Genomic DNA, 227746 nt, shown 5'->3' on the forward strand with positions numbered 1-227746 from the left:
GCCGTCCTCCCCCTCCGTCAGCTTCGCTGCCACCTCCCCCTGGCGGGGGAGGACTTTCATGGAGCAGCACTATCCTCTTGTGCGGCGCAGCGATTCCTCGCAGCATGGAACCGAAGCTGGCAAGGGGGCTTTATCGTTCCGATGGGGAAACGACCGGCGTTCGACGAGATCATGGGGCAGCACGGCGATACGCCGCCGCGGCCCGAACTGGCAGCCTTGGGCACGTGGCTCGCCGATACCCCGGATGACGATCTGCGCCGTCGGCAACAGGCCGCCGAAAATACCTTTCGCCAATTGGGCATCACCTTCGCCGTCTATGGCGACACCGACACGCGCGAGCGGATCATCCCGTTCGACATCGTACCGCGCGTGTTCCTCCACGACGAATGGGCGCGCCTGTCCGAGGGGCTGGTGCAGCGGGTCGAGGCGATCAACGCCTTCCTCGACGATATCTATGGCGAGCGCCGCATCCTGAAAGAGGGCGTGCTGCCCGTCGACCTGATCCTCGGCAACCCGCAATTCCGGCCTGAGATCGCCGGCATGCGCCCGCCGCACGGCATCTGGGCGCATATCTGCGGCATCGACCTGGTGCGCACCGGGCCCGACCAGTTCTTCGTGCTCGAAGACAATGCACGCACGCCGTCGGGGGTGAGCTACATGCTCGAGAACCGCGAGGCGATGGTGCGCCTGTGCCCCGAACTGTTCCGCGAATATCGCGTCGAGCCGGTCGACAGCTATCCCGACCGCCTGCTGCAGACGATGAAGTCGGTGGCGCCGCCTGGGCGTGGCAGCCAGCCGGTGTGCGTCGTGCTGACGCCGGGTCATTACAATTCGGCCTATTACGAACACAGCTTCCTCGCCGATTCGATGGGCATCGAACTCGTCGAGGCGGCCGATCTGGTCGTCGACGACGATCGCGTGTGGATGCGCACGATCGCAGGCCGCGTGCAGGTGGACGTGATCTATCGCCGGATCGACGACGACTTCCTCGATCCCTTGGTCTTCCGCCCCGATTCGATGCTCGGCGTGCCGGGGCTGATCGCGGCTTATGCCGCAGGAAACGTCGCGATTATCAACGCGCCGGGTAACGGCATCGCCGACGACAAAGCGATCTACAGCTACATGCCCGAGATCGTCCGCTTCTATTCGGGCGGCGAGGCGAAGCTGCCCAATGTCGAGACGTGGCGCTGCCGCGAGCCCGAGGCCTTATCCTATGTGCTCGATCATCTGGACGAAGTGGTGGTGAAGCTGGTCGACGGGTCGGGCGGCTATGGCATGCTGGTCGGCCCGACGGCGAGCAAGGCCGAGATCGAGGCGTTCCGTGCCGCGCTGGTCGCCGAGCCGCACCGCTATATCGCGCAGCCGACGCTGGCGCTGTCGACCGTGCCGACGCTGACCGATGCGGGCGTCGCACCGCGGCATGTCGACTTCCGTCCCTTCGTATTGACCGGGTCGTGCGGCGTGCAGGTGGTGCCGGGCGGCCTGACGCGTGTGGCGCTGAAGGAAGGGTCGCTGGTCGTCAATTCGAGCCAGGGCGGGGGAACGAAGGACAGCTTCGTACTGATGGCGGAAGAGACGCCGCGGCAGGGACAGACGCAGACGCAAACGCAGACGGGGGGTGGGATGACGCAGAGCCAGGGGGGCGTGGCGTGAGGGGGATCGTGTCGCGGCCGCAAGCGCTCCGTCACCCCGGACTTGGTCCGGGGTCCACTCCGCGGCGAGGGGGATGGCTGGAGGTTCGGGCGCTGCCCCCGCGGCCCGGTGGACCCCGGAACGAGTCCGGGGTGACGGAGTGGGTGGGGCGTCGGTGGCGTGCCACATTGGCCGGGGAGCGTGTCGCATGATGCTCTCCCGCACCGGCGCATCGCTCTACTGGCTTGGTCGCTATCTCGAGCGGGCCGATTTCATCGCGCGGCTGATCGAGGCGACCGTGCGGCTCGACGTGATGTCGTCGCGGCCGGCGGGGGAGATCGCTTGGTCGTCGGCGCTTGCCGTCACCGAAACCGAAGAGGCGTTCGCCGCCAGCGGCGCGGCGCTCCGCCAGACCGAGGTCGTGCGTTTCCTGACGCTCGATACCAGCCACCCGGGATCGGTGATCCGCTGCCTCGACCGCGCGCGCGACAATGCCAAGGCGGTGCGCACCGCGCTGAGCCGCGAGGCGTGGACCGCGATCAACCGCGCCTGGCTGGTGTTCGAAAACCGCAACCAGGTGGGCGACACCGCGCAGACGCTGAGCCTGGTCGAGGCGGTGAAGAACGAGACGCGCGGCTTCGAAGGCGAGGTGCATCAGATGCTGCGCAACCAGTCGCACTGGTTCATCCGGCTGGGGCAGGCGGTGGAACGGGCCGACAACACTGCGCGGCTGCTCGACGTCAAATATCATATCCTGCTGCCCGAGGGCGAGGCGGTGGGCGGCGTGGTCGATCGCGATCAGTGGACGACGATCCTGCAGACGGTGTCGGCGGTGACCGCCTATCGCTGGCTCTATTCGGACGGGCTGACGCCGGCGAACGTCATCGACCTGCTGATCGCCAACCGCGACCTGCCGCGCAGCCTGCTCGCCTCCGCCGAGACGACGGTCGACCTGCTCGGCCTGCTCGCCGAGCGCACCGGCGCGCATGGCGAGGCGGACCGGATGGCGCGGATGCGCGCCGCACGGCTGGGGCGGACGCGGTCGGGCGAGGTGATCGCCAGTGGGCTGCACCAATATCTGCAAGCCTTCATCCGCGAAAACGGCCAGTTGCACGAGGCGATCGGCCGCCAGTTCCGGTTCGGCTGTTCCGCCTTTCGATCGACCACCGCACCGTCTATCGCTTCAGCGAGCCGCAGAGCCGGCTCGTCCAGATGCTGCGCATGACGCCCGAAAACAGCCACGACCAGACGGTGGCGCGCTGGCGGATCGACGTGGATCACGATGCGACGATGCGGCGCGGACGCGATGGCTTCGGCAATGCCGTCACCATGCTGTACGTCGAAGGGCCGCTGCTCGACATCGAGATCGCGGTGCGCGGCGAGGTGCTGACCAGCCATTCGGATGGCGTGGTGCGCGGCGTCAACGAGGTGTTGCCGCCCGCGGTGTTCCTGCGCGCGACCGACGCAACGCCACGCGACCCCGCGATTGCCGCTTATGCGCGCGAGGCGGTGGCGGGCGCGGACGGCGTGATCGCGCAGCTGCATCGGCTGAACCACGCCTTCCATGGCCGCTTCGCGCTCGACCGGCGGCGGCCGGAGGCGGGGTTGAGCGCGGCGGTGGCGTTCACGCGCGAGGCGGCGACGTCGCGCGATCTGGCGCAGATGTTCGCGGTGGCGGCGCGCAGTCTCGACATTCCGGCGCGCTATGTGTCGGGATATAGCATCGTCGAAGGATCGCTGCGCCCGACGCCGCATGGCTGGGCGGAGGCGCATGTGCCCGGGCTCGGCTGGGTGGGGTTCGATCCCTGCACGGGGCGCTCGCCACAGGAGGAAAGCGTCCGCGTCGCGGCGGCACTGGATGCGGCAGGCGCGGCGCCGGTGGCGGGATCGCGACTGGGCGAGGGCGAGGAAGAACTGGACGTCGCGGTGAAGGTGTCGGCGGCGCAATAACTGCGTGCCGTTTTCGCTGTGCCACCGGGGTGTATCTCCGCTGACGGTGCGACTTGAGCCGAGACGGTAGCGCGTCTGGATTCCCGCCTGCGCGGGAATGACGATGGGGGGCGTTTCGCGCATTCCTTTCGTCATCCCGGCGGACGCCGGAATCCATGGTGTCGGAACGTCGGTTGGCGCTTGATGCGGCAAGGATCCCGCATCCATGGATCCCGGCCTGCGCCGGGATGACGAATGGGGCTGTTCGTGCGTGTCGCTCCCCCGCAAACGCAGTTAACCGGATCACAACTCCTCAGGGCTTAGGCGGGCAGCGTGGGGTATGTCCGCATCTCGAGGCTGCGATACGCATGGGTTGGCGTGATGTTGGTCAGCGCTGCGTCGTGCGTGCCGCCGCGGCAGGGCGTCAGCCGCGTGTCGCAAGCGGTGCCGCCGCCGACACCCCGGCAGTTGCTGCGCGATCTGGCGCTCGACGTGCCGGGCGATCTGCCGGGGCTTGCCGGGCTGCCCGCGAGCCTGCGCGATGCGGTGGACGGCGACGATGCCGCGGCCGTTGCGCCGCAGGCCGCGCCGCCCTTCCTCGCGCAGATGCAGAGCCAGGAGGATGCGGCGCGCGCCACCGACTGCCTGACCGCCGCGGTTTATTACGAGGCGCGCTCCGAACCCGTCGATGGCCAGCGCGCCGTCGCGCAGGTGGTGCTGAACCGCGTGCGCGACCGCGCCTTTCCGCACAGCGTGTGCGGCGTGGTGTTCCAGGGATCGACGCGGCGCACAGGGTGCCAGTTCAGTTTCACCTGCGACGGATCGATGGCGCATCGCCGCGAACCCTATGCCTGGGCGCGGGCGCGCAGCGTGGCCGAGGCGGCGCTGGCGGGCAACGTCTATGCCCCGGTCGGCGGCGCGACCTTCTACCACACCGATGCGATCCTGCCGTGGTGGGCGTCCAGCCTGACGCGGATCGGATCGGTCGGCGCGCATATCTTCTATCGCTGGCGCGGCGCGATGGAGAGCGCGCTCAGCTTCCGTGCGGCCTATGCGGGCGTCGAGCCGGGGGTGGTTGCGGGCGGCGGCGATGGCGGAGCGCAGCCGCAGGTCGCGACTTTGTATCGCGACAGCCAGGACGATCGCGGCGTCACGGTGCATCGCGGCCGGATGACGCCGGTGGCGAGCGTCGCCGAGGCGCCCGCGACCGATGCCCCCAAGGCGGACGCGCCTGCGCCACGGATGATGATCGCGGCGGGCGTTCGCGTGCATCGCGGCAGCGAGGCGCCGCGGCGCCTGATGACCGAGGGTGCGGTGATCGGCGCCGAATCTGACCCGACCTGAGCCGCGTCAGGCGACCGCCATTGCGTCGGGCAGCGGCGGCGGGGCCAGTTCCTCGTCGGTCAGTGCGCGCCAGCCGTTGGGGCCCAGCATCTCGATCGGGCGATAGCGCGTCTTATACGCCATGCGCGCCGACCCCTTCACCCAATAGCCGAGGTAGACATAGGGCAGGCCGCTGTCCCGTGCGCGCAGGATATGGTCCATGATGATGTAATTGCCGAGGCCCGGCCGCGCGGTCGCGGGATCGTCGCCATCCGCATCGAAGAAGCTGTAGATCATCGACAGCCCGTCCGCCTGCCGGTCGGTGAGGCTGGCGCCGACCAGCTGGCCGCGCACGCCCCCAACCGAGGGCGTGCGATATTCGATGACGTGCGAGTTGACCGGGGAATGCTCGACCATGTCGGCATAATCCTCCTCGTCCATTCCCGCCATGCCGCCGCCCGGATGGCGCGCGCCCAGATAGCGGCGTAGCAGCTGGAACTGTTCGTCGGTCGCCCAGGGGCGGCAGGCGCTGACCTCCAGATCCTCGTTGCGGCGGAGCAGCTTGCGCTGCGTCGCATTGGGCACGAATTCGTCGGTGATGACGCGCACCGACACGCAGGCGGCACAGCCCGCGCACGAGGGCCGATAGGCGACGCCCTGCGACCGGCGAAAGCCGATACGGCCGAGCGCGTCGTTCAGCTCGGCGGCATGCGGGCCGGACAATTCGGTGAACACCTTCCGCTCCTGCCGGCCCGGCAGATAGGGGCAGGGCGCGGGCGTGGTGACGAAGAAGCGCGGAAAGCGAAAAGGCGCAGTCACCGCCGACAAACCCCCGAAGCAGACAGGCGCACGATACGCCGCGGCGACATATGAATCACCCCGTCGGTCCTGAAAAGCGGCTTTACCATCAAAGAAGGTTAATCGGCGGCAGAGAGTCTTTCCAGCATGGCCTGTTGGTCCGATCCGGGACAAACGGCGCCCATATTGCGCCGCACCCTGATTGCTGCGGTGCGGGAACTTCGGTCCAAATGGTGCGTTGGCGGTGTCCCTAGGTGTAACTTCGGAGTTGACTGATGACTAAGATTGCAGGCTCGCTCGCCGCGCTCGCGCTGACCACCGCCTCGATCGCCACGCCGGCGTTCGCGGCGCCCGTGAACCCCGCCGCCTCGCTGTCGGTGGCCAAGTCGGTTCGCGCCAGCGCCCCGTCGTCGCAGAAGAACAAGCTCGCCGGTGGCGGCCTGCTTGCCGCGCTGATCGCTGCGGGCGTGGTGGCGATCGGTGTCGTCGCGATCGTCGACGACGGCAATTCCGACAGCAACTGAGCTTTCGCTCAGCTGCAAAGCGGGGGTCGCGCCACGGCGCGGCCCCTTTTTTTGTGTCGCGTTCCCCGAAGACGTCCGGCGACACGCATCGTTGTACCGGGGTGCGGGGTGTTTATGATCCGTTTGATCATCGGGGGGAATCATGCCGGCATTTTGGGTTATCGCACTGGCGCTGTCGACGCCGACACCTGCGCAAGCGGTTACGCCCCCCGAGACGTGTACGTTGCTGCAAAAGGCCTATCGAATATCGACAGGCGAGGGGCACGGCACCGATCTGTCGACGGTCGGACCTGCAAAGACGGACCCGTCGCCTCTGGCGAAGTATAGGCCGGAATTCCGAAGTTATACCGGCTTGACCCCCGGCGAGTTTGCGGACCTGCAGGCCAACGAGTCGGCGGCCGTATCCCCTAGTTACGTCCCGCAGTGCGCATGGGACAAGGACGACACCGTGGGGGAGAAGAGCGGCTATGCGGTTGCGTTCAGCGCTCCCATCCTGTCGACCGATCGCCGCATCGCTCTGGTGGAAGTGTCTTACAGCAAAGGTATTTCCGCCCACGGGGGCCTGTGCATCATGCGGCTTTCGCCCGCAGGATGGAACGGACGCTGCATAAACGCGTGGAGTATCCGCTAGCCCCTACGCCTGCTCCACCATGCTCGTTTCGAAGCCACCTTCGCGCAGGGCGGCGATCAGGCGGTTGAGGTGGTCACGGTCGCGAGCTTCGCATTCGATGTCGGTGATCAGGCCTTTTGCCGGCAACGAGGTGAAGATGCGCTGGTGGTACACCTCGATGATGTTGACGCGCTGCGCGTCGAAGATGCGTGCGACGTTGTAGAGCGCACCGGGCTGGTCCTGCAGCCGCACGCGCAGGCGGGCGAGTCGGCCCGACCGGGCGAGGTCGCGTAGCAGCACGTTGGCGAGCAGGCGCGTGTCGATATTGCCGCCGCACAGGACGATGCCGACGGTGCGGCCCTTGAACCGCTCCGGATAGGCCATCAGCGCGGCAAGGCCGGCGGCGCCGGCGCCCTCGACCACGGTCTTTTCGATCTGGAGCAGCAGGCTGACCGCCTCTTCCAGATTGCGTTCGCCGACCAGCACGATGTCGTCGACCAGCTCGGCGACCATGCGCGAGGTGATGCCGCCCGGCTCCTTCACCGCGATACCCTCGGCCAGCGTGTCACCGGCGCAGGGCAAAGCGGTGCCGCGGATGCGATTGTACATCGAAGGGAAAAGTTCGGCCTGTACGCCGATCACCTCGATCGGATGGTCCGCGGCGCGTGCGACGACGCTGTTGCCCGAGATGAGGCCGCCGCCGCCGATCGGGATCAGCAGCGTGTCGAGGCTCGGCACGTCCTCCAGCATCTCGACCGCGACAGTGCCTTGGCCGGCGATGACGCGCGGATCGTCGAACGGGTGGACGAAGGTGAAGCCGCACTCCGCCTCCAGCACGCGGGCATGGGCATAGGCGGCGTCGAACGTGTCGCCTTCGAGCACCACCTTGGCCTTGTGGCCTTCGGTCTGCGTCACCTTCACCGTCGGCGTGGTGCGCGGCATCACGATCGTCGCGGGGATGCCGAGCCGGTTGGCGTGATAGGCGAGGCCCTGCGCGTGATTGCCGGCCGAGGCGGCGATGACGCCCTTGGCGCGCGCCTCCGGCGACAATTGCAGTAACGTATTGAGCGCGCCGCGTTCCTTGTACGCCGCGGTGAACTGCAGATTTTCGAACTTCATGAACACGGTGGCGCCGGTCATCTCGCTCAGCGTCTTGCTGATCAGCGTCGGCGTGCGGACGATCGCGTCGCGAATGCGGGCGTGGGCGGCGTACACATCGTCGATGGAGACGGGGAGCGAGGCGGTGTCGGCAGGGTTCGTGGCCATGGCGCCGAGCTAGACCATCTGGTGCGGCGGGGGAACACCGCTTATGCGCTGAGGCTATGGCACGATCGGCTTTGACAATAGTGGCGGCGCTGGCCGCGGTTCTGGCGACTTCGCAGGCGGCCGGTGCCGACGGGCTGGTCGATAACGTCAACGGCATGACGCTGGACAAGGACGGCAAGGTCGTCCGGTTCCAGGCGATGCTGGTCAATGCGCAGGGCGCCGTCGTCAGGTTGTTGTCCGCCAAGGACAAACGGCCGGAGAAGCTCGACTGGCGGGCCGACATGAAGGGCAAATATCTGCTGCCCGGCATGATCGACGCGCATGGCCATGTGATGGAACTGGGCTTCCGCGCGCTCGAACTCGACCTGTCGGATACGAAGAGCCTCGCCGAGGCGCAGATGAAGATCGCGGCCTATGCGCGCGACAATCCCGACAAGGCGTGGATCATCGGCGGCGGCTGGAACCAGGAGACGTGGGGGCTGGGCCGCTTCCCGACGACCGCCGATCTCGATGCTGCGGTCGGCGATCGTCCGGTGTGGCTGGCACGCGCCGACGGCCATGCCGGCTGGGGCAACACCGCCGCGCTGAAGGCCGCCGGCGTCACCGCGAAGAGCGTGTCGCCCGCGGGCGGCCGGATCGAGAAGGGCGCGGGGGGGCAACCCGCGGGCGTGTTCGTCGATGCGGCACAGGATCTGGTGGTGAAGATCCTGCCCCAGCCGCTGGGCAAGGACCGCAACGCCGCCTTCCTGAAGGCGCAGGAAATCCTGCTCGGCTATGGCGTCACGGCGACCGCCGACATGGGCACGAGCATCGACGACTGGCTGACCTATCGCCGGATCGCGGACCTCGGCGGCCTGCGCGTTCGCATCATGAGCTATGGCATGGGGGTCGACACGACGGTGCAGATCGGCGGCACCGGCCCGACGCCGTGGCTGTATGACGATCGGCTGAAGCTGGTCGGCGTCAAGCTGTACGCCGATGGTGCGCTGGGGTCGCGCGGGGCGTGGCTGAAGGCGCCCTATGCCGATGCGCCGGGCCAGACGGGTGCGGGCTTCATGAACGACACCGTGCTGCGCAACCGGATGAGCCGCGCGGCGATGGACGGTTACCAGGTCGCGGTGCATGCGATCGGCGACCGCGCCAATGCCGAGGTGCTGGATGCGATCGACGAGATGGCGCAGACCTATAAGGGCGACCGGCGCTGGCGCGTCGAACATGCGCAAATCGTCGACCCCGTCGACCTGCCGCGCTTCGGCAAATATGGCACGATCGCGTCGATGCAGCCGGTCCATGAGACGAGCGACCGGCTGATGGCCGAGGCGCGGCTGGGACCGCAGCGGCTGGCGGGTGCCTATGCCTGGGCGTCGATGCTGCGCAACGGCGCAAAGCTGGCGTTCGGATCGGACTATCCGGTGGAAAAGCCCGATCCCTGGGCGGGCTGGGCGGCGGCGTTCACGCGCCAGGGTCCCGACGGCCAGCCGTTCGGCGGCTGGCAGCCGCAGGAGGCGATCACGCGCGAACAGGCGTGGTGGGCCTATACCGGCGGCGCGGCCTATGCGGGCTTTGCCGAGGATCGCTTCGGGCGCCTCGCTCCCGGCCAGAAGGCGGACTTCGTCATCGTCGACCGCGATCCGCTGCTCGCCTCGCCCGCCGACCTGCGCGCGACAAAGGTCGAACAGACGTGGATCGGCGGCCAGAAGGTGTGGCAGCGGAAGTAAGCCGCACGCCAAAAGGGCCGCAGCACCCCCCGATGCTGCGGCCCTTCACTCCCGGATACTGGGGAGGGGAAACCTGGGCGGTCAGGCGACCGCGACGACCTCTTCGGGTTCGCGCAGCACATAGCCGCGGCCCCAGACGGTCTCGATGTAATTCTCGCCGTCGCAGGCCAGGCTGAGCTTCTTGCGCAGCTTGCAGATGAAGACGTCGATGATCTTGAGTTCGGGTTCGTCCATGCCGCCGTACAGGTGGTTCAGGAACATTTCCTTGGTCAGCGTGGTGCCCTTGCGCAGGCTGAGCAGCTCGAGCATCGCATATTCCTTGCCGGTCAGATGCACGCGCGCGCCATCGACCTCGACCGTCTTGGCGTCGAGATTGACGGCGAGCTTGCCGGTGCGGATGACCGATTGCGAATGGCCCTTCGAACGACGGACGACCGCGTGGATGCGGGCGATCAGTTCTTCGCGATGGAAGGGCTTGGTGACGTAATCGTCGGCGCCGAAGCCGAAGCTGCGCACCTTGCTGTCCATCTCGTTGATGCCGCTCAGGATCAGAACCGGCGTGGTCACGCGGGCGACGCGCAGCTTCTTTAGCACGTCATAGCCGTGCATGTCCGGCAGGTTGAGGTCGAGCAGGATGATGTCGTAGTCGTACAGCTTGCCGAGGTCCAAGCCCTCCTCGCCAAGGTCGGTCGTATAGACGTTGAACCCCTCGGTGCCGAGCATCAGCTCGATCGCCTTGGCCGTGGTCGGCTCGTCCTCGATCAACAACACCCGCATCGCGTCGTCCCCTGTTGGCGAGGCCGCCAGCACCCCTGGCTCGCGGCTCGCCCCGATTCATTAACCAAACGACATCTGAAGGCAAAAGGTTAATTCGGGATTAAGTGCGGGCGTCAATCTTTACGATTTGCGCTCGTCCGCCTCGGGATCGGCATCCGGATCGTGCGGCGTCAGGTCGGGGCCGAGCAGCGTCTGGTGGCGGCTGCGCGGGATATCCTCGCCCAGCACCTCGCGCAGGTACAGGCTGCGCACCAATGTGAAGATCACGACCAGCAGCGCCGCCGAGAAGAACAGGCCGAAGATACCGAAGATCACGCCGATGCCGATGATCGCGAAGACGGTGATCGCCGGCGGGATCGAGACGACACGCGCCTGGACGTAGGGGGTGATGAAGTTGGTCTGGATCAGCCGGACGATCGCATAGGTGGCGAGCGCGCCGATCAGCGCGCCATTGCCCTGCGTCGCGGCGAGGCCCAGCGCCGGGATCATCGCCGCGGTCGGGCCGACATAGGGAATGAATTCCGACAGGCCGGCGAGCAGCCCGAGCGCGGCGGCGGAGGGCACGCCCGAAATCCACAGGCCGATGCCGATCAGCAGCCCCATCGTCGTCATCAGGATCAGCGACGAACGCAGCCACAGCCGCAACGTCGATCCGACGTCGAACAGAGCATCCTCGATCGCCGGGCGCTTCGAGGGCGGGATCAGGAACAGGAAGCCGCGCTGATAGATGCCGGGATCGGCGGCGAAAAAGGCCGCGCCGACGAGCAGCAGGATGCTGTTGAGAATGAGTTCGCCCGCGCCCTGCACCAGCCCGCCGACGTCCTGCGCCGCCTTCGACCCGGCATAGGCCTGTTGCACCGCATCGACGATCTTGGCGCCGACCGGGCTTTGCGAGGCCCAGGCGGCGAGCTGGTCGAGCAGGTTGGGCAATTGCGTGACGAGCACGTTGACCTGCTCGCGGAACTGCACCCCGAACAGCCAGACGAGGAAGGCGACGACGCCATAGGCGGTCGCCATGCCGAGACAGAAGGCGGTCCGGTCCGACACGCGCAGGTGATCGCGGTAAAGGTCGGCGAGCGCATGGATGGCGATCGCGCCCAGCATCGACCCGAAGGCGAGGATCAGCAGATTGCCCGCGCGCAGCAGCGCCGCGGCGACCGCCGCGATGATGAGGACGTAAAATATGCGCCGGATGAAGCGCGCATCGTCGGGATCGGGGGCGAGACGGTTCACGCGGGGCAGGGGGCGCTGGACATGGGCTATCCTGACAGGATCGGGGCGCAATGGACAAGAGGTGGGGGCAGTACTGCCGTGGGGCCGGATCGGTTCCGGTTGCAGGGTGGCGGAGGTGGGCGATGCGGGGGCGTCGCGACCGCCGCTCGCGCGCACCTTACACCTTTGTCATTTGATCTTTATCCGCCGACACGGCAGCCCCTTGGACGTAACAGCGTCGAGCGGACCCGAGCCCCATGAAGATCCTCCTGGTTGATGACGACCCCGTCCTGGCCGATTCGCTGGCGGATGAACTGACCGGCTTCGGCCACGCGCTGTCGACGGCGAGCGACGGGCGGGCGGCGCTGGCGGCGATCGATCAGGATGCGTTCGATGCGGTGGTGCTCGATCGGATGATGCCGCGGGTGGACGGCATCGCGCTGCTCGAGCGGCTGCGCGGCGACGCGCGATCGGTGCCCGTCATCATGCTGAGCGCGCGCGGCCAGTCCGACGACAAGATCAGTGGCCTGGCCGCCGGCGCCGACGATTATGTCGTCAAGCCGGTCGAGGCGGCCGAACTGCACGCGCGGCTGCAGGCGGTGGTGCGCGGCCGGCAGTGGACGCGCGAGGCGAGCGACACGCTGCGCGCGGGCGATATCGTGGTCAGCCCGTCGCGCTTCCGGGCGTGGCGCGACGAAAAGCCGCTCGACCTCGCCAAGCTGGAGCTGAAGCTGCTCGCCGAACTGGTGCGCAACGCCGATACCGTGCTGACGCGCGCGATGCTGATCGAGCGGGTGTGGGGGTACGACTTCGAGCCAGACACCAACCTGGTCGACGTCTACATCCGCCGCCTGCGCCAGAAGCTGACCGCGCATGGCGGCGACGATCCGATCCAGACGATGCGCGGCGTCGGCTATCTGTTGCGCAGCTGACGCATGCCGCGGGGCCGGCGGCTGCGTGCGCCGCGATCGCTGCGGGCGCTGACCTGGATCTTCGTCGCGGCAATGATCGCGGCGACGCTGGGCACGGGCGTCGCCATCTATACCGCGCAGCGCCGGGCGATCGTCCAACTGGTCGACCAGCGTATCGCCACGGCAGTTGATGCCATCGCGCACGAGGGCGAGCGGCCGATGCCGACGCCGGTGCTGGTCGAGCGGCTGCGCATGCTGGCGAGCGACCGAGACACGGGCGATATCGGCGCGATGCTGGTCGATGCGCAGGGGCGGCAGATCGGCGGCAACATCCGGTTGCGCCAGGTGCCGCCGCGCGGCTTCAGCTCGCTGCACAGCGACGACGGGATCAAGGGGTTGACCGCGGGGCGCGCTTATACCGGTGACGTCGGCGATGGGCGGCGGCTGACGATGATCGCCGAGACCGAGCCGTTCGACGATTCGGGCACGGCGCGGCTGCGCAGCTACCTCGCCGGTTTCGGATCGATCCTGTTGGTCGTCGGGCTGGGGCTCGTGATGTTTTCGCGGCTCGTCGAGCGGCGGATCGGTGCGATGCGCGCGACCGCGGCGGCGATCGTCGATGGCGACATGCAGCGCCGCGTGCCGACCGAGGGCGATGGCGGCGCGTTCGACGCGCAGGCCCACGCGTTCAACGCGATGCTCGACCGGATTGCCGAGCTGATGCGCGGGATCGCCGAAGTGTCGAGCGACATCGCGCACGACTTGCGCAGCCCGCTCGCGCGCCTGCGTGGCCAGCTCGTGCAACTGGAACGGCGTGCCGAGACGCCGGCGATGCGCGACGGCCTGTCCGCGGCGATCGCGCAGAGCGACACGATCCTCGGCATGTTCGCTGCGATCCTGCGCATCGCCGAAGTGGAGGGTGGCGCGCGGCGGGCGGGCTTCGCGCGCTTCGACCTGGGCGAACTGGTCGCGGAGGTCGGCGAGATGATGGCGCCGGTGGTCGAGGACGATGCGCACATCCTCGTCTGCGATTCCGTCGCCGCGCTGCCCGTTCACGCCGATCGCCAGTTGCTGACGCAGGTGCTGGTCAATCTGATCGTCAATGCCGTGCGCCATACGCCGCCGGGCACGCGCATCACGCTGTCGGCTGTGGCGGTGCGGGGGCAGGCGATCGTCCGCGTGGCCGATAACGGCCCCGGCATCGCCGCGGCAGATCGCGCCACCGCGCTGCGGCGCTTCGGCCGGCTGGATGCGAGCCGGTCGACCGGCGGGTTCGGCCTGGGCCTGCCACTCGCCGCGGCGATCGCGCGGCTGCATCATGGCGAGCTGTCGCTGGAGGATGCGGCGCCGGGCCTGCGCGTGGTGTTGACCGTGCCGCTGATTGGGTGATCGATTCCGACAGTACCGTCGTCCCGGCGGAGGCTGGGGCCTCTCGCGGTTTCTGCTGGGCCCGTCCCATGAAGATCCCAGCGTCCGCTGGGATGACGTTTGTGTGAGGAGCAAACGAAAGGGGCGGCGGCGTTGCCGGCACCGCCCCTACGCAGTTGGACCTGTAGGCCGCTTAGAAGTTCACCGATCCTTCCAGACCGATGGTGCGCGGCGGGTTGAAGTTCGCATACGAGCCCAGCACCGCGATGTTCGCGTCCGAACGGCGATAGATATGCTGTTCGTTGAGCAGGTTGCGCGACCACAGCGACAGCGTCGCCTTCTGGCCCTGTGCGCTGAGCGGGATGTCCGCCAGCGCGATGCGGCCGTTCACGATGAAGCTCGAGTCGGTCTTCACGCTTTCCGACTGGAAGCTGTACTGCGGCGCCGCATAATTGGCGTCGAGGTGGAAGCGCGCATGCGTGCTGCCCGTGCCGACCGGCAGATCGTAATCGATCGCCGCCGATGCCGCGTGCGGCGGCGTGTAGACGGTGTAGACCTGCGTCAGCACGCCGAAGGTCGGGCCCGGGTTCGGGTTCGCCGTCGCCGGCACCTTGGTGTAGGTATAGGCGTAGGAGGCGGTCAGCGTCAGGCTGTCGATCGGGCGCGCGCTGACGTCCAGTTCGATACCGCGGATCTTCGACGTGCCCGGCGCATTCGCCGTATTTTCGGTGTGCAGGTTGAAGTTCGGGTTGGCGATGGTGGTGCCCGGCAGGAACTGGTTGGTGTCGACGTTGTCGAAGTCGATCTGCGTGTTCTTGCGGTCCATGATATAGCCCGCGACGTTCACGCGCACCTTGTGGTTCAGGAAGTCGGTCTTCGCGCCGATTTCATAGGCCTTCACCGATTCCGGTCCGAACGCGCCGAAGTTCGACGAGCGATCGTTGGCGCCACCGGCGCGGAAGCCGCTCGAATATTTGGCGTACAGGTTGATGCCGGGCGCCGCGTCGGCGGCCAGCGTCACCATCGGGTCGAACCGCCCGCGATCGTAGTTCAGGACGTAATTGGTGGGCACGCCCGACACGAGGTACAGCGTGCCGTCACGCTTGTCCTTCGAATAGCGGCCGCCGACCGTCAGGTGCAGCATCTCCGCCGCGGCGGGGGTCCAGGTCGCCTGGCCGTACGCGGCATAGCTGCGGGTGCGGGCGACGCTGGCGCGCTGCAGGAAGCGGGAGTTATAGTCCCAGCCCTGGTTGGACGAGCTGATCGTGCCGAACACCTGCGAGGGCAGGATGGTGTAGGCGGTGCCGTCGGCGTTCCACTGGTTCGACGAAGGCGTCGCGGCGGATTCGCGGGCCTGTTCGTTGAAATAATAGAGGCCGGCGACCCAGTCGAGCTGGTCGACGCTGCCGATCGCCTGGAATTCCTGGCTGAACTGGCTCTGGTACAGATCCGACAGGCTGTAGCGGCTGAACTTGCCGTTGGGGGCGTAGGCGACGCGCTCAGGACCGCCCGAATTGTCCCACTGGTTGGTCGCCACGCGGCGCCATGCGGTGATCGATTTCAGCGTGGTAGCCGGATCGACCTTGTACGACAGCGTCGCGCTGACGCCCTGCGTCTTGTCGACGCTATACTGCTGCGGCACGCCGACGTCGGCGACGCTCTGGCGGTTCGGGTGGACGCCGACCAGCGCGGGCAGCGGCGCGATGCAGGTGGTGGCCGAGATCGTGCTCGACAGGCAGGTCGGCGCGCCGGCCGCGCTGCCCGGCAGGACGATGCGGTTGGTGGTGCGGTCCAGCACGCCGACGGTGCGGCCCAGCGGGTTGTAGTTGATCAGCTGGCTGAAGAACGGCGTGTTCTCGTCCCGCGCCTTGTCGAAGGCGACGTCGGCGGTGAAGCTGTCGGTCGGCTTCCAGCGCGCGGCGATGCGGCCGCCGACGCGGTCATAGGCGTTCCAGCCGAGCTGGCCGGCGAGCGGGTTGCGCGTCGTCGCATCCTGATGCTGGTACACGCCGTCCAGCTTGATCGAGATGTTCTGATATTCGGGCAGGTCGATATGCGCTTCGCCGTTGCGCGCGCCGTAGTTGCCGAAGCCGGCGGTGACGCGGCCACCGAATTCCCCGGTGGGCGCCTTGGTGACGATGCTGAGCGCGCCGCCTTCGGTGTTGCGGCCGAACAGCGTGCCCTGTGGGCCACGCAGCACTTCGATGCGCTGCACGTCGAACAGCGCGGCGTTCAGGCCCTGCGAGCGGCCGAGGTAGACGCCGTCGATATAGACGCCGACGCCCGAATCACGCGCGGTCTGGTTCTGGTCGAACGGCACGATGCCGCGGATGCCGATCGTCAGCGCCGACTGGCGCGCTTCGAAGGTCGCGACGCGAAGCGACGGCACCGCGCCGTCACCCAGGTCGAGCAGGCTCTGGACGTGGCGGTCCTTGATCGCTTCGGGATCGAGCACGCTGATCGCGATCGGCGTCTTCTGCAGGTTGGTTTCGCGCTTCGTCGCGGTGACGACGATGTCCTGCAGCTGGTCCGGCTCGGCCGCGGGGGTCGGGTCCGTGGCGGGCGTGGGATCGGCGGCCGGCGCGGTGGTGGCGGTCGCCTTGGCGGCATCGGCGGCGAACGCCGGTGCGGCGGCGAGGGCGGATGCGGCGACGCCGATCATCAGCAGCGCGCGGCTGCCGGACATCTTCATCATGACGAAATATTCCCCTTCGAGGCAATGTGCCTTCCTGGGGCGCGCCTACCGCCGGGCTGTGGCGGGCGTGTTGCGATTCGATGACGCCGCCGGCGAGCGGGATTTCATCCTGGTGTCATTTTTGGAACGGGGCCACGCCGTGGTGACGATTTGGATCCGGGTCGGCATAATCCATGCGAAGCCTTGGGGTTCCCCGAACGGGGCGGTTGACGATCGCGGCGGACCGACGCGCAGTTTTGGGGGCGACCGCATGTCGAGGGCAGCGAAGACCCGCTGCTCCTCGCTGCTGGCGATCGCAAAGGTCAGCGGAACGATGCTGCCGATATCGGTAAATGCTGGGGCAGGGCGCCGGGTGTCAGGACGGACGTCGGTCGACGGCGTCCTGCGCCTCTCCCTCGGCGATCAGCTTGGCGTAGCGTCGGGCCATGTCGAGGTGGACGCGGCGGCCGTCGCTGTTTGGCGTGCGATCGGCGAGCGCGCGTTCCTGGCGCTCGCGTTGGATGTAAAATTGGGTTTCGGCATGAGTCGGCATGAAGGCCTCCCTCATTGAGGTGATGCTTGTCGCCAACGGGCAACGCGTCACAAGCCATGACCTTTTAGCACGATAGGGCGCGTTTGGCCTTCATCTGCATCAATTCGCCCCGGGCCGGCGCGGCGGCTCTCGAACGGCAAAAAGCCGATCGGTCTCCAAACGAAAAAGGGGCCCGGCATCGCTGCCGAACCCCCCATTTCATCAGCCGTTGGCCGATGATCAGTCGCGATCACCGGTCAGGAAGGCCGGCGCGAATTCGGGCGCGGGGCCGTCATCGTTGCCGCCGCCGTTACGCGGGCCACGGTCGCCGCCTTCGCCGCGGGGGCCACGGTCACGGCGCGGGCCGCGGTCACCGCGGTCGCCGCCACGATCGCCGCCGTCGCGACGGGGACCACGGTCGCCGCGATCGCCACGGTCGCCGCGCGGGCCACGGCTGCCACGGTCGCCGCCTTCACGCGGTTCGCGCGCCGGACGCGTGTCTTCCAGCTCGGCGCCGGTTTCCTGGTCGACGACGCGCATCGACAGCCGAACCTTGCCGCGCGGATCGATCTCGAGGACCTTCACCTTGACCTGCTGGCCTTCCGACAGGACGTCCGAGACCTTCTCGACGCGCTCGTTCTTGATCTCGCTGACGTGGACGAGACCGTCCTTGCCGCCCATGAAGTTCACGAACGCGCCGAAATCGACCAGGTTGACGACCTTGCCGTCGTAGATCTTGCCGACCTCGGCCTCTTCGACCAGGCCCTTGATCCACTTGATCGCGGCTTCGATCTGCGACGAATCCGACGACGACACCTTGATGACGCCCTCGTCGTCGATGTCGACCTTGGCGCCGGTGGTGGCGACGATCTCGCGGATCACCTTGCCGCCCGTGCCGATGACTTCGCGGATCTTCGACTTGTCGATCGTGAAGGTTTCGATGCGCGGCGCGTGCGCCGACAGTTCCGAGCGGGTCTCGCCCAGCGCCTTCGCCATCTCGTTGAGGATGTGCGCGCGGCCTTCATGCGCCTGCTTCAGGGCGACCTTCATGATCTCTTCGGTGATGCCCGAGATCTTGATGTCCATCTGCAGCGCGGTGATGCCCTCGCTGGTGCCGGCGACCTTGAAGTCCATGTCGCCGAGGTGATCCTCGTCGCCCAGGATGTCCGACAGGACCGCGAAATCCTTGCCTTCCAGGATCAGGCCCATCGCGATGCCCGACACGGGGCGCTTCAGCGGCACGCCCGCGTCCATCATCGACAGCGAACCGCCGCAGACGGTGGCCATCGACGACGAGCCGTTCGACTCGGTGATGTCCGACGTGACGCGGATCGTGTAGGGGAATTCCTCCTTCGACGGCAGCACCGGATGCAGCGCGCGCCAGGCGAGCTTGCCGTGGCCGACTTCGCGACGACCCGGCGCACCGAAGCGGCCGACTTCACCGACCGAATAGGGCGGGAAGTTATAGTGGAGCATGAAGTTCTGATACGACAGGCCGTTGAGGCCGTCGATCATCTGCTCCGCGTCGCGGGTGCCAAGCGTGGTGGTCGCGATCGTCTGCGTCTCGCCACGCGTAAACAGCGCCGAACCGTGCGCACGCGGCAGGAAGTGGACTTCCGATTCGATCGGGCGGATCTGCGTCGTGGTACGGCCGTCGATGCGGCGGCCATCCTTCAGGATCGCGGTGCGGACGATCTCGGCTTCCAGCTTCTTGACGAGCTTGGCGGCGGCGAGCTGTTCCTGCGGCGTACGGTCGGCCATCGCCGCCTTCGCCTTGGCACGCGCCTCACTCAGCGCGGTCTGGCGCTGCTGCTTGTCGGTCAGCTTGTAGGCGGCCGTGATATCCTTGCCGATCAGCTTCTTCAGCTCGGCCTTGACCGTCTTCTGGTCGTCGCCGACCTTCAGCTCCCACGGATCCTTGGCGGCCTGTTCGGCGAGGTCGATGATCGCGTCGATCACCTGCTGCGACGCCTTGTGTGCGAACATCACGGCGCCGAGCATGACGTCTTCCGACAGCTCCTTGGCTTCGGATTCGACCATCATGACGGCGTCATGCGTGGCGGCGACCATCAGGTCGAGCTCGCCGGTCAGCACGTCGGCGTCCGACGGGTTGAGGACGTATTCGCCGTCCTTGTAGCCGACGCGCGCCGCGCCGATCGGGCCCATGAAGGGCACGCCCGACAGCGTCATCGCGGCCGAGGCGGCGATCATCGCCAGCAGATCGGGCTCGTTCTCGCCGTCATACGACAGAACCTGCGCGATGCAGTTGATCTCGTTGTAGAAGCCTTCGGGGAACAGCGGGCGGATCGGACGGTCGATCAGGCGGCTGACGAGCGTCTCACGCTCGGTCGCGCCACGCTCGCGCTTGAAGAAGCCGCCGGGGATGCGGCCCGACGCCGAGAACTTTTCCTGGTAGTGGACGGTGAGCGGGAAGAAATCCTGCCCTTCCTTCACCGACTTGGCGGCGGTCACGGCGCAGAGCACCACCGTCTCGCCGAGCGTCGCGATCACCGCGCCGTCGGCCTGGCGGGCGACCTTGCCCGTTTCGAGGGTGAGCGTCTGGCCGCCCCACTCGATCGATACCTTCTTGGCATTGAACATGTATTTTCCTTCACTCCCCACGCCAAATGCGTCGGGGGGCCTATCTGCGAGCTAAGCCGGCTCGCGCGGTGTGGAGCGTCTTGTCGCTCCGATGGATCGGGGCCGAATTGCCCGTCTTCCGCTTACCCGGCTCGTGCCGGTATTCGTGAAACGCGTGGCGCGCCCATAGCACGGATATACGAAAAGGGCGACCCGAAGGCCGCCCTCTCGTTTCACCCGCTGGGGGTTACTTGCGAAGACCCAGCTTCGCGATCAGGTCCAGATACCGCTGGCCATCGGTCTTGCGCAGATAGTCGAGCAGCGAGCGCCGCTTGTTGACCATCATCAGCAGCCCGCGGCGCGAATGGTTGTCCTTCTTGTGACCCTTGAAGTGCTCGGTCAGGTTCTTGATGCGCTCCGACAGGATCGCGACCTGGACTTCCGGCGAACCCGTGTCGCCTTCCTGGCGGGCGTGAGCCTTGACGAGTTCGTTCTTGCGCTCGGCGGTAATGGTCATGTGTTCATCCTCGACATCACAGATTAAAACCGCGGACGACGCGGACCTCATGGTCCTCGACCGATACCAGCGCGACCGGCGTATCGCCGTCGCATGCGAAGTATGGGCCATCGTCCGTGGCGATCCCGGTCAGAACACGCCCCTGGCGGAGCGCCCCTGCCTGATCGGGGGTGAGGGGTAGAGCCGGGATGTCGTCCAGCCCCGCCCTCAACGGCAGGAGTATCTGTTCAAGGGTACGCCCCATACCGGCTTCCGCCAGATTGTCCAGCGTTATCGCGGGTGCGAGGGTGAACGGGCCGGCCTTGGTACGGCGAAGCATGGTGACATGCCCGACCGTGCCGAGCGCAAGCGCGATGTCGCGGGCAAGGGAGCGGATATAGGTGCCCTTGGAGACGTGCGCGGTGAGGGTGATCTCGTCCAATTCCTCCCTCGCGTCAGCGGGGGAGGGGGACCGCTCGCCGCCGGCGAGTGGTGGAGGGGGCGTGTCCGCAGACGGGACGGTCGTCGTATCCTCCCCCTCCGTCAGCGCTTCGCGCTGCCACCCCCCCCTGGCGGGGGAGGAATGGAGGTCATGCACCGTCACGTCCCGGCTCGCCAGCACCACATCCTCGCCCGCGCGCGCCAGATCATAGGCCCGCTCGCCGTCGACCTTCAGCGCGCTGTACGCCGGCGGCACCTGGGTAATCGCACCGGTGAAGCGCGGCAGCACCGCCTCCACGTCGGCCAGCGTCGGCCGCACGTCCGACGTCGCTACACCCACGCCTTCCGCATCCAGCGTATCGGTCTGTTCGCCGAAGCGGATGGTGAAATCATACACCTTGTCGCTGTCGAGCATCCGCCCGGCGAGCTTCGTCGCCTCGCCGACCGCGACCGGCAGCACGCCCGTCGCGAGTGGATCGAGCGTGCCGCCATGGCCGACCTTGAACTTGCCGTATCCGCCCTGCCGCAGCGCGCGCTTTACCGCAGAGACGACCTCCGTGCTGCCAAGGCCCAAAGGTTTGTCGACGATGATCCAGCCGTGCATCAGCCGATCGCCTGCGCCAGTTTCAGGAAGAGGCCGATGACCGCATCCGCCGGTGGGCCGACCAGCCGCCCGACCACATCCGCCTTGGGCGCGATCATCGGCAGCACGACGAGGACGAAGAGCAGCAGCAGGAAGCCGAACCGCCCGATCTTCGCCCACTGCGCTGCGAGCGGGCGGGGCAGGATCCCCTCGACGACATGCCCACCATCGAACGGCGGCATCGGCAGCAGGTTGAAGATCGCGAGGAAGACGTTGACCAGCAGGAAGTTGACGAGGTTTGCGAAGACGAACGCCGCGACACCGGTCGGCTGTGCGCCATGCAGTAGCGCGACAGCGGTGCCGATCAGGATCGCGGCGATCGTGGCGAGGATCAGGTTCATGCCCGGTCCGGCGAGCGCCACCGCGACCATGCCCCAGCGCGGGTTGCGCAGGCGCTGGGCGACGACCGGCACCGGCTTCGCCCAGCCGAACACCGGCGCGCCTGCGATGGCGAGGCCGAGCGGCAGGATGAGCGTGCCGACCGGATCGACGTGGCGGAGCGGGTTAAAGCTCAGCCGCTTCCGCTCCGCGGCGGTCGGATCGCCGAGCCACTTCGCCATCCAGCCGTGCGCGACCTCATGAAAGACGATCGCGATGACGAGCGGGATGATCCACACGGCTGTGCGGTAGACGATGTTATCGGGGTTCATGGCGCGCGATATGGCGCGGGGGAGGGGAGAGCGCCACTCCCCTGTTCGTCATCCCGGCGTACGCCGGGATCTATGGACGCGTGACGCCGATGGCAGCTCGCCCTCGTTTGCGGCACCGGAACCATGGATCCCGGCGTGCGCCGGGATGACGAAAGGGGATTATGTGCCCAATGCCTCCGAAAAATGCCGCCGGCACAGTGCGATGTATCGATCGTTACCGCCGATCTCGGTCTGCGCGCCCTCGGCGATGGCGCGACCCTCGGCATCGACGCGCAGGTTCATCGTCGCCTTGCGCCCGCATACGCACACCGATTTGATCTCGATGAGCGCGTCCGCGATCGCCAGAAGCCGCGCCGATCCTTCGAACAACCGTCCCTGGAAATCGGTCCGCAGGCCATAAGCGAGCACCGGCACGTTCAACACATCGCAGATATGCGCCAGTTGCGCGACCTGCGCGACGGAGAGGAATTGCGCCTCGTCGACCAGCACGCAGGCGAGCGGGCCGCGTGTGAGGCGATCCGCGACGCAGGCGGCGAGGTCGGTCGTGCCCTCGAACGGCGTGGCCGGTGCCTCCAGCCCGATGCGGCTAGTGATCGTGCCGTGCGCAAAACGATCGTCCACCGCGGCGGTGAACAGCATCGTCTCCATCCCCCGCTCGCGATAGTTGAAGTCCGCCTGCAACAGCGTCGTCGACTTCCCCGCATTCATCGAGGCGTAGTAGAAATAGAGCTTGGCCATTAGACGTTGGAGGCTGGCGGTAGCGTTACTTCTACGTTGCCGTCGTCCCGAAGCTTGAAGGACAGGCGCTCACCTCCGGTCAACCCTAATGACCGCCTCAATTCAACGGGCAACGTAACCCGCCCGCGCGTCGACATGCGGATATAATGACGGCTTGCGCTCACGGCAGATTCCTATTGCGATACCGTCAGCATGTTCGCGATTTCATCGTTGGTTTTCAATCGCGCGATGCGGGCGCCAAGGTAGCGTAAGCTGATGAGGTGGTGTTGCTGATCGTAGGAGCGCGTCACATCCGTTGCGATAACAACATCGTAATCGCGCTGATAGGCGTCGATGACAGAGGTGCGGACACATGCGTGGGTGTTCAGCCCACAAATAATGAGGGTCGTGTCGATCGGCCGGCGCAGGATGGCATCCAGTTCGGTGCCGAAAAACGCGCTGTACCGCTTCTTGACGATAATCGTGTCCTGTTCGGCAGGCTGCAAGCCGTCATCCAGTTGCGCGCCGACCGTTCCAACGATCGTCACGCGATCGTTGTGGAGACGCATTCCCAAGAAGGCATCATTCAGATCAGGGGCGAACTCCTGTCGGACCCAGATCACGCGACCATTCGCTGATCGCACGGTATGCGCCAGATCGTTAATCCCGCCGATAAGCGAAGCGCGGTCGGCATCCGAGTGCTGTTTGGTAAAGTCGTTGAGAACGTCGATGACCAGCAGCACCGGTGTGGTCACGGCGTCAATCCTCACCCAGATCGCGTGCCACCTCGGGCCGGCGGAGCAGCTGGTCGATGTGGCTGCCCTCGTCGAAGCTTTCGTCCGCGAGGAATTTCAGCTTGGCGGCGTACTTGTTCTGGATGCGGTGCGCGACTTCGCGTTGCAGATAGGCGGTGTTGGTGCGCAGCGCCTTCAGCACCGCTTCCTCGTCACGCCCAAGCAGCGGCTTCACGAAGACGGTCGCGTGGCGCAGGTCAGGCGACATGCGCACCTCGGTGATGCTGACCATGTGCTTGGCCAGCGTTTCGTCGTGTACGTCGCCGCGCTGGAGGATCTCCGACAGCACGTGGCGCACCTGTTCGCCGACGCGCAGCGTGCGAACCGATTTTTCCTGGGGGTCTTTGTTCATCATGCCTCCAACCCCTCTCCCGCCGGGAGAGGGAGGGGCCCGCCGCCGTTAGGCGGTGGGAGGGTGAGGGTGACGGCCGGTGCCATTGCCACCCTCACCCTTCCGCTGCCTGCGGCAGCTCCCTCCCTCTCCCAAAAGGAGAGGGACGTCAGGGTTAGAGGGTGCGTTCGCGCATCTCGACTTCGAACGTTTCGAGGAAGTCGCCGGCCTTGATGTCGGTGAAGTTCTGCGTGAACGTCACACCGCATTCCAGACCCGCACGCACCTCGGCGACATCGTCCTTGAAGCGGCGCAAGCTGGCGATCTCACCCTGGTAGATGATGACGTCGTTGCGCGTGATGCGGGCCTTGAGCGCCTTGCGGATGACGCCTTCGACGACCAGCAGACCCGCGGCCTTGCCGTGCTTGCCCGCCGAGAAGACCTCGCGGATTTCCGCACGGCCGACGACGGTTTCGAACGCTTCCGGCCCGAGCTCGCCCGCCATGCCCGCCCGGATCTCGTCGATCAGGTCGTAGATGACGTCGTAATATTTGAGCGCCACCTTCTGCCGATCGGCGATCTCGCGCGCCTTGGCATTGGCACGGACGTTGAAGCCGATGATCGGCGCGCCGCTGGCACCCGCCAGCGTCACGTCGCTTTCGGTGATGCCGCCGACACCCGAATGCAGCACGCGTGCCTTGATGAGGTCGGTCGAGATCTTGTTAATCGACGCGACGATCGCCTCGACGGTGCCCTGCGTGTCGGCCTTGACGACGAGCGGATATTCCTTCGCCGCATTGGCCTTCAGCGCCGAGAACATGCTCTCGAGGCTTGCCGGCGCGGTGGTGGTGCGCTTCTGCGTCAGCACGCCCTGGCGATATTCGGCGACCTCGCGGGCGCGTGCCTCGTTCTCGACGACCTGCAACGGATCACCCGCCGACGGCACGCCCGAGATGCCGAGCACCTCGACCGGCATCGCCGGATCCGCCTGCTTCACCTGACGGCCCTTGTCGTCGACGAGGGCGCGAACCTTGCCGCTTTCCGCGCCGATGACGAAGACGTCGCCGACCTTCAGCGTGCCGCGGTTGACCAGGATCGTCGCGACCGGACCGCGGCCCTTGTCGAGCTTCGCCTCGATCACCGTGCCTTCGGCCGGGCGATCGGGGTTGGCGCGCAGCTCGAGCAGTTCGGCCTGCAGCTGAATCTTCTCGATCAGCTCGTCGAGGCCGGTCTTCTTGAGCGCGGAGACTTCGACGTCCTGGACGTCGCCGCCCATTTCCTCAACCACCACCTCATGCTCCAGCAGGCGCTCGCGCACGCGCTGGGCATTGGCTTCATATTTGTCGATCTTGTTGATCGCCACGATCATCGGCACGCCGGCCGCCTTGGTGTGGTTGATCGCCTCGATCGTCTGCGGCATCAGCCCGTCGTCGGCCGCGACCACCAGCACCACGATATCCGTGACGTCCGCGCCGCGCGCACGCATCTGCGTGAACGCCTCGTGGCCCGGCGTGTCGAGGAAGGTGATCTTCGACTTGTCCTTCAGCGTGACCTGATAGGCGCCGATATGCTGCGTGATGCCGCCGGCTTCGCCGCGCACCACGTCGGTGCCGCGCAGCGCGTCGAGCAGGCTGGTCTTGCCGTGATCGACGTGACCCATGATCGTGACGACCGGGGGACGCGGCTTCATCGCCTCCTCGGCATCCTCGACCGTGTCGATCGCCAGATCGATGTCGCTGTCGGAGACGCGGACGATGTTGTGGCCGAATTCGGTCACGAGCAGCTCGGCCGTATCCTGGTCGATCGTCTGCGTCATCGTGACGGGCATGCCCATCTTGAACAGCGTCTTGACGAGGTCGGCGCCCTTTTCCGCCATACGGTTGGCGAGTTCCTGGACGGTGATCGCCTCGGGCACCTGCACGTCGCGGACCTGCTTGGGCTGCGCTTCACGCGGGCCGCCGAAGTGACGCTTTTCCTTTTCGCGCGCGCGCTTCAGCGCGGCGAGGCTGCGGCTGCGCGCACCATCGTCGCCCAGCGCGCGGTTGACGGTCAGCTTGCCGCCGCGACGCTCGTCGCCCTTGCGGTCGCGCTGCGTCGGGCGGCTCGGCGGCGCGTTGCGCGGCGTGGCCTGACCCGAGGGCAGGTTGCGGTTGACGCCACCGGCGGGCGCGCCACCCGAAGCGTTCGCGGCCGGAGCCGCCGCAGGGGCGGGCGCAGGCGCCGGCTTGGGCTGCGGCTTGGGGATTTCGGGACGCGCAACCGGCGAGAAGCGACGCGGCGCGGGCAGCGACGGGTCGCGACCCAATTCCACCGTCGGCGCAGGCGCCGGAGCGGGTGCCGCCGGACGCGGCGCAGGCTGCGCGACCACCGGAGCCGGGGCCGGAGCGGGCGCAGGTGCAGGCGTAGGAGCCGGCGTCGGTTCGGGCGCTGCGACGGGTTCCTCGACCGGCGTCGGCGGCACGGGCCGCTCGACCGGACGGAAACCACGGCCGGCCGGGGTCGGCACGGTCACGGTCGGCGCGGCAGGCGCTGCCGGAGCGGCTGCGGCAGGTGCAACCGGCTCCGGCGCGGGCGTGGGCTCGGGCGCAGCCGGGGGCGCGGCTGCGGCGGCCGCAGCAGCGGCGGCCTTTTCGGCGGCACGCTGGCGTTCGTCCTCAAGCGCCTGCGCACGCGCGGCCTCTTCGCGGCGACGCGCGTCTTCCAGCGCGTGCATGCGCTGGTCTTCGGCCTCGCGCAGCATGCGGGCCTGGCGCTCCTGCGGCGTCTCGTTCGACGGCGCCGGGCGCGGGGCGGGGGCCGCCGGAGCCGGCGTCGGCGCGGCGACGGGCGCCTGCACCGGCTGCTCGGGCGCAGCCTGTGCCTCGCCCGGGCGGCCCAGCACGCGCCGCTTCTTCGTTTCCACGATCACCGTATTGGACCGGCCATGGCTGAAGCTCTGCTTCACCTGGCCGGTCTCGACCGTGCGCTTCAGCCCCAAGGGCGCGCGCATGCCAAGTTTCGGCTTATCGTTGTCGGTGTCGCTCACTCAAATTCCTCGTTCACGTCTACGGCCGGTCGCGTCCCGCCGGGTCCGGCGCCGGATAACCGGTGCGCCGATGCGCCTTGCGGGGCCGTTTCGCAAGGCACGGGAGTGGGTTCAGGTCCGATAAAATGCAGCCAGCGGTCGAGCGCGTCGCTCACCCGCGCGGCGGCAGCGCGGTCGGTCAGGGCGATGTGTACCACATTTTCGCGGCCCAGCGCCAACGACAATATGGTGCGCGAGACCGGCAATACCAAGCCCCTGACGGCAGAGCCTTCGCGATCCGATCCGATCCGCCACGCCTGGTCGAGCTTGCGGTTGCCATCGGTGCCGGCGTCGGCAGCATGATAGAGCGCGTGGAGCTGGCCCGATCGTGCCGCCGTCTCGATCTTTTCGGAGCCGGTCAGCAGCAGGCCGGATCGTGATTCGAGGCCGAGCCGGTCGAGCGCGTTGCGTTCGAGTGCGTTGGCGATGCGCGCGGGCAGGTCGTCCGGGATGACCAGTTCCGCGCCCTTGAACGCGCGGGCCAGCGCGCCGCGCAGGCGCTTCTTGGCGATCGCTTCGTCCAATTCGGCGCGGGTGACGCCGATCCACGCGCCGCGGCCGGGGGCCTTGGCACGCACGTCGGGCAGCACCTGCCCGTCCGGCGCGATCGCGAGTCGCACGAGGTTGTCGCGGACGTCGCGGTCCTGCGTCAGAATGCATTTGCGGATGGGGTCGGTCATGCGGTGCACCTACCCGACAACGCTCCGTCACCCCGGGCTTGACCCGGGGTCCCGCTTTTCCGCTGCGACAAGAAGCGGGACCCCGGCGCAAGGCCGGGGTGACGACATGAGTGGTAAAGCCTTAGCGTCTCATTGCGAGGGAACCGCATCAGCGTCCTCCCGCACTTGGGGCGCATCGCGGTCGGCGATCAGCTGACCGCCGGCGCCGTAATTCTCCGTCGACACTTCCTCGATCACGATCTGGACCGCGGCGGGGTTCTTGCCGAGGCGCGTGACGAGGCTGGCCGTCACGTCCGCGACGACCCCTGCCTTCTGCTCCTTGGTCGCGGAGCCGGCCAGTCGGATCGAGACGAAAGGCATCAGGCTTCCTCACCCTCCGACGCGTCGGCATCGGCGGCCGCAGGCGCTTCGTCCTCGAACCAATGCTGGCGCGCGGCCATGATGATCTCGTTGCCCTGCTCGTCGCTGAGACCGTATTCGGCGAGGATGCCGCCCTTCGGCTCGGGGCGCTTGGGCGCGTCCTCGTTGCGGCGACGCGGCTCGGCGCGCTTCTTCTCGACCAGTTCGTCGGTGGCGAGGTCGGCGAGGTCGTCGAGCGTCTTGATGCCCGCCTTGCCGAGCGTGACCAGCATCGCTTCGGTCAGATACGGCATGTCGGCGAGCGCGTCCTCGACGCCCAGCGCACGACGTTCGTCACGCGCCGCGGCCTCGCGGCGATCGAGCGCTTCCTGCGCACGGCTCTGCAGCTCCTGCGCGAGGTCCTCGTCGAAGCCTTCGATGCCGGCCAGTTCGTCCAGCTCGACATAGGCGACCTCTTCCAGCGCGCCGAAGCCTTCGGCGACCAGCAGCTGGGCCAGCGTCTCGTCGACGTCCAGTTCGTTCTGGAACATCTCGGAATTCTGGACGAACTCCTTCTGGCGCTTTTCGCTCGCGTCGGCTTCGGTCAGGATGTCGATCGCCTTGCCGGTCAGCTGGCTGGCGAGGCGGACGTTCTGGCCGCGGCGACCGATGGCGAGGCTGAGCTGGTCGTCGGGCACGACCACCTCGATCCGGTCCTCTTCCTCGTCGATCACGACGCGGCTGACCGAAGCGGGCTGCAACGCGTTGACGACGAAGGTCGCGGTGTCGGGCGACCAGGGGATGATGTCGATCTTTTCGCCCTGCATTTCCTGCACGACGGCCTGGACGCGGCTGCCCTTCATGCCCACGCAGGCGCCGACCGGGTCGATCGACGAATCGCGGCTGATGACGCCGATCTTCGCGCGCGAACCGGGGTCGCGCGCCGCCGCCTGGATGGTGATGATGCCGTCGTAGATTTCGGGCACTTCCTGCGCGAACAGCTTCTTCATGAAGTCGGGGTGCGCGCGGCTGAGGAAGATCTGCGGCCCGCGGTTTTCGCGGCGGACGTTGAGGATCAGCGACCGGATGCGGTCGTTGACGCGGACGACTTCGCGCGGGATCTGCTGGTCGCGGCGGATGACGCCTTCCGCGCGGCCCAGGTCGACGACGATGTGGCCGAACTCGACGCGCTTGACGACGCCGGTGATGATCTCGCCCTGGCGGTCCTTGAACTCTTCATACTGGCGCTCGCGCTCGGCGTCGCGGACCTTCTGGAAGATGATCTGCTTGCTCGCCTGCGCCTGGATGCGGCCGAATTCGATCGGGGGCAGCGGATCGACGATATAGTCGCCGACGGTCGCGCCCTTCTGCAGCTTCTGCGCCTGATTGACGTCGACCTGCTTGAAATAATCGTCGACCGCCTCGACCACCTCGACGACGCGCCACAGGCGCAGGTCGCCGGTCTGCGGGTCGAGCTTCGCGCGGATGTCGTTCTCGATGCCGTAGCGGGTCTTGGCCGCACGCTGGATCGCTTCCTCAAGAGCCTCGATCACGATGCTCTTGTCGATCATCTTTTCCGATGCGACCGAATTGGCGATCGCGATCAGTTCCGCGCGGTTGGCGGTGGCGACGGTGGCCATCTTACTGCTGTCCTTCGTTGGATGCGTCGGTGTCGTCTGTTTCTTCGAATTCGTCCGCGCCTTCGCTCGAGAGGGGCGCGGTGGCGGCGAGCAGGCGATCGGTGATCGTCAGCTTCGCGTCGTGGATCTGGTCTAGGCCGACGGTCATTGGCTGATAGCCGCGCACGTCGATCGTGACCTTGTCGCCGTCGATCCCGACCAGATCGCCGGTCAGGATCTTGCGGTTGTCGATCTTCTCGACCAGCGTCACCTTCGCCTCATGCCCCGCCCAATTGACGTAATCCTGCGGGCGGGTGAGCGGGCGGTCGATGCCGGGCGACGACACTTCGAGGCGATAGGCGTCCTCGATCGGATCCTTGCCCTCGGCCTCCAGCGCGTCGAGCACGTCCGAGATGCGGCGCGACAGATCGGCGCAATCGTCGATCGTCAACTGCCCGGTGTCGGGCCGTTCGGCCATGATCTGGAGCGTGGGGTCGGATTTGCCGCCGAACATCTTCACGCGCACGAGGTCGAAACCCAGCGCTTTGGCTTCGGGTTCGATCAATGCGGTCAGAAGGGCGATGTCCGCCATGCGGGCTCCAAAACAGATATGCGTGTTCGCCGCCGCGGAAGGGGTCCCCCGCAGCCTCTTTCACCTGACGATGTTAGAGAAGGCAGCGGCTATATACGCCGGCGCCGGCATAGAAACAAGCATCCATCGTGCGGGCCCGTGCGTTCGCTGCACCGATAAAAAGGGAGACATTCATGCGCCTGCACCTGCTCGCCGCCTTGCCGGTGGCCCTGATCGCCTGTTCGGGCAACGCCCCCGCGACCGGGGAGGGCGCGCAGGCCGGTGAGACGCCACCCTCGGCCAAGCCGTTCCGCGAGACGGTGGTCGCCGATTTCGTCTCGCCCTGGGCGCTGGCGTTCCTGCCCGACAATCGCATCCTCGTCACCGAAAAGGCCGGGCAGATGATCCTGCTGTCCGCCGACGGCAAGCGCCGCCAGACGATCGCGACGTTGCCCGTTGATTCGGCGGGGCAGGGCGGGTTGATGGACGTGGTGCCCGCGCCCGATTTCGCGACCAGCAAGCGCATCTATTTCAGCTATTCGACCGCCGGTCAGGGCGGCAAGGGCGTGGTGCTCGCCCGCGGCCGGTTGCGCGGCGAGGGGGCGAGCGAACGGCTGGGTGAGATCGAGGCGCTGTTCCAGGCGCGGCCCTTCGTCGAGGGTAACGGCCATTATTCGGGCCGCATCGCCTTTGCGCCCGACGGCCAGAGCCTGTTCTTCACCAATGGCGAGCGACAGAAGTTCACGCCGGCGCAGGACCCGCAGGCGACGCTGGGCAAGGTGCTGCGCCTGACGCTCGACGGCAAGCCCGCGCCGGGCAATCCGCTGGTCGCCAAGGGCTTCGCGCCGGAGGTGTGGAGCTATGGCCACCGCAACCTGCTCGGGATCGCGTTCGACGCGCAGGGGCGGTTGTGGGAGCAGGAGATGGGGCCGAAGGGCGGCGACGAGCTGAACCTCATCATGCCCGGGCGCAACTATGGCTGGCCCAATGCATCGAACGGCAGCCATTACGACGGCCGCGACATTCCCGATCACCGCCCCGGCGACGGCTACGAACCGCCCAAGGTCTGGTGGAACCCGGTAATCTCTCCGGGTGGCCTGATGATCTATTCGGGCAACCTCTTCCCGGCGTGGAAGGGCGATGCCTTCATCGGCGGCCTGTCGTCCAAGTCGCTGGTTCGCGTCGACCTCGACGGGCAGACTGCGAAGAAGGCCGACCAATGGCCGATGGGCGCGCGGATCCGTGACGTCGAACAGGGGCCGGACGGCGCGATCTGGGTGATCGAGGACGGCGGCGAGTCGCAGGGGCGACTGATCCGGCTGACGCCGCGGTAAGGGGCGTAGATAATTCCTCCCCCGCCAGGGGGAGGTGGCGCCGCGAAGCGGTGACGGAGGGGGAGGATACGGTGAGCGTGGCGTTTGCGGAAACGCCCCCTCCACCACGGCCTGACGGCCGCGGTCCCCCTCCCCCGGCTGCGCCGAGGGAGGAATTGGCTCAGTCCCGCACCACCAGATAGTTCATCCGCGCGTGCGCGATCGGCTTGTCGCGGTCGTCCTGCCAGGCGATCGCCTCGACATTCGCGACGCGCGTGCCCAGCCGCGTCACGATTCCTTCGGCGTGTGTCGGTTTGTCGCGGCCGCCGCGCATGAAGTCGACGGTGACGTTGACGGGCTTGATCCGCCCGCCACCCTCTTCGGCCAGCGCATGCTGCAACGACACGATCGCCGCGACCTCCAGCAGGCCCGAGATCGCCCCGCCGTGCAGGAAGCCGGGGCGGCCGAGCACTTCGTTGCGGAAGGGCATAACCAGCAGCGGTGCGGCCCCGTCGCGCGGCTCCAGCGTCACGCCGAGCATTTCGGCATAGGGCGGCAAAGCGTGCTGCGTGTTCATGCCATCTGGTCCATCAGCATGAAGGTGCCGGCGACATGCGCCAGCGGATCGTCGGGCGTTTCATCATACGCGATGCCGCGGACGAAGGCGATCGAGCGGGTCAGCTTCAGGCATTCGCCGCGCCCGATCACGGTCCGCCCCGGCACCGCGGGCCGCAGGTAATCGACGCGCAGGTCCAGCGTCGCCTGGGCTGCGAACTTGTCGCGCTTGATCCAGACCGCGACGCTGGTCGCCATGTCCATCAGCGCGATGATCGGGCCGGACGCGAGGACGCCGCCGTCGACATCGCCGATCAGCCGCGCATCGTAGGGCAAGGCCAGCTCGACCCAATCGTCGTCCCTGCCGTGATAGGTGATACCCACTGCGCCGCCATGGCCGCCGAAGCGATGCGCCATGAACGCCTCTAAGTTGAAACCGCTCATACACCCGTCTCTACACGCCGCGCCCGGTGGCGCAACGCGGGGCGAGCAGGTAGCGTGCGGTAAAGCATGAACGCATCTGCGCGCCGTTCGTGCTGAGCCTGTCGAAGCACGGTGGCCGCCACCTGCCCTTCGACAGGCTCAGGGCGAACGGGAAGGATTTGGGAGAGAGCCATGAACGACCGCGTCACCACGACCATTACCGACGGCATCGCCGACGTCCGCCTGACGCGGGCCGACAAGATGAATGCGATCGATCCTGCGATGTTCGAAGCCATCGGCGCGGCGATCGACGCGCTGCACGATCGCACCGACGTGCGATGCGTCGTGCTGTCGGGTGAGGGGCGGGGGTTCTGCGCTGGCCTCGACATGGCGAGCATGGCGCGCGGCGGGTCCGGCACGGGAATCGCGCGCAACGACCAGGGCAGCATTCTGCCGCAGCACGTCACCTGGGGCTGGCGGCAGCTGCCGATGCCGGTGATCGCCGCGGTGCATGGCGTCGCGTTCGGCGGCGGCTTCCAGATCATGTCGGGTGCCTGCATCCGCATCGCCGCGCCCGACACGCGCTTCGCGATCCGCGAGACGCATTGGGGGCTGGTGCCCGACATGGCGGGCTTCCCGGTCTGGCGCGGGCTGGTGCGCGACGACGTGCTGCGCGAGCTGGTCTATACCGCGCGCGAATTCGATGCGGCAGAGGCGCTGCACCACGGCTTCGTCACGCGGCTGGCGGACGACCCTTACGAAGCCGCCATGGCGCTGGCGCGCGAGATCGCCGGGCGCAGCCCGCATGCGATCCGCGGGGCGAAGCGCCTGCTCAACATGGCGCACGACGCCGACCCGCGCGCGATGCTGGAGGCCGAGACGGCCGAACAGCTGAAGGTGATCGGCAAGCCCAATATGATGGAGGCGGTCGCCGCGAACATGGGCAAGCGGGCGCCGGTGTTCGTGGATTGAGGGGGGGGGCTTCTCCTTCCTCGTCACCCCGGACTTGGTCCGGGGTCCACCGGGCGGCAAGGGGGACGGCTCGAGCCTCTTGTCATCCCCTTGCGGCCCGGTGGACCCCGGAACAAGTCCGGGGTGACGGAGGGGTTGACGATTACCGCGGCGCCATACGGATACCGCCGTCGAGCCGGATATCCTCGCCGTTGAAATAGCCGTTCTCGATCAACGTCATGGCGAGGTGCGCATATTCCGCCGGATCGCCCAGCCGCTTCGGGAACGGCACGCTGGCCGCCAGCGCGTCCTTCACCGGCTGCGGCGCGCCTTGCAGCAGCGGCGTGTCGAAGATGCCGGGCAGGATCGTGTTCACGCGAATGCCTTCGCCCATCAGGTCACGCGCAATGGGGAGCGTCATGCCGACGACGCCGCCCTTCGACGCGGAATAGGCCGCCTGGCCGATCTGGCCGTCCTCCGCCGCGACGCTGGCGGTCATCACGATCGCACCGCGTTCGTTATGCTCGCCCGGTTCCAGCGTCAGCATGCCCGCCGCGGACTTGGCCACGCAGCGGAACGTGCCGACCAAATTGATCTGGATGAGCCAGTCGAACGCCTGCAACGGGAAATGCTTGATGCTGCCGTCTTCCTTTGATCGGCTGGCGGTCTTCACCGCATTGCCCGTGCCGGCGCAGCAGACCAGCACCGATTCCTGCCCATGTGCCTCGCGTGCCCTGGCGAACCCCGCATCGACGCTGTCGTCGCTGGTGACGTTCACTTCGCAGAAGATCCCGCCGATCTCCGCGGCGAGCGCCTCGCCCTTCTCGCGTTGCAGGTCGAAGATCGCGACTTTCGCGCCCTTTGCCGCTAACGCGCGTGCGGTGGCCGCGCCGAGGCCGGATGCGCCGCCGGTGACGACCGCGGCGGTGGTGTTCGTGATATGCATGATGGTCCCCTTCCTATTGAGTCCTCCCCCGCCAGGGCGTGTGAGGATGAACGGCCCCCGGCCGTTCAAGATCATGCCGGGGGCATGATCGACCTCGCACGGTGGCAGCGCAGCTGACGGAGGGGGAGGGCGGGGGCGCCTTTCGTTACGGAACGTACCGCCGTCCGCCCCCTCCACCATTCGGCTGACGCCGAACGGTCCCCCTCCCCCTGGCGGGGGAGGACTGGGTTACAGTCGCTCGATGATCGTGACGTTGGCGATGCCGCCGCCTTCGCACATTGTCTGCAAGCCGTACCGCCCGCCGCGTGCGTGCAGCGCATGGACCAGCGTCGCCATCAGCTTCGTGCCCGACGCGCCGAGCGGATGGCCGAGCGCGATCGCCCCGCCGTTGACGTTGAGCTTCGCCGGATCGCCGCCGGTATGCTGCAACCAGGCGAGTGGCACCGGCGCGAACGCCTCGTTCACCTCGTACAGGTCGATGTCGTCGATCCGCATCCCGGCGCGCTGCAAGGCGCGGTCGGTGGCGAACAACGGCTCCTCCAGCATCACGACGGGATCGCCGCCGGTGACGGTCAGATTGTGGATGCGGGCCAGCGGCGTCAGGCCATGCGCCTTCAGCGCTGCCTCGCTCACCACCATCACCGCGCTCGCGCCGTCACAGATCTGGCTGGCGTTGGCGGCGGTGATCGAGCCGCCCTCCTGCAACAGCTTCACCGCGCCGATGCTTTCCGGCGTCGCGTCGTAGCGGATGCCCTCGTCGCGGTCGTGGATCACCGTTCCCTCGGGCGTCTCCACCTCCAGCCCGACGATCTCGTCGGCGAAGGCGCCGGCCTCGGTCGCCGCAGCAGCGCGGCGGTGGCTTTCGAGCGCATAGGCGTCGAGCTGCGCGCGGTCGAAGCCGTATTTGCGCGCGATCATCTCGGCACCCATGAACTGGCTGAACTGCACGCCGGGGAAGCGCGCCTCCTGCCGCGGGCTTTTCGCCTTGCCGAGGCCGGCTTGCGCGAACAGCGCGCCGGTCGAGCCCATCGGCACGCGCGTCATGCTTTCGACGCCGGCGGCGATCACGACGTCCTGCGTCCCGCTCATCACCGCCTGCGCGGCGAACTGGATCGCCTGTTGCGACGATCCGCACTGGCGGTCGATCGTGACGGCGGGCACGCTGGTCGGCAGCGACGAGGCGAGCACCGCGCCACGCCCGACCTGGAAGCTCTGCTCGCCGCCCTGGCTGACGCAGCCCATGATGACGTCCTCGATCGCGGCGGGATCGATGCCGCTCCGCCCGACGATCGCGTCGAGCGTCGCCCCCGCCATGTCCGCCGGGTGCCAGCCTGCCAGCCGCCCGCCGCGCCGTCCGCCCGCGGTCCGCACCGCTTGGACGATATAGGCCTCCGCCATCGCTTCGCTCTCCATAACTCTTGTTATTGTGGCGATGTGTCGCGTAATCCATGGCAAAGCGCAAGAGGGTGACCATGGACGTTCGACAGGCGGTGGCGGCACGACGATCGGCGCGCGGATTCCTCGATACGCCGGTGCCGCTGGCGCAGTTGCGTGACCTTGCCGAGGCGGCGGCGCGGGCGCCCTCGGGCGGCAACCTTCAACCGTGGCACGTGCAGATCGTCCAGGGCGACGCGATGGCGCGGCTGAAAGCCATCATGGCCGATCGACTGGCGAGCGGGGCGAGCGAGACGCCGCAATACGCCATCTATCCGCCGGAGCTCGATGATCCGTGGCGCGGCCGGCGCTTCGCGGTGGGTGAGGCGCTGTACGATCGGATCGGCATTCCGCGGGAGGATAAGGCAGGACGCCGGCGCTGGTTCGCCGCCAATTATCGCTTCTTCGGGGCACCGGCGGCGTATTTCTGCTCGGTGGACCGGCGCATGGGGCCGCCGCAATGGTCGGACCTCGGCATGTATCTTCAAACGCTGATGCTGCTCGCGGTTGAGGCGGGGCTGGCGACCTGCCCGCAGGAATGCTGGGCGATGTATCCCGAGACGGTGGGGCGGTTTCTGGAATTGCCCGAGGGCCGGATGCTGTTTTGCGGCGTGGCGATCGGGTTCGAGGATACGGACGCGCCGGTCAACGCGCTACGCAGCGAGCGGGCACCGGTGGGGGAGTGGCTGAGCGTGGTGGCGTAAGGGGATCTACGTCACCCCGGACTTGATCCGGGGTCCCGCTTTTCACCGGCCGCCTGAGAAGCGGGACCCCGGATCAAGTCCGGGGTGACGGGGGGCTACAGAACCACCCGCTCAGGCTTCGACTCCTCGATCGCTGCCAGTACCATCCGTTCCCACACCGTCGGGTCGCCCGCCGCGGCCATGCGCTGGTCCGGCTCGCGTAATGTGCGCAGCACCGCCAGGGCATCGGGCAGGTAATCGCGCCACGCGCTGTCCACCTGATCGCTCGCGCTTTCGGTATCGCCGCCGGCATTCACGCTGATCCGCTGCCCGGCGAGCACGCGGGCGATCCGTTCGGCGACGGGAGTGGTCGACACGTCCATGGCTGCTCTCCTTTGCCAGCGACAATGCGCGAACGGCCGCGGCGGTTGCCGGATACGACAACGGCCTGGCGAGGGATGCTCGCCGGGCCGCCATCAAAGTCGCGAAGGGAAGGGGATCAGCGCGCCGCGCCGGCACCCTGTCCACGGCCACCGCCGCCCGAGCGGCCGCGGCCGCCACCGCCGCCACGGCGGCTGGCGTTAGCGTAATTGCGCGTCGCGGTCGGCGCATGCGTCGCGCGCGGACGGGCCGGCTGGCGCTGGCCACGCGGCAGGTCGGCGCGCGGCGCGGGGTCCGCACCGATCGCCTTGACGCGCGTCGCCTTGATCTCATTGGCGAGGCCGGTGAAATTGTCCGGCAGCGGACGCACGGTCACCTTCTGGCGCGTGATCTTCTCGATGTCCTTCAGATACGGACGCTCGTCATCCGCGCAGAAGGCGATGGCGATGCCGCTGTTGCCCGCACGTGCGGTGCGGCCGATGCGGTGGACATACTGTTCCGCGACGTTCGGCAGTTCGAAGTTGACGACATGGCTGACGCCCGACACGTCGATGCCGCGCGCGGCGATGTCGGTGGCGACCAGCACCTTGGTCTTGCCGTCCTTGAACTCGCCAAGCGCGCGCTCGCGCTGGCCCTGGCTCTTGTTGCCGTGGATTGCATTCGCCGCGATTCCGTTGCCGGCGAGCAGCTTCACGACGCGGTCGGCACCATGCTTGGTGCGCGTGAAGACGAGCGCGCGATCGATCGCCGGGTCCTGCAGCACCAGCGTCAGCAGCGCCTGCTTCTCCGTCTGGTTGACGAAGGTGACATACTGGTCGACGCGCTCGGCAGTAGTCGATTCCGGCACCACCGACACGGTCTTCGGGTTGGTGAGGAACTGGCCGGCGAGATCGCGGATCGCGGTCGGCATCGTGGCCGAGAAGAACAACGTCTGGCGCTTGCGCGGGATCATGCGCACGATCTTCTTGAGCGCATGGATAAAGCCCAGATCCATCATCTGGTCGGCTTCGTCGAGGACCAGGATCTCGATCATCGACAGGTTGCACATGCCCTGCTCGACCAGGTCGATCAGGCGGCCCGGGGTCGCGACGAGGATGTCGACGCCGCGGCTCAGGTCCTGGCGGTTCTTGTTGATGCTGGTGCCGCCGAACACGGTCGCGACGCTGAGCTTGGAAAACTGGCCATAGCCGCGCGCATTGTCGGCGATCTGGCTGGCGAGTTCGCGCGTCGGGGCGAGGACGAGCATGCGGACATGCGTCGGCAGCACGCGCTTCTGCGCGGCGACCAGGCGCTGGATCGACGGCAGCACGAACGCCGCGGTCTTGCCGGTGCCGGTCTGCGCGATACCGAGCAGATCATTGCCTTCCAGCAGGATCGGGATCGACTGCGCCTGGATCGGCGTGGGGGTGGCATAGCCCTTGGCCTCGAGCGCACGGACGAGCGGCTCGGCAAGGCCGAGATGAGCGAATGACATGGAATAACAACCTTCAAAAACGGCCTCGCCAGCGCGCCGTCCGAAGGAGAGGGCACGCCGGTGCGGCGGGGGAAACCGACACCCCGCGTGAAAAGGGAAGCCTTCAGCTAACGACCGAGGCGGAGCCGGGGGTGGCAGGGCCAACCCGTTCACGCTGCATGACGCCTCGATGGCCCGGCATGTGCGCTGCACTGCCGCAAAAGTCAAGGTGGGGTGGGGTGGAGCGTGCGCGCTTCCCCCGAAATTCGTCATCCCGGTGAACGCCGGGATGACGAAGGGCGAGGCTTACAACGCCCGCCCGATCACCTCCTTCATGATCTCGTTCGTGCCGCCGTAGATCCGCGTCACGCGCGCCGAGCGCCACGCCCGCGCGATCGGATATTCGTTCATATAGCCCGCACCGCCATGCAGCTGGAGGCAGGCGTCGAGCACTTCCCATTGCAATTCGGTGTGCCACAGCTTGGCGGCAGCGCCCTCTTCGTTGGTCAGCTCGCCCGCCAGATGCCGGCGGATCGCCCAGTCGAGATGTGCCCAGCCGACCTGCAGCTTCGTCTTGATGCCCGCCAGCACGAAGCGCGTGTTCTGGAAATCGAACACCACGCCGGCGAACGCCTTGCGATCCTTGGTGAAGGCGACGGTATCGTCGAACGCCTTCTGTGCCGATGCCTGCGCGCCGACCGCGATCGACAGCCGTTCCTGCGGCAGCTGGCTCATCAGATAGACGAAGCCCTTACCCTCTTCGCCTAAGCAATTGGTGATCGGCACGCGCACGTCGTCGAAGAACAATTCGGACGTGTCGGCCGCTTCCTGCCCGATCTTGTCGAGCTTGCGCCCGCGCCGAAAGCCCTCGCGTTCCGCCTCGACCAGGATGATCGACATGCCGCGCCACGCGGGCTTGGCCTCGGGATCGGTCTTGGCGACCACCAGCACCAGATCGGCGTTCTGGCCGTTGGTGATATAGGTCTTGCTGCCGTTGAGGACGTAGTGGTTGCCGTCGCGCTTCGCGGTCGTGCGGATCGACTGGAGGTCGCTGCCCGTGCCCGGTTCGGTCATCGCGATCGCGGTGATCGTCTCGCCCGACACCATGCGCGGCAGCCAGTGGCGCTTCTGCTCCTCCGATCCGTAATGCTCCAGATAGCCGACGACGATGTCCGATTGCAGCGTGAAGCCCGCGGGGACGCCGTTATACGTCAGCTCTTCGTTGACGATCGCGTTATAGCCGAAATCGAGGCCCAGCCCGCCATATTCCTCCGGCACCGTCGGGCACAGCATCCCGACCGCCCCCGCCGCGCGCCAGAACGCGGGGGGCACCAGCCGGTTCGCCTCCCAGTCCGCCACGTTGGGCACGCCTTCCTTGCGCAGGAACTGGCGGACGCTCTGCCGGAACGCCTCGTGATCCCCGTCATAGGCGCTGCGGCCCGCGACATCGTCCAGCGTCATGATCCTCTCCTTGAGTCTTTGGTTGGGAGGCTGCGGATGCGCGCCGCTGGCGTCAAGACAAAATAACAAATGTTACGGACAGCCTCGGAAACCCCTGCCGTTCGCCCTGAGCCTGTCGAAGGGCGGGTTTCCCCTAGCGCCGCGCCTGGGGCCACCCGTGCTTCGACAGGCTCAGCACGGACGGATGGAGGAGATCGTAACGCCTGAGACTTTTTCGGTGCATCCCGTCACCGCCGACGATAGCATGGGCGCCCAACCAAAAGAGGATGCCCGATGAAACTCGCCAGTCTGAAGCACAAGCGTGACGGCAGGCTCGTCGTCGTCTCGAACGACCTCGCCTGGTGCGCGGACGCGGGCCATATCGTGCCGACGTTGCAGGCGGCGCTCGACGATTGGGACCGGTATCTGCCCGATTTGCAGAATCTCGCGACCGATCTGGAGCATGCGGTGATCCCGCGCGAACGCTTCCACGAACATGACGCCGCCTCGCCGCTGCCGCGCGCCTATCAGTGGGCGGACGGCTCGGCCTATGTGAACCACGTCGCATTGGTGCGGCAGGCGCGCGGGGCCGAGATGCCGGACAGCTTCTGGCACGATCCGCTGATGTATCAGGGCGGATCGGACGGCTTCCTCGCCCCCCGCGATCCTATCCCGCTCGGCGACGAGAGTTGGGGCTGCGACATGGAGGCGGAGGTCGTCGTCGTGACTGGCGACGTACCGCTGGGCGCAAGCCGTGAAGAGGCACTCGCTGCAATCCGCCTCGTCGGCCTGACCAACGACGTGTCGCTGCGCGGCCTGATCCCCGGTGAGCTCGCCAAGGGCTTCGGCTTCTTCCAGTCCAAGCCGGCCAGCGCCTTCTCGCCCGTGTTCGTGACGCCCGATGCGCTGGGCGACTGGTGGCGGGACGGCAAGCTCCACCGCAAGCTCAACGTCGACCTCAACGGGCAGCCCTTTGGCCGGGTCGAGGCGGGCGAGGACATGACCTTCGATTTCGGCACGCTGGTCGCACATGCCGCCAAGACGCGCGCGCTGGGGGCGGGGACGATCGTCGGATCGGGCACCGTCAGCAACCGCGGTGCCGACGGAGGCCCCGGCAAGACGATCGCCGAGGGCGGCGTCGGCTATTGCTGCCTCGCCGAGCTGCGCACCGTCGAAACGATCGCGACCGGCAAGGCGACGACGCCGTTCCTCAAGCCGGGCGACACGGTGCGCATCTGGGCGGAGGACGACAAGCACCACCCGATCTTCGGCGTCATCGAACAGACGGTGGGGTGATAACTCCTCCCCGGCACGGGGAGGTGGCGCCGCGAAGCGGTGACGGAGGGGCGGCCAAGCAGTGCCATCGCGCGTGGCTGCCCCTCCACCACCCGGCTGCGCCGGGCGGTCCCCCTCCCCGTGCCGGGGAGGATTGGAAAGCCGTAAATCTCGCTTGAAATCTAATTACAACGGCGCGAAAGTATCGATCAACGGTGCCGGCGACTCCCGCGGGGCACGGACAGGAGAGAAACGTGGCCGGCGAGCATCCTCGCGCCAATTTGCAGCCCCTGCGGCTGCACGTGCCGGAACCCAAGTTCCGCCCCGGCGATCCCGTCGATTTCGTCGGCGTGGACATCCCCCCGGCCGGTGCCGCACGACGGCCCGACACCGCCGAATCGGCGCACGATTTCACCGACCTCGCCTATACGATGGTCCGCGTCCTCGACGAGGACGGGCGCGCGGTCGGCCCGTGGGACCCCAAGCTGTCGCCCGATATGCTGCGTCGCATGCTGCGCAACATGGCGCTGTTGCGCGCGTTCGACGAGCGCATGTTCCGTGCGCAGCGCCAGGGCAAGACCAGCTTCTACATGAAGGCGACCGGCGAAGAGGCGGTGGCGATCGCCGCGGCGCAGGCGCTCGACGCGGACGACATGTGCTTCCCGTCCTATCGCCAGCAGGGGCTGCTCATCGCGCGCGGCTATCCGCTGGTCGAGATGATGAACCAGATCTACTCGAACACCGGCGACAAGCTGCAGGGCAAGCAGCTGCCGATCATGTATTCGGCGAAGGATTTCGGCTTCTTCTCGATCTCCGGTAACCTGACGACGCAATATCCGCAGGCCGTCGGCTGGGCGATGGCGTCGGCGGCGAAGGGCGACACGCGTATCGCGGCGACCTGGTGCGGCGAGGGGTCTACCGCGGAGGGCGACTTCCATTCGGCCTGCACCTTTGCGTCCGTCTATCGCGCGCCGGTGATCTTCAACGTCGTCAACAACCAATGGGCGATTTCGAGCTTTTCCGGCTTTGCGGGCGCCGAATCGACGACCTTCGCGGCGCGGGCGATCGGCTATGGCATCGCCGGCCTGCGCGTCGACGGCAATGACGCGCTCGCGGTCTATGCCGCGACGCTGTGGGCGGCGGAGCGCGCGCGCACCAACGCCGGTCCGACGTTGATCGAGCATTTCACCTATCGCGCGGAAGGCCACTCGACCTCCGATGATCCGACGCAATATCGCAGCGCGGGCGAACCGACCGCCTGGCCGCTCGGCGATCCGATCGCGCGGCTGAAACAGCACCTCATCGTCATCGGCGAATGGGACGAGGAGCGCCACGCCGCGCAGGACCGCGAGCTGGCCGAATACGTCCGTGCGCAGCAGAAGGACGCGGAGAAGAACGGCATCCTAGGCCATGGTCTGCACCAGCCGTTGGACAGCCTGTTCGACGGCGTGTTCGAAGAGATGCCGTGGCATCTGCGCGAACAACAGGCGCAGATGATCGCCGAGGAAGAAGCGAGCGGGCGGCCATGGGCGCGCAAGTGATGTATCTCCCTCTCCCAGCGGGAGAGGGAAGGGGCCCGCTGCCGGAGGCAGTGGGAAGGGTGAGGGCAGCCTGCCTTTCGACCCTCACCCTTCCGCCGCTTCGCGGCTCCCTCCCTCTCCCGCTGGGAGAGGGATTATGAGTGACGCCATGACCGACACCACGATCGACACGCCTGCCACCACCCGCATGAACATGATCCAGGCGATCAATTCCGCGCTCGACGTCTGCATGGGACGCGACGCGGACGTGATGGTGATGGGCGAGGACGTCGGCTATTTCGGCGGCGTGTTCCGCGCGACCGCGGGGCTCCAGGCGAAATACGGCAAGACCCGCGTGTTCGACACGCCGATCACCGAGATCGGCATCATGGGCGTCGCGATCGGCATGGGCGCCTATGGCCTGCGCCCCGTCCCCGAAATCCAGTTCGCGGATTACATCTATCCCGCGCTCGACCAATTGGTCAGCGAGGCGGCGCGGTTGCGCTATCGCTCGGCGGGCGAGTTCACCTCTCCGATCACGATCCGCTCACCCTATGGTGGCGGTATCTTCGGCGGCCAGACGCACTCGCAGAGCCCGGAGGGTATTTTTACTCACGTGTCGGGCATGAAGACCGTGATCCCGTCGACGCCCTATGACGCCAAGGGCCTGCTGATTGCGGCGATCGAGGATAACGATCCCGTCCTGTTCCTCGAACCCAAGCGCATCTACAACGGCCCGTTCAACGGCCATTGGGATCGGCCGGCGGAAAACTGGTCGAAGCACCCCGGCGGCGAGGTGCCGACCGGCTATTACCGCGTCGACCTGGGCAAGGCAAAGGTCGTGCGTGCTGGCGAGGCGCTGACGATCCTCGCCTATGGCACGATGGTCCATGTCTGTGCGCAGGTGATCGCCGACGAAGGCGTCGATGCCGAGATCATCGACCTGCGCACGCTCGTGCCGCTCGACATCGAGACGATCGAGGCGTCGGTGAAGAAGACCGGTCGCTGCATGATCGTCCACGAGGCGACGCGCACGTCGGGCTTCGGCGCCGAACTGTCCGCGCTGGTGCAGGAACGCTGCTTCTACCACCTCGAAGCGCCGATCGAGCGCGTGACCGGTTTCGACACGCCATACCCGCACAGCCTCGAATGGGCGTATTTCCCGGGCCCGGTCCGCATCGGCCAGGCGCTCAAGAAGATCATGAAGGACGCATAAGATGGGCCGCTTCACCTTCCGCCTGCCCGACATCGGCGAAGGCATCGCCGAGGCCGAGATCGTCGCCTGGCACGTCGCCGTCGGCGACCGCGTCGAGGAAGACCAGAACATCGCAGACATGATGACCGACAAGGCGACCGTCGAGATGGAATCGCCGGTGTCGGGCGTCGTCGTCGAACTGGCGGGCGAAGTCGGCGACCAGGTCGCGATCGGCGCGGCGCTGGTCGTGATCGAGACCGAGGAAGCGGGGGAGGGCGAGGTCGTCGCCGCGCCCGCGACGGCGGAACAGGCCGAGGTTGCGCAGCAATATGAGGCCGAGAACCCCGGCGTCGAGGCGGTCGAAGCGGTGGCCGTGACCGCGCCGGCGGGATCGGGCGATACGCCATCCCCCATTCGTGCTGAGCCTGTCGAAGCACAGGCCCCGAGCGCACCGCCCGCGTCGACCGGCCCTGCGACAGACTCAGTGCGAACGGCGGAGAAGGCGCCCACCGCCCACGTCCTCGCCTCGCCAGCCGTGCGCGCCCGTGCGCGCGATCTCGGCATTGATCTGGCCCAGGTGAAGACCGACGCCGATCGCGTCCGCCACGCCGACCTCGACGCCTTCCTGCGCTACAATGCCGGCCAAGGCTATCATGCCCCCGGCGCATCGCGTGCGCGTGAGGACGAACAGGTCCGCGTCATCGGCATGCGTCGTCGCATCGCCGAGAATATGGCCGCCGCCAAGCGCCACATCCCGCACTTCACCTATGTCGACGAGGTGGACGTGACCGCGCTGGAGGCGATGCGCGCCGATCTCAACGCGCACCGCGGTCCGCGGCCCAAGCTCACCATGCTGCCGCTGCTGATCGTCGCGATCTGCCGCACGCTGCCGCAATTCCCGATGCTCAACGCACGTTACGACGACGAAGCGGGCGTGGTGACGCGGTCCGGCCGCGTGCACCTCGGCATGGCGGCGCAGACCGACGCCGGGCTGACCGTGCCGGTCATCCGCGACGCGCAGGACAAGAACGTCTGGCAGCTCGCCGCCGAGATATCGCGCCTCGCCGAAGCCGCCCGCGCCAACAAGCTGAAGCCGGACGAGCTCGGCAACGGCACGATCACTGTCACCTCGCTCGGGCCGCTCGGCGGCATCGCGACGACGCCGGTCATCAACCGGCCGGAGGTCGCGATCATCGGGCCGAACAAGATTGTCGAGCGCCCCGTCTTCACCGGCCGGGGTGACGAAATCCGTCGGGCGAAGCTGATGAACGTGTCGATCAGTTGCGACCATCGCGTCGTCGATGGCTGGGACGCGGCGAGCTATATTCAGGCGCTCAAGACGCAGCTCGAGACGCCGGTCCTGCTGTTCGCCGACTGATGCGCGGGGCCGCCGCCGCCGCCGCCGTCGCGCTGCTGCTCGCCAGCTGCGGCGATGGCGGTGCGGACCGCGCGGCCCGGCTGCGCGCGGCAGGGCCCAACCCGGACGTCACGGCGCTGTTGCGCGTCGCGGATGCCGGGACGGGCGTGCGGTTGTTCAACGCCTGCGCGGCCTGCCATGCGATCCGCAAGGGCGCGCCCGATCGCAACGGACCCAATCTGTTCGGCGCGATGGGCGCGCCGGTCGCCGGCGTCAGTCCGCGCTTCGGCTACACCGCCGCGCTGCAGCGCATCGGCGGCCGCTGGACGCCAGAGCGGATGGATGCGTGGCTTACCAACCCGCGCCGCTTCGCACCCGGCACGTCGATGGGCTATCCCGGCCTCGCCGACCCGCTCGCCCGCGCCGACCTGATCGCCTATCTCAGCGCGCAACATTGAGCGCGTGAACTGCGTCACCCCAGCGCAGGCTGGGGTCTTCCTGTAATCGGCTGTGTCGTCCGGCAAGCGAAAGCTCCCAGCCTGCGTTGGGATGGCGGATATAGCTGTAAAGGCTACCCGGTAAGCCACCCACTGGCGCGCAAACCCGATCCGCGCCACTGTCGCGCCATGACCCAGCCCCTCGTCCACACCGCCCGCGACGGCCATGTCGCGATCCTCACCTTCGCCCGCCCGCCGCACAATTTCGCCGATCTCGCGCTGATCGAGGCGATCGGCGCCGCCTTTGCTGCGGCGGATGCCGACCCGCAGGTACGCGCGATCGTGCTGCAATCGGATGGCCGCATCTTCTGCGCCGGTGCCGACCTCGCCCGCGACAATCCGGTCGAAAAGGACCAGCCCGCGGGCACGCGCAACCCGTTCTACGTCGCCGCCGCGCGACTCTACGCGGTGAAAACGCCGGTCGTTGCCGCGATCCAGGGCGCGGCGGTGGGAGCAGGCCTCGGCCTCGCGCTCGTCGCCGATTTCCGCGTCGCGGCGCCGGAGGCGCGCTTCGTCGCCAATTTTGTCGCGCTGGGATTTCACCCGGGCTTCGGCATCTCGGCGGTGCTGGAGCGGGTGATCGGCCGCCAGCGCGCACTGCTGATGAATCTCACCGCGCGTCGCATCAAGGCGGAGCAGGCGGCGGACTGGGGTCTCGTCGATCTGCTGGTGCCCGCCGACCGCCTGCGCGCCGAGGCGCTGGCATTGGCGCAGGAGATTGCAGCGGGAGCGCCGCTCGCGGTGCAGTCGACTCGGGCAACGATGCGCGGCGACCTGTTTGCGCTGCTCGAGGCGCAGACCGACCACGAACTCGCCGAACAGGCCTGGTTGCAGAAGACCGCCGACTTTGCCGAGGGCGTGCGCGCTGTGAACGAACGTCGTCCGGGGCGGTTCGTGGGGGCCTGACGCCGTCCCATACACGCCGTCGCCCCGGACCGAGTCCGGGGTGACGGGGGCGCTTATTTCATCAGCACCAGCTCTTCCGCCATCGTCGGATGCAGCGCGACCGTGTCGTCGAACTGCGCCTTGGTCAGCCCCGCCTTTACCGCGATCGCCGCGGCCTGGAGGATCTCCGGCACGTCCGGCCCGATCATGTGCAGCCCGACGATCTTCCCCGACACGCCGTCGCACACCATCTTGTACAGCGCGCGCTCGTTGCGCCCGGCCAGCACGTTCTTCATCGGCCGGAAATCGGACGAATAGACTGCGACCGACCCCAGCTTCTGCTTCGCCTCGCTCTCGGTCATTCCGACGCCCGCCATCGGCGGATGGCTGAAGACGGCCGACGGGATGTTGGCGTAATCGACCGTGGTGGGCTTGTTGCCGAAGAAGGTGTCGGCAAACGCCTGGCCCTCGCGGATCGCGACGGGGGTCAGCTGGATGCGGTTGGTGACGTCGCCGATCGCGAAGATGCTCTCGACGCTCGACCGGTTCTGCTCGTCAACGACGACCGCGCCCTTTTCCAGCGCGACGCCAGCCTCTTCGAGCCCGAGACCTTCGGTGTTGGGCACGCGACCGGTCGCGAACATCACCATGTCGACCGTCACCGGCTCGTGGTTCGACATATGGACGGTCAGGCAGCCATCCTCGCCCTTTTTGAGGCGTTCGAAATTGGCGTCGAACTTGAACTCCAGCCCCTTCATCATGCTGATCTGGAGCAGGCGATCGCGGATCGACAGGTCGTAACCGCGCAGGATGTCCTGCGTGCGGTTCATGATGATCACGTGCGCGCCGAACTGGTGGAAGATGCCGGCGAATTCATTGGCGATATAGCCCGCGCCGGCGATCAGGATGCGCTTGGGGATCGCATCGAGGTGGAACGCCTCGTTGCTGGTGATGCCGTGTTCGGCGCCGGGGCAGGCGGGGACGGCCGGATGCGCGCCGACCGCGATCAGGATGCGTTCCGCGGTCTTCTCGGTGCCATCGGCCAGCCGCACGCTGTGCGGGCCGCTGACGGTGGCGCGCTGGTGAATGATCTCGACGCCATGCGTTTCCAGCGTTTGCGTATAGGCGCCGTTGATCCGGTCGACCTCCTCCAGCACATTGTCGCGCAGCGTCTTCCAGTCGAAGTCGCACTGGTCGGGCACCTGCCAGCCGAAGCGCTTGGCGTCCTTCAGATCCTCTGCGAAGTGCGCGCCATAGACGAGCAGCTTCTTGGGCACGCAGCCGCGGATCACGCAGGTGCCCCCGACGCGATACTCTTCGGCCACCGCCACGCGCGCGCCATGCGCCGCTGCGACGCGGCTCGCGCGCGTGCCACCGGACCCTGCGCCGATGACGAAGAGGTCGTAGTCGTATTGGGGCATGGTGTTACTCCGGGGTGGCGAGCGCCGGGCGAAGGCCCAGATGCTGCACGAAAGGGTCGAAATCGCGATCGCTGTATAACAAGGGAAGCCGGTCGAGGATGCACCGCGTCGCAATCAGCGTGTCGATCGTCTTGCGGATGGTGATGCCGAGGCTGCGTAAGTGACGGTAATTGCGGGCGGCCTGTACGGCGACGCGGTGGTCGCTGATGACGAGGAGGTCGGTAAGCGAAAAGCGTGCCTCCGCCAATTGGAAAGACCGATCATCGCTGAACCCTTGCAGAACTTCGGCAACGATTAGGTCACCAGCCACCACAGGCGTGCGTCCAAATGCAGCATCCAGATATGCCGTCTGGACAGACTGGACGCCCCGGAAATAGTCGATCCAGACGCTGGAATCGACGACGATCATTCAGCAGGGATGTATTTGCTGGTCCGCATATCGTCGAGATCGCCGTCCCAGCCGATCCCGCGCAAATCGCGCATCGCTTCCTGCTGTTTCAAACGCAGGGCCGTGCGTAGCGCTTCGTTCACAGCCTGGCTCTTACTGCTGATATTCAGCGCAGCCATGAACTTGGCCATCAGCGTTTCATCGATGTCGATATTCGTCCGCATGTGTATGGCTCCGCCGAGCCATACACATAGCGTCTAGCCCGAGCTCAATCCAGACCGGCGCGGCGGATCAGGTCTTCCGTCGAGGGATCGAACTCCTGCCCGCCCTGGTCGGCCGCCTTGGCCATTTCCTTGCCCAGCTCGACCCCGAACTGGTCGAAGCTGTTGATGCCGAGCAGCACGCCGTTCACGAACACGCGGTGTTCGTAGAAGGCGATCAGCGCGCCCAGCGTGCGCGGGTCGAGCACGTCGAGCAGGATCGTCGAGGACGGGCGGTCGCCGCTGTACGAGCGCGCAGGATCGTCCACCTGCTTGCCCTTCATCAGCGCGGCGCCCTGCGCGAAGGCATTGAGCAGCAGCTGGCGATGGTGATCCTCCGCCAGCGTATCGCCCGGCTCGATCACCGCGATGAACTCGACGGGGACGAGGTGCGTGCCCTGGTGGAGCAGCTGGAACACCGCATGCTGCGCATCGGTGCCGACGCCGCCCCAGGTGATCGCCGCGGTCGGCCGCCCGACCGGCTGGCCGTCCACCGTCACGCCCTTGCCGTTCGACTCCATCTCGAGCTGCTGGAGGTAGCTCGGCAGCAGCCGCAGCCGCTCGTCGTACGCGAAGGGCGCGCGCGTTTCGGCGTGGCGGACCTGCGTGTAATAGAGGTCGGCGAAGGCGGCGAGCGCGGGTGCGTTCTCGTGCAGCGCGGTCAGGCGGAAATGGCGGTCCATCTCGGCCGCGCCTTCCAGCAGCTCCTCGAACGCGCCCCAGCCCAGCGCCACCGCCGCCGGGAAGCCGATCGACGACCAGAGCGAATAGCGGCCGCCGACGCCTTCGCTGAACGGCAGGATGCGCGTTTCGTCGACGCCCCATTCCATCGCTTTGTCGGGCGCCGCGGTCAGCGCGATCACCTTGCCGTACGGGTCTTCGACGCCGTGTTCGCGGAACCACTGCATCGCCGATTCGGCGTTGAGCATGGTTTCCTTGGTGGTGAAGGTCTTGCTGGCGATGACGAGCAGCGTCGCCGACGGGTCGAAATCCTTGATCGCCTCTTCCAGCGCGACGCCGTCGACGTTGGAGACGATGGCGACATCGTAGCGCTTGTCTTCGCGCCCCAGCGCATCGACCAGCAAATCCGGCCCCAGCGCCGATCCGCCGATGCCGATGTGGAGGACGTGGCGGATGTCGCCCAGCGCGCCCGCCTCGATCGCGTCGATCAGCGCGCGCATCCGCTCGTGGAAGCGGCGGGCGCGGGCGACGCTGTCGGGGTTGCCCTCGCCGCGTTCGGCCGTGTGCTCGACCGGGCGATCTTCGGTGACGTTGACGTGTTGGCCGCCGAACATCGCGTCGCGCTTGCCGGCTAAATCCTTCGCCTTGGCCAGCGCTTCGAACGCCGCGACCGCGTCGCGCGTCAGATGCGTCTTCGACCAGTCGAAATGGATGCCGGAGACGTCCAGGCTGAACGTCTTCAGCCGATCGCCGTCCTCGGCGAACAGGTCCATCAGCTTGGGGGAGGGCAGGGCTTCGATCGCAGACCAGTCGCTCATATGTCCGTCCTTCATGGGGAGGGGTAAGTCGTGACCGTCCCGTATCGATCCTGCGCCGGGCGACAAGCCCGTTTCCGCCGACACCGGAACGACTGGTGAGGACGCACGGGGGCGGCTAAAGCTCCGCTCCTATGGCCGATACTCCTGCCCCCGCGACGCCCAAGCCGGTACAGCCCCGCTCGGAAACTAGCGAGACGATCCGCTTCCTCGTGAAGCTGGCGGTCGCCGTGTTCATCCTGCGCAGCTTCATCTTCGCGCCCTTCTCGATTCCCAGCGAATCGATGCTGCCGCGGTTGCTGATCGGCGACTATCTGTTCGTCACCAAATGGAATTACGGCTATTCGCGCTGGTCGCTGCCCTACGGCTTCCCACCGATCCCGGGCCGCCTGCTCGGCCGCAACCCTGCGCGCGGCGACGTCGTCGTGTTCCGCTCGCCCGATCCCGCCCCCGGCGATACCGATCCCGAACACGCCGATCATGACGTCATCAAGCGCGTCATCGGCCTGCCCGGCGACACGATCCAAATGCGCCGCGGCCAGGTGATCCTGAACGGCGTGCCCGTTCCCAAGCAGCGCGTCGCCGACTTCGTCCTGCCGCTGACCGCCAATTTCAACGAGCAGAAGTGCGGCGCGACCTTCGTCGATGTCGACGCAAAGGGGCAGCCGATCTGCCGCTACCCCCAGTTCCGCGAGACCCTGCCCAACGGCAAGAGCTATATGGTGCTCGACCAGGCGGATATCCCGCAGGCGGACGACACCGGCCTCTACACCGTGCCCGCCGGCAGCGTGTTCCTGATGGGCGACAATCGCGACGACAGCGCCGACAGCCGTTTCCCCGCGCCGATCGGCATGGGTTACATCCCGATGGAGCGGATCGAGGGCAAGGCGGCCGTCACCTTCTTCTCGACCAACGGCAACTATCGTTGGTTCAATCCGATCAGCTGGTTCACCGCCGCACGCTGGAACCGCATCGGAGAAGGCTTCTGACCCCCGATCTCGCCAGCTGGATTGCGCAGACCTTCGGCCGGGCACCCGCCGACCTCGCTCCCTTCGCGCGTGCGCTGACGCATGGCAGCCAGGCGGCGGAGAATTACGAGCGGCTCGAATTTCTCGGCGACCGCGTGCTCGGCCTCATCATGGCGGAATGGCTGTGGGAGCTGTTTCCCCGGGAGACCGAAGGCAGCCTGTCGAAGCGCCTGAACGCGCTGGTGACGGGCGCGGTCTGCGCCGATGTCGCCCGGTCGATCGGTGTGCGCGCGCATCTGAAGCTCGGCAAACAAGCGCGCGATGACGGGGCGTATGAGAGCGACAATATCCTGGGCGACGTGATGGAGGCGCTGATCGGCGCCTGGTATCGCGAGGCCGGCCTGGATGCGGCACGCACTTTCGTCCGCACCGCCTGGGGCGACCGCGTTCGCCGCAGCGACAAGGCGCCGCAGCACCCCAAGTCGGCGCTGCAGGAATGGGCCGCCGCGCATGGTCGCCGCACGCCCGAATATGTCGTCGTCGATCGCTCCGGCCCGCATCATGCGCCACGGTTCACGGTGCAGGCGAAGATCGGGACCTTCGCGGAAGCCACCGCGACGGGGGCCAACAAGCAGATCGCCGAAACCGCGGCGGCCAAGGCCCTGCTGGCGAAGGTGGCGGGGTGAACGCCTTATCCTCTTGCCCACCGTTCGCCCTGAGCCTGTCGAAGGGCGGGCATCCGCTAGCGCTCCGCTGATGGTGTTCTGGGCGTATCTTCTCCGCTGCAAGGATGGCAGCTATTATACCGGCCATACCGATCAACTTGATGCCCGCATCGGTGCGCATCAGAGCGGAGCGTATGAAGGCTATACGAAGACGCGCCGTCCCGTGACGTTGGTGTGGGCGCAAGACTTTCCCACTCGCCTGGAAGCCTTGGAGGCGGAGCGCCGCATCAAGGGCTGGAGCCGCGCGAAGAAGGAAGCGCTGATCGCGTCCGACTGGCAATCGTTGCGTGACCTCGCCCGCAATCGCCAGGCCGCACCCCGCCCTTCGACAGGCTCAGGGCGAACGGAGAGGGGGGAGGCTCCCCTTCCAACCCGTCCCGTTCGCGCTGAGCTTGTCGAAGCGCAGGTAACCGCGAGCGCCGCGCCGGTGCCCAATCGGCCCAGCTCCGTTCGCACTGAGCCTGTCGAAGCCCGCTTCGCCATTATGGCCGCCCCTATCGATATTTCGGACCTTATGTCATGACCCAGACCCAACATTGCGGCCTCGTCGCCGTCGTCGGCGCGCCCAACGCGGGCAAGTCCACGCTCGTCAACGCGCTCGTCGGCCAGAAGGTCGCCATCGTCAGCCCCAAGGCGCAGACGACGCGCACCAAGCTGCTCGGCGTCGCGATTCAAGATGCGGCGCAGATCCTGCTGGTCGACACGCCCGGCATCTTCGAACCGCAGCGCCGTCTCGACCGCGCGATGGTGTCCGCGGCGTGGAGCGGCACCGAGGGCGCGGACATGATCGCGCTCGTGGTGGACGGCAAGGGCGGCATCGGCCCCAAGGTCGAACGCATCGCCGAGGCGCTGAAGGACCGGCCTGAACCCAAGATCCTGATCCTCAACAAGGTCGACGTCGCGGACAAGCCCAAGCTGCTGCTCCACGCCGAAAAGCTCAACGCGTTGATGCACTTCGCCGACACGTGGTTCGTCTCGGCGCAGACCGGCGACGGCCTTGCCGAGCTCAAGTCCGCGCTCGCCGCGGCAATGCCGGAGGGGCCGTGGCATTATCCGGAGGATCAGGTCTCCGACGCCACCGAACGCGCGCTCGCCAGCGAGGTGACGCGCGAACAGCTCTACCTCCAGCTCCACGCCGAACTGCCCTACGCGAGCACGGTCGAGACGGAAAAGTATAGCGAGCGCGAGGACGGATCGGTCGAAATCCACCAGCAGATCCTGGTCGAACGCCCGACGCAGCGCGCGATCGTGCTGGGCAAGGGCGGCGTGCGCATCCGCGACATCGGCGCGCGCGCACGCACCGAACTCGCCGGCATCCTGGGCGTGCCGGTCCACCTCTACCTGCATGTGAAGGTCAAGCCCGGCTGGGACGAAGACCGCGAGATCTACCGCGACATCGGTCTCGACTGGGTCGAGTAAAGGCCTCTCTTCCCGTTGCCGGCGACTACGCCCGCATGGTGCGGCATGCGGCGTTCTATCCCCCTCCGTCACCGCTGCGCGATGCCACCTCCCCCTGGCGGGGGAGGCATGAGGAGGGCGCGGAGCTATCCCTCAGCCGGGCTGCCAGCCTCCGCCAGCAGCGCATCCACCCATGCCGGCACCAGCTCCCCCGCCGGCCCCAGCCGCGTCTCGGCAAAGAAGCCGCTGCCCGCCGATCGCTCCAGGTTCAGCTCCAGCGTGTCGGCGCCATAGGCGTCCGCCATCTGCACGAAGCCGGCGGCGGGATAGACCGCGCCCGACGTCCCGATCGATACGAACAGGTCGCACGCCGCCAGCGCCGCCTCGATCCGGTCCATGTGATAGGGCATCTCGCCGAAGAACACGATGTCGGGGCGCAGCGCCGGCTCGCCGCAATTGGGGCATTCGGTGTCGGGCGGCAGCGCGCCGTCCCAATCCTCGCGGATGCCACAGACCGCGCACAGCGCCGATTTCAGCTCGCCATGCATGTGCAGCAGCCGCGTCGCACCGGCACGCTCGTGCAGATCGTCGACATTCTGCGTCACGATCAGCAATTCGCCCGTCCACGCGCGATCCAGCCGCGCCAGTGCCATATGCGCGGCATTGGGCGCGACCTCGGCCAGCGCCGCCCGCCGCAGGTCGTAGAAGCGATGCACCAGCGCCGGGTCCGCCGCCAACGCTTCCGGCGTACAGACGTCCTCCACGCGGTGCCCCTCCCACAGCCCACCCGGCCCGCGGAAGGTGGCGATGCCGGATTCGGCGGAGATGCCGGCTCCAGTCAGGACGACGATGTTGCGGATGGCGGTCATGATCCGCGACGATAGGGCCGGAACCGGGTGGCGGGAAGGTGGTGGCCGGCGACCGGTGCACCACCATCCCCGCGGTCAGAATTCCGACCAGTCGTCGTTGCTCACCGCCAGCGCGGTATTGCCGACCGCGCGTGGCGGCGCGGGGCGGGCGATACGCTGTGCGGCCGGGGCGGGGCGGTGACGCAGGACGGCGACGGGTACGGCGGCGCCCACCGGGGCCTCGCCCACCCGGAACCGAGCGATCTGGCGGCTCATCTCCTCGACTTCGGATGCCAGGCTGCGCGCGGCGGCCGTCGCCTCCTCCACCATCGCGGCATTCTGCTGGGTCACCCCGTCCATCTCGGACACGGCGGTGTTGATCTGCTGCAAGCCGGTCGCTTGCTGCTCGGCCGACGCCGCGATCGCGGAGACCAGGCCATTGATCTCGCCGATCTTGCCGATGATGCGGCTGAGCGCGTCGCCCGTCTCGCCGACCAGCTGGACGCCCGCCGTCACCTGAACCGAGGACGCGGTGATCCGCGCCTTCACATCCTTCGCCGCTTCGGCAGAGCGCTGCGCCAGCGCACGCACTTCGGATGCGACCACGGCGAAGCCCTTGCCGGCATCGCCGGCGCGCGCGGCCTCGACGCCGGCATTCAGCGCCAGCAGGTTCGTCTGGAAGGCGATGCCGTCGATCACGCTGATGATTTCGGAAATTTCGTGCGAGGTGCGTTCGATCCCGCCCATCGCATCGACCGCGCGCTGCACAACCTCGCCCGAACGCTCGGCTTCGACGCGAGCGTCGCGCATCGCGGCGTCGGCGCGACCGGCACGCTCCGCTGTCGACCGGACGGTCGCGGTGATCTCGTCCATCGCGGCCGCGGTTTCCTCCAGCGATGCCGCCTGTTGCTCGGTCCGCTGCGACAGATCGTCCGAAGCCTGGCGAATGTCGTTGGCGCCGCTGTTGATGCCGCTCGCCGACTCCGTGACCTGCGACAGGGCGCTGCGCAGCGATGCGGCCGCGTCGTTGAAGTCCGACTGCAGCTTGGCATAGGCGGGCGGGAAGCTGCCGTTCAGCTGGCAGGTAAGGTCGCCGTCGGCCAGGGCGGCCAGCCCGGTCGCCAGCGCCTCGGTCGCCTGCGCGGCGACAGCGGCCTTGTCCTGTTCGGCCCTGACGACGGAGTCGCGGAAGATGTCGACCGCCCGCGCGATGTCGCCGATCTCGTCCTGCTGATCCAGATGCGGCACGGTGGCCGTGCCATTCTGTGCGGCCAGCCCGCGGATCGTTCCGGACAGGCGTTTGACCGGCGTGACGACCTTCGACGCGATGATGAACAGCGACACGGCAAGCACCGCGATTCCGGCAAGCACCAGTGCGATCATGATCGTGCGGTTCGTCTGCGCGGTGACGGTGGCGTTGGTGCCGGTTTGCTCCGCGATCTTCAGTTGCAGGTCGACGAGCTTGCCGATCGATTCCGACACCGGATCGATGGCTCGATACAGAGAGGCGACGACGAAATGGTCGAGCGCGGCGCGATCGCCGCTATCCAAAATCGTCTGGAGTTCGGCGACGCGCTCGTCCGCAATGCGCATGCGCGCCTCCGCCTCGTCGGCCAGCGCGGCTTCGTCGCCGGTGATGCGGGTGGCGCGATAGGCCTTCCAATGCTCGTGCAAGGTGCGCAATCCGGCGCGCACTTTTGCCGACGATTGGGCGAAGCTGAGATTGCCGTTGCGCGCCTTGTGCGACGCATCGACGATATCGACGGCATATTTGTCTGCGACCATCTTCAGATCGCGCATCGGCACCACTCGATCCTGCAGGATCGAATCGAGCGACGTCTTACTGTTGTGCATGCTCCACAGCGACACGCCTGCGAGCAGCACGATCGCCACGGCGAGGGATGCGAGGCAAGAAAAGAGCTTGTTGCGGATAGTCATGCGATCCTCCTGAGAGGACCCGATAAACAACATGCGTTAATAAAACGGTTCACTATGGCCATAAACCAGATGTCGGAAAGTGGCCTGGAAAATCTCCTCAGAGCAGTGGCTTATTGAAGTAGGGGGGGGGCGCGTGGACGTATCTGTCCACCTGAAAAGACTGGAAAATATCGGCCGTTGCAAACCGGTGTGATCACTGTCCGGAGACCGGCAAGTCTAACTTGATGACGTTAGTCGGAATCGGGATAAGGAAAAGCAGTATCGCGCTGAACACTCCGATCAGGCCCCAGCCATAACGGCGGGCGCGCAGGTCGATGATCCCTCTCGCAAGACAGTAGAGCGCGGGGATGGTGATCGCGATGATCGTCAGGACGGTGGTCCACATCAGGGCAGACTGGCTTGCGCGACCTTGGCAGGCAACGGCTGCGGGGGGTGTCACGTCCGTGCGTCACGGACGGGCCGATAGTGCCGATCCGGATCAACCGCATGTTAAGAAACGGTCGATATCGGTTTAACCATGCTGTTCAAACGCTCTTCCGACACGCTCGAAGCGCGCACTGCGCTCGCCGTCTTCCGTCATTCGCCCGACGCGATGATGCTGTTGCGCGATAACCGGTTCGTCGCCTGCAACGCGGCGGCCGAGCAGGTGTATGGCGCGCCGACCGCCGCGATCCTCGGGCAGAATCCCGTGGTCTTCTCGGCACCGGCACAGGGCGACGGGCGTCCGACGATCGAACATGTCAACGAGCGCGTCTCGCAGGCCATCCGTGACGGCCATGCCCGGTTCGAATGGCTCAACATGCGTAACGACCAGATCGTGCGCATGCTGGTCACGCTGATCCCGGTGGCGATCGACGGCGGGGCAGAGGTCCTCGTGCTGGTGCAGGACATGACCGCGACGTCGCAGGTCGTCGATGCGATCGGCGAGGGGCTGGAACGCCTGGCGGGGGGCGACCTCACCGTGCGGATCGACGCCGCATTCAATCCGGAATTCGAACCGCTGCGCGCCAGCTTCAACAGCGCCGCCGCGACGATGCAGGATTCGCTCCAGACGGTGGTCGCGGTCGGCAACGGCCTCGCGTCGGGTTGCGGCGACATCCGCACCGCGGCGGACGATCTGTCGCTGCGCACCGAGCGTCAGGCGGCGAGCCTCGAAGAAACCGCCGCGGCGATGGACGAGATCACCAGCAACGTCCGCGTCACCGCCGACACCGCCGGCCGGGCTGAGACGATCGTCGCCGGCGCGCACCGCGCGGCGGAGGAATCGAGCGTCGTCGTCGAACGTGCCATGCAGGCGATGGCGGGAATCGAACGCGCGTCGAACGAGATTTCCGAAATCATCAGCGTCATCGACGGCATCGCCTTCCAGACGAACCTGCTCGCGCTCAATGCCGGGGTCGAGGCGGCGCGCGCGGGCGATGCGGGCAAGGGCTTTGCGGTCGTCGCCTCCGAAGTGCGTGCGCTGGCGCAGCGCTCGGCCGATGCGGCGCGCGACGTGAAGGCGCGGATCACCGCCTCGACGCTACAGGTCGACAATGGCGTCGGCCTCGTCTCCGAAACCGGCGCTGCGCTCCAGCGGATCATCACGCAGATGGCCGACATCAGCAGCTCGGTCGCCAGCATCGCGTCCGCCGCGCGCCAGCAGGCCAGCGGGCTCAGCCAGATCAACACGGCGGTCGGCGAGATGGATGCGATGACGCAGCAGAATGCCGCGATGGTCGAGGAAACCACCGCCGCCGCCCGCAATCTGGCGGCGGATGCGGAACGCCTCGCCGATGCCGTCTGCCGCTTCCGCGTCGGCGAGGCGCGGCACGAGCCGGCGATGACCGGCCGGGTCGTAGCCCTCGCCGGCCGCGCCCGCCGCTGACGCTCGGCGCTGACCCCGGTCGCGCGCGGGTGGCGTCGGGCGCCGATCAACAATTCCGGCCAAAGCTCCCACCTGTCCTGCGCGCTCGACTTGTGCCAGACGGGCGGCATGACCTGTGACCTGCGCTGCCGTCGCTCTGCGAACCTTGCGTGTTCGTGCGCCCCTCGTGACCTGTCGGGGGCGCTATGACCGCGATCGGCATCTATGGCAGCAGCGGCCGGATGGGCCGCGCGATCGCCGAACAGATCGAGGCGGCGGGCGCGCGACTGGCGGGCGGCGTCGATGCCGGCGGCGATCCGCACGCGCTTGCGCAAATATCCGACGTTCTGGTCGATTTCTCCACCCCCGCCGCGCTGGAGGCGCATGTCGCCGCCGCCCGCGCGACGCGCACGCCGATCGTCATCGGCACCACCGGCCTCAGCCTCGACCAGCATGCCATGATCGACGCCGCGGCGACTGACATTGCGGTGCTCCAGACCGGCAACACGTCATTGGGCGTCACGTTGCTCGCGCAATTGGTCCGCGAGGCGGCAATTCGGCTCGGCACCGACTGGGATATCGAAATCGTAGAGGCGCATCACCGCCACAAGGTCGACGCGCCGTCCGGCACCGCGATCCTGCTTGGCGAGGCCGCCGCGAGCGGGCGGGGGACGACGCTGTCCGAATTGCGCGTCGACGGCCGCGCGGGGCTGACGGGCGCGCGGACCGAGGGCACGATCGGGCTGGCCAGCATCCGCGGCGGTTCGATCGTCGGCGATCACAATGTCGTCTTCGCCAGCGAGGGCGAACGGATCGAACTTGCCCATCTGGCACAGGATCGCGGCATCTTCGCCAAGGGCGCGGTGCGGGCCGCGCTGTGGCTGGCGGGCCAGCCCGCCGGCCGCTATCGCATGGGCGACGTGCTCGGCCTGTGATCACGAGGGGCCGGTGAAAAAGGCAGACGTCTTCGAATTCTACCGCCGTCTGGCGGAAGCGAACCCGCATCCCGAAACCGAGCTGGAATCGGGCAACGTCTTCCAGCTGCTGGTCGCGGTGGTGCTGTCCGCCCAGGCGACCGATGCCGGCGTCAACAAGGCGACGCGCGCGCTCTTCGCCGAGGTGAAGACGCCCGAACAGATGGTGGCGCTGGGTGAGGACGGCCTGAAACAGCACATCAAGACGATCGGCCTGTTCAATACCAAGGCGAAGAACGTCATCGCGCTGTCGGAAGCCCTGATCGCGCAGCACGACAGCGAGGTGCCGAACGACCGTGCGGCGTTGGAGGCGCTGCCCGGCGTGGGCCGCAAGACCGCCAACGTCGTTCTTAACGTCGCCTTCGGCGCCGAAACCTTTGCGGTGGACACGCATATCTTCCGCGTCGGCAACCGCACCGGCCTTGCCCGCGGCAAGACGCCGCTCGCGGTGGAGCTGAAGCTCGACAAGGCGACGCCGCAGCCCTTTCGCCTGCACGCGCATCACTGGCTGATCCTGCACGGCCGCTACATTTGCAAGGCGCGCACGCCCGAATGCTGGCGCTGCCCCGTCGCCGACCTGTGCGCCTACAAGCCCAAGACCCCGCCACCCAAGCGTACCAAGGCCCCATAAAGCACTGGCGCAACCCCGAGGCCTTTGCTAGGCGAGCCACCCAGGCACCCGTAGCTCAGCTGGATAGAGCGCTGCCCTCCGAAGGCAGAGGTCACAGGTTCGAATCCTGTCGGGTGCGCCATTTTTGAATGACTTAATGGCAGTATCAGCGGCCATCCGGTAATGATCCGGTAAAATCGGGTGTAGCGTGCGGTCCTTGCGCGACTCAGCTATCAGTCATCGATCATGCTGCTACTCATGCTGGGACGTGCAGCAGGCTTGCAGGGATCGCCGTTGCTGTATGCCTGCTCCCGCGCTTGCACGACCGCTGCTCGGACAGCGGATCGCTCCTCCAAAGTCATGCGCGCCCAATCAGGCGATTGCTGAACACGACCCGCTGTCTGTTCAATGTCACGAAGTGATGTGCAGACCTGTTCGTTTCTGACGAGCAATATCGCATAGAGCGTGTCCGCCTTGTCCTGCCGCAGGCGCTGCTCTTCCGCCTGAAGTTCTGACACGAATTGTTGCGTGTTGAAGGTGTCCGACACTGTGAGTCGCGGAAATCGAGTCCGAAGCGATTGAGCCTCTTCGCGTCTGAGTTCTAACGAACGATCAATCTCGATGCGTTGCGCATGCAGGCTGATTGTCTCGCGACTAATCTCTCTCAAGGAGGCATCCTGTTGCGACAACTGCGCCTCAAGCTGGTTGAGCGTCTCGGACTGCGCCGAGGTTTGAAGGCTGGCCGCCGCGATCAAACCTAAGATTGAAGCTGCTGTTGCAAGCATATCCATTCGCCCGTGCTCGCCGCACCGCCCGACAGTCGGGTCGGTTGAACGACGCAGACACAGGTACACGCCTCCCGCGTATTCGCCGAAGCTCTTGTATTCCGCAGGCCGCCCGACCGTTTGGTCGAGAGCCTGTGTCAGCCGCCGATTGCGGGCCGCTCCTTCCGTTCAAAGTCGGAGCAACAGACGGACAATAGCTGCGGCGGCGGCGCTGGCAAGAAGGGTGACACGCTTCTTGCGCACTAAATCCGCGATTTATCGTGATGGTCGGCGGCAGCATGCCGCGATATTTTCGACAGAAAGGGCAACGACTGCCCCTTGCTCTGTCAAAATTTGCCTAGGATTCTTCAGGAGGGGCGTTGCGCCCTGCTAGGCTAGTCGGGTGCCCGCGGCGGCGCGATGCGCTGTACGGGCTTCCTAGGCGGCCTCACGGGTTCTTGGCCGTTCAGGCCGCCGCCGAGCCGATGGCCAGGAGGTTGTCCAGGTCAGCCGCACGGATGACGCGGCGCTTGCCAATCTTCACCGATGGCAACGTGCCGTCGCCGATGAGCTTGAACAGCGTCGTCCGGCCTAAGCCGGTGGCGCGGGCCGCTTCGTCCACGCTGTACGCCAGCCGCAGCGGTGCAGGTCGGGTGAGTTCTTCATACATTCGAGCGCCTCCGCCGCTCGATGTAGCCGACACGCCGCCGGTGAGAAGTCATTTACTGAGACATTACCCGGCAACTTGCTCGATAATCCAATGCAGTTCCTTATTCTCTACTGCTCGGTTTTTATCTCTTTACCGGGTAAAGAGATGTATTTTTCTTCCTTCTAAGGATCAGATAATCTAATAACTTATATATCTCTTTACCGGGTAAAGAGAACAAAAACGTGCTATAGACGAGCCATACACCCTCCGTGTCTCGCTATCGCATCCAACGCTCGGCAAGTCACAACGCCAGCGCGCCCAGTGCCTTGAGCGCCGCGTCGCTTGCAAGGTGACCGTAGTGACGCTCGATCATCTCCGCACTGGTGCCGGAAATCTGCGCGATCGTCAGTAGCGGCAGCCCTGCCGCTACCAAGTCAGTGATCGTGCTATGCCGCAAGGTGTAGGCGGTGGCGTCGGACGGCAGCTCTGCCGCTGCCACCGCCTTCGCGATCGGCTGCTTCCAGTTGTCCTTGTTCCACCGGCTGCCGTTCGCCCGCATGAACAGTGGAGCCGTGGGCAGCTTTCCGACGATCTGCGACGCCAGCAGCGCAGCGGCCTCTACCGGAACCTTAATCCGTCGTGCCTTGCCCGCCTTGTCCTTGCCAATCGTCAGTTCGGACGTGCGCTTGTCGAACGCTCCCGCGTCCAGCGCCGCCATCGCGCCCGGACGCATCGGCAGCAGGCATAGCGCCTTCACGAACGGCGCAGCCTCCGCGTCGAGGTGCACCAGCAAGCTGCGCCGCTGCGACCGATCGAGATACAGGGTGCGCCGTCCATCTGCGTTGCCGTGCGCCTTCAATGCCTCCTGCCACGCACCCGCGCTCCCCGGCTGCCCGTGACGCATCACCCGATTGAGCGCAGCCCGCAGCACGGCCACGTCGCGGTTGATCGTGGACAAGGCTCGATCGCGGGTGCGCTGCTCCCCGCCTTTGCTCCGACTTACCAGCGACGGTTGATCGGCCAGCCGTCGTCGCCAGTCATCCAAGTCCTTGCGACGCAGCTTGTCGAGGCGACGCTTGGCCAGAGGATCGTCGTACACGTAGCGGCGGAACCGCGCCGCCGCCTCTGGTCGCTCCGCAGCGTAGGCACGGCAGGCATCGCCTACCGTCTCGATCTTCTCTTCGGTGTGTCCGCCTGCCTCGGTCAGTTCTGCGAACCGCTCCGCCTCCAGCTTCGCCGCTGCAAACTTGGCGTTGCCGGGCACGCTGGGGAACGCGCCCAACCGCTTCTTCTGGTAGCGGCTGGCGTCGGCATCGTAGGCGCGGGCGAACCACGTTCCCTCACCGCCCTTCGCCGATGGCGCGTAACCGACGAAGCATCCGGGACGCAGTCGTTGCCAGTAAGGCTCCGCATTAGCGGCAGAGCGCAGCGCCTCCCGATCCCTGACCCGGCTTAAGTCCCGCCCTGCCATTGCCCTGCCTCCAATCGTCGATCCGGTAATGTCCGGTAGCCGTCCGGTAAAACCTGCCCGAACAACTTTGAATCATCACGGACGGATTACAAGGGGCTACGGACTATGACGAACCATCGCGAACGCACTTTCTCTGCACTCCGAAGGCAGAGGCCACAGGTTCGAATCCTGTCGGGTGCGCCAGCTTTTCCGCCACTTCTGTCGATTCGGACCAGCCTCACGCTCGCAGAACCGCGCAGGAACATGCGCGTTCAAAACAGGAGCGCGCGTACAATGCGCGTACAGAGGCCGAGCCCGACCCCCGCGACCGAATCATCATGTGCAATGACCGCGGTCGGACGACATGGATGTCGTTGCGGTTTTCAGGCGAAAGCGCATTGGCAACGCCGATTGAGGCACCTAGGCGCCCATGAGCTCACCTCGTTGCATTTGGCAGAAACCCACGACCCGCCCGCGGAGCACCGCCAACCGAAAACTGACCATGGTTCTGTGCGTTGGAGCTGGATCCGACCCAGATGTCGAACGTGCCCGGATCGACCACCCAGCCGCGCTCGGCGGCGTTCCAATATTGTACGCTGCTCTCGTCGAGCGTGAACGACACCGTGCGCGTCTCGCCCGGCTTTAGTGTCACGCGCTGAAAGCCCTTGAGCTCGCGGACGGGGCGCGAGGCGCGGCCGGCCTGCTGGTGGATGTAGAGCTGTACGACCTCGTCTCCCGCGCGGTCGCCGCTGTTCGTGACGGTGGTCGACACCGTCACCCGACCGCCCGGTTGCAGCACCGGTGTATCGAGCTTGGGCGCGCCGATGGTGAACCGGGTATAGCTGAGGCCGTACCCGAATTCGAATTGCGGGGTCGAGGGGATGTCCCAATAGCGCTTGCCCTGGTCCTGGGGCATGTGCGTGGTGTTGTGGGCATAATAGATCGGGACTTGGCCGACGCTGCGCGGCCAGGTGACCGGCAGCTTGCCGCCGGGGTTCACGTCGCCGAACAGGGTACGCGCGATCGCGGTGCCACCGCGCGTGCCGCCGAACCAGGTGTGGAGGACCGCAGGCGCGCGCTCCAGCACGGATCCCAGCGCCAGCGGCCGCCCGCTCATCGTCACGACGACCACCGGTTTGCCGAGCGCCATCACCGCATCGAACAGCTTCATCTGGTCGCCGGGCAACGTCAGGTCGGATCGCGATGCGCCTTCGCCGCTCATGTCTTCGGCCTCACCCAGCGTCAGGATGATGAGGTCGGAGCGTTTGGCGAGCGCCACCGCAGCGTCGAATTCGCGCGTGGTGCGGGCCGCGTCCCACCGTGGCTCGGGCTTGGCTTGGCCCGGGATCGTGATGCTTTCGAACATCGAAGGCACGTTGCGTTTCAGCTGGACACCCGGTGCCGTCTCCACGGTCGCCGCGCGGCCCAGCCGGTCGCGGACGCCTTCGAACACCGTCACCGTTTCGGGCAGGTCGTATTGGAACGCCCATGGTCCCAGCATGTCGCGCTTCGAATTGGCACTGGCGCCGATCACCGCGACATGCGCGTTCGCGCCCGCTCGCAATGGCAAGGCGCCATCGTTCTTGAGCAGCACGAACGAGCGCTCGGCCGCCTGTTGTGCTGCATCCCGATGACCAGGGTCTGCGAGCGTGCGTCGGGCCTGTGCTTCATCGACGAAGGGGCGTTCGAACAGGCCCATCGTGAACTTGGCGATCAGGATGCGGCGTACCGCCTGGTCCAGCGTCGCTTCCGCCAGCTTGCCCGCACGCACACTGGCAGCGAGCGTCGCAGCCGAGGCGGCGGTGCCGAACGACATCTCCATATCGTTGCCTGCGGCTATGCTTCGGACCGCGGCATCCGCCTCGTCGCGTGCGAAATGCTGGACGACCTGGTTCTTGGTGCCGTTTGCGTCGGAGACGACCCAGCCCTTGAAACCCATCTGACCGCGCAGCACGTCGGTGAGCAGCCATGTGTTGCCGACCGCGGGTATGTCGTTGAGGTCCATGTACGCGCTCATGACGTTGCCCGCGCCTGCCTGCACCGCAGCGGCGAAGGGTGGCAGGATCACGTTGTAGAGCTGCGCATCAGACAGGTAGACGCCGTCATAGTCGCGCCCGCCGTCGGCGGCGGCATAGCCGGCGAAATGCTTGGGGCCTGCGATAATATGGCCGGGCGTACCGATTGCAGGGCCCTGAAATCCTTTCACCTGCGCGCGCGCCAAGACGGAGGCCAGGAACGGGTCTTCACCCGGTCCTTCGACGATCCGGCCCCAGCGCGGATCACGCGCCACGTCGAGCATCGGCGCAAACGCCCAGTGAATGCCCGCCGATCGCGCTTCCGCTGCGGCGACCGCCTGCGCGCGCTCGACGCCGGCGGGGTCCCAGGAGGCCGCATTGCCCAGCGGCACCGGGAAGATCGTACGGAAGCCGTGGATGACGTCATAGCCGAAGATCAGCGGGATCTTCAGCCGCGTTTCCTCCACCGCCACCTTCTGCAGCCGGTTGATGATCGCAGGATCGGTGACGAACAGCAGCGATCCGACCTTGCCGTCGCGGACGCTCGGCGCGAACTCCTCGAACGTGCCGAACATGAACTGCTGCGAAACCTGACCGGCCTTCTCCTCCAGCGTCATCGCGCGCAGCAGCGCCTCGGCGCGCTGCTCCGGCGATAGGCTGGTGCTCAACCACGTCGGCGCGGTTGGCGCATTACGCCCCGCCGCGATCGATGATGCGGCAAGCCCTGCCGCCACGATCCCGGTCAACGCCAGCGTCGCGAGCCTGGACTTGCGCATCATCAATCTCCTTTACCGTGTTCGTCGACGCCGCGCTTGATCAGAAGGACATGCGCGCACGAATGCCGCCATAGCGGCGGGCGTTGCGCGAGAAGGTCTGCGCGATCAGGCCCGGCGTACCGCCCGACGGTCCACCTAGGGCGCTGGCGAAGTGCGTGTTGAAAATGTTGTTGACGAACAGCGCGACGCGCAGACCGCCACGATCCTTCTGATCGATGCCGATGCTGCCGTTGACCAGAGCATAGCCCCGCTCGACCGAATAGGGATCGTTGAGCAGCGAGAAGTTGACCGAGCTCTGGTAGCTCAGATCGGCCTGCACGAAGGCGTCGAACGGCATCCGTTCAAGCGCGACGTCATAGGTGGTGCCGACGTTGAACTTCCACCGGGGAGCATTGCTGAGTTGCTTGCCCGACAGGTCCTGGAAGCCGGTCGTGGAGCCTGCCACCGGCAAACATCCCTGCGCCGCCGTCTGCCCGACATAGCATTGCGCGTTGCGGAACTCGCGGATCTTCGCATCGGTATAGCTGATGCCGCCATCGATCAGCAGTGCCTCCACCGGGCGCGCCTGGAATTCGGCCTCGATGCCGCGCGTGCGAACCTTGCCGACGTTGTTCAACTGCAGCTGGATCGTCTGGTCGGGCAGTTGCACGCCCGACTGGGCTTGGAAATCGCTGAAGTCGGTCCAGAAGGCGGCGACGTTCAGCTGCACGCGATTGTCGAGGAAGCGGCTCTTCAAGCCGAGCTCGTAGGCCTTCGACGTTTCGGGGCGGACGGGCACGGCGGCACGCTGCGGGGTAAAGCCCGTCGCGATGTCATACCCCTGGCCCTTGTAGCCGGTCGAGAACGAGGCATAGGCCATGACGCGTTCCGCCAGATCCTGGCGCAGCGCGATCTTGCCGGTCACCACGCTGTCGGATGCTTTGCCGCTGCACAGCGACAGACAGGTCGCATTGTTGGCCGGGGCCACAGCGGGCACGTTGGTGTTGAGGTAGTTGACCGAAATGTCTTCGTGATTGGCGCGAAGGCCGGCGTCGATATGGGTGGTCGCCGCCAGGTCGTAGGTCAGCTGCGCGAAGCTCGCATACGTCTTGGTGCCATTGCTGGAATTCCAGCGTGCGACCACGGGGCCGGACGGCCCGCGATCAAAGGTACGATCGGTCTTGCCGTCGGAATAATAGAGGCCGACGACATAGCTGAACGGGCCGCTGCCCTTCGATGCGACGCGCAATTCCTGCGCGAACTGGCGCGAATGGAAGCCGCTCTGCGCGACGATGCCGCCGGGCAGGCCCAGGATCGTGCCGGGCAGATAATCGAAGTCTTCCGCGAATCGGAAACGCCAATCCTGGTAGCTGGTGATTGACACCAGGTTTGCCACGCCAAGGTCCACCGTCACGCGGCCACTGCCGTTCGTCTGGCGGCTCTTGTTGAACAAGGGGCCGTCGAACGCCGTTTCGAAATTGTCGCGTCCCGGCACGATCGATCCCAGTCGCTGCTGGACGGGCGCGCCATAGACGGTCGCGCCCGCGGGCACGCTGCGATAGGTGCGGGCCGTGCCGCGCGCTTGTGCAATCGAGTGGCCGGCGATCAGGTCGATCGTCACGTTGGGTGCTGGATCGATCGAAAGCCGCCCGCGCACGCCGTAGCTCTTGTCGTTGTTGAGGCGGCGGCCGTCATACGTATTGCGAATGAAGCCGTCGCGATCGCCGTAGAAGCCGTTCAGGCGAAAGCCGACGCCCTCGGCGACCGGACCGGAGATGACGCCATCGATGCGATATTCGTCGTCCGTGGTCGCGGTGCCGGTCACCGCCCCGGTGAAGTTGGCGGTCGGGCCTTGCGACACGATGTTGAGCGCGCCAGCAGAGGCGTTCTTGCCGAACAGCGTGCCTTGCGGCCCGCGCAGTACCTCGATGCGGGCAATGTCGCTGAGGCCGGAAAAGGCCTGCGCCTGCTGGAGCAGCGCGACGTCGTCGACGATGACCGCCACTGACGGTTCGATCGCGGTTGAGAAAGCGACGGTGCCGATGCCGCGCAGATTGATCGAGTTGTTGGTCGGCAGCGCGCCGGTCGTGACCGTCAGGCTGGGGGCGAGGCGCGGCAGATCGGAAATGGTCGACACGTTGCGGTTGACCAGCGTGTCTGCCGTAATAGCGGTGACGGCAACCGGCACGTCCTGCAGGTTCTGTTCGCGCTTCTGCGCGGTGACGACGATGTCCTCCAGGGCGCCGGAGTCGGTGGTCGAGGTATTGGAGCCCTGCTGATCTCCCGGCTGCGACAGCGGGCTGGCGGTGCCGTTGCCCGGCGGTGTCGGCGATGCCGAAATGGCACCCTCCTGCGCGAGTACGGGGCTGGCGAACGCGATCATCGCGGCGCCGGTGAGCAGAGCATAACTCTTTCGCATGGGACATCCCCCCTGATGAAGTCGCAATTGGCTGCGATCTGGTCAGGCCAGTTATGACAATCTATCCAGTGCGTCAACGGGTAAGCCGGTCAGTAGCAAGGATCATCCTTGACAGTCGGACGGGCTATCGGCGTATTGGCCTGACCAAAGGAGGGGCGAATGCGTATCGGTACGCGATGGTGGATCATCAGTCTGGTGACCATCGGCACGGTCTTGAACTACCTCGCGCGATCCTCGCTGTCAGTGGCCGCGCCGACGCTGAAAGGCGAGTTTGCGATGACGACGCAGCAGTATAGCTGGGTCGTCGCCTCCTTTCAGGCTGCCTATACGGTGATGCAGCCGGTTGCAGGCTATCTGCTCGACTTGATGGCATTGCGGCTGGGCTTTGCCGTGTTTGCGGTCGGCTGGTCTGTCGCCAATTGCTGCCATGCGTTTGCGGCGGGCTGGCCCAGCCTCGCGGTGTTCCGCGGCATGCTGGGGCTGACCGAGGCAGCGGCGATTCCCGCCGGGCTGAAGACGGTCGCCGAATGGTTTCCGCCGCATGAGCGCACGGTCGCGACCGGCTGGTTCAACATCGGATCGTCCTTGGGCGCCATGATCGCACCGCCGATCGTCGTCACCTGTATCGCCATCTGGGGCTGGCAGTCCGCCTTCGTGGTCACCGGCGCGGTTGGAATTGTGTGGGCGGCGATCTGGTACGTCTTCTATCGCTCGCCTGCCGACCATTCGCGGCTGTCGGCGACCGAGCGCGCGCACATCGAAGCCGGCCGCGACGTGGCGGCGCAGGGCCATCAGGACGGGCCGACCAACTGGCGCGCCCTGCTGCGCACGCGGGACTTCTGGAGCATCGCCATCCCGCGCTTCCTTGCCGATCCGGCGTGGCAGACGTTCAGTTTCTTCATCCCGCTCTATTTGGTCGAAGCCAAGGGGCTTGATCTCAAGAGCGTCGCAGCCTTTGCCTGGCTGCCGTTTCTGGCGGCGGATGCGGGATCGCTGCTCGGCGGTTATTACGCGCCCTTCGTCATGCGTCGGTTCAACGTGTCCCTGCTCACTTCGCGCAAGATCGTGGTGACGACGGGGGCTCTGCTGATGGTCGGGCCCGCGTGCATCGGTTTGACCGTGTCGCCCGCCGCGGCGATCGCGCTGTTCTGTATCGGCGGTTTCGCGCACCAGATGCTGTCGGGCGCGTTGATGACGCTGGCGGCGGATCTGTTCGCCCCGCGGATCGTCGCAACGGCCGGAGGCATGGCGGGATCGGCAGCCTGGATCGGTGGATTGAGCTTTTCGCTGCTGATTGGCGCGCTGGCCGATACAATCGGCTACAATCCGCTGTTCGCCGCGCTCGCCGTTTTCGACTTCATCGGCGCAGCGGTACTGTGGACACTGCTGCGCCGGCCGCGTCTTGTGCCGCTTGCCTCCTAGCCGAGCAGGCGCGCGTAGACGTCATCCGTGCCGCGCGCCGGCACGGCACCTGCGCGCATCACGACCCATCCGGCCAGCCGGTGCCCGGCCAAGGCGGCGGCACGCGGGTCGGCACCGCGCAAGGTGGCGTGCAGATAACCCGCGTTGAAGGCATCGCCTGCGCCGCTGGTATCGATCGGCATCAGGCGCTGGGGCGGCGGCAGGATCTGACCGTCGGGCAACAGGCACCCGTCCGCACCCAGTTTGACGATGACCGTCGCCGCGCCGGTGGCTCGCCACCGGGCGGCCGTGTCGGTGGCGCTCGCGCTTGCGCTCTCCATCGCGCATTCGTCCTCGAGCGTCGGCAGGCCGATCGAGCAACAGGCGATGGCATGATCGCGCCACTGGCGGGCTTCCGCCGCATCGGCCCACAGCCGCGCCCGGTAGTTCCCATCGAAGGCGACCTGCTTGCCCTGCGCGCGCATCCGCCCGGCAAGCGATAGCAGCGCGGATCGGCCGGCATCTGGCAGGATGGCCAGCGAGATGAGGGAAAAGACGAGCAGGTCCGCCGCTTCCGCAGTCGCGATGGCAGCCTCTGCGGCGGGCAGGGCGAACATCTGCCGCGCGGCGCTGTCGCCACGCCAATAGCTGAAGGTGCGTTCGCCCTCGGCATCGGTCTGGATTGCGTAAAGCCCTGGCAGGCGGGCCGGATCGGTCAGGATGAGCGAGGTGTCCAATCCCTCGGACGTCCAATCGTCGCGCAGGCCCTCACTGAACGGATCGACACCCAGCGCGGTCAGATAAGCGACGCGATCGCCGCCGCGCGCCAGGTGGATGGCGGTGTTGAGCGTATCGCCGCCATAGCCGAGCCGCCACGTCGGCGCGTCCGGTGCGACCGCCGTGGCTGTCCGGCCGCGTGACAGTTCCAGCATTCCCTCGCCTGCTACCACGATCCGCACTGGCCACTCCCCATCTCGCTTCCCGCGCGGAATGTGATATTGGTCAGTCCGCTGTCAACGAAATGAGTCTGCGCATGCCCCTGCCTCTGTCCGCCGCCGCGGATCCGTTTCCCGCGTCGGGCGATCGGCTGTACCAGCGGCTGGCGCGTGTCCTGTTCGAACAATTGTCGTCAGGGCGCTATGGCATCGGCGACCGCTTGCCGGCGGAACGCGAACTCTCGGTCGAATATAACGTCAGCCGACCGGCGGTGCGTGAAGCGCTCATCGCGCTGGAGGTGCAGGGCTTCATCGAAGTGCGGATCGGGTCCGGGGCGTTCGTCCGGCGCTTGCCGGGGGACAGCGAGGATCGACCGGACTTCGCCATTACCGCCTTCGAACTGACCGAGGCACGGATGGTGTTCGAAGGTGAAGCGGCCGCGCTCGCGGCGATCCACATCACCCCAGAGGAACTTCAGGGGTTGAGGGCACTGGTCGACCGGATCGGCGAGGAAAACCTGCTACCTGACGTGACCGAGGACGCCGACCGGGATTTCCATCGCGCCATCGCGAAGGCGACGCGCAACGCCGCGATCCAGATGACGATCGACGAGTTTTGGCGCGTGCGGACTACGTCGCCCGAATGCGCCTTGCTTCATGACAAGGCGCGGCGTGCCAACGTCCGCCCCGTCGTCGCCGAACACCAGGCGATCTTCGATGCCCTATGCGCCCACGATCCTGCTGCCGCACGCGCGGCGATGCGCGCGCATCTGTCCGCGGTCATGGACCACCTGCTGTTTGCGACCGAGGAGCGGGCGATCGAAGAGGCGCGCCGGACGATCGCCTCGACCCGCGCACGCTATCGCGCGGCTGTGGACGTCTAAATTAACTGGTAAGACCAGTTTGACCCCGCTATGCAGGTCTCCATAGCTGGAGAGGCACTATGACGAACAAGGCGCTGTGCCTTTTCACGACCGCAAGCGCATTCGCGTCGATCGTTGCGCAACCTGTATATGCGCAGCATCCAAGCGTGGGGGAGGTGGTGGCGCAGGCTGCGCCGGTGCGTGGTGAAACCGTGCTCGGTCAAGGCTGGCGCTTTCACCTGGGTGCGCCCGCGAGCGATCCCGTGGCTGGGCCGCTGCAAGACGAGACCTGGCAACCGGTGACGGTGCCGCATACGTGGAACCGGGTCGGCTATTACCGGCCAAACGCGGCGTCGCACGTCAACACCGAACAATCGGTCAACAAAACGCAAGGCGTTGGCTGGTACAGCCTGCGTTTCACGCCGGCGGCGGCAGGGACGGCGGCTTCGGGAAAGCGACAGTGGCTCGAATTTGACGCCGCCAGCCGCATCGCCGACGTATGGCTCAACGGGCGTAAGCTCGGCCATCACGCCGGCGGATTCTCGCGCTTCCGTCTCGATGCGACGCAGGCACTGCGCCCCGGTCAGGAAAACGTGCTGCTCGTCCGCGTCGACAATAGTGCGCCCGCCGACAAGGATGCCGCAACGGCGGACGCCCTGCCGCTGACCGGCGATTTTTTCGTCCACGGCGGCCTTTACCGACCGGTACGCCTGGTGACGACCGATGCCATCCACATCGACATGGAGGATCATGGCGGGTCAGGTGTCGCGGCGTTTACGCTCGAGGCGAATGCGACCGCGGCGCGTGTCACGGTGCGGACGCGCGTCGCCACCGACAACAAGGGCCGCACGCCTGTCCGCATCGTCGCGCGTCTGATCGACACGACGGGCAAGGTCGCCGCAACGGCGCAGGGCGCGGCTATCCTCATGGCCGCGGCGTCGAAAGCGGGCGGGCCGCGGTCCGCCGTATCCGAAGTACCGAGTACGCTCGCTGTCGCGAACCCGCATCTGTGGCAGGGGACGAAGAACCCGTATCTGTACACGCTTGTCGTCGATGTCATCGACGCACGCGGGCGGGTACGCGACCGGGTGTCGCAACCGTTTGGCATTCGCACCATCCGCATCGATCCCGCGAGCGGATTGTACCTCAACGGCGAACATGTCGCGCTGCACGGGGTGGGCTATCATCAGGATCGTGAAGGGAAGGGCTGGGCCATCACGCCGCAAGACGTGGAGGACGACGTGGCGATCATGCGCGAGATGGGGGTGAACGCCATCCGGCTAACTCACTATCAGCACGGTCAGGCGATCCACGATTTCGCCGACAAATACGGCCTGTTGGTCTGGGACGAAATTCCGCTCGTGTCGGCGTGGACGCGCCGCGGTGAACTGGAACCGCGGACGGCGCTGGTTGAGAATGCGCGCCAGCAGCTGCGCGAGTTGATTCACCAGAACGGCAATCATGCTTCCGTCGTGACATGGGGGATCGCCAACGAGGTCGATTTCGGCAATTCGTTCCCGGCTTTTCTGACCGGTTATCCCGACGGCAAGTCGCCCGATCCGATGCCGCTCCTGCACAATCTTCAGACGCTTGCGCAGGCCGAGGACCCCAGCCGCCCGACCGCGCTTGCGACCTGTTGCGAAGGGCGCTTGTTCGACGAGGGCACCGCCATCCCGACAACCGCGGCGGCGGCTGACCTGGGCGGAGCGAACCGGTATTTCGGCTGGTATTTCGGCAAGCCCGGCGATCTCGGGCCGCATCTCGACATGCTGCGGGCGAAGCGGCCCGACCAGCCGCTGTCCGTGACCGAATATGGGGCCGGCGGCGCGACGACGATCCACACCGACGACGTGCTGGGCGGGCCGATCGATTCGCGCGGTCGCCTGCAGCCGGAAGAATATGAAAGCTATATCCACGAAGAGGCGTGGAAGGCGCTGAAGGCGCGGCCGTACCTGTGGGGCACGTGGCTGTGGAACTCATTCGACTTCGCAACCACCATTCGCGCCGAGGGCGATGCGCAGGACATCAATACCAAGGGACTGGTGACCTACGACCGGGCGATCCGAAAGGATGCCTATTACTTCTACAAGGCTAACTGGACCACCACGCCCACCGTTCACATCAACGGACACCGCTATACCGACCGCGCCTATCGAGTCGCCGACGTGCGAGTGTACAGCAATGCGCCAGCTACGGAGCTGACGCTCAACGGGCGCTCGCTCGGCACCCGCAGCGATTGTCCCGACCGCATCTGCGTCTGGCAACAGGTCGCGCTGGACGGCGGCTCGAACGATCTGGTGGCACGCGGCCGCTTCCCGGGCGCACCGGTCGAGGATCGCGTGTCGTGGCAGCTTGGTGCCGACGCGCAAGCCAATGTGCGGATCGACGCCGGCGCGATCGTCGCCGCACCGGCTACGCATCGTTTCGGGTCGGACGCCTTCTTCGCCGGCGGCGAAGCGGGGACGCTCAACAAGCCGGCGGACTATGGCAAGCCGGCCGTCGCCGCCCAGATCGCGGGAACGCCCGATGCTGCGGTCGCCGCGACCTATCGCCATGGGCGCTTCGGCTACAAGGTGCCCCTGCCGGACGGCCGTTATCGGGTGACGCTGACGTTCGTCGAACCGTCATTGGCGCCGGGCGAACGTGTCTTCGGCGTGACCGCGAACGGTAAGACGATCGTCTCCGCTCTGGATATCGCGCGCGAGGCGGGCGGCAGCGGCAAGGCGCTGCAACGTCGTACGCTGGTCTCGGTGCGGGGCGGAACGCTCGACCTCGGTTTCGTGCCGGGCAGGGGAGATGCGATCGTGTCGGCGATCGAGATCGCGGAGGTTGCCCGTGGCGCGCGCTGATCAGAAGCGAGCGGAGCATCGCATGACGCCGACGATGCGGTGGTTCGGACCGAACGATCCGGTGCCGCTCGCGCATATCAGGCAGGCGGGCGCATCCGAGGTTGTCACCGCGCTCCACGAATTGCCGAACGGCGCGATCTGGGAGGTCGATCGCATCGCCGCGCGCAAGGCGATGATCGCGGACGCCGGGCTCGGCTGGACCGTCGTCGAGAGTCTTCCCGTGCATGAGGAGATCAAGACGCGCGGTCCCGGCTGGGAGCGCTGGATCGATGCGTATCGGCGCAGCCTCGCCAATCTGGGCGCGAATGGCATCACGACCGTCACCTATAATTTTATGCCGCTGCTCGACTGGACGCGTACGGACCTTGCCTGGCGGCTGCCCGATGGCGCCCGTGCGCTGCGTTTCGAATGGGAAGCGGTCGCGGTCTACGACATCCACATCCTGCAACGCGCCGGCGCCGCGGATGATTATACCCCCGCGATGCAGCAGCGGGCCGCGCAGCGGTTCGCGACGATGGACGATGCCGCGCGCTACAGGCTCGAACGCACGATCATCGCCGGGCTGCCGGGCAGCGAGGAAAGTTTCAGCTCGCCCGAATTCCTGCAGGCGCTCGCGACCTATCGCGATGTGGACGCGGACCGGCTGCGTGCCAATCAGATCGAGTTCCTCGAAGCGGTCTGCCCGGCGGCGGAAGCGGCTGGCATCCGACTGGTGGTGCATCCCGACGATCCGCCCTTCCCGATCTTCGGCCTGCCGCGCGTGGTCAGTACTGAGGCGGATGTCGCCACCTTGTTCACGCGCGTGCCGAGCCGGGCCAACGGACTTTGCTTCTGCACGGGGTCATTCGGTGCGCGCGCCGATAACGACTTGCCGGGGATGGTGCGCCGCCTGGGCGGTCGTATCGGCTTCCTCCACCTGCGGGCCGTCGCGCATGAGGGTGAGCGCACCTTCCACGAGGCCGCACATCTGGGCGGCGATGCGCAGATGGCTGCGGTGGTCGCCGAAGTCGTCGCTCTCAGCACGCGCGAGCAGCGTGCTATCCCGATGCGTCCCGACCACGGCCACCAGATGGCCGACGATCTCGAGAAGGTGACTAACCCCGGTTATTCGCTGATCGGCCGGTTGCGCGGGCTCGCCGAATTGCGAGGACTGGAACACGGGCTGATCCATGCCCGGCAGATGACGGAGGCACAGGCGTGAGCCGGCTTCTGGCGCTCCATCCCGACCGGTTGTTCGCAAGCGATCCCGTCCAGCGCGACATCGCACGCGCGCTGTATGCGACCATCGCCGATGCGCCGATCGTCAGCCCGCATGGCCACACCGATCCGCGCTGGTTCGCCGACAACCAGCCCTGGAGCGATGCGACCACGCTACTGCTCCAACCTGACCATTACATCTTCCGCATGCTCTACAGCCAGGGCGTGCCGCTTGACGCGCTGGCGATCCCGCGGCGTGACGGCGAACCCGCGACCGATCGTCGCGAGGCGTGGCGCACCTTTGCCGAACGGTATCACCTGTTTCGGGGCACGCCGTCGCGCCTGTGGCTCGACCACGTCTTTGCCGAGGTGTTTGGGTTTGAAGAGGTGCTGGATGGCAGCACCGCCGACCGCTACTTCGATCGTATCGGCGATGCGCTGGCGAGCGATACCTGCCGTCCGCGCGCGCTGTTCGACCGCTTCGGCATCGACTTCCTGGCGACGACCGAGGGCGCACACGACGATCTGGATGCGCATCACCGTATTCATGCCTCCGGGTGGAAGGGGCGGGTCGTCACTACCTATCGCCCTGACAGCGTGATTGATGTCGAGCATGAACAGTTCGCGCGCGCGATGCAGCGCTTCGGCGAACTCACCGGTGAGGATGTCTTTCAGTGGCAGGGGTATCTGGCCGCGCACCGCCGCCGTCGCGCGGACTTCCGTGCCGCCGGTGCGACGGCAACCGATCATGGGCACCCGACGGTCGCCACCGCCGATCTCACGCCGGCGGAGGCGGAAGCGTTGTTCGCGCGGATCGTCGGCGGCACCTGGACGACGGCAGACGCCGAACTGTTCCGCGCGCAGATGCTGACCGAAATGGCACGCATGTCGCTGGACGATGGCATGGTGATGCAGATCCACCCTGGCAGCTATCGCAACCACAATGTCGGCCTGTTCGCCAGCCATGGCCGCGACAAGGGCGCCGATATTCCGACGCGGACTGAATTCGTGCAGGCGCTAAAGCCGATGCTGGACGTCGTGGGCAACGCCTCCGACCTGACGATCATCCTCTTCACGCTCGACGAAAGCGTCTATGCGCGCGAACTCGCGCCGCTTGCCGGTCATTATCCCTGCCTGCGGCTCGGCCCCGCCTGGTGGTTCCATGACAGCCCCGAAGGCATGCGCCGTTTTCGCGAAATGACGACGGAAACGGCCGGCTTCTACAATACGGTCGGCTTCAACGATGATACCCGTGCCTTCCTCTCCATTCCGGCCCGCCACGACGTCGCGCGGCGCGTGGATTGCGCCTTTCTCGCCCGCCTGGTCGCCGAACATCGCCTGCAGGATTGGGAGGCGGCCGATCTCGCACAGGAATTGACCAGCGGGCTGGTCCGCCGGGCGTATCGGCTGTGAGGCTGTCCGCCGAGACCGCCGATCGGCTGCCTGCCGCCGTGGCGCGCGGTGACTATGATCGCCAGGAGCAGCGTGCGGGCATCGTTCATTTGGGCATCGGTGCATTCCACCGCGCGCATCAGGCGACCTACACCGATCTGGCGATGGCGGCGGGCGATCGCAACTGGGCAATTACAGGCGTGTCGCTGCGTTCGCAGCAGGTGCGCGACCAGCTCGCACCTCAGAGCTGTCTGTACACCGTCACGGAGCGGCAGGCCCGCGGCCTGGCGATACGGCTGATCCAAGCCGTGACCAACGTGATCGTCGCGCCCGAATCGCCGGGGCGCGTAAGTGCGGCACTCGCCTTGCCCGAGACGCGGATCGTAACGCTGACCGTGACTGAAAAGGGGTATGCGCAGGGGGCGAAGGCAGGCGCTCCCGTGGCCGGCGCGAACCCACGCTCCATCTACGACTATCTTGCCCAGGCGGTCATCGCGCGGCACGATGCCGGACTGGCACCACTGACGCTGATCAGCTGCGATAACCTGTCGAACAATGGTGGCGTGCTGCGGCAGCGGCTGGGCGAACATCTGGATACACTCTCACCGTCGCACCGTCGCTGGTTCGAGCGGACATGGGCTTGCCCCGCCACGATGGTCGATCGGATCGTTCCCGCGACGACGGCGACAGACCTTGATTCCGCGGAAAGCATGCTCCGTCTGCGCGACGAGGGCGCTGTGATTACCGAACCGTACAGCCAGTGGGTGATCGAGGATCGCTTTGCCGGCGACCGGCCGCGCTGGGATCTCGCCGGCGCCGCCTTCGTCGACGATGTGGTGCCCTTTGAAACCGCCAAGCTGCGCATGTTGAACGGCGCACATTCGGCGCTAGCCTACCTGGGGCTGGCGCGTGGGCATGCCTTTGTTCACGAGGCCATCGCCGATCCTGCCATCGGGCCGCTCATTGGCCGCCTGATGCGAGATGAGGCCGCACCTACTATCCGAACGAGTCCGGGGCAGGATCTCAATCGCTACGCCGACCTGCTGCTTGCCCGCTTCCGCAATCCTGCGCTGCCGCATCGACTGATACAAATTGCCGCGGATGGTTCGCAGAAGATCGGCGCACGCTGGCTCGCCACGCTGGCCGACAATCGTGCCGCGGGGCGATCCTCCCCAACTATCCTTCGGGCGATTGCAGCATGGGTCCTGTTCGTACGCGGCGATCGGCAAGCAGTTGACGATCCGAACGCAAAAATGATGGCTCAAACTTGGACGCGCGCGAATCCTGATGGCGTGGTCAACGAGTTCCTTGGACCCTCGGGCATGTTCGGCGAAGACCTTGCTCTGTCCCGAGACGAACGCGCCGAAGTTCGTAACCTGTTGCCGTAAGTGTCGCTAGAGGAGCGCTTCCAGGACCACGTCGCGATCGATAGCTGGCAGCGGCAGGCGGACGATTGAGAACGTTGGTAGCTCGTCACCAAGGTTTAACGAGTTATGTTGTATCAGAAGTTTTTGGTAAGAGCTGCCTGTCCGTTTTCGGGCAGCGTCTGCGACGGATCAGACGTTTGTTAAACTGACAGAGCGGCGGGTCTTAACGCCCGCCGGATTTCGGAACTGGTCTACTTGCTGTCATGTGTCCGGCGCCGGACGGAGACGTTCGATAGGTGGCGGATGCCCTCGGTGATCGGGGTTCAGCGGGATATTCGTTCTAACGCGATACTTTCCAATCTTCTATCGTGCGGACGACAACGGGCGCTGAGGCGGGGCGGAAGATAGTCGCAAATCCTGCCAGACTCGAAAGATGTAATACAACATTGACGCCGCTAGATCGATGTGGTCCACAGCAGTTGGCGACGTCGGTCCAACGACGCGCCGAAACCGCGCTCCGGCGGAGACCCGGGGGCGAGGAGAGGATGGATCGGGCTTCGCTCGACCCGAACTGGAGGTATCAGATGCGCAATCTTACCATGTGTCTCGCAACCGCGATGGCGGTACTGGGTGCCCAGCAGGCACAAGCCGCCTGCACGATCGCGGCCCCGTCGTCGCCGAGCACGGCGGCCTTCGGAACGTTGCAACTCCCCATCGACGCGGATGGCAATGGCAGCCCGGATACGGTCAGCGGCAGCCGGCTGCAGACGTATAGCAGCCAGTATTTCGAACGGCAGGGCAGCGACCGCATCGTCATGCGCGTCCCCACGGGATCGTCGGCGACGACGCCCAATTCCAAATATCCGCGATCGGAGCTGAAGGAAGGGCGGACGTGGAACGTCAACGAGGGCTGTGCGGGCCTTGCGGCGCGGGTGAACATCTATGACCTGCCGGATAGCGGCGACATCGTCATCGGGCAGATCCATCAGGAGGCGACAACCCCGCGACCGCCGGTAGAACTGCATTATACGAACGGCACGATCCATGCCGACGTCATGAAGCAGCAAACGACCGAGGCGGGCTCGCCGCGCACACGCCTGACCATCGCGACCGGTATTCCGACGCATCAGGCGTTCAGCTATTCGATGACGCTGGCGCCAGGAGGGCTGCTCACCGTCACGGTGAACGGCAAATCCCAGTCGACCTACCTCGACGGCAGCTTTGACTCCGCGAAGCTGTATTTCAAGGCGGGCAATTACACACAGGATACCAACGGTGGGTCGTCCGTGGGCTTCGAAGCGCTGGGCGTAAAGCACGGGTGAGCCGGCGGCGCGGGGCGCGATCATGGGGCGCGCCCCGCGCCGCGGATAAAGGCTGCCTCACGTCGCCTGACGAAGGGCACCCTGCGTACATCGCGCCATGATCAAAAGTTGTACGATAACTCTTGACTCGCTGTGCGGGTTGATGTGCAATCCGTGACACCGGTGACAGGGCAACGGCGAGGCCACAAGCGCTCGCATGACAAACGGACAGGGGTAGGGGATGACGAAGGGTTTCCTTTGCGCAGGGGCTGCGCTGTACGTTTTGGCGTCTGCGAACCTGGCCGTTGGTCAGACGGCGGGCCAACCGACGCTGACGGGGGCGTCGCCCTCCGCCGGGGTGAGTCCCGCCGGTCCGGGCACGCCGTCCCAGGCGCAAACCGGCGAAAACACGACGCCGCCGCTCGATGCGCAGGCCTCAGGCGGCGTCGATCAGGTCAGCGGCGACGCGACATCCGAGCGGGCGGGCGATATCGTGGTCACCGGCTTTCGACAGGCGTATGCGGACGCTCTCGCGACGAAGCGGAATTCGGCGCAGATTACCGACTCTATCTCGTCCGACGGCCTCGGCCGGTTTCCCGACCTGAACGTCGGCGAGGCGATCCAGCGGCTACCCGGCGTCCAGATCAATCGCGAAGCCGATGCGCGCAACGCCACGATCTCGCTACGTGGTCTGCCCGGCACGTTCGCGCGCACCACGCTGAACGGCGTGGGCTTCGCCGACCCCGTGCTGAACGGCTCGACCCCGCTTGGCGCCTTCAATTCCGACATCTTCACGTCGATCACGATCATCAAATCGCCCGACGCGTCCGACATCGCAGGCGGCCTGTCGGGCAATATCGATCTGCGGATCGCGCCGGCGCTGGGCCGCAAGCGCGGCGGGTTTCTGAAGGCCGGGCTGGAGTATGACGATCTCGGCAAGCTGAAGACGCCGACCTTTTCGGGCGGATACAATTACGTGGGCAGTCGCTTCGCCGCCTTTGGCGTGCTGACCTATCGTGAGGAGACGTTCCGCCGCGACTCCATCTCCGTCAACACGTGGAGCAACAAGCTCGGCGCGATCCAGCTTGGCAACCAAAAGGCGGCGGGCGCCAACCCGGTGTTCGATGCGCTCGCCGCGCAATATCCCGGCGGCGTCTATTATCCCAGCCAGATGCGCCAGTTCGTCCGCTACAATAAGGGCAATCTGCTGACCGGAGCGGGTGGCTTCGAGTGGGAGGCGGCGGAGAGTACGAAGATCGGGCTGACCGGCTTCTACACCAGGCGCAACCTCGATGCATCGCTGAACCATCTGCTCTACGTCGACACCTCGCAGGGCAACGGCAACAACACGGCACTTACTGCGACGTCGGCGGTCGCCCATATCACGTCGATCGGCACGCCCTTTGTCGTGAACACACCCAACGGGCCGCGCGCCTATATCAACAAACTTTCCGCCGAGAATTTACAAACATACGATTCCATCCGGTCGGAACCAGGCGTGCAGCAGACGTGGGCCATCAATCCGTCGGTCGAATTCAAGAGCGAAGACTGGCGCATGAGCGTCGTCGGCACCGTATCGAGGGCCATGGTGCGGGCGAATCAAATTGAGTTTGATATTATTCAGAACCCGTATCGCAATTTGGGGCCTGCGGGCCTGAACGGCATCACCGCCGACATCAACACCGGCGGCACGGACCTGTCGAATTTCAACATCGGGCTGAACACCCCCAATGCGTCGCACATCGCGGCCGGCGGCTACACCATCCCGTCCGCGGCCAATCAGGCGACGCAGGCGGGCGCGCCGATGCCGGGCCAGCTCTCGACGGTCGCCGGCGACCGGTTCGGCGTGACGGGCACGAACGGCATGTCGCGCAACCAGCTGACCGCCGCGCAGATCGACCTGGAGCGCAGCGTCCACGACAGCTTCCTGTCGAGCGTGCAGGTGGGCGCGCGGTACGAGAAGAACCGGTTCATCTCGTCGGGCACGCGCAACACGTCGCTGGGCGCGCAGACGCAGAACATCACGCAGGGCCTGTCGTCGCCCAACCCGTATATCGGCGACTTCTTCGGCAATACCGCACCCGGTTACACGTCGAGCTGGCGCAACATCGATATCAACGGCGTGCTGAATGCGATCACCCCGGTGAACACTGCGCCGCGTTCGACCGCCAATCCCACCGGACTGCCGGGGCAATTCATCGTCGCACCCAATTCCGGAGTGTTCCTGACGCCCTATGGCCTGACCAACAATTATTGGGATCCGAACTACTACAACAACAACTTCACCAACCAGGCGACGGTGGCGTCCGCGTACGGCATGGTGAAGTGGGATGGCGACATCGAGGGCGTGCACATCCGCGGCAATGCCGGCCTGCGCTACGAACATACCGACCAGATCATCGATGCGACCGATTGCCAGAATTGTTCGGCGACCTCGTCGTTGGTCAACGGGCCGCTGAACCACCGCAACGTCCCGCGGCAGTACAAGAACAACTACGGCTATCTGCTGCCCTCGGCGATGCTGGCGGCGGACCTGTCGTCGAAGCTGCTGGTGCGCATGGCCTATTACAAGACCTACGTCCGCCCGCAGCCCCGCGACAACGTGCCGGTAACGACGGTCCAGACCCCGGAAATCCCGGTGGCGCCCGCGCTGGTGCCGTCGACCAACCCGGTCTATTCGGTGGTGGTCGGCGCCAACGGCCTGAAGCCCTATACCGCCAATTCCTACGACGTGTCGCTCGAATGGTATAACCGGCCCGGCGGCATCTTCGCGCTCGCGGTGTTCCGCAAGGACATCAAGGGCTATATCGGGCAGATCACCGACACGAGCATACTTTGCCCGGCAGACGGGCGGTTCAACGGCGTCGATTACGGGCTGGGCACGCTCAGCATCGTCGGGCCGAATTGCGTCAGCTCCAACCAGTTCGTGAACACCAGCGGTGCGATCGAGAATGCGCGCGTGCTGGCGAGCGGCATCACCAACCAGCAGCCGATCCGCGTCCGCGGCATCGAGGTTGCGGCGAACCAGAATTTCGACTTCCTGCCGGGCGTCCTGCGCTATTTCGGCGGGGCGGCGAACTATACGTTCACCGCGATCTCCGGCCGCGACCCGACCGGCAAGGCGATCACGCTGCCCAGCGTGTCGAAGCACAACGTCAACGTCATCGGCTATTTCGAGACGAAGCGCTTCGGCGTGCGTGCCACCTACAATTGGCGCGGCGACTATGATCTGGCCGCAGGCAACAGCTTCGTCGGCGATGCGCGCCGGGTGAAGGCGCGCAGCCAGCTCGACGCGTCCGCCTCCATCAACATCACCGATCGCATCTCCTTCTCGGTCGATGCCTTCAACATCACCGATGCGACGCGCGCGGAATATGAAAACGATCCGCAACTGCCGCGCCGGATCGATTATGACGGGCGCACCTATCAAGCGACGCTGCGGGCCCGTTTCTGATGCAAGCGATGATCCTTGCCCTGTTGCTCGCCGGGACGACGCCGGCGAGCCAGTCCTTCACGCTGTTCCCGCCCGATGCCCCGGCGGACCTCTCCGCGTCCGCACGGGCACGGATCGTCGCGCGGGCCGACGCCGCCGTGGCGCGGCCTCCGCGGTCGCGGGTCGATCTGCACACCGAGGGGACGCTGCCGGGCAAAGGCATTCGCGAGGCGAGCCTGTATGCCAAGGAAGACCAGCCTGCCATTCTGGCGCTGGCGCTCGCATGGCGGTCGACGAAGGATCGGCGCTATCTGGTCGCGGCGGATCGCTATCTGCTGGCGTGGGCGCGGACCTATCGCTCCGCCTTCAATCCCATCGACGACACGGGGTTCGACCAGCTGATCCTCGCGACCGATCTGACGGCGCGAGACCTGACGCCGGCGACACGCGAGGGGGTGACGGCGTTCTGGCGCGGCATGGCCGCCGGATATCTGGAGGCGATGGACAAGGGCCCACGCAATGCCGACACCAATTGGCAAAGCCACCGCGTCAAGCTGGCCACGATGGCGGCATTCGCCAGCGGCGATGCGACATTGATCGCCCGCGCGCGCGCAGCCTATCGCAAACAGGTCGCCGCCAATATCCGCCCCGATGGGTCGGTGTCCGACTTCTACGAGCGTGACGCCCTGCATTACGTCACCTATGACCTCGATCCGTTGCTGATGGCCGCGTTGAGCGCGCGGGCGCATGGCGAGGATTGGTATCACTGGCGTGCGCCGAGCGGGGGCAGCCTTGCCGGAGCGGTCGCCTGGCTCGAACCCTATGCACTCGGCCGCAAGACGCACATCGAATTTGCGCACTCGAAGATCCAGTTCGACCGTGATCGAGCGGCGGCGGGCCAAGGCGAATATGCGCCGCATCCGTGGGATCGGGGCAATGCGGTGCAGACGCTGTCGCTGGCCGCGGTGATCGATCCCGCCCTCGCGCCGATGGCGATGCAGGTCGCACAGGATACACGACGGCTGCCCCCCGACTGGCTGCAACTCTTGGGGCGGCGCTGATCGAAAAGGGGTGTGCGATGCCGATGGCGCGCGGCCGATTGGCGCATCCCGCGCGCTTCAGCCGTTACGCCTGCGGCGCGCCGCCTCGCAGCGGCCATGGTCCTGCTTTCGGAATAGGAATGACATGTCTTCGTACATATCGGGCCGGTGCCGATCCAAGACCGAACGGAGCCGTGGTACGGCGACAGGGTGGGGCGCGGAACGCGGACGCGTCGGACCCCGGCGTCGATGGCCGGCGGATGCCGGTCCACGGCCCGGCGTTGGAGCACGCGCGACGATGCTGGCCGCGGCGCTGTTCGTCCTGCCCACCGGCGGCGCGGCGCAACAGCCTACCCAGGCAATAGCGGGCGAGGGGTGGCCGGTGCTGGCCGCTGCGGATCTGCGCGCCGGTGTGGATCTGGATGGGGCGTGGCATTATTCGGTCGACCCCTATCGCGCCGGGCTTTCGGGCTTCCACGGCGGCGCGCCGGGACTGAGCGATCGCCGCTGGGCCGATGTGGATGTCGGCGAGACGATGCGCCGCGATACCCGCGCCGCGTTCGAATTCGACATGGATCGCGCGCCGGTGGCGACCTTGCCCGGCAGCTGGCTGACGCATGCGGCCGAGCTTCGTCACTACCAGGGCCTGATGTGGTATCAGCGCCACGTCGTGGTTCATCCGACACCCGGCAAGCGGGTGTTCCTGCGCTTCGGTGCCGTCAATTACACGGCGCGCGTGTTCCTGAACGGCCGGCCGGTCGGCCAGCATGAGGGCGGCTTCACCCCCTTTGCCTTCGATGTCACCGCTGCACTGCGCGACGGCGACAATCAGATCACGGTCGGCGTCGATTCCACCGCCACGCCGGCCAGCGTGCCGCCGCCCGTCACCGATTGGGAAACCTATGGCGGGATCACCCGCAGCGTCCGGCTGATCGAGACGCCGGAAACCTATGTCGACGATGCCTGGGTACGGCTGACGCGGACGGGACGCATCGCGGCTGACATCCACCTCGATGGGCAGCGCGCGGGCGGGCAGGCGGTGACGCTGGGGATCGCCGCGCTGGGCGTTCGCATCCGTGGCCGCACCGATGCCGCGGGCAATTGGCATGCCGAACTGCCCGTGCCGCGCAGCCTGGTACGCTGGTCGCCGGATCGGCCGCAGCTGTATGACGTCACGGTCACGGCGGGCGACGATCGGTGGCGCGACCGTGTCGGCTTTCGCACGTTGGCGGTGCGCGGCGCGACCCTGTTGCTCAACGATCGGCCCATCTTCCTGCGCGGGATCAGCCTGCACGAGGAGGAATTCGGGCCGAACCCGGCGCGCATCATGACGCGCGCCGCGTCGCGCGCTCTGCTGATGGAGGCCAAGACGGGGCTGCACGCCAATTACGTGCGGCTGGCGCATTACCCGCACGCCGAGGTGACGACGCGGCTGGCGGACGAACTGGGCCTGCTGGTGTGGAGCGAGGTGCCCGTCTATTGGCTGATCGACTGGGCCAATCCGGCAACGCTGGCAACCGCGCGGCGGATGGTGGCGGACAATGTCCGGCGCGACCGCAACCGCGCGTCGATCGCGATCTGGAGCGTCGCCAACGAAACGCCGGTGACGGATGCGCGTAACAGCTTCCTCGGCACGCTGGTCGGCGATATCCGCGCGCTGGATGACACACGGTTGCTCAGTGCCGCCCTGCTGGTCAAGCGCACGACCGAGGCGGGCCGCCCGGTGATGACGCTGGACGATCCACTCGCCGCGACATTGGATGTGATGGCGGTCAACACCTATACGGGATGGTATGGCAATGACGCGCTGTCCGTCGTGCCGAAGACGCTGTGGCGCGTGCCGGCGGACCGGCCGCTCGTGCTGTCGGAATTCGGCGCCGGTGCCAAGGCGGGCTTTCACGACACACGCGCCGCGCCGCAGAAGTTTTCCGAGGAGTTTCAAGCTGCTTACTATCGTGCGACGCTTGCCATGACCGAACACATGCCGACGCTGGCCGGCCTGTCCCCCTGGATCCTGAAGGATTTCCGATCGCCGCGCCGGCAGAACGGATTCCAGCAGGGCTGGAACCGCAAGGGGCTGGTGTCCGAAAAGGGGCAAAGGAAGCAGGCCTTTGCCGTACTGGCGGAGTATTATGCGGCACGGGACGTGGCGTCCTGCACGGGCCGCGTCGGCGCGGAGCACGCGCCATGCTGATGACGCAGACGATGCGCTGGTTCGGCCCCGCAGACCCGGTGACGCTGTCCGATATCCGCCAATGCGGTGCGACGGGCGTGGTGACCGCGCTGCACGAGGTGCCGAACGGTGCCGTCTGGACGCGCGACGCGATCCGCGCGCGGCAGGCGGCAATTGCGGCCGCGGGCCTCAGCTGGGACGTGGTGGAAAGCCTGCCGGTCGATGAGGGGATCAAGACCGGGCGGGGCGACTGGAACGCACTGATCGACGCCTATTGCGCCAGTCTTGCCAATCTGGGCGCGTGCGGCATCCGCGTCGTCACCTACAATTTCATGCCCTTGCTCGATTGGACGCGGACCGATCTGGCCTATCGCCTGCCCGACGGCGCGCTGGCGCTGCGTTACGAGCATGTCGCCGTTGCCGCATACGACGTGCATATGCTGCGGCGGCCCGGCGCGGCGCTGGACTATGACGTGGGCACGCTGGCGGCGGCGGCGGCGCGGTTCGACGCCATGTCGCCCGACGAGCGCCACCGGCTGGACCGGACGATCATCGCCGGGCTGCCGGGCAGCGAGCAGCATTTCGACACCGATGCGTTCCGGGCGGCGCTGGCCACCTATGACGGGGTGGACGCCGAGCAGCTGCGCGCAAACCATGTCGCCTTCCTGCAGGCGGTGTGCCCGGCGGCGGAAGCGGCTGGCGTGACGTTGGTGGTGCATCCCGACGATCCGCCGTTCCCGCTGTTCGGCCTGCCGCGCGTGGTCAGCTGCGAGGCGGATCTGGCGGCGCTGTTCGCCGCGGTGCCGAGCCCGGCGAACGGTCTGTGCTTCTGCACCGGATCGCTGGGCGTGCGGCCCGACAACGATCTGCCCGGCATGGTTGAGCGTCTGGGCGAGCGGATCGGCTTCCTGCACCTGCGCTCGGTCGAGCGCGAGGCGGATGGCGCCTTCCACGAGGCGGCGCATCTGGAGGGGAATGCCGACATGGTGGCCGTGATCGCAGCGGTGCATCGCCTGTCGCGCACGGCGGGGCGCAGCATCCCGATGCGGCCGGATCACGGGCATCAGATCCTGGACGACCAGGGCCGGCAGACCAATCCGGGCTATTCGTTGCTGGGCCGGATGCGGGGGCTTGCCGAATTGCGGGGGCTGGAGCGCGGCATCGCGGCCTTGGCGGACGCGATGCCGCGGTGATCAGTCGTCGCCGAGCCGCGCGGTGAGGCCGCTGTAGCGTTCGTAGCTCTTCTGCATGTGCGCGCGCGCGGCCTTGCGGGCGCGGGCGGTGTCGCGTGCCTCGATCCCGGCATAGATCGCGAGATGATCGCGGTTGATCGACGCTGCATAGACCGAATGGACGGCGGGGTCGTCGGTCAGCAGATACAGGCGGCGGGAGGGGACGAGCCGGACGCCGAGGAAATCGGTGAAGCGCGTATAATAGACGTTGCCCGTCGCCCGCGCGATCGCGGCATGGAAAGCGGTATCCGCCGCGACCGAGCCGTCGACATCGTGGCTCGCTTCCATCGCATCCAGCGCGACACGCATGGCGGCGAGGTCGTCGTCGGTGCGCCGTTCCGCTGCGAGATGCGCCATCTCGGTTTCGAAGCCCATGCGCATTTCCAGCAGCTTCAGCACGTCCTCGATCGCGGCGACCTCGTCGGGCGTGACCTGGAAGGCGCGGTAGAGGGCATTGTCGGCGACATAGGCGCCCGACCCGCGCCGCGACACGAGCAGACCGCGCGCCGCCAGACGCGCAAAGGCTTCGCGCACCACCGTCCGGCTGACGCCGAATTCCTCGGTGATGACCTTTTCGGTGGGATAGCGCGCGCCGGGTTTCAATTGACCCGCTTCGATCAGCTGCTCGAATTTCTGCACCAGATTGTCGGCGAGCGAGGCGGCTTTGGTAATCGGCATGGCGGCGGCGTGGTCTCTCGAGGGGCCGGACACGCCATCCGCGCGCGGGCGGACGGCAACGGCCGGGCAGGATGTCGCCACCGATCGTAGCACGTCAGCGCGCCGAGGGAAGGAAGCTCGGCGTCTGCGCATCGACATACGCCTGCCACTGCGCGCGGTCGTGGATATCGGGGCCGCGATCCCAGGCGGCCCCCATGTAATAGACGAAGGGCTTGCCCGGCATCACGGTCACCAGCACGAGGTAATTGTCGTAATCCTCGGTCACGCCGGCGATCGCGGCGGGATCGACCATCAGCGCGACCCCCATCGTCCCCTTTTTGGGGTTGGTCGCGCCCCACCAGGTGAAGCGTCCGGTCTTCGCATTCGCCGCGAAGCTGCCGGGCTTGCCGTCGGTGGCGCGTTTGGCGATGCCGATCCCGACCGTCAGCGGCGCCGGCGTGTCGGACTGCAACGTCGACGTCATGCGCGTGAAATTCGTGCGGGTCGGCAAGGTGAAGCGCCGCGTTTCCCACACCTTGCGCACGACATCGACGGGCCAGGGCGCATAATCGACGGCGAAGTCCGCCACCTTGGGGCCGGCGCTGAGGATGCGGTGGCGGATGAAGTTGCGCGAGGTCCACAGCTTGTTGTCGTACCAGATGCCGAGGCCGCCGGCCCCGCGCGACCCATGGACATCGTAGAAGTCCAGCCCCTCGCCATGATCGGCATGCTGATCGCCGGTGCGCAGCTGGCGATCCATGAACGGCGCGCGGATCGCCTTGCCCCAGGCGTCGATCCCCGAACTCGACGGGGGCTCTGCCGCCTCCAGCGCATGGCCGTAGATGCGATGCGCGGTACGGTCGTTCTCCCACAACAGATCGTCGTGGCGATAGGGCGCGAAGACGACGGCCGCCTGCGGCGCGTCGGTCGCTGGCGCGGAAGGCTGCGGGCTGGCGGCGACGAGCAGGGGGAGGACGGCGAGCATCGATCGACGGGGCAGGGGCAAATGCGGGCGAGCCATGACGCGGTCCTTCGCAAGATGACACCTGCGGGAGCAGGTTGTGTGACAACATGATTGACAGCTGTCCTTTCAAAAGGAAAGAGGGATCCCAAGCCGGCAACGACACGGCGCGTGGGAGAGAGTGACGATGTGGCGCAACATCCTGGGATTGGCCGCATTGGCATCGCCCCTCGCGATTGCCGCCTCGGCGCAGGGCCCCCACGCTATCGATCCGGCGCACTGGCCGACGGTCGCCCCGCCGCACGCCGATGCGGCGCTGGAGCAGCGCGTCGAGGCACTGCTTGCCGCCATGTCGATCGAGCAGAAGGTCGGGCAGACGATCCAGGGCGACATCGCCAGCACCACGCCGCAGGACGTCGCGACCTATCATCTCGGCAGCGTCCTGAACGGCGGCAGTTCGTCGCCGGGCGGGGACGAATATGCGCCGGCGTCCGCGTGGCTGGCGGCGGCCGACGCCTATTACGATGCCTCGATGCGGCCGCAGGGTTCGCTGCCGCGCATCCCCGTGATGTGGGGGAGCGACGCGGTACACGGTCATAACAATATCGTCGGTGCGACGCTGTTCCCGCACAATATCGGGCTGGGGGCGATGCGCGACCCGGCGCTGGTCCGGCGGATCGGCGCCGTCGCCGCGCGGGAGATGCGCGTGACCGGCCTCGACTGGACATTCGCGCCGACCCTGGCGGTCGCGCGCGACGATCGTTGGGGCCGCACCTACGAAAGCTTCTCCGAAGACCCGGCGCTCGTCACCTCCTACGCCGGCCCCTACGTCGAGGGGTTGCAGGGGCGGAGGGGCGCGAAGGACTGGCTGCGCGGCGACCATGTCATCGCGACCGCCAAGCATTTCATCGCCGATGGCGCGACGCAGGACGGCCGCGACCGTGGCGACGCGCGGGTGGACGAGGCGACGCTGATCCGGCTGTACGCGCCGCCGTACCGGGCCGCGCTGAACGCGGGCGTGCAGGCGGTGATGGCGAGCTTTTCGAGCTGGAACGGCATCAAGATGCACGGCAATGGCGACCTGCTGACGGGCGTGCTGAAGCGGCGCTGGGGGTTCGATGGCCTGGTCGTGGGCGACTGGGACGGCCATGCCAAGGTGCCGGGCTGCACCCCGACCGACTGCCCCGCATCGATGGCGGCGGGGCTCGACATGTACATGGCGCCGGCAAGCTGGAAGGCGCTGTACGCCTCGACATTGGCGGCGGCGCGATCGGGCCGGCTGCCGATGGCACGGCTGGACGATGCGGTGCGGCGCATCCTGCGCGTCAAGCTGCGGGCCGGACTGTTCGAGGCGGGGCGTCCATCCTCGCGCACTCTTGCTGGCCGGTTCGATCTGCTCGGTTCGCCGGACCATCGCGCGGTCGCGCGCGCGGCGGTGCGTGAATCCTTGGTGATGCTGAAGAACCAGGGGGTGCTGCCGCTGGCGCCGTCCGCCCGCGTGCTGGTTGCCGGTGACGGCGCGAACGATATCGGCAAACAGTCGGGCGGCTGGACGCTGACGTGGCAGGGCGTGGGCACGACGCGCGAACGCTTCCCCCACGCCGAAACGATCGGAGAGGGGATCGTCGCGGCGGTGCGCGCGGGCGGCGGTCAGGCGACCATCGACGCCGAGGGTCGCTATGCCACGCGACCCGATGCCGCGATCGTGGTGTTCGGGGAAGACCCCTATGCCGAATTCCAGGGTGACCGAGCGGACCTCCTGTTCGACGATCCGCATGGTTCGCTGGCGATCATCCGGCGGCTGAAAGCGGCGGGGATCCCGGTGGTGGCGGTCTTCCTGTCCGGGCGGCCGTTGTGGGTCAATCGGCATCTGAATGCGGCCGATGCCTTCGTCGCGGCATGGCTGCCGGGTACGGAGGGCGGCGGCGTCGCCGATGTGCTGTTCGGCAAGTCCGATTTCCGCGGGCGTCTGTCCTTCTCCTGGCCCGGCGATGCGAAAGGTGAGCCGCTCAACGTCGGCGATGCGGACTATCGGCCGCTGTTCCCGTTCGGATATGGCCTGACCTATCGCAGCCGGGTCGCCTGGCGGCCGGTGTCGGAGCAGTCGGGGGTCGACGAAGGGGGCGGATCGCCGGTCGGCGTCCTGTTCCAGGGCGGCCGCGGCGTGCGCGGCAGACTGGTGCGGATCGATGGCGCGAACGACAGCCCGCAGACGGTGACGGGGATGGCGGATAACGGCTCCATCGCCGTGCGGCCGATCGATCGCGATCGCCAGGAAGACGCCATCGCGGCAACGTGGAGCGGGCGGGGGCGCGGCACCGTGCTGCTCGCCGAACCCCGCGCCGCCGACTGGTCGCACGACGGCCCGCTTGCCCTGACGATCGCGATGCGCGTCGATGCGGCACCAAGCGCACCCGTGACGATCGAGATGCGCTGCGGCGCCGGCTGTACCGGCCGGATCGATGCGACACGGGCGATCGCCGGTCTCGCCGGGCGGGGCTGGCAAACGTTGCGCGTGCCGCTCGGCTGCGTGGCGGGCGCCGACCTGCGGCGCATCACCGCCCCCTTCGCGCTGACGACAACGGGCGCGATGCGCGTCGCGCTGTCGTCGATCGAATTGAACCCCATTCAGGGAAAGGTCCAATGCCCATGATGCCGCTCGCCCCCGTCGTGCTGATGGCCACCGCTGCGGCGCAGCCCGTAATGCCGCAACCGGACGCCATCCTGGCATCGACCCGCCGCGTCGCCGACTGGCAGCTGGCGCACAAGGACAGCCTGGATCACATGCCCGCGGCCCGTGCCAGCGCGCGCAATCCGCGCGACTGGCAGCAGGCGACCTTCTGGCTGGCACTGACGGAGCTGGCCGACCGCGATCCGCGCTATACGGCGCCGGTCCTTGCGCTCGGCCGCCGCGAAGGCTGGCAGCTGGGCGCGAACCCCTTCCATGCCGATGACCAGCTGATCGCACAGGTGTGGGAATGGGCGTCGCGCCACGGTGCCGGTGCGGCGACGCTCGATCCCGCCAAGGCCTATTTCGACAACGTCTTCGCGCATCGTCCGCGTGGCGACCTCGCCTTCGTGCCGCGCCAGCCCGGCAGCGGCGATTCCGCCTGTACCGCGCGATGGTGCTGGTGCGACGCACTGTTCATGGCGCCGCCGACGCTGCTGCACCTGGGCCGATCGCTGCGCGACCCGCGCTATGCCGCCTTCGTTCACGAGGAGTTTCGCGCCACCGCCGACTATCTCTACGATCCCGGCGAACGCCTGTTCTTTCGCGACAGCCGCTTCTTCGACCGCCGCGATGCGCATGGCCGCAAGCTGTTCTGGAGCCGTGGCAACGGCTGGGTGATGGCGGGTCTGGCACGGATCATCGGCGTATTGCCGGCCGACGATCCGCACCGTGCCTATTATGTCCGCCTGTTCCGCGACATGGCGTCGCGGCTCGTCACATTACAGAAGCCCGATGGCTATTGGGCGCCCTCGCTCCTCGACAACGGCCCGGATACGCCGCCCGAGTCGAGCGGGACCGGTTTCTTCACCTATGCCTTTGCCTGGGGCGTGCGGCACGGCATTCTCGATACCGCCATCTATCGCCCCGCCGCGATCCGGGGCTGGGCGGCGATGCAGCGCGCGGTGCAGCCCGACGGGATGCTCGGCTGGGTGCAGCAGGTGGGCGACCGACCCGATGCGGTCAATCGCGACGACACGCAATTCTACGGCTCCGGCGCCTATCTGCTCGCGGGCACGGCGATGTACGATCTCGCGCGCGCGGCGCCCCGCCGCTGATCCTTTGCGAGCCGGTATGGGAGCGCATGGCCGTGCCGGCGACGTGTCGGCCCGAAAGGCAGGCGGGCCTATCGTGTTTATGTTGCGGCGTTTCTTCGCAGAGGCCCTCCGCTGACGTTGACACCCATCATTAAAGTTGTATGACATCCTAGTCATTGACACCGGTAGCAATGGGGAGGGCCAACCACCCGAAGCCGGTGCAGGGAGGATAGGATGCTTTCGACCAACACGCCGACACGGCCCATGCTGCGCCGTTTCCTGCTCTGCTCTGCGGCGGGTATCGTCCTCGCGCCCGCGCCGCTCGTCGCGCAATCGACGTCGTCGACCGGTCAGGCGAACAGCGCCAGCATCGCGTCGCCAGCGGTCCAGCCCAACCCGGTGCAGCAGGCAGCGCCGCCTGCCCAGGCTGCCGGGGCAGGGGAACCGGCCGATCCCATTGCCGCAGCGGCGCAGGATGTCGGCGAGGCGGGGGCCGATATCGTCGTCACCGGCGCACGGGCGACGCAGCGCACGTCGATCGAATTGAAGCGTAACGCGACGGTCGTCGTCGACGGACTGGTCAGCGACGAAATCGGCGCGACGCCGGACAATAGCGTCGGCGATACGCTGGAACGGATCGCGGGTGTTTCGGCGGATCGGTTCAAGGGCAATGCCAACGAACTGTCGGTGCGCGGCCTGGGCCCGACGCTCAGCTTCGCGACGTTCAATGGTCGCGAAGTGTCGACGGCGGGCGGCGACCGCTCGGTCGCCTTTCAGCAATTCCCCTCCGAGCTCGTCAACGGCGTGCTCGTCTACAAGACGCAACAGGCCGATTTCCTGGAAGGCGGCGTCGGCGGCATCATCGAATTGCGATCGATCAAGCCGCTCGATTACGGCAAGCGTCGACTGCAGGCGGAAATTCGCGGCGATTTCCAGCCCAAGGCGGACGACGTCTATCAGGACGACGGCCTCGGCTATCGCGCCAACGTTTCCTATACCGACGTTTTCAAGACCGGGATCGGCGACATCGGCGTGTCGATCGGCTTTCAGCGGCAGGACACGACCGCGCCGGAAGATTATTACAACGCCAACGCCACGTTCCAGCCCTGCAATACCAGCGCGCTCAATCCGTCGTTGCTGACGGGCACGGCGGCACAGCTGACCGCGGCGGGCGCCAGTGCCAATTGCGCGCTGACCACCGGCCCGCGCGCCGTGACGGGCACCACCGTGGGCGAGAGCCGTGGCGACACCTATTATGCCAACAGCTCGCGCAGTTTCCGCACGCAGCAGACGTCCGAGGTGCGCAACGCGCTGATCGGTGCCGTGCAGTGGCGGCCGGCGCCCGACTTCGACATCACGTTCGACGGCCAATATTCGACGCGTGACAGCCTCGAAAAGCGCAACGTGCTGGGCATTACGGAAGGGCTGCGTGGCGTGCAGCCGCTGATCGTCGGCACGGGGAGCAACGGCTATTCGAAGGGCGCGCTGATCAGCTACCGCGGCAACAGCTTCGTCGAGGACCAGCTGGAGCGTCGGCAGCGGAACGAGGATTATATCGGGGGCGGCCTGAGCCTCAACTGGACGCCGGGGCCGTGGCAGTTCACCGCCGACGCCTCATTCTCCAAATCGCACCGGACCGAGACGCAGAAGCAGACGCGGATGCGCTCGACCAATCGCGTCGCCTATACGCTGAGCTACCTCGACGACGATGTCGTGCCCAACGTCACCTTCGACAATTTCGACGTGACCGATCCGGCCAACTTCCTCAACACCGCCGCCAATGCGGTCTATGCGCGCAACCGCTTCGTCACCGACCGCAAGGACGAGATCTGGGCGGGCCGCTTCGACGTCAATCGCGAGCTGGAAGGCTTTTTCACCGCATTCAAGTTCGGCGCGCGCTACAGCAGCCATCATCGCACCAACGACAATGCGCGCAACAGCGACCTCAACACGCTGACGACGTTGAACGGCCAAACGCCGGCGCAGCTGATCACCGCGGCGAACCTCAACTGCCGCGCGCCGTTCACCACGCAATCGTACATGCGCGGCGTCGGCACCAACGTCACGCGCTGGGCGACGTTCGACAACGACTGCCTGTTCCGCACCTTCACGGGCAGCGACAGCGCGCTGCCGTACCCCGCGGACGGCCGCGACCCGAGCGACATCGATGTGCGGGAAAGCATCTACGCCGCGTATGCCATGGCAAGCTTCCGCGGCGATGCGGGCACCATCCCGTACAGCGGCAATATCGGTGGCCGTTTCGTCGACACGCGCATCACGTCCAAAGGGTATCGCCAGGCCTATCTGATCACGATCGATCCCGGTGCCGACACCTATACCGTCGCGGTGGATCCGACGGGGCAGCTGACGCAGAACACGGCGAAGGGGCATTATCGCTATTTCCTGCCGAGTTCGAATCTGTCGTTCGACCTCAGCCAGCAGCTCAAGCTGCGCCTTGCCGCCTATCGCGCCATCGCCCGTTCCGGGATCGAAAGCTTCGGCGCGGGCGTGAACCTCAATCCGTCGACCGGCACGGGTACGAACAACATCATCTTCAACGCGACCACCGGCAATCCGAACCTGAAGCCGCTGCGCGCGTGGAATACCGATGCGAGCCTGGAGCTCTATGCGTCGAAGGATACGCTGGTCGCGATCGCCGGTTACTATAAGTGGATCACCGGCGCGGTGATCGGTCGGTCGGAGCCGATCCCGACCAACATCACCGTCACCACCACGAGCACGACACCGGGCGCGCCGCGCCAGACGCAGAATTTCACGATCAATCCGGTCGCGCCGGCCAACGACCTCAACACGCGGCACCTCTACGGGTTCGAGGCGACGGTGAGCCACGCCTTCACCTGGCTGCCCTCTCCGCTGGACGGGTTCGGCGTCAACGGATCGGTGGGACGCGCCTGGGCTGATTTCGAATTCCCCGAAACGTCGCCGATCCAGACGACGACCCCGATCGTCAATTTCGTCGAGCCGGCGAACCTGATCGGCCTGTCGAACTGGACGGGCAGCGGTTCGGTCTACTTCGAGAAATGGGGCCTCTCGCTGCGTGCCAATGCGCGCTACCGGTCGAGCTATTACAAGCCCAACGGCGGCACCAACCGGTCGGTGCGCGAGGGCACGTATCTGAACCTGTCCGCGCAGTACAACATCAGCAAGACGGTGCAGCTGAAGGCGCAGGCGCTGAACGTCACGGGCACGAAGGACGTCTTCTACAAGGGCGGCTACGACAGCATCGCCGAGGTGTCGAACAGCGGACCGCAATATTTCTTCGGCTTCCGGGTGCGCCTGTGATCCCGCTTGGCAAGGCATTTCTCCCCCTAGGCCTTGTCGTCACTGCCGCCGCGCCAAACGGTGCGGCGGCAGCCTTTTTGGAACGGGCGCCCGCTGCGCAACCGGCGTCATGCCGCGGCGCGGAGGGCTTTTCCCAGGCATTCGGCGGGCGACGCACCTTCCTGCTGCAACCCGATCAGCTCAACGCCCTGAAGGCCGAGCGGAGCCGCTCGCCCGAGGTTGCCGAGGCCTATCGCCAACTGATCGCGCGTGCGGAGGCCGCGCTGGCGCGCCGACTGGTGTCGGTGACGGACAAGGTGACGATCCCGCCGTCGGGCGATCGACACGACTATCTGAGCATCGCGCCTTATTGGTGGCCCGATCCGTCCAATCCCAAGGGACCGTATGTGCGCCGCGACGGTGAGGTGAATCCCGATCGCGACGGCAACCGCTACGACCGGACCGCGATGGGGCGGATGAGCGGTGACGTGCAGGCCCTGGGTCTGGCGTATTTCTACACCGACGATCCGCGCTATGCCGCGGGTGCGGCGCGGGCGATCCGCACCTGGTTCCTCGATCCGGCGACGGCGATGAACCCCAATGCAAATTTCGCGCAGGCCGTGCGCGGGCGCGAAGATGGCCGGGCGGAAGGGGTGCTCGACACCAATGCCTTTCAACCGGTGGTCGAGACGATCGGCCTGATCGCGCCGGCCAAGGTGCTGACCCCTGCGGACACCGCCGCGCTGGAAACCTGGTTCGGCCGCTACGTCGATTGGATGCAGTCGAGCCGCAACGGGCGGGCGGAGCAGGCCGGGAAGAACAATCATGGCATCTGGTTCGACAATCAACTGGCGCATTATGCGCTGTTCGCGCGTCGCCCCGCAGTCGCGCGGCGCGTCATCGAAGCCTTTCCCAAGCGGCGGATCGCGGCGCAGTTCATGCCCGATGGTCGTTTGCCGGCGGAACTCGCCCGTACGCGCAGCTTCCATTATTCGATCTATGCCCTGACGCCGGCCTATGACGTCGCCGATCTGGGCGAGTGCCTGGGGATCGACATCTGGCATTGGCAGGACCCGAAGGGCAGGGGATTGCGCAGCGCCACCGCGTTTCTGGCCGCCTATCGCGACCGGATGGCGCAATGGCCCTATCGCGAGATCAAACCCGAGCCCGGCATTCTGGAGCCACTGCTGGTGCGCGCCGGCCAGGCCTGGCCCGGCACCTATGCGGCCACGGCGCGCGGATATCCCTTTGCCCTGACCTATCGGTCCAGCGGACCGGTTAGCGCCACATCCGCTGCAGCCGGCATGTGACCCGCGAGGGCATCGGGCAACCGCCGTCACCTGTCGGGAAGCGCTTGCGCATGACACCGGTTCCCCATAGGTTGTCGTACAACAAGTAGAATGGGGAGGGCCGTTAGAGCCATGACGTCGCCGTCGGATACGATGTCCATCGATGCGATCGCCCGCGCGTTCGTTGACGCGCGCCGCACAGCGCGGATGCTGCCAGCGTTTCCCGGCGCCATGCCGCCAGATCTCGCCACCGCCTATCGGGTGCAGGATCGGGCGATCGGGATCGCGACCGGCACCGTCGCGGGATGGAAGGTCGGGCGGATCAATCCCCCGGTCGAGGGTGTCGACCGTCTCGCAGGACCGATTTTTGCGGATACGATCGTCACCGAGACAGACCCACCGACGGCGATGGCGATCTACGCCGATGGCTTCGGCGCGGCGGAGGCGGAGTTCCTGCTGCGTATCGGGGGAACCCCCGACCCGACCAGGACGCACTACGCCATGGAGGATGCGATCGCGCTGATCGACGCCGTGCATGTCGGCATTGAGATTGCGAGTTCGCCCTTTCCCGGGATCAACGCGCACGGGCCGATGGTCACCATTTCCGACCATGGCAACAACAACGGCCTGGTCGTCGGTGCTGCCATCCCCGACTGGCGGGATGCAGACCTCAACGCCTGGCCGGTGACGCTGGCGGTCAACGGCGCCATCGTCGGCGCCGCCACCGCCGCCACCATGCTGGATGGCCCGATCGGTGCGGCGCGCTTTCTGTTCGAGCATGCGGCGGCGCGCGGTATCGCGTTGCAACGCGGCCAGTGGATATCGACGGGTGCGGTGACCGGGGTCCACCCCGTCGCGCCCGGCGATCGGGTCGAGGCGAGGTTCGACCATCGCTACGGCGTCACCTGCACGATCAAAGCCCATTAAGAGGCCGCTACCGGAGAGAGACTATGGCGATCATCGGCCGGACTGGTCCTGATACGATATCCAGCGACGCCCAGATCGCGGCCGCCGCCTCGACGGTCGGGCGCTATCGATGGGTGATCTGCGGGCTGTTGTTTGCCGCGACGGCGATCAATTACGTCGACCGGCAGATGATCGGCGTGCTGAAGCCGACGATCTCGAAGGATCTGGGCTGGTCGGAGACGACCTATGCCGATGTCATCTTCTGGTTTCAGGCGGCGTATGCGCTGGGGTATCTCAGCTTCGGGCGGATCGTCGACGTGGTGGGTGCCCGGATCGGCTATTCGATCGCGTTCGTGATCTGGACGGTGGGCCACATCCTGTGCGGCTTCGTCCATTCCGCCTTCCAGTTTTCGCTGGCGCGGGCCGTGCTGGGGATCGGCGAAAGCGGCAACTTTCCCGCGGGGATCAAGGCGGTGACCGAGTGGTTCCCGGCCAAGGAGCGCGCCCTGGCGACCGGCGTCTTCAACGCGGGGGCGAACATCGGCGCGATCGTGACGCCGCTGGTGGTGCCGTGGATCGTCGTCGACCTGGGCCTGGGATGGCGCATGGCCTTCGTCATCACCGGCCTGTTCAGCCTGATCTGGCTGGTCGCGTGGATCGCCATCTATCGCCGTCCGCGCGAACAGGCGCGCCTGTCGCCGTCCGAACTGGCCTATATCGAAAGCGATCCCGCCGACCCGGCGCAGCCCATCGCGTGGCGGAAGATCGTCCGTTACCGCGAGACTTGGGCGTTCGCGATCGGCAAGTTCCTGATCGATCCCATCTGGTGGCTGTTCCTGTTCTGGACGCCCGACTTCCTCGGCAAGACCTACAACCTCGATCTCAAGAGCTTCGGGCCGCCGCTGATCGTCATCTACCTGATTTCGGACATCGGGTCGGTCGCGGGGGGCTGGTCGTCGTCGCGGCTGATGAAGCGCGGCCTGTCGGCCAATGTCGCGCGCAAGACGACGATGCTCGCCTGCGCGATCCTCGTGATGCCGATCTTCTTCGCGCAATATGCCAGCAGCGTGTGGCTTGCGGTGGCGATCGTGGGTCTGGCGACCGCGGCACACCAGGCGTTTTCCGCCAACCTCTACACGCTACCGTCCGACATGTTTCCGCGCGCGGCAGTGGGGTCGGTGATCGGCATCGGCGGGACGATGGGTGCGATCGGGGGCATGTTGATGGCGAAGTTTACGGGGTACGTTCTGGAAACGACGGGGAGCTATACGCCGATCTTCGCGGTGGCGGGATCGACGTATCTGATCGCGGTGATCGTGGTGCATCTGCTCAGCCCGCGCCTCGCACGGGTGGAGGCGGCATGATGGCGATCGTTCGCGCGGCCGCGCGTCCCGCCGCCTGTGTTCTGCTCCTCGGCCTGGTATCGGCAGCGCCGGCGCCGGCGCTCACCGCGTTTCGCGGTGGTACGGTGGCGATGAACCGGGTGGTCGTCGAGCAGATCCAGCCGCAGGCGGAGAAACTGCTCGTCGGGCTGGCCAAGGACGGGCGCGCCTATCGGATCGACGGTGTTCCGGTGTTCAACGGCAGCGACAAGTTTCTGCCCGGCAAGATCGCGATCGGATTGGTCGATTTCATCGCTGACATGCCGGACGACGATCCGCGGCTGCCCGGATACCTGGCCGATTTCCGGACCATCGCGAAGCTGACGGTGGACGATGCGAACGACAGTTGGGGCATCTTCTATTATCTGACCGCGATCGATAGGCTGCGTGCCCGCGGGCTGCTGGACCGGGCGTTCGACCGGTTGACGCTCGCGAAGCTGAAGGTGCGGCTCGATTGGCGGACCTTCGTCGATACGCAGACGTACGACCTGATCGATCACCCGAACAATTATTATTGCGTCGCCTTCGCCATCGCGCGGCTGCGCACGCAATTGGGGTGGGAGCCGCGCGAGGGGAGCGACCGGCTGTATACCGCGATGGTCAAACATTATCGCGAATATTCGGGCGATTATGGCTTTGCGGACGAGACGGACGGCGAGGGGCGCTTCGACCGCTACAGCGTGCTGCTGGCCGGCGAGATCGCGCAGCGGTTCCTGCAGACCGGCGAGACACCACCGGCGGAGGTGCTCGGCTGGCTGCGCCGCTCGGCCGACGTCATGCTCCAGCGGGTCAATCTGTCTGGCCACGGCTTCGAATATGGCCGCAGCCTGGGGCCCTATGGCGAAACCTCGATCGTCGAAGTGCTGACCGCCGCGGCGGCGACGGGCATCCTTACCCCCGCGGAGCGCGACCTGGCCTATGCCTATGCCTCCAGCGCCGCGCAGCATTACGTCGCCTTCTGGACCGACCCCCGAACGGGATCGGTCAATTTGTGGGACGACGGGCGGCGCACCGATGCCTATCGGGGCAAGTTCCGCATTCTGGGCGAGAATCTGTCGCTCGCGCATCAGTTCGTCTACACCAACGACTGGTGGAACCGCCTGGGCTATCGCGACAAGACGCCGACGCCGCGCTTCGACACGCTGGCCGCCGCGCTGCCGAAGCGCACGGTCACCTGGTTCGCCAAGGGGCGTTATGACCGGGCGCTGGTGACGTGGCGCTTCGGCGCGCGCGTAGTCAGCCTGCCGATCATCAACGGCGGGGAATCGCAGCACGATCACAATCCCTATTTCCCGATCCCGTTTTCGCCGGGGATGCTGGAGGGCGTGGCGGACGGCAGCGTGCCGCTGCTGACGCCGCGGATCACGCTGGGCGACGGGGCGACGCTGATGCCGCTCGCCTATGCGCGCAACGTTCGGGTCGAGACGCGCGGGCGCCACACCATCGTCACCTATGAGCAGGACGAACTCGATCGCATGGGCGGCAAGGGCCCCAAGGCCGACCCGCGGCTGCGCGTCTCCGTCCGCTACGACGTGTCGCCCGGCGTGATCCGCCGCAGCGATACCTATACCCCCAAGGCGCCCATCGACGTGCGAGGGGTGACGATGGCGTTCGGCACCTTCTCCACGCTGCCCAGCAACGGTCCGACCGCGTTCCGCTTCGGGGAGGGGGCGGTGCGCAGCTTTGCCACGCAGGGCTTCGATCGCTGCACCGCTGCGGAGGCGGGCGGCGACGCGGACTATCACACGCCGATCGGTGCGATGCGGACGAAGGTCGCGTGCGCCATGGATGCACGACGGATCGCTGCGCCGTTCACGCTGGGATGGGAAATCCGTTACCGGTGATCGATCGGCGCGCCATGATCGCGGGCGCCGGGTCGCTCGCCTGGGGCTTGCCGGCGCTCGCGGCGGGGGCGTTCCGCGGCGGCGGCGCGGCAGTCCTGTCCCCGGCGGATCGGCGCCGTGTGCTGGCCGATGCGACGCAATGGCTTGGCCGACGCCCCCGCACGATCACGGCCGTACGGGCGCCGCGCAGTCCGGGCGGCCCCCACGATTATTATTCGGAAGCGGATTATTGGTGGCCGGACCCACAGCATCCGGGCGGCGCCTATGTGCGACGCGACGGATTGTCGAACCCGGACAAGTTCGACGCGCATCGCGACGCCATGATCGCGCTGAGCCTGGCCGTACCGGCATTGACCGCGGCGTGGCACGTGACCGGCGATCCCCGCTATGCTCGCCATGCCGAACGATTCCTGGACGCCTGGTTCGTCGATCCGGCGACCGCGATGACCCCCGATCTGCGCTATGCGCAGGCGATCATCGGCGTGAACACCGGACGCGGCATCGGCGTGATCGACACGGTGCATCTGGTCGAAGTGTCCCGCGCGGTGCAGGTACTGGAAGACGGGGGGTACAGGCTGCGGCACGGACCCGCGATCCGGCAGTGGTTCGCTGCCTATCTGCGATGGATGACGACGTCGCCGAACGGCATCGACGAGCGCGACCAGCGCAACAATCACGGCACCTGCTGGGCGTTGCAGGCGGCGGCCTTCGCCCGGCTGACGGGTGACGATGCGACCGTCGCTGCATGCGCCGCGCGGTTTCGCAAGCGGCTGATTCCGCAGCAGATCGCGCCCGACGGATCGCAGCCGCTTGAACTCGCGCGCACCAAGCCCTTCGGCTATGCGCTGTTCAATCTCGACGCCCTGACGGCGCTGGCACACATCGCGTCCACGCCGGGCGACGACCTGTGGCAGTTTACGACGCCCGACGGCCGCTCGCTGGCGAAGGCCTTGGCGTTCCTCTACCACTATATGCGGGACCGGTCGCGCTGGCCGTTCCGGCACGATGTCGAATATTTTGAACAATGGCCGGTGCGCAGCGTCGGCCTGCTGTTCGGCGGGCAGGCGCTGCACAAGGCCGCCTATCTCGACCTGTGGCGCCGGCTGCCGCCGATCCCGTCGGTCCGCGAAGTGATCCGCAACGTGCCGCTGCGACAGCCGGTGTTATGGGCCTGACGGTCGAGCGCGCTCGCTTGCCCGTGGCAGGAACGTGGTGTCGTCCATCGTCCATCCTGCGACTGACGCGCGGGGGCCGATCGCCCTCACAAGGGGGCTGATGCCATGACCGGCACACGCGATCGTGTCGGTTCCATTCAGATGGACGTTTTGCAACTGGCGTTATCCCGTGACGGGGTACTCGGGCTGTTGGCGAAGCGGGACGATCTGTCGCCATCCCCCCCGCCGCGCCGCAGGGATCGCTACCGCGAGCTATTCGACTTTCTCGAACGCACAGGCTGAAACTATCGGGATATTCCGCCAAGCCGGTCCTGCCTACTCTCCCCTCAACACCCGCCAAGTCGCTTGAAAACAGGAAGGAAAGCAGGATGCCGAAAGCCACCTCGCCCCCCGGCGCCTCGCTGCTCTCGGCGACGGACCACAGACTGCTCCTGATCGATCTCCAGTCGCACATGGCTTTCGCCATCAAGGCGATCGCACCGGAGCTGCTGCGCAACAACGCCGCGCTGCTCAAGCGCGCCGTTAAGGCGTTTGGCGCGCCGAGCACTCTGACCACGGTCTCCGAAAACAGCGTTTCCGGCCCGATGTTCGACGCCTTCGAAGGCGGCCACGCCTGATCCCCTCTTTCAACGTCAAGACGCGAAAGGAACGACCCATGACCTATGTGACCACGCAGGACGGCGCCGAGATCTTCTACAAGGATTGGGGCCCCAAGGACGCGCAGCCGATCGTCTTCCATCATGGCTGGCCGTTGTCGTCGGACGACTGGGACACCCAGATGCTGTTCTTCCTCAACGAGGGCTACCAGGTCGTCGCCCACGACCGGCGTGGGCATGGCCGCTCCAGCCAGATCGGCACAGGTCATGACATGGACCATTATGCCAGCGATGCCGATGCGGTCGCCCGCCATCTCGACCTGACCAACGCGGTCCATATCGGCCATTCGACCGGCGGCGGCGAAGTCGCCCGCTACGTCGCGCAATATGGCATCCCGCAGGGCCGCGTCGCCAAGGCGGTGTTGGTCAGCGCGGTGCCGCCGATCATGGCCAAGACCGAGGCCTATCCCAACGGCCTGCCGATCAGCGTCTTCGACGGCTTCCGCGACGGCACCGCGGCCAACCGCGCGCAATTCTTCCAGGATGTCGCCGCCGGGCCGTTCTACGGCTTCAACCGCGAAGGCGCGACCGTGCAGCCGGGCGTGATCGCCAATTGGTGGCGGCAGGGTATGATGGGCAGCGCGCAGGCACATTATGCGGGCATCAAGGCCTTTTCGGAGACCGATCAGACCGACGATCTGAAGGCGATGACCGTGCCGACGCTCGTCCTGGCGGGCGATGACGATCAGGTCGTGCCCTATCATCAGGGCGCGGAGTTGCAGGCCAAGCTGCTGCCGAACGCGACGCTGAAGATCTACCCCGGTTTCAGCCACGGAATGCTGACCGTCAACGCCGACGTCATCAACCCCAACTGCTCGCCTTCGTACGCGGCTGATCGAACTGCGGGGAGGCTGTTTGACGAAACCCAATCGTCTCTTGCTAGAAGCAGGTCTGCTTCGTCTACAGCCTCCTCGACGTCAAATCGCTCGCGCCGCCGGTCATCGCGCTGGTCGGATTGTTCGGCATCCTGCTGGGCAAGCAGGCGGTGCCGGTGGCGCGGCACTCGACCGGGGCCGCGCCCAGCACGGTCACGGCTGCGGACCACATGGCCTAATGCCACCCGCCGCCAGACGCTTGTCGGGTTGGCGGCCACCGCCGCGTCCCCCTTGTTTGCCACCGATAAGAATACGGCCATGCCCGACCTGATCCTCGTCAACGCCAAGGTCACAACCGTCGATCACGAAAACCTCGAGGCCCAGGTGATCAATGCGGGCAGCCGCACATGTGCTTCCTACGACCAGGCCGACAGATCGCCGCCCGCCGGCACCGTCAGTTCCAGCACCATGATCGCGATCACACCGTCGGTGAAGGCCTCCAGCCGCCCGGTGTTCATATCTCGCCCAGTCCCGGCATATCGCGATCCGCCGCGCCCGCCTCGACGAATTGCTGGAGTAGCCAGGATGCGGCGGGGCCGGGCGGCAGGTCGCGGCGCCAGACGCCGGCGAAGCGATACATGCCGCCCGGATGGTCGGGCATATGCAGCCGGACCAGCGCCCCCGTCGCCAGATCGGCCTCGATCAGCGACAAGGGCATATTCCCCCAGCCGATCCCCTCGCGCAGCAGCGAATGCTTGGCGCCCAGGTCGGCGAGCCGCCAGGTCCTGGGGCTCATCACCGAAAAGTCGCGCCCCTCGGTGAAGCGCGACCGATCGGTCAGGACCAGCTGAATATGATCGCGCCCCGCGCCCGGCGGGATGCGCTCCATCCGGGCGAGCGGATGATCGGGGGACGCGACGGGCACCATCGGCAGCGCACCTGCGCCGATACATTCCACCCCCTCGATCCCCGCCGCGACCGGGCCGGAAATGCCGATCGCCGCCGTCTGGTCCAGCACCATCGCAGTCACGCTGCCGAGCGCCTCGACATGCAGGCGCAGCGACACGGTGGGAAATTCGGTGCGAAACGCGCGCAGGATCGATCCCAGCCGGGGCGCAGGCAGCATCACGTCGACCGCCAGATTGACCTCGGCCTCCAGCCCCTCCAGCAGCCCCTTCACCTTGGCGCGCAGCCCGTCCACGCCCTCGCCGATCGCGCGCGCTTCGGCCAGCACGGCGCGGCCCTCGACCGTCAGCACCGGCTTCTTGGTCCCCTCGCGGTCGAACAGCCGCACGCCCAGCTGCGCCTCCAGATTGGCGATTCCATAGCTGATGACGGACACCGCCCGGTTCAGCCGCCGGCCCGCCCCCGCAAAGCTGCCCGTATCGACCACCGCCAGGAAGATCTTGATCTGGTCGAAGGTCGGAAAGCCGGGGTTCGCCATTTCAAGTCCATCGAACGTTTATGCCTGATTTATCTCACTGAGCAGGCATGTCGGCAAGGCCTATATCCGGGACAACAGACGGGCTGATCCGCCCGATTTCAAGGAGATAGATGATGATCGAGGTTCGTCCCTTTGCTGGTCTGGGTGGTGCCGATCATGGCTGGCTGAACGCCAAGCACCATTTCAGCTTCGCCGATTATTACGATCCCGCCCGAATGAACTGGGGGAATCTGCGCGTGTGGAACGACGACACGATCGCCCCCAAGACCGGCTTTCCGCCGCATCCGCACCGCGACATGGAGATCATCACCTATGTCCGCGAAGGCGCGATCACGCATCAGGACAATCTGGGCAACAAGGGCCGCACCGAGGCGGGGGATGTCCAGGTGATGAGCGCCGGCACCGGCATCACCCATTCGGAATATAATCTGGAGGATGTGACGACGAAGATCTTCCAGATCTGGATCGTGCCCACCGCCAAGGGCGACAAGCCCAGCTGGGGCGCGCGGCCCTTTCCCAAGGGCGAGCGGGCGGGGCAATTCGTGACGCTGGCCTCGGGCTTTGCCGAGGATGCGGACGCGCTGACGATCCGCACCGATGCCCGGATCGTGGCGGCGACACTGAAGGCGGGCGAGACGGCGGAATACTCGCTGGGCGCAGACCGGCGCGGCTATCTCGTCCCCGCAACCGGTGCGGTCGAGATCGAAGGCCAGCGGGTCGGCGCACGCGACGGCGCCGCGATCGACCGGACAGAGACGCTTCGGGTCACGGCGATCGATGACAGCGAGGTGATCCTGGTCGACGTTGCCTAAATCAGGTTGGCGAGGATGCGGTTAGAACGACCGCGATCCTCGCCAATGCGCGATGGTGAACGTGGAGCCTTGATCGCTGCGCGGGCATTTCCAACAATGCGGCTCCATCGATCGAGACGCGCAGGCCAAACGCCAATATGTCATCCGATCGCTTGGTGGCCCGTGGCTTTGCGGAATTGTCTGGACTGACAACGTCCTAAACACGGCCGTGCAAGATGCTGTCGACTCGCAATAGCATTGCGCTTATGGGCGGTGCTATGACGGGGCAGGGGATCGATCAGGCTGCGGCGATTATGGTCGAGCGCACGATGAAGCACGATCGGGTCGTCTCATGCCGGACTTGGCCCGCCCTCCGGAGGTGCGCATCGCTACGCGCTGGATTCGATGGGTTTTCGGCCTCGACGGTTGAGGGGGCAGATCGCGACAGTGGCGCGGTTCGTCCGCATCGATGATCCCCATGCGGCGCCGATGACCGACCGACCCGGGCGCATTCTGGCGCTGTTCGCCGGTCAGCGCCGCCGACTGATCGGTGAGGCGGTGCGGTTGACCGGCGATACGGCATCGGCGGAGGATATCGTTCAGGAGGCCTGGATTCGCCTGTCGAAGGGAGCCGCAGGAACGCGCATCGACGCCCCGGTCGGCTATGTCAGCCGGGTCGTGCGTAACTTGGCATTGGACGAATATCGCCAACGGCGGCGACGCGAGCAAGTGACACTTCCGGCTCCCGAAGGCGACCGCGATATGCCGGACGGCGAGGCGGTGAGTGTCGAGCGGGCGTTGATGGCACGGGAGGAACTGGCGCTGGTAACGGCCGAATTGGCGCGGATGCCAGCCCGGATGCGTCGCGCGGTAGAGCTTCATCGGGTATCCGGGGCCCCGCTGCGCGAGATCGCCGCCGAGTTGGGCGTGTCGGTCACCACCGCCCATGGGCTGGTGACGCAAGGTGTCGAGCGGTGCCGCAAATGCCTGGAGCGGACGCGGCAATGACCGACGAACCAAACACGGGAGCGCGCGGCTCGTCCTATCATCCTCAGCGCGGAGACGGGGACAGGGTGATCGCAGACGCGGAGTGTCGGCGCCAGGCGCTCGACTGGATGATCCTGTTGCAGGAGCGTCCCGACGACGGCGAGGTGCGAGCGCGCTTTTGGCAGTGGCGGCAGGCGCCTGCGTGCGACGCGGCGTGGCGGGATTTGGATCATGTCGGGGATGTGCTCCGTCAGGCATGGCACGATCGCCCCGCCTCGTTCTCCGATGCGCCACGCCGGTGGAAGAGGACGCTGCCGGTTGCGATGGCGGCCTGTCTTGCGGCGATCTTCGCCGGGCAAGTCGTGCTGCCGACCGCCCGTGCCGATCTCGCGACCGAGACCGGCGATGTGCGGCGCGTCCGTCTGGCCGATGGCAGTCGCGTGACGCTGGCGCCCGACAGCGCCATCGCGTTCGACGGCGCACGGCAGGTCAGGCTGCTGCGCGGCACCGGCTTTTTCGAGGTCCGGCACGACGCCGCCCATCCGTTCCGCGTCCAGGTGGGCGAGGCGGTGGTGACCGACCTAGGCACCGCGTTCGAGGTTCGACGCGATCACGATGGCGCGCGCATTGCGGTACGGGAGGGACGCGTGCAGGCGTCGTGCGAGCATCGTTCGATCGACCCGAGCGACATGCGACCGGGCGACGTCGTGGCCTTGGACTGCACGACCGGCCGTGCCGTGACATCGTCCGTCCCGCTATCGGCGATAGCGACGTGGACGCACGGCCAGCTCGTGATCGTCGATCGTCCTTTGGGTGAGGTCGTGGCCGCGCTGCGTCCGTGGCATCATGGGCTGCTCCTGGCGCGGGGGAGCGGTATGGCGCGCCACGTCACGGGCGTTTACGATCTGCGTCACCCCGACCGGGCTCTGGCGGCCATCCGCCAAGTGCATCGCGCGACGGTGTGGCAGGTCACGCCCTGGGTCACCATCGTCACCGCCAGCTGAGCGACCGTTTTCCACCATCGGATAAAAAGTGCCGAAAATCCCCCGGCGACGTTCGTCTACTCAATGAATGAGAATGATGCGCAATAGCATTCATGCTCTTCTGGACATGGGGGGACGACGTGAAGAACGGATATTCGGGGTTCCGGGGGGGTATGCCGCGGTACAAGAACATGGGTCTGGCGATGCTGCTGACGGCCTCGTCCCTGGCGGGACTGATGGCGCCGATGAGCGCACACGCCCAGCAGGCCGATGTCAGCGTCAGCATTCCGGCCCAGCCGCTGGGCGATGCGCTGACGCAGTTTGCGCAACAGGCCCAGCTGCAGCTCAGCCTCGACACGACGCTGGTGGCGGGCAAGCGCTCGGCGGGGGTGTCGGGGCGGATGGACCGGGCGCGGGCGCTCGACCGGTTGCTGGCGGGCAGCGGCCTCGACTGGCGTGTCACCGACGGTGTGCTGACGGTACGGCAGGCCCCCGCGCGCGCTGCGGCCGAGGCGCAGACAGCGCCGCTTGTTACCGACGCCTTGCAGGTGGAGGGCGATGGCGCGCCGCGCGATGTCGCGGAGGCACGCGCCCAGCGTGGCCACGACACCGTGTTCGACGCTGATTATTCCAGCGGGTACAAGGACCGTGCGGAGATCGAGCGCTACAAGGGCGTCACGACGTCGGACCTGCTGACCGGCATGGTCAACGTCCTGAGCGGCGATGCGCGCAACAGCGGCGCGCTCGATCCCAGCATTCGCGGCATCCAGGGGCCGGGGCGCGTGCCCGTGGTGATCGACGGCACCGAACAGGCGCTAACCGTCTGGCGCGGCTATAATGGCGCGAGCAACCGGGCCTATGTCGACCCCAACCTGATCTCGGGCCTCCAGGTGCTGCGCGGGCCGACCGACAAGGGCAATATTCGTAGTTCGACCGGCGGTGCGGTCGTCATCAACACGCTGGACGCCGACGACGTGCTGCGGCCCGGGCGCACCTTCGGCCTCGACCTGCGACTGGAGGGGGGCGACAACTCGACCGATCCGCGCCTGCCGACGCTGCTGACGGGGCGCGACTATCGCACCGTGCCCGGCTTTCCTCAGACGTCGCCCAGCTTCGCGCTGAAGGATCCCTATCTGCGGATCGTGCCGCGGACCGGATCGGATAACCATTTCCTGTCGTTCGGCGACCGTGCCGTGCGTGTCGCCGGCGCGGTGCGGATCGAGGGGCTGGACCTCTTCGCTGCCTATGCCTTTCGCGAGCGGGGCAATTATTTCTCCGGAACGACCGGGGCGGACTATTACGAGCAGTCGAGCCTGCCATCCCGGAACCTGAACCGTATCCGCCGGATGGCGCTGGGTTTCGCGCCCGGCAACGAAGTGCCCAACACCTCCAGCGATCTGGAGTCGGTGCTGCTGAAGGCCACCTGGCACATCGCCGACGACCAGTATCTACTGGTCAGCCTGCGCGACAGCGTCACCCGCTATGGCGAGATCATGCCGTCGCGCATCCCGATCGACACGGGTAATGTCCAATGGCCGCTCAGCAAGGTCCATGCCCGCGCCTATAATGCGGAATATAAGTGGCAGCCGGACAGTCGCTGGATCGACCTGAAGGCCAATCTCTGGGCCACCGACACAAGGAGCGACACCTATAATTCCGGCGGGATGCCTAATTTCGCGACCTTTGACGATCCGATCATCATCGACAATGCCCGCGCCAATGCGATGAACGATCGCTACGGTTTCAACGCCAGCAACACCCTGCGCCTCGGCACGAAGCTCGACCTGACGCTCAGCGGCAACTGGCAGCATGAGACGCTGGCGTCGCACGACATCTACAATGCGGCGAATTTCCAGGGCTGGCGGCAATTCCCCCGCGCGGGACGGCGCGAGGAGTTCCTGGTCCGGCTGGACGGGGAGTGGCGGCCCGCGAGCTTCCTGAAGCTGAACGCCGGGCTGAGCTATGCCGGATATTGGGCGGTGGACGATTTCGCGCGCGACCAGATCGCCAAGGGGAATCCGAACCTGAAATCTGTCCTCTTCAAAGGCTACAAGTCATCGTTCAAAGTCCGGGGCATTGGGGAGGCGTTCTTCCGGCGATACTACACGCAGAGCTTGTTTGCAGACTTCCCTGCTGCGGAGGTTGAAGAATTTATCGCGAGGGCTCTGCCGAAATATCTGGCAAACCCTTATTCGATCACGTTCAATCAAGCTGGCCCGGTCTGGGCACCCGACGCGCAGGGGCGTTACAATCGGACAGACAATCCCTGCCTGAACGGGACAATGAACAGCATACCGGGCGCTACGACCTGCAATCTCAGCATTATTTCAACGACCGTCCCGATCGCTGCACCGCGTCGTTCGGCCCACAACTGGGCGCCGAGCCTTTCGGCCACCGTCTATGCCGACGATCATACCCGCGCCTATGCCCGCTATATCGAGACGTGGCGCTTTCCGAGCATGTTCGAAAGCACGCTGGGCTTTTCGGCGTCGTTCAACCCAGCGGCACCACTGCGGCCTGAACACGCCAAGCTTTACGAGGTCGGTCTGGTCCGCGATCTGCGCAGTCTGTTGCGGCTGAACCGGGAGGATCAGCGCGCCGACGTCAAGCTGACCTTCTATCGCAACCACATCACCGATGTGGTCGAGCGATCGACCAATCTTCAGTTTAGCAATATCCAGGGACAGACGATTGCCGGGATAGAGGCGGAGGCGCGGATCGACACCGGCGGATTCTACACGCAGTTCGGCGCGGCCTTCATGACGACAAATCGGGTCTGTGACGCAAGCGTCGCTGCTCTCGCCGACCGAAAGAACGGTAGCATTCCCGATTGCGTAAAATATGGCTTCCCGGATGGCTTCCTGCTGACCCAGGCGACGCCCGAAGAGACGGTCAACTGGACGATCGGCGGGCGCTTCTTCGAGAAGCGGCTCGAGATCGGCGGACGGCTGACCTATTACAGCCGCTACGACAATCCGCTGTTCCAGAGGATCGCCGACCTTCCGCGCGAGCAGCAGCTCGACGTCTATTCGCTCAACGTGCCGTTCAGCTGGGGCGAGATCGTCACCGCCGATGCCTATGTCCGATACCGGCTGAACGACCGTTTCTCGGCCGAGCTGGTCGGGACCAACCTCAACGATCGTTATTATGCGGACCCGCTGACCCGTTCGATGATGCCCGCCCCCGGGCGCACCGTCCGGCTGAGCCTGACGGGCCGCTTCTGACGATCCCGCCATTCGACCCCGCCGTCGATGTCCTTCCTGAAAGCCGGACAGTCACGGCGGGGCCGGATCGATGCGCCCGAAGCGATCGGGCGCACACAACCGCAGGAGTAATAGCATGACCTCCATCACAATGAAGACCATCGTTCTTGCTGGGCTCGCCACGGTCTTGGCCGCTGGTTCGGCGCAGGCCCAATTCGCCGGTGGTTCCAGCGACACCGACAAGGTGACGGTCGGCGAGAGCAATGTGGATGGCGGCCCCCATGTTTCGGGGCGCGCCGGTATCGCCGTACCGGGAACCGAGGGCAAGCGCGTAGACTTCCAAGGTCTCAGCCTTTACGCCGCGCCCGACCTGAATGGGGTGCGCCATCTGAACATGGCGACCAGCGATACAGCCGATCACAGCAGCTATGGCGACTTCCGTTTCGCCCGCGTCGGCTCGGCCGATCTGTGGTTCGGCGAATGGTCGCAGACGGGCAACGCCACGGCGGGCGATCACACCGTCTATTATGTCGGCAACACCAGCGGCACGACCGTCCCGACCAGCGGCACCGCGACCTATTCGGTCAAGGGCATCAGCGACTATGCCAACAAGGGCGTGCTGACCGGCACACTGACCGCCAATTTCGCGTCGGGTTCGTCGGGCACGCTGCGTGGCAGCCTGTCCAACGCCTCGACCGGGGCGGGCGTCAATATCGGTACGGCGCAGATCAACGGGGCCAACTTCTCTGGCGATGCCGCCGTCGCCACCCAGTCGGGTGCCACCCTCGCGTCTGGCGGCGCGGTAAGAGGTCGCTTCTTCGGCGCCAATGCCGCGGCGCTGGCCGGGACCGTCAAGTTCGACGGTGCGCGTCAGCACGACACCGCCTTCGGCGGCACGAAGAACTGACGCGAAGGGCTGGGGCTCCTGTCTCTCCCTTGCGGGAGCCCCGGCTTTGTGCCGATCCGATGCGCCACGCCGTCTCCCCCTATCTCCTGACGCTCGCCACGCTGTGGCTGGCCGCGCCCGCTTCCGGCCAGAGTGCCCGGAGCGAGGATAACCGCCTGCGTCTCGACCCCGGCATCGATCGCCGGACCACGCCCCAGGAACGCGAGGCGATCGAGGGGGCCGATCCACAGGATCGCATCACCATCGACGGACAGGTGTATTCGGTCGGCCATAACCCGGACGATCTGGGCCGGGCGCTGTACCTGTCGGTAGCACGCAAGAACTGGGCGGATGCCCGCCGCTTCCTGCCACCGTATCTGGCGCTGGCCCGCCATGATCCGATGCTGGTCGCCTGGGCGCGCGGTGGCCTCGCGCGCAGTGACGGGCGGCTGGGCGAGGCCGAGCGCCAGTACCGCGCCCTGCTGGCGATCCAGCCCGACTTCCTGCCGGGGCGGCTGGAGCTTGGCCGCGTGCTGTTCGAGAACCGGAAGGACCGAGAGGCCCGCCGCCTGTTCCGCGCGATCCGTGATGAACTGGCGGCGCAGGGCGAGCAGGCCGCCGGGGTTCGCCGGACGGTCGACACCTTCCTCGCCGCGCTCGACCGGCGGGGCGGCTGGCAGGGCATGATCGCGGCGGGGCCGGGCTATAGCAGCAATCTCAACCAGACCTCCGCCAGCCAGACCTGCCTGCTGGTCGGGGTGGACGGCACCTGCCTGATCGACCGCACGCTGCCACCGGCGATCGCCTCCGTCGGCCTCAACGTCGAGGGGAGCGTCAGTCGCCGGTTCGCGCTGAAGGGGCAGGGTGGGCTGTTGGCCCGGGCCTTCGTCTATGGCGATCTCTGGCCTGGGCATGGCGCATTCGATCAGGCGACGTTGACCGCGCAGATCGGCTATGATCATCAGACCGCGAGGCGCAGCCTGACCCTGTCGCCGACCATCGACCTGGCGAGCCTGGGTGATCGGCTGCTCTATACCGCGCCCGGCCTTCGCGCCGAGGCGATGGTCACCCCGTCGCCCGACACCGCCCTGCGGCTGGAGGTCGCGCGCCGGGTCTTCGATTATCGCCGGAGTTTCGACGATCTCGACGGTGCGCTGACCGAAGCGTCTCTGACCGGCTGGTGGTCGCGCCCGCGCGGCTGGACGCTGTTTGCCGGTATCGAGGCGGGCGACAAGCAGGCGGGTGAACGCGCCAATGCCTATCGCCATGTCGGGGCGCGACTGGGGGTGGTGCACGGCTTTGCCGACTGGGCCGAACTGACGCTGATCGGGTCGGTGCGGCATCGCGATTACGGGGCCTATAGCGAATTGCTGGAGGCCGTCCGCCACGACCGAGAGGCGAACCTGACCGCCGTCCTCCGCCTGCCCAAGCTGCGTCTCGCCGGGCTGACGCCCAACATCCTTCTCCAGCACAATCGGGTGAAGAGCAATGTCGACTGGCTCTATTCCTTTCATCGCACCGCCGCGAGCATCAGGTTGGAACATGCCTTCTGAGGCCGGGCCCAGCGGCTATCGCCAGCCGGTGCAGGCGCGCGCGTTCGGAACCGGGGCGATGGTGGCCACCGGGCTGCTGGGGATCGTGTTGCTCAGCATCCGGGTGACCGCGCCGCCGACCCCGGTGGCCGACGCCGGGTCGATGGCGGTGTTCGTCGCGGAGGCGATCCCGCTTGATCGGCCTGTGCTCGATCCAGCGGAGCCGCCGCCCGCGCCGCCGCCGCCCGATGCCACGCCACCCCGTCCGACGGCGGCGCTCCCGTCCACCATGGCTCCGGCGGTATCCGTGATCGCCGCCCCGTCATCGGTCGGACCGCCCTCCGCCGCGCCGCTGGCTCAGCCTGTGGATGCGGTTGCGCTGCCTTCCTCGCCCTCATCCGGGACGAAGCCGGTCGAAAGCCCTGCGACGACCGCCCCGGCCGCTTCGGCGGCGGCGGCAGCAGCAGCAGCAGCGGACTGGCGGGCACGGCTGCTCGGTCATCTCAAACGCTATCGTCGCTATCCGCGCCAGGCGGAGGCCGCGCGGCAACAGGGCGTCGCCCGCATCGCCATCACCCTGCACCGTTCGGGCGAGGTGATCGCCGTCGAACTCGTCCATGGCAGCGGCTACCCGCTGCTCGACATGGAGGCGCGGAGCACGGTGCGCCGTGCCGCGCCCTTGCCCGCAGTCGATGACGCCGTTCCCGGCGATCCGGTCACCGTCGAGGTGCCGATCGAATTCGCCCTGCACCGCTGATCCTTTCCCGTTCTTTCAGGAGTATCGCCATGACCCCGATCGCGTCCCCATCCCAGCCGAGCACCCCGATGGCCGCGTCCGCCCGGCCGATATCCCGTTCGCAGCGGCTGATGCAGGCCACGCGCAGTGCGCATGACGGACTGGACAACCGGATCATCTCGGCCGAGCCCTTTCAGGACCGCGATCATTATGTCCGGCTTTTGGAGATGCAGTATCGCTTTCATCGCGCCATCGAGGGGCTCTACTCGCGGTCACTGCCGCTCCCGGCGACGCTGGACCTGCCCGCCCGGCGGCGGCTGGACCGCGTAAGACAGGATCTGGAGGATCTGGGTCGGTCGCCGCCGGAGAATGAAGGGGTTCGGCCATTCCACACCGCCCGGGTCGACGCCGCCACGGCGATCGGCTGGCTGTGGGTCGCCGAGGGATCGACGCTAGGCGCGGCGTCACTGTTGAAGCGCGCGGCGGCCCTGGGGCTCGACGAGACGTTCGGCGCGCGTCACCTGGCTGGGCACCCGGACGGGCGCGCAAAGGCCTGGAAGCATTTCACGGCGGCGGTCGATGCGCTGGACCTGGATCAGGTGGGTGACGCGCTGATGCTCAACGGCGCGCGCGACGCTTTCCTCTATGTGCGGAAACTGGCCGATGACAGCTTTGCGTGAAGTGAGCCGGGTGAGGCGGGCGATCCGGTTCGGCTGGCTGGCGCTGGGGGTATTCTGCGTCGGGTTGGGCATCGTCGGCGCGTTGCTACCGCTGATGCCGACCACGATCTTCCTGATCCTGGCGGCGGGATGCTTTGCCCGTTCCTCGCCCCGGCTGGAGGCGTGGCTGCTCGATCATCCGCGATTCGGCCCGACCTTGCGCGCGTGGCGGCGGGATGGCGCCATGAGCCGCCGGGCCAAGGGGATGGCCTGTGGCGGCATGGCGATCGGCTATGCGATCTTCGTCGCGGTCGCGCATCCACCCGTCAGCGTGCTGTCCGTCGTAACGCTCATCATGTCGGGCTGCGCCGTTTACATTTGTACCCGGCCGGCCATGTTGTCGTGATACAACAGCCCATAGACTATGTGTGAAGCATTCCTATGTCGTCAGGCTGTTGTGCTTGAGCGACCAGCATGCCCGTGCATTCGGATGCTGTTCGAGCTCGTCCTTTACCCACTCGCCAGCGAGCTCTTCCGCGACGGCCGCAGCGGGCCCGCCGTTATAGAGACCAGCTGGTGACCCCTTCGGGAGGCGTTGATCCAGCGTAAAAAGCGCGTATTTCTACGGTTTTCGTGGGTTGCTTCCCCATCGGTTTGTACATACGGCCCGTACCCGCGTGCAGCAGCTATTTGATCATGGCATCGACCACCGTCAAGTGGTGCAAACAGGTCCCCGAACTGCTTTCTATTAAGCGCCTGTACCAACTGACAGGCCGTGCTGCTCGGTTCAGACGATATCCTCTGCAACAGGCCAGGCGTAAGGCACGGGCGACGTGACCCCACCTGGCTGGAATGTTCGGTGGAGCAGGAGATCGCGGCGGGCGACCACGACATCATCCTCTTCCGGCTCCACCGCGCCGCGACCGCAGGAGGGATCATGTGGCTGGTGTTTCATTCCAGCGTTTTTCACACGCTGACACCGATCGTGTAGCGCCGGAGCGGGGATCGCAACCGGTTTCTCACTGGCCGCGATCTTCGATCGATCACGCTTGCGGCATGGCTTCGGGAACGATCGTCTTCACGATCGAGGCATCGAGAGCCTCGTAATCGTGCAGTCCGATCACATCGTAGAGTTCGGCCCGTGTCTGCATCCGCTCGACCACGTTGTGCGTGCCGCCATCGCGCTGGATCGCGGCGTATAGCTCTTCTTGCGCCTTGTTGGCGACGCGTAAGGACGACACCGGCCAGATCACCATCTTGTACCCCATCGCCTCGAACTCTTGTGCCGTAAAGAACGGGGTCTTGCCGAACTCGGTCATGTTGGCGAGCAGCGGCACGCCCGGCATCGCGGCCGCGAACGCCTCGAACATCTCGCGACTGGTCAACCCTTCCGGGAAGATCGCGTCCGCACCTGCCTCGACATAGGCCCGTGCGCGCTCGACCGCGGCATCGAAGCCATCGACCCCGACCGCATCGGTGCGGGCGACGATCACCAGATCCCGCGCCGCCTTCCTCGCGGCTGCAACTTTGGCCGCCATGTCGACGGTCGGGACCAGGCTCTTGCCGTTCAGGTGCCCGCATTTCTTGGGCAGGATCTGGTCCTCGAGATGAACCGCACCGGCCCCAGCATCCTCGAACGTCCGCACCATGTGCATGACGTTCAGCGCCTCGCCATAGCCGGTGTCGCCATCGACCAGCAGCGGCAGCGCGGCCGAGCGGGCGATCTGGCGGATGAAAAAGGCGACTTCATCGATGGTGATAATGCCGAGATCGGGGAGGCCCATCGACGCGGTCATCGCCGCCCCCGACAGGTAGAGCCCATCAAACCCGGCGTTGCGGGCCTGGATCGCGGAATGGCCGTTATGGGCGCCTGGCAGACGGTAGATCCCCGGTCGCGACAACGCGGCGCGGAAGCGCTTGCCCGCGGATTCGGTCGGCAGTTCGGCAGCAACGAGATACGGCAAAGCAAGATACTCCTTCAGGCAGCGAGATGGTCACCGCGGGCGGCGAGCGGCACCCAGGCGAGGTCTTCGGGGCCGGTGTAGTTGGCGGACGGGCGAATGATCTTGTTGTCCTGGCGCTGCTCGATGACATGCGCCGCCCAACCGCTGGTGCGCGCGATGACGAACAGCGGCGTGAACATCGCGGTCGGCACGCCCATCAGGTTGTAGGAAACGGCCGAGAACCAGTCGAGGTTCGGGAACATCCGCTTGGCGTCCCACATCACCTCCTCGATGCGCGCAGCGACAGCGAACTGGCGCTGGGCACCTGCCTCGTCGGCGAGCGCCCTGGCGACGCGCTTGATGACGACGTTGCGGGGGTCAGCCACTGTATAGACCGGGTGGCCGAAGCCAATCACGACTTCCCTGGCCTCGACGCGGCGACGGATGTCGGCTTCAGCCTCGTCAGGCGTCGCGTACCGCTTCTGGATTTCATAGGCGACCTCGTTCGCGCCGCCATGCTTTGGACCGCGCAGGGCGCCGATCGCGCCGGCGACGGCCGAATACATGTCCGAGCCGGTGCCGGCGATCACGCGGGCGGTGAAGGTCGAGGCGTTGAATTCATGCTCGGCGTAGAGGATGAGCGAGGTGTGCATGGCGCTGACGAAGCTGTCGGATGGTGCCTCGCCGTGCAGCAGATGGAGGAAGTGACCACCGATGCTGTCGTCGTCGGTTTCCACCTCGATCCGGCGACCATGGTGCGCGAAATGATACCAGTAGAGCAGGATCGATCCGAGCGAGGCCATCAGCCGGTCGGCGATGTCGCGCGCGTCGGCGACATTGTGATCGTGCGTTTCGGGCAGGACGCAGCCCAGCGCCGACACGCCCGAGCGCATGACGTCCATCGGGTGCGCCGCGGCGGGAATCGCCTCCAACGCCTCCTTCACCGAGCGCGGGAGACCACGTAAAGTCCGCAGCTTCTTCTTGTAGGACGCGAGCTGCGCCGCGGTCGGCAGCGCACCGTGCACCAGCAAATGGGCGATTTCCTCGAACTCGCTCGTCTCGGCGAAGTCGAGAATGTCATAGCCGCGATAATGCAGGTCGTTGCCGGTTCGGCCGACGGTGCACAGCGCGGTGTTTCCGGCCGTCACGCCCGAGAGCGCGACCGATTTCTTCGGCTTGAAGGTGGTTACGTCGTTCATCGGTCTGACTTTCCTCTCAGAAACTGTCGGCGGGGACGCGGATATGACCGTCCATCAGCACCCGCGCGCTGCGGCTCATGACCGCCTTGGTGATGATCCATTGTCCGTTCGCCTGGTGGGCCTCGGCACCGACACCCAAGCTGCCGGAAGGGTGGCCGAAACGGATCGATGTCCGCTCGCCGCCCCCGGCGGCCTTGTTGACCAGCGTGCCTGGTACAGCCGCTGCGGCGGCAATCGCGACGGAGGCGGTGCCCATCATCGCGTGGTGGAGCTTGCCCATCGACAGCGCGCGGACCAGCAGGTCGACCTCGTCGGCCACCACCTCCCGGCCGCTCGACGTGCGATGGTCGATGGGCGGTGCGACGAAGGCGATGGCCGGTGCCCGCGCCGTCTTGGCGATGCCCATCACCTCAGCGCCGGCCGTGCGCAGCGCCTCGAAGCGGGCGAGCGCGTCCGCGTCACCATTGATGGCGTCGCGCAGCTCGGCGCCGGTATATCCCAGATCCTCCGCCGCGACGAAGACGGTCGGCACTCCGGCATTGATGAGGGTCGCCAGGATCACACCGCCCGGCACGACGACGTCGTCGACCTTCAGCGTGTCGACCAGATGGCCGGTCGGGAACAGCGCGTCCGACGCATCGGCGGGGTCGACGAACTCCAGAACGATCTCGGCGGCCGGGAAGGCGACCCCGTCGAGCTCGAAATCACCCGTCTCGATGACTTGCCCATCGGCGACCGGCACATGGGCGACGATCGTCTTGCCGATATTCGCCTGCCAGATGCGAACCGTGCAGAGGCCGTCACCTGCGCGGGCGGCATCGACATAGCCGGCCGCAATCGCGAACGCCCCGACCGCCGTCGACAGATTTCCGCAATTGCTCGACCAGTCGAGCGCACCGCTCTCGATCGCGATCTGCCCATAGAGGTAATCGACGTCATGGTCCGCACGCGTCGCCGGGGAGACGATCACGCATTTCGACGTGCTGGACGTCGCGCCACCCATGCCGTCGATATGCGCGGCATAAGGGTCGGGGCTGCCGATGACGCGGGCGAACAGCCGGTCGCGCGCGGCGCCCGGCGTCTGCGCGCGTTCGGGCAGGTCTTCGAGCCGGAAGAACACGCCCTTGCTGGTGCCGCCACGCATATAGGTGGCCGGGATGCGGAGCTGCGGCGTCATGCTGCCGCACTCGACGCGAGAAAGTCCTGCGCGAAGCGTTGCAGCACGCCGCCCGCCTCGTAGATCGACACCTCTTCGGCGGTGTCGAGACGGCACTGCACCGGCACCTCCGTCCGCAACCCATTGGCCCGGTGGATGACGAGCGTCAGCTCGGCGCGCGCATTGGGCGTCCCCACCACGTCGAAGGTCTCGGTGCCGTCCAGCTTCAGGTTGAGGCGGGTGGTGCCGGGCTGGAACTCCAGCGGCAGCACGCCCATGCCGATGAGGTTGGTGCGGTGAATGCGCTCGAACCCTTCGGCGACGATCGCCTCGACGCCTGCGAGCCGGACGCCCTTCGCGGCCCAGTCGCGCGACGATCCCTGCCCGTAATCGGCACCGGCGATGATGATGAGCGGTTGCCGGCGACCGAGATAGGTTTCGATCGCCTCCCACATGCGAACGATCGTGCCATCGGGCTCGATCCGGGCGAGGCTGCCCTTCTTCACTACGCCGTCGACCACTGCCATTTCGTTGACGAGCTGAGGATTGGCGAAGGTCGCGCGCATCGCCGTCAGGTGATCGCCGCGATGGGTGGCGTAGGAGTTATAATCCTCCTCCGGCACCCCCATCGCGGTAAGATACTCGCCCGCCGCGCTGGTCGGCAGGATCGCGTTCGATGGCGACAGGTGGTCGGTGGTGATGTTGTCGGGCAGGATCGCGAGCGGGCGCATCTCCGTGAGCGTGCGCGGACTGGCGGCAAGCGCACCCAGACCATCGGTGTCCCAATAGGGCGGCCGGCGGATGTAGGTCGATTGCGGACGCCAGTCGTAGAGTGGGCTGACCGGCGCGCTGCCGTCGCCTGAGCGGGCGAACATCGGCTCGTACACGTCGCGGAACTGCTCTGCCTTCACATGGTCGCGCACGATCGCGTCGATCTCGGCATCGCTCGGCCACAGGTCGGCAAGCCTGACGTCGCGGCCATCCGGTGCGATGCCGAGCACGTCCTTCTCGATATCGAGCCGGATCGTGCCGGCGATGGCATAGGCGACGACCAGCGGCGGTGACGCGAGGAACGCCTGTTTAGCGTAAGGGTGGATGCGGCCGTCGAAGTTGCGGTTCCCCGACAGGACGGCGGTCGTGTAAAGGTCGCGCTCGACGATCTCGCGCTGAATCACCGGATCGAGCGCCCCCGACATGCCGTTGCAGGTCGTGCAGGCGAAGCCGACGATGCCGAAACCGAGCTGTTCCAGCTCGCGCAGCAGGTCGGCTTCTTCGAGATAGAGCGCGGGCACCCGCGATCCGGGCGCGAAGCTGGTCTTGACCCACGGCTTGCGCGTCAGGCCGAGCGCATTGGCCCTCTGCGCCACCAGCCCCGCCGCGACGACGTTGCGGGGGTTCGAGGTATTGGTGCAGCTCGTGATCGCTGCGATGATGACGGCACCGTCCGGGATTAGTCCTTCGCGCTCCTGCGCGACGGCACCTTCGAGATCCTTCGCTACGCCGCGGTCGTGGAGCGCGGCGGTCGGCAGGCGCCGGTGCGGATTCGATGGGCCGGCAAGGTTGCGCTCGACGCCGCCCAGATCGAAGGTCAGCACCCGCTCATACTGTGCGGTCGCCAGCGCATCGCCCCAAAGGCCGGTTGCCTTGGCATAGGTCTCGACCAGCGCGACCTGTTCGGGCGCGCGATTGGTCAGCAGCAGATAGTCGAGCGTCTGTTGGTCGATGTAGAACATCGCTGCGGTCGCGCCATATTCCGGGCACATGTTGGAAATGGTCGCGCGATCGCCGATCGACAGGCTGTCGGCACCGGGGCCGAAGAACTCCAGCCAGGCTCCGACGACGCGCTCCTTGCGCAGGAACTCGGTCAGCGCGAGGACGATGTCGGTCGCCGTGATCCCCTCCGGCCGCCGCCCCGTCAGCTTCACCCCGACGATATCGGGGAGGCGCATCATCGACGGGCGGCCGAGCATGACCGTCTCCGCCTCAAGGCCACCGACACCCACCGCGATCACGCCCAGCGCGTCGACATGCGGCGTGTGGCTGTCCGTGCCCACGCAGGTATCCGGGAAGGCGACGCCGTCACGCACCTGGATCACCGGTGACATCTTCTCCAGATTGATCTGGTGCATGATGCCGTTGCCCGCCGGCACCACGTCGACATTGTCGAACGCGCGCTTGGTCCACTCGATGAAGTCGAAGCGGTCTTCGTTGCGCCGATCCTCGATCGCGCGGTTCTTGGCGAAGGCGTCGGGATCGAAGCCGCCATGCTCGACCGCCAAGCTGTGGTCGACGATGAGCTGGGTCGGCACGACGGGATTGACCTTGGCGGGGTCGCCGCCCTGATCCGCGATGGCGTCGCGCAGACCCGCGAGATCGACCAGCGCGGTCTGGCCAAGGATGTCGTGGCAGACGACGCGGGCCGGATACCAAGGGAAATCAAGATCACGCCGGCGATCGGCGATCTGGATCAGCGCGTCGTTCAACAGTGCGGGGTCGCACCGGCGGACCAGTTGCTCGGCCAGCACGCGCGCGACGTACGCAAGCGTGTCATAGGCGCCGGGGCGGATCGCCTCGATCGCGGCACGCGCATCGAAGTAGGTGAGAGCTGTGCCGTCGAGCGGCTTCTGGTAAACAGTGTTCATGGGGCTCCCGGGGTCCATTGGGCGAGCCGCGTGGCGATCGACGCGCTCGGTCGGGTAAAGGTCGAGAAGGTGAAGCGGCCAGCGGCGACCATGCAGTCGCATCCCGCTGCGTCGCGCCCGCAGGCGAAGACGGCGACGACGAGGCCATCGTCGGTCTGGCTGACGCATGATGCCTCGAATACGACCTTATCCAGCACAGCGCGCAGTTCGATGTCGTGGCAGCGATGGAGCGAAACGCTTCCACCCAGGACATCCCGCGCGCGGGCCGTGGCTGCTCCGAGGACGCGGTCGAGAAGGTCGGCACCTTGCGGTTGGGCGGCAGCAAGCATATTCGCATAATCCGCAAACAGTCGCGCTTTCACAGGGCTGAAAGCGTGAAGTCCTGCGAAGGTCGATTAGCAAATCTGCGAAGGTTGCGAATTTATGGTGGCGCGCAAGGCATTCATCGGGGTTCGGCTTCGGCGCTTGCGCGAGGAGCGCAAGCTGAAGCAGGTCGAGCTTGCCCAGGCGCTCGGCATCTCGCCCAGCTATCTCAACCAGCTCGAACAGAACCAGCGTCCGCTGACCGTCCCGATCCTGCTGAAGCTGAACGCCGCCTTCGGTGTCGACGTTCAAATTTTCTCAGAGGACGATGAGGCACGCCTGATGACCGACATTCGCGATGCGATCGCCGACGTCGAGGAGGCGGTGTCCGTTGCCGAACTGCGCGAGCTGGCGACGAACATGCCCGCAGTCGGCCGCACGCTGGTCGCGCTGCATCGGCGGTATCGCGATGCGGTCGAGCGCGGCGACGCGATGGCGGCTGAGCTGGGCGACGAATGGAGCATCGGGGACCGCGCCCGCCAGCCCTTCGAGCAGGTCCGCGACTTCTTCTACGCGCGCCACAACCATGTCGAGTTGCTGGATGAAGCGGCCGAACGCCTCTATCGCGACGCGGGTCTGAGCCCGCGCACGCTTCACGACGGCCTGACGGCATGGTTGAAAGCGCGCCACGGGATCGCGGTGCTGACCGATATTACCACCGCGCCACGTCGCTTCGATCCCGCCGCACAAGCGCTAACGCTGTCCGCCTCGCTGACACCGGGCCAGCGCGTGTTCCAGATGGCGACCCAGCTCGCCTTTCTCGAATTGGGCGAAGTGATCGACGACCTTGCCGACGATCCCGTCCTCGCCGATGCGGAGGCGCGCCGCCTGGGACGGATCGGCCTCGCCAACTATTTTGCAGGCGCGTTGGTCCTCCCCTACGCCGACTTCCTGACTGCCGCCGAAGCCGAGCGGTATGACATTGAGCGCCTTGGGCGGCGCTTCGGTGTGGGGTTCGAGACGATCTGCCACCGCCTGTCGACGCTCCAGCGGGCGGGTGCGCGCGGCGTGCCCTTCTTCTTCGTTCGCGTCGACCGTGCGGGCAATATCTCGAAGCGGCAATCGGCGACCGACTTCCACTTTTCGCGTGTCGGGGGGACCTGCCCGCTCTGGAACGTCTATGAGGCATTCACTCAGCCGGGCCGTGTGCTGCGTCAGGTTGCACAGATGCCCGATGGGCGCAGCTATCTATGGGTCGCGCGGACAGTGGCGAGCGGGTCTGCCGGATTCGGGGACCCGGAGAAGGTGTTCGCAATTGGGCTCGGCTGCGACCTGCGCCATGCGGGGCAGCTCGTCTATTCGCGTGGGCTCGATCTGGCCGATCCTTCGTTCGCGACGCCCATCGGCGCCGGGTGCAAGGTGTGTGAGCGCCCAGCGTGCCCGCAGCGGGCGTTTCCGCCGATCGGGCGTGCGCTCACCATTGACGAGAACACTGCCGCCCCGGTGCCCTATCCCGTCGCCTGACGCTCGGCGCTGGCATCAGCTCGCCGCCATGCGGCGATGATCGACGGATCGGCCACCAGCTTGCCTCCGGAAGACGTCGAGGCGATGCTCGCTGCCGGGAATTATAGGGGTATCGTTCACGCCATTGAAGAGCGGCTGGTACAGCCAGTTCAAGCAGGTACTGCGCAACGCCTTCACCCGCAACGGCACCATCCCGCCCGCCGACTATCTGGTTGCCGAGCTGTTTTCCGACACGCTCATCACCCCCAATAGGCGACACACAGTCAGCCCAGCATTTAGGTCACTGCCTCGGTCTCGCGTGATGAACGAATGGCAGAAAGCGGGAAGCGGTCTGGCAGCTTAGATTGACGGCTATTGGGTCCGGGCGGTCGGCCGTGCAACCGATCCTGCCTAGCCTACACCCCCGACGGCGCGAGGTGAAACATAACAGGGGCGGGCGACTGACACACCCGTGCTCCTCGTCCGGTCAAGCCACTGGGGTTAAGAACTGTCGCATGGATGTCCCGCATCCGCTCATTGTTTGCTAACTGCCTTCGTGACAAGCTGGTGAAGTCAGAGGGGGTGACGATGAACCGAGTTCGGGTGTTCGGGGCAGCATACTGCATCGGTTTCATGCTCGTGGTGGCGATCGGCTATGTGCCGCAATTTCATGACGCCGATGGCAATCTGTTCGGGCTGTTCAAGCTCGACCTTTATGACGACAGCCTGCACTTTTTTTCCGGTCTGTGGGCGGGGATCGCCGCGTGGAGGTCCTATGGCGCGACACGCCGTTATTTCCGCCTGTTTGGGCCACTCTATTTCGCAGACGGTGTGATGGGGCTGTTCCTGGGCAGCAGCTATTTGGATGGCGGTATCTTCCTGTACGGACCAGTCCGGGAGTCACTGTATGCTCACGTCTTCGCCAACCTGCCGCACCTCGTGATCGGTGGTGTCGCGATCTGGGTAGGTTATCGGTTGGCGCGGGTGCCTGAGGGGGCAGCGCGGCCAACGTTGGCATGAGGCGCCGCTGGCGCTTGGCGGCGCTGGCCGGCGGGCTGATGGCGGCCATTGTGCTGGTGCCGATGGCGTATATCGAGGTGGGCTGCCGGGCGCCGCTGCCGGGCCTCGTCGCCGCGCCTGACCATACTCCGCTTCTCCCCGCAGCCGATCGGCGGCCGGAGGCGCGCACATTTCTCACATATCCCGAATGGCACATCGTCTACGAAGCGGAAGCCTTTGCGCGGCACTTGGCCGCCGGCCAACCGCCGAGCAGCTCTGCCTATGGCGAGCAGATTGGACAGTGCTGGACAAGCTATTGCACCGTCAACCGGATCACCCGCACAAGCCCGGAATCAGGCGCGGCAAAGGTGACGATCTACACGATCGGCATCAGCTACACGGTCGAGCTGGCGGTCAAGGCCGTCTATGAGCGGACGATCGGGCGACTGTTCGAAGCGACGAGCGGGTGGGACAGCGCCGATGACCGCCATGGCGCGCACGTCCAGCAACGCTATGGCGCCTTCCTGCATGAAACGCCCTGGTACCGATTTCCTTTCCGCGAAGCGCTGAAAGGCGAATGGCAGACTCGGGAGCCGACGCTGCATGCCCGGCATTGGGAACGCCGGTTCGCTTTGTCGGCGGAATACGGGGTCAAGGCGCTCTACGCCAAGGCGATCGATGCTGCGACCGGCGCTACCGTTGGGCGTGACGAGCCGACGCTACGGTTGGTGGTGCGCGGCGACCCTGCCGTCCTCCGCGCCGTTGACCCGCGCTTGAAGGTGGTCGGATCGCTGCCTAGTGGGCTGACGGTGGTGGAGGCGCCGCGTTATCAGCAGTTCAACGATCTGCTGGCGAAGTTGTCGGCTACGCAGGTTCAACTGGTCGAGATCGCAGGCAACCGCACGATCTTCGCCACCTTGATCCTGCCTGACCGCGTGCCTCCACCGGGACCCGCCGTGCTGGCGATGCCTATCGACCGGACGGGTTGGCGACGCGTCGGGGTCGTTGTTCCGGTCGCCCGCTTGCTCCCCCTGATGACGCGCGTCCGCGCGCTCGGCGGCACGGTTGAGCATGTCTACGACTATTAAGGCGGTTGGCCGTGCCGTCGCCCAACTCGCCGTGGTGCTCGGCGCATGGGTCCTGATCCTGTTGGCAATGCCCTTCGTCGGGCCGGCCGGCCGGCAAGTGGCGGTAATCGGCGATGGACCGGCGGCCGTGCGGGTCATCGCCGCGGCGGGTGGGCGCGTCGTGGAGGTCCGCCGTGGCGCGACGCTGGCCCGCGGCGACGATGCCGGCTTCGTTCGCCGGCTTTACGCCAATGGCGCGCGCGCGGTGATCGAGGGTCGGATCGGCGCCGGCTGCTTCGCGACCAAGGGCGCGTAGCGGGCGTACCAGGTGTTGCTGAAAAGCCCATGCGGATCCCAGTCGCGCTTGGCGGCGAAGAAGGTGCCGATCTCGGGATAGGCGCGCTCGAGCTGTGCGGGCGTATAGTGCAGCTGATAGGGAAGGAAGAAGCGGCCGCCGTGGCTGGCGGTGAGGTCAATGAGTTCGCTGGTCAGCCGCCGCATCGCCGCCGTGCCTTGAGGCGTGGTCGGCTGGTTGAGGTAGAGCACTACCGAAAACGCTGGCGCGGGCGCGTAGCTCAGCGCGTTATCCTCCGCGCCCACCGCCCGGATCGACGCGTTGACGAGGTTGGCGTGCTCGCGTTCGAAAATCGCGCGCATGCCGTCAATGAACGGCACAATCTGCGCGCGCGGGACGAAATACTCGTGGAGGATGTCGGTCTCGCCCGGCAGGTCGTTGAACAGATAGGCGACCGAATCGTGCATGGGGTCGTTGCGCGCGACCAGGCACGCCTCGCCCGACCCCTGCGCCTGCGCTCGCGTTATCGTGCAGCTTTCGAACCGGTGCTCAAGATGCTTCTCGCTCCACCATTTCCAACGCTTGAACGTGTCGTTGCGCTTGGCGAGGTTGACGGTCACGCGGCGGATTTTGGTGGAGGTCACTTCCGATAGGACCGCGCGGTTCAGCGCCTGATCTTCGGGATGCTTGGTGTAGGTGTACACCAACGCCTCGCGCAGCAGGCTGCCGGGCGAGGTCGACAGGTGGACATAGCTGAGCCCGACGCGGGGGTCGGCGGCAATCCGCTCGAAAGTGGCCGGGAAGGCGCGATAGTCGATGATCTCGCGGCCGGAGCGATAGACGTCGTTGGGCACCACATCGAGCGTCGCCGACAGGATCACGCCGAACAGCCCGTAGCCGCCGACCACATGCCGGAACAGCTCCGCATTCTCGTCGCGCGACGCGGTGACCACCCGGCCGTCTGCAAGCATCAGCCGGACGCTGCGCAACGAGCCCATCACCGCGCCCGCCTGATGATCCATGCCGTGCGCGTTGACGCTGATCGCCCCCCCGACGGAGAAGATGTCGGTGGACTGCATCGCCTTCACCGCGAACCGCGGATGCACGGCAAGCTGGATCGCGTGCCAGGTCGCGCCGCTGCCCACCGTGACAGTGCGTGCCGCAGGGTCGAGCCGGATCGCGTCCATGCCGCGCATGTCGAGCACCACGCCCCCGGAGCGGAACGCCTGACCGCCCATCGAGTGCTTCACGCCCGCTGCAGAAACGGTAAGCCCGTGGGCGCTGGCATAACGCAGCGCCGTGGCGACATCGGCCTCGCTTCGCACGCGGACGACGCCGGCGACGGGCGTGCGGCTGAGGCAGCTCGCGTCATTGACATGGCCGCCGCGCTGCGCCCAATTAGGTTCGCGCACGGCGGCAGCGCGGGGCCGCTCCTGCGGCAGCGGCGGCAGCACGGTGGCGCAGTCCTTGGGGCCGGCGGGATCGGCAGCCAGCGGCGCGACATAGGCGGCCACCCCGGCGGCGGCGAGCGCCAGGATGGAGGTTCCAACCAACAGGCGCTGATGCTTCATCGGACCGGCTCCGCGATGGCGGCGTCGAGCGCCGGCAGGAAATGAACGGGACTTCGATATGAGGCACATGGCCGACGCCGGGCAGGCGGGTGATCGGCGTACCCAACAGTCGAGAAAGGCGCAGGCCCTGGATAATGTTGTGCGCCATGGCGCAACAAATCAAACAAATGCAAGTCGGCTATAAGTTCCAATAAATCTCAAAACAGTACCGCTTTTCGGCGCTCTGAAGGCATATGCCCCAGGTTCGAGTCCTGTCGGGTGTGACAAAATCGCCAAGTGCCTTCTTGAATAGCTTTGATCGTCGTCCGACCATCACGGGTCGGACTCGTCTGGTATGCTGAACGCCGCGCCTGTCCTGACGCGCTATCGCTACATTCCATCGTTGCTACGAATAGGGTCGATCACGAGGATTAGGCGCTGTCCGCCCGTGGCCGCGATGGGGGGCGATCGGTGGAGGACGGTCGGGGGATCGAGCAGCATCCGGCCTTTGAAGACGCCGACTGCGCCGGTCGGTACCTCGTAGATTGCATCTGCCGCCGCGGCGCGGCACCATTGGGTTCCCGGCCCGACATAGGTGCATAGCAGCCGCAGCGTGACATAGTCGGCATGGAAACGCCGGCAGGCATCGGTCTCGATCACTTCGAGCCGCAGGCGCAGGCGATCGTCGCCGGTCAGCGCTGCCTGCCGCCGGAGCAGGAGGTCGATGTCCGCAGCAAGCGAGGTGGCGATATCGTCGGGGTAGCCGGCGTCGCGCAGCGCGTCATCGAGCGGCGCGTCCGCGTCGAGGTCTAGCGTCACGTCATCGACCGTGTCGAGGTCCAGCGCAGCCAATCCGGCCTTCACCGCGTCGGGAAGCGGGCGCCACCAGATCGCCAGCGCTGTTTTCGGGCGGGCGATCGCGTCGAGCGACGTGCGATCATAACCAAAGGCGACGACGTCCTCCAGCATGGCGGGCGTCATACGGAGGTCTCCAGCTGGCGCTCACCCCAGGCCGGGAATGGGTCTGGCAGCGACGTCCACAGCGTCGGGGTAAAGGCAGAGGCGGCCACCAAGCATGCGTCGAGCCGGCGCCGAATGAAGGGTTGGTTCATGTTTATGCCTATGAATACGATTTCCTGTCGGCGGTCGCCCCAGATGTCGTCCCAATGCTGGGCAACGAAGTCTTCGAAGCGGCCGTCGTCGGGCCAGTGATGCTTGGGGACCGCGGCCCACCAGCGGCCCATCCGCGAGGTGGTCGTCTGGCTGCCCGCCACCGCCAGTTCGCCGACCCAGTCGGGGCGCGTCGCGAGCCAGAAATGCCCCTTGGCCCGCACGACATTTTCGAGCCCGCCCTCGGTCAGGAACGCATAAAATCGCGCAGGATCGAACGGCGCGCGGGCGCGATAGACGAAGCTTTCGATCCCATATTCCTCGGTTTCGGGCTGATGGTGGGCATAGCCGTACAGCTCCTTGGCCCACAGCGGGTGGCGCGCCGCTTTCTCTTCGTCGAACATCCCGGTGGCGAGCACGAGGTCGAGGTCGACGCGCCCGTGATCGGCAGTCACGATCACCGCATCGGCATTCAGGCTGGCGACGAGCTTCTTGACCGTGGCCAATTGCTCCGCGGACACCGACGAGGCCTTGTTGACGATCACGACGTCGGCGAACTCGATCTGCTCGACCAACAGGCCGACGAGGCTGCGCGTATCGTCTTCCCCCATGCTCTCGCCGCGATCGGCGAGGAAATCCTGGCTGGAATAATCGGCCAGCAGGTTGAGCGCGTCGACCACCGTCACCATCGTGTCGAGGCGCGCGACGTCGCCCAGCGACACCCCATCTTCGTCACGGAAGGAGAAGGTGGTGGCGACCGGCAGGGGTTCGGAAATGCCGGTCGATTCGATCACCAGATAGTCGAACCGCCCGGCCTCCGCGAGCGTGCGCACCTCGGCGAGCAGATCGTCGCGCAAGGTGCAGCAGATGCAGCCGTTGGTCATTTCGACCAGGGCTTCCTCCGACCGCGACAGTGCCGCTTCGCCGCCGCGCACCAGATCGGCGTCGATGTTCACTTCCGACATGTCGTTGACGATCACCGCCACGCGCCGCCCTTCGCGATTGGCGAGGATATGGTTCAGCAGCGTCGTCTTGCCCGCGCCGAGGAAGCCGGACAGGACGGTCACGGGCAGGCGGGTGTCGGATGGGGAGAGGGTTGCCATGATGACGGTCCAATGTGATATGTTACAACATGACCTATCCAGAGATGCGCAACGATGTCCAGTGACATCCTGATCATGAAACCGCGTGGACCGATGCAGGTGACGGCAAGCCGTGGTGGCACCGCGGCGAGGCGTGCGGCATGAGCAGCGTTCCAGAGGGGCCGGGCACGCGTATTCCCGTGTCGGTGCTGACCGGCTTTCTCGGCAGCGGCAAGACGACCGTCCTCAACCATCTGGTCCGGTCCCCCGGCATGGCGCGGGCATTGGTCGTCATCAACGAATTCGGCGCGGTGGGGCTGGATCACGAATTGATCGCCCGCTCGAACGAGGATCTGGTCGTCGAGATGATGGGCGGCTGCCTGTGCTGCACCATCCGCGGCGACCTGTCGCGCACGCTGCGCGACGCGCCGTGGCGCTTCGCCCGCGACGGCGCGTGCTGGTTCGACCGGGTGGTGATCGAAACCACCGGGCTGGCCGATCCCGCACCGATCCTGCACACGCTGATGACCGATCCGCAGCTGGCGCCGCTCTATCGGCTGGACGCGGTCATCGCGACGGTCGATGCGGCGGCGGGCATGGCGACGCTGGACGCCCAGCCGGAAGCGGTGAAGCAGGCGGCCGTCGCCGACCGGCTGCTGCTGACCAAGACCGACCTTGCCGATGCGACGTCACAGCAGGCGATCCGCGACCGGCTGGCCGCGCTGAACCCCGGTGCGCCGATCATCGCGGTGACCAATGGCGCTGTCGATCCGGCATCGCTGTTCGACGTGGGGCTATGGGACCCGGCCAGCAAGAGCGAGGACGTCAATCGCTGGCTGGCGCACGAGGCCGCGCATGCCGGCCATCACCACCATCACCATCATGACGTGAACCGGCACGATGCCGGTATCCGCGCGACCTGCCTGACGTTCGATACGCCGCTGGAGCCGCTCGCCTTCGATCGCTGGCTGGGGCTGCTGACCATGTTCAAGGGCGCCGACCTGCTGCGCGTGAAGGGCATCGTGAACCTCGTCGGGCATGACGCGCCGGTGGTGATTCACGGGGTGCAGCACGTCTTCCACCCGCCCATCGAACTCGATCGCTGGCCGTCGGCGGACCGGCGCACGCGGATGGTATTCGTCACGCGCAACATCGATCCCGAAGAATTGCGGGGCACGTTGGCGCTGATGACCGTGGGCCTGAACGGTGTCGACCTACAGGGGGCTGATCGAGAGCGTGACGCCGTAATGGTCGGCGTGATCCGGGGCGACGACGCTGCCGCCTCCGCGCGCGCGTAGCGATCGCGCGCCACCGGCGGCCGGCGGCGATCCGGCCGCCCATTATTTTCAACGGGAGTGAATACGATGTTTACCGAAGAGATGGTCCATACGGCCTTGCAGACGTGGTGCGACAATGTCGTGGCGGTCGGCAAGGCGCATGCCGAAGGTGGCGATCCGCGCGCGGTGGCGGAACGGGTGCTGAGCGACAATTACGACTATGACCATGGCAAGGTGCTGTTCAAGCCGACGCTGACCTTCGGCACCCAGACCTACCGCCCGACAAAGGAGGGCGCGCTGGCCTATTTCACGGGCGGGAGCGAGGCCTTTCCCGACGACAAGGGGTTCAAGCTGAAGCCCTGGGTCAAGGTGTGGTACAGCAAGGAAGATTTCATCCTGCACGGCGATCTGGCGATCGTGCAGTGCAACGTGCATTTCATCGGCCAGGACGACAGCCACATCTTCGTGAATAAGAGCTTCGTGTTCAAGGCGTGCGAGGATGGCAAGGTGCGCATCGTCCTGCACCAATCGTCGCTGCCCTATCAGCCCTGATCGTTCGGAACGGCAGCGTTGCCCGCAGCGCTGCCGTGCCTTCGATGACGCACGTCAGGCGATGCGATGCGTCGCGGGCCGTCGAAGCAGCAGCGCGGCGCCGAGCAGCAGGGCGGCCTCCACTCCCAGACCCGACAGGTCGACGGGACGCATGAGCAGGTAGAAGAGGGCGACCCCGAGGAGAGTGCCGCCCACGGCCTGACGCGCACGGATCGACCCGGCCGCCGCCCCGAATTGTCGGGACAGCCCCGCGGCGAGCAGCAGGGTGAGCGTCAGGGCAAGCCATAGCCAGATGAGGGTGTCGCCGAAGGTCGGCAGCGCGAGGGACGCGGCGGCGGTGAGCGCCAGCGCGACGGGCTGGCCCCAAGCGACCGCCGTCCACAGCCGCTCCCACAGCGGCACGGCGCGACCGCGGTCGCGGCGGCGCGCGAGCCAGATCGTCACGCCGCTCGACGTGACGAGGCAGAGGGCCAGACCCAACAGACCGTAGAGCAGCCGCACCGGCAAGCCGCCGAACCAGCCGAAGTGGAGCTGGCCGATCCCGCCCAGCAGCGTCACGCCGGCGGGCAGATCGGCGGGATGGCGGTCCGTCACCATCCGGCCGCGCGCGTCGAACATCGTCGTGTCCTGTGGCACGAGCAGGCGGTCGCGGCGCGAGGTGATGGCGATGCGCGCATCGGCGCGGCCCGCGCGTTCGATCATCAGTTGCTGCGGGGCGGCGCCGTCGCTGCGGCGGCGGGCGTCCAGCAACAAGGGCGCGAGGGCGGGCAGCGGCTGGGCGGCGGCGTTTGCGGCGGGCGGTGGCTCGACGAAGAAGCCGTACACGCGCGCGGTGTCGCCGCCGTAGAGCAGCATCGCAAGCACGCCGACGATCAGCGTGGTCAGCCCCAGGATCGCCCCCGTCAGCGCGATGGTGACGTGGAACGGCAGCGCCCAGGTGCCGAGGCGGTTGTGCAGATCCGCCTCCTGTAAGCGCCGTGCGCCGCCGCGCCGCAGGCTGAAGGCGTCCTTGAAGACGCGCGGATGCGCGAGGATGCCCGAGATCAGGACGGACAGCAGCGCGACGCCGGTCAGCCCGACGAGCATCGCGCCCCATGTCCGCGGCAGGTGGAGCGCGATGTGGAGATCGATCAGAAATTCGCTGAACGGCGTGTGCTGTTCGGTCAGCGTGCCGTCGCGGGCGATCGCCCAGTCGTGGTGCTCGGCTGGCGTATAGGCGAGGATGCGGGCGCCGTCCTGGGCGGGGGAGGGCAGCGTCAGATAGAGCGTCGCCTGTGCCGGGCCGCCGGCCTGCGCGGCCCTGACCGCGCGATCGAGCGCGCCGGGGGCGAACTGGTTCGCCACGGGTGCGCCGGGCGCTTCCCACCGTGCGATGTCCCCGGCGAAGACGGCGAGCGTGCCGGTGAGGCAGACGAGATAGATGAGGGCGGCGAAGGCGAGGCCGAGGATGCCATGCCCGTTGAGCACGGCGCGCACCGTGCCCGGCGCCAGCGGCCAGCCGCGCGGCGCGTCCGTCTTGGCGGCCTTGGTCATACCGGTCCCTGCAAGGCAGCGAGCGCGAAGCCGGTCAGCGTCGTGGTGACGATCATGGCGAGCGACCGCATCAGACGGGGGTCGGCGAGCGTCCAGATCATCGCCAGCGCCCAGACGATGGGGATGGTGAGCCCGCCGATGAGGACACGGGTGGGCGGCGCGCCGGGCACCCAGGCGGCGGCGCAATAGGCGATGGCCACGGCGGCGGCCAGCCCGAGCGGCCCGGCCAGGATCGTCTTCAGCACGCCGCGCCACGCCCTGGACGGTTCGTCGGGCTCGGTCGGCGGGGTGGTGGCGCGGGCAGCGCGTGTGGCCTTTACGGTCCGGCCCCGGATGAGGACGATCAGCGCACCGATGCCGACCGCGACGACGGCGAGCGCGCCGCCCCGGATCCAGCCGATCCAGGCGGCGTCGGCCAGGATCGTGCCGCCGATCACCGCCCAGCCCGCCGCGATGAGGTCGGGGCGCTCGCGCTGGCGCTCGGCCCAGGCGCGGCGCAGCAGCGTCGCACCGGCGATGCCGCCTGCGATGGCGAGGAGTGCGGGCAGCGCGATCATGCCGGCTGTCCCATCGGGGCTCGGCCGGACGGCCCGTCAGCCGGACGCGGCGTCAGGCCGTGCGGGACGGTGCGGGCAGGCGCATATACGGTCGGTGTCATCGGTCCCCCTTCCGGACGACGACCTAGTGCGAGCCGTAATGCGAATCAATATCAAATAGGCGGTTGTTGTGGAGGCTGGTCGAAACGCGCTCGGGGCCGGTCAGGTGCGTGCGGCGCCGCGTGCCAGAAAGTCGCGCACCGCGTGCCATGCCGTCTCGCGCACCGCCTCCGGCGTGTCGTCGGCGTCGATGATCGCATGCCGATCGGGCGCCGTGGCGGCCTGTGCCAGGAACGAGGCGCGGATGCGCTGGTGGAAGGGGAGGGCGAGGCTTTCGAAGCGGCCTTCGTCGATCGCCTCGTCCGACAGGCGCTTGCGGCTGCGGGTGAGGCCGATCGCCGGGTCGAGGTCGAGGACCACAGTCAGGTCGGGCCACAGGTCGTCGAGCATCGTCGCGTGGAGGCCGCGGATCAGCGCTTCGTCCATGCCGCGGCCCGCGCCCTGATAGGCGAGCGTCGAGCCGGCGTAGCGGTCCGAGACGACGATCCGGCCGGCGGCAACGCCGGGGCGGATGACGTGCGCGGCGTGCTGGACGCGCGCGGCGGTCATCAGCAGCAGTTCGGCGCGGGGTTCCCATGCCGCGTCGTCACCGGCGAGCAGCAGGCCGCGCAAGGCTTCGCCCTGCGGGGTGCCGCCGGGTTCGCGGGTGGCGACGACGTCATGCCCCGCGGCCTGCAACGCGGCGACGAGCGCGCGGACGACGCCGCTCTTGCCCGACCCATCGACGCCCTCGACCGCGATGAACGCGCCGCGCGGGGTCATGATTCCCGGCGCCAGATCTGCGATTTGCAGATGAAGCCGCCGATCAGGCAGCCCTTCACGTTCAGCGTATCGGCGTCGATCATCGTGACGGTCGACCCGAAGGCGCGGCCCATGTCGGGGACGTAGATCTGCCCCGCCCAGCGGCCCTTGCCGTTGTTGCGATAGCCCCGCAGCAGCGCGGTGCCGATCAGCGGCGGATAGCCCTTGTTCGCGACGTCGGCCTTCGCCTTGTCCGACGCGCGGATGACCCAGCCGCACAGGTTCGGGCCGCACCGCCCGGTGCGCACCGCGACGGTGTTCTTGGGATTGTGCCAATTGCCGATGATCGGCGCATGCGGGTCCGCCGGCAGCGTGGCGGACTGGAGCGCGAGCGGCAGAGCGGCGAGGAACGAGAGGAGGGACACGTCGATCAGATGGTTGGCGAGGGTCAGCCGCGCAACTGTTCGTGGTGGCGTATCACCTCGTCGATGATGAAGCGCAGGAATTTCTCGCTGAATTCGGGATCGAGTTCGGCGTCTTCGGCGAGGCGGCGCAAGCGGGCGATCTGGCGTTCCTCGCGGCCCGGATCGGCGGCGGGCAGGCCGCTGGTCGCCTTGTGCCGGCCGACCGCCTGCGTCACCTTGAACCGCTCGGCGAGCAGATGGACGAGCGCGGCATCGATATTGTCGATGCTCTTGCGATAGCCTTGCAGCACGTCGTCGCTCACCGGTCGCCCCCTTCGATGGTCAAGTCCGACCCCCATGAGCGTTGTTGCGGGCGCGAGCAAGACTTGCGTTCGGGGGCGCCAGCGGCCACAGCGCGTGGCGAGATGACCGCCACCATCCACCGCCTCGATCGTCCCGAACCGTCGCTGGAGCCGATGCTCCAACTGGTCGCGGCCGACATGAACGCCGTCAACGCGGTGATCCTGGATCGCATGCAGTCGCAGATCCCGCTGATCCCCGAGCTCGCCGGGCATCTGATCGCGGGCGGCGGCAAAAGGATGCGGCCGATGCTGACGCTCGCGAGCGCGCGGCTGATCGGCTATACCGGCACACGCCACCACCGGCTGGCGGCATCGGTGGAGTTCATCCACACCGCGACGCTGCTGCACGACGATGTGGTCGACGGGTCGGACATGCGGCGCGGCAAGCGCGCGGCGAATTTGATCTGGGGCAACCCGGCGAGCGTGCTGGTCGGCGACTTTCTGTTCAGCCGCAGCTTCGAACTGATGGTCGAGGACGGCAGCCTGAAGGTGCTGAAGATCCTGTCCAACGCCAGCGCCGTCATCGCGGAGGGCGAGGTCAACCAGCTGACCGCGGCGCGGCGGATCGACCTGGGCGAGGACCGTTACCTCGACATCATCAACGCCAAGACCGCGGCGCTGTTCGCCGCCGCCTGCCGGATCGCGGCGGTGGTGGCGGAGCGGAGCGAGGCGGACGAGCTGGCGCTGGATGCGTACGGCCGATACCTGGGCATCGCGTTCCAGCTGGTCGACGATGCGATCGACTACGTGTCGGACGCGGGCACGATGGGCAAGGACGCGGGCGACGACTTCCGCGAGGGCAAGATGACGCTGCCCGTCATCCTGGCCTATGCGCGCGGCGACGAGACCGACCGCAAGTTCTGGAAGGACGCGGTCGAGGGACGGCGCGCGTCGGACGAGGATTTCGCGCATGCGATCGACTTGGTGCGCAAGACGCGCGCGGTCGACGACACGCTGGCGCGGGCGCGGCATTACGGCCAGCGCGCGATCGATGCGATCGGGCATTTCCCGAACGGGAAGGCGAAGGACGCGATGATCGAGGCGGTCGAATTCGCGGTGGCCCGCGCGTACTGACGGGCGCAGGCGCGGCCACGCCCGCGCCGATGCGAAGCAGAGCGAGCAGCGCCCGGCACGGCCGGCGGGGCGGCGCCAGCCGAACCCGTCCGACGTCAGGCCGGCGGCTTTGCCGTCGGCAGATCGGATGCGCAACATGGACAAGATGAACACCTTGGCCGAAACGATGTTGGGCTATCGTTTCGGAATGGGCGGTGATTCAGGCTGAGACAGAATGCTGTCAGGGCGGGATTGCCTTGTTTTGTCAGTGGCTTGCGAGGGGTGTCGTCCAACACCGTGCCTCTCACGTCCTTCCCGCGCAGGCGGGAATCCGTAACCGCTACCGCTCCGATGGAGTCGACAGGCTAGCCAGTCTGGATCCCCGCCTTCGCGGGGATGACGGACGTGGGTGGGGCTGAGCGGGGCTCAACAGCTCGCGCAATCACCGCCCGTTTCGATCTGCAGCGTCGTATGGCCGATGCCGAAGCGGTCGTGGAGCATCGCGCGCGCGTCCACGAGGAAGGCGTCGCCCGGATAGCGCCCGGACATGACGAGGTGCGCGGTGAGCACGGGTTCTGTGGTCGACATCGGCCAGATGTGGAGGTCGTGGACGCGCGAGACGCCGGGCAGCGCGGCGAGCGCGGCGGTGACCGCATCATAGTCGATGTGGCGGGGCACGGCGGAAAGGCTCATTTCGACCGTCTCGCGCAGCAGGCCCCAGGTCTGCCAGAAGATCAGCGCGGCGATAACGAGGCTGACGATCGGATCGATCCAGCCGAGGCCGGTCGCCCAGATCGCGAGGCCGGCGAGGACGACGCCCGCCGAGACGACCGCGTCGCTGAGCATGTGGAGATAGGCGCCGCGGACATTGATGTCGTGCTTGCGCCCGCGCGCGAACAGCCAGGCGGTGAAGGCGTTGACGGCGATGCCGATGCCCGCGACGGTCGATACGGTGAGGCCGGCGAGCACCGGCGGGTCGCCGATCCGCTGCACCGCCTCCAGCACGATCGCGCCCAGTGCGACGAGCAGCAGCAACGCATTGGCGAGCGCGGCGAGGATCGTCGAGCCTTTGAGGCCATAAGTGAAGCGCTTGGAGGGCGCACTGCGGGCGAGCGCGGCGCCGCCCCAGGCGACGGCGAGGCCGAGCACGTCGGACAGGTTGTGGCCCGCGTCGGCGAGCAACGCGACCGATCCCGTCCACAGGCCGGCGCCGCCTTCGGCCAGGACGTAGGCGATGTTGAGCGCGATGCCGATCGCGAAGGCGCGGTCGAACGACGCGGGGGCGTGGGAATGGCCGTGGCCGCCGTGGCTGTGTTTGCTGTGGTCGTGCGCGTGGCCGTGGTGGTGATGGGCGCCCAATGATCTCGTCCGGGTGATTGTGGGGTGGTCGTATCACTGCGGCGGTGCGTGATACTAGCGCATCGATGGTGACGTGCTCGTCGCGTGGGGTGGAGCGCGGGGTTTCGGTATTCGGGTCGCCTCGCAGAAGAAGCGGGACGCCCGGTTGAGCCCAGGGTGACGGGGTGTGTGGCAGTCGGGGTAGCTCCTCCGCTCCGTCACCCCGGACTTGGTCCGGGGTCTACCGGGCCGCGGGGGGAAGCTGGAGCCTCTGGCCGTCCCCCTCGCCGCGGAGTGGACCCCGGAACGAGTCCGGGGTGACGGGGGTGTTTGGGGCGTGGCTCGCGCTCCCAATCGTTTGGGGGATTTGGGTGGTGGGCCTTTCCCTCGTCACCCCGGCCGAAGAGCCGGGGTCCCGCTTTTTTTTCCAGCGACCGCGGAAGAAGCGGGACCCCGGGTCGAGCCCGGGGTGACGGGGTGTGGCTTCGGCAGGGTGCCTCCTCCACTCCGTCATCCCGGACTTGGTCCGGGTCCACCGGGCCGCGAGGGGAAGCTGGAGCCTCTAGCCGTCCCCCTCGCCGCGGAGTGGACCCCGGGTCGAGCCCGGGGTGACGAGGGGGGGGGGGTGGCGCCCCCCTCAGGATTTGCCGAAGAGGCCGCCGAGCATGCCGCCCAGATTGCCGAGCGCGCCGTTGCCTTCGCCGCCGAGCAGGCCGCCGATGTTGGCGAGGGCGCCTTCGCCGCCGAGGTGGGCGAGGATCTGGTGCAGGACATCGGGGGACAGGCCGGTCGAATCGGCGGCGCCGGCCACCGTATCGCCGGGTTCGGCGTGCGCGGCACTTAACGCGGCGATCGCCTGGGCGACCTGTTCGGGGGAGAGGCCGATCTTTTCGGCGAGGTTGGTGAGAATCGGAGTGTCGCCCATCTGGCCAAGGATGCCGTCCAACAGACCCATCATATGTCTCCTGCGCGCGTCGGTTCGCGCGGGCTGGGAGCATAGCAGGCGGTGACGGTCGCGTCGCGGGGCGATCCGTGGCAAGAAGCCGCGCATCGTGACCGACCTGCCGATTTTCGCCGTCCTGCCCGACCTGCTCGCCGCGTTGCGGACCGGGAGCAACGCCGTGCTCGTCGCGCCGCCGGGGGCGGGCAAGACGACCGCGGTAGCCCCGGCGCTGCTGGGCGAGGCCTGGTGTACGGGCGAGGTGCTGCTGCTGTCGCCGCGGCGACTGGCGGCGCGCGCGGCGGCGGAGCGGATGGCGGCGCTGGCGGGGGAAAGCCCGGGCGGCACCTATGGCTATGCGACGCGGATGGACAGCAAGCGCTCCGCAGCGACGCGGGTGACGGTGGTGACGGAGGGGATTCTCGTCGCGCGTATCCAGGCCGATCCGGAGCTGACCGGTGTGTCGGCGGTGCTGTTCGACGAGGTGCATGAGCGCAGCCTGGATGGCGATTTCGGTCTGGCGCTGGCGCTGGAGGCGCAGGGCGCGCTGAGGCCCGATCTGCGGCTGGTCGCGATGTCGGCGACGCTGGACGGGGCGCGCTTTTCGCGCCTGCTGGGCGCCACGGAGCAGGGGGCGCCCGTGATCGAGAGCGAGGGGCGCAGCTATCCGCTCGCTCTGCGCTATCTGGGGCGCAGCGGCGACGGCCGGATCGAGGATGCGATGGCGAGCGCGATCCGGCAGGCGCTTCGCGAGGCGGAGGGTGGCGTGCTCGCGTTTCTGCCTGGCGTCGCCGAGATCGAGCGGACGGCGGAGCGGCTGGAGGGGCTGCCGGAGACGATCCGCGTGCATCACCTGCATGGCAGCATGGAGCCGGCGGCGCAGCGCGCGGCGATCCGCCCCGAGCCCGATGGCGCGCGCAAGCTGGTGCTGGCGACGGGGATCGCCGAGACCAGCCTGACGCTGGACGGCATCCGCATCGTCGTCGATTCGGGGCTGGCGCGGCGGCCGCGCTACGACCGGGCGGCGGGGATGACGCGGCTGGTGACCGAACGCGCGAGCCAGGCGGCGGTGACGCAGCGCGCCGGGCGTGCGGCGCGGCAGGGGCCGGGCGTCGCCTATCGCCTGTGGGAAGAGGCGGCGACGGGTGGCCTGCCGCGATTCGACCCGCCGGAGATCGTGGAAGCGGATCTGTCGGGTCTGGTGCTGGCGAGTGCGATCTGGGGCGTCGGCGATCCGCGCGACCTCGCGTGGCTCGATCCGCCGCCCGCCGCGGCGGTGGCGGAGGCGCGCGAGCGGCTGGCGGCGATCGACGCGGTCGATGGCGACGGGCGGCCGACCGCGCACGGGCGGCGCGTCGCGGCGATGCCTATGCCGCCGCGCCTCGCGCATATGCTGCTGCGCGCGGGGGCGATGGGGCAGGGCGCGCTGGCCGCCGAGGTGGCGGTGCTATTGTCCGAGCGCGGGCTGGGCGGCAACGATCCCGACCTCGACGTGCGGCTGCGGCGCTGGCGCAGCGATCGGGGGACGAAGGCGACCGCGGCGCGGCGGCTGGCGGAGCGGTGGACGGCGCTGGCGGGCAAGCCGGTGGGCGAGCCGCTGCGCATCGATGGCGCGGGCGTGGAGGTGGCGATCGCGCTCGCCTTCCCCGACCGGATCGCGAAGGCGCGGGATGCCAGCGGCGAATTATGGGCGTCGGCGGGCGGGCGCGGCTTCCGGCTCGACCCGACGCTGCCGCTGGCGCGGCATGCGTGGCTGGCGGTCGCGGAGACGCAGGGGGCGGCATCGGGCGCGCGCATCCTGGCGGCGGCGCCGATCGCGCTGGCGACGATCGAGCGCCTGTTCGCCGACCGGATCGAGACGCGGCGGACGGTGACGTTCGATGCGGCGAGCGGTGGCGTGGTGACGCTGCGCGAGCGGCGGCTGGGCGCACTACGGCTGTCGTCGGGGCCGGATGCGGGGGCGGAGCCGGACGCGATCGCCGCGGCCTTGCTGGAGGGCGTGCGGACGCATGGGCTGGCGCTGCTGCCGTGGAGCGCGGGGGCGGCGGCGCTGCGGGCGCGGGCGGACTATGCGGGCGTGCCGCTGGAAGACATGCTGGTCGAGCGGCTCGACGAATGGCTGCCGGCGTTGCTCGTGGGGCGGCGGCGGCTCGACGCGATTCCGGCGGGGGCGCTGACCGACGCGGTGCGGACGCTGATCGGTTGGGATGCGATGCGGCAGATCGATCGGCTGGCGCCTGCCGACTTCACCAGCCCCGCAGGGAGCACGCACGCGATCGACTATGCGGCGGAGGGCGGGCCGAAGGTGGAGCTGCGCGTGCAGGCGCTGTTCGGGCTGGGCGAGCATCCCTGTATCGGGTCGGGGCGCGTGCCGCTGGTGCTCAGCCTGACCTCGCCCGCCGGGCGGCCGATCCAGACGACGCGCGATCTGCCGGGCTTCTGGGCGGGCAGCTGGAGCGCGGTCGCGAAGGAGATGCGCGGGCGCTATCCCAAACATCCCTGGCCCGACGATCCCGCCGCGGCGACCGCGACGTTGCGGACGAAAATGGCGGATGCACGGGGCGGCGGGACGCGCTAAAGGGGCGTCTATGCCTACCGCCCGCATCTTCCAGCGCCCCAAGAACGCCATGCAATCGGGCAAGGCCCGCACGCACACCTGGGCCCTCGAGTTCGAACCGGCCGAGCCGAAGCAGCCCGATCCGCTGACCGGCTGGGCGGGCAGCGGCGATACGCGCGAACAGGTGCGGCTGAGCTTCCCGTCGGCCGAGGCGGCGATCGCCTATTGCGAGGCGCAGGGCTTCGATTACGAGCTGATCCCGGCGCCGGAGCGCAAGCTGAAGCTGCAGGCGTACGCGGATAATTTCCGGTAAGGGCGGGGCTCTTACCGACGCCGTCATTCCCGCGGAGGCGGGAATCCATAACCTCTGACGTTGCGACTTGAGCCGGGGCGGTAGCGTTTCTGGATTCCCGCCTTCGCGGGAATGACGATTGGGGGTGTGGGCGTGTGCCGGTCCCCCATCATGCGTCGCCCCAGTGGAGGCTGGGAGGATCGATGCGCGCGCTCGCGAGCGTTTCATACCCGTTCGCCCTGAGCCTGTCGAAGGGCTCTCAGCGCCCCATCATTTCCGCGACGATGCCGCTGCCGAGCAGCAGCAGCATCTTGGCGTCGATCGCGACGCCGGCGCGACGTTTCTCTGCGACGAAGCCTTCGACGCCCGATAGCGGCACGCGGTGGACGGTGATGTTCTCGTCGGCGTCGCCACCGCCGTCGCCGGTGCGGGTGAGGCCGGTCGCCAGCACGAGCGTGAAGCTTTCCGATGTCATGCCGGGCGAGGAGAAATACTCGCCGCGCTCCTCGACGAATTGGGCGTGATAGCCGGTTTCTTCCTCCAGCTCGCGGCGGGCGGCCGAGGCGATGCTTTCGCCCGCGCTTTCGTCGCCGACCAGGCCGGCGGGGAGTTCCAGGCAGGGGCGGCCCAAAGGCACGCGATATTGCTCGACGAGCAGCAACTGACCGTCGGCATCGATCGCGACGATCACCGCGGCGCCGATGCCGCCGTTGCGCTCGGCATATTCCCAGGTGCCCGCCTTGCGGACCGACAGGTATTTGCCCTGCCACATCGTATCGGTCGTCATAGCTGAATCAGGCGGTCCGGCAGTTCGTTGGTGTCGTCGGCGCGCGGCGGGAAGTGTTCGGTGAGGACGATGCCGATCTGGCGGATCGCCTCTGCCATGCCGTCGCCGGGGCGTCCGTCACGCGTCGCGGTGATGAGCGCGGCCATCGCGGCGCCCCAGACTTCGGGCGCGACGCGGGAGTGGATCGCGGCATCGGCGATCAGCTCGGCGCGATGTTCGTCGAGCGAGAGGTACAGCAGCACGCCGGTCGCATCGCGGGTGCGGGCCTCGGCGCTGGCGCGGAACAGCATCAGCGCACGCGTCCGGACGCGGCGGGCGGCGGTGCCCTTGGGCGTCAGCGCGAGGCGGAGCGGCATCCAGGCGAGCGCGACGCGGACGATCAGGAAGGTCGCGGCGAGCAATACCAGCGCGACGGTGAACAATCCGCCGGGCGCGGGCGCGCCGTCCCACGGATCGGCGACGAGGCCGTGGAGCGTCACCGCGATCCCCGGCCAGAGCGCGAGCAGCGCGGGGACGAGCAGCATCGCCAGCACCGCCCAATGCAGCGCGACGTCGTGATATTTGTCGGATCGGTGCGCGACGATCGTGACGATCTCGCCCGAGGTGGTGCGCTCGGCTTCTGCCACGGCTTCGGCGACGCGCGCGGCATCGGTGGGGGTCAGGCGCATGTCACCAATCCCCCGAGGCGCCGCCGCCCCCGAAATCGCCGCCGCCGCCGCCGGTGAAGCCACCACCACCCCAGCTGCCGTCGCTGCCGCCCGACGCTCCGCCGCCGCCCCAGCCGCCGCCACGATCGCCGGAGGAGCGGCCGATCTCGTTCGCGATTCCCCACAGCACGATGGGCAGCGCGCTACCGCCGCCATCGTCATAGCGTCGGCCCCACGGCCCGGCGCTGCGCCGGCGACCGATGATCAGCGGCACGAGGACGAACAACAGGATGACCGCCCAGATGATCAGGCCGAACGGTACGCCGCCACCACCGCTGCGGCGTTCGGCGGAGCGCTGGTGGATCTGGTCGAACTGCTTCGCCGCCGCATCGAGCCGCGCCTGCTGTTCTTCGGGTGAGGCACGCAGCTGTTTGTCGAGCGCATCGACGCCGGCGGTGATGCCGCCCGACATGTCACCCGCCTTGAAACGGGGAATGACGTCCTGATTGATGATGACGCTGGACAAAGCGTCGGTGATGAACGGCTCCAGCCCGCGGCCGACTTCGATGCGGACCTTGCGCTGGTTGGGCGCGACGATGAGGATCGCGCCGTTGTTGACGTCACGCAGGCCCACGCCCCAGCTGCGGCCGAGCTTGTAGCCGTAATCCTCGATCGTATCGCCCCGCAGATCGGGGATCGTCGCGACGACCAGCTGGCGCTTGGTGTCCTTCTGCAACGCCTCCAGCTTCTGCGTCAGTGCGGCCTTCGTGTCCGGCGGCAGCACGTTGGCGGCGTCGACGACGAGGCCGGTGAACTTGGGGAAGGTCTGCGCGGTCGCGGGCGCGAGCATCAGGCTCGCGGCGAGCAGCAGCAACGCCGCCCGCCACACGATCGCCGCCCGCTCAAAGAGGCGCATCGCCGTCAGCTCGCATTCCCGAAGTTGACGGTCGGGGCCTGATCCGCCCCCGGCGTCGTCGCGGCGAAGGGGGTCAGCGGCTTGGCGCCGTAGAAGATCTTCGCGCCGACCGCGTCGGGGAAGGTGCGGATCTTGGTGTTATACGCCTGCACCGCATTGTTGTAATCGCTGCGCGCGATGGTGATGCGGTTTTCGGTGCCTTCCAGCTGGCTCATCAGCGTGGTGTAGTTGCTCTGGCTCTTCAGCTCGGGGTACGCCTCCTGCAAGCGCTGGAGCGACAAAGTAACGGCGCCCTGCGCGCGTTCGAACGCCTGCATCTTGGCGGGATCGGTCAGCTGGTCACCCGACAGCTTCACCTGGTTGGCGCCGGCGCGGGCCTGCGTCACCTGCACCAGAATGTCCTTTTCCTGCGCGCCCGCGGCCTTCACCGTCGCGACGAGGTTGGGGATCAGGTCGGCGCGGCGCTGATACTGGTTCTGGACGTCGGCCCAGCGCGCCTTGGCATTTTCCTCGGCCGTCGGCACGGAATTGATCCCGCATCCGGCGAGCGACAGGCTCGCGGTGGCAGCCAGCGCGAAGGCGGCAACGGGACGAAGCGACGACATGAACATTCTCCTGAGAGCGTATCTGTCCTATCCATATAGGACAGCGTGCGGGCTTGGCGAAGGGGTAATCGCAGCCTAGGCTTTCACCCGACGCCTGAACAACGGGGAGGACGCGAACATGTTCAAGGAATTCAGGACCTTCATTGCGCGGGGCAATGTGCTGGACCTTGCCGTGGCGGTCATCATCGGCGCGGCATTCGGCAAGATCGTGACGTCGCTGACCGAAGACATCATCATGCCGGTGGTGGGCAAGATCTTCGGCGGCTTGGATTTTTCGAGCTATTTCATTCGGTTGGGCGCAATCCCCGCGACCTATACCGGATCGCCGACGGATTATGCCGCGCTGAAGAAGGCGGGCGTGCCGCTGCTGGGCTATGGCGAGTTCGTGACGCAGGCGGCAAACTTCCTGATCCTCGCCTTCATCATTTTCCTGCTGGTGCGCAGCGTCAACCGCGTGATCGCCAAGCCCGAGGCGCCCGCCGCCCCGGCGCCCGAGCCGGCCGATGTCGCGCTGCTGCGTGAGATTCGCGACGAGCTGAAGGCGCGGCCGCGGGTGTGATGGATCCTCCCTCGCTTTAGCGGGGGAGGGGGACCGTTCGCGTAGCGAATGGTGGAGGGGGCGTTGCCGCGAGCGCGACGGGAGCCGTTGACCTCCCCCTCCGTCAGCTTCGCTGCCACCTCCCCCTGGCGGGGGAGGAATGGGGGCATGCCGTGACGCGCTGGTCGGCGACCCAGCCGTACTGGGCCTTGCCACCATCGTCACCCCGGACTTGATCCGGGGTCCCGCTATCGGCGCGAAGAAGAAGAAGCGGGATCCCGGCTCGAGGCCGGGATGACGGGAATGGGGTGTCCTTACGCCGCGACGAGTTGGTCGGCGGTGGCGTCGGCGAGGCTGGTGCCGTCGAGGATGCGGGCGGTTTCGTCGCGGACGCGCATCATCGCGTGGCGGATCGCGCAATCGGCCTCGCTCTTGCAGTCCTTGCACGGACGGTAGGCGGTGCGGCTGACGCAGGGGACGAGCGCGAGCGGCCCTTCGATCACGCGGATCACGTCGCCCAGCGAAATGAGGTGCGCGGGCCGCGCGAGGACGTAGCCGCCCATCTTGCCGCGCGTGCTCTGGATGAAGCCGGCATCGCGCAGATCGGCCAGGATTAGTTCCAGGAACTTGCGCGGCACATTGGCGGCGACGGCGATCTTGCCCATCGGGATCGGCGGGCTGGCGGCGGGTGCTTCGGCGAGAAACAGCATCGCGCGCAACGCGTAACGGGAACGCTGGGTCAACATGATGGCGCCGCTATGGCCGGATATTGTGGCTAACGAAAGGCGTGGATTGCAGGGACGTGACGCTGCCCCTATATCGACCGGGCCGGCTTCCAGCCGGCTATGGCGATAAACGGTGGCGTTAAATAGGCGCAGCGGACCCGGGGGCAGTACCCGGCGGCTCCACCACCGACGCTGAGCCGCTCGGCGGCACGCTTCATGCGTGCTGGCGATTGGCACAGCGTCGATGACGGGGCCGAACTAGGATCGACGTGTGTTGAAAAGCGCTGTCTTTCGCTCGGAATGGGACCACCGCAACGGCCCATTACACAAGTGCCAACGATAACGAAGCACTCGCGATTGCGGCGTAACTGAGGGCCTCACGGCCTAAGGTTACTCCAAAATAGCGCGGTTGGACCCCACCGGGCAACAGAAGGGGATTCCAGCGGTACGGGGAGCACCGGGCAACAGAAGCTCCCCACTGTCCATATCGATGGTCGTACGAAACGCAGCGTTCCCGCTGCGGGCGTTGTCGCTGCGCGGCGTTGCCGCCATCTTGCGCGGGAAGGAGCCTTTCGCATGACCGCCCGCACGCTTGCCGCCATCCACCCTGCCCATCGCGACGATATCGGTGATCTGGTTACGCGGCGGCCGGTGCCGGGGCCGGGGCTGGAGCAGGTCGATCCGTTCCTGTTCCTCAACCATCACGGCCCGCAGACGTATCGCCCGGGCAACAACGGCCTGCCGTTCGGGCCGCATCCGCATCGCGGATTCGAGACGGTGACGTTCATCCTCGACGGCAGCCTGGCGCATCACGACACCGGCGGCCATGCCAGCATCATCGAAGCGGGCGGCGTGCAGTGGATGACGGCGGGATCGGGGCTGATCCATGCCGAAATCTCGCCGCCCGCGTTCAAGCGTGACGGCGGACCGATGGAGATCCTGCAATTGTGGGTGAACCTGCCTGGCCGGCTGAAGATGACAGCGCCGGCCTATACCGGCTTGCAGGCCGATGCGATCCCCGTGGTGCCGCTGCCGGACGATGCGGGCAGCGTCGCATTGGTGTCGGGGCGGTTCGTCGACGTGGAGGGGCCGATCCGGTCGCTGACCGGCGTGATGCTGTCGATCGTGCGGCTGCGTGGCGGTGCGGCGGTGACGCTGCCGGCGCCAAAGGGACGGTCAGTGTTTCTGTATATCGTTGCCGGCACCGTGGCGATCGGCGGGCGGAGCGTGCCGCACTGGCATCTGGCGACGGTGCGCGACGACGGCGATTCGGTGGAACTGACCGCGAGCGACGATGCCGTGCTGCTGTACGGCCATGCCGATCCGATCGGCGAGCCGGTGGTGGCGCATGGGCCGTTCGTGATGAACACGCGCGACGAAATCGGCCAGGCGATCCGCGATTATCAGGCGGGGCTGTTCAACGGCACGGGGCCGCTGCCGGCGGTGTGATCATCGATGTGGGAAGTGGTGCCCGGGGACGGATTCGAACCGCCGACACTGCGATTTTCAGTCGCATGCTCTACCAACTGAGCTACCCGGGCAGGGCCGTCACGCGAAGGCTTCGCGTTCGGAAGTGGCGCCTCTAATGGTCCCCGCCGGTGCTGTCCAGCCCCTCATGCGCATCATTTTGCACCGGGATGCGATATCCTTCGCCCAGCCATTGCAGCAGGTCGCGATCGCGGCAGCCGCGCGAGCAGAAGGGCGTGTGAAGCGGATCGACGGCTTTGTCGCAGATCGGGCAGGTCGTGGCGGTCATAGGCTGTCGAACAGATGGGTGACGCCGGTGCGGCGTGCAAGCTCGGCCAGCCAGTCGGGGCGGCTGACGAGGCGGGCGTGGACGGGGGCGGGCAGGCGGTGATGCAGCGGGCTGCCGGGGGGCTCGCGCTCCAGCCGGCGCAGCAGCGCCCGGGTCGCGGCGCCGACCGGATCGGTGCGGAGCAATTCGGGCAGCGAGGCGCGGGGGCGGGGGCGGACGATCTGCAAGAAACCGAAGCCGTTGACCGCGGTGCGCTCGAACGGCGGCACCAGCGCGGCGTCGAGCGCTTCGGCGACCGCCTGTCGCGCGGCCTTGCCCTCCAGCGTCGGAAAGTCGATGCCGATCGAGCCGCCGATGCCGTGGCGGCGTATCGCTGCGGCGACCGCCGTCGCTGCGGCGACGGCGAGCGGTTCGAGCGGGGGCGGACCGTCGACGTCGAACAGCGTCATCGCCGGGGTGGGCGACAGGCGCAGCGCGCCGAGCGGGAAGGCGATCGCGCCGTCCATCGCTTCTTCGAGCAGTTCGGACCAGCCGGCCGATTCCAGCGCGTCGGGTTCGTGGGGGCGGAGCGTGCGGATGGGATGGCCGGTGGCGTGGAGGCGGGCGAGCAGGTCCGGGCCGTCGGCGGGCGTAGCGTCGGTCGCCACGGCGCGGGGCGGCTTGGGTCGGCCGGGTTCGGGAATGGCTTCGCGGACGATCTCCACGGTCAGGGTCGCGCCCTTGGTCAGCCCTTTGGGGATGCGGGGCAGGACCGCGTCCTCGCCGGCGATCGACAGGCGGCCCATGCCGCCGGCGGTCAGCTCGACCAGCTGGGCCCTGGCGATGGCGCCGAGGCGGAGCGTGTTCGGCAGTTCGATCGCGGCTTCGACGATGCGGTCGTCCTCGATCAGCGCGGCGCGGGCTTCGCCGATGCCGGCTTCATAGACCCATTCAGGCAAGGGGGAGCCCGGCGGCGCGGAGGAGGGCGCGGGTTTCGGTGAGCGGCAGGCCGATGACGCCCGAATGGCTGCCGTGGAGGAAGCGGACGAAGGCTTCGGCGCGGCCCTGGATGGCGTAACCACCAGCTTTTCCAAGGCCTTCGCCGCACGCGACATAGGCGTCGATTTCGGCGGGGGAGAGCGGGCGGAAGGCGACGATCGTGTCGGACAGGCGCGTGCGCTGCGTGCCGTCGGGGCCGATCACGCAGATCGCCGACAGCGCATGGTGGCGGCGGCCCGACAGGCGGAGCAGCAGGTCGCGCTGGATCGCCTCGGTCTCGGCGGGCGGTAGGATCATGCGGCCGAGCGCGATGGTGGTGTCCCCGGCGATGACCGTCTCATCCGGCGCGCGCTGCACCGCCAGCGCCTTTTCGACGGCGAGGCGCTGCGCATAGACGCGGGGCAGTTCGCGGGGGCGCGGGGTTTCGTCGATCGCGGGCGCGGCGATGCGATCGGGCACGACGCCGAGACGCGCCAGCAGATCGCGCCGGCGCGGCGAGGAAGAGGCGAGAACCAGTGGCATAAGGTCGGGCGGCACGCGGGTGCCGCCGCCGCTTATTGCGGGCCGGGGCCGCCGCGGCCGGGCATGAAGCGGTAGGTGATCCGCCCCTTGGTCAGGTCGTAGGGGGTCAGTTCGACCAGCACCTCGTCACCGACCAGCACGCGGATGCGGTTCTTGCGCATCTTGCCGGCGGTATGGCCGAGAATTTCGTGGTCGTTTTCGAGCTGTACACGGAACATCGCGTTGGGGAGCAATTCCACCACGCGGCCGCGCATCTCGAGCAGTTCTTCCTTGGCCAAAAATCAACCTCTGTTCGCGTGTTCGGGCGCGCCCTTAGCGCAAGTCGCCGAAAAAGGGAAGCAAGGCGGACGGGCGGCGCCGGTCCAACAGGGGGCGGCGCGTCGCAAGGCCTTGCAGGATGCGAGATGGGGGCGGCGGGGGCGATTCGCAAGCCGGCCGGCCCCCTCGGAAGCGGACGAAGTGGACGATACGTCATGTGCCGGAGACCCCCTCATGCGCAGGGAGCGTGGGGGGTAGGGTCGGACGGGTCAAAGAGCGTTCCGGGGATGATGCATATTCGGCGCGTGTAGGACAGGGGAAAGATCGGATCAGAGCAGCCGGTCCTGCCGGCCCGTGTCTTCGCGGGCTGCCTTGCGGAAGGCGAGGTTGGGATCGGGATAGGGCAGATCGGGCTTTCGTCCGGCGAACAGATCGGCGACCGTCAGGATCTGAAGCCGCGGATAGGTGCGCTTGAATCCGTCCTCGAACCGGCCGACCGCCGCCGCTGCCTTCAGCATCGGTCCGGTCGGCGTGGCGAGCGTGACGAAGACGCCGATCGGCGCGTTTTCGCGCACCATCGCCGAATGCAGGTCGCGGATCATGCCGACACCGACATGGTCGCCGCCCTTGACCGAGACGATCGCCTTTTCGGTGCGTTTGCCGTCCGGCTTGAAATAGAGCAAGCCGTCGACGCCGCCGTCCGCGCCCTTCTTCTTGCCGCCATAGGGCACGGCATCGACCATCGACACCGCCCACCATTGAAACTGATATTTGTCGCGCCTGGCGAGATCGGTGGCGGAGGCGAGGTCCTTGGGCGTGCCCTCTACCGTGAAGCTGGCATCCGGGAAGGCTGCCTGCATGCGCCGTTCGATCAGCGAAATGGCGAGATGGGTGACGTCGATCCCGATCCAGTGCCGCCCGAGCTTCTGCGCGGCATGCACCGCGGTGCCGCAGCCGCAGAAGGGGTCGAGCACGACGTCGCCTTCGTTGGACGAGGCGGCGACGATGCGTTCGAGCAATTTGATCGGCTTTTGCGTGGGGTAGCCGAGATATTCCTTGCCCCGCGGTGCGATGGCGAAGTTCCAGTAATCCTCTGGCACCTTGCCCTTGGCGTGGATCAGGTGATCGGCGCCGACGAAGCCCGATCCGACAAGGCCGGGTTTATAGTTTTCGCGAGTCTTGGCGCTGTGTTCGACGCGGACGGCGTCGGCGTTGAACGTCCAGGTGTCGCCCTTGTTGAACCAGAAGATCGTGTCGTGCTTGCGCATGAACTGCCGCATGCCGGGCGACCCCGGCCCGGTGTAGCACCAAACGATTTCGTTGCGGTAGCGCTGGGCGCCGAACACCGCGTCGAGCAGCAGCTTGAGGTAATGGCTGGCGGTCGGATCGCAGTGGAGGAACAGGCTGCCGGTCGGCTTGAGCTTACGATGCAATTCGACCAGGCGGATCGCCATCATGGCGAGATAGGCCATCATGTCGTTTTCGCCGAGAAACGCGCGCATCGCGCGGAGCAGTTCGAACGCGCGCGTGTTGCCGCTCTTGCAGACCTGGTCGAAGGCGTCCTCCGCCGTGTCGTTCCAGTGCCATGTGTCTTCGAACGCCTCGATCTGGGCATCCGCGCCGGCGCCGGTCGGCGACTTGAAGAGGATGTTGTAGTTGGCGTTCGAATTGTAGGGCGGGTCGAGATAGATCAGATCGACGCTGGCATCGGCGATATGATCGCGCAGCACGTCCAGATTATCGCCATAATAGAGGTGATTGAGGGGTCTGTTCCGCATTGCCGGACTGTGCCGGGGGCAGCGGCGATCGGGGCATGACGATTGATCCGGATCGGCTGCGACGCATCCGATGTTGCGGGCCTGTTCCCGATCGTTTCATCCAAAGCGGATGGTTGGCTGCGGCAGGCCCGCCCCGATCACCCCGCCGAGCGGAAGCCGTTACGCCCGCCGGCCTTCGCGCGGTACAGTGCATCGTCCGCGCGGGCGATGACGTCGCGCAGGCGATCGGGGGGCGTGATGCCGGCGATGCCGCAGCTGATGCTGAGCAGCACGTGCGTCGCGGCGTCGGCGGCGATCGGCTGTTGGCGCAATGCGGCCTGGATGCGCGTGCAGATCGCCTCGCCCGTGTCGTGATCGCCGACCTGCAGGATCATCACGAACTCGTCGCCGCCCAGCCGGCCGATCAGATCGTCGGGGCGGGTATTGGCGCGCAGCGTCGCGGCGAGATGGCGCAGCACGTGATCGCCGAAGGGATGGCCCCAGGAATCGTTGATGCCCTTGAAGTGATCGATGTCCATCGCGACGCAGCACAAGGGCGAAGCGGCGCGATCGAGCAGCGCGCCGGCGCGGCGTTCGAAGCCGCGGCGGTTGAGCAGTCCGGTGAGCGTGTCGGTGATCGCCTCGGCATGCGCTTCGGCGGCCTGTTCCTCCAGCTTGCGCGACAGGCGGGTGCGCGCGGCGATCTCCGCCGCGACGGGCAGGCAGGTGATCAGCATGATGGCGAGGAAGGACTGGAACAGATGCGCCTGGAGCACCGGGTCACCGGTCGTCATCACGACCGGACCATGGCCCGACGCGGTGGCGCACGCGCCGATCACGGCAATGGCCATGACCGCCATCTTGGTGCCGAGCGGCCCGACGCGGAAGGTGACGAGCATGACCGGCGCGTAGAGCAGGAACAGCGCGGGCAGCACCGCCACGTAGAAGACGAGATAGGCGGTGGCGACGACCAGCCCGAGATAGGCGAGCGATTCCAGTCGCTGCATCGGCGACTTGCTGCGGATACAGTCGGTCAGCTGGCCGCCGAGGATGGCCATGAACACCGGCGTGAAGACGAGCAGGCCGAGGCCGTCGCTGAGGAACCAGGTCTTGAACGAGGAGACGAACGCCTGGTCGTAGACGAGGGTCGCGGTGGCGGCGCCCGCCGCGCCGCTGAGCGCGGGCGCGATCAGGCCGGCGGCGAGGATGAAGCGCAGCAGCGCGCCGGTGGAGCGGAGCAGGTCGATCGACCCCGAACCGCGGCGGATGAGGATGGTGGCGACCACCACCTCCAGCCCGTTCGCGATCGCATACAGCAGCGGGCCGACGATGCTGCCCCGCGTCAGCCAGTTGGCGGCGACATTGCCGACGAGGCCGGCGCTGAGCACCGTCCACCAGCGCGGGCGCCGATCGAGCAGCAGCAGCGCGACGAGGACGGCATTGGCCGGCCATACCGTCGCGATCGTGCGGCCGTCGCTGGTGAGGTGGATGGTCGAGGCGGCGAACAGGAAATAGAGCGATGCCGCGACCAGCCAGATGGTGCGGGATGGCGTCCCCGATGGGCGCGCGGTGCGGACTGTCTCTCCCATCCACCCAAATTGATCGAGATCAGTCAAAACGGGGTTAATATTTGCCGCGTCGCGCGAGCGAAGCCGTGGGAAGACGACGACAAATCACCCGCCGCGGGTTAATCGACCCTCGTCATACGCGGGGCGATGGCCGGGTGCGGCAATCCCCCTCACGCCGGATTATACTTCGCCAGGAACGCGCCCATTGCGGTGAGGAATTCCAGCCGGTCCTGGCTGCGGGTGAAATGGTGATCGCCCAGCGGCTGCTCGATATATCGATAGGGCTTGCCGGCGGATTTCAGCGCATCGGCCATCTGGCGGGATTGTTTGACCGGCACGCGCTTGTCGGCCTTGCCGTGCAGCAGCAGGACGGGGATCGTTACCTGATCGGCGCCGAAGCGGGGGGAGACGGCGTGCAGGTCGGTCGCGCGCTTGGTCCAGTAGCGGCCCAGCGTCTTGCCGTTGAGGAATTGCGCATCGTATTTCTTGATGCCGGCAAGGTCCGACACGCCGGCATAGGAGATGGCGCAGCGATACAGCGCGCCGTCGCGCTGGGCGGCGCGGAGCGCGGCATAGCCGCCATACGAGGCGCCGGCGATGCAGACGCGCTTGGGATCGGCGATGCCCTCTTTAGCCAGAAAGGTGATCGCATCGTTGAGGTCGTCCTGCATCTTGAGGCCCCATTCGCCTTCGCCCGCCTTGACGAAGGCGGTGCCATAGCCGGACGAGCCGCGGTAATTGGGCTGGATGACGGCATAGCCCTGTTCAGCGAGATACTGGACCCACCAGTCCCAGCCTTCGCTGTCGCGCGCGATCGGGCCGCCGTGGGGCAGGACGACCAGCGGCAGGTTCTTCGCGTTCGGGCGATGGCGGGGGAGCGTCAGGATCGCCTCGATCGCCGTGCCGTCGCGCGCGGTGTAATGGACGGTCCTGACCGGCGACAGGCTGCGCCCGGCGAGCGTGTCGTTCTGGAAGGCGTAGCGCTGCATGCGGTCGCTGCCGAGATCCCAGTAATAGAGCGCGCCGGCCTGCGATGGGCTGCCGACCTCGACCAGCATCTGCGAACCGCTGGCGCTGCGCGAGACGATGCGCGCGCGGCGATTGCCGACCGCGGCGTCGGCGGCGGCCTGGATTCGCTTCAGGGCGGGATCGAGCCAGACGATATGGTCGAACGTGTCGGTGACGCTGATCCCTAGCACGTCGTTGCCGTCGCGGTTTTCGACGACGCCGTCGATGTCGTAGCCGGGATGGTCGAACACCTTCTTGCCCAGCGTCAGATCGGGCAGCGAGACTTCGTACAGCGCATCGCGGCCGCCGCTGTCGCTGGTCGCGAGCGCGGTGCCGTCGGCGCGGAAGGTGGTGGGGACGATGAAGCTCTGCTCCTTGCGCGAATCGCTGCGCGCGATGGTGCGGAAGGATTCGGCGTTGGAGCCGCGATACAGCAGCGCGCCGCGGCCGGTGTCGTCGATGTAGCGGATGCCCATGCGCAACGTGCCGGCGCCGTCGGCATACCAGTCCCATACGTCGGGCTGGCTGGCGGCGACGCGACGGACCTTGCCGGTCGAGACGTCGGCGTCCCACACGGACGGATAGATGTCCGCCATCGTGTCGATCCCGGTCGAGCGTGCGAACAGGATGCGCGGGCTGCCGTCTTTGGCCGACCAGAGCAGGTCGTCGGCGCGGATGCCGGAATTGGTCCAGTCGATGCGGTTGAGCGTCTTCAGATCGGCGCTGAGGCCGACCATGCGCGTAATGTAGATGTCCTCCCCGCCGAGGTGCGACTGGCTACCGATGCCGGCGACGAGCCACTTATCGCCGACCCAGCGCCACCAGTTGATGTCCATATTCTCGCCGACCTTCAACGCGGCGGGCTTGCCGTCGAACAGCGGCATGACGACGAGGCTCTGGACGCCGTCGATCGCCATCTTCGCGGCGATGCGCGTGCCGTCGGGCGACAGGCGGGGGGATTCGAACCTGGGCAGCTGGGCGAAAACCGCGGCGGGGATGGGGGCGTCTGCGGCGGGGGGTGCGGCGGGCGTCGTGGCGGGCGGCGTCTGCGCGGTGGCGGTGGTGGCGAACAGAGCGGTGGCGAGCGACAGCGCGCAGGTACGAAGCATGGAATTCCCCCCGGCGGCCTTCCCCAAGGCCAGTGATGGGAAACTAACGCAGGTTAGTGCGGCGTCAATTGGTGGCGAGTCAGGGCGGACGTCACGGGGGAGTGGAGGGTCGATCATGCCCCCGGCATGATCTGAACGATGCGGGGCATCGTTCACCGTCCACTCCCCGTGACGTCGGACGGATCGGGCGGGAGGTGCTCCCGCCCGTCCGCCGGCCGGTCGCGCTTGCCGAGGCTCTGCCTCAGCCTCCGCTGCCGGCCAAGGCCGCCAGCAGGAGCAGCGCGACGATATTCGTGATCTTGATCATCGGGTTGACCGCGGGGCCGGCGGTGTCCTTGTACGGATCGCCGACGGTGTCGCCCGTGACGGCGGCCTTGTGGGCTTTGGAGCCTTTGCCGCCGTAATTGCCGTCTTCGATATACTTTTTGGCATTGTCCCAGGCGCCGCCGCCGCTGGTCATCGACAGCGCGACGAACAGGCCGGAGACGATGACGCCGAGCAGCATCGCGCCCAGCGACGCAAAGCCCTGCGCCTGGCCCGCGACGGTACGGATGATGAAGTAGAGCGCGACCGGTGAGAGGACGGGGAGCAGGCTGGGGACGATCATCTCCTTGATCGCGGCGCGGGTGACGAGGTCGACGGTGCGGCCGTAGTTCGGGCGGCTGGTGCCTTCCATGATGCCGGGATTGTCGCGGAACTGGCCGCGGACTTCCTCCACCACGGCGCCCGCCGCCCGACCCACGGCGGTCATGCCGAAGGCGCCGAAGAGGTAGGGGAGCAGTGCGCCCAGCAGCAGCCCGACGATGACGTACGGGTTGGAGAGGCTGAAATCGACGCTGACGTCGGGGAAGTAGGTGGCGAGGTCGGTGGTGTAGGCGCCGAACAGCACGAGGGCGGCGAGGCCGGCGGAGCCGATCGCATAGCCCTTGGTCACGGCCTTGGTGGTGTTGCCGACCGCGTCGAGCGCGTCGGTACGGGTGCGGACGTCGTCGGGCAGGCCCGCCATCTCGGCGATGCCGCCGGCATTGTCGGTGACGGGGCCGTAGGCGTCGAGCGCCACGACCATGCCGGCGAGCGCGAGCATTGCGGTGGCGGCGAAGGCGATGCCGATGATGCCGGCGAGCTGGTAGGTGGCGATGACCGCGATGACGATGACGATCGTCGGGAGGGCGGTCGCCTCCAGGCTGATCGCGAGGCCCTGGATCACGTTGGTGCCGTGGCCGGTCTGGCTGGCGGCGGCGATCGATTTCACCGGGCGATAGTTGGTGCCGGTGTAATATTCGGTGATCCAGACGATCAGACCGGTGACGGCGAGGCCGATGACCATGCACCAGAACAGGTCCATCCCCGTGAACGCCTGCGCGGTCGCGGCGGCGGCGCGGGGGGCGTCGAAGCCGGTGGTGAGGTCGTCGGACACCGCATCGAGGAAGCCGGCGCTGCCGATCGTGCGGTTGAGGTCGCCGAGCACGTAGCGCGCGGCGAGGTAGATCGCCGGGATCGACAGCAGGGCGCTGGTCCAGAAGCCCTTGTAGAGCGCGCCCATGATCGTGCCGCCCTTGCCGTTTCTCACTGGGCCGAGGCGGACCATGTAGGTGCCGATAATCGAGGTGACGATGCACACGCCGCCGACGATGAGCGGGAGGCTCATCAGGCGCATCAGTTCGGCCGCGTCGGCGCGGATGAGCAGGGCGATCGAGATCATCGTGACGCCCAGCGTGACGACATAGGTTTCGAACAGATCGGCGGCCATGCCCGCGCAGTCGCCGACATTGTCGCCGACGTTGTCGGCGATGACCGCGGGGTTGCGGGGATCGTCCTCCGGAATGCCGGCTTCGACCTTGCCGACGAGGTCGGCGCCGACGTCCGCCGCCTTGGTGAAGATGCCGCCGCCGAGGCGCGCGAAGATCGAGATGAGCGATGCGCCGAACGCGAGCGCCGTCAGCGCCTCGACGATGACGCGGTCGTTGGGGGCGTGGCCGGCGGGGCCGGTGAGATACCAGAAGAAGGTGCTGATCGCGAGCAGGCCGAGGCCCGCGACGAGCATGCCGGTGACCGCGCCCGAGCGGAACGCCATGGTGAGCCCGCCCTGCAGCGAGGTGCGCGCGGCCTCTGCGGTGCGGACGTTGGCGCGCACCGAGATGTTCATGCCGACATAGCCCGCGACGCCCGACAGCACCGCACCGACGACGAAGCCGATGGTGGATACCGCGTTGAGCGTCAGGAACAGGATCGCGGCGACGATGACGCCGACGATCGCGATGGTGGTGTACTGGCGGCCGAGATAGGCCTTGGCGCCTTCCTGGCGGCGGCGATGTCCTGCATCCGGGCGTCGCCCGGAGAGGCGCGGAGCACCTGTTGGCTGGTGACGAAGCCATAGACCACGGCGATGACGCCGCAGAGGATGGCGAGGGCGACCGTGGTCATTCGCGCAAATCCTTCTCCTAGTGACGTCGCCGGCCGATGTCCCCCGGTCTGGCGCGCTGCGGGTGAGGCTATGGCGGGGACGGGGGGAGTGCAAGCGGTTGTGGGTTGCGGTGGGTTGGGGGGTGTGGGGTGGGTGTCGCTTCCGCCTGCGCGTCGTCACCCCGGACTTGGTCCGGGGCCCACTCCGCGGCGAGGGGGAGGCTGGAGGCTATTGCCGTTCCCTTGCGGCCCGGTGGACCCCGGAACGAGTCCGGGGTGACGGGGGGGTGGGATTGGCGTTTCGAGCCTCACGGCGGGAATGACCGGGTGTTCGGGTTAGTGTTGGAAGCCCAAGCGGTCGGGGAGGGGGACGGCCTCTCCGCCGTCGAACAGGTGCAGGCCTTCGCCTCTGGCGAAGCGGCCGATGTGGGTGGCGTCCACGGGGGGCACGACGTTGGCGGGCATGGCGAAGAGGAGTTCGTAATCGTCGCCGGCGCTGGCGGCCGTGAGGCGGGCGGGGCGGTCGTCGCCGGCGTGGGTGCGATAGGCTTGCGACAGGGGAATGGCAGCGAGGTCGAGGATCACGGCGAGATTGCTCGCCGCGCCCATGCGCGTGGCGTCGATGAGCAGGCCGTCGCTGACGTCCATCATCGCATGCGCGAGACGCGCGAGGATGCGGCCTTCCGCGAGGCGCGGCGTCGGGCGGCGGTAGCGGGCGGCGAGGGCGGCGGGGCCGGGCTGGCCCTGCGCGATGGCGAGGCCGGCGCCGGCGTCGCCGATCGTGCCCGTCACCCAGAGCGCGTCATTCTCGCCGGCGCCGCCGCGCGGGGGGGCGGGGGTGTCGCAGCCGAAGGCGGTGACGGTGAGAACACGCGGCGCGCCGGGCGGCAGGCGGACGGTGTCGCCGCCGAGGATCTGCGCGTTACACGCGGTCAACACGTCGGCGAGGCCTTCGAGGAAGGCGCGGTCCCAGGCGTCGTCGGTGAGCGGGTAGTTCAAGAGGATGCCGTCGGGCTTGCCGCCCTTGCCGGCGATGTCGGACAGGTTGGTCACGACGAGCTTCCACGCGACGTCCTGGGGGGTGTCGGTGGCGAGGAAGTGGACGCCCTCGACCAAGGTGTCCGTGGTGACGACGAGGGGCGCGCGCGTCAGGCGGGCGCTGTCGTCGCGCAGCCCGCGCGCGGCGGGGTGAAGCGGGAGGGTGCGCAGGGCGGCGAGGAAGTCGGCTTCGGTCATACGCGGAAGAAAGAGCCTGCATCGGTCCTCCCCCGCAAGGGGGAGGGGGACCGTTCGGCGTCAGCCGAATGGTGGAGGGGGAGGGCGGCGCCGCGCGATGATCGGGCTTGCCGTGTCCTCCCCCTCCGTCACCGCTGCGCGGTGCCACCTCCCCCTGGCGGGGGAGGACTTTGGGTTAGCGGTCCCCTCCCCCGCTGACGCGAGGGAGGATTTTTGGGTTAGCGGACGTCTTTGGCGATGGCGTCGAGCAGGCCGTTGACGAAGCCCGATTCGCGGCGTTCGTAAAAGGCGTGGGCGACGTCGACATATTCGCTGATCGTCGCGCCGACCGGCACGTCCTTGCGCGCCATCAGTTCGTAGGTGCCGGCGCGCAGCAGCGCCTTCATCGGCTTGTCGAGGCGGGCGAGCGTCCAGCCGCTGGCGAGCTTCTTTTCGATCGCGAGGTCGATCTCGCCCGCGCGCGCGGTGGTGCCCTTGACCAGATCGTCGAAGAAATCGACGTCGGCCTCGGCATATTCCGCGTCCTCGATCGTCGCGCCGAGGCGGTGGTTGTGGAATTCGTGGAGCAATGCGGGCACCGGCGTGCCCTCCATCTCATGCTGGTAGAGCGCCTGAACGGCGGCGAGACGGGCGGCGGCGCGCGCCTGGGTACGGTTGGTGGTACGGGACATCGTGCGGGCATGTAGTGGCGTGCGGGGCGTCCGTCACCCCTTTGCGGAACGCGCGGTAGAGCACGTTCCGAAGGCGGTGCCGGCCAGCACCAGGTGAACAGCGCCCCGCGCTGTTCAGGCCATGCCGGGGGCATGGCCGACCCGATGCTCCCCCTCCCGGCCACCCATCAGGATACGATGTGGGTGGCCGGGAGGGGGAGCGGGCCGGCACCGAAGCCCACTCAGGGCATCAACACGGTGTCGATGACGTGGACGACGCCGTTCGACTGCATCACGTCCTTGGTGCTGACGTGGCTCATGCCGCCCTTGGCGTCGGTGAGCATGAGGCGGCCGCCCATCATGGTCGCGGTCAGCGGTTCGCCCTGCACGGTGGTGAGCGTAGCCTTGCCGCCGCCGGCCTTGATCGCGGCGGCGATCTGCTTCGACGTCATCGTACCGGCGACGACGTGATAGGTCAGGATGTTGGTCAGCTGCGCCTTGTTCTCGGGCTTCACCAGCGTGTCGACGGTGCCGGCGGGCAGCTTCTTGAACGCGGCGTCGGTCGGCGCGAAGACGGTGAAGGGGCCGGGGCCCGACAGCGTGTCGACGAGGCCGGCGGCCTTCACCGCGGCGACCAGCGTGGTCAGGTTGTTGGCGGTCGAGGCGTTTTCGACGATCGTCTTGGTCGGGTACATCGCGGCGCCGCCGACCATCGGGTTCTTGGCGGCGGACATCGCCGGACCGGCGGCGAGCAGGGCGACGGCGGCGATCGCGCCGCGGAACTGGAAGCGGGTCATCTGAGGCATCCTTTGTCTGGTCACCCTGGGGCGGGTGCGGCGGAGATACGTCCGTCGCGGCACAAAGATGCGTTGTTTCAGCAACTCAAATGTAAGTAGCTGAAATTGATGTATATTAAGTTTTGTTGCTGGGGGTGGTTGATGCCGTCGTAGGGCTTAGTCGTTTGAGCTCGCGATCAAATTCGCAGACGATGCCGGATGCCCCCTGGCGGGGAGGGATTGATTTAATGCGAATGTCGATTGGGCTTAGCCGAACAGGAGGTAGCCGACGGTCAGGGTGCCGACCGTCAACATCAGCACTCCGATGACCGCGGCGCACCAAGCTGCTCTCCGCCCGAAGCGATCGTCGATCCACTCAATGGCGTCGTTGACCACATCGGTGAGCAGGGCGTCCCCCCGCTCTACCGATTGAGCCGCAGCCGCAGCGCTACCGAGCGCGCGTGGGCGGGCAGGCCCTCGGCATGGGCGAGGGCGACCGTCGCGGGGCCGAGCGTGGCGAGTGCGGCTTCGTCCAGCCCCAGGAAGCTGGTGCGCTTCATGAAGTCGAGAACCGACAGGCCGCTGGCGAAGCGGGCGCGGCGGCCGGTGGGAAGGACGTGGTTGGGGCCGGCGACGTAATCGCCGATCGCTTCGGGCGTGTGGCGGCCGAGGAAGACGCTGCCGGCGTGGCGCACCTTATCGAACAGCGCCTGCGGGTTATCGACGGCGAGCTGGAGGTGTTCGGGGGCGAGGCGGTCGACCAGCGGGCAGGCGGCCTCGAGGCTGTCGACGACGATGATCGCGCCGTTGGCGTCCCACGCGGTGCGCGCGACTGCGGCGGTGGGGAGGATGGCCAGTTCCTCGTCCACTGCCCGCGCGACCGCCTGCGCATAGTCGGCGTCGTCGGTGAACAGGATCGATTGCGTCGTGGTGTCGTGCTCGGCCTGGCTCAACAGGTCGGCGGCGGTCCATTGCGGATCGTTCTTGGCGTCGGCGACGACGACGATCTCGCTGGGGCCGGCGACCATGTCGATGCCGACGACGCCATAGACCTGGCGCTTGGCCTCGGCGACCCAGGCGTTGCCGGGGCCGGTGACGACGTCGACCGGCGCGATGCGGCCGGCGCCATAAGCGAGCGCGGCGATCGCCTGCGCGCCGCCGATGCGCCACACTTCATCGACGCCGGCCAGGTGCGCGGCGGCGAGGACGAGCGGGTTGATCTCGCCATCGGGGGTGGGGGTGACCATCACCAGCCGCTCGACGCCGGCGACCTTCGCGGGGATGGCGTTCATCAGCAGCGACGAGGGGTAAGCCGCGCGGCCGCCGGGGACGTAGATGCCCGCGGCATCGACGCCGCGCCAGCGCGCGCCGAGGCGGACGCCGGCCTCATCGACATAATCGGTGTCGGTCGGCTTCTGGCGTTCGTGATAGGCGCGGATGCGGGTGGCGGCGAGGTCGAGCGCGTCGCGCAGCTGCGGGTCGAGCGCCTCGTAGGCGGCGGCGCAGGTGGCGGGTTCGATGCGCCAGCCGGTCTCCGCCAAGTCATGGCGATCGAGCTTTTGCGTGAAGGCGCGGATCGCCGCTTCGCCATCGTCGCGGACGGCGCGGATGATCGTCGCGACGTCGCGTGCGACGTCGGCGGCGGCTTCGCGGCGACCGTCGACCAAAAAGGTGAAGGCGTCGGCGAAACCGGCGTCGCGGGTGTCGAGGTGGATCACTTCATGCCCTCCGCCACGGCGCGGCGGAATGCCTCGACCAGCGGCACGACTTCGGCGCGGGTCTTCATCGCGGCGCGGTTGACGATCAGGCGGCTGGTGACCTCGGCGATCACCTCCACTTCGACGAGGCCGTTTTCCTTGAGCGTGCGGCCTGAGGAGACGAGGTCGACGATGCGCGGCGCGAGACCCAGGGTCGGCGCCAGCTCCATCGCGCCGTTCAGCTTGACGCATTCAGCCTGCACACCGCGATTGGCGAAATGGGCGGCGGTGATGTGCGGATATTTGGTCGCGACGCGCACGTGGCTCCAGCCGCGCGGATCGTCGGTCGCGGCCATGGCGGCGGGTTCGGCGACCGAGATGCGGCAATGGCCGATGCCGAGATCGACGGGGGCGTACAGCTCCGAATAGTCGAATTCGGCCAGCACGTCCGACCCGACGATGCCGAGCTGCGCGGCGCCGTGTGCGACGAAGGTCGCGACGTCGAAGGCGCGCACGCGGATCAGCTCGATATGCGGCACATCGGTGGCGAAGCGCAGCGCGCGGCTGTTCTCGTCGCCGAACGCGGCTTCGGGATGGATACCGGCGCGGGCGAGCAGGGGAAGGGCCTCGGAGAGGATGCGCCCCTTGGGCACGGCGATGACTAAAGGTGTCGGCACGCGCGGGGCTTTACTGGCGGTGGGGAGCAGGCGCAACACGGCGCCGGCAGGAGGCGAGTCGATGGCGAGTGAGGCAGAAAATCTCAAGTCGTTCGAGGTGCAGGCGGGATACTGCCGAGCGATGGATGCGCCGGTGACGACGCGGCTCGTCGAGGCGCTGCCCGTGGCGCTGGATCGATCGACGGAGACGGGACGGACGGTGCTCGACTGGCCGGGCGAGCCGGTAGCGGATGCGCTGGTGCTGCGCCTGGTCGGCGGGCTGCATGCGCTGCACCGCGCGGGTGCGGACGCCGATCTGTCGCGGGTGTTCGCGGGCGAGACGACCGATCCGGCGGCGATTGCCGACGTGCTGCGGGCGACGCTGGCGCGGCACGATGCGGCGATCCGGCCGTGGCTGGACGGGCCGCCGCAGACCAACGAGGTGGGGCGATCGGCGGGGCTGATGACTGGGCTGCTCCATATCGCCGCACGCTATGGCCCGCGCGTCGAGCTGCTCGAGATCGGGTCGAGCGCGGGGCTGAACCTGATGATCGGGCATTACGACTTCGACCTCGGCGGCACGCGGGTGGGGCCGGCGACGGCGGCGCTGAGGCTGACGCCCGACTGGCGCGGGCCGCCCCCGCCAGCGGTGCCGATCGCGGTGGAGCGGGTGAGGGGCGTCGATATCGCGCCGGTCGATCTGTCCGATGAACGCCAAGCGCGGCGGTTGCAGGCCTATGTGTGGGTCGAGGCGACCGATCGGCAGGAACGGCTGGCACGGGCGATCGATCTGGTGCGCGCGCACGGCGTCGATCTGGTGCAGGGCGATGCGGCGGACTGGGTGGAGGCGCGGCTCGCCGAACCGCAGGAGGCGGGCGTCACGCGCGTGCTGATGCATTCGGTGGTGTGGCAATATCTGCCGCCGGCGACGCGCGCGCGGATCGGCGACGCAATGGCGGCAGCAGGCGCGCGTGCTACCGCGGAGCGGCCGCTCGGCTGGGTGATGATGGAGCCCAATCGCGATCTGCACCGGCATGAGGTGCGCGTGCGCGGCTGGCCGGGGAGCACGCCGATGGAGCTGGTGGCGCTGACCCATGCGCATGGCGCCTGGGTGGAAGGGCTATCGCCGCCTTATGAGACGCGCGACTATGTGATGCGGCGCGGGGCGTATGAGGCGGATACCGGGACGGCGTGAGCCGCCCCGGTGCGCCTGTACCGTCACCCCGGACCTGATCCGGGGTCCCGCTTTCAGCCGCAGAAGAAGAAGCGGGATCCCGGCTCGAGGCCGGGATGACGGAGAGAGGGTTACGTCCGCTTAGTAGAAGAAGCGGTTATAGACCTGGACGACGCGGCCCGAGCGGGTGTCGACCAGCACGACGTCGTTGCCGTAGCGGACCCAGCGCTGATAGCCGTAGCCCGGGCGCGGCAGGCGATAGGTCGCGTAGTCGTTGATCCAATATTGGCGGCCGTAATAGCTCGGCGCGAAGCGATAGCCGGTGGTCACCGGGCGATAGCGATAGCCGCGCGGGCCGGCATAGGTGCCGCGGCGATAGACGTCGCCGTGCGTGCGGCGATAGTCGCGCCAATCCTCGCGCAGCTCCTGACGATTCTCGCGCACTTCGCGGCGCGCATCGCGGATGTCGCGGCGGTCGCCGTAGCGGCGCGCTTCGGCGAGATCGCGCTGGCTCTGGCGCAACTCGCGTTCGCTCTGGCGGACTTCGCGGGCGCTCTGCGCATTGGCGACGCCGGCGGGCAGGATGGTGGCAGCGGCGAGGGCCGCGATCATGATCTTACGCATGTGTTTCACTCCTCGGTTCGCGTACCGCCCGCTTGTGGGTTGGGGCGTAACGCAGAACGGTCTTGTGACCGTGCGTCGCTGAACGCGTGAGGAATGCTTTGGTCATCTTGGGGAAAGGTAACTGTCCTTTATTCCGGTTTCGCATCAACGCATTGCCGCCCCATCCACGCCGTTCGTGCTGAGCCTGTCGAAGCACGGGTGCCACGGGCGATGGCGGTGTGTGTGGCGACCCGCCCTTCGACAGGCTCAGCACGAACGGGCGTGGGTGTGGGGGCGTCAGATGTCCCAGCGCCGCATCGCCGCGACGACCGCCTCGGGCTTTTCCCAGGGCACGAAATGGCCGGCGTCGATCTTCTCGATCGTGAGCTGCGGGACATAGGGCGGCAGGCCATCGACCAGCACCGGCAGCAGTGCCGAATCGCGCATGCCCCAGATGACCAAAGTGTCCTGCGTCACCGGCGGGAAGGGCGCGTCGAGGAAGGCAGGGCGGGGCGGGGTTTCGTCCATCGCGGGGACGATTACCTTCGACGCGCGATACCAGTTGAGCATCGCGGTCATCGCGCCCGGCTGCGACCATTCGTCCAGATAGGCGGCCTTGTCCGCGCCGGCGATGGCGTGCGTCACGTGATGCGCGAAGGTGGAGCCGAGGAATTTTTCGAGGCCGGCGCCGACGAGGCCCTGGTCGATGCCCGTGTCGCGGAAGCGGGTGATGTACTGGCTGGCCTTGCGCTGCTCCGGCTCGTCGAACAGCGCGCGCTGGAAGAGCAGGGGGTGCGGCGCGTTGACGATGACGAGGCGCGCGACGCGATCGGGCCGGGTCAGCGCCGCCATCCACGCGATCGCGCCGCCCCAGTCGTGGCCGACGAGCGTGAAGCGATCGATGCCGAGATGGTCGGCGAGCGCGATCAGATCGGCGAGGATATGCTCGGCGGCATAGGCCTCCACCCCCTGCGGCTTGGAGGAGCGGGCGAAGCCGCGTTGGTCGGGCGCGACGACATAATGGTCGCGGGCGAGATCGGGGATCACGCCGCGCCATGTGCGGTGCGATTCGGGAAAGCCGTGCAGCAGGATGACCGGCGGATGTGTGGGATCGCCGGCGATCGCGACGTCGAGCTCCACACCGGTGGGCAGCGCGATACGGGTCAGCGGCATGTCGGTCATCACTCTCTCCTGTCGCAAGCCCTGTGCGGGTCGTCGTGCGGCAAGCCTAGCGGCCTTTGGTCATGCCGTCATGCCCGTGCGCATTGGCATACCGATCTACCATGTCATGGGTGCATCCTGGCCGATAGGCACGGTGAAACAGCACGTTAGCGTGCCGCCCCATGACCGATACGCCTTCAGAGACACCCGTTTTCCGGTCCGGCCCCGAGGAGCTGGCCTATCTGCGGCGCCGGGCGGAGGAGCATCGGCAAAGCGCTGAAAAAGCAGCGGATATGGGATCGCGCGCGATCCATTTGCGGCTGGAGCAGCTGTATCGCGAGCAACTTGGGCTGCTGGAAATAGTGCTTCCTGACTAGGTATTTGCGCAAAGATACCAGGAACGGACCAGCCTAACATGGGTTGATGCGCCCGAACCGGACCTGCTGTGGGGCCGGCAGAGGCAAGGATCGGCCATGGGGCATACCCGGACGATAGCGGCGGTGTTCTGCGGTACGGTGGCGCTGGCCGCCTGTGCTGCACCCGCGACGCGGATTTCGACCGGGCTGCAGCGTTATGGCCTGGACGAAGGCCGCGCCGATTGCGTCGGCGGGCGCCTGCAAAGCGACCTGACGCTCGGCCAGCTGCAACAGCTGGGCCGTGCCGCCGCCGCTTACAAGCAGAACGATCCCAATCCGGGCGTGCTGACGGTGGGCGACCTGATCCGGGTCGCGGGCGAGCTGAAGGACCCGAAGATCGCTCTGTCGGTCGGCAAGGCCGCGGCGGGCTGCGGCGTCCTGCCCTGATCCTGCACTTTCCCATCCGCAAAGGAGATATTCCATGAACAAGGACGAATTCCACGGCGGCGTGCGCTATGCGACCGGCAAGGTCGAAAAGGCGGTCGGCGATACGGTGAACAGCCGCGACTGGCAGGTCGACGGCGTCGTCGATCAGGTCGCCGGCGGTGCGCAGCACACCTATGGTCGCGCCAAGTCGATCATCGGCGAGGCGGTGGACAGCGCACCCGAGTTGCTCGACGAAGCGCGCGACCGGCTGAAGGATGCGGGCGAGCGCATCGCCGACGTGGCGGGCGACACCGCCGCACGCGCCAAGGACGCGGCGGGCAAGCACGGCAAGGTCGCCGCGGATGCCGCGCGCGAGCATGGCAAGGCGGCGGCGAAGACCGTGCAGGACACGCCGGCTTTGTGGGCGGTGGCCGCGCTGGTCGGTGGCTATGCGCTCGGCTGGCTGATCCACGGGCGTCGCGCCTGAGGGGCACGCGATGACGGCCGCCCTGCTCAAATCCCTGCGTGACACCGTCGATCTGCGCCATTTGCGCCAGATCATCGTCGGTCTCGACGAAGGGGTGATCCTGATCGATCCCGACCAGAGCCTGCTCTGGGCGAACGACGCCGCGCTGGCGATGCACGGCGTCGGGTCGGTCGAGGAGCTGGGCGCGACCGTCGACGAATATCGATCCCGCTTCCAGCTGCGCTATCGCAACAACCACCGGCTGGAAGCGGACGATTACCCGATCGAACGCGTCGTCGCGGGCGACAGCTTTTCCGAAGTCGTCGTCGAGGTGACGGTGGCGGGCGAGGATGCCCCCCGCTGGGTGCATCAGGTGCGCAGCCTGGTGCTCAACGACGCGGACGATGGCGAGCCGGCGTGCCTGGTGCTGATCATCCAGGACGTGTCGGCGCGCTACGAGGCGGAGGATCGCTTCGAACAGTCGTTCAACGCCAATCCGGCGCCGGCGGTGATCTGCCGGTTGAGCGACCTGCGCTTCGTCAAGGTCAACCAGGGGTTCCTGGAGATGACCGGGCATCAGCGCGACCAGGTGCTGTGCAAGACGGTGTACGACATCGACGTGCTGCGCGAGGCGGAACGCCGCGATCTGGCCAAGGAACGGCTCGCCGAAGGGCGGACGATCCCGCAGATGGAGGCGGAGCTGGAGCTGCCGGGTGGCGGCACCAAGCTGGTGATCGTCGCCGGGCAACCGATCGACATGGGCGACCAGCCGTGCATGCTGTTCACCTTCGCCGACCTGGAGCCGCGCCGGAAGGCGGAGGGCGCGCTGCGCCACAGCGAGGAGCGGTTCACCCGCACCTTCCAGATGGCGCCGGTGCCTATGGCGATCGGCGCGCGCGACGGACATCTGCTGTGCGAGGTGAATGCCAGCTTCACGCAGATGACCGGCTATGCCTCGACCGAGATCATCGGCCGCCCGCTGGGCGAGGTGGAATTGTGGGAACATTCCACGATGCGCGAGGAGATCGAGGCGCTGATCGAGGACGGGCATGCGCTGCGCGGTCATGAGGCGCGCATCCATGCCAAGGACGGCGCAGGGATCGACTGTCTGGTATCGACCGAGGCGATCCGGCTGGGCGACGACGCCTGCGTGCTATGGGCGTTCCAAGACATCACGCAGCGCAAGGCGACCGAGCTGGAGCTGGTCGAGGCGATCGAGGCGGTGATGAAGGACACCAGCTGGTTCAGCCGGTCGATCATGGACAAGCTCGCCCGGCTGCGCGCGCCCGAGCGGCAGGCGGACGGGCCGGGCCTGGACGATCTGACGCGGCGCGAACGCGACGTGCTGGCGCTGATCTGCCGCGGCTATGACGACAAGCGGATCGCGCGGGCGCTCGACGTGTCGGGCAACACGGTGCGCAACCATGTCGCGCGCATCTACGCCAAGATCGGCGTCAACCGGCGCATCGCCGCGGTCGCCTGGGCCCGCGCGCGCGGCTTTGACGGCGAGGGCGTCGTCATCGAAACGGAGGCGGCGGCATGAGCAAGACCCCGAAAGCCGATGCCGCCAAGCGCGCGACCAAGGGATCCGTGCAGGAAGCGATCGGCAAGTTGATCGGCGACGATGCGGCGCGCGAGCGCGGTCGTGCCGAAAAGGACGCGGGCACCGCTGCGGCGACCCGCCGGACCAAGGAATCCCGGGACTGATCCCGGACACGCATTTTTCCAACAGGAGTGATTATGGCTACCCATGCTTATACCGGCCCGGTGCCGGGCGATGACCTGCGCACGGCGAAGACGCCGACCGGATTGTCGTGGGGCGCGGTGTTCGCCGGCGTCGTCATCGCCGTGGCGGTGCAGCTGGTGCTGGGCATCCTGGGCGCGGGCATCGGCCTGACCATGGTCGATCCGGTCGAGGGCACGACGCCGGGCGCGGCGGGCTTCGGCATCGGCGCGGGCATCTTCTGGCTGATCACTACCGTCATCGCGCTGGGCGCGGGCGGCTATGCCGCGGCGCGCGTCGCGGGCGTGCATGACCGGTTCGACGCGCTGGTCCACGGCCTGGTCGTGTGGGGCGTCACGCTGATCCTGACGCTGTACCTGCTGACATCGGTCGTCGGCGGCATCATCGGCGGCGCGTTCCGCACGGTGGGTGCGGTCGCCGGCGCGGCGGGCAGCACGGTGGGCGCGGCGGCACCGGCCGCAGCCTCGGTCGCGGGCATCGACAAGCAGGACGTGCGCAGCGAGGCCGCGGCCTATCTGTCGGATGCGCCGAACGATCCCGCGCAGATGACGCCCGAACAGGCGCAGACCGCGATCGCCAAGGAACTGCCGGCGATGGCCCGTGGCGGCGCCGACGGTCAGCAGGCGGAAGCCCGCGTCGTCGACATCGTCGCCGCGCAGCGCAAGATCAGTCGCGAACAGGCGCAGGCCCAGGTGACGCGCGCCAAGCAGCAGTTCGTCCAGGCTAAGGACAAGACGGTCGAAACCGCGAAGGTCGCGACCGACAAGGCGGCGGGTGCTGCCGCCGGCACCTCGTTCATGCTCGTGCTCGCGCTGCTGATCGGCGCTGGCGCGGCCGGTTTCGGTGCAACTGCGGCGACCCGCCGCAAGCTGCGCTGAGTGTGCGCGGCGGGCCGGCGTATTCGGGCCCGCCGCATCCTTTTACCGACTGTCTGGAAAGGACACGATGATGACCACCAAGACCATCGGCGCCGCGCTGGCGCTCGCCACCGTGCTGTCGCTGTCGGCGTGCAACACGGTCAATGGCGCGGGCAAGGACCTGAAGTCGGCCGGCTCCGCCATCTCCGACGCCTCGGGCGAAAAGAAGAAGTGACGCCGGGCGGGGCGGGCCGAAGGGTCCGCCCCGTTTCGCATCGCGGGCCCGTCATGGCGCGGGAACCGTCGAGCGGATCGCGCGTTGTAGGTCAAACGGGCGGGTCTTATCCGATTGCGCCCGCATCGTTTGATCTGCCGGACCTGCCCTGACCAACAGTCTCCCCATCGCGAGGCCCCTTGCACGGCCTGAGCAGCGCCATCCGGACCGGATGCGCGGATGCGGGTCCTTCGTTTTCCTAAGCCATCGCGATGGTCCGCGCCGCTGGGCGCGCCGGCGCTTTCGCGTGGCGTATCGACCATCTCGATCGACCATGCAGAAAGGGGCCTGACGCCATGGAAAGCTATTATCGGGAGCAGGCGGCGTCCTGCGCGCGCGAGGCCGCAGCGACCCAGCTGTCGCAGGTGCGCGATCGCTATCGCCGGTCGGAGGAGGCATGGCTGGCGATGGCGGATCGCATCGCCCGGACCGCCGCGTTCAAGGCGACCAACGGCGCGTAACAAACCCGCCATTTAATCGCGGCGGATCAACGACATGATGGTTCACTGCCGATGCCTTTTGAGGCCAATCCGATTGCATCCGTAACGGTAGCGTCTCTTGTCCGGGCATCCGCTTTAGCCTAGGACCGTTCCTGCTTTGGACCGACAGCCGCTGCCCCCCGTTCCGCACACGCCATTCGTCGCGCCGCCCGCCGTGCGCGCGGCGATCGACGCGTTCCTGCGCGGGCTCGACCCCAGCGACCCGTTCCTGGCGGTGGTGCAGCATTCGATCACCGCGATCGTGGTCAGCGATCCCACGCTGCCCGATAATCCGCTCATCTATGTGAACGACGCGTTTACCGCGCTGACGGGGTTCGATGCGGCGGAAGTGCTGGGCCGCAATTGCCGTTTCATGCAGGGGCCGCTGACCGATTCCGCGGATGTCGAGCGGCTGCGCGCCGCGATCCGACGGCGCGAGCGGATCGAAGTCGACCTGCTCAACCACCGGCGCGACGGTACGCCCTTCTGGAACCGGCTGATGGTGGCACCGGTGTTCGATGCCGCGGGCGAGCTGCGCTATTTCGTCGCATCGCAGCTGGACGTGACGATCGAGCGGCACCGGCTGCAGCAATTGCAGCAGGATCGCGACTCGCTGAATGCGGAACTGGAAAAGCGCGAGGCGTTGCTCGCCGAGCGCGAGGCGCGGCTGGCGATGGCGCTCAATGCGGGTGGCCTCGGCACCTGGACGCTGGCGCTGCCGAGCAACGTGCTGACCGCATCGGAATCGTGCCTGGCGAATTTCGGCTTTCCGGCGGGCGCGCATTTCGGCGAGCAGGACCTGGCCGAAAGCCTCCACCCCGATGATGCCGCGCGCGTGCTCGCCGCGATCAGGGACACGGTCGTCAACGACGCGCCCTATGACATCGAATATCGCATCCTGACGCCGGCGGGCGAGCAGCGCTGGATCCATGCGCGCGGCGCGGTCCAGCGGCGCGCCGATGGAACGCCGCTGGAAATGTCGGGCTTCACCAGCAACATCACGGCGCGCAAATTCGCCGAGGAGCATCGCGCGGTGCTGGCGCGCGAACTGACGCACCGGGTGAAGAACACGCTGGCGACCGTCGGCGCGGTGGTCAGCCAGACGTTGCGCGACGCGCCGTCGCTCGGCGAGGCACGGGCGGCGGTGGCGGGACGGATCGCGAGCCTGGGCGCGGCGCATGAGCTGCTGGTGCGCGACGAGGTGGAGGGCGCGGCGATCGGCGAGATCGTCGAGCGCGTGCTGGCGCCGTTCCTCGACAGCAACGGCCGGCGCTTCACGATCGAAGGGCCGGACATCCGCCTGAGCCCCGAAATCACGCTGGCGCTGTCGATGGCGCTGCACGAACTGGCGACCAACGCGATCAAATATGGCGCGCTGTCGGTGCCCGAGGGGCAGGTCGCGATCCGCTGGGCGCTGGTCGGCGCGGTCGGCGCGCGGCGCTTCGCGTTCAGCTGGGCCGAACAGGGCGGCCCGCCGGTGACCGCGCCGATGCACACCGGCTTCGGCACGCGCATGATCCAGCGCGTCTTCGCCCAGCATGTCGAGGGGGAGGCCGGCATCACCTATGCGCCCGAGGGCGTGCGCTTCGCGATCGAGGCCCCGGTCTGAGCGGGACGACTCCGCCGGTGACGCCGGACCTGCGCTATATCGTGGTGCGCGGACGGCTGTGGCGACGCGCCAACCCTGCGCTGGCGGAGGACGAGCGGCAACGGCTGGTATCGCAGCTGATGGCGGCGCGGCGGGCGGTGGCGGCGGCGAAACGGGCGGGTGACGCGGACGCGGAGACGCAGGCGCATGCCGCGGTGGATGCGGCGAAGGTGGCGCTCGGCGAACGCGGACCGGTGTGGTGGGATGACGGAGCGCCGGACCTCAACCGGCATATGGCGCGCAATACGCCGTATGCGGCGTGGTTTGCGGGGTTGGGGGCGTAGGGCTTTTTGGCTCGCGGGTGTTGGTAGGGTGGCGGGTGTTGGTTGGCGCGTCCTTTAGGCCTGACCGTCATCCCCGCGGAGGCGGGGATCCATAACCGCTACCGGCCGTGATGGAGCCGCGACGGTAGCGCGTCTGGATTCCCGCCTTCGCGGGAATGACGGAGGGGGGCGGGGGTTTGCGTGTTGGCCGACGGGGCTGCCGGGTGCGGCGTGACGGGCGCCTTGGTGGTTCGCCCCTCCCTCCGTCATCCCGGCGTGCGCCGGGATGACGGAGGGGGCGTTACTCCAGCATCAGCGTGTCGTCGTCGGGGTCGACCTTGCCGGCGAGGCCGGGGACTTCGTCCAGTTGGCGTAGCGCGGTGAAGCCGCCGCGGTCTTCGCGGTAGCGAACGATTTCGAAGCCGTGGCCGGCGAGTGCGGGAACGGCGTCGAGCTCGTCCGCGGTGGCGGTGTTGACGTTGACGCTCACAGGTTCGCCTGCTCCTCTTTCGGCAGATCGGCATCGGGGCCGTAATAGAGTTCGGCGCATTCGTCGGCCAGGCAGCCGCCCTCGATCTCGATATCGTCGCGATAGGCGTCGGCGATGAAGGCGAGCGTGTCGACGTGTTTCGCCTCGAAATACATCGGATGGACGTCGTCACGGCCGGCGCCGAAGACGACGCGGCCGACCTTCGACCAGATCGAGGCCATCGTACACATGCCGCAGGGTTGCAGCGTCGAATAGAGCGTCGCGCCGCGCAGCTCGAGTTCGCCGATCCCTTCGCAGGCGCGGCGGATCGCCATCATTTCGGCATGCGCGGTGGCGTCGGGCAGCTCGTGCGTCTGGTTGCGTTCGGCGGCGAGCACCTTGCCGTCGCGCACGATCACGCAGCCGAGCGGCGAGGTCGACGGATCGGACCCCTTCGATCGCGCGACGTCGATCGCCGTCCGCATCCAATATTCGTCGTCACCTGCGCACATATTCGCCCCGCTTTCGAAGGACCTAACGCACCAGCGCGGGGAAAGACGCCTCAGGGATAACTGACCGTGTTGGGTACCTGCGGGATGGGAATCCATTCCTTGTCGTCGCCGGGGACGAGCGGGAATTCGCCGGCGGTCCAGGCGCGGCGCGCCTCCTCGATCCGCTCGCGGCGCGACGAGACGAAGTTCCACCAGACGTGGCGCGGGGTCTTGAAGGCGTCGCCGCCCGCCAGCATCGCCCGGCCGCCGGTCTCCGAACGCAGCGTCGCGGCGATGCCGGGGCGCAGGACGTAGAGCTTCATCGGTTCGAGCGGCACGCCCTCCAGCGTCGCCTCACCGAAGGCGAGATAGATGGCGCGTTCGTCCGCCGCGGCGTCGATGGGGACGGCGGCACCGGGATCGAGCAGGATGTCGGCATAGATCGTGCCGGCATAGGTGGTGGTCGGCGCACGCTGGCCCCACAATTCGCCCATGATGATGCGCGCGCGGGCGCCGTTCGCCTCCAGCGTCGGCAACGCATCGCGCGCGACATGTTCGAAATCGGGCGCCATTTCCTCCTGGGCGTCGGGCAAGGCGAGCCAAGTCTGGATGCCCGACAGAACCGGCCCATGCGCGCGCTCGTCGCCAGGCGAGCGTTCCGAATGGACGATGCCGTGGCCGGCGGTCATCAGGTTCACGGCGCCGGGTTCGATCCGCAGCTGCGTGCCGAGCGAGTCGCGATGTTCGATCGCGCCGTCGAACAGATAGGTGACGGTCGCGAGGTTGATGTGCGGATGCGGGCGCACGTCGATGCCGCCGCCCGCGGCGAGCTGTGCCGGGCCCATCTGGTCGAAGAACAGGAACGGCCCCACCATCGTACGGGCGCGGCCGGGCAGCGTGCGGTGGACCTTGAACCCGCCCAGGTCGTGGGTGACGGGGGTGATGGTCTGGAGGACGAAATCGTCAAGCACGGGCAGGCTCCGTTTCGCGAAGAAGCTGTTCGAGATCAGCAGGGTAGATGACTTCCGGCCAATCGGCGAGTTCGGACAATGCGAACCAGCGCGATCCCGCCAGCAAGCGCTGTTCGAGCGCGGTCAGCGCGCCGGCCTGCACGTCGTGGCGATCGATATCGACGCGGAAATAGCGTTCGTCGGCGATCACCTCGACGCCTTCGAAGGTCAGGAATTCGCAGGTGCGCTGCGCGACCTCCGGCCCGCAATCGATGTCCAGTCCCACCTCTTCCCACAGTTCGCGGCGGGCCGCCTGCGGATAGGTTTCGCCGGGATCGACCGCGCCGCCGGGCGTACACCATAAGGGCGGGCGGTCGCCGGGGGTGAAGCGCATCAGCAGCACGCGGCCGGCGCCATCGACCAGCAGGATGCGGGCGGCGGGGCGGGGGACGCGGGGCACGGTCGACGACATCGGGCTTCCTTCCACTCCCGTTCGGTGTCAGCCGGTCGGCGGCTGTAGGCCGTGGGCGCCAGCCTTGCGAAGCACGGCTGGAGGCCAAGGGGCTGGGGCGCGTCTTACCGGTCCGACGCGATCGCGACAGCCCGCAATCCGGAAACGCTGCGGTTCAGTGCAGGCGCGATCCGCAGTCGAGTTCGGGATAGTGGCGGAAGATGCCTTCGGTCGTGAACGGCAGGCGCCGGTCGCTCTTCAGATAGGCGCGGATACCGGGCAGATCCGCCACCGCGTCACGCAGGCGGAGCAATGCGGGATAGCGCGATTCCAGCGCCGCCATCCGCTGCGGGAACATATAGCGCAGCCCCTCGACCAGCTGGAACAGCGATGTGTCGGCATAGGTCCAGCGATGGTCGACCAGCCATTCGGTCGGGCCATGCCGGGCCGCCGCCTCGAAATGGTCGAGATATTTGGGCAGGCGTTCCCTGCGGAACTGGTCGGCGGCGCGTGCGGCCTCGTCCTTCTGATCGTCGTAATAGGCCATCATCGCGACGGGATGGTGGACGCTGTGAACCTCGGCGATGCAGTCGGCGATGGTCAGTTGCAGCTGGTTGATCCACTGCCGGTCGGCAAGGTTCGACGGCGCCAGATCGTGCTGCTGGCCGAGGAATTGCAGGATGTTGGCGACCTGCGCCACCGCGTGATTGTCGAGCGCGAGATAGGGCGGGGCGAACGGGCCGCGGCCGGCCTTCGCCCGCGTTTCCATATCGGCCATCATCGCCTCGACACCCTCCAGCCGGGCGCAGTCGAGATAGTCGATGCCGGCCGCCTCCAGCGCCAGGCGGACGAATTCGCCGCGCCCCTGGATCGTCGGCCAATACCACAAGCGATAGGGCATCAGGCTCTCCCGTTCACTCGCCCGGCGCGCGTGCCTTGATCGCGAGGGCATGGATGCGCGTCGACAACAGATCGGCGAGCGCTTTGTTCACGCGGCGCTGGCGTGCGACGCGCGTTTCGCCGGCGAAGAGCGGGCTTTCGACGGACACACTGAAATGCGACTCCCCGGTGCCGTCGTCGCCCATATGGCCGGCATGATGATGGCTGTCGTTGACGACCTCAAGATGGGTCGGTTGCAGCGCGTCGCGCAGGCGCTCCGCGATGATGTCGGCGAGGGGACGGGCGGCGGTGGCGGTGTCGGTCATCGCGCCTATATAGCCACACTTGCGCAGATTAGGGAGCGTTCGTGGCGCGCGGAAGTGACAGGAAAGACCGGCCGCACACGCGGTTTCATGGCCGGGTGGAAGCGAATGGCCGGATGTGCGCCGAGCCGGGCTGCGAGGAGCCGGGCGAATTCCGCGCGCCGCCGCTGGAAGGCGCGAGCGATGGCGGCGGCGGGCCGGGCGCGTTCCGCTGGATGTGCCTGGAGCATGTCCGCGCGTTCAACAGCCGGTACAATTACTTCGACGGGATGACCGCGGACGAGATCCATCGCGCGCAGCGGCCGCTGGCGGGCTGGGAAAGCGAAACGCGGGCGTTCGCGCGCGCGGGCACAGGCGATCAGGGGCCGCGCTGGGCCGATTTCCGCGATCCGCTCGATGCGATCGGCGCACGCTATCGCCGCGAGGTCGCGCCCGAGCGCCGCGACGGCAAGCCGCTGTCGGGTCAGGACCGGGCGAGCCTGAAGGTGCTGGGGCTGGCCCCGGACGCGGATCGGACCGCGCTGCGCAAGCGCTATTCGGAACTCGTCCGCACCTATCACCCCGATCGCAACGGCGGCGATCGCAGCCACGAGGCGATGCTGCAAAAGGTGATCGCGGCCTATCAGCAGCTGCGGCAGGCCCCCGCCTTCCTGTGACCCCCGACGCGGCTGGCCTATAAATCCATTTCGCTGGAAAGCCCGAAGCGGACCAGTTTGGATTTTTGTTTACTTTTGTCCGGTAGGATGGCCGCATGAGGCCTCCGACCATCCCACGCGCCCGTGCCCGGCGCCCGGCGCATCGCGCGCCCGCGGCGCATCGCGGCGCCGCGCGCCTGTTGCGCGATGCGCGGGGTGCGACGATCGTCGAATTCGCGATCGTCGCGGTGCCGTTCGTCGCGCTGATGCTGGCGGTGGCCGTGACGAGCCTGGCCTATTTCGTCCAGGAAACGCTGGAAACCGCGGTCGAGCGCGCCGCACGCGGGATCGTGACCGGCCGGACGCAGGCCGCCGACGATAAAGGCACCATGTCCGGCATGACGCGGGCGCAACTGGCCGAACGGTTCCGCCAGGCAGGCTGCGCATCGCTGCCGGCCTTCCTGCCGTGTTCGCGCCTGTACGTGGAGGTGAAGAGCGCGGTCGACTGGACGCTGCTCGACAATTCGCCGCCGGCGATCACCATGGGCCCCGACGGCCGCATCGCCAACGTCTTCGCCTACGACCTGGGGAACCAGGGATCGATCGTCGCCGTCCGTTTCATGTACGTGTGGCCGATCCAGACGTCGCCGCTGTTCGATTTCAGCAATATCGGCAAGGGTCGGCGGCTGCTGATGGCGACGTCGGTCGCCAAGTCGGAGACCTATCAATGACCGGGCGCCGCATCCGATGGCCGCGCCCCTTCGGCGCATTGCGGCGCGATCGACGCGGGCTGGCGCTGATCGAATTCGCGATGATCCTGCCGATCCTGCTGATCCTGTACCTGGGCAGCGTCCAGTTGCAGGACGGCATTTCGTGCAATCGCAAGGTGACGATCGCGACACGGGGCGTCGCCGACCTGATCGCCCAGAACGCGACCGGCTCGACCACGCAGCGCGAGATCGACAACAGCTTGGCCGCCGCGACGCAGGTGATGGCGCCTTATCCCGCCGCCCGCGCGACGATCCGGCTGACGCATGTCACGATCGACAACAATTACCAGGCGCGCGTCGACTGGAGCCGGGCCCTGAACGGCATTCCCGACGTGAAGGGCACCGTGGCGACGATCCCCACCCAGATGCGGGTGCGCGGCGTGTCGTTCCTGATCGCCCGCGTGACCTATGCCTATCAGCCGCCGACCAATTTCGGCTTCATCGGGCCGATCAAGCTGGGCGATTCGCTGATCATGCTGCCGCGCAATTCCTCTGCCGTCACCTGTGTGGATTGTTGATCCCATGACCTTTTCCCTGCTCTCCCGCCTGCGTGACGTCCGCCGCGACCGCCGCGGCAACGTGCTGAGAATGTTCGGCTTTGCCGTGATGCCGATGACCTTCGCGGTCGGCATGGGCATCGATTACGCGCGCGCGATGAAGTCGCAGACCAAGCTGAACGGCGTCGCGGATGCGGCGGCGCTGGTGGCGGTCAGCAAGATAGCCATGCCGCTGGACGACAAGACCGCCGCCGATCAGGCGCGGCAGATGTTCCTGATCCAGGCGCAGTCGGTGCTCGGGCCCGGCGCGGTGCAGCTGACCAACGTGACCGCGACCGCGGTGAAGGACAGCACCGGTCGGCGCACCGCGTCGGTCACCTATACCGCGACGTCGGGGAACGTCTTTGCGCGCGTGCTGGGCCTCCGGGTGCTCAACATCAGTGGCGCGTCGTCGACGACAAACGCCATCGCGCCGAACATGAATTTCTACATGCTGCTCGACGTGTCGGGATCGATGGCGCTGCCGACGACGAGCGCAGGCCTGTTGAAGATCGCCCAGAGCAACAGCAAGGGCTGCAAGTTCGCCTGCCATTCGGTCAACGACCTGACCGGCACCGACGCCAACGGCAATCAGACGAGCCTGTACAACGTCGCCCGATCCTACAATCTGACGTTGCGGGTCGATGAAGAGGCGACCGCCGTGCGCAGCCTGATCAGCACGGCGACGACGACCGCCAGTCGCAACGGCGCGGCCTATCAGTTCGCGATGGCGGGGTTCCGGGGGAAGGGCGGCTTTTCGACGCTCCAGAGCCTGACCGGCACCGTCCAGAAGATCATCGATGCGACCGGCCTGATCGGGCCATCGAAATTCTACAGCAACGGCTGTCCGACCTCCGCGTGCAAAAGCACCGAAGTCGGCTTCAACGACCAGGACAGCGGCACCAGCGATGCCATGGACAACATCAATGCGATGATGACCGATCCGGGATCGGGGCTGAACGGCGAGGCGCCCAAGGCGGTGATGTTCATGATCACCGACGGCATGCGCGACGAAGCGCGTCCCGGCGGCAAGCCCGAAATCGCGATCGACACCGCCAAATGCGACGCGATCAAGGCGCGCGGCATCCGCATCGCGGTGCTCTACACCGAATATCTGCGCGAATCGCTCGACAACGACAATTGGTCGCAGGTCAACGTCGCACCCAATCTGTATAAGGTCGAACCCGCGCTGCAGGCCTGCGCCTCGACCGGCCTGTACACCAAGGTGACGACCGATGGGGACATCGCGGCCGCCTTGTCGGCCTTGTTCCAGAATGCGGTGGCGACGGCGCGGATCACGCAATGAGGGCGCGCGACCGCGGCGTATAACGTGTAAATATATGCGAGTAGCTCGCATTAGCGTTGACGGTGATAATAACTCGCATTAACGGACGCCCCATAAAGGGGACCGTTTTTGATGACCAAACCACCGTTTCTGGCGCTGTCGTGCATCGGCTTCCTCGCGTCCGCGCCGGCCTTTGCCGCTGATCCGGTTGCGGCGACCGCAAAGGCCGGCGTTGCCGCCGACCCGCAGGCGCAGGATGCCCGGCGCGAGGGCGAGCGCGACGACATCATCGTCAACGGCAAGGGACAGGTGGCGCCTGCGGTGGTCGAAAGCCCCAAGGCGACGTCTGCGCTGATCGACACGCCGCAGACGATCACCGTCATCTCCGATCAGGTGCTGCGCAAGCAGAACCTCCAGACGCTGCGCGATGCGTTGCAGACGATCCCCGGCATCACCTTCGGCGCGGGCGAGGGCGGCGGCGGTTATGGCGACAGCATCAACCTGCGCGGCTATTCGGCCAACACCGACATCACGATCGACGGCATCCGCGACAGCGCGCAATACAGCCGCACCGATCCGTTCAATCTGCAGCAGATCGAAGTCTATAATGGCGCCAATTCGGTCTTCAACGGATCGGGCAGCGTCGGCGGCACGATCAACCTCGTCACCAAGGAACCGCGAGCCGAAGATCTGACGATCGTGCAGGGATCGGTCGGCACCGACAATTACTGGCGGGGCACGGTGGATGCGAACCATCGCGTCGGCGACGATGTCGCGGTGCGCCTGAACGCCGTCTACCACCACAACGACGTGCCTGGCCGCGACGTCGAGAAGTACGAACGCTGGGGCGTCGCACCCGCCGTCACGATCGGGATCGGCGGGCCGACCAGCCTGACGCTCGCCTATGTCCACCAGCGCGACGACAACACGCCTTTGTACGGTGTGCCCTATTTCAACAACGCGCTGGTCGGCGGCCTGATCACCGGCGCGGATCGCAGTGACTATTACGGCTACAGCAACCTCGATCGCCAGCAGATTACGGTGGATCGCTTCACCGCGACCTTCCGACATCAGGCGGACGCGCATGTCTCGATCCGCAACCTGACCCGCTGGCAGCGCGTCGGCCAATATAGCGTGACGAGCGCGCCGCAGGGCACCTTCTGCCTCGCCGGTACGGGCCGCCAGCCGGTGGCGACCAGCGCGACCAATCCGGTCGGCGCGGCGTGCCCGACGGGGTTGCAGCGGGGCCAATGGATCCCGTCCGGCCCGCGCGGGCTGGTACGCGACCAGGAGAACCAGCTGCTCGCCAACCAGACCGACCTGCGGCTGGAACATGGTGAGAAAGGCGGGCTCCGTAACGTCGCCAACATCGGCATGTCCGCGATCGTCGAGGATTATCGCATCACCAGCGGATCGCTGCTGCGCAATGCGGACGGATCGGCGGTGTCGCCGCTGCCGACGCTGTCGATCAGCAATCCCGACAGCGTCTATCGCGGGCCGATCAATTATGTGACGACCGCCCAGTCGCGGTCGACCCAGACCAATGTCGCGGTCTATGCCTTCGACACGCTGGAGCTGAACCGCTTCTTCGAACTGAACGGCGGCGTGCGCTGGGAAATGCAGCGCAGCGACTTCCGCGCGCTGCCGCTCCGGACGCTGGCGCTGGGCGTCAGCCAGCCCGCCGCCGCGTTGCAGACGCCGCAGATCAACAACGAACGGCTGTTCTCGTATCGCGTCGGCGCGGTGTTCCACCCGGTGCGCGACGTCAGCGTCTATGCCGGCTACGGCAACGCCAAGACGCCCTCGTCGCCGAGCGTGCGCGCCGGCTGCGTCAGCGTGTCGAACAATATCGTCACCAACACCTGCGGCGTCGCGCCCGAAACCGCGCGCAATTACGAGGCGGGCGTGAAGGCGGGGCTGTTCAATCGCCGGCTGGAGCTGACCGCGGCGGTGTTCCGTAACGAGCGCACCAATTATCGCGTGCCCTCGAACGACCCCGCGCTGCCGACGGTGCAGGTGCTGGGCGGCAAGAGCCGCGTCGACGGCATCGCGTTGGGCGCATCGGGCAATATCACCAAGGCGTGGACGATCTTCGCCAATTATACCTATCTCGACAGCACGGTGTTGCAGTCGGTGTCCGATTACTGCCTCGCCAATCCCGGCAGCACGGGTACGCCCAATTGCGGCAATTCGGTCGCCAATCCCGACCCGCAGCGCGGCAGCCCATTGGTGCAGACGCCGACGCATTCGGGCAGCCTGTTCACCACGTACAAGCTGCCGTTCGGGCTCGAGCTGGGCTATGGCCTGACCTATCAGGGGTCGTTCACCACCTATGTCCCGGTGCTGACCAACGGCGTGCAGCTGCGCGCGCCCGACTATCTGATCCACCGTGCCTATCTCGCCTACAGCTTCGGCAACGGCTGGACCGCGCAGCTCAACATCCAAAACCTGACGGACGAAAAGTATCTGACCAACGTCCGCAACAATATCAACGCGACCAGCGGCGTCGTGACCGGCGGCTGGGCGATGCCCGGCGATCGGCGCCAGACGGTGCTCAGCCTGTTCCGCAGCTTCTGATCTTTGCTACTCTTCCCCGCCACATCAGCCCCCGGCGGGGAAGAGACCTGAGGAACCACCAGTCATGCTGATTGCCATCCCCGATATTCTGGATGCGGCGGGCGTGGCGCGGCTGCGGGAGATTATCGACGCGGGCGAATGGGTGGACGGCAACGTCACCTCGGGCCCGCAGGCGGCGCTCGCCAAGCGCAACCGGCAGCTCGCCGAAGGATCGGAGGCGGCGCGCGCCGGCGCGGCGTTCGTGCTCGACGCGCTGGGGCGGTCGCCGCTGTTCTTCGCCGCGGCACTGCCGCTCAAGGTGTTTCCGCCGCTGTTCAACCGCTATGAGGGCGGCGAGGATTTCGGGCTGCACGTCGACAATGCGATCCGCCTGCAACGCGGCAGCGACTTCCGCATCCGGTCCGACCTGTCGGCGACATTGTTCCTCGACGATCCCGACAGTTACGACGGCGGCGAGCTGGTGATCGAGGATCGCTTCGGCCCGCAGACGGTCAAGCTGCCCGCCGGACATCTGGTCCTCTACCCCGCCTCCAGCCTGCATCGCGTGACGCCGGTGACGCGGGGCGTGCGCACCGCGAGCTTCCTGTGGCTGCAATCTATGGTCCGCGACGATGGCGAGCGGCGGACCCTATTCGAGCTGGACGAGGCGATCCAGTCGGTCGCGGCCAGCAACGGTCAGGGCGATCCCGCGGTCGTCAAACTGACCGGCATCTATCACAATCTGCTGCGGCGCTGGGCCGATGCCTGACATTGCGGCCCCCGCCTGCGGCTTCGTCGGGCCGGTGAAGCGGTCGATCACGATCGCCGGTCACCAGACGTCGATCAGCCTGGAGCCCGTGTTCTGGCGTGCGCTGGAAGAGGCGGCGCAGGGCTGCAGCCTGCCATTGTCCGCGCTGGTCGCCGAAATCGACGTGCTGCGCATCGCCGCGGACGATCCGCCCAACCTTGCCAGTGCGTTGAGAAGCTGGCTGTTCGCGCGGACGTTGACCTGACGCCCGCCGCCATGCGACCGCCGGGGCACAGTCGGGGATATGCAACGATGAACGCGGTCAAATGGCGAAAGACCTGGTTTCAGGTCCATAAATGGATCGGGCTGACGCTCGCCATCCTCATCATCCCTGTGTCGCTGTCGGGCGCGGCGCTCGTCTGGCGCGAGCCGCTGGACCGACTGATCCATGCCGAACGCTATTCCACCAGCGGCACCGCGTTGCTGGCCCCCGAAACCTATGTGGCGGCGGCGCAGCGTGTGCTGGCGCCGGACGAGCGGATCAGCGACCTCGGTCTGCCGGACGGGGACGGCCCCGTTACGGTCAGCGCCGTGGGTGCGCAGGCGCCGCGACGCGGACCGCCAGCGCGCACGACGGTCTATCTCGACCCGCCCACCGCGCGCGTGCTGGCCGTGGCGCCGCGCAGTGGTGGCGTGATGCGCTTCCTGCATGTGCTGCACGGTAGTTTGCAGGTGCCGGGGATCGGGCGGACGATCGTGGGCTGGATCGGCGTCGCGATGCTGCTGTCGAGCATGACCGGGCTGTGGCTGTGGTGGCCGAGCGTCGGCCGCTGGACGAAGGGGTTTCGCTGGCGCCGGCATCGCAACACGGACAGCAACCTGCATTACCAGATGGGCTTCTGGATCGCGCTGCCGCTGTTCGTCCTGTCGCTGACGGGCGTGTGGATCAGCTTTCCTGGCGTGTTCGGGGGGCGGGAGGGCGGCGGGCGCCCCGCCTTCGCGCCGCCGGTGGCCGAGCCGGCGCAGTCCGTGGACACGGTCGTCGCGCGTGCCGCGGGGGTGGCGAAGGGGCCGCTGCGCAGCGTCGGCTGGCCGACCGAGCGGTCGGCGGACTGGACGGTCAGCCTGGCCGATGGGCGCCGGATCAAGGTGGCGGACGACGGCGGCGTCGCGGTGGCTGCGGCGGCGCGCAAGCCGGGCGGCGCGGCGCGCTGGATGCGGCGGATTCACGATGGCGACGATATGGGGATCGTCTGGCAGGTGGTGATCTTCCTCGGCGGGCTGTTGCCGGCCGGGCTGGCAGTGACCGGCGTGATCATGTGGTGGCGCGCCCGTGGCTGGCGCGCGAAGGTGGCGGCGCGGGGGTAGGGGGTTTCTTCCGTCGTCACCCCGGACTTGGTCCGGGGTCCACTTTGCGGCTGGGGGGATGGCTGGAGGCTCTTGCCGTTCCCTCGCGGTCCGGTGGACCCCGGACCAAGTCCGGGGTGACGGAGTGGGTGGGGCGGGTCTCATAGACCACACTGCGTGTCGGATGCGCCCGTCGTCGGACTGAGCGAGCCTCAAGTCCTCCCCCGCCAGGGGGAGGGGGACCGCCCGGCTTTAGCCGGGTGGTGGAGGGGGTGGGCGGCGGTGTCCGTCCGAACAGCGCTCCACCCTTACCGCCCCCTCCGTCACCGCTTCGCGGCGCCACCTCCCCCTGGCGGGGGAGGAATTATGGGCTTACCGCCCCAGCAGCACGCGGGCCTGGCCGGCGATCTGCGCGAGCATGGCCGCATTGGGCTGCGCGGCGTGGCGGGCGCGGTCGACCAGCGCCTTGAACTGCGCGACGCGCGCGCCGTTCGCGGTCAGCCATGCCTGCACCGCGCTGCGCGGATCGCCGTCACCGGTGCGGCCGAGGAACTCCAGCCGCTGCTGCTGGAAATCGCGCGCCAGGCCGGCGAGCAGCAGGCGCTCCCATGGATCGCCCGACACGATGCGTGCCGCCGCCGCCTGCGCCCAGTCGAGGCCCAGGTCCTGGCCGAGGTGGGTATAGGCCCGCGTCAGCTCGATCTCGTCGAGCCCGAGGCGCTGGCCCAGCGCGGCGAGGCCGACGACGCCGTCCATGTCGAACAGGCGGACCACGCGACGTGCCAGCTCTGCGGGCGCACCCGCGGCTTCCAGCTCGGCGGCGATGCGGGCGCTCTGCGCGCTCGCTTCCTCGAGCAGTAGCGACTGCGTCTGGCGTTCCAGCGCGGCGATGCCCTGGCCCAGCCGCTCGATCACCGCGCCGGGCAGCGTACCCGGCGCATTGGCGCGCAGCAGGTCGGCGATGTGCGACCGCGTCGCCACCGCCACCTCGTTGAACAGCGCGATGCGTGCGCCCTCGGCGATATCGGCGTGCTCGATCTCCGCCCATAGGCTGTCGAGGCCGAAGACGCGTTCCGCCACCACGAACATCGCGGCGATATCGGCGACCGCGGCGCCTTCCTCTTCAGCCAGCTCGAACGGGCGCAGCACGCCCAGCCGATTGACGATGCGGTTGGCGAGCTTGGTCGCGGCGATCTCGCCCCGCAGGCGATGCTCGTCGATCGCCTTGGCGAAGTCGCGCTGCATCGCCGGCGGGAAGGCGGCGTGCAGGTCGGGTGCGAGTTCGGGGGCGAGCGCTAGCGGTGCCTGCTCGATACCGTCCTGCAACGACAGCTTCGCGGTGGCGAGCAGCACGGCGAGCTCGGGGCGGGTGAGGCCATGGCCTTCCTGTCCACGGCGCAGCAGATCGTCGTTGCCGGCAAGGCCCTCGACCGCGCGATCCAATCGCCCGGCGCCTTCGAAGATTTCGATGACGCGGACGTAGCTCGGAATGGCGCTCGCACCATCGGCCTCGGCGATCGACAGCGCCAGCGTCTGGAGGCGGTTGTCCTCCAGCACCAGATGCGCGACGTCGTCGGTCATGCTGGCGAGCAGCGCGTTGCGCTCCTCGTAGCCGAGGCGGCCTTCGTTCATCTCGCGGTTGAGCGCGATCTTGATGTTGACCTCATTGTCCGAACAATCGACGCCGGCCGAATTGTCGATGAAGTCGGTGTTGATCCGGCCGCCGCGTTCCGAGAAGGCGATGCGCGCCGCCTGCGTGACGCCCAGGTTCGCACCTTCGCCGATCGCGGTGACGCGCAATTGCTCGGCATCGACGCGCAGACGGTCGTTGGCGGGATCGCCGACCGCGGCGTTATTCTCGCGCGCCGCCTTCACATAGGTGCCGATGCCGCCGAACCACAGCAGGTCCGCGGGCGCCTTCAGGATCGCGGAGATGAGCGATGCGGGGTCGAGCTGCGTCGCGGTGATGCCGAGCGCGGCCTGTGCCTGCGGCGACAGCGGAATGACCTTCTCGCTGCGCGCCCACACGCCGCCGCCTTCGCTGATGAGGCCCGCGTCGTAATCCGCCCAGCTGGAGCGGGGCAGGGTGAACATGCGCGCACGCTCGTCCCAGCTCGCGGCGGGATCGGGATTGGGGTCGATGAAGATGTGGCGGTGATCGAACGCCGCGACGATCTTCAGCGCCTTGCTGAGCAGCATGCCGTTGCCGAAGACGTCGCCCGACATGTCGCCGCAGCCGACGACGGTGATCGGCTGGGTCTGCACGTCGACGCCGCGCTCGGCGAAGTGGCGCTGCACCGACACCCAGGCGCCCTTGGCGGTGATGCCCATCGCCTTGTGGTCGTACCCGACGCTGCCGCCCGACGCGAAGGCGTCGCCCAGCCAGAAGTCGCGCTCCAACGCCAGCGCATTGGCGACGTCGCTGAACGTCGCCGTACCCTTGTCGGCGGCGACGACGAAATAGGGGTCCTCGCCATCGAGCACCGCGACGTCGGCCGGATGCACGACGCGGCCGTCGACGATATTGTCTGTGATCGACAGCAGCGAGCGGATGAAGATTCGGTAGCTCTCGGTGCCTTCCGCCAGCCACGCGTCGCGATCGACCGCGGGGGAGGGGAGCTGCTTGGGGTAGAAGCCGCCCTTGGCGCCGGTCGGCACGATGACGGCATTCTTGACGCGCTGCGCCTTCATCAGCCCGAGGATTTCGGTACGGAAGTCGTCGCGCCGATCCGACCAGCGTAAGCCCCCGCGTGCGACCGGGCCGGCACGCAGGTGAATGCCCTCGACCCGCGGCGAATAGACCCAGATTTCGCGCCACGGCACGGGGGCGGGCAGGCCGGGGATCAGGTGGCTGTCGAGCTTGAACGCCAGCGCCTCGTTCGCCGCGGGGGCGAAGGCGTTGGTGCGCAGGCAGGCGCCGATCAGGTCGCGATAGGCGCGCAGGATACGGTCGTCGTCGATCGCCGATACCGCGTCGAGCCCGCGCGCGATCGCTTCGTCGCTGGCGGTCAGGTCGCCGCTGCCCTTGGGGTCGTGCGCGGCGGCGAAGCGCGCGATCAGCGCCTTGGTCAGCTTGGGCGCACGGCGCAGTGCGTCGACGACGGTGGTCAGGCCATAGGGCAGGCCCGCCTGACGCAGATAGCGGAACCAGGCGCGCAGCAGCACCACCGACTGCGGCGAGAGGCCGACGTCGATGATCAGGCGGTTGAAGGCATCGTTTTCCGCCGCGCCTTCCAGCACGGCGGCGATCGCGCCTTCCAGCACCGCAGCATCGTTCGCGTCGTCATTGGCATCGGTTTCGACGACGAAGTCGTGGACGAAGGTGTCCGCTTCGTCCTGCAACCGCGTCGGCAGTTCGCCGATCACGCGGAAGCCGAAATTCTCCAGCACCGGCACCGCGTCCGACAGCGCGAGCGCGCCGTGCAGCTTGTAGATCTTGAGCTGGCGATCCTCTCCCGCGACGACCGGGAAGATGCGCACGGAGCGGTCGTCGGCGCTTTCAAGCCCCGCAACCCGCAGGATGTCCTGCGCCGCTTCGGCGGGGCTGCTGACGTTGCGGTAATTGGCGGGGAAGGCGTTGGCCCAGCGCAGCGCCAGCCGTGCCGCGCGCTGCGCCGGCACCTGTTCGACCAGTGCCGCCTCGACGTCCGACATCCAGCCGCGCACCATCTTGCGCAAGCGCTCGGCGAGCGGTTCGGTCTCGGGCATGCGGCCCGACCCGCGCAGATCGATCGTGTAGCGCAGCAGCGCGACGACGCCGTCGTCGAGGCTGATCGACCAGTTGAGGACATTGCCGTTCGAGGCGTCAGCCAGCATCTGGCCGATCGCGACGCGGCGCGCGGTGGTGAGGTCGTCGCGCGGCAGCCACGCGAAGGCGAACAGATGCCGCCCCAGCGCCGACTTCACCAGCACCAGCGCGGGGCGGGGCCGGTCGGCGAGGCTCATCGCGGTCAGCACCACCTCTTCCAGCGCATCGGGGGCGAAGGCGACGACGAGATCGTGGGGAAGGGCGGTCAGCGCATGCGTCAGCGCCTTGCCGGTATGGCCCTTGGGATCGAAGCCGAACTTCGCCTCCAGCGCCGACAGGCGCGCCCGCAGCACGGGGATGTCGCGCGGCTTGGCGCTGAGCGCGGCGCTGGTCCACAGGCCGGCGTGGATCGACAGGCCGACCACCTCGCCCGCCTCCATCACCGGCACCAGCACCAGGTCGAGCGGCACGGCGCGGTGGACGGTCGAGATCAGGCTGGATTTCAGAAGCAGCGGCGCGTCATTGCCCTCTTCGAACCAGCGAATCGCGAGCGCGCGGTTCGCCTCGGCGAGCACCGGCGTTTCGTGCGGATGACGGACGATGCCGAGCGCTTCGCCCGCGCTGCCGTCGCGCCGCCAGATCTGGTGGCCGAGCAACGTAAACTGGCCGTCGAGGAACCATTGCAGCAGCGCCGCGCCCTCGCCCTGCGGCAGTGCAGCTTCGTCGCGCGCCATCGCGCGTTGCAGCGCGGGCCAGTCGGTGACGGCGGCGCGCACGTCGGCGAGTACGGCGGTCAGATCCTCGACCAGGCCGCGCCGGTCGCGCGCATCGGCGCGTTCCAGCTCGATGTAGATCATCGATTCGGGTGTGCCGGCGCCGCCGATATCGGTCAGCGCCCCCGATGCGTCGCGCGTCACGCGGACGACGGGGTGGATCAGGCGGTCGATGTCGAGATCCTGCGCGCCGATCGCGGCGGCGATCGAATCGACCAGGAAGGGCATGTCGTCGTTGACGATGGCGAGGCGCATACGGCGCCGCACGTCGTCCGACGCGATCGGCTCCAGCCGGATCGCGGGCTTGCCGGGCTCACGGCGCGCGGCGGTCTCCGCGACGAACGCCGCGGCTGCGGCCCGCTCGGCATCGCCGAAGCCGGTCAGCTCCCCCGGTAGCGCGCCCTTGGTCAGCCGGGCGGCAAGCGCCTCGGCCATGCTCTGGTTCTGGTCGGCCATGGCAGCCGCCTACGCCCGTCTCTTCCGGGCTTCAAGCTTTGCTGCAGTGCGAAAATTACGTGTTAGCGCAATAAAGTGTTGTGCTGGTCGGGCGCCTTCCGGTCGTCGACGGGAGGCGCCCTGCGTTCAGGCCGCGGCCTTGCGCAGCACGCTTTCCAGCAGCGCCTTGTCATCGACGCATTTGATGACGTCGACCAGGCCATCCTCGCCGGCGCGCGCCAGCAGCACGACGAATTCGTCCGCCACCGCGGGCAAGGCGACGCGGCCCAGTACGGGCAGCGCGCGCAGTTCGGCGGCGGCGCGATCGAACAGGTCGACGCGCTCGTCGGGGCGACGCGTGGCGCGCTCGGCAGCCACCACCGCCTTGATGCCGCCCTGCGCGGTTTCCAGCACATTGGTGAGGCCGCCTGCGGGCACCTCGGTGCGGCGGGCGTAGGCCAGCACCGCGGCATATTCGGCAAGGCGTGTCTTGTCGTAATCCGATCCGAACACGAGCTTGACGATCGCGGTCAGCGGCGCGCGTGGCTGCACCGTCAGTCCGGCCTGCGCCAGCAGCGCGGCATAGCCCTCGGCATCCCGCTCGCACGCCAGCGCGAAATCATGGGCGCGGCCCAGCGCGCGATATAGCGCGGCGCGCCCGCGCGCATCGGCGGCGCGCACTGCCGCCGCGCTTTCGCGCGCCATCGCCAGCCGGTCGCGCAGCGATGCGTCGGTCGCGGACTCGGCGATCGGGTCCTCCGCCGTCTCGAACCCGCCGCTCGGCCCGTCCGCCCACACCGGCGTCGCGGCGAGCGCGCGCGGGGCGCTGCGCACCGCGGCGTCCAGCTCGGCGGCGAGCGTCGCCTGCGTGTCGGCGTCGGCCAGCTCCTTCCAGTTGATGACGCCGTAGATGAAGTCGATCGTGCTATCGTCGGAGGTGAAGGGCATCAGGATGCCGCGATACAAGGTCGTGCGCCCGCGGATGCCGACGAACTCCGCCTCGAACCCGATCGGCGCCCGATTCGCGATGATCTGTAGATAATGGTCGGTCAGGCGCGACAGCAGCGACCGCCCCGGCACATCCGCGACACGCACGACATGCGCGTCCAGCCCGCATTCCTCGCGCAGCGTGCGCCCCAGATAGGCGATGGTCGGATCGTCGATACCGCGGGTGAAATCGATCAATACGCTGTGCGGGCCGAAGTCGGCGATATTGGCGGGATCGAGGTCGTCGATGCCGGGGCAGGGGCGGCCCTTCAGCAGCGACACCCAGTGGTTGTAGGCGCGCACGTGCATGCGCCGCTCGTCACCGCCGAGCGAGAAGGCGGCATCGTCCACGCCGCCCCCGTCGATGTCGCCACCATCATCCGGCGGGCTCGCCAGCGCCGCGTCGAGCACGTCATGGCCGCCGCCATCGGCGCGCAGGCCTTCGCTATCCCCGACTCGCCCGTCATCGAAGCCGCGCGCCGTATCCATGCCCAAACCCTTCTCGCATCAGGACATGACGGTCCTGGTCCTAGGCTGCTTCTGCACCGTCCGTGGTAAACGGAGCGTAAAGCCGCGAGGCGAACAATTGGCATGTTCCGACACAAAGGCCGCTTGTCAGCCGCGATCCGACCTGTTAGTCGGACCCCCGAACGGCCCCTCAGCGGGCCGGTCCACCCCGGGCCGCTTTAGCTCAGCTGGTAGAGCATCGCATTCGTAATGCGGGGGTCACAGGTTCGAGTCCTGTAAGCGGCACCACCCTTCCGGAAATCGTTGTGAAACAACCGTCCAAGCGACGGTTTCGTGCTGTTTGTCGTACATGAGTGCCGCAAAACGCCCCTTTCGACGAAGGGCTAAGTCTTTCAATCGTTCCCGAAATGAGAGCGCAAAGATGCACGTTCATGACGTCGAAGCATCTTCGCCTTCCGCTTCCACTTGGGCTTAGACAGCGGCGATACCGCGCGGAATGACCGCCGGGTCTCCGTCGCATACGGGCCCGTTGCGGCCGTCGACGCACCTGCGGCATCGTCCCGATCGGCTCAACCGACTGAAATCGCGGCCGAGCGCCGGACCGTAATGGCAGCTTGTCCGTTCAGCGCTCCTGACGTTGCACTGCTTGATGGATATCGCCGACCATGCCCGACCATTCCGCATCGCCCATATTGCAGCCCGTCCAGATCGGGGACCTGTCGCTTCGCAACCGCATTGTCATGGCGCCGTTGACGCGGAGCCGTTCGAACGACGACGGGATCCCGCCCGCTTTCGCCGCCGACTATTACGCGCAGCGCGCTGACGCCGGGATCATCATAAGCGAGGCGACCAACGTCTCCCCCCAGGCGGTCGGCTATGCGCTGACGCCGGGCATCTGGAACGACCAGCAGATCGAGGCATGGCGCCCGATCGTGCAGGCTGTCCATGATCGGGGCGGCGTCATGTTTCTGCAGTTGTGGCATACGGGCCGCATCTCGCACCCGGACCTGCAGGGCGGAAAGCCGCCGGTGGCGCCATCGGCCATCAAGCCGGTCGGACAGGCGTTCACCAAGGACGGGATGAAGGACCACGTCACGCGGCGCGCGCTCGAAACGGATGAGATCCCCGGCATCGTCGAGGATTATCGCCGCGCCGCCGCCAACGCCAAGGCGGCCGGCTTCGACGGGGTCGAAGTCCATTCGGCGAACAATTATCTGCTCGAACAGTTCGTCCGCGATAGCACTAACCAGCGAACCGACCGCTATGGCGGGTCGATCGAGAACCGTTTGCGCTTCCCGCTTGAGGTCGTCGACGCGGTCGTCGGCGTTTGGGGCGCGGGGCGTGTCGGCATCCGGTTGTCGCCGGCGACGACGATGCCCGGCGAAACCCCGCTCGACAGCACGGTGATGGAAACCTTCGGCATCTATGTTGACGCGCTGTCGCAGCGCGGCCTGCTGTATATCCACGATATTGAGGGCGTGACGCAGCAGACCCGTGACGCGGACGGCGTCGATTTCGCCGCTTTGCGCAAGCGCTTCGACGGGGCGTACATCGCGAACAACCAGTATACGCTCGAGCTGGCCGAGGAGGTTCTCGCGCGTGGCGATGCCGACCTGTTCAGCATGGGGCGGCCGTTCATCGCCAACCCCGATCTCATCGACCGCCTGCGCGCGGGCGCGCCGCTTGCGGAGGCGCCAAAGGACTATTGGTACGGCGGCGGATCGGTCGGCTATTCGGACTGGCCGACGACGCGCGGAACCCCGGATCGCGGCTGAGCCAGCCGCGCATCGGACCCTGTCGTAGGATCGGGTCCGTGCTGTGGGTGAACGAGGCTAAGGTGCGGCGGCCGTCGGCGCGGGTGGTCGAAGACCGGCCCCCGCGTCCGGCGTAAGTCGGAAGTCCGAAGGCGGCACCTGAGTGTCCGAACGTGGATCAGCGCGGGCAGCCGGCGCCGGCCTTGCCGATCAACTCCGATCGAGCCGTTCGCAAATTCCGCCCATCGCGCTCGGTCGGCTCGACACCCGCGCCCAGCCCCCGCCACAGCGCCGCGTTGAAGGCCGCGGTGTCGAGATGATCTTCGGTGCGGAAATCCTGCCCGCGCATGGCCTCTGCCCACCAGGCCGAGCTGGGGTGGTCGCACCGCCCGGTTGTTGCCGCGGTCCGGGGGGCGAAGCGATCGGCGGGGATCGGAAGCTGCGTCGTGCGCAGCACGTCGGCCGCGTCGGCGCGATACGTCCAGTGCGTTTGGGCGGGGTCGAACAGGTCGGCCATCGGCGCCGCCAGCCCGTCGTTGAGCCCCAGCGGCTTCAGCCCCAGCACCGCCTCGATCGTGCGCAGGACGTTGACCGTCGTATAGCGGGTCGAGACGACCACGCCCTGCCGGACATAGGGCCCGGCCACGAACGCGAACGATCTGCGCGCATCGACATGATCGGCACCGTTCTGGGCATCGTCCTCGATGACGAACACCAGCGTCGAGCCGGCGACGCGGCTGTTGGCGATCGCCTCGACGACCATGCCGAGCGCGTAATCATTGTCGGCCATTTCCGTTTCGACGGTGTTCACCCCGTCGATCGCGTCCTTGAAGTCGCCGAAGTGATCGTGGCTGAGGCGCAGCAGCGTCAGGGCAGGGACCTTGCCGGCCGCATCGGCGGCGTCGAACTCGCGCCGCCATTCCAGCATGCGCCAATAATCGGGAAGTTTCTGGTCGAAGCCGCGGTAATAGGGATCGCTGCGCTTCGCCAGCAGCCGGTCGCCGGGCGTGTAGATGCGCGTGCCCGTCTTCCACGGTTCGCGGATCACCGGTATCGCGCCGGGCGCGCCGGCATCGTAGACCGAGGCGTCGGAAAAGCCGTAGTTGTGCACCGAAAGGCCCGCGCGGATCGCCTGATCCCACAGGAAGCCCTGGTTCCTGTCCTCGTCGTCATCGCCATCGGGCGCGGTCAACAGGGCAGGGCCGGCCAGCAGATCGGGGTCCTTCGATAGCGCCGGGTTCGTCACCTGACGCTCGGCCGGGGTCTGCTGCGCGTAGACGAAGCGGTCTGCTTCCTCCGCTTCATAGGCGAGCCCGCGCTGCGCATAGTTCACGGGCGCCGTCTTTTCGAGCAGGTCGGGCGTGCGCGCCGCGGTCGACCAGGTCCAGCCGGTGCTCGATTGCTCTCCCGAATCGTAGAAATTGTCGAGCGTCGCGAACTGGCGCGCAAGGCGATGGTGGTTGGGCGACAACGCCCGGCCGAGGATGGCGAGATGCGGATCGCCGTTACCGACCTCCAAGTCGCCGAGCACCTGGTCGTAGGTGCGGTTTTCCTTGATGATGAAGACGACGTGGCTGACCCGCGCCCGGATCGCCGCCATCTTCGCCTCGGCGGCGGCGCGGGCGGCGGCCCCGGGAAGCCCGATATTATCGGCGACCTGAAGCGTCGTCGCGGCCAGTGCCTTGTCGTCCGGCAGCGGGAATTCCAGCATGCCTGCTTTTTCCAGCTGGTAGATATATTGGTTCGCCGCGCCGCAGGCATTGGGCTGACCGCGATAGATAGCGAGCTTCGGCGCGCAGCCCTGCGGGTTGGGGCCGGGCGGGCTCTTGCGGTTGACGACGAACACGCGCTTGCCATCGGCCGATGTCGCGACCGCGCTGGGATACCAGCCGGTCGGCACCAACCCCGTGACGGTCCCGCCGGTGGCGCTCGGGGCGACGATGGCGACGGCATTGATCCCGCCCAGCGTCACCAGCAATCGCCCGTCGCGTAACTGGGCAAGGCCGTTGGGGTTGAGGCCCTTGCCGATCGCGGGGGCGGCGAGCGCGTCCGGCAAGGTGAGGCGCGGCTCCGCGACCAAGCTCGCCTGGACGGTATCGATCACCGCAAGCCGGTCGCCATTGTCCTCGGTGGCGAACAATCGGTGATTGCGGGCATCGGCCAGCAGGGCGGTGGGCTCGCCGATCGTCGCGATCCGGCCGGTGATCCGGATTCCCGACCGCGTCGGCGCGAGCGCGACGATTTGCCGATCGCGGGGCGACGACACCCAGGCATGGCCGGCATCGGTCCATGCGATCGCAAAGGGAAACTCGCCGCCCGGGACGCCGCTCTGCGCCGGGTCGATTTTTCCGGGACGCAGGTCCTGCTCGGCGATGACCGTACCGCGATCGAGGTCGAGCAAGCTGACTGAGTCATTGTAATAGTTGGCGACCAGTCCGTAATGCCCGTCCGGGCTGACCGCGACGCCCGCCGCCTGCGGCTTGACCCCGGCACCGAGGCCGGCGGTGTGGCCGAGCCTGATGGTCGCGGTTTCGACATACCGCCCGCCTGACCATCCGAACACATGGACGTTGTCGTCGACGCCGCCACCGACGACGAACCCGCGTCCATCCGGGCGCCATGCGATGCCGCCATAGCTGTTGGGGACGGTCAGCGTTTGCACCCGCCGGCTGCCATGCCCGTCGATCGCGTAGCGGAAGATGTATTGGACGGACTGCGCCGCGACGACCTTCCCGTCGGGCCCGTTGAAGCGGTTGAATCCGCTGGTCAGCACCAGCATTTCGCGCCCATCCGGACGGCGCGCGATCGCCGCCGCGCCATCGACGACATAGGCGGGGTCGGGACCGGTGCGCGCGACCAGCGGCTCGAACCGCGCGCCCGGCGCCGCGGTGGGGGTGAGGCGCTGCCCGGTCGGCAAGGGTTGCCCCGCCCGCTCCTGCGCAGCGCAGGGGGCGGACAATAGGATCGCGAAGGCGGATAGATATGGGCGCATGGTGATCTCCGAGATCGGTGACCATAAGACTGGAATGTGACGTCTTGTCATTCACGCCGCAACGACAGTCCTTCATCGCGTCGAACACAACAGGGACGAACGGCAAAAACTGGAAAGGTGGCGCACGTCGGCGACTGGCCGGCTTTGCGTCGTCGAGACGGTGGCAAGGATGCTTCCGCCCTATCAGGGCGCGGGACCAATGGAGCTATTCTCTACGGGTAAGTGGTTGTTCCCGGCTCAAAACATAAACACAAATTTAGACAACTCTATGCCGGTGGTGGCGTTCATCCTTCGCCAGTCAACAGCCTGAGCCGAACCACCCTGGCTGAGGCTATCGCCGAAGGAATACGAATGATGCGCTTCGCTTCGCTCGCCGCGGTCGCGTGCCTTTTTGCCACGCCCGCTTTCGCCCAAAGCACCGATACCCGGTCCGACAATGGGTTTCCCCAGAACAGCCTGTCCAGCCAGGTCCATGGCGGTCCGCGAGCCGAGGCGCAGCGCGCGTCGATCGCGGCACTGCAGCAGGCGCTGATCGAGCTGCAACAGCTCCAGCTCCAGACCAAACAGGCCCATTGGAACGTGTCGGGCACGCTCTTCTATCCGCTGCACGAATTGCTGCAGGACCATCACGACGGCGTCGCCAAATATGCCGACGAGGTGGCCGAGCGATTGCTCGCGATCGGTGCATCGGCGGACGGCCGCGCCAATACCATCGTCCGCACCAGCCGCGTGCCCGAGATGCCGGGCGGCTTCATCGACGACGCGCAGGTCATCACCTGGTTCGCGACCAATTATCGCGTGGTCAGCGACGAGATCGGTCAGGGTATCAAGGCCAGCGAGGATGGCGATCCGACCACCTCGAACCTGTTGCAGGAGGTGCAACATGCCATCGACAAATATCAGTGGCAGATGCGCGCCATGATCCAGCCGACGCCGACGGACGCCAATTCCGGGGCTGATCTCAACGGCGGACGCCCCGTGCCGCCGATGACACGGACGGCGCCTGCCCGCTGATTGGACGGCAGAAGACATCAGCTGGCACAGCATCGCGACGGAGCGCCTGGACGGAGGCGTGCGTCACGTTGGTGGCTATTGGGTCTTGCGGCTCCGCCTACGGGCAGTTCGCCGTCGCCCGATCGCGGAAGGTAAACCCTCGCGCATCCCCTGGCTGGGGCCATCCGGATGCGCCATCACAGGCGCCCTCGCGTTGTCCTTATGCCGTGGTCGCACCGTCTGGTTCGATCCCCGACACGACCCAGGCGAGCGCGTGGTCGTAGGACGTGGCGAAGCGGGTGAAGGGCTGGTTGAAGATGCGGCGGACTTGCAGGCGGACCAGCGTGGTGCCGGTGACGATGGCGAGGGCGCGCGCGTTCCTCATCTTGGTCAGGTGATCGCCCATCGCGGCGATCATGTCCTGCGCCTGGACCGGACAGCGTGAGACGTCGATGATCATTGCGTAGCTGGGCAGGCGGGCGGCGGTGATCTGGGTGATCAGATCGGCGACCAGTCGGTCGGCGTCGGCGCGGGTGAGCATGCCGTGCATGTCCAGCCTGATGAGAGCATGGGTGCGGTCGACGACGATCTTGTACACGCGCGGTCCTCCAGCGCGTGCCATGATAGCGGCAAGTCGTTGATGAAGTGACTATCGGCTGGCCCGCGCTTGGGGGCAATCGTCCGCATGCCGGGCCCTGTTGGCGTGCCACACACCTGTCACATCCGCGTGGCATCGTCGCGGTAGGAAGACCGTAGACATCCCATGCGCCTGCTGATCGTCGAGGACGATCCCGTCATCGCCGATCAGATCGCCCGCAGCCTGCACGCCGTGGGGCATCAACTGCGCGTGGCGGCGACGGGGGCGGCGGCGCTGCTGGCGTTGCGGCAGGACGATTGCGACGCGATCGTGCTCGATCGGATGCTGCCCGATCTCAATGGCCTGTCGGTGATCGACCAGATCCGCCGTGACGGCCTGTCCACGCCGATCCTGATGCTGAGCGCGCTGGGATCGGTGAAGGATCGTATCGAGGGGCTGGCAAGCGGCGCGGACGATTATCTCGCCAAGCCGTTCGACATGGACGAACTCGCCGCACGCATTGCGGCGATCGCGCGGCGCGGCACCCCGGCGGGTGACAGCGCGCGGTTGGAGGTTGGGCGGCTGCGGCTCGATCCCAGCGGCCATCAGGCCTGGTTCCGAGGGCAGGCGGTGACGCTCAACCGGCGGCAATATTCGCTGCTTGCGCATCTGATGCGCCATGCCGACCGGTTGGTGACGCGATCGATGCTGCTGGAGGCGGTGTGGGGCTATGCCTTCGCGCCCACCGCCAATATCGTCGAAAGCAATCTCAGCCGGTTGCGTACCGCGCTGATCGGCATCGACTGCGACCCGATCGAGACGCAGCGGGGTGCGGGCTACATCCTGCGCTCCGAACGATGCGCCTGATCATGCGGCTCGCCGGTTGGGGAGGGCGGGGGCGTCCGCATGGCCTGGGGCGGCTGCCGATCCAGGTCGGGTTGACCTTTACCGTGATGATGGCGCTGGTCGGGGTGATCGGGTTCAGCGTGGCCGATGCGTGGATCGCGCGCCGGGTCGACACGTCGCTGCGCGCGCATGCCGCCAAATATCTGGGGCTGGGCCATGGCGAGCCGGTCACCGACGCCGTGATCGCCGCGAAGATCGTCGACTGGCAGCGGCGCAAGGTGCTGAGCCAGCGCACCTATGTCCTGTTCGGCGCGGACGGCAGGCGGATCGCCGGGCGGCTCGACATCGCGCCGCCGCGGCTCGGCTATTCTAACGTGCGCTTTCATGCGGGCGGACGCGGCACGCAAAAGGGCCGCGCGCTGGCGACGCGGCTGCCGAGCGGCAGCCTGCTCGTTATCGTCCAGCATAGCGAGGCGGGGGAATCGCTGCACGAGCTCCTACCCTGGGTCGTCGTCGCACTGTCCCTCGCCGCGGCGGTGACCGGCGTCGCGGTGACGTTGGTGTTCGCGCGGCTGATCGCGGTGCGGCTCGCCGCGACGCAGGAGACGGCAGATGCGATCGCGGGCGGCGACCTCAGCCGCCGGGTGCCGACGCAGGGGCTGGACGGCGTGTTCGCGGGACAGGCCGACAGCCTCAATCGGATGCTCGACCGGATGGACGATCTGGTCCGCAGCCAGCGGTTGTTCGCAAGCAACCTGGCGCATGACCTGCGCACGCCGCTGACCCGGCTGCGCGGCATCCTGCGCAACGGCGCGGACGAGCCCGCCGTGCTGGAACGGGCAGAGCGCGAATGCGCCGCGATCATCCGCATCTTCGACGCGCTGCTAAGGCTGGCCGAGATCGAGGGCGGACGGCATCCGGTGGCACTCGCCCCACTCGATCTCGGCGCGCTGATCGAGGATGTCGCGGAGACGATGGAGCCGGTGCTGGCCGACCACGACGGCACGCTGACGCTGGAGGCGGGGGCGCGGCCGATGGTGGCGGGGGACGCCGATCTGCTGGGGCAGATGCTGGTCAACGTGCTCGACAATGTCGTGACGCACACGCCGCCCGGCACCCATGCGCGCCTGTCGCTGGCGTCGGAGAGCGGCTTTGCGCGGATCACGGTGGCGGACGATGGCCCGGGGCTGGCCGAGGCCGACCGCGCGCGCGTGGTGCAGGCGTTCGAGCGCGCGGCCCAGGCGGAAACGCGCGGTAGCGGGCTGGGGCTGGCGATCGTCCAGGCGATCGTTCGCTTCCACGGCGGTACGCTGCGGCTGGACGATGCCCGGCCGGGTCTCGCCGTCCGGATCGCTCTGCCGCTTATGCCGCCTGCCGTTTGCGCCGGTTCCGCCGCCGGTTGAGCCACATCGTTAGATACATCCAGAAGCCGGAGCCCGCGAAGAACAGCAGCGCGACACCGCCGCCGATATTGAGCGCGATGCCCACCGGGCCCAGCGTCTCGCCCGAATGGATATGCTTGAACCAGTGGTTCCAGCTCTTCATCGCGCTTGGCGCCGCCGGCGCATCGGCGGATGCCGTCTTGGCCGGCGCGCGATCGAGCAGGTCGGTTGCTTGCGTCGCGAGCCCGGTCGCGGCGAGCAGCAGCAGCAGGAGCGCGAACCAGGGGGCGAGCAGGCGGTGCCAACGGCGCATCGACGCATATCCATCATGTGGGCAGGTGGCGTCGCCCTGACACCCGCAATGTGACAGGCCGGCGATGCTTTCATTCTAAGTTTGCAATGTAGGCACGCTTTGCCCGCCCCGGCGCCCGATTGTCACGGATCGGTCATACAGCGCACCTAGCGCGCCGCTCGACACGGTCGTGCCCCGGCGGGAGGGGGCCGCCGACCGGTCGGGGGATACCATGATGCATATCCGATACGGGATGCCGGTCGCGCTCGCGCTCGGCCTGCTCGCAACCGCTGCGATCGCCAAGCATGACGGACGGCCCGCGGCGTCGCTGCTCGATCCGGCCACCTTTGCGCCGGCGGCTATCATTGCACCGCCGCCCGCGCCCGGTTCGGTCGTGGCGCGGCAGGAACTCGCCTATCTGCGCGCGCTGCACCAAGTGGCGCCGGCGGCGCGCATCGCGCGCGCCGATGCCGATGGGCATGACAAGGGGCCGCACGCCTTCAACGCGGTGACGGGGCGCGACCTGACCGCGCTGCCCGCTACCGCCGCGCTGCTCGCCCGCGTCGATGCCGAGACGGATGCGGTGGTCGATCGCGCCAAGGAGCATTTCCGCCGTATCCGCCCGTACCGCACCGACCCGACGCTGTCGCACTGCGGCAAGGGCAAGGGGGTCGATGACAGTTATCCCAGCGGCCATTCGGCCTTCGCCTGGTCGACCGGCTGGACGCTGGCGCAGCTGATGCCGGATCGCGCCGCCGCGATCCTCGACCGTGCGCGCGACTATGCCGAGGGGCGTGAGATCTGCGCGGTCCACTACCCCTCCGATGTCGAGGCGGGCCACGCGGTCGGCCAGCTGGTCGCCGACCGGCTGCTCCACGACCCGCGCCTGGCCGATCAGGTCGCGGCCGCCCGCGCCGAACTCGCCCGCCGCTGACCGCACTTCCCTTTCGTCCGAGGACCCGATGATGACCCATGTTCCGTTCCGCGCCGCTCTGCTGGCGGCCACCACGCTCGCTTTGCCGACGCTGGCGCATGCCGATCCCGTCGCGGGTCCGGTCGCCGTGCCGGTAAGCGAGCCGACTGCGGCGGCCGTGCCGCAGTCGACCAGCGCCGATCAGGCGGGGCAGGCCAATGACAAGCAGTCGCTGACCACGTCCGACATCATCGTCACCGGATCGCGCACCGCCCAGGCGGCACCGCTCACCGCCTCGCTGACCACGACGCAGCCGCAATCGGCGGTCAGCCGCGATTTCATCGAAAATAGCGCCGCCACGGCCGACGTGAACGAGCTGATCGCATTGACGCCGGGCGTGTCGATCTCGGGCGCGGGCAACGGCTATGGCCTGTCGGAAACCAAGGCGACGATCCGCGGCTTCCAGGACGGCGAATATAACGTCACCTACGACTCGATTCCCTTCGCCGACACCAACAACCCGACGCACCATTCGACCGCCTTCTTCCCGTCGAACACGATCGAGACGATCGTCGTCGATCGCGGTCCGGGCAATGCCAGCCAGCTCGGCCAGGCGAGCTATGGCGGCAACATCAATATGTATTCGCGCGCCGCGACGGCGGATGCGGAGCTGCGCGGCGAGGCGATCGTCGGCAATTGGAACACCTTCATCGGCCGCGCGCTGTTCGAAAGCGGCAGCATCGACAAGCTCGGCGGCACGCGCATCGTGCTGACCGGCCAGTATCTCCAGTCGGACGGCGCGCTGAGCTATTCGCCGGTCGGATCGAAGAACCTGTTCGGCAAGGCCGTGGTGCCGATCGGCAGCGCCAACACGCTGACCGTGATGAGCAGCTGGAACCGCAATTTTTACTATCAGTCGGACGTGCTGAAGGGCGCGACCTGCGGCAGCGCGGCGACCGACGCCTATAATGCCGCCAATCCGACGGCGACGATCACCACCGCGCTGGGCGCCGACGGCCAGCCGCTGACCCAGCTGAGCGGGCGGGGCTGCGGCGTGACATCGCAGGTCGGGCAATATGGCTTCAATTACGGGCTCGGCAACAATCCGACCCAGCACGATTATTGGGAATATAACCGCACTGACAAGACGACGGACTTTTCGTACCTGCGTCTACAGAGCAATCTCGGCGGCGGGCTGACGCTCGACAATCGCGCGTACATGTACGGCTATACGAACAACACGCTGTCGGGGAATGGCAGCTCGTCCTTCGGCGTGCCCAAGGGCGGCACGCTGCCGGTGTTCATCGTCAAGTCGATCGGTGTCGTCACCGGCTTCACCGGGGCAGGCACGGCGGCGTCGCCCTATGTCGCGGTGTCGGGTGGCAACGACGTGCTGGGCTATGACAAGCTCAACAAATACCGCGTCTTCGGCTATATCGGCCAGGCGGATTACGACTTCGGCTTCGGCAAGCTGCGGCTCGGTGGCTGGTATGAATATGCCGTCACCGATCGCCACAATTTCGATCTCGACCGCACGACCAGCCAGCCGAGCTATAACGAGAAGTTCAGCAGCGGCACGGCGGCGACCAGCGCGCTGCCGCCGATTTCGCAGGCGAACATCAACTTCGCGCAGCATTCGACCTGGCACCAGTATCAGCTGTTCGGCGAGGTCGAACTCCGCCCGGTCGACGGCGTGTCGATCACGCCGGGCGTCAAATACGTCCACTTCACGCGCGGCGTGGATGCGGTCCTGCAACAGAAGACCCGCACGCCGCTCGACCTCAGCGCGACCTGGACCAAGACGCTGCCGTTCCTGACCGCCAATTGGCTGGTGACGAACAGCTGGTCCTTCTATGGCCAGTACGCGCAGGGCATGTACGTGCCCGACCTGTCGAGCTTCTATTCCGCCTCGGGCGAGCTCGTCACCGCGCTCGACCAGCTGAAGCCGCAAACGACGACCAACTACCAGATCGGCACTGTCTGGCACGGGCACAGCGTCTCGCTCGATGTCGATGGCTATATCATCAACGTCGACAACAAGATCGGCAATTGCTCGACCGCCAATTGCGACCAGACGCTGCTCGTGAACCAGGGGCAGGTCCGCTACAAGGGCGTCGAGGGGCAGCTCAGCGTCATGCCGATCCATGGCCTGACCCTGTTCGGCAATGCCAGCTACAACCAGGCGCGCAGCGTGCAGACCGATGCGCAGATCGGCAAGGCGCCCTTCGCCACCGCGGCGGCGGGCTTCATCTTTCGCAAGGACGGCTTTCGCGTGTCGTTCGACCAGAAGTATACTGGGCCGCAATATGCCAATGATTACAACGGCAGCCCCAGCTTCCGCCTGTATCGCATCCGCCCGTACAGCATCGGCCAGTTCGCGATCAGCCAGACGTTCGAGGGCGGATTGAAGCTGGGCGTGACGGTCAACAACGTCTTCAACAGCCGCGCCGTGACGCAGATCGCGACCAGCAGCACCGGCGCACCGACGACGACCATCAACGGCAAATCGTACCAGTCTGGCTATGGCCAGCTCGACCAGTTCAACTATTTGCCGCCGCGCTCCTTCCTGCTGACCGCGGGCATTTCCTTCCGGTAAATCCTGGCGGCCCCCGCACGGCGCCGACGACATCGTCGATTTCGATGTCTCACCGGCGCTGGCGGGGTGGCGTGGGACCTTCGCTGAGCCCGGATGCGGATCGCTACGCGCCGGAGCAGCCCGACGGCGAGGGGGGCGTCCACCCGACCGCGGCGGACATGAGAGGGCCTGGACGTGCCGGCTTTTGTGGGCCGGCACGTCCAGGCTGGCCGTCAGGCCGTCGCACAGCCATCGATGTTGAGCGTGGTGCCGGTGATGTAGCTGGCATCCGGGCCGGCGAGGAAGGCGACCGCCCCCGCGATCTCCTCGACCGTGCCATAGCGGCCGAGTGGTATGGATTGCAGCAGCTGTGCGGCGAAGTCGCTGTCGGCGGGGTTCATGTCGGTGTCGATCGGCCCCGGCTGCACGGTGTTGACCAGAATGTTGCGGGGGGCGAGGTCCTTGGCCCAGCCGCGCGCCAGCGCCGCCACCGCCGCCTTGGTCGCGCTGTAGACCGTGGTCGCGGGGAAGGCCATTTCGCCCGAGATGCTGCCGATCAGGATGATACGGCCACCGTCGCGCAGGTGCGGCAGGGCCGCGCGGGTGCCGACGTGCAGGCCCTTCACGTTGACGGCGAACTGACGGTCGTACGTCTCGTCGGTGTCCTCGGTGACGGACGCGAACTCGGCGACCCCGGCATTGTGGACCAGGATGTCGATCCCGCCCAAAGCGGCGGCGGCCTGTTCGACACCGGCCCGCTGCGACGCCGGATCGGCGGCATCGGCCTGGAAGGCGAAGGCGGTGCCGCCCGCACGCTCGATCGCCGCCACCGTGGCGTCGGCCGCGGCTTTATTGCCGGCATAGGTGATCGCCACGGTAGCGCCCTCTGCCGCCAGCCGCTTGGCGATGGCCGAGCCGATGCCGCGCGATCCACCGGTGACGAGCGCTGTCCTGCCCTGAATCGACATATAAAATCTCCAAAAAGGCTGGCCCGCGATCACGGCATCGTGCGCTGTCGGCAGGCGGTAAATGGGGTGACGTTTCAACAGTTCAATAATACCGAACTATTAAATTCATTGCGGTGTCCTATATCGACGTCATGGCCCGCTTCACGCACCCCCGGCTGGAGGACGTTCCGCTCGATCTGGCGCTGCACGCGCTGGCCGATCCCAATCGGCTGGCCATGGTGGCGCGCCTCGCCGCGACCGAGCGGCTGAGCTGCACCGATGCCGCGCCGTGCGAGACGATCCCGAAAAGCACGCTGTCCAACCATCTGAAGTTGCTGCGTGCGGCCGGGCTGATCGAGACGACGCAGGCCGGCCGCGAGATGATCAACACGCTGCGCCGCGCCGAATTCGACCGGCGCTTCCCGGGTCTGCTCGACGTGGTGCTCGCCAACCGGCAGGGCTGAGCCGGCCGATCGCGTCGAGAGCGGCCACCGCATCGTCGTCGCGGTTGGTTTCGCGTGTCTCGCCTTTTGCCCAGCCTTCATAGACTTGGGGTGAGGGGCGGCACCGTCTTGGCTGGCCTATGGTTCGTTCGAGGGTTGGGAGAGCCCGGGGAAAGGCCCCCAAGAGCCCGAAACTAGGACGGAGGGTGGTAGGATGCGGCCCGGTGCGGGATCGATGCAGAGGGCGCGGGCGATGCGGCGCAGCGGGGACGACGCGCCGAACGAAGAAAATGCCGGTGCGAGTATATTTTCAAGAGGTGGTCATACGGACCACTTTGTACGCATCCTTTGTACCCAAGGATAGGTAAAGCGTCCGGGAAGACGGCCTGACCGCGCACATCCGCCATTCCGGCGAGCGCTGGTGACCCCTACGGGAATCGAACCCGTGTTTCAGCCGTGAAAGGGCCGCGTCCTAACCGCTAGACGAAGGGGCCGTGAAGGCGTTGGGGGCGGTTAGGGGAGGCCGCGCCGTCGGTCAAGCCTCTTTTCGTCAATCGGCCCAGGCGGCGTCTTCCAGATGTAGTTCGGCGGCGGGGCGGCTGCCCCAATCGTCGATCTTGGCGCGGCCGGCGAGCCACAGGCGACGGTGCGGGGCGGCGGCGAGCAGCGCCTGCCCCAGCGCGCTGTCGGCGGCGCGGAAGGCGACCGCCTTGAAACTGCGGCCGTCGTCGCCCGCGACGATGGCGCGGACGTGGCCGTTGCCGACCACGTCGGACTTGATGATGCGCACCGGGCCGGCGGCGATGCGCGGCGCGGGCCAGCCCATGCCATAGGGACCGCCGACATCGAGCGAATCGACCAGCGCGGGATTGACGCCGCCGGGGGCGAGCACGGCGTCGACCAGCAGCGCACGCTCGCCGATCGAACGGGTGACGGCGGCGGCGAGGCGCTCTTCTAGAAAGTCGGTGAAAGCTGCGACCTGATCGGCGGCGATCGTGAGGCCTGCGGCCATCGCATGGCCACCGCCAGCGACGAGCAGGCCGTGCTCCTTGGCAGCGAGTACCGCGGCGCCCAAGTCGACGCCGGCGATCGACCGGCCCGATCCCTTGCCGACGCCATGTTCGTCGATGGCGATGACGATCGCGGGGCGGCCGAGCTTTTCCTTCAATCGTCCGGCGACGATGCCGATGACGCCGGGGTGCCAGCCTTCGCCCGCGACGACGGCGACCGCGCGGTCGCTCGCGATCATCGCATCGGCGGCTTCCTGTACGCCGCTTTCGATCAGGCGGCGCTCATCGTTGAGGCGGTCGAGCTCTTCGGCGATCGTGCGGGCTTCGGCGGGATCTTGCGTGGTGAGCAGGCGCACGCCGAGGTCCGCCCGGCCGACGCGGCCACCCGCGTTGATCCGGGGCCCCAATGCGAAGCCGAGGTCGCTGCACGTCGGCGCGCGGGTGAGGCGCGATGCCTGGATCAGCGCGTCGAGGCCGATGTTGCGGCGCTGCGCCATGACCTTCAGCCCCTGCGCGACGAAAGCGCGGTTGAGGCCGCGCAATTGCGCGACGTCGGCGACGGTGCCGAGCGCGACGATATCGAGATGATCGATCAATTTGGGTTCGGCGCGGCTGACGAAGAAGCCACGGCGGCGCAGCTCGCGGATCAACGCGGCGGCGAGCAGGAAGCAAACGCCGACCGCGGCGAGGTGGCCATGCGCGGCGCCTTCGTCCTCGTCGAGCCGGTTGGGATTGACCAGAGCATGCGCGCGGGGGAGGGCGGCGGCGCATTTGTGATGGTCGACGACGACGACGTCGACCGGGTGGGCGTGCGCCATGGCGAGCGCGTCGAATGCCTGCGCGCCGCAATCGACGGTGACGATCAGCGAGGCGCCTTCGTGGGCCAGGCGGACGAGCGCGTCGCCCGACGGGCCATAGCCTTCGAGCAGGCGGTCGGGGATGTAGGGGCGCGCCTCGATGCCGAGGTCGCGCAGAACGAGGATGAGAAGGGCGGCGGAGGTGGCGCCGTCGACGTCATAATCGCCGAAGACGGCGATGCTCTCACGGGCTTCGACCGCGTCGGCGAGGCGGGCGGCGGCGCGGTCCATGTCGCGGAAGACCGAGGGGTCGGGCATGAACGCGCGGATCGAGGGTGCGCGATGCTGCTCCAGCGCCTCGCGCGGGGCGCCGCGGGCGAGCAGCAACTGCGTCACCAGATCGTCGGTGCCGAAGCCGTCGCGCCCGTCGGCGGCAAGGCTGCGCCAATGCCAGGGCTGGCCGAGAATCGAGTGGGTGACGCCGAGAACGGGGGACATGGGAGTTGAATTTTCCGAAAATGGTTGAGCCGCAGAGCGCGACCGTCAAACGATATGCGTGGCGGACTCGCGCGGATCATATTCCGACGGCTGGTCCGCCGGCTACCGATCCGCTGGCATACGCCGTCGGAACCACCAATACCATATGAGCGCGAGCGCAACTGCCACGCCTGCCGCACGCGGCAGCCGCGCGTCTGCCATCCACGTGGGCGTTTCGCCGCTCAAGCGTGCGATCGCATAACCGATCGCCAGCATAAACGCGCCGAACCGGGCCGGGGCGTTCGGCGCGAAGCGGCTGATCGCCCAATTGCCGAGCCCGGCGAGCAGGAGTGTCGACAGGAATGCGTTCAACAGATGCGACAGCGACGTCATCGCCGAAGCATAGCGCGCCACGAGCGCCTGGACCAGCGTCCGCCCTTCGACACCAACCCCTTGCGCTCCTATAGAGGAACGTGATGGCCGATTCCTTTGACCTTGGCGAACCGCCCCAGCCTGTCGACCAGCCTGCGAAGGCCAATCCGTACCGCGTGCTCGCGCGCAAATATCGTCCGCAGACCTTTTCCGAGCTGATCGGGCAGGATGCGATGGTGACGACGCTGGGCAATGCGATCAAGCGCGACCGGCTGGCGCATGCGTTTCTGATGACGGGCGTGCGCGGGGTCGGCAAGACGTCGACCGCGCGGCTGATCGCCAAGGCGCTCAACTGCGTCGGGCCGGATGGGCAGGGCGGGCCGACGATCGATCCGTGCGGGGTGTGCGAGCCGTGCCGCGCCATCGCCGAAGGGCGCCACATCGACGTGATCGAGATGGACGCCGCCAGCCACACCGGCGTCGACGACGTGCGCGAGATCATCGACGCGGCGCGCTATGCCGCGGTCAGCGCGCGCTACAAGATCTACATCGTCGACGAAGTCCACATGCTGTCGAAGAACGCGTTCAACGCGCTCCTGAAGACGCTGGAAGAGCCGCCCGCGCACGTCAAATTCCTGTTCGCCACGACCGAGGTGAACAAGGTGCCGATCACGGTGCTGTCGCGCTGCCAGCGGTTCGATCTGCGGCGCATTTCGGCAGAGCAATTGGCGGAGCACTTCGCCTTCGTCTGCCGCGAAGAGGGCGTCGAGGCGGAGCCCGAAGCGCTGATGCTGATCGCGCGCGCGGCGGAAGGGTCGGCACGCGACGGCCTGTCGATTCTGGATCAGGCGATTGCGCATGCCGGGCTGGAGGGCGGCGGGGTCAGCGCCGCGGCGGTGCGGCAGATGCTCGGCCTGTCGGATCGCGGTGCGGTGCGCGACCTGATGGCGTTGCTGCTGGCCGGCGATGCGGCGGGCGCGCTCGCCAGCCTGCGGCGGCAATATGACTATGGCGTCGATCCGCAATCGGTGCTGCGTGCGTTGCTGGAGACGGTACACGGCATCACGCTGGCCAAGGTCGGTACGGCGGAGGACCCGGCGCAGCCGGTCGAGGAGCGGCAGGCGCGGGGCGAATGGGCGGCGAGCCTCTCCTTCCCGGCGCTGCACCGGCTGTGGCAGCTGACGCTGAAGGGGCATGAGGAGGTCGCCAAGGCGGTGCTGCCGATCGAGGCGGCGGAGATGGCGCTGCTGCGCGTCATTCATGCGTCCAGCCTGCCCGATCCGGGCGAGTTGGCGAAGCAGATCGCGAGCGGCAAGATCGGTGGTGCTCCGCTTGCGTCCGCCCCGGCGGCGGCCCCGGCGCCCGCGCCGGTTGCGGTCATCGATGAAAAGCCAGCCATGCCGGCGGACTTCGAGGCGCTGGTTGCGATGCTGGAGGACAAGGGGCATCACGCCGTTGCCGCCCAATTGGGCTATGGCGCGCGCGTCGTGCGGTACGAACCGCCCGAACTGATCCTCAGCGGATCGCGGCCGATGTCTGCGGATACGCTGCGCGATGCGGCCGACGCGCTGAAGCGCGCGACCGGGCAGGTGTGGAAGATAGCCTTGGAGGATGCGCCGGGCGCGCCTACCTTGCGCGAGAAGGACAAGGCCGAGGAAGAGGCGACGCGGCAGGCGATCCTGGCGACCCCGCTGGTACAAGCGGCGTTGGCGGCGTTTCCCGACGCGGAGCTGGAAACCTGGCCCGGTAAACGGAGTGTGGCATGAAGAACCTCGATGAAATCCTCGCGATGGCGCAGAACGTCCAGAGCGAGCTGCAAAAGGCGCAGGACCAGCTCGACACGATCGAGGTCGAGGGCGTGTCGGGCGGCGGCCTGGTGAAGGTGAAGGCGACCGCCAAGGGCCGGATCATCGGTATCGCGATCGACGATTCGCTGATCGAGGTGAGCGAGAAGCAGATGCTGGAAGACCTGCTCGCCGCCGCGTTCAACGATGCGCGGGCCAAGGCCGATGCGGCGTCGGGCGCCGAAATGTCGAAGATGACGAGCGGCCTGCCGTTGCCGCCGGGCTTCAAGCTGCCGTTCTGATGGACGGTCCGCTGGGATCGGTCGCGCGCGCCGCACCGGCGATCGCGATGCTGGGATGTTTCGCCTGCCTGATCGGCGGCGGCGCGCTGCTGGCGCGGGGCGGCGACCGGAAGAAGGCGGTGCTGTTGCTGGTGATGTCTGCCGTGCTGCTGGGGAATGTTCTGATCTGGCAGATGTGATGTTGTAGGCCCTCCCTCGCTTTAGCGGGGGAGGGGGACCGTTCGCGTAGCGAATGGTGGAGGGGGCGTTTCCGCGGACGCCCCGGGCTCGGGATTTCAGAGCCTCGTGGCGGCGGTGTGCCCAGTGCCGCGGCAACGGATAGGGGCGTCGTGTCCTCCCCCTCCGTCACGCCTTTGGCGTGCCACCTTCCCCTGGCGGGGGAGGAATTCGGGAACCGCTGGTCGCTTGGCATGGGCGAAGCCCATGCCGTCAGTCGGGGCTGCGCCCCGCTGGCCGGGCTGGCGATGGTCGCAGAATAGCGGGGCTATTCCGCTACGCCAGCCTCACCGGATCGGCGAGTTCGGGTCGAGCCGCATATCCAGATAATTGTCGACCGAGCGCATCAGTTCGGGCGTCTCGTTCTCGAAGAAGTGGTTCGCCTTCGGGATCGTGTCGTGGTGGATGGTGATGTGCTTCTGCGTGCGCAGCTTGTCGACCAGCTTCTGCGTCGCGCCGGGCGTTGCCACTTCGTCCGCCTCGCCCTGGATGATGATGCCGGACGAGGGGCAGGGGGCGAGGAAGCTGAAATCGTACATGTTCGCCGGCGGCGCGACCGAGATGAAGCCGCGGATTTCGGGGCGGCGCATCAGCAACTGCATGCCGATCCACGCGCCGAAGCTGACGCCCGCGATCCAGGTGGTCGAGGCTTCGGGGTGGAAACTCTGCACCCAGTCGAGCGCGCTCGCCGCGTCGCTGAGTTCGCCGACGCCATTGTCGAACGTGCCCTGGCTCTTGCCGACGCCGCGGAAGTTGAAGCGCAGCGTCGCGAAGCCGCGGCGCTGGAACGTCTTGTAAAGCTCCTGCACCAGCCGGTTGTTCATCGTGCCGCCCGCGCTGGGGTGCGGGTGCAGGATCATCGCCACCGGTGCGCGGGGACGGGGAGCGGGGGCGAAACGCCCTTCGAGGCGGCCTTCGGGGCCGGGAAAGATGACTTCGGGCATGGGTCTCGCCACAGATAAGGGGCGCGCGGGTATGCGCAGAATGTTGCGCGCTATATAGGCCGCACACCCGTTTTCGCAATTGGAACGAATCCTGCCCGACCGTCTCTACCTGGATCATGCCGCGACGACGCCGATGACCGCCGCGGCGCGGGCGGCTGTAGCGAAGGGGTTCGACCTGTGGGCCAATCCGTCGTCGCCGCATCGCGAAGGGCGCGCGGCGCGGGCAGCGCTGGAAGAGGCGCGGCGGACGATCGCGGCGGCGCATGGTTGGCGGGGGGAGACGATCCTGACCAGCGGGGCGAGCGAGTCGCTCGGCATCGCCCTGGGGCGGACGACCGCGCCGCGGCGGCTGATGACCGCGGTGGAGCATGACGCGGCGCTGAGGGCCGGCGGCGATGCGGGCGTGGTGCCGGTGGGCAGCGACGGGCTGGTCGATCTTGCGGCGCTGGAGGCGATGGTGGCGGCGGGGCCGGCGCTGGTCTGCGTGCAATGGGCGAATAGCGAGACGGGGGTGCGCCAGCCGCTGGCGGCGATCGCCGAGCGTGTGCATGCGGCGGGGGGATGGTTGCTCGTCGATGCGGCGCAGATGCCCGCGTCGGTGGAATTGGCCGACCTTGCCGACATGGTTGCGCTGTCGGCGCACAAGCGCGGCGGGCCGCCGGGCGTCGGCGCGCTGCTGGTGCGCGATCTGGCGCTGCTCCACCCGAGCGGCGGGCAGGAGCGCGGCTACCGGCCGGGCACCGAGAATTTGCCGGGCGTGCTGGGCTATGCCGCGGCGCTGGCTGAGCCGGAGCCGGATCATGGCGCGCTGCGGGTGAAGCTGGACGATGCGATCCGGCGCTCGGGTGGTGAGGTGGTCGCGGAAGGCGCTTCGCGGCATCCGGCGATCGGGTCTTATCGGTTGCGCGGGTCCGCGGCGGCGGCGCAGCTGATCCTGCTCGACAGCGCGGGCTTTGCAGTCTCGGCGGGCAGCGCGTGTTCGAGCGGGAGCATGAAGCCGAGCCATGTGCTCGCCGCGATGGGCTGGAGCGCGGAGGCGGGGCGCGAGGTGATCCGGGTGAGCTTTGGCCGCACGACGACCGAGGCGGAGGTTGACGCCTTTATCGCGGCATGGCGCGCCATGGCGAAGCAGATGCGGCGGGCGCCGTGATCTACCTCGATTATCAGGCGACGACGCCGCTCGCGCCGGAAGCGCTGGCGGCAATGCTGCCCTGGCTGCGCGACCAGCACGCCAATCCGCATTCGCCGCATCGTCCCGGCCGGGCCGCCAAGGCGGCGGTCGAGGTGGCGCGCGCGCAGGTCGCGGCGCTGCTGCCGCCGGGCGGGCGCGTGGTGTTCACCAGCGGAGCGACCGAGGCACTTAACTGGGCGATCAAGGGAACGCAGGGGGCGATCGTCACGCTGGCGACGGAACATGCCGCGGTTCTCGATACGGTGCGGGCGTCGCGGCGGGCGGCGTCGGTGTTGGGAGTCGGTGAGGACGGACTCGTCGCCGCGACGGACGTGTCGGTTGAGGGTGGGCTGGTCGCGGCGATGCTCTTCAACAACGAGATCGGGGTGGTGCAACCGATCGCGGAGCTGGCCGCGCGGGCGCAGGCCGGATCTGCGCTGATGCTGTGCGATGCGGTGCAGGGCTATGGTCGCGTGGCGATCCCGGAGCATGTCGATCTGGTCGCGGTGTCGGCGCACAAGATCTACGGACCGAAGGGGATTGGCGCGTTGTGGATCCGTGATGGCGTCACGCTGGCGCCGTTGCTGCACGGTGGCGACCAGGAGGGCGGGCGATCGGGCACGCTGTCGCCGGCGCTCTGTGTTGGCTTTGGGGTGGCGGCGCGACTGATGGCGGAGCGGTGGGACGCAGACGCAGCGCATGTCGAGCGGTTGTGGGCCCGAGCGGTCGAGCGGCTGCGCGGGTGGACGATCAACGGTGCGGTCGAACCCCGCTATCGCGGCAATCTCAACGTCCGCTGCGACGGGCTGGATGTTGCGCGGCTGATGTCCGATTGCCGCGACATCGCCTTTTCGGCGGGGTCGGCGTGCGCGAGCGGATCGGGGCGGTCGAGCCATGTTCTGCGCGCTTTGGGGCTGAGCGAAACACGGGCGCGGTCGAGCATCCGACTGGGCTGGGGGCGCTACACGACCGAGGACGAATTGACGCAGGCGCTGGAGACGATCGCCGCGGCGGCGCGGGTGCAGGGGGTGATATGATCCGCGTGCGGTTCATCGGGGCGGACGGCAGCGTTCGCGAGGCGAAGGGCGTCGAGGGCGCGCGGCTGCTCGATGTGGCGCAGGCAGACGGACAGCCGCTGGAGGGGACGTGCGATGGCGATATGGCCTGCGCGACCTGCCATGTGATCGTTGCGGGCGAGGATGCCGATCGCCTGCCGCCGCCGCGGGAGGAGGAGGAAGACCTGCTCGACATGGTGCCGCAGGCGACGCGGACCAGTCGGCTGGCGTGCCAGATCCGGTTGAGTACGGCGCTCGATGGGCTGACGGTGCGGGTGCCGGGGTAGCGGTTACCCGTCATCCCGGCCTTGAGCCGGGATCCCGCTTCTGTTTTGCCGGCCCCGAAAAAGCGGGACCCCGGATCAGGTCCGGGGTGACGAATCAGGGGGGCGCTTGGCGCGCGATGATCCCACCGAAAAGCTCCCGCCTTTCCTGACGGTTGGACAACGACGGGTTCAGGGATCGTGCATCGCGGATCGGCGATTGTACGCTCATGCCCGCTTTGGTGGGTTCATGAGAGGGAGTGTTCGATCATGAAGCTTGTCGCTCTATTCGGTGCCGCTGCGCTCGCCGCTGGCACTGTCGTTGCCGCCGCCCCGGCCGAGGCCGCTCCGGGGCCGCATGGCTGGCATGACCCGCGCGGCGGACCGGGCTGGGATCGCGGACCCGGTTGGGGGCGCGGTCCGGGTTGGGATCGTGGGCCGGGTCGCCACCGTGGCTGGGATCGTGGTCCCGGCTGGGATCGCGGGCCGGGCTGGGGTCGCCCGGGTTATGGCTACGGCCGCAGCCGCGTCGTCTGCCGGCTGCAGCCGGGCTATTACGGGCCGGTGCGGCGCTGCTTCCGCGTATGGCGCTGATCTGACCACTTGATCCTGCCGCCCGACCCCGCCATATGCGCCGCGGGAGTCGGGCGGACGTGGTCGTCGCCAACCCGGTCAGGTCCGGAAGGAAGCAGCCGCAACGATTTCGCCGCGGGTCGTCCCGGCTCCCACCGCAGCATGTGAGGCATGCTGCGCGGCCGGCGGTGCAGAGCACCGTCCGACGTCATGGCTTCGCCATGACGTTTTTTTGTTTATTGAGCCTTTGATCGCGGCGATCCTCCGCGGCGCATCCCGCTGATCCGTGCGCACAAGACAAGCGGGACCCCGGATCAAGTCCGGGGTGACGGTGTACATGGGGCTAGGTGCCCGAACGGCCCGAGCCTTATCCCCGCTTGAGCCACGATCCTTCGCGGAACCACTTGGTCACGATATATTTCGTGCCCTCCACCACATCCATGCCCTCGTGCAACGTCAGCGTGTTGGGCGTGCCATCCGGGTTCATGTTGTTCCAGGCGAGCAGCAGCCCGCGGCGTGGCGCGATCTTGAAGCCGGCCTGCGGGAACCAGGTTTCGCCGCCCTCGGCGACGTCGTTGAGGTAGATCATCGCGGTCCACGTCCGCTGCCCACCCGACGCCTGGATCTGCGGCCAATAGCTTTCGGTGTCGTGGAAGTAATCATGGTGCGCGCGGAAGTGCTGGCCGGGCGCATAGCGCTGGCCCTGCATCGTCTCGCCCTTTTCGTGCGGCAGGCCGAGCAGGTCGGCGATCGATTCGTCGATCGGCTGCACCTCTGGCGCGTAGCGGTTCATGTCGCAGCTTTCGCTGGTGCGAAAATCCGATTCGGGGCGGTCGGACAGCAGCGACGACGGCCGGCGGTCCGCGTCGATCATCGCGATCAGCGTGTCGCATTGCGCGGCATCGAGAAAATCGAGGTGGTAGAAGAGCTCAACGCCCGACACCTCGGCCGCCGTCATCTGCGGATTGGCGGCAAGGCGGGTGGCGACCGCGCGACCCGTGTCGCGGCGTGCGGGCGAGGGGGCGGCGGCTTTCTTGCGGAAGAACATGGCGCGGGGAAAATGCCGTCGGGATAGGGACAAGACAAGAGGCCCGATGTCGCCACCGGGCCTCCCGTCATCCTGCCGATCGGTCAGTAGAAGATGCCGTAGACCGCATCGACCACCAGCCCGCTGCGGACGTCGACGAGCAAGGCGTCGTCGTAATAGCGCACCCAGCGATACGGGCCGTAGGCTTCGGGCAGGCGATAGACGAAGGGATCGTCGATCCAGTAGCTCTGCGAGAAGAGCAGCGGCGCCAGCGAGATGCCGATCGAGAAGCGGCGGTAGCCATAGCCCCAACCCGACGGTGCGTAATAGCGCGGCAGGCGGAAGACGCCGCGGTTGGCCGCGCGCTCACGCGCCCAGTCGTAGCGCCGATCGTTACGCCAGCCCCGATCCCAATTGTTACGGCCCCAATCATTACGGCCCCAATCGTTGCGGGGGTCGAAGCGGCCGCGCTGGTTCCAGCCCTGATCCCATCCGCGCTGTTCGGTCCAACGACGGTCGATGTCCTGACGCCGCTGCCAGTCGCGCTGTTCGCGGTCGCGCCGCTGCCAATCCTGGCGTTCGCGGTCGCGGCGATCCTGATCGGCACGATCCGGTCCGGGGCGGTTCCAGTCGGGGCGGGGACCCGGGTCGATACCCGGTCCGGGCCGGCCCGGACGCTGCCAGTCGGGGCGGCGTTCCATGCCGGGATCGGGGCGGTCCGGCCGATCGGGCCGCTGCCAGTCGGGGCGTTGCCCATCGGGGCCGGGGCGCCGATCCGGGCCGGGCGCAGGACCTTGGCCGTCCGGGCCGCCGGGCCGGTCGCGGCGCCATTGACCGCCATCGGGGCCGCCGGGGCGCTCGCCGCGCCATTGCGGGCGCTCGGTTCGAATCTGGGCATCGACGCCGACCTCGGCCGACAGCGGCGGACGACCACCGTCGGGGCGCGGGCCACCCGGCGCCTGCCAGTCGCCACGACGGCCGGGACCGCCCAGGCCGCGCTCGCCCACCTCCTGCGCCTGCACCGCAACCGGCATCAGCATCGATGCAGCCAGCAACGCCTTGATCACGCTCTTCATGACGAACGTTCGTCCTTCCACTGCCGGCGCACGAGCCGGCCCCGATGATGACGTCGGAATGACACACCGGCGCTGTGCCGAAGCTGAATTGGTTCGTCAGCGTTGCGAAAGCTTGGGCCCGTGGCGGACCCGTTTTCGCCTACCGCGCGGGCGGCGGCACCAGCGCGGGGACGACGCGGGCGGCGTCCGCGGGATCGATGCCGGGACGGGCGCCGGCGGGGATGGTTTCCTCACCCCGCGCGGCGCGGGCGGCGCGCTGGATCGCCTCGACCAGCCGGGGGTAGATGCCGCAGCGGCACAAGTTGCGGATCGCCGCCTTGATCGCCGCTTCGTCGGGGTCGGTGTCGCGCTTCAGCAGCACCGACGCCGCCATGATGATGCCGGGGATGCAGAATCCACATTGCGGCACATTGGCGGCGATGAAGGCGAGTTGCAGCGGGTGGTTTCGTTCGCGCGACAGCCCTTCGATCGTCGTGACGTAGCTGCCCTCGATCGACCCGATGGGAACGCGGCAGGACAACACTGCCCGGCCGTCGATATCGACGGTACAGGCACCGCAATCGCCGGTGCCGCAGCCATATTTGGTGCCGCTTAGGTTCGATGCGTCGCGCAGCGCCCACAGCAGCGGCGTTGCGGGGTCGAGCCGATATTCGACCGGCTGGTTGTTGACCGTGAGGCGCGACATGAAAGCCCCATAAGCGAAACGCGGCGTTTCGATCCACAGCGATTGCGGACGCGACGGCGTGCGGCGATCTTGGCGGCATGACGCTTCCGACGCTGTTCGTGCCGCATGGCGGTGGCCCGTGCTTCTTCATGGACCCGCATGGCGGCCCGCCCGATCCGATGTGGCGGCCGATGCAGGCGTATCTCGCCGGGCTGATCGCATCGCTGCCCGAACGGCCGCGCGCCATCCTGATGGTATCCGGTCATTGGGAGACGCCCGATCTGACCGTGCATGTCGGTGAGCGACCCGCGCTGCTGTTCGACTATTACGGCTTTCCCGACCACACCTATCGCCTGCGTTGGGATGCACCCGGGGCGGTCGATGTGGCACGGGCGGCGGCAGACCTGCTGCGCGCCGCAGGGCATGCTGTCGGCGAAGAGGCACAGCGCGGCTGGGACCATGGCGTCTTCATCCCGATGATGGTCGCCAATCCGGACGCGGACATCCCGCTCGCTCAGCTGTCGCTGCGGGCCGACCTGGACCCCGCCGCGCATATCGCGATCGGGCGGGCACTGGCGCCGTTGCGCGATGCGGGGGTGCTGATCGTCGGATCGGGGATGAGCTTCCACAATCTGCGCGCGCGGGGGCCTGCGGTGACGCCGGTCGCGCGCGAATGGGACGAGGCACTGGTCGCCGCCGTGACCGATCCCGATCCGGCGCTGCGCGCGGCACGGATGGCGGCGTGGGAGACGTTGCCGCACGCCCGCTTCGCGCACCCGGAGGCAGAGCATCTGCTGCCGCTGATGGTGGCGCTGGGGGCGGGTGGGGACGATGCGGCGCTCTGCGACTATCGCGACGTGGTGATGGGCTGGGCGGTGTCGGGGTTTCGATTCGGGTGACGGGTATGCCGGGGGTCAGTGGTGCGGCTTGCCAGCGATGGCGGCGGGCGCCTATGCGCTGGGGATCATAATCTTCCCCAGGAGAGGCTGCCAGTCCCATGGCCATGCATGTCGACACAACCCAAGCCGCGGCCCGCGGCGATGCCGCGCACGGCTATGACGCGCCCGATCTGCGCATCTTCGTCATCGCGCTGTTCTTCATCTTCGGCGGTATCACCAGCCTCAACGACATCATCATCCCGAAGCTGAAGGAGCTGTTCACGCTCGACCATGCGACGTCGATGCTGGTCCAGTCGGCGTTCTTCCTGGCCTATGCGCTGTTCTCGCTGCCCGCGGCGGCGATCGTGCGCAAGGCGGGCTATATGCGCACCGCGTCGATCGGCCTCGTCACGATGATGGTCGGCTGCCTGCTGTTCATCCCGGCGGCGCAGAGCGCGACCTTCGCGATGTTCCTGGTCGCGCTGTTCGTGCTGGGTGCCGGCATCACGATCGTGCAGGTCGTCGCCAACCCGCTGATCTCGCTGCTCGGCAAGCCAGAAACGGCGTCGAGCCGCCTGACGTTCGCGCAGGCGTTCAACTCGCTGGGCACCACGATCTTCCCGCGCGTCGGCTCGTCGCTGATCCTCGGCGGGCTCGCCAGCGTCAGCGCGGCGTCGCTCAGCGGCGCCGCACTGGTAACGTACCGGCAGGAAGCGTCGCAGGCGATCGTCCACACCTATCTGGGCCTCGCCGTCGCGTTGCTGGTGATCGCCGCGGTCGTGTGGACCCGCCGCAACCGCCTGAAGGAAGAACAGGACCAGACGGGCAGCATCTTCCACGCCTTCACCCTGCTGAAGCGCCCGCGCTTCGCGATGGGGGCGGCGTGCATCTTCCTGTACGTCGGTGCGGAAGTCGCGATCGGGTCGGTCATCGTGCTGTATCTGATGCAGGCGTCGGTGTTCGGCATCGGCGATCAGGCCGCGGGTAATTTCGTGCCGTATTATTGGGGCGGGGCGCTGGTCGGCCGCTTCATCGGTTCGTGGGTGCTGACGCGCGTCGCACCGGGCAAGGTGCTCGCCGCCGTGGCGACGGGCGCGATCGCGCTGATCTTGATCTCCGCCAACACGACGGGTGCGATCTCGGGCTATGCGCTGCTGGCAATCGGCCTGATGAATTCGATCATGTTCCCGACGATCTTCAGCCTCGCCAGCGAAGGCTTGGGCAAGCGCGCCGCGGAAGGATCGGGCGTCATCGCCACCGCGATCGTCGGCGGCGCGATCATCCCGCCGCTGACCGGCAAGATCGCCGACGTCACCGGATCGATGCAGTTGTCGCTGACGCTGCCGGCGATCTGCTACGCGATCATCCTCGCCTACGGCCTGTACGCGCGGCGTTCGGCGGTGACGGCTTGAGCTACAGGCCCAGCTCCGCGATCTCGGCGGGCGTGAAGCCGAGATCGGCGAGTGTGGCGGCATCGGTCCGCTCGCTCGCCAGCGCGGGGGGCACGGTGGCGCTCGCCGAATAACGCGGGGCGGGGGCGGGCTGGACCACGCCGCCCGCCTCGACCAAAGTACCGCGGGCGACATTGTGCGGGTGGTCGGTGGCTTCGTCGAAGTCGAGGACAGGGGCCACGCACGCCTCGCTGCCCGCAAACGCTGCGACCCAGGCATCGCGCGACTTGGTCCGGAAGACCGCCGCCAGACCGTCGCGCATCGCCGGCCATGCGGAGGGATCGAACTGGCGGTCCCATAGCGGATCGCTGAGGCCGAGCACGCGGCGCAGCGCGGCGTAGAAGGCCGGCTCGATCGCCCCGACCGCGATCCATTTGCCATCCTGCGTTTCGTACGTGTCGTAGAAGGGGGCGCCGCCGTCGAGCAGATTGGTGCCGCGCGTGTCGCTCCACCGGCCCATGCCGCGGAAGCCCCAGATCATGCTCATCAACAGTGCCGATCCGTCGGTCATCGCGGCGTCGACGACCTGCCCTTCGCCGCTGCGTTGCGCGTGCAGCAGCGCGGCGAGCATACCAAATGCCAGCATCATGCCACCGCCGCCGAAATCGCCGACCATGTTGATCGGCGCCGTCGGCTTGTCGCCGGCGCGCCCGAAGGCGTGGAGCGCGCCGGAGATGGCGATATAGTCGATGTCGTGGCCGGGGTCGGCGGCAAGGGGGCCGGTCTGTCCCCAGCCGGTCATGCGGCCGTACACGAGGCGCGGATTGTCGTTGAGCAGAACGTCGGGGCCGAGGCCCAGCCGCTCCATCACGCCGGGGCGGTAGCCTTCGATCAGGCCGTCAGCGCTCGCGACGATCCGGCGGACCGCGGCGATGCCCTGCGGCGTCTTGAGGTCGATCGCCACTGATCGGCGCGAGCGTAGCAACGGGTCCTTGGTCGGATCGCTGAACCCCGGCTGGGGGCCGCGATCGATACGGATCACCTCCGCGCCATGGTCGGCGAGCATCATGCCGCAGAACGGGCCGGGGCCGATCCCCGCCATCTCGACGATGCGCAGCCCGGTGAGCGGTGGTGGCGCCATGGGTCCTCTCCCTATCGTTTTGGGGGAGGGTAAGCGTGGCGGTGAGCGAGCACAACAAATGTTATGCTAGGTGCTAGGCGTCCTCGCCCATGTAATGCCTTACTTCCGTCACCCCGGACTTCATCCGGGGTCCCGCTATGTCTGCGCGGACCAAGAAGCGTCACCCCGGCTCAAGGCCGGGGTGACGATGGGAGGTGACGGACCGGCGAACCCGTCGGAACCCCTCGCGATGTTCTCAGAACGCCGCGATGCCTGTGATTCCGCGACCCAGGATCAGCGCGTGGACGTCGTGCGCGCCTTCGTAGGTGTTGACCGTTTCCAAGTTCATCGCGTGGCGCATGACCTGATATTCGCCGCTGATGCCGTTGCCGCCGTGCATGTCGCGCGCCATCCGGGCGATATCGAGTGCCTTGCCGACGTTGTTGCGCTTGACGATCGAGACCATCTCGGGCGCGAACCGCCCCTCGTCCATCAGGCGGCCGACGCGCAGCGAGGCTTGCAGGCCGAGTGCGATCTCGGTCTCCATGTCGGCGAGCTTCTTCTGGTAGAGCTGACGGCCGGCGAGCGGGGTGCCGAACTGCTTGCGGTCGAGGCCGTATTGGCGGGCGGCGTGGAAGCAGAATTCCGCGGCGCCCAATGCGCCCCAGCTGATGCCGTAACGCGCGCGATTGAGGCAGCCGAACGGACCCTTCAGCCCCTCGACATTGGGCAGCAGCGCGTCGTCGCCGACCTCGACATCCTCCATCACGATGCCGCCGGTGATCGAGGCGCGTAAGGAGAGCTTGCCCTCGATCTTCGGCGCGGACAGGCCCTTCAGTCCCTTCGTGAGGATGAAGCCGCGGATTGCGCCGCCGTGTGCGTCGCTCTTCGCCCAGACGACGAAGACGTCGGCGATCGGGCTGTTCGAAATCCAGGTCTTGGCGCCGTTGAGGACATAGCCGCCGTCCACCTTGCGCGCCCGCGTCGTCATGCCGCCGGGGTCGGAGCCGGCATCGGGTTCGGTCAGGCCGAAGCAGCCGATATATTCACCGCTCGCGAGCTTTGGCAGGAAAGCGTGGCGCTGTTCCTCCGAACCATAGGCGTAGATCGGGTACATCACGAGGCTCGACTGGACGCTCATCATCGAGCGGTAGCCGGAGTCGATCCGCTCGACCTCGCGGGCGACGAGGCCATAGGCGACGTAGCTGGCGCCGACGCCGCCATATTCTTCCGGGACGTTCGGACCGAGCAGCCCCAGTTCACCCATTTCGCGGAAGATCGCAGGGTCGGTATGTTCGTGCTGGAACGCCTCGACGATGCGCGGGGCGAGGCGATCCTGCGCATAGGCGCGCGCCGTGTCGCGGATCATCCGCTCGTCTTCGCTCAACTGCTCGTCGAGCAGGAAGGGATCCGCCCAGTCGAACTTGCCCATGCCGGCCATCGCATCGTCTCCTTTTGAAGAGCCGGTACGGGAGGATGCGGGAGGGGGCAAGGGGGCAGCCCATCCGTCCCGTCACCCCGGAACCGGTCCGGGGTGACGAGGGGCATGTGCCGGGCTGCGATTACAGACCGAAGCGCAGCGTCACGCGGATGTCGCGGCCGGCGAGCGGCGCGAAGTCCTTCAGGAAGCTCGAATGGCGGCGCGCCACGACATCGAAGATGTTGTTCGCCGACAGCAGCAGGCTGGTCTTGCTGTCCTGCCCGAACGGACGAATCGAGGCGCTGGCGTTGACCATCGTATAACCCGGCGTACGCGTTTCGAAGGCGGCGAGGCGATTTTGCGGGAAAACGTGTTCTGCCTCGATCCGGCCACCCAGCCGGTCGCCCTGCGCTTCCAGCCCGCCGAGGACGCGGGCCGGCGGGATGCGGGGCACCGGGCCGACGTCGACGATATTGGCGTGGACGTAATCGCCGAGCAGGTCGGCGTTGATCGTGTATTTGCCGATGCGGGCGAGGCGGACCGAGGCGTCGGCCTCGAACCCGTAATAGCGCGCGTCGCCCTGCTGGTACTGGAAGCAGGGCAGGCCCGACAGGTCGTCGGTGCGGGCGAGGCAGACGGCGGGGTCGACGCGGTTTTCCGAAATATAGTTGGTGAACCAGTTGTAATAGGCCGAGGCATCGAGGCTGAAGCCATCGCCATGCGCGTGAAGCGTCGCCTCCAGCCCCCAGCTCTTTTCCAGGCTGAAGTTCGGGTTGCCGAGCTCATAGGCCTGGGTGCCGGCGTGCGGGCCGTTGGCCAGCAGCTCCTCCGCCGAGGGCGCGCGCTCGGTACGCGAGCCGTTGAGGCCGATGCGGACCCCGTCGGCGATCGCGTAGGAGGCGCCGATCGAGCCGGACAGCGCCTCGAAATGGCGCTTGCCGCCGAAGAAGCGATCGTTGCCCACCGGCACGCGACCGGCGACGTCGGTCAGCTCATATCGCAGGCCGCCCTCGGCGCGGAACGGGCCGTTGGCATATTGTTGCAGCGTGAAGAAGCCGGTCTGGTTGGTTTCGTTCTTGGGCAGGAAGGCTTCGTCGCCGACGACATTGAAGATGCGGTTGAAATATTGAACGCCGCTCGCGCCCTGCCAGCCGCCGCGATTGGCCTGGACCAGCTCGAGACGCCCTTCGAGGCCCTTGTTGTAGAAAGCGGTGCCGACGCTGCCGTCCTCTTCGAGTTCGAAGTGGCGGTAGTTCGCCTGGCCGGCGCGGACGCGGATCTTCTCGAGGACGCTGCCGCCGGTCTGCACCTCGCCGCGCAGGTCGACGCGGTTCTGGACGACGGAGAGGCGCGGGGCTTCCTGTTCCTGGCCCACCGCGGTCGCGTAGCGGATGGGGACGCCGTACAGGCTGTCATAATGGCTGTACGACACGCCCAGATTGCCGGTGTCGGTGATGATCGATGCGCCGGCACCCGCGGTCCACGTCTCCGACGCCGAATTGGGCAGGCGGTTCCGCAGCGCAGCCGAGGCGGCGAAGTCGATGGGTTCGTCGGTGTCCTGCGGCAGGCCGACCTGGCTGAGTGCGGCGGCACGGGCGGCGGGGGAGAGGATGTAGCCGCGGCCGGTGCGCAGGTCGTTCGACTTGAGGTACGATCCGTCGGCGTGCAGCACGATGTTCTTGGTGACCGCGACATCGCCCGCAGCGCCGCCCGACCGCTCGGTCGCCGCCGAGCCATACGCGGCGATGCCGTTCAGACGATAGCCGTTTTCGGGCACCGTGCGCGGAATGCGCGTGTCGATGACGTTGACGACGCCGCCGACCGCGGACGATCCGAACAGCAAGGCGGACGGGCCGCGCAGCACCTCGACCCGCTCGGCGAGCAGCGGATCGATGATGACGGCATGGTCGACGCTGGTGTTGCTGACGTCGATCGCGCCGATACCGTCGGTCAGCACGCGGATACGGTCGCCCTGGAAGCCACGCAGGATGGGGCGCGAGGCGCTGGGGCCGAACGAGGTCGCGGACACGCCGGGCTGGCGGGCGAGCGTTTCGCCTATCGTCGGGCGCAATTCGCGGGTCAGCTGCTCGCCGGACAGAACGGTGGTGCCCTGCAACACGTCACGCTCGCTCTGCGGTACGGCGGCGGTGACGATGATATCCTTGCCCTGCGGCGCGGCTTCGGGGGCGCCGGTCTGGGCGAAGGCGGGACTGGCGAGCAGGCTGGCGCCGGCGAGCAGGAAGGTGCGCATGGATACTCCGCGTAAGTACAGGCCCGGACCCGGGCGTTGTGCAACTGCGAGGCGTCTGTGCGACGTGATACGTTATATCAAGATGAAATCGGTGTGACGACGCGGTTACGTCAGCACTGTGGCCGCGATGCTACAGGCTGGTGCGGACGTTGAGCAGTTCGGGGAAGAAGCGCTGTTCCACCACACGCGCCAGATACGGGACGCCCGCAGTGCCGCCGGTCCCGGTCTTGAAGCCGATGACGCGCTCCACCGTCTTCAAATGCCCGAACCGCCACAGCTGCACGTGATATTCGAGGTCCACCAGCTTTTCGGCGAGTGCGTACAGATCCCAATGGTCGTTGGGATGGCCGTAGATCGTCGCCCAGCAGGCTTCGACGGCGGGCGACGGGGGGACGCTTTGGGCAAAGTCACGCTCCAGCCGGTCGGCGGGGATCGGCAGGCCGCGGCGCGCGAGCAGGCGCAACGCCTCGTCATACAGGCTGGGGCGGGCGAGTTCGTCGGACAGGCGGGCGCGGACGTCGCCTTCGTCGAACACGTCGACCATCGCCGGATTGCGATTGCCCATCACGAATTCCAGGCTGCGATACTGGTCGGACTGGAATCCCGAGCTCGACCCCAATTTGCCCCGCATCGCCGCGTAATCGGCGGGGGTCATCGTCGCCAGCACCTCCCACGACTGGATCAGCTGTGCCTGGATGCGGCTGACCCGTGCCATCATCTTGAGCGCCGGTGCGACGTCATCCGCAGCGATCCGTCGCCGCGCCTCGCCCAATTCGTGCAGGCACAATTTCATCCAGAGTTCGGACGCCTGATGGATGGTGATGAACAACAGTTCGTCATGGACGCCGCTCAACGGGCTCTGCACGTCGAGCAGTTCGGGCAGGCGCAGATAGCTGCGGTAGGTGATCGTCATGGCGACAGCGTAGCGCAGCCTGATTCAGGCTTCCAGCAGCACCAGCAGTTCGAGCCGCATGCCGTCCGCGTCGCGTCGCAGCGCGAGGTCGGCAACGAGACGGCCGGGCGCAGACAAGTCTTCTTCGGGCAAGGCGGCCAACCAGGCGGTGGCGTCGCCATCGACCGTCACCGCCATGGTCAGGCGGTAGCCAACGAAGGTGGCGCTGGACCAGGGCGTTTCCGAAAAGTCACTAAAAGTCACACCGACGCCATAGTTTCGCGCACTGCGTTCCAAGGATTTCAACAGCCTGGCATGCGGGTCGTGGCCACGGCTCATGCGCGCCGCTCCGCCATGAAGCGTTCGATGCGATGTTCCAGATCCTGGCCGACGATCCGGCCGCGCATCATGTCGGTCACGAGCCGGGGATCGTTGACCGTCCGCCGCCCGAACTCGCTGCGCGACATCTTGGTCACGCGCAGATAGCGATCGATCTTCAACAGCAGGCACATCCCTCTCCCTCCCGAGTCCGCGAATCATGTTCCTCATATGTTCTCATGGTTTCGACTTGTCTAGGAAAAATCCTACGCTAAGGTCGGACCTGTGGAGCAGGACGATCCAAGGGGGCGGCTGAAGGCCCTGGCCGACGCGCGGGGCGACAGCCTGGCGGCGCTGTCGGCGATGATCGGGCGCAACGCGGCCTATCTGCAGCAGTTCGTGACGCGGGGATCGCCGCGGCGACTAGCGGAGGACGACCGGCGGCGGCTGGCGGACTATTTCGGCGTGGACGAGGCGGCCTTGGGCGGGCCGCAGCAGCGGCGGGCGTTCACGGTGCCGCGGCTGGACGTAGCGGCGTCGGCGGGGCCGGGTGCGCTGGTCGACAGCGAGATCGTGCTGGGGGCCGAGGCGCTCGATCCCGCGCTCGCCGCGCGACTGGGCCTGCGCCAGGGGCTGACGGGAATCGTGCGGGTGCGCGGCGATTCGATGGAGCCGGGGCTGATCGACGGCGATCTGATCGTGGTCGACCGGGCGCGGCGGTCACCGGATGCGACGGGCGCGGTGTTCGTGCTGCGCATCGACGATGCGGTGATGGTGAAACGCGTGGCGCGCGGGCGGGGCGGGGTGACGATCGGCAGCGACAATCCATCCGCGCCGCCGGTGCCCGAGGGGACGGTCGAGGTGATCGGCCGCGTCGTCTGGCTGATGCGCGCGCCGCGTTAGCGCCGTCGGTCGCGCAGCCAGACCGCGACGGCACCGGCGGCGCCGATCGCCAGTCCTGCCAGGAAGCCGATCGTCACCTGTCCCTGCATCAGCCCGATGGCGGTGCCGCCGATCGAGCAGAGGGCGATCAGGATGCCGCCCGCGGCGGAAGGAGGAGTGTCGGCCATGGTCGAGCCCTGCCACGTCCCGCGCCGGGACGCCAGCGTCCCCGCTCGGGACAGGCGGGACGGCAGGCCGCACAGGCATTTACCATCGGACGCGGCAGGCGCGCGACGATCCGCCGACATTGGCACGGCGATTGTAGATACGACCGGTGCCGCGTTCGCTTGAGGAGTTTTTCGCTTATGGTCGCTTTGTATGTCGTCGATGCGCAACAGGTCGCCGAGGCGGCCGAGCTGATCGCGACGTTCGGCGATCATGCCCCGGTGGAGGCCGCGATCCGCGCAGGCCATATGCGCGACATCGGCAACCACGTGCATTTCTGCCGCTGGCGTCAGACCGAGCGGCTGGTGGAGCTGCTGGCGTCGGACGAGGTGGTCGGTACGGTCCACTGAGCCGCGCGCGCAGGATTCGGGCTGCCGGCGCTGACGTCATCCGCCCGACAGTGTTTTGTCATGTGGGCGCTGCGATCCTCCGCAGATGGAGCAGCGCAAGGACAGGTGGCGGACGCCGTTGACCGTGGGGAGCGCCGCCTTGGGTTTCGCCATCGAGCGGCTGGCGTTCAATAACGTCTGCCTTATCAAGCGGCATGACCTTATCCTGTTGGCGGCCGTGACGGCGCCGTCGATTTTGCTCGATGTCTATCGGCTGGTACGCCAGCGTTGGCCCGTAACCGCCAAATAGCATCGCCGGCGTGTGGGCGGGGGTACGTGCGAACGCAGGAGCACAAGCCCGGCGAGACGCCGTCTCATGGGCTGTGCAACTCTGGGCTTCGGCGTCTGCATGCGTCCGGCCGGTCCGTCGCCGCGTCCGGTCGATCGGGATTTGCGCCGGTGTGGGACTTTTGCGCCGAAGCGCCGCGCGCTAGGACAGGCGCATGGTGTCGCGTTGGGGGTGGTTCGGGCTAGGCGCGACTGCCGCGTTCCTTGTTGCCGGATCGGCTGCGGCGCAGACCTCGCCCGCGGGGGATACCACGCGCCCGCAGGCCCCGCAGGCCACGGATGGCGTATCGCTTGATCCCAATGCCCCGCTCGCGGCATTGCCCGATATCGGGGTCGCCTGGCCCGAGCTGAAGCCCGACGCGACCGAGGCGGCTGCGACGCAGGCGACCGATGCGGCGGGCGAGCGGCGCTATGGCTGGCGGATCGAGGGGATCGATAGCGCCGCGACGCCGCTGCTGCGCCGCCGGTTCGAGGAATTGTCGACGCTGGCGGAGAATGACGGCAGCGCCGCCAATGCCGCGCAGCTCGACCGGCGTGCGCGCGAGGACGGCGACCTGCTGCGCACGTTGCTGCGCGGCGAGGGCTATTATGATGCGCGCGTCACGACGCGGATCGAACCGGGCGCCAAGCCGCAGGTGGTGCTCGCGGCCGAGCCGGGGACGCTGTATCGCTTCACCGCGGTGACCCTGGGCGGCGTCGGCGCGGCGGGGGACAAGGCGCCGGTGCTCGACAAGGCCTTTGGGGTGAAGGCGGACGATCCGGTCAACGCGGACGCGATCGTTGCGGGCACGACGCAGCTGCGCGCGAAGGCGGGGCAGGCGGGCTTTCCCTTCGCCGACATTGGCGAGCCGCAGATCGTGGTGGATCATGCGACCAAGACCGCGACGCTCGACCTTGCCGTCGCGACCGGCAACGCGCGGCGGTTCGGGCGGATCGTCGCATTGCCCGGCAATCGGGTGTTCGACGCGGACCATGTGCAGGAGATCGCGCGCTTCCAGCCCGGGGATGCGTATAATGCCGCGTCGCTCGACGATCTGAAGCGCGCACTGATCCAGACGGGCCTCGTGTCCTCCGTCGAGGTGAAGGCGATCGCGGACGCCGATCCGGGCACGGTCGATATCGGCGTCAAGATGGAGCCGGCGCCGCCGCGCACGATCGCGGGCGAGCTGGGTTATGGCACGGGCGAAGGCGCGCGCGCCGAAATCAGCTGGACGCACCGCAACCTGTTCCCGTCCGAAGGCGCGCTGACGCTGCGCAGCGTGCTGGGCACGCAGGAGCAATTGGGCAACATCGTCTTCCGCCGCAGCAATGTCGGCGGGCGCGACCGGGTGCTGACGCTGCAGGCGGCGGCTGCCCATACGGTGCGTGACGCCTATGATGCGAAGACGTTCACGCTGGCCGGCAGCCTGGAGCGGCAGACGACGATCTTCTTCCAGAAGGCGTGGACCTGGTCGCTGGGCGGTGAACTGATCGCGTCGGACGAGCGCGATGTGATCGCGGCGACGGGCGAGCCGCGGCGGCGCACCTTCTTCATCGGCGCGGTGCCGACCAGCCTGAATTACGACGGGTCGGACGATCTGCTCAATCCGACGCGCGGCTTTCGCATCGGCGGGCGGTTCAGCCCGGAAGTGTCGTTGCAGGGCAATGTCTTCGGCTATGCGCGGATGCAGCTGGATGCCAGCGCCTACCAGCCCGTCCATAGCGGCGTGGTGCTGGCGGAGCGCATCCGGCTGGGATCGATCCTGGGCGCGCCGCGCGACCAGATCGCGCCGTCGCGGCGCTTCTATGCGGGCGGCGGCGCGTCGGTGCGCGGATACGGCTTCCAGGCGATCGGCCCGCGCGACGTCAACAACGATCCCATCGGCGGGCGCAGCCTGGCCGAGTTCTCGATCGAGACGCGGGTGAAGACGTTCGGGAATTTCGGCATCGTGCCGTTCCTCGACGGCGGTACGGTCTACACCACGGCGTTCCCGGGGTTGGGCGATTTCCAGTACGGCGCAGGCGTCGGCGTGCGCTATTATTCGAACTTCGGGCCGATCCGCCTCGACGTCGGCACGCCGCTGAACCCCAAGCCGGGCGATAGCCGCATCGCCGTCTACGTATCGCTGGGGCAGGCGTTTTGAGGCGGGCCTTGCGCTGGCTGGGGTTGGGCATCGCCGCGCTGGTGGCGGTGTTCGTCGCCGCGCTGGCGCTGGTCGACACCGGCATCGGCCATCGCTGGGTCACGGAGCGGATCGCGACGGTGCGCACCGCCAACGGGCTGCGCTTCGCAATCGGGCGGATCGACGGGTCGCTGTATGGTCGGGCGCGGCTGACCGACGTGCGCGTCTACGATCTCGACGGACTGTTGCTGCAGGCGCCATCGGTCGATCTCGATTGGCGGCCTTGGGCATGGGTGCGGCATCGGCTGGTGATCCGGCGGCTGGCGGTGGGGCAGGCGATGCTGTTCCACGCGCCACATACGCGGGCAAACCCGCAGCGCGGACCGATCCTGCCCGATTTCGATATTGCGATCGACGATCTGCGTGTCGATCGGCTGGTGCTCGCGAAGCCGGTGCTCGGCACGCCGCGGGTCGGGCGGATCGCGGGGCGGGCGGATATTCGTGACGGACGGGCCCTCGTGCGGCTTGGCGCGGTGGTCGCGGGGACCGATCGGCTGGCGGTGCGGGTCGATGCGGCGCCGGATCGTGACCGGTTCGATATCGACGTGCGCGCAGCCGGCGCCGCGACCGGTGTGCTAGCGCGCAGCCTCGGCGTGCGGCGGGCGGTGCGGCTGGACGTCGACGGCAAGGGCAGCTGGACGCATTGGCGTGGGCGCGCGGTCGGACGGATCGGTACGGCACGGGCGGTCGACCTCGCGCTGGCGGCGGATGCCGGCCGCTATACGCTGGGGGGCGAGGTGGCGACGGCGGGATGGACCAGCGCGGTCGTCCAGCGGCTGACCAGCCCGCGCGTGCGTATCGCGGGCTCGGCGACCTTCGCCGACCGACGGCTCGACGGCACGCTGTCGCTGCGCAGCACGGCGCTGGCGATGACGACGACCGGGGTGATCGATCTCGGCACATCGGCCTGGCGCAACGTGCGGATCGAGGCCCGGCTCTTGCGGCCCGCCGCGGTGATCCCGACGATGAGCGGCAGCGGCATCGTGCTGCGCGCGGTGCTGGATGGCGGGTTCCGGACCGCGCTGTTCGACTATCGCCTGCGTGCCGACCAGCTGGCGATCGACCGGACC

At 67.4% G+C, this 227746-nt stretch carries 207 protein-coding genes, 4 tRNA genes, 2 other RNA genes and 3 pseudogenes (1 of these 216 cut by a window edge); 113 read left to right on the top strand and 103 right to left on the bottom strand.

Annotated elements, in window-relative coordinates; all coding sequences use genetic code 11:
* Positions 1–141: 141 nt before the first annotated feature.
* From GGR47_RS02105 to GGR47_RS02120, 4 genes are all read left to right on the top strand, one after another.
* The gene (locus tag GGR47_RS02105; protein ID WP_147037469.1) at positions 142–1653 is read left to right on the top strand and encodes a circularly permuted type 2 ATP-grasp protein; all 1512 of its coding nucleotides are present in this window, start codon (positions 142–144) and stop codon (positions 1651–1653) included.
* Positions 1654–1843: 190 nt separating this feature from the next.
* A complete protein-coding gene (locus tag GGR47_RS02110; RefSeq protein WP_244305240.1) occupies positions 1844–2857 on the top strand; it encodes an alpha-E domain-containing protein in 1014 nt (337 codons plus the stop codon).
* On the top strand, positions 2776–3582 hold the full coding sequence (locus GGR47_RS02115; protein ID WP_147037034.1) for a transglutaminase family protein: 807 nt from the start codon (positions 2776–2778) through the stop codon (positions 3580–3582). The genes GGR47_RS02110 and GGR47_RS02115 overlap by 82 nt, the downstream gene beginning before the upstream one ends.
* A 360-nt stretch (positions 3583–3942) precedes the next feature.
* On the top strand, positions 3943–4905 hold the full coding sequence (locus tag GGR47_RS02120) for a cell wall hydrolase (RefSeq protein WP_147037032.1): 963 nt from the start codon (positions 3943–3945) through the stop codon (positions 4903–4905).
* A 6-nt stretch (positions 4906–4911) separates the two neighbouring features.
* Here GGR47_RS02120 and GGR47_RS02125 read toward each other — a convergent pair whose 3' ends face one another.
* Positions 4912–5703, bottom strand: coding sequence for an arginyltransferase (locus GGR47_RS02125; RefSeq protein ID WP_147037031.1), 792 nt, complete (start codon positions 5701–5703; stop codon positions 4912–4914).
* A gap of 254 nt (positions 5704–5957) precedes the next feature.
* On the opposite strand from GGR47_RS02125, the gene GGR47_RS02130 reads away from it, so the two are divergent.
* Both GGR47_RS02130 and GGR47_RS02135 read left to right on the top strand, forming a co-directional pair.
* A complete protein-coding gene (locus GGR47_RS02130) occupies positions 5958–6206 on the top strand; it encodes a hypothetical protein (protein ID WP_147037030.1) in 249 nt (82 codons plus the stop codon).
* Between the two features lie 142 nt (positions 6207–6348).
* Entirely contained in the window at positions 6349–6837 is a 489-nt protein-coding gene (locus GGR47_RS02135; protein ID WP_244305238.1) for a hypothetical protein, read from the top strand.
* Between the two features lie 3 nt (positions 6838–6840).
* On the opposite strand, the gene GGR47_RS02140 is transcribed toward GGR47_RS02135, so the two are convergent.
* Entirely contained in the window at positions 6841–8082 is a 1242-nt protein-coding gene (locus GGR47_RS02140; protein WP_147037029.1) for a threonine ammonia-lyase, read from the bottom strand.
* A gap of 56 nt (positions 8083–8138) precedes the next feature.
* Here GGR47_RS02140 and GGR47_RS02145 point away from each other — a divergent pair, with 56 nt between their 5' ends.
* Positions 8139–9800, top strand: coding sequence for an amidohydrolase (locus GGR47_RS02145; protein WP_167509780.1), 1662 nt, complete (start codon positions 8139–8141; stop codon positions 9798–9800).
* Between the two features lie 81 nt (positions 9801–9881).
* On the opposite strand, the gene ctrA is transcribed toward GGR47_RS02145, so the two are convergent.
* The gene (gene ctrA / locus GGR47_RS02150) at positions 9882–10577 is read right to left on the bottom strand and encodes a response regulator transcription factor CtrA (protein ID WP_020486368.1); all 696 of its coding nucleotides are present in this window, start codon (positions 10575–10577) and stop codon (positions 9882–9884) included.
* Positions 10578–10697: 120 nt separating this feature from the next.
* Entirely contained in the window at positions 10698–11810 is a 1113-nt protein-coding gene (locus tag GGR47_RS02155; protein ID WP_043060618.1) for an AI-2E family transporter, read from the bottom strand.
* Between the two features lie 236 nt (positions 11811–12046).
* Here GGR47_RS02155 and GGR47_RS02160 point away from each other — a divergent pair, with 236 nt between their 5' ends.
* Entirely contained in the window at positions 12047–12721 is a 675-nt protein-coding gene (locus GGR47_RS02160) for a response regulator transcription factor (RefSeq protein WP_017977685.1), read from the top strand.
* Between the two features lie 3 nt (positions 12722–12724).
* Positions 12725–14089 (top strand): HAMP domain-containing sensor histidine kinase, encoded by a 1365-nt coding sequence (locus GGR47_RS02165; protein ID WP_183949414.1) that lies wholly within the window; start codon positions 12725–12727, stop codon positions 14087–14089.
* Between the two features lie 172 nt (positions 14090–14261).
* On the opposite strand, the gene GGR47_RS02170 is transcribed toward GGR47_RS02165, so the two are convergent.
* Entirely contained in the window at positions 14262–16763 is a 2502-nt protein-coding gene (locus GGR47_RS02170; RefSeq protein WP_147037412.1) for a TonB-dependent receptor, read from the bottom strand.
* On the opposite strand from GGR47_RS02170, the gene GGR47_RS02175 reads away from it, so the two are divergent.
* Positions 16762–17313: a hypothetical protein gene (locus GGR47_RS02175; RefSeq protein WP_167509794.1), complete on the top strand. Its 552-nt coding sequence runs from the start codon at positions 16762–16764 to the stop codon at positions 17311–17313. The two genes, GGR47_RS02170 and GGR47_RS02175, sit on opposite strands and share 2 nt — an antisense overlap.
* 201 nt (positions 17314–17514) lie before the next feature.
* Here GGR47_RS02175 and pnp read toward each other — a convergent pair whose 3' ends face one another.
* From pnp to rimP, 13 genes are all read right to left on the bottom strand, one after another.
* Entirely contained in the window at positions 17515–19875 is a 2361-nt protein-coding gene (gene pnp, locus GGR47_RS02180; protein ID WP_183949415.1) for a polyribonucleotide nucleotidyltransferase, read from the bottom strand.
* A gap of 226 nt (positions 19876–20101) precedes the next feature.
* The gene (rpsO, locus tag GGR47_RS02185) at positions 20102–20371 is read right to left on the bottom strand and encodes a 30S ribosomal protein S15 (protein ID WP_017977691.1); all 270 of its coding nucleotides are present in this window, start codon (positions 20369–20371) and stop codon (positions 20102–20104) included.
* A 16-nt stretch (positions 20372–20387) separates the two neighbouring features.
* Complete coding sequence (gene truB, locus GGR47_RS02190; protein WP_147037200.1) at positions 20388–21395, bottom strand: tRNA pseudouridine(55) synthase TruB; 1008 nt, start codon at positions 21393–21395, stop codon at positions 20388–20390.
* Positions 21395–22084, bottom strand: coding sequence for a site-2 protease family protein (locus GGR47_RS02195; protein WP_017977693.1), 690 nt, complete (start codon positions 22082–22084; stop codon positions 21395–21397). Before GGR47_RS02195 ends, truB begins: the two co-directional genes overlap by 1 nt.
* A 159-nt stretch (positions 22085–22243) precedes the next feature.
* On the bottom strand, positions 22244–22822 hold the full coding sequence (locus GGR47_RS02200) for a thymidine kinase (RefSeq protein WP_147037201.1): 579 nt from the start codon (positions 22820–22822) through the stop codon (positions 22244–22246).
* Positions 22822–22959, bottom strand: a complete 138-nt coding sequence (locus GGR47_RS19365; protein ID WP_371859757.1) for an AbrB/MazE/SpoVT family DNA-binding domain-containing protein — start codon at positions 22957–22959, stop codon at positions 22822–22824. Before GGR47_RS19365 ends, GGR47_RS02200 begins: the two co-directional genes overlap by 1 nt.
* Positions 22960–22995: 36 nt before the next feature.
* The gene (locus GGR47_RS02205) at positions 22996–23556 is read right to left on the bottom strand and encodes a cysteine hydrolase family protein (protein WP_167509785.1); all 561 of its coding nucleotides are present in this window, start codon (positions 23554–23556) and stop codon (positions 22996–22998) included.
* Between the two features lie 4 nt (positions 23557–23560).
* Positions 23561–23950 carry a 30S ribosome-binding factor RbfA gene (gene rbfA / locus GGR47_RS02210; protein WP_147037203.1) on the bottom strand — a complete coding sequence of 130 codons (390 nt, stop codon included), beginning with the start codon at positions 23948–23950 and terminating at the stop codon, positions 23561–23563.
* Positions 23951–24101: 151 nt separating this feature from the next.
* Positions 24102–26951 (bottom strand): translation initiation factor IF-2, encoded by a 2850-nt coding sequence (gene infB / locus GGR47_RS02215; protein WP_183949416.1) that lies wholly within the window; start codon positions 26949–26951, stop codon positions 24102–24104.
* Positions 26948–27670: a DUF448 domain-containing protein gene (locus GGR47_RS02220; protein WP_147037374.1), complete on the bottom strand. Its 723-nt coding sequence runs from the start codon at positions 27668–27670 to the stop codon at positions 26948–26950. The genes infB and GGR47_RS02220 overlap by 4 nt, the downstream gene beginning before the upstream one ends.
* A gap of 129 nt (positions 27671–27799) precedes the next feature.
* Entirely contained in the window at positions 27800–28030 is a 231-nt protein-coding gene (locus GGR47_RS02225; protein ID WP_017977699.1) for a tautomerase family protein, read from the bottom strand.
* Positions 28030–29649 (bottom strand): transcription termination factor NusA, encoded by a 1620-nt coding sequence (gene nusA / locus GGR47_RS02230; protein WP_147037375.1) that lies wholly within the window; start codon positions 29647–29649, stop codon positions 28030–28032. The genes GGR47_RS02225 and nusA overlap by 1 nt, the downstream gene beginning before the upstream one ends.
* A gap of 1 nt (position 29650) precedes the next feature.
* Positions 29651–30220, bottom strand: coding sequence for a ribosome maturation protein RimP (rimP, locus tag GGR47_RS02235; protein ID WP_043059732.1), 570 nt, complete (start codon positions 30218–30220; stop codon positions 29651–29653).
* Positions 30221–30393: 173 nt separating this feature from the next.
* Between rimP and GGR47_RS02240 the strand changes: the two genes are divergently transcribed.
* The gene (locus GGR47_RS02240; protein WP_043059733.1) at positions 30394–31533 is read left to right on the top strand and encodes a PQQ-dependent sugar dehydrogenase; all 1140 of its coding nucleotides are present in this window, start codon (positions 30394–30396) and stop codon (positions 31531–31533) included.
* A gap of 160 nt (positions 31534–31693) precedes the next feature.
* Here GGR47_RS02240 and GGR47_RS02245 read toward each other — a convergent pair whose 3' ends face one another.
* Both GGR47_RS02245 and GGR47_RS02250 read right to left on the bottom strand, forming a co-directional pair.
* Entirely contained in the window at positions 31694–32089 is a 396-nt protein-coding gene (locus GGR47_RS02245; RefSeq protein ID WP_017977703.1) for a PaaI family thioesterase, read from the bottom strand.
* Positions 32086–32511, bottom strand: coding sequence for a PaaI family thioesterase (locus GGR47_RS02250; RefSeq protein ID WP_147037334.1), 426 nt, complete (start codon positions 32509–32511; stop codon positions 32086–32088). Before GGR47_RS02250 ends, GGR47_RS02245 begins: the two co-directional genes overlap by 4 nt.
* Positions 32512–32682: 171 nt before the next feature.
* Between GGR47_RS02250 and GGR47_RS02255 the strand changes: the two genes are divergently transcribed.
* On the top strand, positions 32683–33462 hold the full coding sequence (locus GGR47_RS02255) for a crotonase/enoyl-CoA hydratase family protein (protein WP_147037333.1): 780 nt from the start codon (positions 32683–32685) through the stop codon (positions 33460–33462).
* A gap of 142 nt (positions 33463–33604) precedes the next feature.
* Here the strand turns inward: GGR47_RS02255 and GGR47_RS02260 are convergent, their stop codons facing one another.
* Together GGR47_RS02260 and GGR47_RS02265 are read right to left on the bottom strand one after the other, a co-directional pair.
* On the bottom strand, positions 33605–34387 hold the full coding sequence (locus GGR47_RS02260) for an SDR family NAD(P)-dependent oxidoreductase (protein WP_063687804.1): 783 nt from the start codon (positions 34385–34387) through the stop codon (positions 33605–33607).
* Positions 34388–34615: 228 nt separating this feature from the next.
* Positions 34616–35785 (bottom strand): acetyl-CoA C-acetyltransferase, encoded by a 1170-nt coding sequence (locus GGR47_RS02265; RefSeq protein WP_147037336.1) that lies wholly within the window; start codon positions 35783–35785, stop codon positions 34616–34618.
* Positions 35786–35859: 74 nt separating this feature from the next.
* Between GGR47_RS02265 and GGR47_RS02270 the strand changes: the two genes are divergently transcribed.
* Positions 35860–36525: a nitroreductase gene (locus GGR47_RS02270; protein ID WP_147037335.1), complete on the top strand. Its 666-nt coding sequence runs from the start codon at positions 35860–35862 to the stop codon at positions 36523–36525.
* Positions 36526–36620: 95 nt separating this feature from the next.
* Here GGR47_RS02270 and GGR47_RS02275 read toward each other — a convergent pair whose 3' ends face one another.
* From GGR47_RS02275 to GGR47_RS02285, 3 genes are all read right to left on the bottom strand, one after another.
* Positions 36621–36887 (bottom strand): hypothetical protein, encoded by a 267-nt coding sequence (locus GGR47_RS02275; RefSeq protein ID WP_147037332.1) that lies wholly within the window; start codon positions 36885–36887, stop codon positions 36621–36623.
* 116 nt (positions 36888–37003) lie between these two features.
* The gene (locus GGR47_RS02280) at positions 37004–38359 is read right to left on the bottom strand and encodes a DEAD/DEAH box helicase (RefSeq protein WP_017977710.1); all 1356 of its coding nucleotides are present in this window, start codon (positions 38357–38359) and stop codon (positions 37004–37006) included.
* Between the two features lie 285 nt (positions 38360–38644).
* Positions 38645–39799 carry an acyl-CoA dehydrogenase family protein gene (locus GGR47_RS02285; RefSeq protein ID WP_147037330.1) on the bottom strand — a complete coding sequence of 385 codons (1155 nt, stop codon included), beginning with the start codon at positions 39797–39799 and terminating at the stop codon, positions 38645–38647.
* Positions 39800–40072: 273 nt separating this feature from the next.
* On the opposite strand from GGR47_RS02285, the gene GGR47_RS02290 reads away from it, so the two are divergent.
* From GGR47_RS02290 to GGR47_RS02315, 6 genes are all read left to right on the top strand, one after another.
* On the top strand, positions 40073–41074 hold the full coding sequence (locus GGR47_RS02290; protein ID WP_147037329.1) for a fumarylacetoacetate hydrolase family protein: 1002 nt from the start codon (positions 40073–40075) through the stop codon (positions 41072–41074).
* A gap of 233 nt (positions 41075–41307) precedes the next feature.
* Complete coding sequence (locus GGR47_RS02295) at positions 41308–42594, top strand: 3-methyl-2-oxobutanoate dehydrogenase (2-methylpropanoyl-transferring) subunit alpha (protein WP_020486371.1); 1287 nt, start codon at positions 41308–41310, stop codon at positions 42592–42594.
* 187 nt (positions 42595–42781) lie between these two features.
* Positions 42782–43789: an alpha-ketoacid dehydrogenase subunit beta gene (locus tag GGR47_RS02300; RefSeq protein WP_147037449.1), complete on the top strand. Its 1008-nt coding sequence runs from the start codon at positions 42782–42784 to the stop codon at positions 43787–43789.
* A gap of 1 nt (position 43790) precedes the next feature.
* Positions 43791–45146, top strand: a complete 1356-nt coding sequence (locus GGR47_RS02305) for a dihydrolipoamide acetyltransferase family protein (RefSeq protein WP_147037448.1) — start codon at positions 43791–43793, stop codon at positions 45144–45146.
* Entirely contained in the window at positions 45146–45583 is a 438-nt protein-coding gene (locus tag GGR47_RS02310) for a c-type cytochrome (protein WP_183949417.1), read from the top strand. Before GGR47_RS02305 ends, GGR47_RS02310 begins: the two co-directional genes overlap by 1 nt.
* A 168-nt stretch (positions 45584–45751) precedes the next feature.
* The gene (locus GGR47_RS02315) at positions 45752–46528 is read left to right on the top strand and encodes an enoyl-CoA hydratase/isomerase family protein (protein WP_147037017.1); all 777 of its coding nucleotides are present in this window, start codon (positions 45752–45754) and stop codon (positions 46526–46528) included.
* A gap of 53 nt (positions 46529–46581) precedes the next feature.
* On the opposite strand, the gene gorA is transcribed toward GGR47_RS02315, so the two are convergent.
* Genes gorA through pgi form a run of 4 tightly spaced genes read right to left on the bottom strand, consistent with a single transcriptional unit; the run spans position 46582 to position 50075 of the window.
* Positions 46582–47928 carry a glutathione-disulfide reductase gene (gorA, locus tag GGR47_RS02320; RefSeq protein WP_147037016.1) on the bottom strand — a complete coding sequence of 449 codons (1347 nt, stop codon included), beginning with the start codon at positions 47926–47928 and terminating at the stop codon, positions 46582–46584.
* Positions 47929–47932: 4 nt separating this feature from the next.
* Positions 47933–48337 (bottom strand): type II toxin-antitoxin system VapC family toxin, encoded by a 405-nt coding sequence (gene vapC, locus GGR47_RS02325; protein ID WP_147037015.1) that lies wholly within the window; start codon positions 48335–48337, stop codon positions 47933–47935.
* Complete coding sequence (locus tag GGR47_RS02330) at positions 48334–48540, bottom strand: type II toxin-antitoxin system VapB family antitoxin (protein ID WP_147037014.1); 207 nt, start codon at positions 48538–48540, stop codon at positions 48334–48336. Before GGR47_RS02330 ends, vapC begins: the two co-directional genes overlap by 4 nt.
* A 44-nt stretch (positions 48541–48584) precedes the next feature.
* Positions 48585–50075: a glucose-6-phosphate isomerase gene (gene pgi, locus GGR47_RS02335; RefSeq protein WP_147037013.1), complete on the bottom strand. Its 1491-nt coding sequence runs from the start codon at positions 50073–50075 to the stop codon at positions 48585–48587.
* Between the two features lie 131 nt (positions 50076–50206).
* Between pgi and lepB the strand changes: the two genes are divergently transcribed.
* The 4 genes from lepB to era all read left to right on the top strand — a co-directional run bounded on the left by lepB (position 50207) and on the right by era (position 53184).
* Positions 50207–51061 carry a signal peptidase I gene (lepB, locus tag GGR47_RS02340; protein WP_147037012.1) on the top strand — a complete coding sequence of 285 codons (855 nt, stop codon included), beginning with the start codon at positions 50207–50209 and terminating at the stop codon, positions 51059–51061.
* Positions 51058–51726: a ribonuclease III gene (rnc, locus tag GGR47_RS02345; RefSeq protein WP_147037019.1), complete on the top strand. Its 669-nt coding sequence runs from the start codon at positions 51058–51060 to the stop codon at positions 51724–51726. Before lepB ends, rnc begins: the two co-directional genes overlap by 4 nt.
* A 70-nt stretch (positions 51727–51796) precedes the next feature.
* Positions 51797–52288, top strand: coding sequence for a GIY-YIG nuclease family protein (locus GGR47_RS19320; protein ID WP_147037011.1), 492 nt, complete (start codon positions 51797–51799; stop codon positions 52286–52288).
* Positions 52285–53184 carry a GTPase Era gene (gene era / locus GGR47_RS02355; protein ID WP_017977724.1) on the top strand — a complete coding sequence of 300 codons (900 nt, stop codon included), beginning with the start codon at positions 52285–52287 and terminating at the stop codon, positions 53182–53184. The genes GGR47_RS19320 and era overlap by 4 nt, the downstream gene beginning before the upstream one ends.
* 125 nt (positions 53185–53309) lie before the next feature.
* Here the strand turns inward: era and GGR47_RS02360 are convergent, their stop codons facing one another.
* From GGR47_RS02360 to GGR47_RS02370, 3 genes are all read right to left on the bottom strand, one after another.
* The gene (locus tag GGR47_RS02360; protein WP_147037010.1) at positions 53310–54032 is read right to left on the bottom strand and encodes an NAD-dependent deacylase; all 723 of its coding nucleotides are present in this window, start codon (positions 54030–54032) and stop codon (positions 53310–53312) included.
* 75 nt (positions 54033–54107) lie between these two features.
* Complete coding sequence (locus GGR47_RS02365) at positions 54108–55949, bottom strand: methyl-accepting chemotaxis protein (RefSeq protein WP_147037009.1); 1842 nt, start codon at positions 55947–55949, stop codon at positions 54108–54110.
* 193 nt (positions 55950–56142) lie between these two features.
* Positions 56143–56334, bottom strand: coding sequence for a hypothetical protein (locus tag GGR47_RS02370; RefSeq protein WP_147037008.1), 192 nt, complete (start codon positions 56332–56334; stop codon positions 56143–56145).
* Positions 56335–56466: 132 nt separating this feature from the next.
* Here GGR47_RS02370 and GGR47_RS02375 point away from each other — a divergent pair, with 132 nt between their 5' ends.
* From GGR47_RS02375 to GGR47_RS02390, 4 genes are all read left to right on the top strand, one after another.
* On the top strand, positions 56467–57816 hold the full coding sequence (locus tag GGR47_RS02375; protein WP_183949418.1) for a methyl-accepting chemotaxis protein: 1350 nt from the start codon (positions 56467–56469) through the stop codon (positions 57814–57816).
* Between the two features lie 185 nt (positions 57817–58001).
* A complete protein-coding gene (gene dapB, locus GGR47_RS02380) occupies positions 58002–58730 on the top strand; it encodes a 4-hydroxy-tetrahydrodipicolinate reductase (RefSeq protein ID WP_147034832.1) in 729 nt (242 codons plus the stop codon).
* A gap of 13 nt (positions 58731–58743) precedes the next feature.
* Entirely contained in the window at positions 58744–59400 is a 657-nt protein-coding gene (gene nth / locus GGR47_RS02385; protein WP_147034831.1) for an endonuclease III, read from the top strand.
* A 44-nt stretch (positions 59401–59444) separates the two neighbouring features.
* Positions 59445–59521, top strand: a tRNA-Arg gene (locus GGR47_RS02390).
* Between the two features lie 91 nt (positions 59522–59612).
* Here the strand turns inward: GGR47_RS02390 and GGR47_RS02395 are convergent.
* From GGR47_RS02395 to GGR47_RS02415, 5 genes are all read right to left on the bottom strand, one after another.
* Positions 59613–60170 carry a hypothetical protein gene (locus GGR47_RS02395; RefSeq protein ID WP_147034830.1) on the bottom strand — a complete coding sequence of 186 codons (558 nt, stop codon included), beginning with the start codon at positions 60168–60170 and terminating at the stop codon, positions 59613–59615.
* Positions 60171–60609: 439 nt separating this feature from the next.
* Positions 60610–60813 carry a helix-turn-helix domain-containing protein gene (locus tag GGR47_RS02400; protein ID WP_147034829.1) on the bottom strand — a complete coding sequence of 68 codons (204 nt, stop codon included), beginning with the start codon at positions 60811–60813 and terminating at the stop codon, positions 60610–60612.
* Between the two features lie 280 nt (positions 60814–61093).
* The gene (locus tag GGR47_RS02405; RefSeq protein ID WP_147034828.1) at positions 61094–62263 is read right to left on the bottom strand and encodes a tyrosine-type recombinase/integrase; all 1170 of its coding nucleotides are present in this window, start codon (positions 62261–62263) and stop codon (positions 61094–61096) included.
* 415 nt (positions 62264–62678) lie between these two features.
* Entirely contained in the window at positions 62679–65036 is a 2358-nt protein-coding gene (gene bglX / locus GGR47_RS02410) for a beta-glucosidase BglX (RefSeq protein ID WP_244304927.1), read from the bottom strand.
* A gap of 37 nt (positions 65037–65073) precedes the next feature.
* The gene (locus GGR47_RS02415; RefSeq protein WP_147034827.1) at positions 65074–67431 is read right to left on the bottom strand and encodes a TonB-dependent receptor; all 2358 of its coding nucleotides are present in this window, start codon (positions 67429–67431) and stop codon (positions 65074–65076) included.
* 159 nt (positions 67432–67590) lie between these two features.
* Between GGR47_RS02415 and GGR47_RS02420 the strand changes: the two genes are divergently transcribed.
* Positions 67591–68853 (top strand): MFS transporter, encoded by a 1263-nt coding sequence (locus GGR47_RS02420; RefSeq protein WP_147034826.1) that lies wholly within the window; start codon positions 67591–67593, stop codon positions 68851–68853.
* Here GGR47_RS02420 and GGR47_RS02425 read toward each other — a convergent pair.
* Positions 68850–69791, bottom strand: coding sequence for a sugar kinase (locus GGR47_RS02425; protein WP_147034825.1), 942 nt, complete (start codon positions 69789–69791; stop codon positions 68850–68852). The two genes, GGR47_RS02420 and GGR47_RS02425, sit on opposite strands and share 4 nt — an antisense overlap.
* Positions 69792–69865: 74 nt before the next feature.
* Here GGR47_RS02425 and GGR47_RS02430 point away from each other — a divergent pair, with 74 nt between their 5' ends.
* From GGR47_RS02430 to uxuA (GGR47_RS02475), 10 genes are all read left to right on the top strand, one after another.
* Positions 69866–70651 carry a FadR/GntR family transcriptional regulator gene (locus tag GGR47_RS02430; protein WP_183949419.1) on the top strand — a complete coding sequence of 262 codons (786 nt, stop codon included), beginning with the start codon at positions 69866–69868 and terminating at the stop codon, positions 70649–70651.
* 59 nt (positions 70652–70710) lie between these two features.
* Positions 70711–73479 carry a glycoside hydrolase family 2 TIM barrel-domain containing protein gene (locus tag GGR47_RS02435; RefSeq protein ID WP_147034824.1) on the top strand — a complete coding sequence of 923 codons (2769 nt, stop codon included), beginning with the start codon at positions 70711–70713 and terminating at the stop codon, positions 73477–73479.
* Between the two features lie 22 nt (positions 73480–73501).
* The gene (gene uxuA, locus GGR47_RS02440) at positions 73502–74680 is read left to right on the top strand and encodes a mannonate dehydratase (RefSeq protein ID WP_208663138.1); all 1179 of its coding nucleotides are present in this window, start codon (positions 73502–73504) and stop codon (positions 74678–74680) included.
* A complete protein-coding gene (gene uxaC / locus GGR47_RS02445; protein ID WP_147034823.1) occupies positions 74677–76089 on the top strand; it encodes a glucuronate isomerase in 1413 nt (470 codons plus the stop codon). The genes uxuA (GGR47_RS02440) and uxaC overlap by 4 nt, the downstream gene beginning before the upstream one ends.
* Positions 76086–77456, top strand: coding sequence for a mannitol dehydrogenase family protein (locus GGR47_RS02450; RefSeq protein ID WP_147034841.1), 1371 nt, complete (start codon positions 76086–76088; stop codon positions 77454–77456). The genes uxaC and GGR47_RS02450 overlap by 4 nt, the downstream gene beginning before the upstream one ends.
* Positions 77457–78019: 563 nt before the next feature.
* Complete coding sequence (locus GGR47_RS02455) at positions 78020–78757, top strand: polysaccharide lyase family 7 protein (protein WP_167509679.1); 738 nt, start codon at positions 78020–78022, stop codon at positions 78755–78757.
* Positions 78758–78977: 220 nt separating this feature from the next.
* Positions 78978–82190, top strand: a complete 3213-nt coding sequence (locus GGR47_RS02460; RefSeq protein WP_244304925.1) for a TonB-dependent receptor — start codon at positions 78978–78980, stop codon at positions 82188–82190.
* Complete coding sequence (locus tag GGR47_RS02465; protein ID WP_147034821.1) at positions 82190–83230, top strand: alginate lyase family protein; 1041 nt, start codon at positions 82190–82192, stop codon at positions 83228–83230. The genes GGR47_RS02460 and GGR47_RS02465 overlap by 1 nt, the downstream gene beginning before the upstream one ends.
* Before the next feature lie 277 nt (positions 83231–83507).
* Positions 83508–85403 (top strand): glycoside hydrolase family 2 protein, encoded by a 1896-nt coding sequence (locus GGR47_RS02470; RefSeq protein WP_147034820.1) that lies wholly within the window; start codon positions 83508–83510, stop codon positions 85401–85403.
* A complete protein-coding gene (gene uxuA / locus GGR47_RS02475) occupies positions 85397–86575 on the top strand; it encodes a mannonate dehydratase (protein ID WP_147034819.1) in 1179 nt (392 codons plus the stop codon). Before GGR47_RS02470 ends, uxuA (GGR47_RS02475) begins: the two co-directional genes overlap by 7 nt.
* Here the strand turns inward: uxuA (GGR47_RS02475) and GGR47_RS02480 are convergent, their stop codons facing one another.
* Entirely contained in the window at positions 86576–87292 is a 717-nt protein-coding gene (locus tag GGR47_RS02480) for a FadR/GntR family transcriptional regulator (RefSeq protein WP_147034818.1), read from the bottom strand.
* A 94-nt stretch (positions 87293–87386) separates the two neighbouring features.
* Positions 87387–88292, bottom strand: a complete 906-nt coding sequence (locus GGR47_RS02485; protein WP_147034817.1) for a DUF4861 family protein — start codon at positions 88290–88292, stop codon at positions 87387–87389.
* Between the two features lie 127 nt (positions 88293–88419).
* On the opposite strand from GGR47_RS02485, the gene GGR47_RS02490 reads away from it, so the two are divergent.
* The 11 genes and pseudogenes from GGR47_RS02490 to GGR47_RS02540 form a co-directional block, all read left to right on the top strand.
* Positions 88420–90885, top strand: a complete 2466-nt coding sequence (locus GGR47_RS02490; RefSeq protein WP_147034816.1) for a glycoside hydrolase family 3 protein — start codon at positions 88420–88422, stop codon at positions 90883–90885.
* Positions 90882–92018, top strand: coding sequence for a glycoside hydrolase family 88/105 protein (locus GGR47_RS02495; RefSeq protein WP_244304924.1), 1137 nt, complete (start codon positions 90882–90884; stop codon positions 92016–92018). The genes GGR47_RS02490 and GGR47_RS02495 overlap by 4 nt, the downstream gene beginning before the upstream one ends.
* Before the next feature lie 213 nt (positions 92019–92231).
* Positions 92232–95300 (top strand): TonB-dependent receptor, encoded by a 3069-nt coding sequence (locus tag GGR47_RS02500; protein ID WP_147034814.1) that lies wholly within the window; start codon positions 92232–92234, stop codon positions 95298–95300.
* 77 nt (positions 95301–95377) lie between these two features.
* On the top strand, positions 95378–96589 hold the full coding sequence (locus GGR47_RS02505) for an alginate lyase family protein (protein ID WP_147034813.1): 1212 nt from the start codon (positions 95378–95380) through the stop codon (positions 96587–96589).
* A gap of 111 nt (positions 96590–96700) precedes the next feature.
* Positions 96701–97495 carry a 2-keto-4-pentenoate hydratase gene (locus GGR47_RS02510; RefSeq protein WP_147034812.1) on the top strand — a complete coding sequence of 265 codons (795 nt, stop codon included), beginning with the start codon at positions 96701–96703 and terminating at the stop codon, positions 97493–97495.
* A gap of 23 nt (positions 97496–97518) precedes the next feature.
* Positions 97519–98838, top strand: a complete 1320-nt coding sequence (locus GGR47_RS02515; RefSeq protein ID WP_147034811.1) for an MFS transporter — start codon at positions 97519–97521, stop codon at positions 98836–98838.
* The gene (locus tag GGR47_RS02520) at positions 98835–100700 is read left to right on the top strand and encodes a hypothetical protein (protein ID WP_244304923.1); all 1866 of its coding nucleotides are present in this window, start codon (positions 98835–98837) and stop codon (positions 100698–100700) included. Before GGR47_RS02515 ends, GGR47_RS02520 begins: the two co-directional genes overlap by 4 nt.
* Positions 100697–101875 (top strand): alginate lyase family protein, encoded by a 1179-nt coding sequence (locus GGR47_RS02525; RefSeq protein WP_147034810.1) that lies wholly within the window; start codon positions 100697–100699, stop codon positions 101873–101875. Before GGR47_RS02520 ends, GGR47_RS02525 begins: the two co-directional genes overlap by 4 nt.
* A gap of 368 nt (positions 101876–102243) precedes the next feature.
* Positions 102244–102492, top strand: coding sequence for a cysteine hydrolase family protein (locus GGR47_RS02530; RefSeq protein WP_147034809.1), 249 nt, complete (start codon positions 102244–102246; stop codon positions 102490–102492).
* A 38-nt stretch (positions 102493–102530) separates the two neighbouring features.
* Positions 102531–103366: pseudogene (locus GGR47_RS02535) on the top strand (alpha/beta fold hydrolase).
* Positions 103367–103420: 54 nt separating this feature from the next.
* Positions 103421–103585 (top strand): annotated as a pseudogene (locus GGR47_RS02540) (DUF1427 family protein); the annotation flags it as partial.
* Between the two features lie 275 nt (positions 103586–103860).
* On the opposite strand, the gene GGR47_RS02545 reads toward GGR47_RS02540, so the two are convergent.
* Positions 103861–104790, bottom strand: a complete 930-nt coding sequence (locus tag GGR47_RS02545) for a LysR family transcriptional regulator (RefSeq protein ID WP_147034808.1) — start codon at positions 104788–104790, stop codon at positions 103861–103863.
* A 113-nt stretch (positions 104791–104903) separates the two neighbouring features.
* Here GGR47_RS02545 and GGR47_RS02550 point away from each other — a divergent pair, with 113 nt between their 5' ends.
* The 10 genes from GGR47_RS02550 (at position 104904) to GGR47_RS19260 (ending at position 115558) form a co-directional block, all read left to right on the top strand.
* A complete protein-coding gene (locus tag GGR47_RS02550) occupies positions 104904–105602 on the top strand; it encodes a pirin family protein (RefSeq protein ID WP_147034838.1) in 699 nt (232 codons plus the stop codon).
* Between the two features lie 426 nt (positions 105603–106028).
* Positions 106029–106589 (top strand): sigma-70 family RNA polymerase sigma factor, encoded by a 561-nt coding sequence (locus GGR47_RS02555; protein WP_244304922.1) that lies wholly within the window; start codon positions 106029–106031, stop codon positions 106587–106589.
* 65 nt (positions 106590–106654) lie between these two features.
* Positions 106655–107572, top strand: coding sequence for a FecR family protein (locus GGR47_RS02560; protein ID WP_244304921.1), 918 nt, complete (start codon positions 106655–106657; stop codon positions 107570–107572).
* A gap of 152 nt (positions 107573–107724) precedes the next feature.
* Positions 107725–110775 carry a TonB-dependent receptor gene (locus tag GGR47_RS02565; RefSeq protein WP_244304920.1) on the top strand — a complete coding sequence of 1017 codons (3051 nt, stop codon included), beginning with the start codon at positions 107725–107727 and terminating at the stop codon, positions 110773–110775.
* A 115-nt stretch (positions 110776–110890) separates the two neighbouring features.
* Positions 110891–111661 carry a Slam-dependent surface lipoprotein gene (locus GGR47_RS02570; protein ID WP_244304919.1) on the top strand — a complete coding sequence of 257 codons (771 nt, stop codon included), beginning with the start codon at positions 110891–110893 and terminating at the stop codon, positions 111659–111661.
* Between the two features lie 59 nt (positions 111662–111720).
* Positions 111721–113193, top strand: a complete 1473-nt coding sequence (locus GGR47_RS02575) for a surface lipoprotein assembly modifier (protein WP_147034805.1) — start codon at positions 111721–111723, stop codon at positions 113191–113193.
* A complete protein-coding gene (locus GGR47_RS02580) occupies positions 113183–113929 on the top strand; it encodes an energy transducer TonB (protein ID WP_167509677.1) in 747 nt (248 codons plus the stop codon). The genes GGR47_RS02575 and GGR47_RS02580 overlap by 11 nt, the downstream gene beginning before the upstream one ends.
* A 29-nt stretch (positions 113930–113958) precedes the next feature.
* A complete protein-coding gene (locus tag GGR47_RS02585) occupies positions 113959–114588 on the top strand; it encodes a biliverdin-producing heme oxygenase (protein ID WP_244304918.1) in 630 nt (209 codons plus the stop codon).
* Entirely contained in the window at positions 114572–114973 is a 402-nt protein-coding gene (locus GGR47_RS02590; RefSeq protein ID WP_147034803.1) for a YbaN family protein, read from the top strand. Before GGR47_RS02585 ends, GGR47_RS02590 begins: the two co-directional genes overlap by 17 nt.
* Before the next feature lie 453 nt (positions 114974–115426).
* Positions 115427–115558, top strand: a complete 132-nt coding sequence (locus GGR47_RS19260) for a hypothetical protein (protein WP_276509289.1) — start codon at positions 115427–115429, stop codon at positions 115556–115558.
* Positions 115559–115610: 52 nt separating this feature from the next.
* On the opposite strand, the gene prpB is transcribed toward GGR47_RS19260, so the two are convergent.
* From prpB to GGR47_RS02615, 5 genes are read right to left on the bottom strand one after another with little or no spacing between them, the layout of a single operon-like run.
* On the bottom strand, positions 115611–116531 hold the full coding sequence (gene prpB, locus GGR47_RS02595; RefSeq protein WP_147034802.1) for a methylisocitrate lyase: 921 nt from the start codon (positions 116529–116531) through the stop codon (positions 115611–115613).
* Positions 116532–116545: 14 nt separating this feature from the next.
* On the bottom strand, positions 116546–117709 hold the full coding sequence (gene prpC, locus GGR47_RS02600) for a bifunctional 2-methylcitrate synthase/citrate synthase (RefSeq protein WP_147034801.1): 1164 nt from the start codon (positions 117707–117709) through the stop codon (positions 116546–116548).
* Between the two features lie 16 nt (positions 117710–117725).
* Positions 117726–118886, bottom strand: coding sequence for a 2-methylaconitate cis-trans isomerase PrpF (gene prpF / locus GGR47_RS02605; RefSeq protein ID WP_147034800.1), 1161 nt, complete (start codon positions 118884–118886; stop codon positions 117726–117728).
* On the bottom strand, positions 118883–121507 hold the full coding sequence (acnD, locus tag GGR47_RS02610; protein WP_183949420.1) for a Fe/S-dependent 2-methylisocitrate dehydratase AcnD: 2625 nt from the start codon (positions 121505–121507) through the stop codon (positions 118883–118885). The genes prpF and acnD overlap by 4 nt, the downstream gene beginning before the upstream one ends.
* Positions 121504–121836: a hypothetical protein gene (locus GGR47_RS02615; protein ID WP_221204573.1), complete on the bottom strand. Its 333-nt coding sequence runs from the start codon at positions 121834–121836 to the stop codon at positions 121504–121506. The genes acnD and GGR47_RS02615 overlap by 4 nt, the downstream gene beginning before the upstream one ends.
* Before the next feature lie 94 nt (positions 121837–121930).
* Between GGR47_RS02615 and GGR47_RS02620 the strand changes: the two genes are divergently transcribed.
* From GGR47_RS02620 to GGR47_RS02635, 4 genes are all read left to right on the top strand, one after another.
* A complete protein-coding gene (locus GGR47_RS02620; protein ID WP_147034797.1) occupies positions 121931–123334 on the top strand; it encodes a short-chain fatty acyl-CoA regulator family protein in 1404 nt (467 codons plus the stop codon).
* Positions 123335–123832: 498 nt separating this feature from the next.
* A complete protein-coding gene (locus GGR47_RS02625; RefSeq protein WP_244304917.1) occupies positions 123833–124333 on the top strand; it encodes a DUF4383 domain-containing protein in 501 nt (166 codons plus the stop codon).
* Positions 124330–125400, top strand: a complete 1071-nt coding sequence (locus tag GGR47_RS02630) for a hypothetical protein (protein WP_147034795.1) — start codon at positions 124330–124332, stop codon at positions 125398–125400. The genes GGR47_RS02625 and GGR47_RS02630 overlap by 4 nt, the downstream gene beginning before the upstream one ends.
* The gene (locus tag GGR47_RS02635) at positions 125384–125695 is read left to right on the top strand and encodes a hypothetical protein (RefSeq protein ID WP_221204574.1); all 312 of its coding nucleotides are present in this window, start codon (positions 125384–125386) and stop codon (positions 125693–125695) included. Before GGR47_RS02630 ends, GGR47_RS02635 begins: the two co-directional genes overlap by 17 nt.
* Here the strand turns inward: GGR47_RS02635 and GGR47_RS02640 are convergent.
* The 3 genes from GGR47_RS02640 to GGR47_RS02650 all read right to left on the bottom strand — a co-directional run bounded on the left by GGR47_RS02640 (position 125623) and on the right by GGR47_RS02650 (position 129437).
* Positions 125623–127245 carry an FAD-binding oxidoreductase gene (locus GGR47_RS02640; protein ID WP_147034794.1) on the bottom strand — a complete coding sequence of 541 codons (1623 nt, stop codon included), beginning with the start codon at positions 127243–127245 and terminating at the stop codon, positions 125623–125625. The two genes, GGR47_RS02635 and GGR47_RS02640, sit on opposite strands and share 73 nt — an antisense overlap.
* 369 nt (positions 127246–127614) lie before the next feature.
* A complete protein-coding gene (locus tag GGR47_RS02645; RefSeq protein ID WP_147034793.1) occupies positions 127615–128205 on the bottom strand; it encodes a DUF1826 domain-containing protein in 591 nt (196 codons plus the stop codon).
* Positions 128202–129437, bottom strand: coding sequence for a GTP-binding protein (locus GGR47_RS02650; protein ID WP_183949421.1), 1236 nt, complete (start codon positions 129435–129437; stop codon positions 128202–128204). Before GGR47_RS02650 ends, GGR47_RS02645 begins: the two co-directional genes overlap by 4 nt.
* Positions 129438–129577: 140 nt before the next feature.
* Here GGR47_RS02650 and GGR47_RS02655 point away from each other — a divergent pair, with 140 nt between their 5' ends.
* Together GGR47_RS02655 and GGR47_RS02660 are read left to right on the top strand one after the other, a co-directional pair.
* A complete protein-coding gene (locus GGR47_RS02655; RefSeq protein WP_147034792.1) occupies positions 129578–130714 on the top strand; it encodes a CobW family GTP-binding protein in 1137 nt (378 codons plus the stop codon).
* Positions 130715–130780: 66 nt separating this feature from the next.
* Positions 130781–131245, top strand: coding sequence for a hypothetical protein (locus tag GGR47_RS02660; protein ID WP_020486387.1), 465 nt, complete (start codon positions 130781–130783; stop codon positions 131243–131245).
* Between the two features lie 54 nt (positions 131246–131299).
* Here GGR47_RS02660 and GGR47_RS02665 read toward each other — a convergent pair whose 3' ends face one another.
* The 5 genes from GGR47_RS02665 to GGR47_RS02685 form a co-directional block, all read right to left on the bottom strand.
* On the bottom strand, positions 131300–132778 hold the full coding sequence (locus GGR47_RS02665) for a PepSY-associated TM helix domain-containing protein (RefSeq protein WP_147034791.1): 1479 nt from the start codon (positions 132776–132778) through the stop codon (positions 131300–131302).
* Positions 132775–133335, bottom strand: coding sequence for a hypothetical protein (locus GGR47_RS02670; RefSeq protein WP_017977789.1), 561 nt, complete (start codon positions 133333–133335; stop codon positions 132775–132777). The genes GGR47_RS02665 and GGR47_RS02670 overlap by 4 nt, the downstream gene beginning before the upstream one ends.
* A gap of 201 nt (positions 133336–133536) precedes the next feature.
* Complete coding sequence (gene tmk / locus GGR47_RS02675) at positions 133537–134196, bottom strand: dTMP kinase (RefSeq protein ID WP_147034790.1); 660 nt, start codon at positions 134194–134196, stop codon at positions 133537–133539.
* Positions 134193–134600, bottom strand: a complete 408-nt coding sequence (locus GGR47_RS02680; RefSeq protein WP_043060427.1) for a DUF2147 domain-containing protein — start codon at positions 134598–134600, stop codon at positions 134193–134195. Before GGR47_RS02680 ends, tmk begins: the two co-directional genes overlap by 4 nt.
* A 23-nt stretch (positions 134601–134623) precedes the next feature.
* Positions 134624–134938: a chorismate mutase gene (locus GGR47_RS02685; protein ID WP_043060426.1), complete on the bottom strand. Its 315-nt coding sequence runs from the start codon at positions 134936–134938 to the stop codon at positions 134624–134626.
* Positions 134939–135004: 66 nt separating this feature from the next.
* Here GGR47_RS02685 and GGR47_RS02690 point away from each other — a divergent pair, with 66 nt between their 5' ends.
* Positions 135005–136015 carry a polyprenyl synthetase family protein gene (locus tag GGR47_RS02690; protein ID WP_043060425.1) on the top strand — a complete coding sequence of 337 codons (1011 nt, stop codon included), beginning with the start codon at positions 135005–135007 and terminating at the stop codon, positions 136013–136015.
* Between the two features lie 405 nt (positions 136016–136420).
* Here the strand turns inward: GGR47_RS02690 and GGR47_RS02695 are convergent, their stop codons facing one another.
* Together GGR47_RS02695 and GGR47_RS02700 are read right to left on the bottom strand one after the other, a co-directional pair.
* The gene (locus GGR47_RS02695; RefSeq protein ID WP_147034789.1) at positions 136421–137353 is read right to left on the bottom strand and encodes a cation diffusion facilitator family transporter; all 933 of its coding nucleotides are present in this window, start codon (positions 137351–137353) and stop codon (positions 136421–136423) included.
* Between the two features lie 616 nt (positions 137354–137969).
* Entirely contained in the window at positions 137970–138290 is a 321-nt protein-coding gene (locus GGR47_RS02700; RefSeq protein ID WP_018250495.1) for a hypothetical protein, read from the bottom strand.
* Between the two features lie 94 nt (positions 138291–138384).
* On the opposite strand from GGR47_RS02700, the gene hrpB reads away from it, so the two are divergent.
* Complete coding sequence (gene hrpB, locus GGR47_RS02705; protein ID WP_183949422.1) at positions 138385–140850, top strand: ATP-dependent helicase HrpB; 2466 nt, start codon at positions 138385–138387, stop codon at positions 140848–140850.
* Positions 140851–140860: 10 nt separating this feature from the next.
* Positions 140861–141142, top strand: a complete 282-nt coding sequence (locus GGR47_RS02710) for an ETC complex I subunit (RefSeq protein WP_017977797.1) — start codon at positions 140861–140863, stop codon at positions 141140–141142.
* A gap of 238 nt (positions 141143–141380) precedes the next feature.
* Here GGR47_RS02710 and GGR47_RS02715 read toward each other — a convergent pair whose 3' ends face one another.
* The 4 genes from GGR47_RS02715 to GGR47_RS02730 are packed head-to-tail and all read right to left on the bottom strand — an operon-like array spanning position 141381 to position 144082.
* The gene (locus GGR47_RS02715; RefSeq protein WP_147037367.1) at positions 141381–141908 is read right to left on the bottom strand and encodes an NUDIX hydrolase; all 528 of its coding nucleotides are present in this window, start codon (positions 141906–141908) and stop codon (positions 141381–141383) included.
* Positions 141905–142576 carry a TPM domain-containing protein gene (locus tag GGR47_RS02720; protein ID WP_147037368.1) on the bottom strand — a complete coding sequence of 224 codons (672 nt, stop codon included), beginning with the start codon at positions 142574–142576 and terminating at the stop codon, positions 141905–141907. Before GGR47_RS02720 ends, GGR47_RS02715 begins: the two co-directional genes overlap by 4 nt.
* Position 142577: 1 nt before the next feature.
* A complete protein-coding gene (locus GGR47_RS02725) occupies positions 142578–143471 on the bottom strand; it encodes a TPM domain-containing protein (protein WP_147037369.1) in 894 nt (297 codons plus the stop codon).
* Between the two features lie 5 nt (positions 143472–143476).
* Entirely contained in the window at positions 143477–144082 is a 606-nt protein-coding gene (locus GGR47_RS02730; protein ID WP_147037370.1) for a LemA family protein, read from the bottom strand.
* Positions 144083–144194: 112 nt separating this feature from the next.
* Here GGR47_RS02730 and mscL point away from each other — a divergent pair, with 112 nt between their 5' ends.
* Positions 144195–144635: a large conductance mechanosensitive channel protein MscL gene (mscL, locus tag GGR47_RS02735; RefSeq protein ID WP_043060420.1), complete on the top strand. Its 441-nt coding sequence runs from the start codon at positions 144195–144197 to the stop codon at positions 144633–144635.
* 293 nt (positions 144636–144928) lie between these two features.
* Here the strand turns inward: mscL and GGR47_RS02740 are convergent, their stop codons facing one another.
* A complete protein-coding gene (locus GGR47_RS02740) occupies positions 144929–145360 on the bottom strand; it encodes an RrF2 family transcriptional regulator (protein WP_024310459.1) in 432 nt (143 codons plus the stop codon).
* Positions 145361–145402: 42 nt separating this feature from the next.
* Between GGR47_RS02740 and ssrA the strand changes: the two genes are divergently transcribed.
* Both ssrA and GGR47_RS02750 read left to right on the top strand, forming a co-directional pair.
* Positions 145403–145781: a transfer-messenger RNA gene (ssrA, locus tag GGR47_RS02745) on the top strand.
* A 134-nt stretch (positions 145782–145915) separates the two neighbouring features.
* Positions 145916–146788 (top strand): pirin family protein, encoded by an 873-nt coding sequence (locus GGR47_RS02750; protein WP_147036986.1) that lies wholly within the window; start codon positions 145916–145918, stop codon positions 146786–146788.
* Positions 146789–146804: 16 nt separating this feature from the next.
* Here GGR47_RS02750 and GGR47_RS02755 read toward each other — a convergent pair.
* From GGR47_RS02755 to hisG, 14 genes and pseudogenes are all read right to left on the bottom strand, one after another.
* Positions 146805–146880: transfer RNA gene (locus tag GGR47_RS02755), tRNA-Phe, on the bottom strand.
* Between the two features lie 41 nt (positions 146881–146921).
* Positions 146922–147095, bottom strand: coding sequence for a DNA gyrase inhibitor YacG (locus tag GGR47_RS02760; RefSeq protein ID WP_017977805.1), 174 nt, complete (start codon positions 147093–147095; stop codon positions 146922–146924).
* Positions 147092–148033 carry a ribonuclease gene (locus GGR47_RS02765; protein WP_147036985.1) on the bottom strand — a complete coding sequence of 314 codons (942 nt, stop codon included), beginning with the start codon at positions 148031–148033 and terminating at the stop codon, positions 147092–147094. The genes GGR47_RS02760 and GGR47_RS02765 overlap by 4 nt, the downstream gene beginning before the upstream one ends.
* Entirely contained in the window at positions 148026–148595 is a 570-nt protein-coding gene (locus GGR47_RS02770) for a Maf family protein (protein WP_147036987.1), read from the bottom strand. The genes GGR47_RS02765 and GGR47_RS02770 overlap by 8 nt, the downstream gene beginning before the upstream one ends.
* Before the next feature lie 32 nt (positions 148596–148627).
* Positions 148628–148873 carry a translation initiation factor IF-1 gene (infA, locus tag GGR47_RS02775; RefSeq protein ID WP_017977808.1) on the bottom strand — a complete coding sequence of 82 codons (246 nt, stop codon included), beginning with the start codon at positions 148871–148873 and terminating at the stop codon, positions 148628–148630.
* 309 nt (positions 148874–149182) lie between these two features.
* A complete protein-coding gene (locus tag GGR47_RS02780; RefSeq protein WP_018250492.1) occupies positions 149183–150631 on the bottom strand; it encodes a DNA methyltransferase in 1449 nt (482 codons plus the stop codon).
* A gap of 137 nt (positions 150632–150768) precedes the next feature.
* The gene (locus GGR47_RS02785) at positions 150769–152199 is read right to left on the bottom strand and encodes a sensor domain-containing diguanylate cyclase (RefSeq protein WP_147036984.1); all 1431 of its coding nucleotides are present in this window, start codon (positions 152197–152199) and stop codon (positions 150769–150771) included.
* Positions 152200–152348: 149 nt separating this feature from the next.
* On the bottom strand, positions 152349–154295 hold the full coding sequence (locus GGR47_RS02790; protein ID WP_147036983.1) for an alpha/beta hydrolase family protein: 1947 nt from the start codon (positions 154293–154295) through the stop codon (positions 152349–152351).
* A gap of 241 nt (positions 154296–154536) precedes the next feature.
* A pseudogene (locus GGR47_RS02795) lies at positions 154537–156719 on the bottom strand (sodium-translocating pyrophosphatase).
* A gap of 315 nt (positions 156720–157034) precedes the next feature.
* On the bottom strand, positions 157035–157934 hold the full coding sequence (gene thiL / locus GGR47_RS02800) for a thiamine-phosphate kinase (RefSeq protein WP_147036982.1): 900 nt from the start codon (positions 157932–157934) through the stop codon (positions 157035–157037).
* A gap of 218 nt (positions 157935–158152) precedes the next feature.
* A complete protein-coding gene (gene nusB / locus GGR47_RS02805; protein ID WP_043060415.1) occupies positions 158153–158605 on the bottom strand; it encodes a transcription antitermination factor NusB in 453 nt (150 codons plus the stop codon).
* 221 nt (positions 158606–158826) lie between these two features.
* The gene (locus tag GGR47_RS02810; RefSeq protein ID WP_147036580.1) at positions 158827–159381 is read right to left on the bottom strand and encodes a fasciclin domain-containing protein; all 555 of its coding nucleotides are present in this window, start codon (positions 159379–159381) and stop codon (positions 158827–158829) included.
* Between the two features lie 401 nt (positions 159382–159782).
* On the bottom strand, positions 159783–161078 hold the full coding sequence (gene hisD / locus GGR47_RS02815; protein WP_147036581.1) for a histidinol dehydrogenase: 1296 nt from the start codon (positions 161076–161078) through the stop codon (positions 159783–159785).
* The gene (gene hisG / locus GGR47_RS02820) at positions 161075–161734 is read right to left on the bottom strand and encodes an ATP phosphoribosyltransferase (protein ID WP_147036582.1); all 660 of its coding nucleotides are present in this window, start codon (positions 161732–161734) and stop codon (positions 161075–161077) included. The genes hisD and hisG overlap by 4 nt, the downstream gene beginning before the upstream one ends.
* 61 nt (positions 161735–161795) lie before the next feature.
* On the opposite strand from hisG, the gene GGR47_RS02825 reads away from it, so the two are divergent.
* Entirely contained in the window at positions 161796–162908 is a 1113-nt protein-coding gene (locus GGR47_RS02825) for a DUF2332 domain-containing protein (RefSeq protein WP_147036583.1), read from the top strand.
* A 120-nt stretch (positions 162909–163028) separates the two neighbouring features.
* Here GGR47_RS02825 and GGR47_RS02830 read toward each other — a convergent pair whose 3' ends face one another.
* Both GGR47_RS02830 and GGR47_RS02835 read right to left on the bottom strand, forming a co-directional pair.
* Positions 163029–163511 (bottom strand): RcnB family protein, encoded by a 483-nt coding sequence (locus tag GGR47_RS02830; RefSeq protein WP_147036584.1) that lies wholly within the window; start codon positions 163509–163511, stop codon positions 163029–163031.
* A 276-nt stretch (positions 163512–163787) separates the two neighbouring features.
* A complete protein-coding gene (locus tag GGR47_RS02835) occupies positions 163788–164672 on the bottom strand; it encodes an alpha/beta fold hydrolase (protein ID WP_147036585.1) in 885 nt (294 codons plus the stop codon).
* Positions 164673–164833: 161 nt separating this feature from the next.
* On the opposite strand from GGR47_RS02835, the gene GGR47_RS02840 reads away from it, so the two are divergent.
* From GGR47_RS02840 to GGR47_RS02885, 10 genes are all read left to right on the top strand, one after another.
* Positions 164834–165028, top strand: coding sequence for a hypothetical protein (locus tag GGR47_RS02840; protein WP_183949423.1), 195 nt, complete (start codon positions 164834–164836; stop codon positions 165026–165028).
* Between the two features lie 96 nt (positions 165029–165124).
* Positions 165125–165454: a hypothetical protein gene (locus GGR47_RS02845; RefSeq protein ID WP_147036587.1), complete on the top strand. Its 330-nt coding sequence runs from the start codon at positions 165125–165127 to the stop codon at positions 165452–165454.
* Positions 165455–165488: 34 nt separating this feature from the next.
* Entirely contained in the window at positions 165489–165920 is a 432-nt protein-coding gene (locus tag GGR47_RS02850) for a CsbD family protein (protein ID WP_017977824.1), read from the top strand.
* A gap of 10 nt (positions 165921–165930) precedes the next feature.
* A complete protein-coding gene (locus tag GGR47_RS02855; protein WP_063687912.1) occupies positions 165931–167442 on the top strand; it encodes a PAS domain S-box protein in 1512 nt (503 codons plus the stop codon).
* A complete protein-coding gene (locus tag GGR47_RS02860) occupies positions 167439–167606 on the top strand; it encodes a hypothetical protein (protein ID WP_167509756.1) in 168 nt (55 codons plus the stop codon). Before GGR47_RS02855 ends, GGR47_RS02860 begins: the two co-directional genes overlap by 4 nt.
* 33 nt (positions 167607–167639) lie before the next feature.
* A complete protein-coding gene (locus GGR47_RS02865) occupies positions 167640–168521 on the top strand; it encodes a hypothetical protein (protein ID WP_147036588.1) in 882 nt (293 codons plus the stop codon).
* 70 nt (positions 168522–168591) lie between these two features.
* Positions 168592–168735 carry an entericidin A/B family lipoprotein gene (locus GGR47_RS02870; protein ID WP_018250489.1) on the top strand — a complete coding sequence of 48 codons (144 nt, stop codon included), beginning with the start codon at positions 168592–168594 and terminating at the stop codon, positions 168733–168735.
* A 335-nt stretch (positions 168736–169070) separates the two neighbouring features.
* Positions 169071–169235 carry a hypothetical protein gene (locus GGR47_RS02875; RefSeq protein WP_167509757.1) on the top strand — a complete coding sequence of 55 codons (165 nt, stop codon included), beginning with the start codon at positions 169071–169073 and terminating at the stop codon, positions 169233–169235.
* 136 nt (positions 169236–169371) lie between these two features.
* A complete protein-coding gene (locus GGR47_RS02880) occupies positions 169372–170862 on the top strand; it encodes an HWE histidine kinase domain-containing protein (RefSeq protein ID WP_147036589.1) in 1491 nt (496 codons plus the stop codon).
* A gap of 17 nt (positions 170863–170879) precedes the next feature.
* Positions 170880–171185, top strand: coding sequence for a hypothetical protein (locus tag GGR47_RS02885; protein ID WP_147036590.1), 306 nt, complete (start codon positions 170880–170882; stop codon positions 171183–171185).
* A gap of 280 nt (positions 171186–171465) precedes the next feature.
* On the opposite strand, the gene GGR47_RS02890 is transcribed toward GGR47_RS02885, so the two are convergent.
* The 6 genes from GGR47_RS02890 to GGR47_RS02915 form a co-directional block, all read right to left on the bottom strand.
* Positions 171466–171654 carry a ComEA family DNA-binding protein gene (locus GGR47_RS02890; protein ID WP_147036592.1) on the bottom strand — a complete coding sequence of 63 codons (189 nt, stop codon included), beginning with the start codon at positions 171652–171654 and terminating at the stop codon, positions 171466–171468.
* Positions 171651–172145, bottom strand: coding sequence for a nucleoside deaminase (locus tag GGR47_RS02895; protein WP_147036593.1), 495 nt, complete (start codon positions 172143–172145; stop codon positions 171651–171653). Before GGR47_RS02895 ends, GGR47_RS02890 begins: the two co-directional genes overlap by 4 nt.
* A 50-nt stretch (positions 172146–172195) precedes the next feature.
* Entirely contained in the window at positions 172196–173095 is a 900-nt protein-coding gene (locus tag GGR47_RS02900) for a pirin family protein (protein ID WP_017977834.1), read from the bottom strand.
* Positions 173088–173546, bottom strand: a complete 459-nt coding sequence (locus GGR47_RS02905) for an NUDIX hydrolase (RefSeq protein ID WP_147036594.1) — start codon at positions 173544–173546, stop codon at positions 173088–173090. The genes GGR47_RS02900 and GGR47_RS02905 overlap by 8 nt, the downstream gene beginning before the upstream one ends.
* A 154-nt stretch (positions 173547–173700) precedes the next feature.
* Positions 173701–174426 carry a glutathione S-transferase gene (locus GGR47_RS02910; protein ID WP_017977836.1) on the bottom strand — a complete coding sequence of 242 codons (726 nt, stop codon included), beginning with the start codon at positions 174424–174426 and terminating at the stop codon, positions 173701–173703.
* Positions 174427–174439: 13 nt separating this feature from the next.
* Positions 174440–174730: a BolA family protein gene (locus GGR47_RS02915; protein ID WP_017977837.1), complete on the bottom strand. Its 291-nt coding sequence runs from the start codon at positions 174728–174730 to the stop codon at positions 174440–174442.
* A 113-nt stretch (positions 174731–174843) separates the two neighbouring features.
* On the opposite strand from GGR47_RS02915, the gene GGR47_RS02920 reads away from it, so the two are divergent.
* The 8 genes from GGR47_RS02920 (at position 174844) to GGR47_RS02955 (ending at position 182625) form a co-directional block, all read left to right on the top strand.
* The gene (locus tag GGR47_RS02920) at positions 174844–175383 is read left to right on the top strand and encodes a J domain-containing protein (protein ID WP_017977838.1); all 540 of its coding nucleotides are present in this window, start codon (positions 174844–174846) and stop codon (positions 175381–175383) included.
* Positions 175384–175478: 95 nt separating this feature from the next.
* Positions 175479–176093 carry a TadE/TadG family type IV pilus assembly protein gene (locus GGR47_RS02925; RefSeq protein ID WP_147036595.1) on the top strand — a complete coding sequence of 205 codons (615 nt, stop codon included), beginning with the start codon at positions 175479–175481 and terminating at the stop codon, positions 176091–176093.
* Entirely contained in the window at positions 176090–176650 is a 561-nt protein-coding gene (locus GGR47_RS02930; RefSeq protein ID WP_147036596.1) for a TadE/TadG family type IV pilus assembly protein, read from the top strand. The genes GGR47_RS02925 and GGR47_RS02930 overlap by 4 nt, the downstream gene beginning before the upstream one ends.
* A gap of 4 nt (positions 176651–176654) precedes the next feature.
* Positions 176655–177974, top strand: a complete 1320-nt coding sequence (locus tag GGR47_RS02935; RefSeq protein WP_147036597.1) for a pilus assembly protein TadG-related protein — start codon at positions 176655–176657, stop codon at positions 177972–177974.
* A 111-nt stretch (positions 177975–178085) separates the two neighbouring features.
* Complete coding sequence (locus GGR47_RS02940; RefSeq protein ID WP_183949424.1) at positions 178086–180530, top strand: TonB-dependent receptor; 2445 nt, start codon at positions 178086–178088, stop codon at positions 180528–180530.
* Between the two features lie 64 nt (positions 180531–180594).
* Entirely contained in the window at positions 180595–181278 is a 684-nt protein-coding gene (locus GGR47_RS02945; RefSeq protein ID WP_147037419.1) for a Fe2+-dependent dioxygenase, read from the top strand.
* Positions 181271–181522 carry a ribbon-helix-helix domain-containing protein gene (locus GGR47_RS02950; protein WP_147037418.1) on the top strand — a complete coding sequence of 84 codons (252 nt, stop codon included), beginning with the start codon at positions 181271–181273 and terminating at the stop codon, positions 181520–181522. The genes GGR47_RS02945 and GGR47_RS02950 overlap by 8 nt, the downstream gene beginning before the upstream one ends.
* 47 nt (positions 181523–181569) lie before the next feature.
* Positions 181570–182625, top strand: coding sequence for a PepSY-associated TM helix domain-containing protein (locus GGR47_RS02955; protein WP_183949425.1), 1056 nt, complete (start codon positions 181570–181572; stop codon positions 182623–182625).
* Positions 182626–182976: 351 nt separating this feature from the next.
* On the opposite strand, the gene GGR47_RS02960 is transcribed toward GGR47_RS02955, so the two are convergent.
* Entirely contained in the window at positions 182977–187581 is a 4605-nt protein-coding gene (locus tag GGR47_RS02960; RefSeq protein ID WP_147037341.1) for an NAD-glutamate dehydrogenase, read from the bottom strand.
* Positions 187582–187707: 126 nt separating this feature from the next.
* Positions 187708–189036 carry a PAS domain-containing protein gene (locus GGR47_RS02965; RefSeq protein WP_183949426.1) on the bottom strand — a complete coding sequence of 443 codons (1329 nt, stop codon included), beginning with the start codon at positions 189034–189036 and terminating at the stop codon, positions 187708–187710.
* Positions 189037–189227: 191 nt separating this feature from the next.
* Between GGR47_RS02965 and GGR47_RS02970 the strand changes: the two genes are divergently transcribed.
* Both GGR47_RS02970 and GGR47_RS02975 read left to right on the top strand, forming a co-directional pair.
* Positions 189228–189303: transfer RNA gene (locus tag GGR47_RS02970), tRNA-Thr, on the top strand.
* A gap of 377 nt (positions 189304–189680) precedes the next feature.
* Entirely contained in the window at positions 189681–190790 is a 1110-nt protein-coding gene (locus GGR47_RS02975) for an alkene reductase (protein WP_147035481.1), read from the top strand.
* Between the two features lie 157 nt (positions 190791–190947).
* Here the strand turns inward: GGR47_RS02975 and GGR47_RS02980 are convergent, their stop codons facing one another.
* A complete protein-coding gene (locus GGR47_RS02980; protein WP_147035482.1) occupies positions 190948–193761 on the bottom strand; it encodes a bifunctional YncE family protein/alkaline phosphatase family protein in 2814 nt (937 codons plus the stop codon).
* 351 nt (positions 193762–194112) lie between these two features.
* Here GGR47_RS02980 and GGR47_RS02985 point away from each other — a divergent pair, with 351 nt between their 5' ends.
* Entirely contained in the window at positions 194113–194775 is a 663-nt protein-coding gene (locus GGR47_RS02985) for a Dps family protein (RefSeq protein WP_147035483.1), read from the top strand.
* A 199-nt stretch (positions 194776–194974) separates the two neighbouring features.
* On the opposite strand, the gene GGR47_RS02990 is transcribed toward GGR47_RS02985, so the two are convergent.
* A complete protein-coding gene (locus GGR47_RS02990) occupies positions 194975–195352 on the bottom strand; it encodes an STAS/SEC14 domain-containing protein (RefSeq protein WP_147035484.1) in 378 nt (125 codons plus the stop codon).
* A gap of 165 nt (positions 195353–195517) precedes the next feature.
* Between GGR47_RS02990 and GGR47_RS02995 the strand changes: the two genes are divergently transcribed.
* Both GGR47_RS02995 and GGR47_RS03000 read left to right on the top strand, forming a co-directional pair.
* Positions 195518–196198, top strand: a complete 681-nt coding sequence (locus tag GGR47_RS02995) for a response regulator transcription factor (protein WP_043059455.1) — start codon at positions 195518–195520, stop codon at positions 196196–196198.
* Positions 196189–197580 (top strand): sensor histidine kinase, encoded by a 1392-nt coding sequence (locus GGR47_RS03000; protein ID WP_147035485.1) that lies wholly within the window; start codon positions 196189–196191, stop codon positions 197578–197580. The genes GGR47_RS02995 and GGR47_RS03000 overlap by 10 nt, the downstream gene beginning before the upstream one ends.
* On the opposite strand, the gene GGR47_RS03005 is transcribed toward GGR47_RS03000, so the two are convergent.
* The gene (locus GGR47_RS03005) at positions 197540–197872 is read right to left on the bottom strand and encodes a hypothetical protein (protein ID WP_147035486.1); all 333 of its coding nucleotides are present in this window, start codon (positions 197870–197872) and stop codon (positions 197540–197542) included. The genes GGR47_RS03000 and GGR47_RS03005 overlap by 41 nt on opposite strands.
* Before the next feature lie 211 nt (positions 197873–198083).
* On the opposite strand from GGR47_RS03005, the gene GGR47_RS03010 reads away from it, so the two are divergent.
* Positions 198084–198785, top strand: a complete 702-nt coding sequence (locus GGR47_RS03010) for a phosphatase PAP2 family protein (RefSeq protein WP_147035487.1) — start codon at positions 198084–198086, stop codon at positions 198783–198785.
* Positions 198786–198816: 31 nt separating this feature from the next.
* A complete protein-coding gene (locus tag GGR47_RS03015) occupies positions 198817–201360 on the top strand; it encodes a TonB-dependent receptor (RefSeq protein WP_147035506.1) in 2544 nt (847 codons plus the stop codon).
* 212 nt (positions 201361–201572) lie between these two features.
* On the opposite strand, the gene GGR47_RS03020 is transcribed toward GGR47_RS03015, so the two are convergent.
* Entirely contained in the window at positions 201573–202307 is a 735-nt protein-coding gene (locus tag GGR47_RS03020; RefSeq protein WP_183949428.1) for an SDR family oxidoreductase, read from the bottom strand.
* A 131-nt stretch (positions 202308–202438) separates the two neighbouring features.
* Here GGR47_RS03020 and GGR47_RS03025 point away from each other — a divergent pair, with 131 nt between their 5' ends.
* A complete protein-coding gene (locus GGR47_RS03025) occupies positions 202439–202750 on the top strand; it encodes an ArsR/SmtB family transcription factor (RefSeq protein ID WP_043059466.1) in 312 nt (103 codons plus the stop codon).
* A 398-nt stretch (positions 202751–203148) separates the two neighbouring features.
* On the opposite strand, the gene GGR47_RS03030 is transcribed toward GGR47_RS03025, so the two are convergent.
* From GGR47_RS03030 to GGR47_RS03040, 3 genes are all read right to left on the bottom strand, one after another.
* Positions 203149–203223 (bottom strand) — tRNA-Glu (locus tag GGR47_RS03030).
* A gap of 56 nt (positions 203224–203279) precedes the next feature.
* On the bottom strand, positions 203280–205034 hold the full coding sequence (gene recJ, locus GGR47_RS03035) for a single-stranded-DNA-specific exonuclease RecJ (RefSeq protein WP_147035488.1): 1755 nt from the start codon (positions 205032–205034) through the stop codon (positions 203280–203282).
* Between the two features lie 102 nt (positions 205035–205136).
* Entirely contained in the window at positions 205137–205406 is a 270-nt protein-coding gene (locus tag GGR47_RS03040) for a hypothetical protein (protein WP_063689899.1), read from the bottom strand.
* 83 nt (positions 205407–205489) lie between these two features.
* On the opposite strand from GGR47_RS03040, the gene GGR47_RS03045 reads away from it, so the two are divergent.
* Genes GGR47_RS03045 through GGR47_RS03055 form a run of 3 tightly spaced genes read left to right on the top strand, consistent with a single transcriptional unit; the run spans position 205490 to position 207650 of the window.
* On the top strand, positions 205490–207151 hold the full coding sequence (locus tag GGR47_RS03045) for a DNA polymerase III subunit gamma/tau (protein WP_147035489.1): 1662 nt from the start codon (positions 205490–205492) through the stop codon (positions 207149–207151).
* Positions 207148–207471, top strand: coding sequence for a YbaB/EbfC family nucleoid-associated protein (locus tag GGR47_RS03050; RefSeq protein ID WP_018251134.1), 324 nt, complete (start codon positions 207148–207150; stop codon positions 207469–207471). Before GGR47_RS03045 ends, GGR47_RS03050 begins: the two co-directional genes overlap by 4 nt.
* Positions 207471–207650 carry a hypothetical protein gene (locus GGR47_RS03055; protein WP_017977875.1) on the top strand — a complete coding sequence of 60 codons (180 nt, stop codon included), beginning with the start codon at positions 207471–207473 and terminating at the stop codon, positions 207648–207650. The genes GGR47_RS03050 and GGR47_RS03055 overlap by 1 nt, the downstream gene beginning before the upstream one ends.
* Before the next feature lie 324 nt (positions 207651–207974).
* Here the strand turns inward: GGR47_RS03055 and GGR47_RS03060 are convergent, their stop codons facing one another.
* Positions 207975–208631 (bottom strand): alpha/beta hydrolase, encoded by a 657-nt coding sequence (locus GGR47_RS03060; protein ID WP_043059448.1) that lies wholly within the window; start codon positions 208629–208631, stop codon positions 207975–207977.
* A gap of 133 nt (positions 208632–208764) precedes the next feature.
* On the opposite strand from GGR47_RS03060, the gene GGR47_RS03065 reads away from it, so the two are divergent.
* The 5 genes from GGR47_RS03065 to ffs all read left to right on the top strand — a co-directional run bounded on the left by GGR47_RS03065 (position 208765) and on the right by ffs (position 211851).
* On the top strand, positions 208765–209781 hold the full coding sequence (locus GGR47_RS03065) for a cysteine desulfurase family protein (protein WP_244304975.1): 1017 nt from the start codon (positions 208765–208767) through the stop codon (positions 209779–209781).
* Positions 209778–210839, top strand: a complete 1062-nt coding sequence (locus GGR47_RS03070; RefSeq protein ID WP_147035491.1) for a cysteine desulfurase family protein — start codon at positions 209778–209780, stop codon at positions 210837–210839. Before GGR47_RS03065 ends, GGR47_RS03070 begins: the two co-directional genes overlap by 4 nt.
* Positions 210836–211144, top strand: coding sequence for a 2Fe-2S iron-sulfur cluster-binding protein (locus tag GGR47_RS03075; protein ID WP_147035492.1), 309 nt, complete (start codon positions 210836–210838; stop codon positions 211142–211144). Before GGR47_RS03070 ends, GGR47_RS03075 begins: the two co-directional genes overlap by 4 nt.
* A gap of 246 nt (positions 211145–211390) precedes the next feature.
* A complete protein-coding gene (locus tag GGR47_RS03080) occupies positions 211391–211714 on the top strand; it encodes a hypothetical protein (protein ID WP_167509713.1) in 324 nt (107 codons plus the stop codon).
* A gap of 43 nt (positions 211715–211757) precedes the next feature.
* Positions 211758–211851, top strand: an RNA gene (gene ffs / locus GGR47_RS03085) — signal recognition particle sRNA small type.
* A 209-nt stretch (positions 211852–212060) separates the two neighbouring features.
* On the opposite strand, the gene GGR47_RS03090 is transcribed toward ffs, so the two are convergent.
* The 3 genes from GGR47_RS03090 to GGR47_RS03100 all read right to left on the bottom strand — a co-directional run bounded on the left by GGR47_RS03090 (position 212061) and on the right by GGR47_RS03100 (position 214481).
* A complete protein-coding gene (locus tag GGR47_RS03090) occupies positions 212061–212741 on the bottom strand; it encodes a 2OG-Fe(II) oxygenase (protein ID WP_017977881.1) in 681 nt (226 codons plus the stop codon).
* An 83-nt stretch (positions 212742–212824) separates the two neighbouring features.
* Entirely contained in the window at positions 212825–213796 is a 972-nt protein-coding gene (locus tag GGR47_RS03095; protein WP_147035493.1) for an RcnB family protein, read from the bottom strand.
* 139 nt (positions 213797–213935) lie between these two features.
* Positions 213936–214481, bottom strand: coding sequence for a (2Fe-2S)-binding protein (locus GGR47_RS03100; protein WP_147035494.1), 546 nt, complete (start codon positions 214479–214481; stop codon positions 213936–213938).
* A 77-nt stretch (positions 214482–214558) separates the two neighbouring features.
* On the opposite strand from GGR47_RS03100, the gene GGR47_RS03105 reads away from it, so the two are divergent.
* Together GGR47_RS03105 and GGR47_RS03110 are read left to right on the top strand one after the other, a co-directional pair.
* Positions 214559–215359 carry a DODA-type extradiol aromatic ring-opening family dioxygenase gene (locus GGR47_RS03105; protein ID WP_147035495.1) on the top strand — a complete coding sequence of 267 codons (801 nt, stop codon included), beginning with the start codon at positions 214559–214561 and terminating at the stop codon, positions 215357–215359.
* 98 nt (positions 215360–215457) lie between these two features.
* A complete protein-coding gene (locus tag GGR47_RS03110; protein WP_147035496.1) occupies positions 215458–216750 on the top strand; it encodes a sugar MFS transporter in 1293 nt (430 codons plus the stop codon).
* 1 nt (position 216751) lies between these two features.
* Here GGR47_RS03110 and GGR47_RS03115 read toward each other — a convergent pair whose 3' ends face one another.
* The 6 genes from GGR47_RS03115 to GGR47_RS03140 form a co-directional block, all read right to left on the bottom strand.
* On the bottom strand, positions 216752–217870 hold the full coding sequence (locus tag GGR47_RS03115; protein ID WP_147035497.1) for a CaiB/BaiF CoA transferase family protein: 1119 nt from the start codon (positions 217868–217870) through the stop codon (positions 216752–216754).
* A gap of 235 nt (positions 217871–218105) precedes the next feature.
* The gene (locus tag GGR47_RS03120; RefSeq protein WP_147035498.1) at positions 218106–219290 is read right to left on the bottom strand and encodes an acyl-CoA dehydrogenase; all 1185 of its coding nucleotides are present in this window, start codon (positions 219288–219290) and stop codon (positions 218106–218108) included.
* 121 nt (positions 219291–219411) lie between these two features.
* A complete protein-coding gene (locus GGR47_RS03125) occupies positions 219412–221520 on the bottom strand; it encodes a TonB-dependent receptor (protein WP_147035499.1) in 2109 nt (702 codons plus the stop codon).
* 130 nt (positions 221521–221650) lie between these two features.
* Positions 221651–222433 carry a tryptophan 2,3-dioxygenase gene (locus GGR47_RS03130; protein WP_147035500.1) on the bottom strand — a complete coding sequence of 261 codons (783 nt, stop codon included), beginning with the start codon at positions 222431–222433 and terminating at the stop codon, positions 221651–221653.
* Positions 222434–222457: 24 nt separating this feature from the next.
* Entirely contained in the window at positions 222458–222751 is a 294-nt protein-coding gene (locus tag GGR47_RS03135) for a hypothetical protein (RefSeq protein ID WP_147035501.1), read from the bottom strand.
* The gene (locus GGR47_RS03140) at positions 222748–222924 is read right to left on the bottom strand and encodes a hypothetical protein (RefSeq protein ID WP_167509714.1); all 177 of its coding nucleotides are present in this window, start codon (positions 222922–222924) and stop codon (positions 222748–222750) included. Before GGR47_RS03140 ends, GGR47_RS03135 begins: the two co-directional genes overlap by 4 nt.
* Positions 222925–223015: 91 nt before the next feature.
* Between GGR47_RS03140 and GGR47_RS03145 the strand changes: the two genes are divergently transcribed.
* A complete protein-coding gene (locus GGR47_RS03145; protein ID WP_147035502.1) occupies positions 223016–223633 on the top strand; it encodes a S24 family peptidase in 618 nt (205 codons plus the stop codon).
* On the opposite strand, the gene GGR47_RS03150 is transcribed toward GGR47_RS03145, so the two are convergent.
* Complete coding sequence (locus tag GGR47_RS03150) at positions 223630–223800, bottom strand: hypothetical protein (RefSeq protein WP_167509715.1); 171 nt, start codon at positions 223798–223800, stop codon at positions 223630–223632. The genes GGR47_RS03145 and GGR47_RS03150 overlap by 4 nt on opposite strands.
* Before the next feature lie 177 nt (positions 223801–223977).
* Here GGR47_RS03150 and GGR47_RS03155 point away from each other — a divergent pair, with 177 nt between their 5' ends.
* The 4 genes from GGR47_RS03155 to GGR47_RS03170 all read left to right on the top strand — a co-directional run.
* On the top strand, positions 223978–224187 hold the full coding sequence (locus GGR47_RS03155) for a hypothetical protein (RefSeq protein ID WP_043059437.1): 210 nt from the start codon (positions 223978–223980) through the stop codon (positions 224185–224187).
* 85 nt (positions 224188–224272) lie between these two features.
* A complete protein-coding gene (locus tag GGR47_RS03160; protein WP_043059436.1) occupies positions 224273–224476 on the top strand; it encodes a hypothetical protein in 204 nt (67 codons plus the stop codon).
* Positions 224477–224669: 193 nt separating this feature from the next.
* On the top strand, positions 224670–226637 hold the full coding sequence (locus GGR47_RS03165) for an autotransporter assembly complex protein TamA (RefSeq protein WP_147035503.1): 1968 nt from the start codon (positions 224670–224672) through the stop codon (positions 226635–226637).
* Positions 226638–226645: 8 nt separating this feature from the next.
* Positions 226646–227746, top strand: the 5' end (the start) of a protein-coding gene (locus GGR47_RS03170) for a translocation/assembly module TamB domain-containing protein (protein ID WP_147035508.1). The gene runs 3009 nt beyond the window's last position; the window shows 1101 of its 4110 coding nt (coding positions 1–1101); its start codon is at positions 226646–226648; the stop codon falls past the right edge of the window.

The organism is Sphingomonas aquatilis (assembly GCF_014196115.1).
Taxonomy (GTDB): Bacteria; Pseudomonadota; Alphaproteobacteria; order Sphingomonadales; family Sphingomonadaceae; genus Sphingomonas; species Sphingomonas aquatilis.

Bases quoted from the DNA above. Each gene is read 5' to 3' on its own strand.
- GGR47_RS02105 (WP_147037469.1), top strand. From the start codon at position 142: ATGGGGAAACGACCGGCGTTCGACGAGATCATGGGGCAGCACGGCGAT.
- GGR47_RS02110 (WP_244305240.1), top strand. From the start codon at position 1,844: ATGCTCTCCCGCACCGGCGCATCGCTCTACTGGCTTGGTCGCTATCTC.
- GGR47_RS02120 (WP_147037032.1), top strand. From the start codon at position 3,943: ATGTTGGTCAGCGCTGCGTCGTGCGTGCCGCCGCGGCAGGGCGTCAGC.
- GGR47_RS02130 (WP_147037030.1), top strand. From the start codon at position 5,958: ATGACTAAGATTGCAGGCTCGCTCGCCGCGCTCGCGCTGACCACCGCC.
- GGR47_RS02135 (WP_244305238.1), top strand. From the start codon at position 6,349: ATGCCGGCATTTTGGGTTATCGCACTGGCGCTGTCGACGCCGACACCT.
- GGR47_RS02140 (WP_147037029.1), bottom strand. From the start codon at position 8,082: ATGGCCACGAACCCTGCCGACACCGCCTCGCTCCCCGTCTCCATCGAC.
- GGR47_RS02145 (WP_167509780.1), top strand. From the start codon at position 8,139: ATGGCACGATCGGCTTTGACAATAGTGGCGGCGCTGGCCGCGGTTCTG.
- ctrA (WP_020486368.1), bottom strand. From the start codon at position 10,577: ATGCGGGTGTTGTTGATCGAGGACGAGCCGACCACGGCCAAGGCGATC.
- GGR47_RS02160 (WP_017977685.1), top strand. From the start codon at position 12,047: ATGAAGATCCTCCTGGTTGATGACGACCCCGTCCTGGCCGATTCGCTG.
- GGR47_RS02165 (WP_183949414.1), top strand. From the start codon at position 12,725: ATGCCGCGGGGCCGGCGGCTGCGTGCGCCGCGATCGCTGCGGGCGCTG.
- GGR47_RS02175 (WP_167509794.1), top strand. From the start codon at position 16,762: ATGACGAAATATTCCCCTTCGAGGCAATGTGCCTTCCTGGGGCGCGCC.
- GGR47_RS02170 (WP_147037412.1), bottom strand. From the start codon at position 16,763: ATGATGAAGATGTCCGGCAGCCGCGCGCTGCTGATGATCGGCGTCGCC.
- pnp (WP_183949415.1), bottom strand. From the start codon at position 19,875: ATGTTCAATGCCAAGAAGGTATCGATCGAGTGGGGCGGCCAGACGCTC.
- rpsO (WP_017977691.1), bottom strand. From the start codon at position 20,371: ATGACCATTACCGCCGAGCGCAAGAACGAACTCGTCAAGGCTCACGCC.
- truB (WP_147037200.1), bottom strand. From the start codon at position 21,395: ATGCACGGCTGGATCATCGTCGACAAACCTTTGGGCCTTGGCAGCACG.
- GGR47_RS02195 (WP_017977693.1), bottom strand. From the start codon at position 22,084: ATGAACCCCGATAACATCGTCTACCGCACAGCCGTGTGGATCATCCCG.
- GGR47_RS02200 (WP_147037201.1), bottom strand. From the start codon at position 22,822: ATGGCCAAGCTCTATTTCTACTACGCCTCGATGAATGCGGGGAAGTCG.
- GGR47_RS19365 (WP_371859757.1), bottom strand. From the start codon at position 22,959: ATGTCGACGCGCGGGCGGGTTACGTTGCCCGTTGAATTGAGGCGGTCA.
- rbfA (WP_147037203.1), bottom strand. From the start codon at position 23,950: ATGATGAACAAAGACCCCCAGGAAAAATCGGTTCGCACGCTGCGCGTC.
- GGR47_RS02220 (WP_147037374.1), bottom strand. From the start codon at position 27,670: ATGACCGACCCCATCCGCAAATGCATTCTGACGCAGGACCGCGACGTC.
- GGR47_RS02225 (WP_017977699.1), bottom strand. From the start codon at position 28,030: ATGCCTTTCGTCTCGATCCGACTGGCCGGCTCCGCGACCAAGGAGCAG.
- nusA (WP_147037375.1), bottom strand. From the start codon at position 29,649: ATGGCCACCGTCGCCACCGCCAACCGCGCGGAACTGATCGCGATCGCC.
- rimP (WP_043059732.1), bottom strand. From the start codon at position 30,220: ATGGCGGACATCGCCCTTCTGACCGCATTGATCGAACCCGAAGCCAAA.
- GGR47_RS02240 (WP_043059733.1), top strand. From the start codon at position 30,394: ATGCGCCTGCACCTGCTCGCCGCCTTGCCGGTGGCCCTGATCGCCTGT.
- GGR47_RS02245 (WP_017977703.1), bottom strand. From the start codon at position 32,089: ATGAACACGCAGCACGCTTTGCCGCCCTATGCCGAAATGCTCGGCGTG.
- GGR47_RS02250 (WP_147037334.1), bottom strand. From the start codon at position 32,511: ATGAGCGGTTTCAACTTAGAGGCGTTCATGGCGCATCGCTTCGGCGGC.
- GGR47_RS02255 (WP_147037333.1), top strand. From the start codon at position 32,683: ATGAACGACCGCGTCACCACGACCATTACCGACGGCATCGCCGACGTC.
- GGR47_RS02260 (WP_063687804.1), bottom strand. From the start codon at position 34,387: ATGCATATCACGAACACCACCGCCGCGGTCGTCACCGGCGGCGCATCC.
- GGR47_RS02265 (WP_147037336.1), bottom strand. From the start codon at position 35,785: ATGGCGGAGGCCTATATCGTCCAAGCGGTGCGGACCGCGGGCGGACGG.
- GGR47_RS02270 (WP_147037335.1), top strand. From the start codon at position 35,860: ATGGACGTTCGACAGGCGGTGGCGGCACGACGATCGGCGCGCGGATTC.
- GGR47_RS02275 (WP_147037332.1), bottom strand. From the start codon at position 36,887: ATGGACGTGTCGACCACTCCCGTCGCCGAACGGATCGCCCGCGTGCTC.
- GGR47_RS02280 (WP_017977710.1), bottom strand. From the start codon at position 38,359: ATGTCATTCGCTCATCTCGGCCTTGCCGAGCCGCTCGTCCGTGCGCTC.
- GGR47_RS02285 (WP_147037330.1), bottom strand. From the start codon at position 39,799: ATGACGCTGGACGATGTCGCGGGCCGCAGCGCCTATGACGGGGATCAC.
- GGR47_RS02290 (WP_147037329.1), top strand. From the start codon at position 40,073: ATGAAACTCGCCAGTCTGAAGCACAAGCGTGACGGCAGGCTCGTCGTC.
- GGR47_RS02300 (WP_147037449.1), top strand. From the start codon at position 42,782: ATGAACATGATCCAGGCGATCAATTCCGCGCTCGACGTCTGCATGGGA.
- GGR47_RS02305 (WP_147037448.1), top strand. From the start codon at position 43,791: ATGGGCCGCTTCACCTTCCGCCTGCCCGACATCGGCGAAGGCATCGCC.
- GGR47_RS02310 (WP_183949417.1), top strand. From the start codon at position 45,146: ATGCGCGGGGCCGCCGCCGCCGCCGCCGTCGCGCTGCTGCTCGCCAGC.
- GGR47_RS02315 (WP_147037017.1), top strand. From the start codon at position 45,752: ATGACCCAGCCCCTCGTCCACACCGCCCGCGACGGCCATGTCGCGATC.
- gorA (WP_147037016.1), bottom strand. From the start codon at position 47,928: ATGCCCCAATACGACTACGACCTCTTCGTCATCGGCGCAGGGTCCGGT.
- vapC (WP_147037015.1), bottom strand. From the start codon at position 48,337: ATGATCGTCGTCGATTCCAGCGTCTGGATCGACTATTTCCGGGGCGTC.
- GGR47_RS02330 (WP_147037014.1), bottom strand. From the start codon at position 48,540: ATGCGGACGAATATCGACATCGATGAAACGCTGATGGCCAAGTTCATG.
- pgi (WP_147037013.1), bottom strand. From the start codon at position 50,075: ATGAGCGACTGGTCTGCGATCGAAGCCCTGCCCTCCCCCAAGCTGATG.
- lepB (WP_147037012.1), top strand. From the start codon at position 50,207: ATGGCCGATACTCCTGCCCCCGCGACGCCCAAGCCGGTACAGCCCCGC.
- GGR47_RS19320 (WP_147037011.1), top strand. From the start codon at position 51,797: ATGGTGTTCTGGGCGTATCTTCTCCGCTGCAAGGATGGCAGCTATTAT.
- era (WP_017977724.1), top strand. From the start codon at position 52,285: ATGACCCAGACCCAACATTGCGGCCTCGTCGCCGTCGTCGGCGCGCCC.
- GGR47_RS02360 (WP_147037010.1), bottom strand. From the start codon at position 54,032: ATGACCGCCATCCGCAACATCGTCGTCCTGACTGGAGCCGGCATCTCC.
- GGR47_RS02365 (WP_147037009.1), bottom strand. From the start codon at position 55,949: ATGACTATCCGCAACAAGCTCTTTTCTTGCCTCGCATCCCTCGCCGTG.
- GGR47_RS02370 (WP_147037008.1), bottom strand. From the start codon at position 56,334: ATGTGGACCACCGTCCTGACGATCATCGCGATCACCATCCCCGCGCTC.
- GGR47_RS02375 (WP_183949418.1), top strand. From the start codon at position 56,467: ATGCTGTTCAAACGCTCTTCCGACACGCTCGAAGCGCGCACTGCGCTC.
- dapB (WP_147034832.1), top strand. From the start codon at position 58,002: ATGACCGCGATCGGCATCTATGGCAGCAGCGGCCGGATGGGCCGCGCG.
- GGR47_RS02395 (WP_147034830.1), bottom strand. From the start codon at position 60,170: ATGGATATGCTTGCAACAGCAGCTTCAATCTTAGGTTTGATCGCGGCG.
- GGR47_RS02400 (WP_147034829.1), bottom strand. From the start codon at position 60,813: ATGTATGAAGAACTCACCCGACCTGCACCGCTGCGGCTGGCGTACAGC.
- GGR47_RS02405 (WP_147034828.1), bottom strand. From the start codon at position 62,263: ATGGCAGGGCGGGACTTAAGCCGGGTCAGGGATCGGGAGGCGCTGCGC.
- bglX (WP_244304927.1), bottom strand. From the start codon at position 65,036: ATGATGCGCAAGTCCAGGCTCGCGACGCTGGCGTTGACCGGGATCGTG.
- GGR47_RS02415 (WP_147034827.1), bottom strand. From the start codon at position 67,431: ATGCGAAAGAGTTATGCTCTGCTCACCGGCGCCGCGATGATCGCGTTC.
- GGR47_RS02420 (WP_147034826.1), top strand. From the start codon at position 67,591: ATGCGTATCGGTACGCGATGGTGGATCATCAGTCTGGTGACCATCGGC.
- GGR47_RS02430 (WP_183949419.1), top strand. From the start codon at position 69,866: ATGCCCCTGCCTCTGTCCGCCGCCGCGGATCCGTTTCCCGCGTCGGGC.
- GGR47_RS02435 (WP_147034824.1), top strand. From the start codon at position 70,711: ATGACGAACAAGGCGCTGTGCCTTTTCACGACCGCAAGCGCATTCGCG.
- uxuA (WP_208663138.1), top strand. From the start codon at position 73,502: ATGACGCCGACGATGCGGTGGTTCGGACCGAACGATCCGGTGCCGCTC.
- GGR47_RS02455 (WP_167509679.1), top strand. From the start codon at position 78,020: ATGCGCAATCTTACCATGTGTCTCGCAACCGCGATGGCGGTACTGGGT.
- GGR47_RS02460 (WP_244304925.1), top strand. From the start codon at position 78,978: ATGACGAAGGGTTTCCTTTGCGCAGGGGCTGCGCTGTACGTTTTGGCG.
- GGR47_RS02465 (WP_147034821.1), top strand. From the start codon at position 82,190: ATGCAAGCGATGATCCTTGCCCTGTTGCTCGCCGGGACGACGCCGGCG.
- GGR47_RS02470 (WP_147034820.1), top strand. From the start codon at position 83,508: ATGCTGGCCGCGGCGCTGTTCGTCCTGCCCACCGGCGGCGCGGCGCAA.
- uxuA (WP_147034819.1), top strand. From the start codon at position 85,397: ATGCTGATGACGCAGACGATGCGCTGGTTCGGCCCCGCAGACCCGGTG.
- GGR47_RS02480 (WP_147034818.1), bottom strand. From the start codon at position 87,292: ATGCCGATTACCAAAGCCGCCTCGCTCGCCGACAATCTGGTGCAGAAA.
- GGR47_RS02485 (WP_147034817.1), bottom strand. From the start codon at position 88,292: ATGGCTCGCCCGCATTTGCCCCTGCCCCGTCGATCGATGCTCGCCGTC.
- GGR47_RS02490 (WP_147034816.1), top strand. From the start codon at position 88,420: ATGTGGCGCAACATCCTGGGATTGGCCGCATTGGCATCGCCCCTCGCG.
- GGR47_RS02495 (WP_244304924.1), top strand. From the start codon at position 90,882: ATGATGCCGCTCGCCCCCGTCGTGCTGATGGCCACCGCTGCGGCGCAG.
- GGR47_RS02500 (WP_147034814.1), top strand. From the start codon at position 92,232: ATGCTTTCGACCAACACGCCGACACGGCCCATGCTGCGCCGTTTCCTG.
- GGR47_RS02510 (WP_147034812.1), top strand. From the start codon at position 96,701: ATGACGTCGCCGTCGGATACGATGTCCATCGATGCGATCGCCCGCGCG.
- GGR47_RS02515 (WP_147034811.1), top strand. From the start codon at position 97,519: ATGGCGATCATCGGCCGGACTGGTCCTGATACGATATCCAGCGACGCC.
- GGR47_RS02520 (WP_244304923.1), top strand. From the start codon at position 98,835: ATGATGGCGATCGTTCGCGCGGCCGCGCGTCCCGCCGCCTGTGTTCTG.
- GGR47_RS02530 (WP_147034809.1), top strand. From the start codon at position 102,244: ATGCCGAAAGCCACCTCGCCCCCCGGCGCCTCGCTGCTCTCGGCGACG.
- GGR47_RS02545 (WP_147034808.1), bottom strand. From the start codon at position 104,790: ATGGCGAACCCCGGCTTTCCGACCTTCGACCAGATCAAGATCTTCCTG.
- GGR47_RS02550 (WP_147034838.1), top strand. From the start codon at position 104,904: ATGATCGAGGTTCGTCCCTTTGCTGGTCTGGGTGGTGCCGATCATGGC.
- GGR47_RS02565 (WP_244304920.1), top strand. From the start codon at position 107,725: ATGCCGCGGTACAAGAACATGGGTCTGGCGATGCTGCTGACGGCCTCG.
- GGR47_RS02570 (WP_244304919.1), top strand. From the start codon at position 110,891: ATGACCTCCATCACAATGAAGACCATCGTTCTTGCTGGGCTCGCCACG.
- GGR47_RS02575 (WP_147034805.1), top strand. From the start codon at position 111,721: ATGCGCCACGCCGTCTCCCCCTATCTCCTGACGCTCGCCACGCTGTGG.
- GGR47_RS02580 (WP_167509677.1), top strand. From the start codon at position 113,183: ATGCCTTCTGAGGCCGGGCCCAGCGGCTATCGCCAGCCGGTGCAGGCG.
- GGR47_RS02585 (WP_244304918.1), top strand. From the start codon at position 113,959: ATGACCCCGATCGCGTCCCCATCCCAGCCGAGCACCCCGATGGCCGCG.
- GGR47_RS02590 (WP_147034803.1), top strand. From the start codon at position 114,572: ATGACAGCTTTGCGTGAAGTGAGCCGGGTGAGGCGGGCGATCCGGTTC.
- prpC (WP_147034801.1), bottom strand. From the start codon at position 117,709: ATGAACGACGTAACCACCTTCAAGCCGAAGAAATCGGTCGCGCTCTCG.
- prpF (WP_147034800.1), bottom strand. From the start codon at position 118,886: ATGACGCCGCAGCTCCGCATCCCGGCCACCTATATGCGTGGCGGCACC.
- acnD (WP_183949420.1), bottom strand. From the start codon at position 121,507: ATGAACACTGTTTACCAGAAGCCGCTCGACGGCACAGCTCTCACCTAC.
- GGR47_RS02615 (WP_221204573.1), bottom strand. From the start codon at position 121,836: ATGCTTGCTGCCGCCCAACCGCAAGGTGCCGACCTTCTCGACCGCGTC.
- GGR47_RS02620 (WP_147034797.1), top strand. From the start codon at position 121,931: ATGGTGGCGCGCAAGGCATTCATCGGGGTTCGGCTTCGGCGCTTGCGC.
- GGR47_RS02625 (WP_244304917.1), top strand. From the start codon at position 123,833: ATGTCCCGCATCCGCTCATTGTTTGCTAACTGCCTTCGTGACAAGCTG.
- GGR47_RS02630 (WP_147034795.1), top strand. From the start codon at position 124,330: ATGAGGCGCCGCTGGCGCTTGGCGGCGCTGGCCGGCGGGCTGATGGCG.
- GGR47_RS02635 (WP_221204574.1), top strand. From the start codon at position 125,384: ATGTCTACGACTATTAAGGCGGTTGGCCGTGCCGTCGCCCAACTCGCC.
- GGR47_RS02640 (WP_147034794.1), bottom strand. From the start codon at position 127,245: ATGAAGCATCAGCGCCTGTTGGTTGGAACCTCCATCCTGGCGCTCGCC.
- GGR47_RS02645 (WP_147034793.1), bottom strand. From the start codon at position 128,205: ATGACGCCCGCCATGCTGGAGGACGTCGTCGCCTTTGGTTATGATCGC.
- GGR47_RS02650 (WP_183949421.1), bottom strand. From the start codon at position 129,437: ATGGCAACCCTCTCCCCATCCGACACCCGCCTGCCCGTGACCGTCCTG.
- GGR47_RS02655 (WP_147034792.1), top strand. From the start codon at position 129,578: ATGAGCAGCGTTCCAGAGGGGCCGGGCACGCGTATTCCCGTGTCGGTG.
- GGR47_RS02660 (WP_020486387.1), top strand. From the start codon at position 130,781: ATGTTTACCGAAGAGATGGTCCATACGGCCTTGCAGACGTGGTGCGAC.
- GGR47_RS02665 (WP_147034791.1), bottom strand. From the start codon at position 132,778: ATGACCAAGGCCGCCAAGACGGACGCGCCGCGCGGCTGGCCGCTGGCG.
- GGR47_RS02670 (WP_017977789.1), bottom strand. From the start codon at position 133,335: ATGATCGCGCTGCCCGCACTCCTCGCCATCGCAGGCGGCATCGCCGGT.
- tmk (WP_147034790.1), bottom strand. From the start codon at position 134,196: ATGACCCCGCGCGGCGCGTTCATCGCGGTCGAGGGCGTCGATGGGTCG.
- GGR47_RS02685 (WP_043060426.1), bottom strand. From the start codon at position 134,938: ATGGGGGTCGGACTTGACCATCGAAGGGGGCGACCGGTGAGCGACGAC.
- GGR47_RS02690 (WP_043060425.1), top strand. From the start codon at position 135,005: ATGACCGCCACCATCCACCGCCTCGATCGTCCCGAACCGTCGCTGGAG.
- GGR47_RS02700 (WP_018250495.1), bottom strand. From the start codon at position 138,290: ATGATGGGTCTGTTGGACGGCATCCTTGGCCAGATGGGCGACACTCCG.
- GGR47_RS02710 (WP_017977797.1), top strand. From the start codon at position 140,861: ATGCCTACCGCCCGCATCTTCCAGCGCCCCAAGAACGCCATGCAATCG.
- GGR47_RS02715 (WP_147037367.1), bottom strand. From the start codon at position 141,908: ATGACGACCGATACGATGTGGCAGGGCAAATACCTGTCGGTCCGCAAG.
- GGR47_RS02720 (WP_147037368.1), bottom strand. From the start codon at position 142,576: ATGCGCCTGACCCCCACCGATGCCGCGCGCGTCGCCGAAGCCGTGGCA.
- GGR47_RS02725 (WP_147037369.1), bottom strand. From the start codon at position 143,471: ATGCGCCTCTTTGAGCGGGCGGCGATCGTGTGGCGGGCGGCGTTGCTG.
- GGR47_RS02730 (WP_147037370.1), bottom strand. From the start codon at position 144,082: ATGTTCATGTCGTCGCTTCGTCCCGTTGCCGCCTTCGCGCTGGCTGCC.
- mscL (WP_043060420.1), top strand. From the start codon at position 144,195: ATGTTCAAGGAATTCAGGACCTTCATTGCGCGGGGCAATGTGCTGGAC.
- GGR47_RS02740 (WP_024310459.1), bottom strand. From the start codon at position 145,360: ATGTTGACCCAGCGTTCCCGTTACGCGTTGCGCGCGATGCTGTTTCTC.
- GGR47_RS02750 (WP_147036986.1), top strand. From the start codon at position 145,916: ATGACCGCCCGCACGCTTGCCGCCATCCACCCTGCCCATCGCGACGAT.
- GGR47_RS02760 (WP_017977805.1), bottom strand. From the start codon at position 147,095: ATGACCGCCACGACCTGCCCGATCTGCGACAAAGCCGTCGATCCGCTT.
- GGR47_RS02770 (WP_147036987.1), bottom strand. From the start codon at position 148,595: ATGCCACTGGTTCTCGCCTCTTCCTCGCCGCGCCGGCGCGATCTGCTG.
- GGR47_RS02780 (WP_018250492.1), bottom strand. From the start codon at position 150,631: ATGCGGAACAGACCCCTCAATCACCTCTATTATGGCGATAATCTGGAC.
- GGR47_RS02785 (WP_147036984.1), bottom strand. From the start codon at position 152,199: ATGGGAGAGACAGTCCGCACCGCGCGCCCATCGGGGACGCCATCCCGC.
- GGR47_RS02790 (WP_147036983.1), bottom strand. From the start codon at position 154,295: ATGCTTCGTACCTGCGCGCTGTCGCTCGCCACCGCTCTGTTCGCCACC.
- thiL (WP_147036982.1), bottom strand. From the start codon at position 157,934: ATGACCGAAGCCGACTTCCTCGCCGCCCTGCGCACCCTCCCGCTTCAC.
- nusB (WP_043060415.1), bottom strand. From the start codon at position 158,605: ATGTCCCGTACCACCAACCGTACCCAGGCGCGCGCCGCCGCCCGTCTC.
- GGR47_RS02810 (WP_147036580.1), bottom strand. From the start codon at position 159,381: ATGACCCGCTTCCAGTTCCGCGGCGCGATCGCCGCCGTCGCCCTGCTC.
- GGR47_RS02825 (WP_147036583.1), top strand. From the start codon at position 161,796: ATGGCGAGTGAGGCAGAAAATCTCAAGTCGTTCGAGGTGCAGGCGGGA.
- GGR47_RS02830 (WP_147036584.1), bottom strand. From the start codon at position 163,511: ATGCGTAAGATCATGATCGCGGCCCTCGCCGCTGCCACCATCCTGCCC.
- GGR47_RS02835 (WP_147036585.1), bottom strand. From the start codon at position 164,672: ATGACCGACATGCCGCTGACCCGTATCGCGCTGCCCACCGGTGTGGAG.
- GGR47_RS02840 (WP_183949423.1), top strand. From the start codon at position 164,834: ATGACCGATACGCCTTCAGAGACACCCGTTTTCCGGTCCGGCCCCGAG.
- GGR47_RS02845 (WP_147036587.1), top strand. From the start codon at position 165,125: ATGGGGCATACCCGGACGATAGCGGCGGTGTTCTGCGGTACGGTGGCG.
- GGR47_RS02850 (WP_017977824.1), top strand. From the start codon at position 165,489: ATGAACAAGGACGAATTCCACGGCGGCGTGCGCTATGCGACCGGCAAG.
- GGR47_RS02855 (WP_063687912.1), top strand. From the start codon at position 165,931: ATGACGGCCGCCCTGCTCAAATCCCTGCGTGACACCGTCGATCTGCGC.
- GGR47_RS02860 (WP_167509756.1), top strand. From the start codon at position 167,439: ATGAGCAAGACCCCGAAAGCCGATGCCGCCAAGCGCGCGACCAAGGGA.
- GGR47_RS02865 (WP_147036588.1), top strand. From the start codon at position 167,640: ATGGCTACCCATGCTTATACCGGCCCGGTGCCGGGCGATGACCTGCGC.
- GGR47_RS02870 (WP_018250489.1), top strand. From the start codon at position 168,592: ATGACCACCAAGACCATCGGCGCCGCGCTGGCGCTCGCCACCGTGCTG.
- GGR47_RS02875 (WP_167509757.1), top strand. From the start codon at position 169,071: ATGGAAAGCTATTATCGGGAGCAGGCGGCGTCCTGCGCGCGCGAGGCC.
- GGR47_RS02895 (WP_147036593.1), bottom strand. From the start codon at position 172,145: ATGTGCGCAGGTGACGACGAATATTGGATGCGGACGGCGATCGACGTC.
- GGR47_RS02905 (WP_147036594.1), bottom strand. From the start codon at position 173,546: ATGTCGTCGACCGTGCCCCGCGTCCCCCGCCCCGCCGCCCGCATCCTG.
- GGR47_RS02910 (WP_017977836.1), bottom strand. From the start codon at position 174,426: ATGCCCTATCGCTTGTGGTATTGGCCGACGATCCAGGGGCGCGGCGAA.
- GGR47_RS02915 (WP_017977837.1), bottom strand. From the start codon at position 174,730: ATGACCGACACCGCCACCGCCGCCCGTCCCCTCGCCGACATCATCGCG.
- GGR47_RS02920 (WP_017977838.1), top strand. From the start codon at position 174,844: ATGTGCGCCGAGCCGGGCTGCGAGGAGCCGGGCGAATTCCGCGCGCCG.
- GGR47_RS02925 (WP_147036595.1), top strand. From the start codon at position 175,479: ATGAGGCCTCCGACCATCCCACGCGCCCGTGCCCGGCGCCCGGCGCAT.
- GGR47_RS02930 (WP_147036596.1), top strand. From the start codon at position 176,090: ATGACCGGGCGCCGCATCCGATGGCCGCGCCCCTTCGGCGCATTGCGG.
- GGR47_RS02935 (WP_147036597.1), top strand. From the start codon at position 176,655: ATGACCTTTTCCCTGCTCTCCCGCCTGCGTGACGTCCGCCGCGACCGC.
- GGR47_RS02940 (WP_183949424.1), top strand. From the start codon at position 178,086: ATGACCAAACCACCGTTTCTGGCGCTGTCGTGCATCGGCTTCCTCGCG.
- GGR47_RS02945 (WP_147037419.1), top strand. From the start codon at position 180,595: ATGCTGATTGCCATCCCCGATATTCTGGATGCGGCGGGCGTGGCGCGG.
- GGR47_RS02950 (WP_147037418.1), top strand. From the start codon at position 181,271: ATGCCTGACATTGCGGCCCCCGCCTGCGGCTTCGTCGGGCCGGTGAAG.
- GGR47_RS02955 (WP_183949425.1), top strand. From the start codon at position 181,570: ATGAACGCGGTCAAATGGCGAAAGACCTGGTTTCAGGTCCATAAATGG.
- GGR47_RS02960 (WP_147037341.1), bottom strand. From the start codon at position 187,581: ATGGCCGACCAGAACCAGAGCATGGCCGAGGCGCTTGCCGCCCGGCTG.
- GGR47_RS02965 (WP_183949426.1), bottom strand. From the start codon at position 189,036: ATGGATACGGCGCGCGGCTTCGATGACGGGCGAGTCGGGGATAGCGAA.
- GGR47_RS02975 (WP_147035481.1), top strand. From the start codon at position 189,681: ATGCCCGACCATTCCGCATCGCCCATATTGCAGCCCGTCCAGATCGGG.
- GGR47_RS02980 (WP_147035482.1), bottom strand. From the start codon at position 193,761: ATGCGCCCATATCTATCCGCCTTCGCGATCCTATTGTCCGCCCCCTGC.
- GGR47_RS02985 (WP_147035483.1), top strand. From the start codon at position 194,113: ATGATGCGCTTCGCTTCGCTCGCCGCGGTCGCGTGCCTTTTTGCCACG.
- GGR47_RS02995 (WP_043059455.1), top strand. From the start codon at position 195,518: ATGCGCCTGCTGATCGTCGAGGACGATCCCGTCATCGCCGATCAGATC.
- GGR47_RS03000 (WP_147035485.1), top strand. From the start codon at position 196,189: ATGCGCCTGATCATGCGGCTCGCCGGTTGGGGAGGGCGGGGGCGTCCG.
- GGR47_RS03005 (WP_147035486.1), bottom strand. From the start codon at position 197,872: ATGCGCCGTTGGCACCGCCTGCTCGCCCCCTGGTTCGCGCTCCTGCTG.
- GGR47_RS03010 (WP_147035487.1), top strand. From the start codon at position 198,084: ATGATGCATATCCGATACGGGATGCCGGTCGCGCTCGCGCTCGGCCTG.
- GGR47_RS03015 (WP_147035506.1), top strand. From the start codon at position 198,817: ATGACCCATGTTCCGTTCCGCGCCGCTCTGCTGGCGGCCACCACGCTC.
- GGR47_RS03020 (WP_183949428.1), bottom strand. From the start codon at position 202,307: ATGTCGATTCAGGGCAGGACAGCGCTCGTCACCGGTGGATCGCGCGGC.
- GGR47_RS03025 (WP_043059466.1), top strand. From the start codon at position 202,439: ATGGCCCGCTTCACGCACCCCCGGCTGGAGGACGTTCCGCTCGATCTG.
- recJ (WP_147035488.1), bottom strand. From the start codon at position 205,034: ATGTCCCCCGTTCTCGGCGTCACCCACTCGATTCTCGGCCAGCCCTGG.
- GGR47_RS03040 (WP_063689899.1), bottom strand. From the start codon at position 205,406: ATGACGTCGCTGTCGCATCTGTTGAACGCATTCCTGTCGACACTCCTG.
- GGR47_RS03045 (WP_147035489.1), top strand. From the start codon at position 205,490: ATGGCCGATTCCTTTGACCTTGGCGAACCGCCCCAGCCTGTCGACCAG.
- GGR47_RS03050 (WP_018251134.1), top strand. From the start codon at position 207,148: ATGAAGAACCTCGATGAAATCCTCGCGATGGCGCAGAACGTCCAGAGC.
- GGR47_RS03055 (WP_017977875.1), top strand. From the start codon at position 207,471: ATGGACGGTCCGCTGGGATCGGTCGCGCGCGCCGCACCGGCGATCGCG.
- GGR47_RS03060 (WP_043059448.1), bottom strand. From the start codon at position 208,631: ATGCCCGAAGTCATCTTTCCCGGCCCCGAAGGCCGCCTCGAAGGGCGT.
- GGR47_RS03065 (WP_244304975.1), top strand. From the start codon at position 208,765: ATGACCGCCGCGGCGCGGGCGGCTGTAGCGAAGGGGTTCGACCTGTGG.
- GGR47_RS03075 (WP_147035492.1), top strand. From the start codon at position 210,836: ATGATCCGCGTGCGGTTCATCGGGGCGGACGGCAGCGTTCGCGAGGCG.
- GGR47_RS03080 (WP_167509713.1), top strand. From the start codon at position 211,391: ATGAAGCTTGTCGCTCTATTCGGTGCCGCTGCGCTCGCCGCTGGCACT.
- GGR47_RS03090 (WP_017977881.1), bottom strand. From the start codon at position 212,741: ATGTTCTTCCGCAAGAAAGCCGCCGCCCCCTCGCCCGCACGCCGCGAC.
- GGR47_RS03095 (WP_147035493.1), bottom strand. From the start codon at position 213,796: ATGAAGAGCGTGATCAAGGCGTTGCTGGCTGCATCGATGCTGATGCCG.
- GGR47_RS03100 (WP_147035494.1), bottom strand. From the start codon at position 214,481: ATGTCGCGCCTCACGGTCAACAACCAGCCGGTCGAATATCGGCTCGAC.
- GGR47_RS03105 (WP_147035495.1), top strand. From the start codon at position 214,559: ATGACGCTTCCGACGCTGTTCGTGCCGCATGGCGGTGGCCCGTGCTTC.
- GGR47_RS03110 (WP_147035496.1), top strand. From the start codon at position 215,458: ATGGCCATGCATGTCGACACAACCCAAGCCGCGGCCCGCGGCGATGCC.
- GGR47_RS03115 (WP_147035497.1), bottom strand. From the start codon at position 217,870: ATGGCGCCACCACCGCTCACCGGGCTGCGCATCGTCGAGATGGCGGGG.
- GGR47_RS03120 (WP_147035498.1), bottom strand. From the start codon at position 219,290: ATGGCCGGCATGGGCAAGTTCGACTGGGCGGATCCCTTCCTGCTCGAC.
- GGR47_RS03125 (WP_147035499.1), bottom strand. From the start codon at position 221,520: ATGCGCACCTTCCTGCTCGCCGGCGCCAGCCTGCTCGCCAGTCCCGCC.
- GGR47_RS03130 (WP_147035500.1), bottom strand. From the start codon at position 222,433: ATGACGATCACCTACCGCAGCTATCTGCGCCTGCCCGAACTGCTCGAC.
- GGR47_RS03135 (WP_147035501.1), bottom strand. From the start codon at position 222,751: ATGAGCCGTGGCCACGACCCGCATGCCAGGCTGTTGAAATCCTTGGAA.
- GGR47_RS03140 (WP_167509714.1), bottom strand. From the start codon at position 222,924: ATGTGCCTGCTGTTGAAGATCGATCGCTATCTGCGCGTGACCAAGATG.
- GGR47_RS03150 (WP_167509715.1), bottom strand. From the start codon at position 223,800: ATGGCCGACACTCCTCCTTCCGCCGCGGGCGGCATCCTGATCGCCCTC.
- GGR47_RS03155 (WP_043059437.1), top strand. From the start codon at position 223,978: ATGGTCGCTTTGTATGTCGTCGATGCGCAACAGGTCGCCGAGGCGGCC.
- GGR47_RS03160 (WP_043059436.1), top strand. From the start codon at position 224,273: ATGGAGCAGCGCAAGGACAGGTGGCGGACGCCGTTGACCGTGGGGAGC.
- GGR47_RS03165 (WP_147035503.1), top strand. From the start codon at position 224,670: ATGGTGTCGCGTTGGGGGTGGTTCGGGCTAGGCGCGACTGCCGCGTTC.